Annotated in this window: 161 protein-coding genes and 4 pseudogenes; 95 read left to right on the top strand and 70 right to left on the bottom strand. The window is 60.3% G+C overall.

The window, feature by feature from the left end; all coding sequences use genetic code 11:
• Positions 1-355: 355 nt before the first annotated feature.
• Genes BG841_RS03090 through sufB form a run of 5 tightly spaced genes read right to left on the bottom strand, consistent with a single transcriptional unit; the run spans position 356 to position 5,566 of the window.
• Complete coding sequence (locus BG841_RS03090) at positions 356-724, bottom strand: HesB/IscA family protein (protein WP_070056315.1); 369 nt, start codon at positions 722-724, stop codon at positions 356-358.
• A 13-nt stretch (positions 725-737) separates the two neighbouring features.
• A complete protein-coding gene (locus BG841_RS03085; protein WP_070056314.1) occupies positions 738-1,991 on the bottom strand; it encodes an aminotransferase class V-fold PLP-dependent enzyme in 1,254 nt (417 codons plus the stop codon).
• A 5-nt stretch (positions 1,992-1,996) separates the two neighbouring features.
• Positions 1,997-3,286, bottom strand: coding sequence for a Fe-S cluster assembly protein SufD (sufD, locus tag BG841_RS03080; RefSeq protein WP_070056313.1), 1,290 nt, complete (start codon positions 3,284-3,286; stop codon positions 1,997-1,999).
• A gap of 14 nt (positions 3,287-3,300) precedes the next feature.
• On the bottom strand, positions 3,301-4,065 hold the full coding sequence (gene sufC, locus BG841_RS03075) for a Fe-S cluster assembly ATPase SufC (protein ID WP_070056312.1): 765 nt from the start codon (positions 4,063-4,065) through the stop codon (positions 3,301-3,303).
• A gap of 52 nt (positions 4,066-4,117) precedes the next feature.
• On the bottom strand, positions 4,118-5,566 hold the full coding sequence (sufB, locus tag BG841_RS03070) for a Fe-S cluster assembly protein SufB (protein ID WP_070056311.1): 1,449 nt from the start codon (positions 5,564-5,566) through the stop codon (positions 4,118-4,120).
• 456 nt (positions 5,567-6,022) lie between these two features.
• On the opposite strand from sufB, the gene BG841_RS03065 reads away from it, so the two are divergent.
• Positions 6,023-6,547, top strand: coding sequence for a helix-turn-helix domain-containing protein (locus BG841_RS03065; protein WP_228141579.1), 525 nt, complete (start codon positions 6,023-6,025; stop codon positions 6,545-6,547).
• On the opposite strand, the gene fabB is transcribed toward BG841_RS03065, so the two are convergent.
• From fabB to BG841_RS03050, 3 genes are all read right to left on the bottom strand, one after another.
• Positions 6,525-7,745, bottom strand: a complete 1,221-nt coding sequence (gene fabB / locus BG841_RS03060; protein WP_070056310.1) for a beta-ketoacyl-ACP synthase I — start codon at positions 7,743-7,745, stop codon at positions 6,525-6,527. The two genes, BG841_RS03065 and fabB, sit on opposite strands and share 23 nt — an antisense overlap.
• 13 nt (positions 7,746-7,758) lie before the next feature.
• On the bottom strand, positions 7,759-8,268 hold the full coding sequence (gene fabA, locus BG841_RS03055; protein ID WP_070056309.1) for a bifunctional 3-hydroxydecanoyl-ACP dehydratase/trans-2-decenoyl-ACP isomerase: 510 nt from the start codon (positions 8,266-8,268) through the stop codon (positions 7,759-7,761).
• Positions 8,269-8,363: 95 nt separating this feature from the next.
• Positions 8,364-9,461 (bottom strand): NnrS family protein, encoded by a 1,098-nt coding sequence (locus BG841_RS03050; protein WP_322853382.1) that lies wholly within the window; start codon positions 9,459-9,461, stop codon positions 8,364-8,366.
• Between the two features lie 249 nt (positions 9,462-9,710).
• Between BG841_RS03050 and BG841_RS03045 the strand changes: the two genes are divergently transcribed.
• On the top strand, positions 9,711-10,088 hold the full coding sequence (locus BG841_RS03045) for a SirB2 family protein (protein ID WP_074454273.1): 378 nt from the start codon (positions 9,711-9,713) through the stop codon (positions 10,086-10,088).
• A gap of 26 nt (positions 10,089-10,114) precedes the next feature.
• Here BG841_RS03045 and BG841_RS03040 read toward each other — a convergent pair whose 3' ends face one another.
• Together BG841_RS03040 and BG841_RS03035 are read right to left on the bottom strand one after the other, a co-directional pair.
• Positions 10,115-10,480 carry a DUF488 domain-containing protein gene (locus tag BG841_RS03040; RefSeq protein ID WP_070056308.1) on the bottom strand — a complete coding sequence of 122 codons (366 nt, stop codon included), beginning with the start codon at positions 10,478-10,480 and terminating at the stop codon, positions 10,115-10,117.
• A 92-nt stretch (positions 10,481-10,572) separates the two neighbouring features.
• The gene (locus tag BG841_RS03035) at positions 10,573-11,430 is read right to left on the bottom strand and encodes an ion transporter (RefSeq protein WP_070056307.1); all 858 of its coding nucleotides are present in this window, start codon (positions 11,428-11,430) and stop codon (positions 10,573-10,575) included.
• A gap of 689 nt (positions 11,431-12,119) precedes the next feature.
• Between BG841_RS03035 and BG841_RS03030 the strand changes: the two genes are divergently transcribed.
• From BG841_RS03030 to BG841_RS03020, 3 genes and pseudogenes are all read left to right on the top strand, one after another.
• Positions 12,120-13,355 carry an aromatic ring-hydroxylating oxygenase subunit alpha gene (locus BG841_RS03030; protein WP_070056306.1) on the top strand — a complete coding sequence of 412 codons (1,236 nt, stop codon included), beginning with the start codon at positions 12,120-12,122 and terminating at the stop codon, positions 13,353-13,355.
• Positions 13,356-13,382: 27 nt separating this feature from the next.
• Positions 13,383-14,633: pseudogene (locus BG841_RS03025) on the top strand (M24 family metallopeptidase).
• Positions 14,634-14,774: 141 nt separating this feature from the next.
• Entirely contained in the window at positions 14,775-16,406 is a 1,632-nt protein-coding gene (locus BG841_RS03020; RefSeq protein WP_070056305.1) for a BCCT family transporter, read from the top strand.
• 87 nt (positions 16,407-16,493) lie between these two features.
• Here BG841_RS03020 and BG841_RS03015 read toward each other — a convergent pair whose 3' ends face one another.
• The gene (locus tag BG841_RS03015; protein WP_070056304.1) at positions 16,494-17,447 is read right to left on the bottom strand and encodes a LysR substrate-binding domain-containing protein; all 954 of its coding nucleotides are present in this window, start codon (positions 17,445-17,447) and stop codon (positions 16,494-16,496) included.
• 167 nt (positions 17,448-17,614) lie between these two features.
• Here BG841_RS03015 and BG841_RS03010 point away from each other — a divergent pair, with 167 nt between their 5' ends.
• Positions 17,615-18,934, top strand: coding sequence for an NAD(P)/FAD-dependent oxidoreductase (locus tag BG841_RS03010; protein WP_070056303.1), 1,320 nt, complete (start codon positions 17,615-17,617; stop codon positions 18,932-18,934).
• Between the two features lie 19 nt (positions 18,935-18,953).
• Here BG841_RS03010 and BG841_RS03005 read toward each other — a convergent pair whose 3' ends face one another.
• From BG841_RS03005 to BG841_RS02975, 7 genes and pseudogenes are all read right to left on the bottom strand, one after another.
• A complete protein-coding gene (locus tag BG841_RS03005; RefSeq protein WP_158007590.1) occupies positions 18,954-20,141 on the bottom strand; it encodes an aromatic ring-hydroxylating oxygenase subunit alpha in 1,188 nt (395 codons plus the stop codon).
• 324 nt (positions 20,142-20,465) lie between these two features.
• Complete coding sequence (locus tag BG841_RS03000) at positions 20,466-21,359, bottom strand: hydroxymethylglutaryl-CoA lyase (protein ID WP_070056301.1); 894 nt, start codon at positions 21,357-21,359, stop codon at positions 20,466-20,468.
• Positions 21,356-23,362: an acetyl/propionyl/methylcrotonyl-CoA carboxylase subunit alpha gene (locus BG841_RS02995; RefSeq protein ID WP_070056300.1), complete on the bottom strand. Its 2,007-nt coding sequence runs from the start codon at positions 23,360-23,362 to the stop codon at positions 21,356-21,358. The genes BG841_RS03000 and BG841_RS02995 overlap by 4 nt, the downstream gene beginning before the upstream one ends.
• Entirely contained in the window at positions 23,359-24,195 is an 837-nt protein-coding gene (locus tag BG841_RS02990; RefSeq protein WP_070056299.1) for an enoyl-CoA hydratase/isomerase family protein, read from the bottom strand. The genes BG841_RS02995 and BG841_RS02990 overlap by 4 nt, the downstream gene beginning before the upstream one ends.
• A gap of 13 nt (positions 24,196-24,208) precedes the next feature.
• A pseudogene (locus BG841_RS02985) lies at positions 24,209-25,817 on the bottom strand (carboxyl transferase domain-containing protein).
• Positions 25,818-25,822: 5 nt separating this feature from the next.
• Positions 25,823-26,992 carry an isovaleryl-CoA dehydrogenase gene (locus tag BG841_RS02980; RefSeq protein ID WP_070056298.1) on the bottom strand — a complete coding sequence of 390 codons (1,170 nt, stop codon included), beginning with the start codon at positions 26,990-26,992 and terminating at the stop codon, positions 25,823-25,825.
• A gap of 30 nt (positions 26,993-27,022) precedes the next feature.
• Positions 27,023-27,442 (bottom strand): MerR family transcriptional regulator, encoded by a 420-nt coding sequence (locus BG841_RS02975; RefSeq protein ID WP_070056297.1) that lies wholly within the window; start codon positions 27,440-27,442, stop codon positions 27,023-27,025.
• Positions 27,443-27,575: 133 nt separating this feature from the next.
• On the opposite strand from BG841_RS02975, the gene BG841_RS02970 reads away from it, so the two are divergent.
• Positions 27,576-28,493, top strand: a complete 918-nt coding sequence (locus BG841_RS02970) for an AEC family transporter (protein ID WP_070056296.1) — start codon at positions 27,576-27,578, stop codon at positions 28,491-28,493.
• A gap of 9 nt (positions 28,494-28,502) precedes the next feature.
• Here the strand turns inward: BG841_RS02970 and BG841_RS02965 are convergent, their stop codons facing one another.
• Entirely contained in the window at positions 28,503-29,360 is an 858-nt protein-coding gene (locus BG841_RS02965; RefSeq protein WP_070056295.1) for a PA4780 family RIO1-like protein kinase, read from the bottom strand.
• A 135-nt stretch (positions 29,361-29,495) separates the two neighbouring features.
• Between BG841_RS02965 and rluF the strand changes: the two genes are divergently transcribed.
• Positions 29,496-30,476: a 23S rRNA pseudouridine(2604) synthase RluF gene (gene rluF, locus BG841_RS02960; RefSeq protein ID WP_070056294.1), complete on the top strand. Its 981-nt coding sequence runs from the start codon at positions 29,496-29,498 to the stop codon at positions 30,474-30,476.
• 9 nt (positions 30,477-30,485) lie between these two features.
• On the opposite strand, the gene BG841_RS02955 is transcribed toward rluF, so the two are convergent.
• Complete coding sequence (locus BG841_RS02955) at positions 30,486-31,766, bottom strand: PDC sensor domain-containing protein (RefSeq protein WP_070056293.1); 1,281 nt, start codon at positions 31,764-31,766, stop codon at positions 30,486-30,488.
• Between the two features lie 124 nt (positions 31,767-31,890).
• Here BG841_RS02955 and BG841_RS02950 point away from each other — a divergent pair, with 124 nt between their 5' ends.
• Together BG841_RS02950 and BG841_RS02945 are read left to right on the top strand one after the other, a co-directional pair.
• Positions 31,891-32,412, top strand: coding sequence for an acyloxyacyl hydrolase (locus BG841_RS02950; RefSeq protein WP_070056292.1), 522 nt, complete (start codon positions 31,891-31,893; stop codon positions 32,410-32,412).
• Between the two features lie 234 nt (positions 32,413-32,646).
• Positions 32,647-32,964 carry a c-type cytochrome gene (locus BG841_RS02945; RefSeq protein ID WP_141737052.1) on the top strand — a complete coding sequence of 106 codons (318 nt, stop codon included), beginning with the start codon at positions 32,647-32,649 and terminating at the stop codon, positions 32,962-32,964.
• 61 nt (positions 32,965-33,025) lie between these two features.
• Here BG841_RS02945 and moaA read toward each other — a convergent pair whose 3' ends face one another.
• Positions 33,026-34,018 carry a GTP 3',8-cyclase MoaA gene (gene moaA, locus BG841_RS02940; RefSeq protein ID WP_070056290.1) on the bottom strand — a complete coding sequence of 331 codons (993 nt, stop codon included), beginning with the start codon at positions 34,016-34,018 and terminating at the stop codon, positions 33,026-33,028.
• Positions 34,019-34,446: 428 nt separating this feature from the next.
• On the opposite strand from moaA, the gene BG841_RS02935 reads away from it, so the two are divergent.
• Together BG841_RS02935 and BG841_RS02930 are read left to right on the top strand one after the other, a co-directional pair.
• Positions 34,447-34,803, top strand: a complete 357-nt coding sequence (locus BG841_RS02935; protein WP_070056289.1) for a YbaN family protein — start codon at positions 34,447-34,449, stop codon at positions 34,801-34,803.
• Positions 34,804-34,833: 30 nt separating this feature from the next.
• Positions 34,834-35,271 (top strand): RrF2 family transcriptional regulator, encoded by a 438-nt coding sequence (locus BG841_RS02930; protein ID WP_070056288.1) that lies wholly within the window; start codon positions 34,834-34,836, stop codon positions 35,269-35,271.
• Here the strand turns inward: BG841_RS02930 and BG841_RS02925 are convergent.
• From BG841_RS02925 to BG841_RS02895, 7 genes are all read right to left on the bottom strand, one after another.
• Complete coding sequence (locus BG841_RS02925; RefSeq protein WP_070056287.1) at positions 35,268-36,284, bottom strand: ArsA family ATPase; 1,017 nt, start codon at positions 36,282-36,284, stop codon at positions 35,268-35,270. The two genes, BG841_RS02930 and BG841_RS02925, sit on opposite strands and share 4 nt — an antisense overlap.
• 14 nt (positions 36,285-36,298) lie before the next feature.
• A complete protein-coding gene (locus BG841_RS02920) occupies positions 36,299-36,577 on the bottom strand; it encodes a cory-CC-star protein (RefSeq protein ID WP_070056286.1) in 279 nt (92 codons plus the stop codon).
• 122 nt (positions 36,578-36,699) lie between these two features.
• Entirely contained in the window at positions 36,700-38,391 is a 1,692-nt protein-coding gene (locus tag BG841_RS02915) for a carbon starvation protein A (protein ID WP_070056285.1), read from the bottom strand.
• Between the two features lie 99 nt (positions 38,392-38,490).
• Positions 38,491-39,924, bottom strand: coding sequence for a WS/DGAT/MGAT family O-acyltransferase (locus BG841_RS02910; protein WP_070056284.1), 1,434 nt, complete (start codon positions 39,922-39,924; stop codon positions 38,491-38,493).
• A gap of 161 nt (positions 39,925-40,085) precedes the next feature.
• Complete coding sequence (locus BG841_RS02905) at positions 40,086-41,618, bottom strand: SpoVR family protein (protein ID WP_070056283.1); 1,533 nt, start codon at positions 41,616-41,618, stop codon at positions 40,086-40,088.
• Positions 41,615-42,901 carry a YeaH/YhbH family protein gene (locus BG841_RS02900; RefSeq protein WP_206744000.1) on the bottom strand — a complete coding sequence of 429 codons (1,287 nt, stop codon included), beginning with the start codon at positions 42,899-42,901 and terminating at the stop codon, positions 41,615-41,617. Before BG841_RS02900 ends, BG841_RS02905 begins: the two co-directional genes overlap by 4 nt.
• A gap of 27 nt (positions 42,902-42,928) precedes the next feature.
• A complete protein-coding gene (locus tag BG841_RS02895; protein WP_070056281.1) occupies positions 42,929-44,851 on the bottom strand; it encodes a PrkA family serine protein kinase in 1,923 nt (640 codons plus the stop codon).
• Here BG841_RS02895 and BG841_RS16810 point away from each other — a divergent pair.
• The 6 genes from BG841_RS16810 to BG841_RS02875 all read left to right on the top strand — a co-directional run bounded on the left by BG841_RS16810 (position 44,844) and on the right by BG841_RS02875 (position 48,975).
• Entirely contained in the window at positions 44,844-45,104 is a 261-nt protein-coding gene (locus BG841_RS16810; protein ID WP_141737051.1) for a hypothetical protein, read from the top strand. The genes BG841_RS02895 and BG841_RS16810 overlap by 8 nt on opposite strands.
• A 161-nt stretch (positions 45,105-45,265) precedes the next feature.
• Entirely contained in the window at positions 45,266-46,099 is an 834-nt protein-coding gene (locus BG841_RS02890; protein WP_322853352.1) for an ABC transporter substrate-binding protein, read from the top strand.
• A 3-nt stretch (positions 46,100-46,102) separates the two neighbouring features.
• Entirely contained in the window at positions 46,103-47,293 is a 1,191-nt protein-coding gene (locus BG841_RS02885) for an ABC transporter permease (RefSeq protein WP_228141578.1), read from the top strand.
• Positions 47,290-47,805, top strand: a complete 516-nt coding sequence (locus tag BG841_RS17270; RefSeq protein WP_228141577.1) for an ATP-binding cassette domain-containing protein — start codon at positions 47,290-47,292, stop codon at positions 47,803-47,805. Before BG841_RS02885 ends, BG841_RS17270 begins: the two co-directional genes overlap by 4 nt.
• Positions 47,720-48,241 (top strand): CBS domain-containing protein, encoded by a 522-nt coding sequence (locus BG841_RS17265; protein WP_228141745.1) that lies wholly within the window; start codon positions 47,720-47,722, stop codon positions 48,239-48,241. Before BG841_RS17270 ends, BG841_RS17265 begins: the two co-directional genes overlap by 86 nt.
• Positions 48,238-48,975, top strand: a complete 738-nt coding sequence (locus BG841_RS02875; RefSeq protein ID WP_070056280.1) for an ABC transporter permease — start codon at positions 48,238-48,240, stop codon at positions 48,973-48,975. The genes BG841_RS17265 and BG841_RS02875 overlap by 4 nt, the downstream gene beginning before the upstream one ends.
• Positions 48,976-48,988: 13 nt before the next feature.
• Here the strand turns inward: BG841_RS02875 and tmpT are convergent, their stop codons facing one another.
• A complete protein-coding gene (tmpT, locus tag BG841_RS02870; protein ID WP_070056279.1) occupies positions 48,989-49,648 on the bottom strand; it encodes a thiopurine S-methyltransferase in 660 nt (219 codons plus the stop codon).
• A gap of 74 nt (positions 49,649-49,722) precedes the next feature.
• On the opposite strand from tmpT, the gene BG841_RS02865 reads away from it, so the two are divergent.
• The 8 genes from BG841_RS02865 to BG841_RS02830 all read left to right on the top strand — a co-directional run bounded on the left by BG841_RS02865 (position 49,723) and on the right by BG841_RS02830 (position 57,902).
• Positions 49,723-50,682, top strand: coding sequence for a D-2-hydroxyacid dehydrogenase (locus tag BG841_RS02865; RefSeq protein ID WP_070056278.1), 960 nt, complete (start codon positions 49,723-49,725; stop codon positions 50,680-50,682).
• 209 nt (positions 50,683-50,891) lie between these two features.
• Positions 50,892-52,409: a COG3014 family protein gene (locus tag BG841_RS02860; RefSeq protein ID WP_070056277.1), complete on the top strand. Its 1,518-nt coding sequence runs from the start codon at positions 50,892-50,894 to the stop codon at positions 52,407-52,409.
• A 19-nt stretch (positions 52,410-52,428) separates the two neighbouring features.
• Positions 52,429-52,824 (top strand): YcfL family protein, encoded by a 396-nt coding sequence (locus BG841_RS02855; RefSeq protein ID WP_070056276.1) that lies wholly within the window; start codon positions 52,429-52,431, stop codon positions 52,822-52,824.
• 12 nt (positions 52,825-52,836) lie between these two features.
• Complete coding sequence (gene lpoB, locus BG841_RS02850; RefSeq protein WP_070056275.1) at positions 52,837-53,439, top strand: penicillin-binding protein activator LpoB; 603 nt, start codon at positions 52,837-52,839, stop codon at positions 53,437-53,439.
• 20 nt (positions 53,440-53,459) lie between these two features.
• On the top strand, positions 53,460-54,875 hold the full coding sequence (locus BG841_RS02845) for a DUF6844 domain-containing protein (RefSeq protein ID WP_141737050.1): 1,416 nt from the start codon (positions 53,460-53,462) through the stop codon (positions 54,873-54,875).
• On the top strand, positions 54,875-56,137 hold the full coding sequence (locus tag BG841_RS02840) for a CsgG/HfaB family protein (RefSeq protein ID WP_158007589.1): 1,263 nt from the start codon (positions 54,875-54,877) through the stop codon (positions 56,135-56,137). Before BG841_RS02845 ends, BG841_RS02840 begins: the two co-directional genes overlap by 1 nt.
• Before the next feature lie 49 nt (positions 56,138-56,186).
• The gene (locus tag BG841_RS02835; RefSeq protein WP_070056272.1) at positions 56,187-56,444 is read left to right on the top strand and encodes a DUF4282 domain-containing protein; all 258 of its coding nucleotides are present in this window, start codon (positions 56,187-56,189) and stop codon (positions 56,442-56,444) included.
• Between the two features lie 129 nt (positions 56,445-56,573).
• On the top strand, positions 56,574-57,902 hold the full coding sequence (locus BG841_RS02830; RefSeq protein WP_070056271.1) for a YihY/virulence factor BrkB family protein: 1,329 nt from the start codon (positions 56,574-56,576) through the stop codon (positions 57,900-57,902).
• Here the strand turns inward: BG841_RS02830 and cadR are convergent.
• The gene (gene cadR / locus BG841_RS02825; RefSeq protein ID WP_070056270.1) at positions 57,875-58,366 is read right to left on the bottom strand and encodes a Cd(II)/Pb(II)-responsive transcriptional regulator; all 492 of its coding nucleotides are present in this window, start codon (positions 58,364-58,366) and stop codon (positions 57,875-57,877) included. The genes BG841_RS02830 and cadR overlap by 28 nt on opposite strands.
• 101 nt (positions 58,367-58,467) lie before the next feature.
• On the opposite strand from cadR, the gene BG841_RS02820 reads away from it, so the two are divergent.
• Positions 58,468-60,678, top strand: a complete 2,211-nt coding sequence (locus tag BG841_RS02820; protein WP_070056269.1) for a heavy metal translocating P-type ATPase — start codon at positions 58,468-58,470, stop codon at positions 60,676-60,678.
• On the opposite strand, the gene BG841_RS02815 is transcribed toward BG841_RS02820, so the two are convergent.
• The 10 genes from BG841_RS02815 to BG841_RS02770 form a co-directional block, all read right to left on the bottom strand.
• Positions 60,662-61,693: an HDOD domain-containing protein gene (locus BG841_RS02815; RefSeq protein ID WP_070056268.1), complete on the bottom strand. Its 1,032-nt coding sequence runs from the start codon at positions 61,691-61,693 to the stop codon at positions 60,662-60,664. The genes BG841_RS02820 and BG841_RS02815 overlap by 17 nt on opposite strands.
• Positions 61,694-61,792: 99 nt before the next feature.
• A complete protein-coding gene (locus tag BG841_RS02810) occupies positions 61,793-62,536 on the bottom strand; it encodes a 16S rRNA (uracil(1498)-N(3))-methyltransferase (RefSeq protein WP_070056267.1) in 744 nt (247 codons plus the stop codon).
• Positions 62,537-62,541: 5 nt separating this feature from the next.
• Positions 62,542-63,891, bottom strand: a complete 1,350-nt coding sequence (locus BG841_RS02805) for an adenosylmethionine--8-amino-7-oxononanoate transaminase (protein ID WP_070058657.1) — start codon at positions 63,889-63,891, stop codon at positions 62,542-62,544.
• Between the two features lie 117 nt (positions 63,892-64,008).
• Positions 64,009-64,755: an amino acid ABC transporter ATP-binding protein gene (locus tag BG841_RS02800; RefSeq protein WP_070056266.1), complete on the bottom strand. Its 747-nt coding sequence runs from the start codon at positions 64,753-64,755 to the stop codon at positions 64,009-64,011.
• A gap of 14 nt (positions 64,756-64,769) precedes the next feature.
• The gene (locus tag BG841_RS02795) at positions 64,770-65,435 is read right to left on the bottom strand and encodes an amino acid ABC transporter permease (RefSeq protein WP_070056265.1); all 666 of its coding nucleotides are present in this window, start codon (positions 65,433-65,435) and stop codon (positions 64,770-64,772) included.
• A 70-nt stretch (positions 65,436-65,505) separates the two neighbouring features.
• Positions 65,506-66,264 (bottom strand): transporter substrate-binding domain-containing protein, encoded by a 759-nt coding sequence (locus BG841_RS02790; protein WP_070056264.1) that lies wholly within the window; start codon positions 66,262-66,264, stop codon positions 65,506-65,508.
• 208 nt (positions 66,265-66,472) lie between these two features.
• Positions 66,473-67,342, bottom strand: a complete 870-nt coding sequence (gene metF, locus BG841_RS02785; protein WP_070056263.1) for a methylenetetrahydrofolate reductase [NAD(P)H] — start codon at positions 67,340-67,342, stop codon at positions 66,473-66,475.
• A gap of 14 nt (positions 67,343-67,356) precedes the next feature.
• Positions 67,357-68,754: an adenosylhomocysteinase gene (gene ahcY, locus BG841_RS02780; RefSeq protein ID WP_070056262.1), complete on the bottom strand. Its 1,398-nt coding sequence runs from the start codon at positions 68,752-68,754 to the stop codon at positions 67,357-67,359.
• An 81-nt stretch (positions 68,755-68,835) separates the two neighbouring features.
• Complete coding sequence (gene metK, locus BG841_RS02775; protein WP_070056261.1) at positions 68,836-70,026, bottom strand: methionine adenosyltransferase; 1,191 nt, start codon at positions 70,024-70,026, stop codon at positions 68,836-68,838.
• 65 nt (positions 70,027-70,091) lie between these two features.
• On the bottom strand, positions 70,092-71,084 hold the full coding sequence (locus tag BG841_RS02770; RefSeq protein WP_070056260.1) for a metalloregulator ArsR/SmtB family transcription factor: 993 nt from the start codon (positions 71,082-71,084) through the stop codon (positions 70,092-70,094).
• A gap of 216 nt (positions 71,085-71,300) precedes the next feature.
• Here BG841_RS02770 and tkt point away from each other — a divergent pair, with 216 nt between their 5' ends.
• The 6 genes from tkt (at position 71,301) to BG841_RS02745 (ending at position 77,834) form a co-directional block, all read left to right on the top strand.
• Positions 71,301-73,301 carry a transketolase gene (tkt, locus tag BG841_RS02765; protein ID WP_070056259.1) on the top strand — a complete coding sequence of 667 codons (2,001 nt, stop codon included), beginning with the start codon at positions 71,301-71,303 and terminating at the stop codon, positions 73,299-73,301.
• A complete protein-coding gene (locus tag BG841_RS02760; protein WP_070056258.1) occupies positions 73,301-74,332 on the top strand; it encodes a type I glyceraldehyde-3-phosphate dehydrogenase in 1,032 nt (343 codons plus the stop codon). Before tkt ends, BG841_RS02760 begins: the two co-directional genes overlap by 1 nt.
• Positions 74,333-74,519: 187 nt before the next feature.
• A complete protein-coding gene (locus tag BG841_RS02755; RefSeq protein WP_070056257.1) occupies positions 74,520-75,680 on the top strand; it encodes a phosphoglycerate kinase in 1,161 nt (386 codons plus the stop codon).
• 77 nt (positions 75,681-75,757) lie between these two features.
• On the top strand, positions 75,758-76,822 hold the full coding sequence (gene fba, locus BG841_RS02750; protein WP_070056256.1) for a class II fructose-bisphosphate aldolase: 1,065 nt from the start codon (positions 75,758-75,760) through the stop codon (positions 76,820-76,822).
• A gap of 168 nt (positions 76,823-76,990) precedes the next feature.
• Entirely contained in the window at positions 76,991-77,314 is a 324-nt protein-coding gene (locus tag BG841_RS16405) for a GFA family protein (RefSeq protein WP_228141576.1), read from the top strand.
• A 106-nt stretch (positions 77,315-77,420) separates the two neighbouring features.
• Entirely contained in the window at positions 77,421-77,834 is a 414-nt protein-coding gene (locus tag BG841_RS02745) for an SRPBCC family protein (RefSeq protein ID WP_070056255.1), read from the top strand.
• Positions 77,835-77,931: 97 nt separating this feature from the next.
• On the opposite strand, the gene BG841_RS16805 is transcribed toward BG841_RS02745, so the two are convergent.
• On the bottom strand, positions 77,932-78,063 hold the full coding sequence (locus BG841_RS16805) for a type II toxin-antitoxin system YoeB family toxin (protein WP_141737049.1): 132 nt from the start codon (positions 78,061-78,063) through the stop codon (positions 77,932-77,934).
• 251 nt (positions 78,064-78,314) lie between these two features.
• Here BG841_RS16805 and BG841_RS02740 point away from each other — a divergent pair, with 251 nt between their 5' ends.
• From BG841_RS02740 to BG841_RS02695, 8 genes are all read left to right on the top strand, one after another.
• Positions 78,315-78,647 carry a hypothetical protein gene (locus tag BG841_RS02740; protein ID WP_070056254.1) on the top strand — a complete coding sequence of 111 codons (333 nt, stop codon included), beginning with the start codon at positions 78,315-78,317 and terminating at the stop codon, positions 78,645-78,647.
• Positions 78,648-79,643: 996 nt separating this feature from the next.
• Entirely contained in the window at positions 79,644-80,294 is a 651-nt protein-coding gene (locus BG841_RS02725; protein WP_070056252.1) for a glutathione S-transferase family protein, read from the top strand.
• Between the two features lie 384 nt (positions 80,295-80,678).
• Positions 80,679-81,185 (top strand): VOC family protein, encoded by a 507-nt coding sequence (locus tag BG841_RS02720; RefSeq protein WP_070056251.1) that lies wholly within the window; start codon positions 80,679-80,681, stop codon positions 81,183-81,185.
• A gap of 217 nt (positions 81,186-81,402) precedes the next feature.
• Positions 81,403-82,362, top strand: a complete 960-nt coding sequence (locus tag BG841_RS02715) for a DnaJ C-terminal domain-containing protein (protein ID WP_070056250.1) — start codon at positions 81,403-81,405, stop codon at positions 82,360-82,362.
• Positions 82,363-82,376: 14 nt separating this feature from the next.
• Positions 82,377-82,715 carry a chaperone modulator CbpM gene (locus BG841_RS02710; RefSeq protein WP_070058656.1) on the top strand — a complete coding sequence of 113 codons (339 nt, stop codon included), beginning with the start codon at positions 82,377-82,379 and terminating at the stop codon, positions 82,713-82,715.
• 210 nt (positions 82,716-82,925) lie between these two features.
• A complete protein-coding gene (locus tag BG841_RS02705) occupies positions 82,926-83,264 on the top strand; it encodes a hypothetical protein (RefSeq protein ID WP_070056249.1) in 339 nt (112 codons plus the stop codon).
• A 65-nt stretch (positions 83,265-83,329) separates the two neighbouring features.
• Positions 83,330-84,058 carry a DsbA family protein gene (locus BG841_RS02700; RefSeq protein WP_070056248.1) on the top strand — a complete coding sequence of 243 codons (729 nt, stop codon included), beginning with the start codon at positions 83,330-83,332 and terminating at the stop codon, positions 84,056-84,058.
• A gap of 126 nt (positions 84,059-84,184) precedes the next feature.
• Positions 84,185-85,204 carry a rhodanese-related sulfurtransferase gene (locus tag BG841_RS02695; protein ID WP_070056247.1) on the top strand — a complete coding sequence of 340 codons (1,020 nt, stop codon included), beginning with the start codon at positions 84,185-84,187 and terminating at the stop codon, positions 85,202-85,204.
• Between the two features lie 11 nt (positions 85,205-85,215).
• Here BG841_RS02695 and BG841_RS02690 read toward each other — a convergent pair whose 3' ends face one another.
• From BG841_RS02690 to BG841_RS02675, 4 genes are all read right to left on the bottom strand, one after another.
• Positions 85,216-86,163: a YbgA family protein gene (locus BG841_RS02690; RefSeq protein WP_070056246.1), complete on the bottom strand. Its 948-nt coding sequence runs from the start codon at positions 86,161-86,163 to the stop codon at positions 85,216-85,218.
• A gap of 126 nt (positions 86,164-86,289) precedes the next feature.
• Complete coding sequence (locus tag BG841_RS02685; RefSeq protein WP_070056245.1) at positions 86,290-88,539, bottom strand: glycosyltransferase; 2,250 nt, start codon at positions 88,537-88,539, stop codon at positions 86,290-86,292.
• On the bottom strand, positions 88,536-89,618 hold the full coding sequence (locus BG841_RS02680) for a lysylphosphatidylglycerol synthase transmembrane domain-containing protein (protein WP_070058655.1): 1,083 nt from the start codon (positions 89,616-89,618) through the stop codon (positions 88,536-88,538). The genes BG841_RS02685 and BG841_RS02680 overlap by 4 nt, the downstream gene beginning before the upstream one ends.
• Before the next feature lie 98 nt (positions 89,619-89,716).
• Positions 89,717-91,507: a monovalent cation:proton antiporter-2 (CPA2) family protein gene (locus BG841_RS02675; protein ID WP_070058654.1), complete on the bottom strand. Its 1,791-nt coding sequence runs from the start codon at positions 91,505-91,507 to the stop codon at positions 89,717-89,719.
• Positions 91,508-91,591: 84 nt separating this feature from the next.
• Here BG841_RS02675 and gloA point away from each other — a divergent pair, with 84 nt between their 5' ends.
• Positions 91,592-92,140 carry a lactoylglutathione lyase gene (gene gloA / locus BG841_RS02670; protein ID WP_070056244.1) on the top strand — a complete coding sequence of 183 codons (549 nt, stop codon included), beginning with the start codon at positions 91,592-91,594 and terminating at the stop codon, positions 92,138-92,140.
• 22 nt (positions 92,141-92,162) lie between these two features.
• Here gloA and BG841_RS02665 read toward each other — a convergent pair whose 3' ends face one another.
• The 5 genes from BG841_RS02665 to BG841_RS02645 all read right to left on the bottom strand — a co-directional run bounded on the left by BG841_RS02665 (position 92,163) and on the right by BG841_RS02645 (position 96,791).
• Positions 92,163-92,822, bottom strand: coding sequence for a LutC/YkgG family protein (locus BG841_RS02665; RefSeq protein WP_070056243.1), 660 nt, complete (start codon positions 92,820-92,822; stop codon positions 92,163-92,165).
• The gene (locus tag BG841_RS02660) at positions 92,819-94,249 is read right to left on the bottom strand and encodes a LutB/LldF family L-lactate oxidation iron-sulfur protein (RefSeq protein ID WP_070056242.1); all 1,431 of its coding nucleotides are present in this window, start codon (positions 94,247-94,249) and stop codon (positions 92,819-92,821) included. The genes BG841_RS02665 and BG841_RS02660 overlap by 4 nt, the downstream gene beginning before the upstream one ends.
• On the bottom strand, positions 94,246-95,019 hold the full coding sequence (locus BG841_RS02655) for a (Fe-S)-binding protein (RefSeq protein WP_070056241.1): 774 nt from the start codon (positions 95,017-95,019) through the stop codon (positions 94,246-94,248). The genes BG841_RS02660 and BG841_RS02655 overlap by 4 nt, the downstream gene beginning before the upstream one ends.
• Positions 95,020-95,124: 105 nt before the next feature.
• Complete coding sequence (locus BG841_RS02650) at positions 95,125-95,406, bottom strand: ComEA family DNA-binding protein (protein ID WP_070056240.1); 282 nt, start codon at positions 95,404-95,406, stop codon at positions 95,125-95,127.
• 353 nt (positions 95,407-95,759) lie between these two features.
• The gene (locus tag BG841_RS02645; protein WP_070056239.1) at positions 95,760-96,791 is read right to left on the bottom strand and encodes a 2-dehydropantoate 2-reductase; all 1,032 of its coding nucleotides are present in this window, start codon (positions 96,789-96,791) and stop codon (positions 95,760-95,762) included.
• Positions 96,792-97,264: 473 nt separating this feature from the next.
• Between BG841_RS02645 and BG841_RS02640 the strand changes: the two genes are divergently transcribed.
• The 12 genes and pseudogenes from BG841_RS02640 to BG841_RS17130 form a co-directional block, all read left to right on the top strand.
• Entirely contained in the window at positions 97,265-98,173 is a 909-nt protein-coding gene (locus BG841_RS02640) for an urease accessory protein UreD (protein WP_070058653.1), read from the top strand.
• A 99-nt stretch (positions 98,174-98,272) separates the two neighbouring features.
• Positions 98,273-98,575, top strand: a complete 303-nt coding sequence (gene ureA / locus BG841_RS02635; RefSeq protein ID WP_070056238.1) for an urease subunit gamma — start codon at positions 98,273-98,275, stop codon at positions 98,573-98,575.
• Positions 98,576-98,586: 11 nt separating this feature from the next.
• Positions 98,587-98,922 (top strand): urease subunit beta, encoded by a 336-nt coding sequence (locus BG841_RS02630; protein WP_070056237.1) that lies wholly within the window; start codon positions 98,587-98,589, stop codon positions 98,920-98,922.
• Positions 98,919-100,622 carry an urease subunit alpha gene (gene ureC / locus BG841_RS02625; protein WP_070056236.1) on the top strand — a complete coding sequence of 568 codons (1,704 nt, stop codon included), beginning with the start codon at positions 98,919-98,921 and terminating at the stop codon, positions 100,620-100,622. Before BG841_RS02630 ends, ureC begins: the two co-directional genes overlap by 4 nt.
• Positions 100,623-100,643: 21 nt before the next feature.
• Complete coding sequence (gene ureE / locus BG841_RS02620; RefSeq protein ID WP_070056235.1) at positions 100,644-101,204, top strand: urease accessory protein UreE; 561 nt, start codon at positions 100,644-100,646, stop codon at positions 101,202-101,204.
• Positions 101,194-101,892, top strand: coding sequence for an urease accessory protein UreF (locus BG841_RS02615; RefSeq protein ID WP_141737131.1), 699 nt, complete (start codon positions 101,194-101,196; stop codon positions 101,890-101,892). The genes ureE and BG841_RS02615 overlap by 11 nt, the downstream gene beginning before the upstream one ends.
• A gap of 31 nt (positions 101,893-101,923) precedes the next feature.
• Positions 101,924-102,562 carry an urease accessory protein UreG gene (gene ureG, locus BG841_RS02610; RefSeq protein WP_070056233.1) on the top strand — a complete coding sequence of 213 codons (639 nt, stop codon included), beginning with the start codon at positions 101,924-101,926 and terminating at the stop codon, positions 102,560-102,562.
• A gap of 72 nt (positions 102,563-102,634) precedes the next feature.
• Complete coding sequence (locus tag BG841_RS02605; RefSeq protein WP_070056232.1) at positions 102,635-103,219, top strand: HupE/UreJ family protein; 585 nt, start codon at positions 102,635-102,637, stop codon at positions 103,217-103,219.
• Positions 103,220-103,473: 254 nt separating this feature from the next.
• Complete coding sequence (locus BG841_RS02600; protein WP_070056231.1) at positions 103,474-103,749, top strand: DUF6489 family protein; 276 nt, start codon at positions 103,474-103,476, stop codon at positions 103,747-103,749.
• A 313-nt stretch (positions 103,750-104,062) separates the two neighbouring features.
• The gene (locus tag BG841_RS02595; RefSeq protein ID WP_070056230.1) at positions 104,063-106,795 is read left to right on the top strand and encodes a cation-transporting P-type ATPase; all 2,733 of its coding nucleotides are present in this window, start codon (positions 104,063-104,065) and stop codon (positions 106,793-106,795) included.
• 192 nt (positions 106,796-106,987) lie between these two features.
• Positions 106,988-107,185, top strand: a pseudogene (locus BG841_RS16680) (formaldehyde dehydrogenase, glutathione-independent); the annotation flags it as partial.
• Positions 107,181-107,396, top strand: a pseudogene (locus tag BG841_RS17130) (formaldehyde dehydrogenase, glutathione-independent); the annotation flags it as partial. The pseudogenes BG841_RS16680 and BG841_RS17130, both read left to right, overlap by 5 nt.
• 66 nt (positions 107,397-107,462) lie before the next feature.
• Here the strand turns inward: BG841_RS17130 and BG841_RS02585 are convergent.
• Positions 107,463-108,569, bottom strand: coding sequence for a hybrid-cluster NAD(P)-dependent oxidoreductase (locus BG841_RS02585; RefSeq protein WP_070056228.1), 1,107 nt, complete (start codon positions 108,567-108,569; stop codon positions 107,463-107,465).
• 377 nt (positions 108,570-108,946) lie between these two features.
• Here BG841_RS02585 and BG841_RS02580 point away from each other — a divergent pair, with 377 nt between their 5' ends.
• The 7 genes from BG841_RS02580 to BG841_RS02550 all read left to right on the top strand — a co-directional run bounded on the left by BG841_RS02580 (position 108,947) and on the right by BG841_RS02550 (position 117,934).
• The gene (locus tag BG841_RS02580; protein WP_083260162.1) at positions 108,947-109,993 is read left to right on the top strand and encodes a GlxA family transcriptional regulator; all 1,047 of its coding nucleotides are present in this window, start codon (positions 108,947-108,949) and stop codon (positions 109,991-109,993) included.
• Positions 109,994-110,214: 221 nt separating this feature from the next.
• Positions 110,215-111,195, top strand: a complete 981-nt coding sequence (locus BG841_RS02575; RefSeq protein WP_070056226.1) for a dipeptidase — start codon at positions 110,215-110,217, stop codon at positions 111,193-111,195.
• Between the two features lie 30 nt (positions 111,196-111,225).
• Positions 111,226-111,756: a 4-vinyl reductase gene (locus BG841_RS02570; RefSeq protein WP_070056225.1), complete on the top strand. Its 531-nt coding sequence runs from the start codon at positions 111,226-111,228 to the stop codon at positions 111,754-111,756.
• A gap of 99 nt (positions 111,757-111,855) precedes the next feature.
• On the top strand, positions 111,856-113,916 hold the full coding sequence (locus tag BG841_RS02565; RefSeq protein WP_070056224.1) for an NADH:flavin oxidoreductase: 2,061 nt from the start codon (positions 111,856-111,858) through the stop codon (positions 113,914-113,916).
• 44 nt (positions 113,917-113,960) lie between these two features.
• The gene (locus BG841_RS02560; protein WP_070056223.1) at positions 113,961-115,916 is read left to right on the top strand and encodes a (Fe-S)-binding protein; all 1,956 of its coding nucleotides are present in this window, start codon (positions 113,961-113,963) and stop codon (positions 115,914-115,916) included.
• Positions 115,909-117,135, top strand: coding sequence for an electron transfer flavoprotein subunit alpha/FixB family protein (locus BG841_RS02555; protein ID WP_070056222.1), 1,227 nt, complete (start codon positions 115,909-115,911; stop codon positions 117,133-117,135). Before BG841_RS02560 ends, BG841_RS02555 begins: the two co-directional genes overlap by 8 nt.
• Entirely contained in the window at positions 117,125-117,934 is an 810-nt protein-coding gene (locus BG841_RS02550) for an electron transfer flavoprotein subunit beta (protein WP_070056221.1), read from the top strand. Before BG841_RS02555 ends, BG841_RS02550 begins: the two co-directional genes overlap by 11 nt.
• On the opposite strand, the gene BG841_RS02545 is transcribed toward BG841_RS02550, so the two are convergent.
• Entirely contained in the window at positions 117,931-118,974 is a 1,044-nt protein-coding gene (locus tag BG841_RS02545) for a GlxA family transcriptional regulator (RefSeq protein WP_070056220.1), read from the bottom strand. The genes BG841_RS02550 and BG841_RS02545 overlap by 4 nt on opposite strands.
• A 363-nt stretch (positions 118,975-119,337) precedes the next feature.
• Between BG841_RS02545 and BG841_RS02540 the strand changes: the two genes are divergently transcribed.
• The 3 genes from BG841_RS02540 to BG841_RS02530 are packed head-to-tail and all read left to right on the top strand — an operon-like array spanning position 119,338 to position 122,962.
• Positions 119,338-120,927 (top strand): BCCT family transporter, encoded by a 1,590-nt coding sequence (locus BG841_RS02540; RefSeq protein WP_070056219.1) that lies wholly within the window; start codon positions 119,338-119,340, stop codon positions 120,925-120,927.
• Positions 120,928-120,929: 2 nt separating this feature from the next.
• Complete coding sequence (locus BG841_RS02535; RefSeq protein ID WP_070056218.1) at positions 120,930-121,703, top strand: creatininase; 774 nt, start codon at positions 120,930-120,932, stop codon at positions 121,701-121,703.
• 11 nt (positions 121,704-121,714) lie between these two features.
• The gene (locus BG841_RS02530; RefSeq protein WP_070056217.1) at positions 121,715-122,962 is read left to right on the top strand and encodes an MFS transporter; all 1,248 of its coding nucleotides are present in this window, start codon (positions 121,715-121,717) and stop codon (positions 122,960-122,962) included.
• Here BG841_RS02530 and BG841_RS02525 read toward each other — a convergent pair.
• The gene (locus BG841_RS02525) at positions 122,941-123,840 is read right to left on the bottom strand and encodes a LysR substrate-binding domain-containing protein (protein ID WP_070056216.1); all 900 of its coding nucleotides are present in this window, start codon (positions 123,838-123,840) and stop codon (positions 122,941-122,943) included. The two genes, BG841_RS02530 and BG841_RS02525, sit on opposite strands and share 22 nt — an antisense overlap.
• A gap of 295 nt (positions 123,841-124,135) precedes the next feature.
• Here BG841_RS02525 and BG841_RS02520 point away from each other — a divergent pair, with 295 nt between their 5' ends.
• From BG841_RS02520 to purU, 11 genes are all read left to right on the top strand, one after another.
• A complete protein-coding gene (locus BG841_RS02520; RefSeq protein ID WP_070056215.1) occupies positions 124,136-124,345 on the top strand; it encodes a hypothetical protein in 210 nt (69 codons plus the stop codon).
• A gap of 311 nt (positions 124,346-124,656) precedes the next feature.
• Complete coding sequence (locus tag BG841_RS02515) at positions 124,657-125,868, top strand: M24 family metallopeptidase (RefSeq protein WP_070056214.1); 1,212 nt, start codon at positions 124,657-124,659, stop codon at positions 125,866-125,868.
• A 248-nt stretch (positions 125,869-126,116) separates the two neighbouring features.
• Entirely contained in the window at positions 126,117-127,577 is a 1,461-nt protein-coding gene (locus BG841_RS02510; protein ID WP_070056213.1) for a sodium:solute symporter family protein, read from the top strand.
• Between the two features lie 180 nt (positions 127,578-127,757).
• Positions 127,758-128,120 carry a cupin domain-containing protein gene (locus BG841_RS02505; protein ID WP_070056212.1) on the top strand — a complete coding sequence of 121 codons (363 nt, stop codon included), beginning with the start codon at positions 127,758-127,760 and terminating at the stop codon, positions 128,118-128,120.
• A 188-nt stretch (positions 128,121-128,308) separates the two neighbouring features.
• Positions 128,309-129,571, top strand: a complete 1,263-nt coding sequence (gene glyA, locus BG841_RS02500; RefSeq protein ID WP_070056211.1) for a serine hydroxymethyltransferase — start codon at positions 128,309-128,311, stop codon at positions 129,569-129,571.
• Between the two features lie 81 nt (positions 129,572-129,652).
• Positions 129,653-131,035 (top strand): L-serine ammonia-lyase, encoded by a 1,383-nt coding sequence (locus BG841_RS02495; protein ID WP_070056210.1) that lies wholly within the window; start codon positions 129,653-129,655, stop codon positions 131,033-131,035.
• A 56-nt stretch (positions 131,036-131,091) separates the two neighbouring features.
• Entirely contained in the window at positions 131,092-132,345 is a 1,254-nt protein-coding gene (locus tag BG841_RS02490; RefSeq protein ID WP_070056209.1) for a sarcosine oxidase subunit beta family protein, read from the top strand.
• A 16-nt stretch (positions 132,346-132,361) separates the two neighbouring features.
• Positions 132,362-132,655, top strand: a complete 294-nt coding sequence (locus BG841_RS02485) for a sarcosine oxidase subunit delta family protein (protein WP_070056208.1) — start codon at positions 132,362-132,364, stop codon at positions 132,653-132,655.
• Between the two features lie 10 nt (positions 132,656-132,665).
• Positions 132,666-135,695 carry a sarcosine oxidase subunit alpha gene (locus BG841_RS02480; protein ID WP_070056207.1) on the top strand — a complete coding sequence of 1,010 codons (3,030 nt, stop codon included), beginning with the start codon at positions 132,666-132,668 and terminating at the stop codon, positions 135,693-135,695.
• A 46-nt stretch (positions 135,696-135,741) separates the two neighbouring features.
• Positions 135,742-136,356 (top strand): sarcosine oxidase subunit gamma, encoded by a 615-nt coding sequence (locus tag BG841_RS02475; protein WP_070058652.1) that lies wholly within the window; start codon positions 135,742-135,744, stop codon positions 136,354-136,356.
• Positions 136,357-136,429: 73 nt separating this feature from the next.
• Positions 136,430-137,296, top strand: a complete 867-nt coding sequence (purU, locus tag BG841_RS02470) for a formyltetrahydrofolate deformylase (RefSeq protein WP_070056206.1) — start codon at positions 136,430-136,432, stop codon at positions 137,294-137,296.
• An 83-nt stretch (positions 137,297-137,379) separates the two neighbouring features.
• Here purU and BG841_RS02465 read toward each other — a convergent pair whose 3' ends face one another.
• The 7 genes from BG841_RS02465 to phnD form a co-directional block, all read right to left on the bottom strand.
• Positions 137,380-139,110: a PHB depolymerase family esterase gene (locus BG841_RS02465; protein WP_070056205.1), complete on the bottom strand. Its 1,731-nt coding sequence runs from the start codon at positions 139,108-139,110 to the stop codon at positions 137,380-137,382.
• Positions 139,111-139,285: 175 nt separating this feature from the next.
• A complete protein-coding gene (locus BG841_RS02460; RefSeq protein ID WP_070056204.1) occupies positions 139,286-140,059 on the bottom strand; it encodes a DeoR/GlpR family DNA-binding transcription regulator in 774 nt (257 codons plus the stop codon).
• Positions 140,060-140,095: 36 nt separating this feature from the next.
• Complete coding sequence (locus BG841_RS02455; RefSeq protein WP_070056203.1) at positions 140,096-140,905, bottom strand: HAD-IIB family hydrolase; 810 nt, start codon at positions 140,903-140,905, stop codon at positions 140,096-140,098.
• A 66-nt stretch (positions 140,906-140,971) separates the two neighbouring features.
• Positions 140,972-141,781 (bottom strand): phosphonate ABC transporter, permease protein PhnE, encoded by an 810-nt coding sequence (gene phnE / locus BG841_RS02450; RefSeq protein ID WP_070056202.1) that lies wholly within the window; start codon positions 141,779-141,781, stop codon positions 140,972-140,974.
• Entirely contained in the window at positions 141,775-142,566 is a 792-nt protein-coding gene (gene phnE / locus BG841_RS02445) for a phosphonate ABC transporter, permease protein PhnE (RefSeq protein WP_070056201.1), read from the bottom strand. The genes phnE (BG841_RS02450) and phnE (BG841_RS02445) overlap by 7 nt, the downstream gene beginning before the upstream one ends.
• Positions 142,563-143,366, bottom strand: coding sequence for a phosphonate ABC transporter ATP-binding protein (phnC, locus tag BG841_RS02440; RefSeq protein WP_070056200.1), 804 nt, complete (start codon positions 143,364-143,366; stop codon positions 142,563-142,565). The genes phnE (BG841_RS02445) and phnC overlap by 4 nt, the downstream gene beginning before the upstream one ends.
• Positions 143,367-143,418: 52 nt before the next feature.
• Complete coding sequence (gene phnD / locus BG841_RS02435) at positions 143,419-144,411, bottom strand: phosphate/phosphite/phosphonate ABC transporter substrate-binding protein (protein WP_070056199.1); 993 nt, start codon at positions 144,409-144,411, stop codon at positions 143,419-143,421.
• Positions 144,412-144,683: 272 nt separating this feature from the next.
• Here phnD and BG841_RS02430 point away from each other — a divergent pair, with 272 nt between their 5' ends.
• Together BG841_RS02430 and BG841_RS02425 are read left to right on the top strand one after the other, a co-directional pair.
• Entirely contained in the window at positions 144,684-145,058 is a 375-nt protein-coding gene (locus BG841_RS02430; RefSeq protein ID WP_070056198.1) for a DOPA 4,5-dioxygenase family protein, read from the top strand.
• A gap of 305 nt (positions 145,059-145,363) precedes the next feature.
• On the top strand, positions 145,364-146,482 hold the full coding sequence (locus BG841_RS02425; protein WP_070056197.1) for a hypothetical protein: 1,119 nt from the start codon (positions 145,364-145,366) through the stop codon (positions 146,480-146,482).
• A 34-nt stretch (positions 146,483-146,516) separates the two neighbouring features.
• On the opposite strand, the gene BG841_RS02420 is transcribed toward BG841_RS02425, so the two are convergent.
• Positions 146,517-148,010, bottom strand: a complete 1,494-nt coding sequence (locus BG841_RS02420; protein WP_070056196.1) for a hypothetical protein — start codon at positions 148,008-148,010, stop codon at positions 146,517-146,519.
• 334 nt (positions 148,011-148,344) lie between these two features.
• Between BG841_RS02420 and BG841_RS02415 the strand changes: the two genes are divergently transcribed.
• On the top strand, positions 148,345-149,223 hold the full coding sequence (locus tag BG841_RS02415; RefSeq protein WP_070056195.1) for a sensor domain-containing diguanylate cyclase: 879 nt from the start codon (positions 148,345-148,347) through the stop codon (positions 149,221-149,223).
• Between the two features lie 10 nt (positions 149,224-149,233).
• Positions 149,234-149,557, top strand: a complete 324-nt coding sequence (locus tag BG841_RS02410) for a hypothetical protein (RefSeq protein ID WP_070056194.1) — start codon at positions 149,234-149,236, stop codon at positions 149,555-149,557.
• 79 nt (positions 149,558-149,636) lie between these two features.
• Here the strand turns inward: BG841_RS02410 and BG841_RS02405 are convergent, their stop codons facing one another.
• Genes BG841_RS02405 through BG841_RS02395 form a run of 3 tightly spaced genes read right to left on the bottom strand, consistent with a single transcriptional unit; the run spans position 149,637 to position 152,591 of the window.
• Positions 149,637-151,148, bottom strand: coding sequence for a tripartite tricarboxylate transporter permease (locus BG841_RS02405; protein WP_070056193.1), 1,512 nt, complete (start codon positions 151,146-151,148; stop codon positions 149,637-149,639).
• A 10-nt stretch (positions 151,149-151,158) separates the two neighbouring features.
• Positions 151,159-151,608 (bottom strand): tripartite tricarboxylate transporter TctB family protein, encoded by a 450-nt coding sequence (locus tag BG841_RS02400; protein ID WP_070056192.1) that lies wholly within the window; start codon positions 151,606-151,608, stop codon positions 151,159-151,161.
• The gene (locus tag BG841_RS02395) at positions 151,605-152,591 is read right to left on the bottom strand and encodes a Bug family tripartite tricarboxylate transporter substrate binding protein (protein ID WP_070056191.1); all 987 of its coding nucleotides are present in this window, start codon (positions 152,589-152,591) and stop codon (positions 151,605-151,607) included. Before BG841_RS02395 ends, BG841_RS02400 begins: the two co-directional genes overlap by 4 nt.
• 166 nt (positions 152,592-152,757) lie before the next feature.
• On the opposite strand from BG841_RS02395, the gene BG841_RS02390 reads away from it, so the two are divergent.
• From BG841_RS02390 to BG841_RS02340, 11 genes are all read left to right on the top strand, one after another.
• On the top strand, positions 152,758-153,426 hold the full coding sequence (locus tag BG841_RS02390; RefSeq protein ID WP_070056190.1) for a response regulator transcription factor: 669 nt from the start codon (positions 152,758-152,760) through the stop codon (positions 153,424-153,426).
• A complete protein-coding gene (locus tag BG841_RS02385) occupies positions 153,423-154,820 on the top strand; it encodes a sensor histidine kinase (protein ID WP_070056189.1) in 1,398 nt (465 codons plus the stop codon). Before BG841_RS02390 ends, BG841_RS02385 begins: the two co-directional genes overlap by 4 nt.
• Position 154,821: 1 nt before the next feature.
• The gene (locus tag BG841_RS02380) at positions 154,822-155,844 is read left to right on the top strand and encodes an ABC transporter substrate-binding protein (RefSeq protein WP_070056188.1); all 1,023 of its coding nucleotides are present in this window, start codon (positions 154,822-154,824) and stop codon (positions 155,842-155,844) included.
• A gap of 210 nt (positions 155,845-156,054) precedes the next feature.
• On the top strand, positions 156,055-156,861 hold the full coding sequence (locus BG841_RS02375; RefSeq protein ID WP_070058651.1) for an ABC transporter ATP-binding protein: 807 nt from the start codon (positions 156,055-156,057) through the stop codon (positions 156,859-156,861).
• Positions 156,861-157,739 carry a branched-chain amino acid ABC transporter permease gene (locus BG841_RS02370; RefSeq protein WP_083260159.1) on the top strand — a complete coding sequence of 293 codons (879 nt, stop codon included), beginning with the start codon at positions 156,861-156,863 and terminating at the stop codon, positions 157,737-157,739. The genes BG841_RS02375 and BG841_RS02370 overlap by 1 nt, the downstream gene beginning before the upstream one ends.
• Before the next feature lies 1 nt (position 157,740).
• Positions 157,741-158,784: a branched-chain amino acid ABC transporter permease gene (locus BG841_RS02365; protein WP_070056187.1), complete on the top strand. Its 1,044-nt coding sequence runs from the start codon at positions 157,741-157,743 to the stop codon at positions 158,782-158,784.
• Between the two features lie 27 nt (positions 158,785-158,811).
• Entirely contained in the window at positions 158,812-160,020 is a 1,209-nt protein-coding gene (locus BG841_RS02360; protein WP_070056186.1) for an ABC transporter substrate-binding protein, read from the top strand.
• Positions 160,021-160,027: 7 nt separating this feature from the next.
• Entirely contained in the window at positions 160,028-160,837 is an 810-nt protein-coding gene (locus tag BG841_RS02355) for an ABC transporter ATP-binding protein (protein ID WP_070056185.1), read from the top strand.
• The gene (locus BG841_RS02350) at positions 160,834-162,636 is read left to right on the top strand and encodes an AMP-dependent synthetase/ligase (RefSeq protein WP_070056184.1); all 1,803 of its coding nucleotides are present in this window, start codon (positions 160,834-160,836) and stop codon (positions 162,634-162,636) included. Before BG841_RS02355 ends, BG841_RS02350 begins: the two co-directional genes overlap by 4 nt.
• 164 nt (positions 162,637-162,800) lie before the next feature.
• A complete protein-coding gene (locus BG841_RS02345) occupies positions 162,801-164,327 on the top strand; it encodes an Ig-like domain-containing protein (protein WP_083260158.1) in 1,527 nt (508 codons plus the stop codon).
• 83 nt (positions 164,328-164,410) lie between these two features.
• Positions 164,411-164,845, top strand: coding sequence for a hypothetical protein (locus BG841_RS02340; RefSeq protein ID WP_070056183.1), 435 nt, complete (start codon positions 164,411-164,413; stop codon positions 164,843-164,845).
• A 56-nt stretch (positions 164,846-164,901) separates the two neighbouring features.
• Here BG841_RS02340 and ltaE read toward each other — a convergent pair whose 3' ends face one another.
• A complete protein-coding gene (ltaE, locus tag BG841_RS02335; RefSeq protein WP_228141701.1) occupies positions 164,902-165,924 on the bottom strand; it encodes a low-specificity L-threonine aldolase in 1,023 nt (340 codons plus the stop codon).
• Positions 165,915-166,868 (bottom strand): bile acid:sodium symporter family protein, encoded by a 954-nt coding sequence (locus BG841_RS02330; RefSeq protein ID WP_070056181.1) that lies wholly within the window; start codon positions 166,866-166,868, stop codon positions 165,915-165,917. The genes ltaE and BG841_RS02330 overlap by 10 nt, the downstream gene beginning before the upstream one ends.
• A 216-nt stretch (positions 166,869-167,084) precedes the next feature.
• Here BG841_RS02330 and rarD point away from each other — a divergent pair, with 216 nt between their 5' ends.
• Together rarD and BG841_RS02320 are read left to right on the top strand one after the other, a co-directional pair.
• Positions 167,085-168,041, top strand: coding sequence for an EamA family transporter RarD (gene rarD, locus BG841_RS02325; RefSeq protein WP_070056180.1), 957 nt, complete (start codon positions 167,085-167,087; stop codon positions 168,039-168,041).
• Positions 168,042-168,251: 210 nt separating this feature from the next.
• Positions 168,252-170,192, top strand: coding sequence for a methyl-accepting chemotaxis protein (locus BG841_RS02320; RefSeq protein ID WP_070056179.1), 1,941 nt, complete (start codon positions 168,252-168,254; stop codon positions 170,190-170,192).
• 36 nt (positions 170,193-170,228) lie between these two features.
• On the opposite strand, the gene BG841_RS02315 is transcribed toward BG841_RS02320, so the two are convergent.
• Positions 170,229-171,356, bottom strand: coding sequence for a hypothetical protein (locus tag BG841_RS02315; protein WP_070056178.1), 1,128 nt, complete (start codon positions 171,354-171,356; stop codon positions 170,229-170,231).
• 201 nt (positions 171,357-171,557) lie between these two features.
• Here BG841_RS02315 and BG841_RS02310 point away from each other — a divergent pair, with 201 nt between their 5' ends.
• Both BG841_RS02310 and BG841_RS02305 read left to right on the top strand, forming a co-directional pair.
• Entirely contained in the window at positions 171,558-171,947 is a 390-nt protein-coding gene (locus tag BG841_RS02310) for a YajD family HNH nuclease (protein ID WP_070056177.1), read from the top strand.
• A 230-nt stretch (positions 171,948-172,177) separates the two neighbouring features.
• On the top strand, positions 172,178-173,041 hold the full coding sequence (locus BG841_RS02305) for an endonuclease/exonuclease/phosphatase family protein (protein WP_228141575.1): 864 nt from the start codon (positions 172,178-172,180) through the stop codon (positions 173,039-173,041).
• On the opposite strand, the gene BG841_RS02300 is transcribed toward BG841_RS02305, so the two are convergent.
• Positions 173,033-173,878, bottom strand: coding sequence for a DUF72 domain-containing protein (locus tag BG841_RS02300; protein WP_070056176.1), 846 nt, complete (start codon positions 173,876-173,878; stop codon positions 173,033-173,035). The two genes, BG841_RS02305 and BG841_RS02300, sit on opposite strands and share 9 nt — an antisense overlap.
• A gap of 78 nt (positions 173,879-173,956) precedes the next feature.
• On the opposite strand from BG841_RS02300, the gene BG841_RS02295 reads away from it, so the two are divergent.
• Positions 173,957-175,831 carry a Na/Pi cotransporter family protein gene (locus tag BG841_RS02295; protein ID WP_070056175.1) on the top strand — a complete coding sequence of 625 codons (1,875 nt, stop codon included), beginning with the start codon at positions 173,957-173,959 and terminating at the stop codon, positions 175,829-175,831.
• A gap of 12 nt (positions 175,832-175,843) precedes the next feature.
• Here the strand turns inward: BG841_RS02295 and BG841_RS02290 are convergent, their stop codons facing one another.
• Complete coding sequence (locus tag BG841_RS02290) at positions 175,844-176,497, bottom strand: DNA-3-methyladenine glycosylase family protein (protein ID WP_070056174.1); 654 nt, start codon at positions 176,495-176,497, stop codon at positions 175,844-175,846.
• A gap of 216 nt (positions 176,498-176,713) precedes the next feature.
• Positions 176,714-177,110, bottom strand: a 397-nt coding sequence (locus BG841_RS02285; RefSeq protein ID WP_416202610.1) for a bacteriophage T4 gp5 trimerisation domain-containing protein, incomplete at its 5' end; no start/stop codon positions are given.

Genomic DNA, 177,110 nt, shown 5'->3' with positions numbered 1-177,110 from the left:
GGCGCGACGCTTTATACTTCCTTTCCCGCAGGGGAAGAGGAGCCATAGCCAACTGCCCCGGCCCGACGCTTTATACTTCCTTTCCCGCAGGGGAAGAGGAGCCATAGCCAACTGCCTCGGCCCGACGTTTTATACGTCTTCTCCCGCGGGGGAAGAGGGCTATAACCAATTGCCCCGATTCGACGCTTTATCCTCCTCTCCCGCGAGAGGAGAGAGATTAAGGTCCATTGTCCCGGCCCGACGCTTTTGACTCCCTCTCTCTCGCGGGAGGAGAGAGGTTATAGCCAATTGCCCCGGTTCGACTCTTTTTACTCCCTCTCCCCTCGCGGGAGAGGGCCGGGGAGAGGGGGTTGGGTCAGGAAATTGTAAAACTTTCACCGCAGCCGCATTCGGCCGTGGCGTTCGGGTTGCGGAACTCGAACATGGAGTTGATCCCCTGGGTGACAAAATCAATTTCAATGCCGTTTACCAGGGGCAGGTGCTGGCGCTCTACGTAAATATCGACGCCATCAATACTGAAGATCTGGTCCTCGTCCAGCGGGGTATGAACCCACTCGGTTTCGTACTTGAAACCGGAGCATCCGCTGTTCTTGATCGCCAGGCGGATGCCTTTGGCGTCCGGGTGCTTGGCCAGTTGTTTGCGTACGTGACTGGCCGCCGCGGGCGTCATGGTCACACCCACTTTGGGGGTAACCGTCTCGGGAGTGAAGGTTACGGCTGTCATGAATCCACCTCCGTCAGGCGAACAGGCGTTGAATTTTTTGTAATGCAGTGAACAATTGTTCCACTTCGTCGAGCGTATTGTAGAACGCAAACGACGCTCTCGCAGTACCGGGAACCCCATAGAAATCCATGAGTGGCATGGCGCAATGGTGTCCGGTGCGGATGGCGATGCCTTGCTGGTCCAGCAGGGTGCCTATGTCACTGGGGTGCAGGCCGTCAATTTTGAACGACATCACCGGCACCCTGTGTGCGGCGGTGCCGATAATTTGCATGCCGGGAACGGTTTCCACCAGTGCATTGGCTCTGGCCAGCAGACCCGTTTCGGCCGCTTCCAGCGCCACGCGGTCCAGCCTGTTCAGGTAGTCGATGGCCGCCCCGAGGCCCACCGCTTCGGCGATGGCGGGGGTGCCGGCTTCAAATTTGTAGGGCAGGGTGTTCCAGGTGGTGCGTTCAAACGACACCCGCTCGATCATCTCACCACCGCCCTGATAGGGCGGCATGGCTTCCAGCAACTGTTTGCGGCCGTAAAGCACCCCAATGCCCGTGGGCCCGAACATTTTGTGAGACGAAAACGCGTAAAAATCGCAGTCCAGTGCCTGCACATCGGGTTTGAAGTGCGGTACCGCCTGGGCGCCGTCAATCACGGTGATGGCGCCGGCGGCCTTGGCCTGGGCCACCATGGACGCCACCGGGTTGACGGTGCCCAGCACGTTGGACACGTGGGTAATGGCAAAGATGCGGGTGCGCTCGTTCAGCAGGGCGGCAAACGACTCCAGATCGAGTTCGCCGGAGGCGGTCACCTCAACCGGCACCACCCGGGCGCCGGTGCGCTCCGCCAGCATCTGCCAGGGCACGATGTTGGCGTGGTGCTCCATCCGGCTGACCAGAATCTCGTCACCCGCACTCAGGCGCTCGGCCAGACCGTTGGCGATCAGATTGATGGCTTCCGTGGTGCCCCGGGTCCAGATGATTTCTTCGGTGCTGCCGGCGTTCACAAAGGCCCGTACCGTTTCGCGGGCCCCTTCGAACACCATGGTGGCGCGATCACCGAGGGTGTGCGCACCGCGGTGAACATTGGAGTGCTGTTCGCGGTAATAACGGTCCATGGCATTGAGCACGGCCAGCGGTTTGTGGGCCGAGGCACCGTTGTCCAGATACACCAGTGGGTTGCCGTTGATCTGTTGGGCCAGGATCGGAAAGTCCTGCCGGATTGCGTCAACGTCCAGCACTGACTGTGTGGCTGAGCTTGCCATGGAAAGGTCCGTCATAACCGTCAGGCCTCCTCGAATGTCTGGTCAATGAACTGGTTGAGTCTCGGCAGGGACGCATCCCGCACCGCGGCCACCGGAATCTGCTGAATCAATTCGTTAATGAACGCCATGGTCAGCAGAGTCTGGGCTTCGCGACGGGGGATCCCCCGCGCCACCAGATAAAACAGCGACTCTTCGTCGAGTTGGCCGATGGTGGCACCGTGGGCACACTTGACGTCGTCCGCGTAAATTTCCAATTCGGGTTTGGTGTCGATCTCGGCCCCACTGGACAACAACAGGTTCTTGTTGTTCATGTGGCCGTTCGACTTCTGCGCATCCCGGTGAATATGGATGCGGCCCCGGAAAATGGCGTGGGACTGACCCGCGGCAATATTGCGATAGTTTTCTTCGCTGTTGCAGTGCGGCGCTATGTGCTCGATGGTGGTGTGGTTGTCGTAGTGCTGGCGACCCTGGGTGACCACCGCCCCGTTCAGCAGGCATTCGGCACCGGGCTTTTCCAGTCGCACCTGCAGATCGTGGCGGCGCAGGGGCCCACCAAAGCCTACGCAGTGGCTTTCGAAGCGGGCGTGGCCTTGCAGGCGTGCGCCGGTGGCGCCGATGTGCTGCACGCTCTCGCCGTCTGCCGACAGGCGCACGTTGGTGATCTGGGCGCTGTCTGCGAGAGTGAACTCGCTGACGGCGTTCACCAGAGCCGCTTCGCTGCCGGTGGACAGGAATTCTTCGACAATGGTCGCCTGACTGTGGTGGCCGGCCTCGACGTACAGGCGCGGGTAAGCCGAGCCACTTTGACTGGCATCGGTTTCATAGATGATAAACAGCGGCTGATCGAGCACCGCTTCCGGTGCCAGGCGGATGTACAGGCCGTCTTCAAAGCGCGCGGTGTTCAGGCGCGCCAGCTGCACTGCGTTGGCGTCCAGAGTGTTGTCGAGGCGTTCCGCCAGGCTGCTGGCGACTTCGTCGCTCAAGTCGGCAAAGCGGCTGATGGTGACGCCCTCAACCGCGGGCAGGGTGCTGGCGGACGGCACCATGACCCCGTTGCGGATCACTACCTGGTAGCCCGGCACTTTGGCCAGCGGGGTGTCGATCCGGTCGCTGACCGGCAAGCTGGCGGCGATGGCGTCGGTCAGCTGCAGATAACGGCTGGAATACTTCCAGTTTTCGGTTTTGCGTGTGGGCAGCGGCATATCCACCAAAGCGGTGCCGCGCTGCTGGCGCAATTCAAGCAACGGCTGCGGCAGTGACTGCCCGGCCGGCGCAAGAAAGGCGCTGGAAAGCATGGGTACAGATTTCATTCCTGCGGGCTCCTTTAGCTGGCTGTCTCTGCGTCGTCTTTGATGCCGAGCCAGCCATAGCCGCGCTCTTCGAGTTCCAGAGCCAGTTCACGACCACCGGACTTGATGATCTTACCTTCTGACAGCACGTGCACGAAATCCGGGACGATGTAGTTGAGCAGGCGCTGGTAGTGGGTGATCATCAAAATGGCGCGGTCTGCCGAGCGCAGCGCGTTCACTCCGTCGGAGACGACTTTCAGGGCGTCAATATCCAGTCCGGAATCGGTTTCATCCAGAATGGCCAGGCGTGGCTGCAGCAGCAAGGCCTGCATGATCTCGTTGCGCTTCTTCTCACCACCGGAGAAGCCTTCGTTCACGCCCCGCTTCAGAAAGGACGGATCCAGATCCACCTGTTTGGAGGTTTCCCGCGCCAGCTTGATGAATTCAGCGGCATTGAGTTCGGGCTCACCGCGATGCTTGCGCAGCGCGTTGACCGAGGTGTGCAGAAACTGCATATTGCTGACACCGGGGATCTCCACCGGGTACTGGAACGCCAGGAACAGACCTTCCTGCGCGCGCACTTCGGTCGCTTTGTCCAGCAGGTTGGTGCCATCCATCAGCACTTCCCCTTCGGTCACTTCAAAGGCTTCGTTACCTGCCAGCACCTGGGACAGGGTGCTTTTACCTGAGCCATTGGGGCCCATGATGGCGTGAACTTCACCGGCCTTGATCTCCAGGCTGAGGCCGTTGAGTATTTGCTTTCCCTCTACGGAGGCGTGCAGGTTTTTGATGCTGAGCATGCGTTAAAATCTCTCTTGTTAAACTGACTGAGTTCGGTTGTAGGGCAGGCGCTTAACCTACCGCCCCCTCAAGGCTGACTTCCAGCAGCTTGCCTGCTTCAACGGCAAACTCCATGGGCAGCTCCTGGAATACGGATTTGCAGAAACCGTTAACGATCATGGACACGGCCTGCTCGGGGTCAATGCCCCGCTGACGGCAGAGGAACATCTGCTCGTCGCTCACTTTGGAGGTAGTGGCCTCGTGTTCCAGGATGGCGGTTTTGGCGCTGCCCTCAATGTACGGGAAGGTATGCGCGGCACACTGATCGCCGATCAGCAGGGAGTCGCACTCAGTGAAGTTGCGTGCGCCTTCCGCACCCGGGCCAATCTTGACCAGCCCCCGGTAGGTGTTGCTGCTACGACCCGCCGAGATACCCTTGGAAATAATGGTGCTGGTGGTGTTTTTGCCCAAGTGGATCATCTTGGTGCCGGTATCGGCCTGCTGGTAGTTGTGCGTCAGCGCCACCGAGTAAAACTCGCCGATGCTGCCTTCCCCGCGCAGCACGCTGCTGGGGTATTTCCAGGTGATGGCGGAACCGGTCTCTACCTGCGTCCAGGACACTTTGGAGTTCTTGCCGATACAGGCGGCGCGCTTGGTCACAAAGTTGTAGATGCCGCCTTTGCCGTGCTCATCGCCGGGGTACCAGTTCTGTACGGTGGAGTATTTGATCTCTGCATTGTCCAGGATCACCAGCTCAACCACCGCCGCGTGCAACTGGTTTTCGTCGCGCATGGGGGCGGTGCAGCCTTCGAGGTAGCTGACGTAGCTGTCGTCTTCCGCGATGATCAGGGTGCGCTCGAATTGCCCGGTGTTGGCCGCGTTGATGCGGAAATAGGTGGACAACTCCATCGGGCAGCGAACGCCTTTGGGGATGTACACAAAAGAGCCGTCGGAGAACACCGCCGAGTTGAGTGCGGCAAAATAGTTGTCGCCCATGGGGACCACGCTGCCCAGGTACTTCTGGACCAGTTCCGGGTACTTTTGTACGGCTTCGGAAATCGGGCAGAAAATGACCCCGGCTTTTTCCAGCGGCTCTTTGAAGGTGGTGACGACGGACACCGAGTCGAACACCGCGTCAACCGCAACCCCGGCCAGTTTGGCGTGTTCGTGCAGGGGGATGCCGAGGCGTTCGTAGGTGCGCAGCAACTCCGGATCCACTTCGTCCAGGCTCTGGGGCATGTCTTCGGGACGCTTGGGGGCGGAGTAATAGGAAATGGCATTGAAGTCGATCTTCGGGTAATTCAGGTGGGCCCAGTTGGGCTCCTCCATCGTCAACCAGCGGCGATACGCCTTCAGGCGCCATTCAAGCATGAATTCAGGTTCGTTCTTGATGGCTGACAAACGTCGAATGACGTCTTCGTTGAGCCCCGGCTCAAACGAATCCGCTTCAATGTCGGTTACGAACCCGTGCTCGTATTCCCGTTTGATCAGCTCGCTCACCTGTTGTTCGGTGTTCGTCATGATCGGTCGCTCCGTATGCTCTCATCAGGGGTGGTGTGCCCCAAGGGTTCACCGGCATCTCCGTGGTGGGAGTGTACCGCCGGATGGTTTACAGACCGCTGCCAAGGTCACATAAAGTGCGCGCGCCTTGCAGTCAATAGTTATGGTGCGGCCAGGCCCGTCGCCGGGCTGGCGATCTGTGCTTTATGACCAATGATTGTACAATACCCTACTAAATTAGTCAGGTATTATTTTTTGCGTGCCCAGAGTATAACGCACTTGCACCGCCGGTCGCTAAAAGACATTAGTGGGGGGTGGGGTTTGCCCCGGCCGGGGGTGGCCTGAATTGATCGAGCTTAATGTTTTTCTGCGTTTTTTTCGGCTAACATGCGTACGCTGAAATTTGGAGCCATGTTCTGGCTCGTTACATGACAGCGAATAGACGTCTGATAATAACCAATGAATGAGAGTGTGATAATGCGTTCGGATGCACTGGAAGGGTTGGTGACGGCGATGCTGCGCTACCTGGATTCGGCTGGGTTTTCGGCGCGGGAGCTGGCCAGATACACCGGCCTGTCGGTTGATCAGTTGGCGGAGCCTGCGACCAGATTGTCACCGTCCCAGTTACAGCGGCTGTGGCAATTGATTCAGGTCCGCATGCTGCCGGCGATTTCCCTGAGTGTGCAGGTGCGGCCGTTGATCGCCCGGCAGTTGGCGAAAGGTGGGGTGCGGGTGGAAAAGATTGCGGCTGAGCTGAACATGAGCCGCCATACGCTCTACCGGCGCCTGAAAGCAGAGAATGTGACGTTTGCGGGCTTGCTTGAAGAGGTCAGGCGCGAGCAGGCACTGACGTACCTGCGCGACTGCAACCGGTCCCTGGCGGAGGTAGCCGAGTTGCTGGGGTTCTCAGAGCTGAGCGCATTCAGCCGGGCATTCAAGCGCTGGATGGGCAAGTCGCCGGCTGAATTCCGCTCGTCGGTCAGGCCAGCGGTGGCGCTTTAAAGATCAGCGTGCCGTTGGTGCCGCCGAAACCGAAGCTGTTGCTCATAATCAGCGGCAGGTCTACGTCGTCCTGACGCTCGCGCACGATCGGGAAGTCCGTGGCCTTCGGGTCAAGGTCCTGAATGTTGGCCGACGCTGCGATGAAGCGGTTTTGCTGCATCAGCAGGCTGTAGATGGCCTCGTGCACTCCCGCTGCCCCCAGTGCGTGACCGCTCAGCGGTTTGGTGGAGCCCACCGGCGGCATTTTGTCGCCAAAGGTCTTGCGGATGGCTTCCAGTTCGGTGATGTCACCCGCTGGGGTGCTGGTGCCGTGGGTGTTGATGTAACTGATTTCACCGTCAACGCCCGCCATGGCCTGCTGCATGCAGCGGACCGCGCCTTCACCGCTGGGGGCGACCATGTCGGCGCCGTCGGAGTTGGCACCGAAACCGACCAGTTCGGCGATGATGTTGGCGCCGCGAGCCTTGGCGTGCTCCAGCTCCTCCAGCACCACTACGCCGCCGCCACCGGAGATGACGAAGCCGTCGCGGTTGGCGTCGTAGGTGCGTGAAGCCGTTTCCGGGGTATCGTTGTATTTGGTGGACAGAGCGCCCATGGCGTCAAACAACAGGCTCAGTGACCAGTGAATGTCTTCGCCGCCCCCGGCGAACATCACATCCTGGCGGCCCCAGGCGATCAGGTCGGCGGCGTGGCCAATGCAGTGGGCACTGGTGGCACAGGCTGAGGTGATGCCGTAGTTCACGCCGGTAATACCGAAGGCGGTGGCCATGGACGCGTTGATGGCGCTGCCCATAGTGCGGGGTACCCGGTAGGGTCCGACACGGCGAATGCCTTTTTCACGATGGGTATCGATCGAATCCATCAGTTCGATGGTAGAGGCGCCGCCGGTGCCCATGATTACGCCGGTGGAGTTGGCGCGAATCTGCTCGTCGGTCAGGCCAGCCTGTTCGATGGCTTCTTTCATGGCCAGGTAGGTGTAGCCGGACGCCGGGCACATGAAGCGCCACAGTTTGCGATCAATCAGCTCCGGCAGGTTCAGGTCGATTTGCCCGCACACGTGGCTGCGCAAGCCCGCGTCTGCGGCTTCCTGGCTGAAACCGATACCCGGTTTGGAGTCTCTCAGCGACTGAGTGACTTCTTCTTTGTTGGTTCCGAGGCTGGACACTATGCCCATACCGGTAATGACGACACGACGCATCGGGTGCTCTCCCTTAGAAATCATCAGTTGAGGTGAATACGCCAACCCGCAAATCTTTGGCGGTATAGATTTCGCGACCGTCCACTTCCATGCGGCCATCGGCCACGGCCATGGTCAGCTTGCGTCTGACTACCCGTTTGATATCAAGATGGTAGCGTACCAGCTTGTTTTCGGGTAGCACCTGGCCAAAAAACTTGATTTCGCCCGCGCCCAAGGCGCGGCCTTTGCCCTGTCCACCACCCCAAGCGAGGTAAAAGCCCACCAGTTGCCACAGGGCGTCAATGCCCAGACAGCCGGGCATCACCGGGTCACTGTCGAAATGGCACTTGAAAAACCACAGGTCGGGGTTGATGTCGAGCTCGGCGACGATGCGGCCTTTGCCGAACTCCCCGCCGTTGTCATCGATATGGGTAATACGGTCCAGCATCAGCATCTGGTCTGTGGGCAGACGCATGGCGCTTTCAAACAGGCGGCCGTAACCACATTCAATCAAAGCCGCTTTGTCAAAATGATCAGGCTGCATGGCCGTCTCCGGTAAAGAATATGAATCCATTGATTATACCTTAAATTACGCCTGCCCCTATTGACCAGAGGTTAGTGAAATTTGACCGGTGGTTGTCAGCCGGCACGTCCATCGGCGCGCGGACTGGCCAGCATGTGGGTGTAACGGAACAGAAAAAGGCCGTACGCGAGCGTCCATAGCACGCTGCTGGTGCCAATGCCCGTGGGCCATGGCAGCAGCCCGAACGCCGTGATAACTCGCACCAGCGCGGCCAGTTGGATGGCTACAAATGCCAGTATCAGACCTTTGGGTAAGACCAGTGGCCGCCCCGTGTGCCCCAGTGATACCCGTGCCACCACCCCCAGAACCAGGCAGCCGATGGCGCCGGTGCCGGCGGCGTGACTCCAGGCATTGGAAGGCCAACCGAGAAACACATTACCGGCCAGCAGAAGCAAGGCAATGGGTACCCATAAAATGGATTGATGCAATACCCACAGCAAAGGTATGCTGCGCACTTTCCAACCCTTCCAGCCGTACAGACGGATCAGTGTCAGCACACCAGCGACCAGCGCCAGCCTGCCGGCCGCTGCTGGCCACCCCAGTAACATAGACGCCAGCAACAATGCCATGGTAACGAGCACAGCCAGATCCAGTTTTGGAGTCGTTCGGACCTGGTCCGGGGCAAGGCCCAACCGCTGTAACCCGCCTCTCGTGAATGCCGGCGTGATGCGTCCGCCCACAATGCTGATCAGCGCCAGTGCCATAATGAGAGCGCCGTGGCCGTACACCGGGTTGAGCCGGAGGACAAAGCCGATTTGCATGGCCCATAACAGCCCCAGAACCACCAGAATCATGACTTGCCGCGTTTGTTTGGCCTGCCAGACGCGCCAGCCGGTGTCGAGCATCACCAGAGGCAAAAACGCCAGATTTACGCTGTGCACCAGCCAAGCCGGCGCGCCGGCGCCGAATGTCAATAACAATCGCCCTGCCAGCCACACCAGCCACAGCAAAAACAGCCGCGTGCCGCAGGTGCGCTCGGTCTGGGTCCACACGCATACGGCCGTCAGCAGAAAGCCGGCAATGGCGGCGGTTAAAAACCCAAACAGCATTTCATGCTGGTGCCAGTAGAGGGCCGGCAGAGCCAGCGGCAGATGCACGGCACCGGTTAACTGGAGCACCCACAAGGGCACGGCGATGACCGCCAGCAGGCCCATGGACACAAAAAAATCCGGAAGGGGTAGGCAAACAGTTGCTGAACGCTGGCGGACGCAGAGGGTGTCGAAATCGGGGGTGCTTGCATGAGGTAGGCTCCAGGCTGAAAATGCGTCGCTTGAGCGCAAAATGTTGAGTCGCCATAGGGGGATGGCGCTCGCATTAACAAGTATTGTACATAGATGTTTTGAATCGGCATACCTGACAAGAAAGTGTGCTCTGCCCGGGTGTTGTTCAATGGAGACGGATAGGTGAGTGCATACGTGGCTCTGAAACACCTCCACATGACAGCGGCGTATCTGACGGTGACCCTGTTGCTGGGGCGATTGATGCTGGACGCCATGGGCATAGCCGGATGGCGCCAAACGCCCATGCGCTGGGTTCCCCATCTGAATGACACGGTGTTGCTGGCAGCCGCCATCGGTTTGCTGGGTGTGGGGGGCTGGAATCCGCTGGAGCAGTCCTGGCTGGCAGTCAAACTAGCGCTGCTATGTGGTTATATCTGCGCAGGAGTATTCGCGCTCAAGCCATCCCGCGGCTGGCGGGCACGATTCGTGGCGGCTGTCGCCGCGCTGGTGCAGGTGATACTGATAATCTGTTTGGCCACGACCAAGCCCGGGTTGTTCTGAGCCATCCCTTCTTCGGAATGACCGGGTCAGAGCCGTTCGTCCAACAGCATCTTCAGGGCCACCGCGTTGTTGTGCTGTTCATCTTTCGCCGCGTACACCAGTGTCAGAGCGCCCGCTTTGGCTTGTTTCAGCAAGGCGTCGACCTGGTCCGGGTGCTGGTCTTTCAGCTCGGCGTGGTACTTTTGGTAGAAGGCTGCCCAGAGTTTCGGGTCGTGATCGAACCACTTGCGTAGTGCGTCGGAGGGGGCGATCTCTTTGTACCAGTCATCGAGGGCCAGAGCGTCCTTGCTCACGCCCCGCGGCCAGATATGATCCACCAACACCCGGTAGCCGTCCGTGCTGGCAGGTTGCTCATACGCGCGTTTGCACTGCACTGACGATTTCCTGGGCATGACAAGGTTCTCCCGGCAGCCGCAAGCTCCTGTAGGGTCTCTTCCCCCAAGGTAGCCGCTTTTCCAGGAAGGTGGTAATCCTGATTGCCGCGTCAGCTGCTGCTGGTTTGATCTGGATCATCCGGGCGTTGCTGCTGTTGCACCAACCGGGTCAACGTGTCCAGTTGCTGTTGCAGTTCGCTCAATTGCTGCGACATCCGGTCGCGTTCGTCGTGGGCTTTTTGCGTCTGCTTGGCCGTTTGCTCTTCGCTCATCACTTCCAGGATGGTACCGATCATCATATTGAGAAACACAAAGGCCGTCAGGAAGATAAACGTCAGATAATAAATCCAGCTGAGCGGGTAATGTTCCATGGTGTCATACATCACGTCCGTCCAGTCCTCAAAGGTCGCGACCCGGAACAGGGTGAGCATGGCAATGGATACATCCCCCCAGAGGAAGGGGTCGACTTTGGCAAAGAACATCGAGCCCATGGCCGCGTAGATGTAAAAAATGATGAACATCAGCAGCACAATGTAGCCCATGCGGGGAATGGCCTTGAGCAGCGAGTTGATCAGAAAGCGCAGTTCCGGCACCACCGACACCAGTCGCAGCACACGGAATACCCGTAACAGGCGGCCCAGCAGCACAGCTTCGGAATTGTCGAGCGGGATCAGGCTGCCGATGACTACCAGGGTGTCAAACAGATTCCAGCCGTCCAGCAAAAAGCGTTTTTTGCGCTCACAGGCGCCGAAGCGCAATAAAATTTCGATCAGAAAAAACACCGTGATCGCGGTGTCCAATGCCGTGAGGGCCTGCTGGATCAGCGGGGGCAAATTGTAGGTTTTGGCGCCGATCGTCAGCGCAGACAGCACAATGATTGCGATAACGGTGCCCTGAAAGGTAGGGCTCGCTTCAATGCGCCGGAATGTGGAGAGCATCGGAGCGTGTGGGAGGGTGTTGATTGCCATCGGGTTGAATCTCGTCGAAACCGTAAAAAAGCCTGAGAGTTTAATGAGACGGGCGCCGCTTGAATAGCGTGGCGTTGGTCTCAGACGCATTTCTTGAACAGCCCGGGGTTGTAGCCCATTCGGTTCAGTCGACCGCACCTGAAAGCGTCGGCCGCCCCCGTGGTGATGTTTCACGCCAAGCAATCTGCAATCCGTTTACAGAATTATTGCGGGTCTGGATAAGACAATAAACTTCGTCTTCAGAACCTTAATAGTCGCAACCGGATAATCATTATCCTTTTAAATAAATATCACCGCGCGAGGCATTCCCGGTGCTCGTCGACGCAGGTTTGGTTGTTCCATTTTGATGAGGGCTGAATGGTATGTAACAACGGTGTGGTTTCGCTTTCAGGATGTTAACGGTCGCACTGGGGTAATTGGCGTGCGTGACTAATAAGCTCCAATGTATGTCGCGGGGCCACCCGCAAGGGTGGCGTTTGATTTGCATCGGAAACCATTCCTCACGCTCATCAACGGAGTCTTAAATGTCACTTGTTGATGGGGGGTTAATAAATAATGATCGAGCGGTGGCGATGCAATAACCCCTGATAATAAGTGAGCTTGTTGAACACCTTGGTCAGCAACCGGATCCATATTGACTGATTCAATGAACCTCTTGGTAGGAACAACGCATTTTTGAGGAAGGGATAATGGAGCACATCACTGAGCTGTTACGTCAGTATCGGCAAGGCCATGGGTTGCCGGCCGAGTTTTATACGTCCAAAGAGGTGTTCAGGTATGACATTGAGCAGGTCTTCAAGAAAACCTGGATTTATGTCGGTGTGGTATCCGAATTCAAGAAAAAGGGCGAGTTCAGGGTGGTCCAGGTGGACAACAATTCCATCATTCTGGTGCGGGGCGAACAGGACGAGGTTCGCGCGTTCCATAACTCGTGTCGGCACAGGGGCGCGCAGATTTGTGTCACGGACAAAGGCCGGGTGCCCAATCTGGTGTGTCCCTACCATCAGTGGACCTATAACCTGAACGGCGATCTGATCTACGCCGGTCGCATGGGCGAGAACTTTTCCTGCAAGGGCAATGGCCTCAAGCCCGTCGCCATTGCATCGGTCGCCGGTTTGTTGTTCATCAACCTGGCGGACGACCCTTGCTACGCCGATATGGACAAGATGAAGGCGGATCTGGAGCCGTACGTGCGCTTCTACCAGCTGGACAAACTCAAGGTGGTAAAAGAGATCGACCTGATCGAAAAGGCCAACTGGAAACTGGTGGTGGAAAACAACCGGGAGTGCTACCACTGCGGTGCCAATCACCCCGAGTTGTTGAACAGCTGGCCGCCCTACGGGGCCGGGTTTGGCTGGCCGGATGATCCCCGGGAAGCCGCCGCCGTGGCCCGCCAGATTGACGAGGCTTATGCCAAAAAACGCCCTCAGTGGGACCGTCTGGGGATGACCCATGAACCGCTGGATCTGACCGCAGACCGGTGGTATCGCGCCATGATGATGATTCTGGAAAAGGGTGCCCTGTCACAAACCGTGAACGGTGAGCTGGCTTGCCGCAAACTGTTGCCCGGCTTCAGCGAGCCGGACAACAGCGACCTGTCCATGTGGACCCATTTCAATTCCTGGCACCACTTCCTGTGTGACCATGTGGTCACCACCATGGCCATTCCCCTGTCGGAAGACAGAACGCTGGTACGCACCCGCTGGCTGGTCCACGAGGACGCTCAGGAAGGGACGGATTACGACCTGGAAACGCTGATCCATGTGTGGGTGCAGACTAACGACCAGGATAAGTGGCTGGCGGAAATCAGCCAGGCGGGTATCCGGTCCGATGCCTACCGACCGGGGCCCTATTCGGAGGAAACCGAAGGTCTGGTGATGAATTTCATCGACTGGTACGTGAAACAATTGCAGTCCGGTCGTTAACTGCGATCCGGGTGGACGGGTGAACCAATGTTCGAGACCAAACAGGCGTACCTCAACGATGCTGCTGCGGATCGGCCCCTGAGCAACCCGGTGTCCGAACCAACACCGCGCCGGGCGCGGGCCTATCGGCTGCGCCGGGTCAAAGCACAGTTGGTCAACACCGATTGTGCGGCGGTGCTGCTCTATGATCCGGTCAACATCCGCTACGCCACCGACGCCTCCAACATGCAGGTGTGGACCGCCCACAACGCCTCCCGCTACGCCCTGGTTTTTGCGGAGGGACCGGTGATCCTCTGGGAGTTCCATAACTGCGAACACCTGAGCAACCACCTGGAAACGGTGGATGAAGTGCGTGTAGCAGTGAACTGGGCATACTTTGGGGCCGGTCCGCGGGTGGCGGAAAGAGCCCGGGTGTGGGCGGCGGAGATTGCCGACCTGCTGCGCCAGTACGGTGGTGGCAACATGCGGTTGGCGGTTGACAAGATGGAGCCGGAAGGCGTGCTCTGCCTGCGCGCTCTGGGGGTTCAGCTGCAGCAGGGCCAACCCCTCCTGGAACGGGCGCGATCGGTCAAATCGGCAGAAGAACTGGAGCTGATGAAGTGGACCATCGCGGTCTGTGAACACGGCATTGAGCGGATGTACAACGAATTGCGTCCGGGGATGACGGAGCAGGACCTGTGGGCCTATCTGCACTTCGAAAACATCCGCCATGGGGGCGAGTGGATCGAAACCCGTCTGCTGGCCTCCGGCCCGCGCACTAACCCGTGGATGCAGGAGTGCAGCGAGCGGGTCATGAACGAAGGGGAGATCGTCGCGTTTGATACCGATCTGATCGGCCCCTAAGGCTACTGCGCCGATATCTCCAGGGCCTGGACCGTGGGGCATGTGCGCCCCACGGAGGAGCAGCGCCGGTTGTATACGGCGGCCTATCAACAGGTACACCACAACATGGACATCCTCAAGGCGGGAATGAGTTTCCGGGAGTACGCCGACAGGAGCTGGTCCATCCCCGAAGAGTTTTACGCGAACCGCTATTGCTGTGTGGCCCATGGTGTCGGCCTGGCCGATGAGTATCCGGCCATCGCGCACTCGGGCAAAGACTGGCGTGTTTCGGGGTACGACGGGGTGTTTGAAGAAAACATGACCCTCTGTATCGAAAGCTACATCGGTGCAGAGGGGGGGCAGGAAGGCGTCAAGCTGGAGGAGCAGGTACTGATCACCAAAGAAGGGTGCGTGCCGCTGTCCGGCTACCGCTGGGAAGAAAGTTGGCTCATCTAGGCCGACGGGCGGTGGGTGTGACGACCCACAGATTTATTAATTGCATACAGACAGGTTATCCCAAAGGAGTTCAAACGGCTTACATCACGCGACCAAAGACGAATCACTTAAGTCCATCTTAATGTGACCAAGGAGCAATACATGCTTAAGCAATCAACAACAACAAAAAACGCCAACGGTCTGGAAGTCAGCATACTCACCTCAAGGGCAGGGTTCTATAAGGGCCTGAACCCGACGATCACCATTGTCAGCAAGGCGCTGATTGTTCTGCTGGTGTTATTCGCCATTGTCATGCCGGAGCAGGCAACGACGACATTGAGTGCCGTAAATGGCGCGCTGCTGGCGATGTTCAATTCCTATTACATCATCTCGGTCAGTCTGTTTCTGATATTTTGCCTGGCCATGGCGCTGAGTCCCGTGGGCAAAATAAAACTGGGGCTGGATCATGAGCGACCGGAATTCACCAACTATGCCTGGTTCGCCATGATGTTCGGCGCCGGTATGGGCATAGGGCTGATGTTTTACTCCATCGCCGAGCCCATGTATCACTTTTCCAACAACCCCGAGGTGATCAAGGGGGCGGTCTCCGCTCAGTCCGCTGACACCGTGGAATCCGCCATGCGTTATTCGTTCCTGCACTGGGGGCTGCATGCGTGGGGCATCTATGTAGCGGTTGGCCTGGCCCTGGCTTATTTCGCCTATCGGCAAAATCTGCCCCTGACCATTCGTTCAGCCTTGACCCCGCTGTTCGGGGACCGGCTCAACGGTTCATTGGGGCATCTGGTCGATATCATCGCGGTGGTGGCGACGGTACTGGGCATTTCCACCACGGTGGGGACGGGCGTGTTGCAGCTGGTGTCCGGTTTTGAAAGTGTCACCGGGGCGGGCTGGTTGTTGACGGAGGCGGGCAAACCGACCGGCTCCGCAATGGTTCTCGCCCTGATGCTGGTGATGGCGCTGTCCACTGTATCGGCCATGACCGGTGTCGGCCGGGGCGTCAAGTGGCTGAGTGTGATTAACCTGACGTTGTCCTTCATTTTGCTGGCGGTGTTTGTCCTGTTCGGGTCCACCGGGTTTGCCTTCACCACCTATTTCACCGGGTTGTTCGATTATCTGCTCGAGTTGCCGGCGATGAGCTTCACCACTTGGGAGAGGGAGTCGGAGCTGGGGCAGTGGCAGGGGGGCTGGACCATCTATTACTGGGCCTGGTGGATCGCTTTTGCGCCCTTCGTGGGGTTGTTTCTGGCGCGCATTTCCAGAGGGCGTACCGTCCGGGAATTCATCCTCGGTGCCTTGATTATGCCCGCGCTGATGTGTGTATTCTGGATGGCCTTGCTGGGCGGCACCGCCCTGGATCTGGAGCTGACTGGCGGGGCCAGCGGCAGCATTGCCGGCGCAGCCATGGAATCGCAGTTGTTCGTGACCCTGGAGCAGATGTTACCGGCCGGAGCGGCCTTGGGCATGTCGTTGATGGTGATCCTGCTGATTCTGACCTATCTGGTTACCTCGGCAGACTCGGGAGTGCTGGTGTTGAACACCATCATGGCGGGCGGCAACGACAAGCCGGGTGTCGGTCACCGGGTGGTCTGGGGTGGGATCCTCACCCTGGTGGTAGGTTCTCTGATGCTGGCCGGTGGCCTCAGTGCCATCCAGACGGCGATGATCATAGGGGCGTTGCCCTTCTCGGTGATCATGGTGCTGATGTGTCTGGGCACGCTCAAATCGGCGTTCTTCGGCAAGCCGGAGGTGGCAGCCGTGAGCGAGTCGGTGTGATGAGGGGGGGCGGGGCCGGCCCGCCTCCCTCCTTTGCAATGGTTGCTGTAGCGGCGGGCCAGGAAGGCAAAGCACCCGGCGCCAGATTCAATCGCAGCGGGCATTCATGTGGCCGATCAGGGCCTCTACCCGACCGGCGTCGGCCCGGGCGTCCTGCAGCAGCCAGTCGCGGAACAGGGCGGCCGATTCGGACAGGGGACGTGCGGTGCTGTACACCAGATAATCGGCCTGGTCGGTTTCAACATGAAAATCTCCGGCTATTCTGATGAAACGATTGGCCAGCAAGTCCTGAATCATAAACTCCCACCCCAGGGTAACGCCCATCCCCTGCAAAGCGGCGTTAATCGCCAGCGGGACCTGATTGAACACCGGCGAATTGCCGGACGCAGAGTAATTGATTCCGAAGTGCCGGAACCAGTCTCCCCAATTCAGCCAGCGCCATTTAAACGGGTCCAGGTGGATGATGCGATTCTGCAGCAGATCCTCGGGCGCACTTATCTCGGTCAGCGGCAGATCGTAGGCGCAGATCGGGTAGATCCGCTCACGAAAGAGATAATGCCCGGTCAGATTGGATTGCCACCGGTTGTAACCGTAAAGAATGCCCAGATCCGATTTGCGGCAATGCTCCTCATCAATCTCATCGGTGGTGTACATATTGATGTTGATGTCCGGAAACTCCATGTTGAAGCGGGCAATCCGGGGGAATAACCAGTAATGGGCCACCGCCACTGTGGACACAATGGTGACATTTTTGCTGTAACCCCGGGAGCGGATCCGGTTGCAGCTGTCCGCCAGCTGTCCCAGCATTCCCTTGACTTCGGCAAACAGTGTCTGACCATTTTCGGTCAGCACCACCTGACGACGCTCCCGATGAAACACCTCGGCCTCCAGATAGTCCTCCAGCAATTTGATCTGTTTGCTGACCGCACTCTGGGTGACGCACAGCTCATCGGCCGCACGGGTAAAACTGCCGTGTCTGGCCGCGGCCTCGAAAAAGGTCAGCGTCTGCAGTGGCGGCAGTTTCTTGAACAGGGGTTTCATAGTGCCGTCTCCCTCCGGAAAGCGTATTTCTCACCCGCCTGCGGCGTAACCCAGGGGCAGCCCCTGTTGGGAGCGATTCCCTGGCGGAATCAATCCGTGCGTATTTGTCCGTTGTAAATCTTTTTTCAGGATCTACTATCGGTTACATACGATACAGGAGTCCGATCATGAGAAGGATCCCCCGGTTGCCGGCCATCGATGGTGAGCTGGGCTGGTATGAGACATCCCCGTTAACCGGACGCTGGACCGGCAATCGGCTGAAAGGCACCCAAACGTTTGATGTGCTCATTATCGGCGCCGGCTTCACCGGACTGTCGATCGCCGGCCGCCTGGCCGAACTCTGGCCCGAGCGCCGCATTGCCCTGGTTGATGCGCTGGGTGTCGGCCAGGGAACCTCGGGCAGGAATGCCGGTTTTATCATTGATCTGCCCCATAATCTGGATGCCAACGCCGACCCCGAGGTCGACAAACACATACACCGACTCAATCGTTTTGCCATCAGCCGGCTGGATCAGATTCGCCAGCATCACCGCATTGATTGCGCCTGGCACAAGGCCGGCAAATATCTGGCGGCCCATGAGCCCGCTAACCTGCGCCATCTCGACAGCTTTACCCGCACCCTGGACACGCTGGGGGCGCCCTATGAAGTCTTCGAAGACAGCCAGTTGCAGCAGCGTCTGGGGACCGGGTATTACCGGAAAGCGGTTTACACTCCGGACAATATCCTCATCAACCCGGCGGCGCTGGCCCAGGGGCTGGCGCTGGCATTGCCCGACAACGTCACCCTGTTTGACAACAGCCCGGTGACCGGCGTCGCATACGGTAAGCCCCATCGCGCCCGGTTTCTGGGCGGGGAGATCAACGCGACCACCCTGGTGCTCAGTGCCAACTCGTTTGGTGAGGAGTTCGGCCTGTTCCGGCAACGACTGGTACCGGTGTTTACCTACGCCAGTCTGACCGGCCCAATGGGAGAGACGCAGGTCAGGCGGGGGTTCCCGGACGTCGCCCCCTGGGGGCTGACCTCGGCCCATCCGGCGGGCACCACCGTGCGCCTGACCCCGGACCGGCGCATCTTTGTGCGTAACAGTTTCAGTTTTGATGCGACCTTGCGTGCCCGTCCCCAGGATCTGCAGCGGGCCTGGCGACAACACCGGGCATCGTTTACTGCCCGCTTCCCGGACCTGCACGAACTCAATTTCGAATACACCTGGGGCGGCATGCTGCGCATGACACTCAACCACCAGTCCGTATTCCAGCGGCCTGCCGACAACCTGTACGCCCTTTGCGGCATGAACGGGGTCGGGCTCGCCAAGGGGACCTATCTGGGGTATTACCTGGCGGAATGGATGGCCGGACGCGACAGCGATGACCTCGATTTTATTCGCCGGCATAACCAGCCCCGCTGGGTGCCCCCCGAGCCCCTCCGTTCGCTCGGAGCTCGTCTGCGGCTCTGTTACGAAGCCGGTAAGGCGGCCGGCGAAGTGTGAACGGCTTCGCCGGGCAATCTCAGCCCTCCGAGTGCTGCATGTACCAATCGCTGAGCTGCACACAGAAGCGCTCATCGTCGGCGAAGGGGCCGGGTCGATAAAATGCGGACTTTGCACCGGCGGTCATCGACTGGCACAGGGCAATGTCTTCCCCGTTGGTCACCCGCCAGACTTCTCTGAGGTGGTCCAGATCATAATCCACGCCTTCAACCGCGTCCTCATGCACAATCCAGCTGGTGTACAGGGCACAGGTGTCGTTCTCAAGAGGCAGCACCCAGTTGGTGGCAATGTGGTCCGAAGCAAAGTGCAGCCAGGCGTTGGGGTTGAACCACATCGACAGACTGCTTTGATCGTAATCTTTGAAAGGACCAATCAGCTTTTTACTGGCCGGTTTGCCATCAAAGGTGATGGATTGGTAGTTTTCCTGCAGGGGGTAACGGGCCACGCGGCAACAATCGTTCGGTGTGAACGCTTGTTCCTGCCAGGCTAACCCCAGCGATTCCCATCGCTGCACCGCTTTGGTAAACAGTTGATCGTAGGCGGAGGATTGGGCGCCGTTAAAACTGGCGGGGTCGAATAATTTGACCAGGCCCGGATGGTTGATGGTGCAATGGCAGCACTCGCGGTTGTTGATCATCACCAGCAGCCAGCTGGCGTCGACAATCCGGCATTCATGGGCGGCCAGCTTATAACCCCCGGCCTGCAGGGCATAGGGGGCGGCGTAAGGGGCGATGACGTTCTCTATTTCCTCCAGATCGCTGCGCTCACACGCCGGGTCCAGACTGGCGAACAATAAACCGTGGACCTCGACCACCGGCAGACCGTCGAGGCTCAATGCAGAGCCCAGGTCCGAATCCGGGAAGCCGGGGGCAAACCCCGGGGCGTTGAGCAGGCGTCCGCCATTGAGTTCGTAGACCCACTGGTGGTTCGGGCACATGATCATCGGCGGACAGGTACCATGAGCCTCACGCAGCAGCCGGGCACTCTGGTGTGAGCAGCGGTTGGCGAAACAACGAATGACCCCATCGGTGCCGTGAAGCAGGAAATACTCGTCCTCAAACAGGGAAAATTTCAGGAAGTCTCTCGGGTTGGGCACGTCACCGCGGGTGCCCGCAAAGAACCACTTATTGGTGAACAGGCGTTTGGCCCGGTCCAGGTCGAACAGGGCCTCTTGGGGTAACCCCATTCCAGAAACATAGTTCTTCATAGACGTGTCTCCAGCTGAGCAAGGCAAGGCTTTCAGGCCGAGCATAACCCCACCGCAGAAACCGGATATCTTGAAAGCGACACGGGCTGTTCCCCCCAAGACCTGTGGGCCCCCGTTTACCCGGACGCGGGGCAGCCAATTGCCCCGGGTTGCTCTCCAGCGGGCACTTTGAAGGGTAGGGGGTGACTTCAGTCAGGCTCTTACGGCAAGGAGTTGATAAATATCAAGACGGGCAGTGGAGGTAGTCCGTTATCGATGGGAACACGCTGGCGACCTCGCCGGCGGCTCTGGTTGCCAGCGAGGTCGCTCCTGCGATCAAAACCCTCAGGACTGCAGCGCCCGACCTACCCGGGAGGGGTTGGCGCGACCCAGGTAGGTGCAGATGTCATGGCCGACTCTGGCGACCGCGTTGAGGTCAACACCGGTGGCAAAGCCTTCCCCTTCCAGCAGGTACAGGACGTCTTCGGTGGCGACGTTACCGGTGGCGCCCTTAGCGTAGGGGCACCCGCCCAGTCCGGCCACTGCGCTGTCGAAGATGCGGATGTCCCGGGCCAGCGCGGCGTAGATGTTGGCGACCGCCTGACCACGGGTGTCGTGGCAGTGCAACGCCAGTTTGCTGGCGGGCAATAACGGCAGGACCGCGTCGAGCAGGGCGTGGATTTCCCGGGGACGGGCGACGCCTATAGTGTCACCAAGGGAGATTTCATCGGCGCCCAGATCCAGCAGTTGCTCGACCACGTCGGCCACCCGGGACGGGGCAATGGGACCTTCATAGGGACAGCCGACCACGCAGGATACGTAGGCCCGCAGGTATTTGCCCGCTTTGCGTGCCTCCTCGGCGACCGGCCGGAAACGCTCGATGCTCTCGCTGATGGAACAGTTGATGTTCTTCTGGGTGAAACTTTCTGAGGCGGCGGTGAACACCGCCACCACGTCGGCGTCCGCAGCCAGGGCCTGTTCCAGCCCGCGCAGGTTGGGGGTAAGCACTTCCGCCCACAGACCGGGGTGACGCTCAATCTGCGCCAGTACCTGGTCGGTGCTGGCCATTTGCGGGACCCATTTAGGGGACACGAAACTGCCCGCCTCTATGCGCCTCAGGCCGGTGCGGGCCAGCGCATCGAACCATTGGGCGCGTACTTCCGCGGGTACGGGGGTGGTCTCATTCTGCAGACCGTCCCGCAGCCCCATTTCTACCAGGGTGACAGTTTCGGTGCTCATCCGGCGTCCTCCGCGGTGAACTCGATCAGGACCTGGCCCGAGTTGACGTTGTCGTCTTCGACACAGTGGATGGCCGCGATCTCGCCGTCGGCGGGGGCGTTGAGGGTGTGCTCCATCTTCATCGCCTCCAGAGCCACCAGTGCGGTTCCGGCGCTGACCCTGTCGCCGACCTTGCAGGTGACCGCAGTGATACGACCGTGCATGGGCGCTTTCAGGATGCCGTCACCGGCGGCATCGGCGCTCTGTTCTTCCGGGTGATTGACCAGCGCCTCCCAATGACTGGCATTGGCGAAAACCCCCAGTCGCTCACCGTGACTGGCCCAGCCCAGACGGATGGAGCGGCCGTTCAACCGCACCACCACGCCCTCACCCTGGCTGTCCGGTTGCCAGCGCAGGGTCACTGGGTCGCTGTCTGCACTGAACGCCACGCGGGCGCTGCAGGGGCCGTCGAGGGTGTAATGCAGGGTCAGGTCTTCACCGCCCAGGCGAATTTCACACAGTTGCACCTGGGGGCCGCCAACGCGGAAGCTGTCGGTCAAAGTCCAGGGACTGGGCGCGGCTGAGCGCTGTTCCCGGGCACTGGCCTGCTGCCACGCCAGCCAGCTGAGGATCTGCTGTTCCTGGCAATCGAACGCCGCAGTCGACAGGGTCTCTGCTTGCTGCTCGATGAAATGGGTGGTCAACCGGGCCGCGGCAAACTCCGGATGCTGCAGCACCCGACACACGTAATCGGTGTTCAGGGTGACCCCCATGGCGCGATAATGGCTGAGGGCGTCCAGCAGCCGCTGGCGGGCTTCGTCCCGGGTGTGGCCGTAGCTGATGACTTTCGACAGCATGGGGTCGTACCAGGGTGAAATTTCCTGTCCTTCACGCACCCCGGTGTCCACCCGAACACCCTCCATGCCGTGCGGTTCGGTCAGGCTGAGCAGGGTGCCGGTGACCGGTAAAAAGTCGTTGTCGGGGTCTTCCGCGTATATACGCGCTTCCATGGCGTGGCCCTGAAAATGCAGCTCGTCCTGGGTCCAGGGCAAGGGTTCGTTGCGTGCCACGCGCAGCTGCCACTCGACCAGATCGAGACCGGTGATCATCTCGGTGACCGGGTGCTCGACCTGCAGGCGGGTGTTCATTTCCATGAAGTAGAACCCCGCACCGGGCTCATACAAAAACTCTACGGTGCCTGCGTTGACGTAGCCGATGGCCTCGCCGCAGCGCACCGCGGCTTCACCCATTTCCCGGCGGACATGGTCCGGGATGTCCGGTGCGGGGGCTTCTTCAATGATTTTCTGGTGGCGACGCTGCACTGAACAGTCGCGGTCAAACAGATAACGGCCGTTACCGTGCTGGTCAAACATCACCTGCACTTCGACGTGACGGGGGTTCTCCAGATAGCGCTCGATCAGCAAGTGGGCATCGCCGAAACTGGACTTGGCTTCCCGCTGCGCGGCGGCCACGGCGTCTTTGACTTCGGCCGGCTCCCGCACCACGCGCATGCCTTTACCGCCGCCCCCGGCGCTGGCTTTGATCAGCAGAGGAAAACCGGTTTTTTTCGCTTCGGCCAGAAACACCTCCGGGCTTTGATCGTCACCGTGGTAGCCGGGCACCAAGGGCACACCGGCGTTACCCATCAGCTCCTTGGCGGCGCTTTTGGATCCCATGGAGGCAATCGCCTCGGCGGGTGGACCGACAAAATGTATGCCCGCGTCCTGGCATTGGCGGGCCAGCTCGGTGTTTTCGGCCAGAAAGCCGTACCCGGGGTGAATGGCGTCGGCTCCGGACTGGCGCGCCACTTCCATGATTTTGTCGACCCGCAGATAGCTGTCGGTGGCCGCAGCGGGGCCAATGCAGAAGGCCTGATCCGCCAGTTGCACAAACGGTGCCTCGGCATCTGCTTCGGAATAAACCGCAACGCACTGGATACCCATAGCCTGAGCGGTGTTCATGATGCGCACGGCAATTTCGCCCCGGTTGGCGATCAGCAGGGTATTGATGGTGTGTATGGTCATTGCTTGGCTCCCGAGTCAGACCCCTGAGTATTTGATTGGATCGGCGTGCTGATCCAGTTGGGTTGGCGTTTGTCCAGAAATGCCTGCAGACCTTCCTGACCCTCAGGGCTGGTGCGTAAGGAGGCAATCAGATCGGCGGTGTACTGGATCAGCTCTTCATCCGGTTGGTTGTGACCGCTGCGGGCAATGAGCTGTTTGCACGCGGTCAGTGCCTGCGGACTGTTGCGCAGCAGGCGTTCGATCAGGGCATTGACCGTTTCATCCAGGGCTTCGGGGGCCACGGCTTCGTGGATCAGCCCAAGCGTCAGGGCCTTGTCGGCGCTGATTTCTTCACAGGTCAGAAAGTAGCGCCGCGCCTGTCGGGCACCCATCACGCGAATCACGTAGGGACCAATGGCCGCGGGCGCCAGGCCCAGCCGGGCTTCGCTGAGGCAAAAACGGGCGTCGGTGCTGGCCACGGCTATGTCGCAGGCCGATACCAGCCCGACTGCGCCGCCGTAGGCCGCACCCTGCACCCGCGCGATGACGGGTTTGGGCGACAGGTCAATCGCCTTGAGCATGCCGGCCAGGGCGCGGGCATCGGTACGGTTCTCTTCCGCGGTCAGGGTGGCGGTATGTTTCATCCAGTTAAGGTCGGCCCCCGCGGAAAAATGCTTGCCGTGCCCGGCCAGCACGATGACCCGGCAGTCCGGATCTTCTGTCGCCCGGGTGACCGCGCGGGTCAGCTCGCTGATGACGCTGGCATCGAACGCGTTGCGTTTGTCGGCCCGGTCCAGGGTAATGCGGGCGACGCCGCTGGCATCTGTTTCATAATGAACGGCTTGGTCTGTCATAGTCGCCTCCTGGTTACATTCTGAAGATGCCGAAACGGGTTTCTTCCGGGGGCGCATTGAGCGTCGCCGACAGGCTCAACCCCAGGACCCGGCGGGTGTCGGCAGGGTCAATGATGCCGTCGTCCCAGAGGCGTGCGCTGGCGTAATAGGGGTTTGACTGGGTTTCAAACTGATCAATGACCGGCTGCTTGAAGGCCTGTTCTTCCGCCTGGGACCAGCTTTCTCCGCGCCGCTCCATGCCCGCGCGTTTGACGTCGGCCAGTACCCCGGCCGCTTGCTCCCCCCCCATCACCGCAATGCGGGCGTTGGGCCACATGTACATGAACCGGGGCCGGTAGGCGCGGCCACACATGCCGTAGTTCCCGGCACCAAAACTGCCGCCAATCACCACGGTCAGTTTGGGGACCCGGGCGCAGGCGACGGCCATCACCATTTTGGCACCATGCTTGGCGATGCCTTCGTGTTCGGCATCTTTACCCACCATGAAACCGGTGATGTTCTGGAGAAAGATCAGTGGGATTCCGCGCTGGCTGCAGATCTCAATAAAATGCGCGCCTTTCTGGGCCGATTCGGAGAACAGAATGCCGTTGTTGGCGACGATGCCCACGGGCATGCCATACAGGTGGGCAAAGCCGCAGATCAGGGTGGTGCCGTAGCGGGCCTTGAACTCATCGAACTCGGAGCCGTCCACCAGGCGTGCGATCACCTCTTTGACATCGTAGGGGGTGCGCAGGTCGCTGGGAATCAGGCCGTACAGCTCTTTGCTGTCGTACAGAGGCTCTCGCGGCTCCCGCAGCGCCAGACTTTCGGGCTTGCGGTGGTTGAGGTTGGCGATGCAGCGGCGGGCCCGTTCCAGAGCTTCCGATTCGGTGCTGGCGTAATGGTCGGCTACCCCGGAAATGCGGGTGTGCACATCGGCACCGCCCAGCTCTTCGGCACTGACGTTCTCGCCGGTCGCGGCTCTCACCAGCGGCGGCCCGGCGAGGAAGATGCTGCTCTGCTCCTTGACCATAATACTTTCATCGGCCATGGCAGGTACGTAAGCGCCCCCTGCGGTACACAGCCCCAAAACCACCGCGATCTGGGGGATGCCCTTGGCGGACATGTTGGCCTGCCGATAGAAGATGTGGCCGAAGTGTTCGGCGTCCGGGAAGACTTCATCCTGCTGGGGCAGGTTGGCCCCACCGGAATCCACCAGGTAGATACACGGCAGGTGGTTCTCTTCGGCAATGGTCTGGGCGCGGATGTGCTTTTTTTACCGTTAACGGGTAATAGGTGCCGCCTTTGACCGTGGAGTCGTTGGCCACGATCATGCATTCCACCCCGTGCACCTGGCCAATGCCGGCGATGACGCCCGCGGCCGGTACCTTGTCGTGGTAAACATCTTCGGCGGCAAAGGCGCCGATTTCCAGAAACGGCGACCCGGGGTCCAACAGCCGCTGAATGCGCTCCCGGGGCAGCAGTTTGCCGCGATCGGTATGGCGCTTTTGTGACGCGGCACCACCACCCTGAGCAATGACCTCAAAACGGGCCTTGAGGTCGTCCACCAGCCCCTGCATATGCTCATGACGCTGGCGGAACTCGTCTGAATTGGGCTGAACCTGACTGTGGAGTATGGCCATAATGTTTACCGTGATTCCCTGAACAGTTCGCGACCGATCAGCATGCGGCGCACTTCCTGAGTGCCGGCACCGATCTCGTAAAGTTTGGCGTCCCGAAGCAGGCGCCCGGTAGCGTAGTCGTTGATGTAGCCGTTACCGCCCAGGATCTGGATCGCTTCCAGGGCCATTTTGGTGGCCCGCTCCGAGGTGTACAAAATGACACCGGCAGCGTCCTTACGGGTGGTCTCGCCGCGGTCACAGGCCTGAGCAACGGCGTACAGATAGGCCCGGCACGCAGCCAGTTCGGTGTACATGTCGGCCAGCTTGGCCTGAATCAGCTGAAACTCACCGATCGGCTGGTCAAACTGCTTGCGTTCATGAACATAGGGCACCACGATGTCGAGACACGCCTGCATGATGCCGGTGGGGCCGCCGGACAGGACCACGCGTTCGTAATCGAGCCCCGACATCAGCACCTTCACACCCTGATTTTCCCCTCCCAGAATGTTTTCGGCGGGCACTTCGACATCTTCGAAAATCAGCTCGCAGGTGTTGGAACCGCGCATGCCCAGCTTGTCCAGTTTGGGGCCGCGGGAAAACCCCTGCCAGTCCCGCTCAACAATGAACGCGGTAATGCCCTTGGGGCCGGCGGACGGGTCGGTCTTGGCGTAAATCACGTAGGTGTGGGCGTCGGGGCCGTTGGTGATCCACATCTTGGTGCCATTGAGGATGTAGCGATCGCCTTTTTTGTCGGCGCGCAGCTTCATGCTGACCACATCGGAACCGGCGTTGGGCTCGCTCATCGCCAGAGCGCCAATGTGCTCGCCGCTCACCAGCTTGGGCAGGTATTGCGCCTTTTGCGCATCGGTGCCGTTGCGGTGGATCTGGTTGACGCACAGGTTGGAGTGGGCGCCGTAACTGAGGCCGACGCTGGCGGAGGCACGACTGATTTCTTCCATGGCCACCACGTGGGCGAGGTAGCCCATTTCACTGCCACCGTATTGTTCGCCGACGGTCAGCCCGAGCAGGCCCATATCACCGAGCTTGCGCCACAGGTCGTTGGGGAACAGGTTGTCTTTATCGGTTTGCTCGGCAAGGGGGGCAATCTGGTCGGCGGCAAACTGATTGACCTGATCGCGCAGCATGCTGATGGTTTCGTCGAGCCCGAAATTAAGGGATGTGTATTGGCTTTTCATAATGGTTATCGCTCCGTCCGGTACGTTCGGCTATTCAGGTTTTGTTGTTTTTGTTCGCGCCTCCAGACCCTGTAACGCTTGTTGGCAGCGTTGTTCGGCGGCGTCGAGTTCGTGTTGCATGACTCTGATATCGTTCAGTTGCTGTTCCAGTGCGGCCCGACGTTGCCGGATCTTGGCCTGCAGCGCTTTCAGTTGCCTGGCGTTGTCGGACGCGGGGTCGTACATCTCAATCAGTTCACGGGACTCCGCCAGGCTGAACCCCAGTCGCTTGCCCCGCAGAATCAGTTTCAGCTTGATGCGATCCTGATCGCTGTAAATTCGGGTTTGCGCGTTGCGGGCGGGCGTCAACATGCCGGCTTCCTCGTAGAAGCGGATGGTTCGCGTGGTGACATCAAACTCCCGCGCAAGATCGCCGATGGAGTAGGTGTGTGTCAGTGATGAAGAGTTCATAGTCGTCCGTGCATGGTTGACGTTAACGTAAAGGTAACGGTGCCGGCGAATCTTGTCAATGTTTGTGAAGCTTAGCAGAAAAACCGGGCCAGCTTGGCTACACTACATCCTTGTTTCACTGGCCGGATCCCCCATGACCGCTGCGTTAGCCCTGCTCTACAAACTCACCCCCCTTTATATCACCGTATTGCTGGGCTGGATTGCCGGCCGTTTTCTGGACGCCAGTGGCCGCCACATTGCGGGCATCATGTTGTACATCGTGACACCCTCGGTGGTGTTTTCGGGGGTGATGGCGGCGCCTTTGTCCGCCGAAGTCATCCTGCTGCCGGTGCTGGTGTTCTGCCTGTGCTCGGTGATCGGGGGGGCGCATCTGTGGCTGGCCCAACGCTGGATCACTGACGGCAGTGCCGGCGTTATGCCGTTGTCTGTGGGGACGGGTAATACCGGTTATTTCGGAATTCCGGTGGCGCTGCTGTTGTTCGGCGAACAGGGGCTGGCGCTTTACATTGTGTGCATGCTCGGCACCACCTTGTTTGAAAACTCGCTGGGCTTTTATCTCGCCGCTCGTGGCCGTTACGATTACAAGGATGCCTTGCGACGGGTCGTGCGCTTGCCGTCGGTATATGCGTTTATCCTGGGGGTGGCACTGAACCTGTCGGGGGCGTCTGTTCCGTTGGTGTTCGAGCCGTTGTTTGATAACTTGCGCGGTGCCTACAGTATTTTCGGCATGATGATTATTGGCATGGGGATCGTCAGTTTTCGCGGGCTGGCGGGTAACTGGCGGTTCACCGGGCTGGCATTCTTCGGCAAATTTGTGGTGTGGCCGGCGGTGGCTCTGGGGTTCTGGTGGCTGGACAGTCAGGTATTGGGGGTGTACGAGCCGGCGGTGCATCAGGCCATCTTCCTGCTGTCTATTACGCCCATTGCCGCCAATACGGTGGTGATGGCGACGCTGCTGGACGCCGCGCCGCGACAGGCCGCCGGCACCACGCTGTTGAGCACCCTGGTGGCCTTGGTGTACATCCCCGTAATGGTGGCCGCCTTTTTGTAGCCGGCCGGTTCAGTCGTCCTGTTCCGCCGCCCGCAACCGCTGCAGCCGGTCGGTTTCTTCCTGTTGGGCGGCGTCGATCACCGCCATCAGTTCGACAACGTCTGCGCTCGCTCTGTTGTGCTCGAAGCAGCCGGTGAGTTTCTGATCGGGGTGCAACTTGCCGGCCTGGTACAGCGCCCAGATCTCTTTACCGTACTCGGTGTGCAACAGCTCGGGGGCGAAGCGACCAAAGAAACGACGCATATTGGCCACATCCCGCTCCAGCATAAACTCGGCGCTGTTGTTGCCGGCGGCATTCACCGCCTGCGGCAGATCAATGATCACCGGGCCGTGGCTGTCCAGCAACACGTTGAATTCGGACAAGTCGCCGTGAATCAACCCCGCACAGAGCATGCGCACAACTTCGGCGACCACCTGGGCGTGGTAAGCCCGTGCCTGGTCGGCGGTGAGGGTCAGGTCGTCCATTCGTGGAGCGGCTTTGCCGTCGGCGTCCGACACCAGCTCCATCAGCAACACGCCGTCTACAAACCCCAGCGGCTCGGGTACGCGCACGCCGGAGGCGGCCAGCTTGTACAGCGCATCGACCTCGGCATTCAACCAGGCGTTTTCCTGCTCTTGTTGGCCATAGCGGGTTTTTTTACTCATGGCCCGGGCACGCCGGCTGTTGCGTACCCTGCGCCCCTCCTGATACTGCACCGCCTGTTTGAAACTGCGTTGTCTGGCTTCCTTGAAGACTTTCGCGCAGCGAATGCTGTCACCGCAGCGCACCACATAAACCTGGGCTTCTTTGCCGCTCATAAGCTGGTGCAGCACTTCGTCAATCAGACCATCATCAACCAGCGGTTGTAATCTTTTAGGTGTTTTCATAGAACCCTGCATCAGTGGCGGGAGGGACCGGAGGACATCAAGCGCGGATGGTTGCGCAGGAGGGCTTCTGGCTGAACCGATTCAAAGCAGGGATAATAGCAACACGCCCACCTCAACCAAAGCTACGGGAGTTCCATGCACACCATAACCTCGACCCGGTTAAACAAATACATCAGTGAAAGCGGTATATGCTCGCGCCGCGAAGCTGACCGGTTTATTGAGCAGGGCAACGTGTTCATCAACGGCCGGCGCGCGGTTATTGGTGATCGGGTACTGGCCGGGGACCGGGTGCGCGTGAATGGCAGGGAGATCGAGCCCAGGGCGGAAGAGGCGCTGATCTTCATCGCGTTAAACAAACCGGTGGGTATTGTCAGCACCACGGACAGCGCCGAACGCGACAATATTGTCCGCTTTGTGAAGCACAGTGAGCGCATCTTCCCCATCGGGCGTCTGGACAAGGATTCGCAAGGGCTTATTTTTCTGACCAGTAACGGTGATCTGGTCAACAAGATTCTGCGGGCCGGTAACGATCACGAAAAAGAGTATCTGGTCACGGTGGACCGGCCGGTGACCGATGAGCTGGTGGCCGGGCTGGCGGGTGGGGTGCCCATACTCGGCACCCGTACCAAAAAATGCAAGGTCGAGCGGGAATCCCGTTTTGTCCTGCGCATGACCCTGGTGCAAGGACTGAACCGGCAGATCCGGCGCATGTGTGCCTACTTCGGTTACGAGGTCACCGCGCTGGAGCGGGTGCGGATCATGAACGTCAATCTCAAGGGACTGCCCGTGGGTGAGTGGCGGGATCTGACCGAGAACGAATTGAATACCCTGCTGGAGTCCATCCGAGGGTCGTCCTCGGAAGCGGCCCCCAACGCGGTCAGCCAGCGGGCCCGGAAAACCAGGCCCCGCCGGCCGGCACAGGGGCAGCCCCCCGGTAACACGGCTCCCAGAGGGAAGGGCCGGGGCCAACCGGCGGGCAAACCTGCCAACCGGGGCAACGGCCGACCTGCGCGTCCGGCGGGCAGGCCGGGGGCCAGACCCGGCAACCGGCCCGGCGGCCGGTCTGGTCCGAAACCCGGCGGGGCGCCAGCCAAACGCGGTGGCCGGCGCCATTAAGCCGCTCTGTCAGGGAACTGCGCCGGAGGGGGCGTGCGAATAGCCAGGGTCATCCTGTAACCCACTGGGCAACATTATGGTTTCGGCGTCGATGGCAAAGGCAATCAGGCCGAGCAGCCGGCCGGTTGACGGGGAACGCAGGGGAGTCGTCACAAAGGTGACAAAGTAACCGGAGGAGGAGTCGAAATGAATCGGGTCGATGAAAAACTCGCCGCTCTCGCCCCTGGCGGCTTCCTTGAAGTCGTCTCTGTTGCCCATCCAGAAATTGGACGTTAACTGACTGCTGGCCACCAGCGTGCCCGCATCGTCGGTAATAAACACTTCACGGATAACCCCCCGGGATTGCCGCTGCCATTCGGCCAATTGTCTGGAAGCCGGCCGCGCGAGCAGCTCAACCGCCTGCCGGCTGGCAAACTCGGGGGCGAGGGCATGCCAGGTGGAGTCCGCGGCCAATATGTCGGTAAAGCTGGAGACCCCGGGCTCCTGACTGAGTGCCGCCTGGGGGATCCCGGTCGACATGAGATCGTCCAGATAGGTTTGCGCCAGAGTTCTGACGAGCGTTTTTTTGGTGTCGTTCAGTTGGTACACGTCACTGCCGCAGCCACGCAGATGGTGATTGAAGCGTTTGAGGAACCCGGGGTGCTGGGCCGCAAACCCATAACTGACATACAGGTACATGGGGGCAAACCGCAGGAACTGGCGATAAAGCGGTTGCCGTTGGGCCGGGGGCGCGGTTTGCACAATGTACGCCATTCTTGCTTCATCAAAGACTGCAGTGTCGATGCGTTTCTTGAACAGCAGTGCCAGCAGCTGGTGTTCTGCGGACACACGCAGTTTGATGCGGTAACCGTTGCGCTCCAGCCACCGTTCTTCGTTACTGCCGGCGACGGTGCCCATATCGTAAACGTCCACCTTGGCGTCCGGCAGGCGGGAATACAGATACCATTTTTCCAGCGCAATCGGCTCAGACCGGATGGCATAGGGCGCCAGCTCGTGGGAGGCACTGATCGCGAAGTAGCCATCAACCAGTTGATTGCGCAGCGAATACAGCGCCCGCTTGGGGGGCACGGTCTTGATGTTGGTGTGCCAGCCGGCCTTGTTGGCCGCGCAGATCACCCGTTTGGTAATTTTGTCGCCGATGTCGGACTGGATGCCTGCATCCGCACCTTGGCCGTTTTCCAGCGAAGAATCAAAGGTGTACAGGTTGATGGTTGGAGCCTGCGCGTGCACCAGCGCTGAGGCTGTCAACGCCAGAATAGATGCCAGCCAGACATGTCGTTGAAAAGCCATTCGCTGCCCTGATTGTGCAGGATTCATTTGCTGAAAATGATCCTAGCACGGGTGGGCGACATGTAAAGGGAATGTTAGCGGCTATACTGATAAGCCTGCGAGTAGGATTCTGGACGAAACTCGAATGGAAGCGACAACAGATTATTCAGCAAGAGTACAGCTGACGCATTGCCTGATTGCGCTTGCCTTGTGTCTGACCCCGCAGAGTGTCTCGGCCGGGCACGCCAGCCGGTATCTGTCCTTCGCGGTGGGCCATATTGCCGTGTTGGATGGCGAGATTGACGACCCGCTGGTGTACAAACTGGAATACCGGTTCCGGCCCGGAACGCGGTGGCAGCTGGCGCCGTCGATAGGCGCGGCACGCTCGGAGAATGGTTCCACCTTTGTGTTCGCGGATCTGGCAAGGGATTTCCAACTCGCCGGCCGTTGGGTACTGACCCCCAGTTTTGGTCTGGGGGTGTTCAACGATGGACGGGACATCAAGCTCGGTCATGATCTGGAATTTCGCTCGGGGATTCGCCTTGGCTATGAGTTTCACAATCACATGCGCCTGGCCGTGGAATTTTTTCATCTTTCCAATGGTGGCCTGGGCGACCTCAACCCGGGTGCCGAACCACTGTTTCTGGCATGGTTTATGCCGCTTTAGGCAACAGGTGACCGACCCTGGCCGTACCCAGAACGTCCATCCGGACATATAGCCGACAGGCTTCTCCCGTTGACGGGTTGAAATGCTGAAACCCGTGCCGATATAGGGGGGGCGATGCAGGTCAACCGCTGGCCTCCCTGGTCATAAAATTCAGTTGCGTCTGGTCGCATTTCTGCGTAACACTGGTTGTAGCTCGGGCTATAATTGGTGAGCAACCCAATGAGAGAGGAAACGATGAAAACATCACGATTGTTGACCGCACTGGCAGTTCTGCCGCTGTTCGCGGCACCCCTGCTGGCCAATGCCGCCGACGGCGAAGCCTTGTTCAAGAGCAAGCCGTGTGTGGCCTGTCATATGGTTGACAGCAAACTGGTGGGCCCGGCGTTGAAAGACGTGGCCGCAAAATACGCCGATCAGGAAGGCGCTGTTGAACTGCTGGCGGGGCACATCAAAAACGGTTCTTCGGGTGTTTGGGGGCCAGTCCCCATGCCGCCTAACGCGGTCACCGAAGAAGAGGCCAAGGCTCTGGCCGAGTGGGTGTTGAGCCTGTAAACCCCGAAGCGGGGCACGGCCCAGACGGTCTGACGTGCCCCACTGCACCGGTGGGGCGTGTTCATCCCCCGGTCATATTCATAAAACGCAAAATCTGTACCTCCCCTTCACTGCTGAAATGGTGACGCTCCGGCTTCAGATCCATCGCATCGATGATCGCTTGCCGCAAATGTCCGTCGTCTTCCGGATACCCCCGCAACACCCGTCGCAAGTCTACCGAGTGCTCGTTGCCCAGACACAACAGCAAGCGACCTTCCACGGTCACGCGTACCCGGTTGCAGGTGGCGCAGAAATTGTGGGAATGGGGGGAAATAAACCCGACCCGGATCGGGCTGTCGGCCATGCGGTAATAACGTGCCGGGCCACCGGTGTCGTCGGTGGTGGGCAGAAGTTCGTGGCGCTGTTCTATGAGCGCGCGCACTTCGTCGCTGCTGCACAGGCTTTCACCGCGATCGTGTGCGGTGATCTCACCGAGGGGCATTTCTTCAATAAAACTGATGTCGACCTGTTTGGCGCGTGCAAACTCCACCAACTCGGTCACCTCATCATCGTTGCGGCCTTTCATGATGACCGTGTTGAGTTTGAGGCGCTTGAAACCCGCGTCACGGGCGGCATCGAGCCCGTCCAGTACCCGCTGAAGGTTGCCGGTGCGGGTGATGGTGCGGAACCGCTCGGCGTCCAGGGTGTCGAGGCTGATATTGAGGCGGTGCAGGCCCGCTTGGCGCAGTGGTTCGGCCAGTCTGGTGAGCTGGTTGCCGTTGGTGGTCATGGCAAAGTCACGCAGCCCTAATGCGCCGATTTCCTCGACCAGCCCGACAATATCCTTGCGCACCAAAGGTTCACCGCCGGTCAGGCGAATCTTTTCGGTGCCAAGGCTCTTGAAAGTGCGCGCCAGACGGGCGATTTCCTCAAGAGTCAGTACCTGTTTCCGTGGTAAAAAAGTCATGTCTTCAGACATGCAGTACACACAGCGAAAGTCGCAACGATCGGTAACCGATAGCCTCACGTAGTCGATGGTGCGGCCAAAGCGGTCGGTTAAAGGAGCTTTGGGCATGTCATATCTCTCTTATTATGTTCAGCATTTGGGCCTCAGTATGCCAGATTTAAACCATCAGGGTGATACCCAGTGGGGAGTACCTTGGAGGAGGGGGCCGCAAACACCAGGAAGGCGGCCGGCGCGGCGCTGATCAATTGACGTTGATCCGGGGCGATTTCCATCTTGATCCTTGCACTTTGCGGGTGTAACTTGAACATGCATTTTGAATGCTCCAATCGAGCCATGCTGTTCTTTATCGTTGCCTTATTGGGGCTGTCTTGCTGGCTTACCCGCTGGCGGAGCAATTTTCGATGCCAATGCAGATCGCGGCCCACCTAGGCACCCTGCTTTTTGCTACCGGCATCAAAATTTCTTATGTTACCCGGCCGGTGTCGTTAAAGTCTCTGGGGCAACCGGTTCATTGAAAAACACAGGGGGCCCGGGCCATGAGGCATAGGGTGTATCGGTTGCTGGCTTACCTGAGTCTGGGCCTGGGCGCAGCCGGGGTGGTTCTGCCGCTCCTTCCTACCACACCCTTTGTGTTGTTCGCGGCCTGGTGTGCCAGTCGCGGCTCGCCGGAGTTCGCCCACTGGCTGGATACTCATCACCGCTATGGGCCAATGGTGCGCAATTGGCGCGACAACAGAGCCGTCCCGACGCGGGCCAAATGGCTGGCCTGTCTCATGTTGTCAATCAGCTGGGTGACCCTGTATATGGGTGGTGCGCACATCGGCCTGTTGGTGTTTCTTGCCGTGTTTTTTTGTAGCCTGGCCGCCTTTTTGGTGTCGCGTCCCCCCCGCTAGGGGGCGATGACCGTTTATTGGAGTATTTGAATGCATATCACTCGATATACCGATTATTCCCTGCGCGTGTTGATGTATCTGGCGGTGCAGGGGGACGGGCTGACCACGATCCAGCAAATCGCCGATGGCTATCAGATCTCCAGAAACCACCTGATGAAAGTGGTGCACCAGCTGAACCTGCAGGGTTATATCGAGACCGTGCGGGGAAAACACGGCGGCATGCGGTTGCGTATGGCGCCGGCGGAAATCAATGTTGGCGCACTGGTGAGGCAGACCGAACAAGACTTCAATCTGGTGGAGTGTTTCGCCGACGGCCAACGGTGCAAAATCACCCCGGTCTGTGGGCTGAAAGGCGTGTTGGCTGAAGCCCTGCAGGCCTTTCTGGAAACCCTGGACCGATACACGCTTGCGGATATTTTACCGCAGGGTCAACAGCCGCAATTGTTGCGGCTGTTGCAGGTCGGCTAAAACTCCCGTGAACCGGTCAACGCCTGGGCGAAAGCCTCCAGTTGCGCCAGCCCTTGCACGTCTTGAGCCATCAGCGGCAACCGGGCCGTGTCGACGCCCGCCAGTTTTTCGGCGATTTCTTCCAGGTGCCGTTGCTGGCGCTCATAACGGGCCGCCCAGAATTCATCGGTGCCCGGCTTGGGCATGATGCGATTCACGATCGCGCCCGCAACCGGGATATTGGCCTCGTTGAGCGAGTCGATCGCCCGCCGGGTTTCCAGGATGGGTAATTTTTCCGGGGTCAGGACAAACAAAAACGCGGTGTGATCGGCATCGTTAAGCGTGCGGCGGGTTCGCTGGAACAGCCGCTGCCGCTTCAACAGGGTTTCAGTCAGCTCTTTGCTGCGCTTGTCCATGCCTTCAGTGGCGTTCCGGGTAGGGTCCTGAAACGGCGTATCCACGCTTTTCGCCGGCGTCAGGTGGGCGAGCGCCTTGCCCAGTTTTTCCGAGCGTTTGTTGTGTTTCAGCAAGCCGTCGGTCCAGGCGGCCATGATCTCCGGCAGTGTGAGCAGACGCAGGGTATGACCGGTGGGCGCCGTGTCGAACACCAGCAGATCGTACTCCTGTTCGCTGTCTTCAATCAGCCGCGCCATGCGTTCCAGAATGGCGGCTTCCTGGGCGCCCGGAGACTGGCTGCTGAGACGCAATTGCCGTCGTAACTCATTGACCTGGTCGGGGCCGGCGTAGCGGCGCATCTGGCGCATCACCCGCTCCAGATAAGCGTCGACCTCTTCCTCCGGATCAAGTTCCAGCGCGTCAAGGTTGGCGGCCATCCGGGTGATCTGGCCGCCAATGTTGCGATCAAACGCATCCGCCAGACTGTGGGCCGGATCGGTGGACACCAGCAAAACCCGCCGCCCCTGATTGGCCGCGGCGAGAGCCAGCGCGGAAGCGGTGGTGGTTTTGCCCACGCCGCCTTTACCACCAACCATAATCAGCTTGCGCTCGGTAAGCAGTGTGGTGAGATTCAACATGACAGACTCCGTCGTTAGCAGCAGCGGAAGTGATCCAGGGGCGAGCGTTCCATGCCCATGCGGGTATGCCAGTCGTGGAAACGCTCCATCAGCAGAGGTTGCAGTTCCAGACAATACCAGCTGGCAGGATTAGGGATGCCCATCATTTCGCTGAACACCAGCAACATGAACAAATCGTCCTCGTCCCGCTGGGCGCGGGCGATGGCGGCCCGGTAGGGGGCATTGTAATATTCGGCTCCGGCAGTGCCGGCCTTGTGATACAGGTATTTCAAGCGGGCGAATACATGCTTCATGAGATGCCCTCTGCCACGGGAGGCGTGAACACGGTTAGAAATAGGGGCGGGGCAAGGCAGTACTGGCCGGGCCGGGGAATGCATTCACCCGGTCCGGCCAGCATCAACACTGACTGCAGCGATCAGACGGCTTCGGTTTCCGTGTCTTCCTCGCCGCGCTCGGTTTTTGCCCGCTTCAGTGCAGAGACACACTCAAGGGTAACCAGGATCGCGGCGAACAAGACCACCAGATCCAGGCCAAGCAAGAACCAGTCGCCCTTGTCGTAGAACCCTTTGAGCTGAATCAGCAGCGCGTACAGCGTCATGGTCAGCACGAACACCAGTGGGGCCAGGGTGAAAAACGTCGGCGAACCGCGGCGTACCAGCATCACCGTGATGACCAGCAAGGTCAGTCCTGCCAGCAGCTGGTTGGTGGTGCCGAACAGGGGCCAGATCAGCAGCCCGCCGGAGCCATCGGCACCGCCGGCGCCAAACGCCAGGGCCAGACAGGTGGTCACCGACAGCAAGGTGGCCGGCAGCGGCTTGGCCATCCACTTGATGTTATAGATTTCACCCCACTCCTGGAAAATATAGCGCTGCAGGCGCAGGCCGGTATCCATGGTGGTGCCCGCAAACAGGGCGGCCATTACGGTCAGCATGGTGGCAGCGACGGCCAGATCCAGACCGGTACCCGCGCTCAGGATAGCGGCGCCGCCATTAACGAAGGCCGATACGCTGCCCTGTCCGAACGAGTGATAGACCGCCTGCCAATCGGCGAGGGAAGCAAACCCGGCTGTGGCGGCGATGATGGCGGCCAGTGCCAGGGCACCTTCACCGGTGGCGCCGAAGTAGCCCACGAAGCGCGCGTCCGTCTCTTTATTGAGCTGCTTGGAGGTTGTGCCGGAAGCCACCAGACCGTGGAACCCGGAGATCGCCCCACAGGCGATGGTCACAAACAGCAGGGGAATCATGGACGGTGTACCGGCCGGCACATCGACGTTGATCATCGGTGCGACCACGGTGGGGTTGGCGATCAGTACCGCCGCGTAAAGGGCGGCCAGGCCCACAAACAACTGCAAACCGTTGATGTAATCGCGGGGCTGCAGCAACACCCAGACCGGCAGCAGCGACGCAATGGCGGCGTACACGAACAGGATGATGATCCAGGCGGCACTGGCCGACAGGCCCAGGGTGCTCTCTGGCAAGGACACGGGTACGGACGGACCGATGTAAATCAGGGTGTACAGGGCAACAACGCCGACAACGGACACCATGAACAGGTTCATTTTGGCGCGGTAGATGGCCTGACCGATCACCAATGCCACGGCAATTGCACCCCAGACGGGCACCACCGCGCTGGGGTTGTTGATCAGCAATCGGGCGATGACCACGCCGAAGACCGCGTTCACCATCAACAGCACCAGGAAGATAACAATAGAGAAGATGGAACGGGCGCGCTTGCCGACCACTTCACCGGTCAGCGTGCCGACGGATTTGGCCCGATTGCGCACACTGGCCCAGATGGCTCCAAAATCGTGGATGCCGGCAAAGAATATGGTGCCGAGGGTGACCCACAAGAAGGCTGGCAGCCAGCCCCAGATAACCGCTATAGCCGGACCGACAATCGGAGCGGCGCCAGCGACAGACGTAAAGTGATGACCCCAGAGTACAAATTTGTTGGTCGGCACGAAATCAATGCCGTCTTCAAATTCGTGCGCCGGAGTACGGAATTGATCACTCAGTTTGAACACCACATGGGCCAGGAACTTGGAGTAAACGAAAAAGCCCAGGGCCATTCCGCCAAGACCCAGGACCATCAGGAGGATTGCGCTCATGAATAGGTACCTGCTAGTTATAGTTGTATAACCGAGTGTAACCGATCAGCACCAGAAATAGCCAGCCGACACAGTGGGTTAGACTAAAGTGTCAAGGGTTCAGGGTAAGGCGGGGGCCGGCACAGGCTCCTGGGTCGGGGTCGGCAGCAACAAGGCTTCCAGTTCGCCCAGAGCTTCGCCGGTGTACACCGCCAGGCGCTGCATGCTGGGCAGGGTATCGCGGCAGCCGGTAAAACCGAAATTCAGTGCACCGGCGTAACTCAGGCAGGTAATGTTGAGCGCACCCCCGTGGGCAATCAGTGACACCGGGTACATGGCTTCCAGTTGTGCGCCTTCGTAATACAAGGTTTGGTGGGGCCCGGGAATGTTGGAAATGGTGACGTTGAAGACCGGTCGCATGCGCCCGCCCATGCCCGACAGCAATTGCAGGATATAGGGCGACATCAGCAACATGGTGTATTGGGTCAGGGCGGTGCGGGGCAGGGCCTGAAGGTGCTCTTTGGCGCGCCGGGTGGAGGTCTTGATTTGTTGCAGGCGTTTCAGCGGGTCGTCTTCATCGGTGCCGAGGGAAGCAATCATGAAACTGATCTGGGTGCCGGTGCCTTCGTCATCGGCCGGCCGGATGTTCACCGGGATGCCTGCGGTCATGGCCGTTGCCGGCAGGTTGTGCTGGTCGAGCAGGAAACGGCGCAGGGCCGTACCGCAAAGATACAATACAATATCGTTCAGGGACGCCTGGCCTGCCTTGGCCAGCTCACGCAGGCGACTCAGTTCATAGTGCTGGGTGGCCAGCCGGCGCTGACCGGTGACCCGCCGGTTCAACGGAGACACCGGCCCGGCGAACGGCGTGGACAGGCTGTCTTCCGGGTGACAGGCTGATTGCACCAGGCGGCTCATCGCTTTCCACAGTTTGGGAGCCATGTCGGCCTGGAGTTTGAGAGCATCCATGGCCTGGGAGAGCGCCGCCGGCACACTTGCCTCACCATCGGTTTTATCCGCGCGGGTTTTATCGACATGCACGGCCCAGGGGGGCGTCATGCCGGTGGCTTCGGGGTCCGTTGACAGCACCCGCTGCATGAGGCGCACGCCGCTGACCCCGTCAATCATGGAGTGGTGCATTTTAGTGTATAACGCGAACCGGTTGTGCTCGAGGCCTTCGACGATGTGACATTCCCATAGCGGGCGGGACAGATCCAGCGGATTGGAGTGCAACCGTGACACCAAAATGCCAAGTTCCCGTTCGCTGCCGGGGGCCGGCAGGGCGGAGTGGCGCACGTGGTACTCCAAATCAATGCGCGCGTCGATCTTCCAGCGGGGAGCGATCAGGCGGCCCAGGGCGCTGGGGTGAGCGAGCTTGTGACACCAGGGCCTGGCCACTTCATCGCATTCCCGCATGCGCAACACCAGGTCCCTTAAAAACGTTTCCGGTGCATGGGGCGGCAGCGTGAAGATTTGCAGGGTACCCACGTGCATCGGTGTGTCTTCCGATTCCACCGCCAGCCAGGCTGCATCCAGTGTTCCCAAACGCTTCATGGGTACTCCTCGTCCGATGGGTGCGGTTGCCGGAGATCCGTTCTCCCGCCGTTATTGTTGTCCAGGTACTGCCCGTCAGTATACGCAACAAAACACCGCACCGGGAAACGCGCGCGCAGAAGTCGGATCAGGGCCCGCCCGGACGGGGCTGCAAGGTTGGATCAGGAGTCGCCGTTTTTTTTGGGTGGGCAGTGATACGACTGCACGACCACACCGTTATCGACGCTTTCCAGGTGCACGTCAAACCCCCACAGCCGGTGAACGTGGCGCAGCACCTCATCGGTGTCCTCATCCAGGGGAACACGGTCAATGGGCACGTGTCGCAAGGTGAGCGAGCGGTCCCCCCGCAGATCGACACTCCACGCCTGTATATTGGGTTCGCGGTAACTCAGGTTGTACTGGCGGGCGAGCTTTTCACGCAGCGGCTTGTAACCCGGCTCGTCGTGTATGGCGGTGACCCGGTACACGTCTTCCTGGTCGTCGTCTTCAATGGCGAACAAACGCAGATCCCGCATCAGTTTGGGCGAGAGAAACTGTTGGATGAAACTCTCGTCCTTGAAGTTCTTCATGGCGAAATGCAGGGTGTCCAGCCAGTCGGTTCCGGCGAAGTCTGGGAACCACTCGCGATCCTCGGCGGTCGGGTGTTCACAGATCCGGCGCAGGTCCGAGTACATGCTGAACCCCAGGGTGTAGGGGTTGATCCCCGAATACCAGGGGCTGTTGAACGGAGGTTGGTACACCACGGCAGTATGGCTCTGCAAAAACTCAAGCATGAAACCATCGTTGACCAGACCTTTCTCATACATGCGGTTGAGCAGGGTGTAGTGCCAGAAGGTGGCCCAGCCCTCGTTCATCACCTGGGTCTGCCGTTGCGGGTAAAAGTACTGGGCCAGTTTGCGCACAATACGAATCAATTCCCGCTGCCAGATCTCCAGTAACGGGGCGTTTTTTTCAATGAAATACAGCAGGTTTTCCTGGGGCTCTTCCGGGTAGCGCTTGCTGCGCCGCTGCAGCTCCTCTTCGTCCGTTCCCGGTTTTGGAATGGTGCGCCAGAGGTCGTTCAGTTGCAGTTGCAGGTACTCTTCGCGCTCTTTTTGCCGCCGCTGTTCTTCCGCCGCCGAGATCGGTGCCGGGCGTTTGTAACGGTCCACGCCGTAGTTCATCAGCGCGTGGCAGGAGTCGAGGATTTCCTCAACGGTTTCCACACCGTAGCGTTCTTCGCATTCGGCCACATAGTTCCGCGCAAACACCAGATAATCGATGATGGCGCTGGCGTCGGTCCAGGTCTGAAACAGGTAGTTGCCCTTGAAGAACGAGTTGTGTCCAAAGCAGGCGTGGGCCACCACCAAGGCCTGCATCGGCAGAGTGTTCTCTTCCATCAGGTACGCAATACAGGGGTTGGAGTTGATCACTATTTCGTAAGCCAGCCCCATTTGCCCGCGCTGATAGCCCCGGGAAGTGGACAGAAACTGTTTGCCGAAGGACCAGTGGTGATAGCCCACGGGCATGCCCACGGAACTGTAGGCGTCCATCATCTGTTCGGAACTGATCACCTCGATTTGATTGGGGTAAGTGTCCAGCCCGAACTCTTCGGCGCACTGTTCGATGGCCTCCACGTAATCCCGGATCAGATCAAAGGTCCATTCGGACCCGCTGGAGATGGGGGTGCGCTCGGGGTTAAGCGTTTCGGTCATGCGGCTTTCCTCTCAAACAACTGGCGGAATACCGGATAGATCTCGCCTGGATCTGCGATTTGCTGCATGGCAAAGGATGACGGGAAGGAGGTCATGATTTTCTCATATTCGTACCAGAGCATCTGGTGATCCTGCGGGGTGATTTCCACGTAGGCAAAGTACTGCACCAGAGGCAGAATTTTATTGGTCAGCAACTTGCCGCAGATGGGGGAATCGTCATTCCAGTTGTCGCCGTCAGACGCCTGGGCGGCGTAAATGTTCCACTCCGAAGGAGGGTAGCGCGATTCGATGATGTCGTGGGTCAGTTTGAGGGCGCTGCTGACGATGGTGCCCCCGGTTTCCCGGGAGTAGAAAAACTCTTCCTCGTCAACTTCCTTGGCACTGGTGTGGTGGCGGATGAACACCACATCGATTTTTTTGTAGTTCTTCTTCAGGAACAGATACAGCAGGATGAAAAACCGTTTGGCGATGTCTTTGTGCATCTGGGTCATTGAGCCGGAAACATCCATCAGGCAGAACATCACCGCGCTGGTGGCGGGTTGCGGTTGCTTCTCGTGCTGCCGGTAGCGCAAATCGATCTCATCGATGTACGGAATGCGGCGCAGGTTTTTTTTCAGACGGTCGATTTCTGTCTCCAGCGCCTCGATCTGATCCTTGTGGCTGAAGGCCTCATCCAGATTGGGGGGGGCCGCCTTGAGGGCCTGCAGCTGCGCTTCCAGTTCGCGGATCTTGCGCCGCCGCGCGCCCCCCAGTGACAAGCGGCGGGCGTGGGAACCGCGCAGTGAGCGCAACACGTCCAGTCTGGCCGGTACCCCCGAGGTGGAATAACCGGCGCGCACATATTTGAAGGTTTCGGTGTCTTTGAGTTTCTTGCGAGCCAGATTTGGCAACTCGAGGTCGTCAAACAGAAACTCGAGAAACTCCTCTTGGGTAATCTGGAAGGCGAACTCATCCATGCCTTCGCCGTCCGGGCTGGCCTGGCCGCCGCCCTGTCCCTGACCGCCCCCCTGCGGCTTGGGCATGGTGTCGCCGGCGACAAATTCCTGATTGCCCGGGTGCACCATTTCCCGGCGGCCGCCCTGACCGTGATGGAAGACCGGTTCCTGAATATCCCGGGCCGGAATGCTGACGCTCTCACCATGCTCGACATCCGTGATCGAGCGCCGCTGCACGGCGTCGGCTACGGCCTTCTTGATGTGTTTGCGGTAGCGGCGTAAAAACCGCTCCCGGTTCACGGCACTTTTATTCTTTCCGTTCAGTCGTCGGTCGACAATGTGGGTCATACCCATAGCGGCGCTCCGGTTGCATCATTAATGAGACTTGCGAACCCGCAGATACCACTCGGCCAACAGCCGTACCTGCTTCTCGGTGTAGCCTCGATCGACCATGCGCTCAACAAACTGTTTGTGCTTGTTCTGATCTTCCTGGCTGGCCTTCGGATTGAATGACACCACCGGCAGCAGGTCTTCGGTGTTGGAGAACATTTTCTTCTCGATCACGCTGCGCAGTTTCTCGTAGCTGAGCCAGGACGGGTTGTTGCCCTGATTGTTCGCCCGGGCGCGCAGCACAAAGTTGACCACCTCGTTACGGAAGTCTTTCGGGTTGCTGATACCGGCCGGTTTCTCGATTTTTTCCAGTTCATCGTTGATGGACGAGCGGTCCAGAATTTCGCCGGTTTCGGGATCGCGGTATTCCTGATCCTGAATCCAGAAGTCGGCGTAGGTGACGTAGCGATCAAACAGGTTCTGCCCGTATTCGCTGTAGCTCTCCAGATACGCGGTCTGAATCTCTTTGCCGATAAACTCGACGTAGCGGGGCGCCAGGAACTCTTTGATGAAGCGCAGGTAGCGGTCCTGCAGCTCGCTTGGGAACTGCTCCTGTTCGATCTGTTTTTCCAGTACGTACAGCAGGTGCACCGGGTTGGCCGCGATTTCGGAGTTATCAAAGTTGAACACCTTGGACAGAATCTTGAAAGCAAAGCGGGTGGACAGACCATCCATGCCTTCGTTGACCCCGGCCGCATCGCGATACTCCTGGATGGATTTGGCTTTCGGGTCGGTGTCCTTGATGTTCTGGCCGTCGTAGACCCGCATTTTTGAGAACACGCTGGAGTTTTCCGGCTCTTTGATCCGAGACAGCACCGAGAACTGGGCCAGCATGTTGAGGGTGTCCGGCGCACAAGGGGAACCGGCCAGGGAACTGTTACGGAGCAGCTTCTGATAGATCTCGATCTCTTCGGTGATGCGCACGCAATAGGGCACCTTGACGATGTACACCCGGTCGAGAAACGCTTCGTTGTGTTTGTTGTTGCGGAACGTCTGCCACTCCGATTCGTTGGAGTGGGCCAGAATGATGCCATCAAAAGGCACCGAGCCCATGCCTTCGGTGGTGTTGTAATTGCCTTCCTGCGTGGCCGTCAGAAGTGGGTGCAGTACCTTGATGGGTGCCTTGAACATCTCCACGAATTCCAGCAGCCCCTGGTTGGCGCGGCACAGGCCACCGCTGAAGCTGTAGGCGTCCGGGTCATCCTGGGAGTAGTCTTCCAGCATGCGGATATTCACCTTGCCCACCAGCGCGGAAATGTCCTGGTTGTTGTCGTCGCCGGGCTCCGTTTTGGACACGGCCACCTGGTCAAGAATGGATGGGTAGCGCTTCACGACGCGGAACTGGCTGATATCGCCACCGAACTCGTGCAGCCGTTTGACCGCCCAGGGAGAAATGATCGAACCCAGGTAACGGCGCGGGATGCCGAATTCTTCTTCCAGTATCGGCCCGTCTTCAGCGGGGTCAAACAGCCCCAGCGGGGTTTCATTGACCGGCGAGCCTTTGATGGTGTAGAAGGGCACTTTCTGAATGAGCTTTTTGAGCTTTTCGGCCAGCGAGCTTTTACCCCCGCCAACAGGTCCGAGCAGGTACAGAATCTGCTTCTTCTCTTCGAGACCCTGGGCAGCGTGGCGGAAGAACGACACAATGTTTTCCACCGCCTCTTCCATGCCGTAAAACTCGGAAAACTCGGGGTAGCGCTTGATCACCTTGTTGGAAAAAATACGCGACAGCCGTGCATCCCGGGAGGTATCGATCAGCTCCGGTTCGCCAATGGCAATCAACATGCGCTCTGCGGCCGTGGCGTAAGCGGCTGGATCCTGTTTGCAGATCTCCAGGTACTCCTCCAACGAATACTCTTCCTCCTGAGTCGAGTCATACCGGTTTTTGAAGTGGTGCACTATGCTCATGATGACCCCTCGCTGCAGTAACAATCGTTATTTTGTGCCTTGCCTGTTGTTCCTCGTTGCTTCGCCAATCCATGTGGCGATCTGGTTTGTTATTGGTTTAAAAACATGGAGCTGGCGCACCTTTCTAAAACGCTGTGGTGGCTCAGCGGCTGATATTTTCAGCTTAGTCCAGACTTTGCAGCTTGGACAGGCCGGTTTGAGCTTTGTTTCATTACGGCGATTATTAGGTTGCGCTCGTTGCCCTGTTGATTAGACTTAACGCGAAACAACGATGAACACTCGACGAAAAAGGGCACCAACGTGGCATCCATCAAGCGAAAAATTCGCGCGCTAACCTCTGTCATTACGTCAACCGTGGCGGTTTTGGCGCTGTGTACGTCCGCCGTTACCACGGCAATGGCGACAGAGCCGGTTGTGGTTTCGTCAAAAATCGACACGGAAGGGGCGGTGCTCGGGCAGGTGATTCTGCAGTCGCTGGAGCGTGCCGGGATCCCGGTGGAGAACCGCATTCAGCTGGGCGGCACCAGCATTGTCCGCAACGCCATCAAGGCCGGTGAGATCGACATTTACCCCGAGTACACCGGCAATGCAGCGTTCTTTCACGACCAGGCCGATAGTCCGGTCTGGAACGATGCGGTTAAAGCTTACGCCACTGCCAGTGATCTGGATCTGAAGGCGCACCGGATTGTGTGGCTGACCCCCGCCGACGCCAACAACACCTGGGCCATGAGCGTGCGAGCCGATCTGGCCGAGGCCCAAGGCTTGTCGACGCTGGAAGACCTGGCGACCTACATTAATGAAGGAGGCGCATTCAAGTTTGCCGCCAGTGCTGAGTTTGTCGAATCCCCGAGCGCCTTGCCTGCGTTTCAGGAGGCCTACGGGTTTGAGTTGAAACCCGAACAGCGGTTGGTGCTGTCCGGCGGCAACACCGCTGCGACCATGCGCGCTGCGGCCCTGAACAACAACGATGTCAATGGCGCCATGACCTACGGCACCGACGGCGGACTGAGCGCGCTGGGATTGAAAGTGCTGACCGACACCAAGGGCGTACAGCCGGTGTACCAGCCCGCGCCGATTATCCGTGAAGAGGTGCTGGCGGCTTATCCGAACATCCGGGAGATTCTCAAACCGGTGTTCCAGGTGCTGGATCTGGAAACCCTGCAGAAACTGAACGGCGCGGTCGCGGTCGAAGGTTTGCCGCCCGAGGCCGTGGTGCGCGACTTTTTGGATTCCCTGGCAGGGAGCTGACCGTTGCGGCTCCGACGGATTGCAGTCAATCGGGTCGTTGCGGGACTGAGCCTACTGGCAATCGGGTTATTCTGGACCCTGCACTTTGGCAGCGTGCAGCCGAACCGTATCGTCCCCGGCACCGCCGTGGGCGCCTGGGAGGGTCTGGGGGCCAAGGCCAGTCTGGCGACGACCGCGGTGTTGCTGGTGCTGCTGGGCATGGCCCTGCTCAATTTTCGCGGGCGCCATGGGTGGCTGAGCGGGGTGCTCACCGGGGCCCTGGCCGCGGTGCCCCTGCTGTTGCATGTGTTCATTACCCGCCATCTCGATCACACTAACGCCTACGCCCGCATAGGTGTGGGGCCCGGGGTGTGGGCGCTGCTGTTTTTGCTGGGACTGATGCTCTCCGAAACCCTTCGCCAACTGCCCCGGGCCAGAATCGGGCGGCTGCTGGCGGTGGCTGGTATCCTTTGCGGTTGGGCCTATGGGGCCAGCCAGTATGATTTGCACGCGTTGTCGCTGGTGCAGGAGTATCGGGTCCGGCCAGAGCAGTTCGTGACGGCCTTGCGTCATCACCTGATGTTGTCGCTGGGCGCGGTGCTCATCAGCTTGGTGGTTGCCATCGGGCTGGCATTACTGGTCATGCGTCGCAGTTCCTGGCAGCGGCCGGTGTTCGGTGTGGTGAGCTTTCTGCAAACCATTCCCAGTCTGGCGCTGTTCGGATTGCTAATTGCCCCTCTGAGCCTGCTGTCGTCGACGTTTCCGTGGTTGCAGGAGTTGGGTATTCGCGGGATCGGCTGGGCGCCGGCCATGATCGCGCTGGTGGCGTACAGTCTGTTGCCCATGCTGCGCAACACGTTTGTGGCGCTGACCAGCGTGGCGGACGAGCTGCTGGAGGCCGGTGCGGGCATGGGCATGAGCCCGCGCCAGATGCTGCTGCAAGTGCGTCTGCCGCTGGCCATGCCGGTTATCATCGAGGGAGTGCGGGTCACCACCATCCAGGCCATCGGGTTGACCGCTGTGGCTGCGCTGGTGGGGGCTGGCGGCTTTGGTACTTTCATTTTTCAGGGCCTTGGGCAGGCAGCTATGGATCTTGTACTACTGGGGGCCTTGCCCACCATTGTTCTGGCGTTGTTTGCGGACGCCTTGTTCACGGTTATGGGAAAACTGCTTTCGCCGGCCGGAGATGTTGGAGTTGCGGGGATGTCGCAATGATCGAGCTGAAAAACGTCTCCTGTCAGTTTGGTGACAAAATCGCGGTCGATCGCGTTGGCCTGACCATAGAAACCGGTGAAACCTGCGTGCTGGTGGGCAGTTCCGGCGGCGGCAAGTCCACCACGCTGAAAATGATCAACCGGTTGCTGCCCCGCAGTGCCGGGGAAATACTGATCGATAACCAGAGTGTGGACAGTTTCGATGTGCGCCAGCTGCGCCTGAATATGGGGTACGTCATTCAGGGTACCGGCTTGTTTCCCCACTGGACGGTGGCGCGCAATATCGGTCTGGTGCCCCGGTTGTTGGGGTGGGAAACAGCGCGGACTCAGCAACGGGTGCACGAACTGCTGGCGCTGCTGGGCATGGAAGCAGCAGAGTTTGCCGGCAAATACCCCCATCAGTTGTCGGGGGGGACAGGCCCAGCGGGTGGGGGTGGCCCGGGCGCTGGCGGCCGATCCCAACATCCTGCTGATGGACGAGCCGTTCGGCGCACTGGATGCCATTACCCGTGAGAGCCTGCAAAAAGAAATGCTGAAGTTGCAGCGCCAAATCCGCAAGACCACGGTGTTTGTGACCCACGATATCGACGAGGCCATGAAACTCGCCGATCGCATTGCGGTGATGGACGCCGGCCGCATCGTTCAGCACGACACCCCCGAAAACATCCTCCGCCAGCCCGCCTCCGAATTCGTCGAAAACCTGTTCGGCAGTCAGGAGCGTGGCTTGAAAGTCGCTGCCCTGAAAGGGGTGGTTGACGTGATGAGTTACCTCGAGGTGCCCTGCCAGCCCGACGTTGGTGCGGTCAGCATCGGCGAAGCCGATTCGTTGCGGCATGCGTTGTCGCTCATGCTGTGGCAAAAAACCGATCACTTGCCGGTGGTGGATGAGGCCGGTCAGCAGACCGGCGTATTGACACTGGATCAGGTGCGGGAGGGCGCCGCCGGATGAAATTGTGGCTGCCGCCGTTCCTGTGGCTGACGGCGTTACTGGCGATTACCACCGGGTTGCCGCTGATGGAACCGGTGTTCGCCGCCTGGGGCAAGCCGGCGCTGGTGTACCCGCGGGAGAGCCTGTTGCTGTTGCTGAAAAACCACCTTGCGCTGGTACTCCTGTCAGGTTTGCTGGCCGCCGCGGTATCGATCGCGGCCGGCATTGCGGTGACCCGCCCCTGGGGCCGCGACTTTTTGCCGTTGGCCAGCCGGGTGGCCTCCATCGGGCAGACCTTTCCACCGGTGGCTGTGCTGGCTCTGGCCGTTCCCGCGATCGGGTTTGGCGACGGACCAACCCTGGTGGCCCTGTTCCTGTTCGGTTTGTTGCCGATTCTGCGCAACACCCTGGCGGGCCTGGATGGCATTGACCGCACCATTACCCAGGCCGCCACGGCCATGGGCATGAGCCCGGGGCAGGTGTTGCTGCGGGTTGAGCTGCCCCTGGCACGGCGGGTCATTCTGGCCGGTGTGCGTACCGCCGTGACCATCAACATCGCCACGGCGGCTATCGGCTCCACCATTGGCGCCCGAACCCTGGGTGATCCCATTGTGGCGGGGCTGGTCAACGGCAACACGGCCTACGTTCTGCAGGGTGCCGTCCTCGTAGGGCTCCTGGCGTTGACGGTGGAGAGTCTGTTTGAAGCCCTCGAGCGGCAGGCCAGCCGCAGCACACCCTGTGCGGCCAGCGCCTGAGTGTTACGGCGGGTTATTTGCGGTCAATGCGGAACACGCTTTCGGTGGCACCGTGCAGCAGACCTTTGCGTTTTGCAAACGGGTTATCCGGCGGCAGGTCCTGCCGCAGAATCCGGGTCACCGCATAATTGTCACCGTACAAGGCGAAAACTTCTTCGTCGGTGACGTTAAACGGCGGCCCCTGCATTTCGTCACTGTTGTAGTCCAGGGTTACCAGCAGCATCCGCGCATCGTCGGGTATGACCGCCGTCAGATGGTCAACGTAGGTGCGGCGCATCTCCGCAGGCAGCGCAATCAGTGCGGCCCGGTCGTACACCAGTTTGACGTGGGTCAGGTCATCGGGGACCAGCTGGAAAAAATCGCCGCACCACAATTGCAGGTCGCCATGGACAAAGCGGGTAAAAGGTTCACCCGGGGTGACCGTCGCCTTTTCTTCCGCCTCGGTGAAAAAGTCCTTGCAGGCGATTTCACTCAGCTCCACCCCAATGACCGGGTGACCCCGGTCGTTCAGCCACCAGAGGTCGTGGGCTTTGCCGCACAGCGGCACCAGCACGGTCTCATTGGCCTGTCGGGAAAGTTCTGGCCAGTGGTCATACAGGTACTGGTTGACGCTGCCTTCATGAAAGCCGATCTGATTGTTGGACCAGCGCTTATGCCAGAATTCATGTTCCATGATGTTTGTCTGCTCCGGTTACTATGCAATCAAGTGTAAACTACGATAAATGTTTTAATAGCAGGAGTATTTCTATGAACGCGGCTTTTCTCGACGCGCTGTCTCTGGGGGAGGGGATGGACCTTGGCCCCATCCGTCGCGCGGTCGATAATCTGACCTGTTACGATGGTACCGAACCTGCAGACATTATCGCACGCCTGCAGGGCATGGACACGGCGATCGTCAATAAGGTCAATCTGACCCGGGAGCATTTTGAAGCCTGCCCGGAACTGAAAGTGATCGCGGTGGTGGCCACTGGCCTCAATAACATTGATCTGGACGCCGCCCAACAACACGGCATTCAGGTGATGAACGTGGCCGGCTACGGCCGCGGCACCGTTGCCCAGCATACCATGGCGCTGATGCTGGCACTGGCGACCCGGTTGCTGGATTATCACCGCGATGTGCAAACCGGAGTATGGGCCAAAAGCCCGTATTTTTGCCTGATGCACCATCCGATTGTCGAGCTGGAAGGCCGCACCCTGGGCATCGTCGGTTACGGTGATCTGGGCCAGGCGGTGGCGGAGCGTGCCCGCGCCTTTGGCATGAACATTGTTCTGGGAGCCAGGCCCGGGCAACCCGCCGGCACGGTGGATGGATACCCCCGGATCCCGCTGGCAGACCTCTTGCCCCAGGTGGATGTGCTGTCACTGCACTGCCTGTTAACCCCGGACACCCACCATCTGATCGGCGCGCCCGAACTGGCGCAGATGAAAGCGGATGCGCTGCTGATCAACACCAGCCGTGGTGGCCTGGTGGATGAGCAGGCGCTGGCCGACGCTCTGCGTGCCGGCCAGCTGGGTGGAGCCGGGTTTGATGTGTTGACCGAAGAACCGCCGGTCAATGGCAACCCCTTGCTGGCGGGTGATCTTCCCAACCTGATCGTCACTCCGCACTCCGCCTGGGCCAGTCGGGAAGCGCGTCAACGTATTATTGAGATTACGGCTGGGAACCTCCGTAACGTCAGGGATACGGTTTACACCCGGAACAATTGATCGGCATTTCACATTGTAAAGGCCTTCCGCAATGGAGAGTTGTAGAGTTTTGTCGTGCAAAATGTCAAATGATGTAATATCAAAAGGTTGCGTCCTACCAATTAGCGAGCTTTCAGGATAGCGTTAACTCCCTGTAATTAGTCGGTAATGTTTGGCGGACTGGTGGTGAGGGAATTACCGGACCGATCATTTTTGCGGGGAGTGCGCGAGTGAAATTGCTTAATCGTATTTTTCTGGTTATATCGGTTGTCGTTCTGCTTTCTGGCTGTTCAGCCGCGCAGCATCGTAACCAGATGAATTTGTTCAATTCAGCCTACGCCACAGGCGACTATGACTCTGCCTTGAGTGCGGTTGGTTTTGATATAACTGAAGGCCAGCCGATTGATTCTGAGGCGCATTTGCTTAATCTTTTGCATCAGGGCGAGTTATATCGTTTATCGGGGCGTTATCAAGAGTCAACGCAAGCGTTCGATCTGGCTGAAGAGGGTATGAAGTACCTTGATAACACAGGAGTTATCGGCAGCGCAGCAGAAAATTTACTGGCAATAATGGTGAATGACTCAGAGCGCGATTATCAAGCGTTAATGTCTGAAGCCGTACTCGTTAATACCTACAAAGGTCTGGCGTTTTTGGCCGCGGGGAATAACGAGTACGCCCGCATCGAATTTAACCGGGCGGATGACCGCACCCGGCGCGCCGTGGAATATTTCCAGAATGAGATTGCGCAACAGCAGGCCGCTTTAGAAAAAGAGGCTGAAGACAAAGAAAGTAATGCCTTTTTGGTTAATGACAACCTGAACAGTGCAAGCTTGCACGAGGCCGTTGCTCAGAACTATGAAACGCCATCCGGTTGGTCCGTCCTGCCTGAATTTATCGTGCCATCCAGCACCTACCTCCATGGCATTTACTTTATCGCAAACGCCGCTGGCAGTTCTGACTACGAGCGCGCTGCAACTTCCCTGAAACGCGTAGCTGATATGAATAACGCCAGCGCTGTTTTGCAAGCCGATGCCAAACTTGCCTCAGCGTTGGCCTCCGGCCGGCAAAACCCTGGCAAACTTGAGCCCCAGGTTTGGGTCGTCTATGAGAATGGCTTGGGGCCAGTGCTGGAAGAAACCCGCTTTGAGGTCCCTCTGCTGTTGTTTGCTGATGATGAGGGTACATCAAAGCTGACTTATTATGGCATTGCCCTACCTAAATACGCTGAGCGACCAGCAGTGCCCGGTTCAATAGGGGTTGTCGGTGATTCCGGTGAGGCAATTCAAACTGAACACCTCTCTGATATGGGAACGGTCATCCGCACTGAAATGAAAGAGCGCTTCCCCGGTGTTCTGGCGCGCGCAGTTTCGTCGGCGGTGGTTAAAGCTGTTATTCAGAATCAAGCTGCTGATCGGTTTGGATTGGCCGGACAACTAGGGGCTTCTGTATTCGCGTTAGCTACTACTCAAGCGGATTTGCGTGGCTGGCAGGCGATGCCCAATCATTGGCAAGCGGCGCGCGTAAACCGGCCAGAAAGCGGTGTGTTAACGCTGATCGACCATCAAGGGGACATTTTAGGGCGTGTTAATATTCCACAGCAGCCGTTCACCCTCGTTTACGTCAAGCGTCCGACAACCCATGGACCCGCAACGGTGGTTACTATGGACTTGCAAGGCAATAGACCCGCTACCTTGGTGAGTCTGCCCGAACTGCAATCCACACCAGCCCAAGTGTCCAGCGTCCACTAACTAACGAAAGGAAAGTGTAATGAAGCGCTTATTCATTGCGAGTCTGCTTAGCGTCGTTGCCGTCCTCGTCGGATGCGCAACTCCCCCGGAAACAAGCTCATCGGCGGCGCGACAGCAACTGAACGTTGATCCAGACGTTAGCTACAGCATGACCGTGGCTGAGTTGTTCGAAGAGCGGGTAGCACAGGCTGGTGGTGGGAGTTTGCTGCACATTCAGTTTGCGGTAGCGGCACACTCAGATGCCGAGTTGGCCTGGAAAGTTACCTGGTTTGATGCCAACGGAATGACCGTGAAGGGGGTGGGAGAAGCCTATCGCAGGGCAACTTTGCTGACCGGACAGACCCGTTATTTCAAGGCCGTGGCACCTCATAGCAGGGTGACCGATTACCAATTACACCTTCGCGAACCTAACTAAAGGAACAAACCAATGATGAAACGTGCGCTTGTGTTTTCTTTGGGGCTTGCTTTGCTTGCAGGTTGTGCAGCCCCAACCCGTTATATTGATCCGGCGGCGGATGACGGGCCGGTTGCCATGACCATGGATTACCGGGACTTTGAAAAAGCGGCCACCGACGCTGTTGAAGACATGTTGGGTAGTGGTGCGGTTCACAATCCCAACGGTGGCCGTTACATCATGGTAGTAAGCCGTATCACCAATGACACCATGCAGCGTATTGATACCGACCAGCTGACCAAAAAAATCCGCGTTGCGCTATTACGTTCCGGCAAAGTGGTCACCACGACGGCGGTCGGACTGAATGGTCCTGAAGACGAAATGAACATGGCCGCGCGTGAGCTGCGTAACTCTGCGGAGTTCGATCAATCTGGAGTACAGAAAAAAGGGACGTTGCAAGCACCTGACCTGAGTCTGTCAGGCAAGATTCTGCAACGTAACCACAAGGTCGGTAGAGAACAGCAAGTGGAGTACTACATCCAGCTGTCGTTGACCGACCTGGCGTCAGGGCTTGCTTTTTGGGAAGGCGAAACCCCCATCATCAAGCGCGGCTCCAACAAGTCCGTTTCCTGGTAAGACAATAAGGCCCACATAACATGGAACTTCGTAAATCTCTGTTGTCGCTGCTGGTTGCTGGCGCTGTTTCGGCTGCTCCACTGCAAGTTGGTGCACAAGAAGGTACACCCGCTCAGGAGGACGTGTCCGCTGAGATTCAGGCTGCTGAAAAAGACGCCCGTAAAACACCGCCATCCCCTTTCATGGCGGTGACGGAAGTTGATGCTGGCAGCACTGTTATTGATGAGTATCTGGATGCCAGAGGCTGGTCACGAGGTCAGTCCAAAAACAACCCCGGTGGTGGCACCTTGGTGGTGGCCAGTCAGGCTATCAGCGCAGACCCTACAAGTATTGCGTTCAGTGAAGCCCGCATACTTGCAACTGAGGAAGCTTTTTTACAGGCCATGGGTGAGCTGGTATCCCAGGACTCTGTTCGAGTTGGTGTGGCCATGGCAGATAAGCTCTTCCAGAATGGTCTGCCAGAAGATGTCAAAGACACCACCAGCCTAGACGCGCTTGGTAAAGCGGTAGCTGGACGTGCTGCCGAATTGACGGTACAGGGCATGAACGCCCTGCTGGAACAGCTTGGCGTCGATCCATCAGGTTTACCAAAAATGACCGTGGCAGAACGCAAGAACCTGGTTTACGACGAGTTCGTTACAGAGACCACTTGGCAGGCAATGGGGCAGTTGTCAGGTGTCGGTATTTTCGGCGTGATTGAGGAAGTCGGTGGTGACGGTCCGGTCAACAATGGCCGTGTCAGCGTAGTGGTGGTTAAGGCTGACCGTTTCAGTGAGTTTGGACGCCAGTTAAGAACCGGGCAAGTGGCGCCCGGGCAGGCCATTCCGGTTGAAGATATAAAAGCGCGACTCAGACCACAAGTGAGAGAAGGTGAGCCGATGCTTGGCTACTTTGGCGCTCAGCCAATGGTCGATGCTCAAGGGCGTTATGGTCTATTGTCCTTCGGTATGTCGGGGCCTCAGCTGGTTCGAGGCACCATGGATGAATTTGATATCGCCATCGAGATGGAAGCTTCACGCACAGCTGCACAGTTGATGGCGGATGGTTGGTTGGCGCAATTTGCCTCGATGACGGTGCAGGGCGAAAAAGCCGTGACCAAACGAAAACTGAATCAGAAAGTGAAAGAAACCCGCGGTGACGGTAGCGTTGAGATCAAAACCACTCGTGGCATTGGCCGGATGGTGAATGATATTTTGAGATCGGAGGCAAATGCCCAGCTTCAGGGAATTCAAACCATTGCTGAGTGGAATGCGGTCGACCCCGCGACCGGGCACCCGTACCTTGGCTATGTGAAGTACTGGTCACCGCAAACGTCTGCAAAAGCGCAGGGGCTGGACAGGAAGGCAGCAGTGGAGCCAGCAGCCAAGGCCGGGGGTAATGCCCAACCTGCAACCCCTCGTACCACCCGCAGTACCGGTTCGTTTGGATCATGGTAATGAGAACGCTGTTGTTTGTTGTACTCGTTCTGATGTCTGTTGCCGCGCCAGCGGCGACGGACATCAGAACGGTGTCAGCTGAGGCTACCGGTGTCGATCGCGAACAGGCGATTTACAACGCACTGGGCGAGGCTGTGCGTCAGGTCCGTGGTGCGCAGATCAGCGCCAGTCGCCAGGTGCAGAGCGCGCTCAAGCGAATGAGCACTCGCACCGAAGATGGTCGCGAGTCAACCACGACCATGTCATCTGCCCAGCAAAGTAGTACTCGCGTCAGTTCGAGTGGCCTGATCTCGGGGTACCGTATCGTATCGGTTACCAATGCAGCGGGCGGCGGCAAGCTCGCCAGGTTGAAGGTGGATATTCCGGTGTACACGGTTCCGGGCTCGTCTGCGCAGGACAACCGTTGGCGAATGGCTGTCTACCCCGTTGAAACCGCGCGTCATCGCTATTCGGTTGACGGCCAGGGGTTTTCAGCTGATGAAGTGTCGCAACGCATGACTCACGCGATTTCCGACGCGCTTACCCGTTCGCGCCGGTTTGCCATGCTGGCCCGGGATGGCGAGTCTGCCATGGTTGCGGAGCGGCAGCGAATGACGGGCAGGGATGTTCCGGTCGCCGAAAAAGCGATGCTGGGTAATGTGCTTGGAGCTGAGTACCTGGTGACCGCGAGAGTGACGGAACTATCCCTTGGCTCCGAGGCGCAAACCAGCAGGCTGACGGGTGAAACAACTCGCCGCAGTACCGGATCAGCGGCGCTGGAGCTGCGCGTTGTCGTGCCCGCTACGGGCAGTATTGTCTGGAGTCAGACGCTTAATGCCAATGCGGCCAGCCTGGGGTTGGAGCTGACTGGTGACAGCCATTCTGCGCAGGCTGCATTTGATCAAATCGGTCGTGAAGTGGCATTGCGGGTTGTTGATGCCGTCTGGCCGCCACTGGTAGAAAAGCAGGAAGGCGACGAGCTGGTCATCAATATGGGGGGCAACTTGCTGTCCCCCGGCGAAGTCTGGGAAGTGTTTGCGCTTGGAAGCGCCGTTCGCAACAGCCATACGGGCTCAGCCCTGGGACGCCAGGAACAACGCGTTGCCAGCATAAAGATTAACCGCAGTACCGATAAGATGAGCTACGCGATCGTTGTTGATGGCCGTGTGAAGGGAACGGGGCATGTCGTACGTCGCAGTGCTCGGCCACAGAGGGCCGAGAGCGCCGCTGATGCAGTCCGCGGGACGCGCAAGCGCACGTGCTTGCCTATGGATCCTTGCTGAAAAATAAGTATTGAAGCCACCGTCATATCAAAACTGAAAAGGAATAAAAGTGAGATCAATCTTTGCATTCGATTCAATGCTGACCCCAAAAATCATCACATTCGTATACTGGCTGATGCTGTTAGGAGCCGTGGTAGCGGGTGTCGGCGTGATGTTCAGTGACTACCGAGGCTTAACAGCAGGTAATTTTTTCCTTGGGCTGCTTACCATTGCGGGTGCTGCCGTCGGTGCCCGGGTGTGGTGCGAACTGCTTATCGTGATGTTCAAAATCCATGATAATCTTCGCAAACTGGCCGACAAAGGCTGACCCTCTAGAGGCGGGAACTCTCCCGCCAGCTTTCCTCTCCCTGTCTGTTTAAGCCATACTTGCCGAAAACCGATTCACTTAAGGGTTTTCCTTGCGAAAGGAAAATGGCGCAAAGGTGATTTTTTGTTGATGCAAGATCGTCTGAAGGCAGCAGAGAACTGGATCCTTGCCAACCCCAACCCTCCCCGGCACCACCCCTGGAAATTGCTGTATCGGTCGGCACGTACGGTGTACGCGTTGGTGCGGGACGTGCTCAGCGGTAATCTGACCCTGCACGCCATGAGTCTGGTGTACACCACGCTGTTGAGTATTGTGCCCCTGCTGGCGCTGAGCTTTTCGGTGCTCAAGGCGCTGGGTGTGCATGAACGCATGGAGCCTTTTCTGTACCAGTTCTTTGAACCCCTGGGGCCGCAAGGTATACAGGTGGCCGAGCAGATTCTGGGTTTTGTCGATAACATGAAGGTGGGAGTACTCGGTTCGGTCGGACTGGCCTTGCTGGTGTATACCGTGATCTCGCTGGTGCAGAAGATCGAGCGCTCGTTCAATATGATCTGGCGAGCGCCCCATTCCCGCTCAGTGGCCCAGCGGTTCAGTAATTACCTCAGCGTCATCATGGTGGGGCCCTTGCTGATGGTGTCCGCCATCGGGATTACCGCGACCATATTTTCGTCGGCCCTGATGCAGGAGCTGATGACCATCGAGCCGTTTGGCACCCTGATACTGATTGTCAGCCGGCTGACCCCGTTTTTGCTGGTGGTGGGGGCATTTACCTTTGTCTATATCTTCATGCCCAACACCCGGGTGAAATTCCGCTACGCGCTGATCGGCGGTCTCATCGCCGGCATTTCCTGGCAGGCGGCGGGCATGTTGTTCGCCTCCTTCGTAGCCGGCTCAGCCAAATACACCGCAATCTATTCCAGTTTTGCAATCGGCATAATCCTGCTTATCTGGGTGTATCTGAACTGGATGATCCTATTGCTGGGTTCCAGTCTGACCTTTTACCTGCAGCACCCCGGTTCGGTCATCAAGCGGGAACACCCGCGGGTTGCCCCGGAGCTGCAGGAGCGGGTGGCGGTTGCCATCATGTGGCTGGTGGGCAAACCGTTTCATGAGGGCCGGGACGCCCCCCAGCAAGAGCAGCTGGAGCATGAGTTGCGGATTCCGGGCGACGTATCCCGTCAGATCAGTGACAAGCTGATCCGCGCCCGCTTGCTGAAACTGGCGGGTGAAGAAGGAGATCAGCTGGTGCCGGGGCGGTCCCTTGAACACATCACGGTGAGCGACGTGCTGGCCGCAGTGCGCCACGACGAAGACGGCATGGTTCACCGCCTGCCGCAGGAACTGCCCAGAGAACTGACCCACGCGGTCACACCCGGCGCTGACCATAGTCTGGCGCAACTGTTGGACGCGCAGGGAGAAACCTGTGCACTTCAAGCGCGGTCGTCCACCTCTGGATAAGGCGGATGCACCTCGGGGTGGCATCCCGCTCCAGGGCCGGCGCTTGCCGTTGCGCCCAGGTCCAGGTTTTCCGGATTGTCCAGTTCGCGCAGAATGCCGCATTCACGGGCGGGGCGAGACGCCCCGCACTGTTGCCGGAGGGTGCTGAGCTCCCGTTCCAGAGCCTGTAATTCAGCGATGCGTGTTTGTACATGCTGCAAATGCTCATCAATCAGCTCGTTGATGGTGTCGCAGCTATGGTCGGGTTGGGTGCGAGCCCGCAGCAGGGCCTGAATTTCAGCATGGGTCATCGCCAGGATCCGGCAGCGCCGGATAAACTGAAGGCGCTCAAGGTGGCCCGGGTCGTACAACCGGTAATTGTTGGACGGGTCGCGCGCCGGCCGGTGCAACAGTCCCGCCTGTTCATAATAGCGAATGGTCTCTACGGTAATACCTACCTGTTTTGCCAGTGCCCCGATTCTCATTGCGTTCTCCGGTCGGTTCCGTCAGAGGCGATCCCGCCTTGACCCTGAAGTGGCTTCAGGGTGTCTAATGATCAGCATAGAACGAAAACACGAGGTGTACTATGAGCGATGGCCAGCCCGGACCGACCCACAGTATGGCACGCAGCGCTACTGAGGCGGCACCGACTGCAGACCTGACGGGCACCGGGGCTGAGGAGCAGGGCGTGCGCACCTCGATCCGCATCCGCCAAATGGACTGCCCCACCGAAGAAGCCATGATCCGCAAGCGCCTGGGCAGCCTGTCCGGCGTTATCAGTCTGGAATTCAATCTGGTGCAACGGTTGTTGACCGTGGAACACACCGTTGGCGCCCTGGCGCAAATTACCGCAGCAATCCGGGGGCTCGGCTTCGAACCGGAACTGAATCAGGAGGGAAGCCCGTTTGCAGACTTGCCGCAACAGGCCGCTCCCTGGTGGCCGCTGGCTCTGGCGGGGGCGCTGGCGCTGCTGTCGGAGGTGGCCGGTTGGGTGGGTTGGTCGGCCTGGCTGGCGGCGTTGCTGGCGTTGGCGGCGGTGGCCGGCAGCGGCGTGTCGACCTATCGCAAAGGCTGGGTGGCGGTTCGCCAGGGGAATCTCAATATCAATGCGTTGATGAGTGTGGCGGTTACCGGTGCCTTTATTATTGGTCAGTGGCCGGAAGCGGCCATGGTAATGGTGCTGTTCAATGTGGCCGAAACGATTGAAGCCCGCTCTCTGGACCGCGCCCGAAACGCCATCAGCGGGCTGATGAGTCTGGCGCCCGCGCAGGTGACGGTGCGCCAGCCGGACGGTTCCTGGCAGGTGAGGGACCCGCAGACGGTAGAGCCGGGCAGCGTCGCCCGGGTCCGACCGGGGGAGCGCATTGCGCTGGACGGCGAACTGGTGCGGGGGCAGTCCACGATCAATCAGGCCCCGATAACCGGTGAGAGCCTGCCGGTGGAGAAGTCTGCAGGCGATGCGGTGTTCGCCGGCACCATCAATGGCGCCGGTTCCTTTGAATACCGGGTCACCCGGGTGGCGGCGGACACCACCCTTGCGCGCATTATTCATGCAGTGGAACAGGCGCAGGGCAGCAAAGCCCGAACCCAGCGGTTTGTGGACCGGTTTGCCGCCGTGTACACGCCTCTGGTGTTTGCATTGGCGCTGGTTGTTGCGGTCGTTCCGCCACTGGTGAGCGGCGGACTCTGGCTTGACTGGGTCTACCGGGCGCTGGTGTTGCTGGTGATCGCCTGCCCCTGTGCCTTGGTGCTTTCGACACCGGTCACCATCGTCAGTGGGTTGGCGGCGGCGGCACGCCACGGCGTCCTGGTCAAGGGCGGTGTCTTTCTGGAAGAGGGCTACAAACTGGCCTGGCTGGCGTTGGATAAAACCGGCACCCTCACCCGGGGCGAACCGGTACAGACCGGGTTCGAACTCTGCGGCGACGGTGCCGATGCGGACACCTGTCGACGGCTGGCCTACAGTCTTGCGGTGCGCTCGGATCATCCGGTATCCGGAGCCATTGCCCGGGAGGCCGAGCCCCATGCACGGGGGGGAATGCCGGTGGAAAATTTCACCGCGCTGGCGGGCATGGGGGTTGGCGGTGAGATTGATGGGATCTATTACGTCCTCGGCAATTGTCGCCTGATGGAAACCATGGGGGTGTGTTCACCCAGCCTGGCGCAGCGTCTGGAGACCCTGGAAGAGCGCGGCTTTACCGCGGTCATGTTGGCCAGGGCCGAGCAAGTGCTGGCTTTGTTTTCAGTTGCCGACACCGTCAAGGCCAGCAGCGCCGAGGCGATCGCTGCGCTGCATGAGCTGGGGGTTAAAACCATTATGCTGACGGGGGATAACCAGCGGACCGCGAACGCCATAGCGGCCCAGGTGGGCATTGATAAAGCCCTTGGCAATCAATTACCCGACGACAAGCTCGCGGCGATACAGACACTTGAGCAGCAGGGCCTGGTGGGCATGGTGGGGGACGGTATCAACGACGCCCCGGCGCTGGCGCAGGCTCACATTGGCATTGCTATGGGGGCTCTGGGCTCGGACACGGCCATCGACACTGCCGATGTGGCGCTGATGGACGATGATCTGCGCAAGGTGGCCTGGTTTGTCAGACTGTCCCGCCGCACCCGCACCCTGCTGGTGCAGAACATCGCCCTGGCGCTGGGCATCAAGGGGGTGTTTCTGGTGCTGACGGTGTTCGGGCTTGCCACCATGTGGATGGCGGTATTTGCCGATGTGGGGGCCAGCCTGCTGGTGGTTGCCAACGGCCTGCGGCTGTTGCGGTCCCGGCTCAGCCGCCGCGCTTGAGCGTCAGACTGAGGGCCTCCCTCACTCTGGCAAACCCGGGTTGGTCCAGGGCCAGCAGCGCGACCAGATTTTCTTCGGGCAGATTGCGTTGGTGGGCATGGCGCAACACTTCCCGGGAGCCCAGCACCAGCCCGTCCGCCAGCGGGGTGTGGGTTTGTGTGGCACGCGCCACCATGGCCGCCTCCAACAGCGATCGGTAGCGGACAGGCAGGTTCCACTCTATCGCCAGCTGCTGCGTGAGGGGCCACATCAACGTTTCAAGCACTGCGCGCACCATGGCCGGAGTGGCTTTGCGGTCCTCCGTGTAACGGGTCATGAGCCGGTGCACTTCCCGGTGCAGGGTAAGGCAGGCCAGCGCTGGCAACAGCCCCACCATAAACGCAGCACTGGTATCCTGATGTTGTTCTCGGGCAATCAGTTCGGCCGCCCGTGCACAGGTCAGCCCCCACCGCCATACCCGCTGGGAGAACACCGCTTCGCGGCTGTAACGGGCGCTCAGCATGGGACGCATCACCGCAGCGGAGACCACATTCCGGATACCGTTCAGACCAAGCACGAAGATGGCCTGATCCACCGATTCAATTTCCTGTTCACCGGGGCGGAAAAACGGGCTGTTGGCAATCTGTAACAATTGGTCGGTCAGTGCCGGATCATCCAGAATGATGCTGGCCAATTCATTGCGGTCGCCGTTCGGGTCTGACAGCGCGCGGAGCACCCGGGGCAGGGTCAGGGGCTGGCGGGGCAGCTCGTCGAGTTTGCCGTCTCGGATGTTCTGGCGCAGGGTGGCGACGATCGCTGCCGTGTGCGGGCTGGTTTTTTCCAGATGAGAGGGCGTGGTATCGAGCAGCCAGCAGTACAAATGGCGATCCAGTTTGTCGTAATCGTCCGGGTTGCCCGCGTCCGGCTGCGCGCCCTGTTGGGCCGGAGGCTGCGGTGACACCTGCACGGCGGCAGGCCCGGGGGCCGGCGAACGGGATCGGAACGGGCGTGAAACCCAGGATAAAAAGCCAGCCATGCTTCGACTCCCTGTCATTGAATGAATCTGTGTCGCGACGAGCACTTGGATTGGGGCCAGTATAGTACGGCGACACATTCAAGGGTAGCCGTCGGTCCGTCAGCTGCCGCGCTGTCCCAGATCGCCCCACAGCCATTGGCACAGGGCAAGCGCCGCCACCGGGGCGGTTTCCGTGCGCAATACCCGTGGTCCCAGGGCAGTGGCCAGAAAACCGGCCGCCTCCGCCTGCGCGATTTCCTCCGCACTGAGTCCGCCTTCCGGCCCGATCAACAGCGCAAGGTCGGTGGGGGTGTGCAAATCGGTCAGTGGCCGTGCGGTGCGGTGGTGGAGCACCAGACGGGTGTCGCAGTGCTGACTGAATGCGAACCATTGGCTCAGCGTCATCACCGGGTGGATCTCGGGCACCACCGCACGGCCACACTGCTCGGCGGCACTGACCGCGACGGCCTGCCAGTGGCGGATGCGCTTGTCTTCCCGGTCTCCCTTGAGACGCACCTCGCAGCGTTCGCTGGTGAGCGGCACAATGGCGGCCACCCCCATCTCGACGCTCTTCTGAATGGCGTAATCCATGCGGTCGCCCCGGGAGAGGGTTTGCCCCAGGGTGATCCGCAGCGGCGATTCGGACGGATTGGCGGTGGCGGAGCGCACCTCAGCAGACACCTGCTTCTTGCCCACGTCACTCAGGGTGGCCGCGTAGTCGTGGCCATCCCCGTTAAACAGCCGCACCTCCTGACCGGGCTGCATCCGCAGGACCCGGCCAATGTGCTGTGCGGCGTTATCGTCGAGCACAACGGTCAGCCCTGGTGCGAGGTGTGAAGCGGTATAAAATCTGGGTGCGCGCATGGTTGTTAATCCCGGACGGCAATCTCGATCCCTTCGGTGGCCACCTGGGCCAAATGACGGATCTGATCTTTAGTGATGATGTAGGGGGGCATGAAATACACCACATTGCCCAGTGGACGCAACAGCGCCTGACGTGTCAGTGCGTGCTGATACACCCGCACACCCCGCCGCTCCTGCCAGGGGAAGGGGGTTTTACTGGTTTTGTCCTTCACCATCTCGATCGCCAGCGTCATACCGCACTGGCGGATGTCGCCCACATTGGGGTGGTCTGCGAGGTGGGCGACCGATTCCGACATACAGGCTGACAATTCCCGGTTGCTTTCGATCACCCGGTCGTCACGGAAAATGTCCAGGGTGGCCAGCGCCACCGCACAGCCAATGGGGTTGCCGGTATAACTGTGGGAATGCAGGAACGCCTTGAGGGTGTTGTAATCGTCGTAAAAGGCGTCGTACACCTTATCGGTGGTCAGCACCACCGACAGAGGCAGGTAACCTGCCGTGAGCCCCTTGGAGAGGCACATGAAATCCGGGGTGATGCTGGCTTGTTCGAGGGCGAACATGGTGCCGGTGCGGCCAAAGCCGACCGCAATCTCATCGGCAATCAAATGCACGTGGTAGCGGTCACAGGCTTCCCGCAATTTGGTGTGGTAAACGGGGTGGTGCATGCGCATGCCGCCGGCGCATTGAATCAGCGGCTCGACCACCACCGCACAGATCTCCTCATGGCGTTCCGCGAGAATCTTTTCCATTTCGGCAAACTGGCGCAGCGCGTAGCTTTCTTCGCTTTCACCCGGCTCCCGGTGGTAGGCGTCAGGGGACGGGGCGGTGATCACGTCCATCAACAGGGGGTGATAGGTTTCCTTGTACAGGGCGACGTCCCCCAGCGCCAGGGCTCCGAGCGTCTCACCGTGATAACTGTTGCTCAGGTTGACGAAGTTTTTCTTGGCGGGCTGGCCACAGTTTTTCCAGTAGTGGTAACTCATCTTGAGCGCGGCTTCCACTGCGGACGAGCCATTGTCGGCGTAAAAACACTTGTTCAGACCCGGTGGGGTGACCTCGATCAGGCGCTCCGACAACCGGACCACCGGCTCGTGGGTAAAGCCTGCCAGAATCACGTGCTCCAGCTGTTCGATCTGCTCCACAATGGCGGCATTGATGCGCGGGTTGGCATGACCGAACAGGTTCACCCACCAGGAACTCACTGCGTCGATGTAGCGGTTGTTCTCGAAGTCTTCCAGCCACACCCCTTCGCCGCGCTTGATGGGCACCAGAGGAAGTGACTCGTGGTCTTTCATCTGGGTGCAGGGGTGCCAGACAGATTTCAGGCCTCGTGCGACGAGATCAGCGTTACCCATGGACATGAACATGTCTCCTGTAGTGCCGGATAGTGGAACAGACAACGGGGCCGCATGTTTCGGCGGTTACCCCCTGAAGGTGAGAGAGGTTAACACGCCGGATGGGTCCCCGCTATGTCAGTGCTGCAACACCCGCGACAGGAACGCCTGGGTGCGCTCGTTCCGGGGCCGGTCGAACACCTCTTGGGGGGTGCCTTGTTCGACAATCTGGCCTTCGTGAATGTAGATGACCCGGTCGGCGACTTCCCGGGCGAAGCCCATTTCGTGGGTTACCACCATCATGGTCATGCCTTCCCGGGCCAGTTCCCGCATCACATCCAGCACTTCGCCGACCATTTCCGGATCCAGCGCGGAGGTGGGTTCGTCAAACAGCATCAGGCGGGGTTCCATGGCCAGGGCCCGGGCGATGGCCACCCGTTGTTGCTGCCCGCCCGACAGCTGCGCCGGGTACTTGTCCGCCTGGTCGGCGATGCCGACCCGGTTCAGCAGGGTGTCAGCGATCCGGGCGGCGTCGGTGGGCGAAGTGCCTTTCACCTTGGTGGGCGCCAGCATGATATTGCGCTTGACGGTCAGGTGCGGGAACAGGTTGAACTGCTGAAACACCATGCCTACCTGCTTGCGAATTTCGTACAGCTCTTTCTGGTTGCCACCCTTGGGGGTCAGGGTGCGCTGGTCGACGGTCAGGGCCCCGGTTTCATACTCCTCCAGCCCGTTTACGCAGCGGATCAGAGTGGATTTTCCGGAGCCACTGGCACCGATAATCACCACCACCTCGCCGGCTTCCACGCTGAGGTCAATGTCCTTGAGGACATGCAGCTTGCCGAAGTATTTGTTCATGCCCTTTATTTGCACGATCTGTGTCATTCCAAACCATTCCTTCAGACAGAAGCGAGGCCGCGGCGTTCGTAGGCGCGCAGCACCAGCGATAAGGACAGGGTAATCACCAGGTACATGATCGCCACCACAAAATACACCTCAAACGCGGTGAACGTGTTGGCGATGTAAACCTGCCCCTGGCGCACCAGTTCACCGACACCGATCACCGAAAACAGCGAGGTATCCTTGATGCTGACAATGGCCTGGTTACCCAAGGGCGGAATCATTCTGCGAAACGCCTGCGGCCAGATGATGGTCCAGAAGGTCTGGGTGCGTGACAACCCCAGCGAGAGACCGGCTTCGCCCTGGCCCTTGTCAATCGACTGCACCCCGCCACGGACCACTTCGGAAATGTAGGCGCCGGAGTTCAGTGCAATGGCGGCCGTACCCGCCACCAGCGGATCAATGGGGCCGCCGATGATGTCGGGCAGACCGTAAAAGATAAACAGCACCTGCACCAGAATGGGGGTGCCGCGAAAGATTTCGATGTAGGCCACCGCCGGCCACCGCAACAGCCAGCGCTTGTTGATGCTGAGCAGGCCAAAGAAAATACCCAGTACGAAACCGATGGCGAGACCACCAAAGGAAATCATCAAGGTGTAGGGAATGCCTTTCAGCAGGAAGGGAATGGCATCAATGGCCGCCTGCCAATCGAATTGGAACGCCACGTCAAAGTTCTCCTCGGGCTATAACAACAACGCCGGGGTTACTGCTTCCCCGGCGTGAGAAACTTGATGATCACTTGGCGCTTGGCAGCGGGCCAAACCATTTTTCGTAGATCGTTTTATAGGTGCCGTCGTCACGGATGTCCGCCAGGGCGGCGTTGACCTTGTCCACCCAGTTGCTGCCTTTGCGTAAGGCAATCCCGTACTGCTGGCCTTCGTACAACGGGCCGACGGTTTTCACTTTGCCGTCACCCTTGGTGCGGGCAAAGTAACCCACGTTGGGCGAGTCGTAGAAGACCGCGTCCATGCTGCGGGACATCAGCGCCATGTACATGTCCGAACTGCCCGGGTAGGGGGTGACACCGCCATTGTTGTCCAGGTTTTTCATCAGGAAATCGTAGCTGGTGCTGCCGATTTTGGTGCCGATTTTCTTGCCGTCCAGATCCTCAAACTCGGACACCTCGTTGTTGTCTTCCCGGACCAGAATGCGAAGACCGGAGTCGTAGTAGGGATCCGAGAAGTCGACGATTTTGCCGCGCTCTTCGGTGATGGTGATGCCGGCGATGGCAATGTCGACGTTACCGGTTTGCAGGGCGGGGATGATGCCGTTGAAATCCATGGTCTGCAGCTGGTAGTCAAAGCCGGCACGCTTGGCGACTTCGGCAATGATTTCCATGTCGAAACCGATCATTTCGCCGGTTTCCTGGTCCATCATCTCAAACGGCACAAAGCTGGGGTCGGTCACCACGCGCAGGGTTTCAGCGCTGGCGGTGCCCATCGCAAACGTCAGTGCCAGGCTCGCCCCCAGGGTTTTAATCCATGTCGTGCGCATACGTACTCCTATTGTCATTGTTGTAACGCGCCGGTCGCCGCCAGGCGGTCAATCCGGTGAGCGTCTGTGGGTCTGCGTCAGAGACACTTTAGACTATTACCGAGGTGGGGGGGCAAAATCAAACGTCTGAGGGAAAATAACACTAATTAAATCAGTAGCCGGCGGGACAGACGCAGTCTGCCCCGCCGGACGAGGCGGGCCGGGATGCTCAGAAAGCGATTTTTTCCCGGTCGGCCAGGCCGAGATTGTTCCAGATGCTGACACTGGGTTCGGCCTGGTTGAGGGTGTAGAAATGCAGGCCCGGTGCGCCGGCGTCAAGCAGCTTTTGGCACATGTCAGTGACCACTTGCTCACCAAACTGGCGAATGCTGGTGGTGTCATCGCCATAGGCTTCGAGTTGCTTGCGAATCCAGCGCGGAATTTCCGCCCCGCACATTTCGGAGAAACGCACCAGGTTGGAAAAGTTCATCACCGGCATGATGCCGGGGACCACCGGGATGGTGACGCCCATTTTCTCCAACCGGTCAATGAAGTAGAAGTAACTGTCCGGGTTGAAGAAGTACTGGGTGATGGCACTGTTGGCTCCGGCCTCGACCTTGCGGGCGAAGTTTTTCAAGTCGTCCTCGGCACTGCGGGCCTGCGGATGAAATTCCGGGTAGGCCGCCACCTCCAGGTTGAAGGTGTCGTCGCTGTGTTCACGGATGAAACTGACCAGCTCATTGGCATAGCGCAACTCGCCGGAGGCCCCCATCCCGGAGGGCATGTCGCCGCGCAGGGCGACAATGCGGTTGATGCCGTGATCACGGTAGAGGTCCAGCAACTCGGCAATGCTTTCCCGGGTGGCGCCCACGCAGGACAAGTGCGGCGCGGTGGAGACCCCCTGCTGGTGCAGATTGAGCACGGTCTCCACCGTTCTCTCCCGGGTGGATCCTCCGGCACCGAAGGTGACCGAGAAGAAGTCGGGGTGCACCGCGGCGAGTTGGTCGCGCACCACCTGCAGCTTCTCCCGGCCCTGATCGGTCTTGGGCGGGAAAAACTCGAAGCTGAAGCGCCGTTTGAATTGTTTTTGCGATTGCATGTATCTGGTTCCGATCAGTATTTGTAGCAGTCAGGCTTGTAGGGGCCGTCTACGGATACGCCAATGTACTGGGCCTGTTCCGGGGTCAGTTTGGTGACCACCCCACCGAAACCTTCCACCATGGCGCGGGCCACTTCTTCGTCCAGATGCTTGGGCAGCACCTGCACATAGATGCCTTTGGCGCGGGCCTCTTCCGGCAGGTCGGCAAATTTGCGCTCGAACAGGTAGATCTGCGCCAGCACCTGGTTGGCAAAGGAGCCATCCATGATCCGCGAGGGGTGGCCGGTGGCGTTACCCAGATTCACCAGGCGGCCTTCCGACAGCAGGATCAGGTGGTCGTTGGTGGCTTTGTCCCGGTACACCACGTGCACCTGCGGCTTGACCTCGTCCCACTCCCAGTGCTCGCGCATGTAGGCGGTGTCGATTTCGTTGTCGAAGTGACCGATGTTGCACACCACGGCGCCGGATTTCAGCGCTTTCAGCATGTGCGCGTCGCACACATTGACGTTACCGGTGGTGGTCACCAGCAGGTCGGTGTTCTGCAGCAGCGCCCGGTCAATGCCGGCTTCGGTGCCGGTATTGATGCCGTCGATGTAGGGTGAGACCACCTCAAAGCCGTCCATGCACGCCTGCATGGCGCAAATCGGGTCGGCTTCGGTGACTTTGACAATCATGCCTTCCTGGCGCAGGGAGGCTGCCGAGCCTTTGCCCACATCGCCGTACCCGATGACCAGTGCTTTTTTACCGGCCAGCAGGTGGTCGGTGCCGCGCTTGATGGCGTCGTTCAGACTGTGGCGGCAGCCGTACTTGTTGTCGTTCTTGGACTTGGTGATCGCGTCGTTGACGTTGATCGCCGGCACCTTGAGGGTGCCCTTGTTGAGCATTTCCTGGAGGCGGTGCACACCGGTGGTGGTCTCTTCGGTCACACCGTGGCAGTTGGCGAGAATGTGGGCGTACTGCTCTTCGTGCAGCAGGGCGGTCAGGTCGCCGCCGTCGTCGAGGATCATGTTCGGCTGCCAGCCTTCCACATCGGCGCCGATGGTGCGTTCCAGGCACCAGACGTATTCTTCTTCGGTCTCGCCTTTCCAGGCAAACACCGGAATGCCCTGGGCGGCGATGGCGGCTGCGGCATGGTCCTGGGTGGAGAAAATGTTGCACGACGACCAGCGCACCCGGGCGCCCAGTTCCACCAGGGTTTCAATCAGCACCGCGGTCTGAATGGTCATGTGGATGCAGCCAAGAATGTTGGCACCTTGCAGCGGCTGTTCGGCTTTGTACTTGGCGCGCAGCGCCATCAATGCGGGCATTTCGCCCTCAGCGATTTTGATTTCTTTGCGGCCATAGTCCGCCAGAGAAATATCCGCGACCTTGTAGTCGGTGAAGTTGTTCAGCTGTTCCGCTGGAATGCTCATGGTGTTCTCCTGTTGGCCGGGTCTGGCGGAGCCAGCCCCCGGCGCACTTGAATTGAGGGGTGTCGGGGACGCCTGTGGCGATCAGATGCCCGCGGCGCTTTTCAGGGCGGCGGCGCGATCCGTTTGTTCCCACGGAAAGGCAGTGAAGGTGTCCTTGCCCACCGTCATTTCGACCGGCTCGCGCCCGAAGTGACCGTAGGCGGCGGTGGCCCGGTACATCGGGTGCAGCAGGTCGAGCATGCGGGTAATGGCGTAAGGACGCAGATCAAAGTGTTCCCGCACCAGGGCCACTATGCGGCTGTCGCTGATTTTGCCGGTGCCGAAGGTGTTGATCGCGATCGAGGTCGGCTGCGCCACGCCGATGGCGTAGGACACCTGGATTTCGCATTTGTCGGCCAGACCGGCGGCGACAATGTTCTTGGCAACGTAACGGCCGGCGTAGGCCGCGGATCGGTCCACCTTGGAGGGGTCTTTGCCGGAGAACGCGCCGCCGCCGTGGCGGGCCATGCCGCCGTAGGTGTCCACAATGATCTTGCGGCCGGTCAGACCGCAGTCGCCCACCGGGCCGCCAATCACAAACTTGCCGGTCGGGTTGATGTGGAACTGGGTTTCCGCGTGCAGCAGTTCCGAGGGGATGGCGTGCTTGATGATCAGTTCCATCACCGCTTCCTGCAGGTCTTTCTGGCTCACGTCGCCGTCGTGCTGGGTGGACAGCACGATCGCGTCGATACCGGCGACCTGGCCGTTTTCATAGCGGCAGGTGACCTGGCTCTTGGCGTCCGGCCGCAGCCAGGGCAGCAGGCCGCTCTTGCGGGCTTCCGCCTGACGCTCCATCAGCCGGTGGGCGTAGGTAATCGGCGCCGGCATCAGTACGTCGGTTTCGTTGCTGGCGTAACCGAACATCAGGCCCTGGTCGCCGGCACCCTGATCTTCCGGTTTCTGGCGGTCAACGCCCTGGGCGATTTCGACCGACTGTTTGCCAATGATGTTGATGATGCCGCAGGTGTCACCGTCGAAGCCCACTTTGGAGGAGGTGTAGCCGACGTCCTGGATGACCCCGCGCACCAGTTCTTCCAGATCGACCCAGGCGGAGGTGGTGATCTCACCGCCAATGATCGCTACGCCGGTTTTTACCATGGTTTCACAGGCGACGCGGGCGTGCGGGTCTTCCTGCAAAATGGCATCCAGTACGGCGTCCGAAATCTGATCCGCCAGTTTGTCCGGGTGGCCTTCAGAGACCGATTCAGAGGTGAAAATGCTGTAGTCAGTCATGGGGTCTTGGCTCCTGAAAAATGTATTCGCAACTAGTGCTTAATTTGTGGATACGACGGCATTGATTATTCACTGGCTGAGCCCTTCCAGAACTCCCGCACCTGGATCTGGAAGCCGTTGCGCAACCCTATAAACAGGGTCTCGCCCGCACTGAGACCGGCGGCCGAGGCCCATGCGGTCAACTCCTCCGGCTCGAATCCGAGCCACAGATCACCGCAGTTTTCCCTTGCCCAGGTCTGGTCGTGCCGGCACAGGTCGCTGATCACCAGACAGCCGGCATCGGTCAGCAAAGCGGCCGCATCCAGAAAGATGTCCGCCGGACTGGGCACGTGGTGCAGCACCATGTTGGCCACCACCAGATCGAAGCGCTCACTGTGGGCCAGCAGGGTGCCGGTGACCCCTTCCACCAGGGTGACATTGCCGAGCCCCTGTTCCTGGCAGGTGAGGGTGGCCTTGGCCAGCATGTCCCGGGAGTTATCCAGCGCCACCACCTGGTCGCAGATGTCGGACAGCACCGCCAGAAACCCACCTTCGCCGGGGCCGATCTCCAGGGCCGTGTGCCATTGCTGCTGCAGTGCACGCTGGCGGATCAGTTCGGCGGTGGGCTCGGCGTAGAGCTCAAAGGTGGCGATCAGCTCCTGTTGCTCGCGAAACTGTTCGGCGTGACGGGAAAAGAACGCCTGCGACTGGCTGGCCCGTTGTTGACGGATCTCTTCGAGCTTGTCCTGCAGGTGCGCGGGCAGGGGCGTGTGATCCACGGTTTCAAAAATGTGCCGGATGGTCTGATCCGCCAGTTTGCTGCTTTCCAGGTGCAGGGGGCGTCGGTAAAAAATCGCATTGCCTTCCCGCTGGGGTTCCAGCAAGCCGGCTTTGGTCATCACCTTCAAATGATGGCTCATGCCCGACTGGCGCATCCCAAACAGCTGGCTCAGTTCGGTAACGCCAAAGGTGTCCCGGCGCAGCACCCGCAGGATTTCAAGGCGCAGGGGGTCGCCGCTGGCTTTGTAGACCGGGGCCAGGCAGTTCACAGTGGGCGTTGAGGGCGATGAAGTTGTCATGGGTAGGGATTCTAGGGGATAAGCGGGCGTCGCACAATAACAATATCAAAAAAAATTGATATAGGTTTTCGGAGGGTGGGGAAGCGGGTGTATCGGCAATCCGCAGCATGAGAATTGTGGATACGATTTGCCCGGGGGTCGCTAATCGGCGAAAATACGCGCCTGAGTTTACGCGTCACTTTTTTCTTACCTTCAAAAGCCAGTGGAGAACAGTCAATGCCCTCTCGTAAAGATCTCGCCAACGCCATTCGCGCGCTGAGCATGGATGCGGTTCAGAAAGCCAATTCCGGCCATCCGGGCGCACCTATGGGTATGGCGGATATCGCCGAGGTTCTGTGGAATGATTACCTCAGCCACAACCCGGCCAACCCGAACTGGGCGAACCGTGACCGCTTCGTGATGTCCAACGGCCATGGGTCTATGCTGCAATACTCGCTGCTCCACCTGAGCGGCTACGACCTCTCCATTGAAGACCTGAAAAATTTCCGCCAGTGGGATTCCCGCACCCCCGGTCACCCCGAATACGGCTACACCGCCGGCGTGGAAACCACCACGGGGCCCCTGGGGCAGGGGATTGCCAACGCGGTCGGCTTTGCTTTGGCTGAAAAAGCGTTGGCCGCCGAATTCAACCGTCCGGGCCATAACGTGGTGGATCATTACACTTACGCGTTTCTGGGCGACGGCTGCCTGATGGAAGGCATCTCCCACGAAGTGGCGTCTCTGGCGGGTACTCTGGGGCTGGGCAAGCTGGTGTTCTTCTGGGACGACAACGGCATTTCCATTGACGGCAAGGTAGATGGCTGGTTCACCGACGATACACCCAAGCGCTTTGAGTCCTACGGCTGGCAGGTGATTGCGGGCGTGGACGGCCACGATGGCGAAGCGGTACGTGCGGCGGTCGAACAGGCCCGCGCCAACACCGAGCAGCCGACCCTGATTTGCTGCAGGACCGTCATCGGTTTCGGGTCGCCCAACAAGCAAGGCTCTGAAAGCAGTCACGGCGCGCCTCTGGGGGACGATGAAATTGCCCTGACCCGCAAGCAGCTGGGTTGGGAGCACGGCCCGTTTGAGGTGCCAGCCGACATCTATGCCGCCTGGAACGCCGTCGAAAAAGGGGCCGCAGCAGAGCAGGCCTGGAACGACACTTTCGCTGCCTACGAGCAGGCCGAGCCGGAACTGGCGGCTGAGTTCAAACGCCGCATGGCGGGCGAGTTGCCGGCCGACTTCGCCGCCAGGGCGCAGGCGTATATTCAGGACTGTCAGGACAAAGGCGAAACCGTGGCCAGCCGCAAGGCGTCCCAGAACACCCTCAACGCCTATGGTCCGATGCTGCCTGAGTTGCTGGGCGGCTCGGCGGATCTGGCCGGCTCCAACCTGACCATCTGGAGCGGCAGTCAAGGCATCACCAAAGAAGACGCCAGCGGCAACTACATCTATTACGGGGTGCGTGAATTCGGCATGGCGGCGATCATGAACGGCATCGCGCTGCACGGCGGATACGTGCCCTACGGTGCCACCTTCCTGATCTTCATGGAATACTGCCGCAACGCCGTGCGCATGGCTGCACTGATGAAACAACGGGCCATCTACGTGTTCACCCACGACTCCATCGGTCTGGGCGAAGACGGCCCCACTCACCAGCCCATCGAACAGCTGGCCAGCCTGCGTACCACACCGAACATGAGCACCTGGCGCCCCGCCGATACGGTGGAATCGGCCATCGCCTGGAAAGCGGCTCTGGAGCGCAACGACGGCCCGACGGCGCTGGTATTCTCCCGGCAGAGTCTGGCCCATCAAACCCGTGACGCCGAGCAGCTGGCCAATGCAGCCAAAGGCGGTTACGTGCTGTCAGACAGCGAGGGTACCCCCGATCTGATCCTGATCGCCACCGGTTCTGAAGTGGGCCTGGCCCAGGACGCTGCCGCCGCCCTGCGCGAACAGGGCAGCAAGGTACGCGTGGTGTCCATGCCGTCGACCGATGTGTTTGACGCCCAGAGCGCCGAGTACCGACAGCAGGTACTGCCCCTCGAGGTCAGCAACCGGATCGCCATTGAAGCGGCCAGCACCGACTACTGGTACAAGTACGTGGGCCTCGACGGTCGCATCGTCGGCATGACCACTTTCGGCGAATCGGCCCCGGCCGGCGATCTGTTCCGCGAGTTTGGCTTCACGGTCGACAACGTGGTGGCGGTTGCCCAGGAACTGCTGGAAGCCTGATGAGCCGCCCTGCACCCTATCGTCTGGCCATTAACGGTTACGGTCGTATCGGTCAGTGTGTGCTGCGTGCCCTGTATGAAAACGGCTACCGCGATCACCTTCAGGTGGTCGCGATCAATGAGCTGTCGGATCTGGACACCATTGCCCACCTGACCAAGTACGATTCAACCCATGGGCGTTTTCATGGCGAAGTGGCGGTCAAAGACGGCGCGCTGGAAGTGAACGGGGACCGCATCGAGGTGATACGGCACCCGGAGCCCGCCGACTTGCCGTGGCGTGAGCTGGCAATCGATCTGGTGCTGGAGTGTTCCGGGGCGTTCACGGATCGCGCCACCGCCGAACTGCACGTGCAGGCTGGCGCCCGGCGTCTGCTGTTCTCCCAGCCTGCAGAGGCGGACGTAGACCGCACCGTGGTGTACGGGATCAACGAACACAGCCTCAGCGCCGATGACCGCATCGTCTCCAATGCGTCGTGCACCACTAACTGCATCGTCCCCTTGATCAAGGTGCTGGATGACGCGCTGGGGGTGGAGTTTGGTACCACCACCACCATTCACGCCGCCATGAACGATCAACCGGTGATTGACGCTTACCACCAGCAGGATCTGCGCCTGACCCGCAGTGCCCTGCAGAACATCGTCCCGGTGGATACCGGCCTGGCCCGGGGGATCGAACGCTTGCTGCCGCACCTGAAGGATCGCTTCACGGCGGCGGCCATGCGCGTGCCCACCACCAACGTGTCCATCATCGATATGACCCTCAACGTGCGTGCGCAGACCACCGTGGCCAAGGTAAATGAGTTGCTCAAGCAGGAGTCCAGGAATGGCCTCAAGGGGGTACTGGGGTACACCGACGAATTGCTGGCCAGCACCGACTTCAACCACGACACCCATTCAGGGATCGTGGATGGTGGCCTGACCCGGGTGTCCGGTGGCCAGATGGTCAAGGTCTTTTGCTGGTTCGATAACGAGTGGGGCTTTGCCAACCGCATGCTGGATGTCAGCTCGGTGTGGCTGCGGCGGGCGGGCTAATCCTTGCCCCTCTCCCGCAGAGAACATCCTCGGGGACAGACTTAAGTCTGTCCCCGACATTTTTAGCCCCTCGCCCCCGGCGGGAGAGGGGTTGGGGAGAGGGGGTGGGCGGTCCGACGACTCGGAGAGGGGGAAGACCCCGGTTACACATACTTTGCCGATAACTTGAAACAACGGAAATCAGATCATGGCTATTAAAAAAATGACCGACCTGAATCTCGCCGGCAAGCGGGTTCTGATACGCGAAGACCTGAACGTTCCGGTCAAAGACGGCACCATCAGCAGTGATGCCCGCATCCGCGCCTCACTGCCGACCATCCAGGCAGCGGTGCAGGCCGGCGCCAAAGTCATGCTGATGTCCCATCTGGGTCGTCCGCAAGAGGGCGTCTACGACGAAGCGGCCTCCCTGCAGCCGGTTGCCGAGCATTTGAGCACCCTGCTGGGCCAGGAAGTGCGTCTGGTGCGCGACTATCTGGACGGCGTAGAGGTGGCCGAGGGCGAAGTGGTGCTGCTCGAAAACGTCCGTTTCAACAAGGGCGAGAAAACCGACGCCGACACCCTGTCCCGGCAATACGCGGCCCTGTGCGACATTTACGTGATGGACGCCTTCGGCACCGCCCACCGGGCTCAGGCGTCTACCCACGGGGTGGCCCGCTTTGCCCCGGAAGCCTGTGCCGGCCCGTTGCTGGCGGCTGAGCTGGAGGCTCTGGGTAAGGCCCTGGACAACCCCGCCAAACCGGTGGTGGCGATTGTCGGCGGCTCGAAAGTGTCCACCAAGCTGGACGTTCTCAACGCGCTGGAAAAGGTCTGTGATCAGATCATCGTCGGCGGCGGCATTGCCAACACCTTCCTGGCCGCGGCCGGTCATTCGGTGGGCAACTCCCTGTGCGAGCACGACCTGCTGGAGACCGCCAAAGACATCGCTTCCCGGGTGGATATTCCGTTGCCGGTCGACGTGGTGGTGGCCGGCGAGTTCGCTGCGGATGCCACGGCGACTACCAAGAACATTGCCGAGGTGGCCGCCGACGACATGATTCTGGACGTGGGCCCCGAAACCGCCGCACAATTCGCCGAATTATTGAAAAACGCCAAAACCATTCTCTGGAATGGCCCGGTGGGGGTGTTCGAATTCGACCAGTTTGGTCACGGCACCCAGACGCTGGCGAAAGCCATTGCCGAGAGCGACGCGTTTTCCCTCGCGGGCGGCGGTGATACCGTGGCCGCGGTTGACAAGTACGGTGTAAATGAGAAGATTTCTTATATTTCCACCGGCGGCGGTGCCTTTCTTGAGTTTGTTGAAGGTAAAACACTGCCCGCAGTCGCCGTGCTGGAAGAGCGCGGCGTTTAACGCACCCCAGCTCCGATACTGATACGGCACCTGCTTGATGCCTGCGCCCCATTTTTTTGAAACAAGGAGAGAACACCATGGCCCTGATTTCTTTGCGGCAACTGCTGGACCACGCCGCCGAATACGGCTACGGCGTACCCGCATTCAATGTGAACAACCTCGAACAGATGCGCGCCATCATGGAAGCGGCCGATCAAACCGACTCCCCGGTGATCGTGCAGGCCTCCGCCGGCGCCCGCAAATACGCCGGTGCGCCTTTCCTGCGCCATTTGATACTGGCCGCCACTGAAGAGTTTCCGCACATTCCGGTGGTCATGCATCAGGACCACGGCACCAGCCCGGCGATTTGCCAGCGCTCGATCCAGCTGGGCTTCAGCTCGGTGATGATGGACGGCTCCCTCAAGGAAGACGGCAAAACCCCGGCCGATTACGACTACAACGTGGATGTTACCCGGCGCACCGTCGAAATGGCGCACGCCTGCGGGGTGTCCGTGGAGGGCGAACTGGGTTGCCTCGGCTCCCTGGAAACCGGTCAGGCCGGTGAAGAAGACGGCGTCGGCGCGGAAGGTACCCTGGACATGAGCCAGATGCTGACCGACCCGGAAGAGGCCGCCGACTTCGTCAAGCAAACCCAGGTCGACGCCCTGGCCATTGCCATCGGCACCAGCCACGGCGCCTACAAGTTCACCCGCCCACCCACGGGCGACATCCTCGACATCGAGCGGATCAAAGCCATCCACCAGCGCATCCCCAATACCCACCTGGTGATGCACGGTTCCAGCTCGGTGCCCCAGGAGTGGTTGCAGGTGATCAACGAGTACGGCGGTGAGATCCCCGAAACCTACGGCGTGCCGGTGGAAGAAATCATCGAAGGCATCAAGCACGGCGTGCGCAAGGTCAATATCGACACCGACCTGCGTCTGGCCAGCACCGGTGCCATCCGCCGCTACCTGGCGCACAACCCGGCTGAGTTCGACCCGCGCAAATACCTGGCCGAGTCCGTGCAAGCGATGAAAGACATCGTCATCGCCCGGTTCGAATCCTTCGGTACCGCAGGCAATGCGGGCAAGATTACGCCCATCAGCCTGGAGAAAATGTACCAGCGCTACGAGTCCGGCGAACTGGCCGCCAAAATCCAGTAGGCCTGACTTGATGCAATAACCCGGGGTGGTCCTGACTGCCCCGGGTTTTTTTTGCCCCTGAATCTGAAGGCAGCCCTGGCCGGGGAAAATGCCGGAGGCAAGCATTTACGTGGTGTTGGCCGGGACGGTGCGTTTTCAGGTACATGGTGATTTCGATAGCTTCTATCTGTGCCATTGTCGGCATTGCCAAAAAGATCGGGTTCGGCCCATGCGGCAAACCTTTTCTCTCATTCCGCTAAACTGGTCTGGCAATCGGGTGCAGACGCTGTAGCTTCCTTTACCCTTCCAGGCACTCGTCACCACAGGAGCTTTTGTAAGTTGTGTGGCTCAGCATTGCCAAACACTGAGATCCCGGGCTTGCTCGTCGTTCCCGCAGGGTGCTTGGACTCAGAAATAGCTATGGCGCCAACCGCGCACATCTTTTTGTCCGGCAAAGCTGGTTGGGATGGCAAGTTAGAGAAGGTGCCAAAGTTTGAGGGGCTTCCAGATTGAACTACCATCATATAACCAGTGGCTGTTGGCGGACGCACCCAGACCGCGCACCGGCACGGCGCAAAGCCAAGCGTCAGTTGCCTCAGATCCGGAAACGGGAGTATCGATGGAAATCTCAATTGAAACCGAAGTGGAAGCCCCTCCAAGTGACGTCTGGTATGCCTGGGTCACACCTGAAGACATTGCAAGTTGGCATTTTGCGATTGAACAATGGCACTGCCCAGCGGCAGAACTCGATCTTGAAGTGGGCGGTAAATTCAACTATCGAATGGAAGCCAAAGACGGATCGATGGGCTTCGATTTCGCAGGAGAGTTCACGTCGATTACCCCGCGAAAAGCCATTCATTACAAGTTAGAAGACAACCGTGCAGTTAAAGTTGAATTTATTGAAACTGCTGTTGGCACAAGGATTGTCGAAACCTTTGAGGCAGAGAGCGAGAATTCTGCGGAACAGCAACGGCAAGGTTGGTTGGGCATCCTGAATAATTTCAAAAAACACGTCGAAAGCAAATGCTACTAACCAGGCCATCAATGTTGTTCCGGGCATTCGGTCCTCCACCGAACGCCCTTGTCTGGGCGTCGCTTATGGCTGGCGTTAGTCAATAATGGTAGCGGAATTAAGCAATAAGTAGAGCGTCATTCTTGACCTTGCAGACCATGCGATTCTCTTCGTTAATTCGGCGAGACCAATAGCCAGCCAAGCCATGTTTAGGGACTCCGGCTTTCCAAGACCTTCGAACGGTCTTCACAGACCTGCCCGATGGTTTTTGCTAGATTGGTTCTGGCAGTTGCGGAGCTAATGACATCCATAAGATTGCTCCTGTGCAAAATACAGTCCATGGACAGGATGCCGCACATGTGAGGGGTTCACAATAGGCTGCTCAACGACCGATTTTACGCCGCTGCTCGGCTCCAATCAGGCGCGTGGGCAACTTTTGGGTAATTTCTCGCTCTGAGAGAGTGTTTTTTTAGCTAACCCAAGGAAAGGAGAAAAGGACGCATGGAATGTCCGACCATTTCCGGACTTCGGCTGGATTCCGAAGATCTGGAAGCCATAGAAGCCATTCAAAAATCCCAGCGTAACGGAAATATGCTGGAAATCATGTTGCCCGCTGGTGTCATGACCGCAATTTTTCTTGGCAACAACTCCGCGCAGGCCGCATACAATATCCATTCAACGGATTGGGTACAGTTTGCCGAAGCAATGACCCGAATCTCACCAATGGTTAAAAATCGAATCGTCACCATATCTCGGATGCAGCGCTTACGAGCGGGTTTATCCTATGAACAGACACAGTTCTGGCGGGCCGTCGAGGCAGGGTGCCAGCCGTGAGAATCTTGAGAACATCTATAGTGGTTTGTTGGGGTTTGTTTTCGGCAGCTTGTAACGCGGACGCTAAATCCGTTTCTCAGCAATATATTGAGATCAACATACAGCGATTGGAGTCCGCTATAGCGGAATGTGATGCCATTGCTTCGGCGCGAACTATGCCGGATTCAAAGGTGTTGGGTTTACTCAGACAGTATAGGTATGAGGATGTTCGTGTTTTCCTTATTACACGAAGTGCATTGATGGCGGAGGAGTGTCAAAAGCCGCACCTCACTGACTTGGCTTACACAATCGGTATGCTGGAAGCGTCCACTGTTTTCAGCGAGGTGGAGGACTTGATTGCTAGCGTTAAGCCTCTGATGTATGGAAAAGAAACCTGGGCCGTCAAAGAGAGATACCTGCAACTGTCAGAAATCATGCGGGAAGAGCTAGAGTCGATCCCGTACTTTCAGAGGCCTTTTCGTAATATTCCAATAATTGAAGCACTGGAGTCTGCGAACAAACCATAACAATTCGCTGCACACGGTGTGTACTTCCCTTGGTGAAGTGGACACGCATCGAAAACTTCGCAGGAGGAAAACACGATTCCGGCAATGAACACTGGGAAGGAAACGAAGCAGTGCAGCGCTGAGTTCAAAGTAAAGGCGGTCGAATGGGGTCACCGGGCCCACCGCAGTGTCAAACGCGTAGCGGAGGCGCTGGATGTTCACCCCTTCATGCTGTCACGCCGGTGTAAGGAATAGTGTGAGGGGGCCTGTTTTATTTCGCTGAGCGACCAGCTGACAGCACACCCACGCCGCATTGGTACGCGGTTCGCTCAGATCTCATTGCCCGGTCTGAGACTGTCATTGTCACCATTGATACACGGAATGTCGCGGTCGAAGGTTTGAATGGGCAGGCGGGTCAACGGCAGGTTTCAGCGTCGCTTGGGTGATCGATACGGAGAACTCATAACCAGGCCCGTCAAGGCGATGTCTGCAGCATTTCAAGGAATAAGCAATGAAACTGGTAATAGGGAATAAAAATTATTCGTCATGGTCGTTAAGGCCCTGGCTTTTTATGTCGGTTCACGAATTGCCGTTTGAGGAAGTGCGGATTCCGCTGAACCAGGATGATACTCACACCATGTTGTCTCGGCACACCGATGCAGGGAAAGTCCCGGTGCTCGAAGACGGTGATCTGGTCATCTGGGATTCGCTGGCCATCTGCGAATATATTTCAGAGCAGTATCTGCAGGGTGGCGGATGGCCAAGCTCCGTTCGTGCACGGGCAGAAGCCAGATCCTGCAGCGCGGAAATGCACTCCGGCTTCCCAGTGATTCGAGGCGAATTACCAATGAATTGCCGGGCAACCGGGCGCAAAGTCCTTGTTCACGAAGCCCTGGAGCGGGAGGTGGCTCGGATAGACCAAATCTGGTCCCGGTACCGGAACACCTATTCGGGGGCAGGTCCGTGGTTGTTCGGTGAGTTTTCTATTGCGGATTGCATGTTCGCTCCAGTTGCATCGCGATTCCAAACCTATGGAGTCAATGTCTCGGCTGCCTCTTCAGCATACATGCAGTTGATTCTCGGCCATGAACACATGGCGGCGTGGGTCAGGCAGGCTCACGCAGAGCCTGAAATCATAGACGTGGCTGAGGTGGGCTTGTGACTACTACAGGCACGGTAGCGGCTGCTCGTTGTGGCCAGGACCAGGTCAATATCAAACCGACAGGCCACTTTACAGGTGCTGAGCCTGAGCAAATTCCTGGGCCATTCCTCCCCGGTGCCCCAAAATATTCCAGGATGTCCGGTTGGCCCCAGCCTGACCGGTATTCAGTAGCATCCTTTCTGATCCAGGCAGGCGTCATGCTCAGTTCCCACCATGGTTCAACGCTGCGACCACTGTTGTTAAGTGGGCCTCCGGCCAGGCGCGAGGGAGCTATACTGTCGGTGCGGGAGTGTTTACCGGTGCGCGGTTCCGGTCGCGTTGAATTACCCGGGGCGTTTCGTGCTGAATCCGAGGAGGGCAACCTCAACTGAAGGGAGCGTGACGATGGCTATCCGACTGAATCACACGATCGTTGCTGCCCACGACAAAGCGGTGTCTGCCAGCTTCCTGACCCGGATGTTTGATCTGCCGGCGCCCACGCTGCTGGGCCACTTTGCGGTGGTACAGGTGGGTGAAACGTCCCTGGATTACATGGACTGCGAGGGCGAGATAGCGCAGCAGCACTATGCTTTCCTGGTCAGTGAAATCGAATTCGATGAGATCTTTGAGCGTATTTGTGAGCAACAAGTGCCCTACTGGGCCGACCCGTTTCGTCGCGAACGGGACCAGATCAATACCTGGGACGACGGGCGCGGCCTGTATTTCGACGACCCGAGCGGCCACCTGCTAGAGATCATCACTCGTCCCTATGGCAGCGGCGGTACAACTGCCTCCAACCCGCACCCCTTGATTGCGCCAACGCTTGAACCCGGCGACCACGAGGGCGGCCGCGCGGGGCCGGCCGACAATCGCGGCGGGGATACACCTGCCCAATCGGAGAGATCGGATTGACGCCAGCCACCGCGCGCTCGTTGCAAGCGCCACAATTCCTCCTGGGGTGCCCCGGTTGCGGCAATGAACAAAGCCTGCTGCTACTGCGAGCAGGTTTCGACCAGCGGCAACGGCAGCTATATTCTCAGTAGCGATGCGCTCTCTAGGCCGCGATCAGGCCGCGACGGTCAACGGTGGCAGCGGCGAGCGGGTGGAAATTCAACGGTGAGGGTCTCCCATGGATTTCAAAGATTACTACGCAGTGCTGGGCGTCAGTGAGTCGGCGACACCGGAAGACATCAAGAAGTCGTACCGGAAGCTGGCGCGGAAATACCATCCGGACGTGAGTAAAGAGGCCAACGCCGGTGAGAAATTCCAGGACGTCGGCGAAGCCTATGAGGTCCTGAAGGACCCGCAAAAGCGGGCCGAGTACGATCAGCTGCGCCAGTACGGAAGGGCCGGGGGGGGATTTGAGCCGCCGCCGGGCTGGCAGAGTGCCTCCAGTTTCGGGGACGGTGGCTATACGGAAGCGGACGCCCGTCAGTTCAGTGAGTTTTTTGAATCCATTTTTGGCGACCAGCGGCGTCACGCGGACGGGGCGCACCGTGGGTTTCGGTCCCGTGGCCCCGGTCGGGGTGAAGACGTGCATGCCCGTATTGCTCTGTTTCTGGAGGAAGCCTTCCACGGTTGTGAAAAGCAGGTGCAGTTTACGGTGCACCAGGTCGATGACCAGGGGCGGCTGCGCCCCCGTCAGAAAACCCTCAATGTGAAGATTCCGCCGGGCCTGCGAGATGGTCAGCCCATCCGGCTGAAAGGGCAGGGGGCACCGTCGCTGGGCGGTGGTCCCCCGGGGGACCTGTTTATCGAGGTGGAACTGGCACCACACCCGATCTTCTCGGTGGAGGGGGCGAACGTGTTGGTGACGGTGCCGATCACCCCCTGGGAAGCCGCGCTGGGTGCCACCATTACCGTGCCAACGGTGGGCTCTAAAGTGAACCTGAAAGTGCCCAAAGGCACCTCCAGCGGCCGCCGCTTGCGGCTCAAGGGCAAGGGCCTGCCGGGCAAACACCCGGGCGACCAGCTGGTGACGCTGCAAATTACCATACCGGAAGAGCACAGCCAGGAAGCCGAGGCGCTTTACCGGCAGCTGGCCGACGCAGAACAAACCTTCAACCCCCGGCAAAAACTGGGCGTGTGAGTGAGGCGCTGACCATGAGCAACAAAGTAACCGTCGTGATGATCGAACAGACCGAGCCCCAGCAAGACGTGTTCACCTTGCGTGAGCTGTGTGAGCGCACTGAGGTACACGCCGAATTTGTCATCAAGCTGGTGAGTTACGGTATCATTTCTCCGGTGCGCGACTGCCCCGCGGCTGAGTGGTGCTTTGATCTGAACGCGCTGGTGCGGCTGCAAAAAGCGCAACGCCTGCAGCGGGACCTCAACCTCAACCTTCCGGGCTTGGCGGTTTCACTGGATTTGCTGGATGACGTGCGCAACCTGCGTCGCGAGGTGGCGCGGCTGAACCAGCAGCTGGCCCAGTTTCTTGGTTAATTCCGGGGCTTGGCTTTATTGGTAAGTATCTAATTTCTTTGCGAAAATGAGACGGGTTGCCCAGTTTCGAGGTCCGCCTCTGGCCCTTGCGCACCGGCTGGGAATACAATCGCGAAGCTGGGTAGCTGGCGTGGGCGACAGGGTGAAGGCCTGGCTCAAAGGCAGCGTATGTTTATTCGACGAGCCTGAACCGGTAGAGGTAAAAACGCAATGAGCGCACTGAAGGCTGACACCGAGCCAATGGAGCAGACCGCATCGTGGCAGCCCGCGAAGTTGCTTAACTCGGTGCTTACTGCGGGAGCCTGCGATGTGGTCCGCCATTGGGTAACCCACGCCGACTACCTGGACGAATACAACGAGCCCGTTATGCTGCCCGCGGTCCTCGGCGATGAGCCCGGGTTTGGACGGTTGGTGCGCGCTGCGAACAACTATCTGAGTCCGCTCTCCGTGCTCGGTGAGTTGTTGCGCAAGGGGGTTGTCGAACAGCTTGGTGACAGCCAGTTGCTGTTGCGCCGCAGTGCCTACGTACAGGTGTCTGGCCCGCCTTGATTGTGTTCCATCCGGAGTCAGGTATAAAGTGGCTGCGTGGGTTCGTCAGCATTTGAGGAGTTGTCATGGGCGAAGCAAAAAACCGCCGGGCCGCGGGAGGGGGAACTCCCCGCAGGTCCAAGGGTAAAAAACCGTTGCACATCACCGCCGTGGTACTTGGCGTAGTGGCGGTGCTGGTGGGTCTGTACTTGCTGTTGACGCCCCGTCCGGCCGCCGACCACTTGCCGGTCGCGGCCGCCAACGCCGGTCCCTTCCCCGCCGCGCTGGATCAATACGGCATTTCTCTGGGCGCTGCCGACGCACCCGTGGTGGTGCGCGAATTCGCCGATTACCAGTGCCCCGCGTGCGGCAACTTTGCCGCCGCCGTGGCCAAACTGATTCCCGAATATGTCGACACCGGCAAGGTGCGCCTGGTGTACTTTGATCTGCCGTTGCGCATGCACAACAACGCCGTACCCGCCGCCATGGCAGCCCGTTGCGCCGGGGACCAGAACGCCTACTGGGACATGAACAAGCAGATCTACGCCAAACAAGGTGAATGGAGCAGCGCCAGCCGCCCGGTGGACGCCTTTACCCGGTATGCCAGAGGGTTGGGGCTCGAAGAACGGCGCTTCCGCCGCTGCATGAGCACCGATTTGCACCTCGAAGCCATCCAGCAAAGCCGCGATGTGGCCATGCAGTTGCAGGTCACCAGCACGCCCACGGTGCTGGTCGACAATATCCGCCTGACGCGCCCGGGCTGGGTCCAGTTGCAGGCCGTGGTCGACCGGGAACTGGCCCGTCTGTCCAGGTAGCCACGGCGGCCAACCCGCCGGTTGCGCTAATACCGGACTTGCATGTCGGTCTCCGTGGTATAAAATTCATGCCCTTTAATGAACCATGCTCCGGATTTACGGTCCGGTCCGCAGGAGAAAAGCGCGATGAATAGCCCGCAAGTCAACCGCACCGTGGTGTGCGCCCTGTACAAATTCGCTGAACTCGACGATTACCGGCACTTACGAGAGCCGCTGCTGAACCTGCTGCTCGCCCACAAGGTGCATGGCACCTTGCTGCTGGCCCGGGAGGGCATCAATGGCACCATCGCCGGCAGTCGCGAGGGCATTGATGAGGTCAAGCACTGGCTGGCCCGGGACGGGCGCTTTGCCGGTATCGACTACAAAGAATCACTGGTGGACATCCAGCCGTTCAAGCGCACCAAGGTCAAGCTGAAGAAAGAAATCGTCACCATGGGCGTGGACGGCATCGACCCCAAACGGATTGTGGGCACCTACGTCAAACCCAAAGACTGGAATGCGCTGATCTCAGATCCCGAAGTGCTGCTGGTCGACACCCGCAATCAGTACGAAGTGGAAATCGGTACCTTCAAAAACGCGGTAAACCCGGCCACCGATACGTTCCGCGAGTTCCCCGACTACGTGCAGCAGCATCTGGACCCGGCCAGGCATAAAAAAGTGGCCATGTTCTGTACCGGCGGCATCCGCTGTGAAAAATCCACCGCCTATTTGAAGGAGCAGGGCTTCGAGGAAGTCTACCACCTCCATGGCGGCATTCTGCAGTATCTGGAAGAGGTGCCCGAGGAGGAGTCCCTGTGGCAGGGCGAGTGTTTTGTCTTTGACGACCGGGTCACGGTAAACCATCGCCTGGAGCGGGGCGGGTATGATCAGTGCCACGCCTGTCGCCGGCCGATCACCGAGGCCGATAAACAGCGTCGGGAGTACGAACGGGGCGTCAGCTGTCACCAGTGTGCCGCCACCCTGAGTGAAGAACAGAAAGCGCGCTTTGCCGAACGCGAGCGGCAGATGCGTCTGGCCGCGCAACGGGGGGAGGTGCACGTCGGTGGTGAGGCCGCCCGGATCATTGCCGAGCGCAAAGCCCGCAAAAAAGCAGAGCGCGCGCGTCAGGCGCAGCAGAGCGAAGCGGGCGAAAAACAGCGGGCCTGACCCCGCCGGCGCTAAACGCGATTCCTCAGCCCCAGTTCTTCCGGGTAGGGGCTGAGGTAATCCTGGATCGACAGATAGGCTATGGGTTCCCGCCGCTGGGCCATCCGCAACAGGGTCATGGGGACAATCAGCGGCAGCTCGCCGCGATGGTAGGCCTCGATTTGCTCGCCCAGCATTTTCCTGTCTTCTGCGGGCATGCCGTCTTTCAGGTAACCGGCCAGGTGCTGCATGGCGTTGACGTGGGAACCCCGGCTGACCAGCCGTGTCATCGCCGTCATAAACCCGCGAATGTAAGTGTCGGCCAGCGCCTCCAGTGGCTGGGCTTTCAGATCGGCCAGCAGTGGCCCCAGTTGGCGGTAAATTTTCTCGTTGTGGGCCAGCAGCTGAAACTTGTGGCGGGTGTGGAAGTCAATCAGTGCCTTTGGGGTCAGTTCGGCGGCGACGTTGCGCAGCCAGTCGTCGTACACGAAGACCCGCTCGATAAAGTTCTCTTTCAGCTGGTCGTCGTTCAGCCGGCCTTCCTCTTCCACCGGCATGGACGGGTACGCCTGCATCAAGGCGGCGGCAAACAAACCGCGACCGTCGCGACGGATCACCCGGCCGGCTTGGTTGTGCACTTTGATGCGCTCCATCCCGCAGCTGGGTGATTTGGCCATCAGAATGTAACCGCGCAGGTGACCAAGTCTGGGCAGTGCCCCCGCAATGAACTGCTCCATCGGCGCTGAAAAATCCCGCTCGCCCTTGCTCTCGATCAGGCGCACCTCTGTGCCGAACTCGCGGAGATGAATGGCGGGGCGCGGCACACCCATGCCGGACTCCAGCTCCGGGCACACGGCGTGAAACTCGAAATGACGGGCCAGCACTTCCGTGCAGTAGCGGGAGTGTTTATGGCCGCCGTCGTGGCGGACTTCCCTGCCCAGCAGGCAGGCGCTGATACCGACCGGAATCTTGTTTTCCATTATCGCCTCATCATCAGGGGGGCCGAGGGGCCCGGAGTCCCTGCCGGGAACGCCGGGGCAGGTCAATCCGTGGTCCGTTCACACAGTGTAAACCCATCGGGTGTCAGGAGAACAGCCGCCCGGGTGTTACGCCGTGGTGGCCTGTGCGCTTTCTTTGCTGGCCCGGCTGGCCAGGGCGGTAGCGTAGATCAGGCGGATGTCCCGGGCAAACTGATCGACCGAAAAGTCTTTGGCGAACGCCAGCGCATGCTCGGACAATTCGGCGCGCAGGGCGTCGTCTTCCAGCAATAGTTGTACCTTGGCCCGCCAGGGCTCCTGCTTGGCCACGGTTTTGAAGCCATTGAACCCCTGTCGCACCACGTCGTCAATGCCGCTGGAGCGCACCGCCACGACCGGCAGCCCCGCGGCCATGGCTTCCAGAATCACCATACCCTGGGTTTCCGATCGGGAGGCAAACACAAAGACGTCCCCCAACCGGTACCAGGTGGCCATTTCGTTTGGGGGAATGGCGCCCACCAGCACGAACCGGTCTGCAAGTTGATACTGTTCGATGCGTTGCTGCAGGCGGTCCCGCTGGTGACCGTCGCCAATCATCAAAAAGCGAAAAGGCGTGTCGGTCTGTTCACGTAATGCGGCTATGGCATCGATCATAAAATCGATGTTCTTTTCATTGGACAGGCGGGACACGCTGATCAGCACTTTTTCATTACCGGCCAGTTGCAGGCGCTGTCGCAGCGCGTCGACGTCCCCGGGCCTGACCGCCTGAAAGCGCTGGTATTCAATGCCGGTGGGTTGCACAAACGAGGGGGTCTTCACTCCGATCATGCGCAGATACTCCTCCGTGGAATCCGTCGGCACGATTACCGCGTCGCACTTGTTGGCAAAATGACGGATGAGTTCATGGGAGATCAGGTTGCGGAATAACGAACCGGGCAACGGGACAAAATGCGCGTAATGCTCCAGCCGGGTGTGGTAGGTGTAGACCGCCGGAACGTTCAGGCGCCGCGCTATAAACAGGCCCAGCGTACCCAGCCAGAACGGGTGGTGCACATGGATGATGTCCGGTTTGAAGCTGCGTACCGCACGGCGAATCCGGCTCAAAAAAATATTGGCCATCCGGAATTCGCGTTTGGCACCCAGGGTGAGCAGCGCCGGGACCCGCACCACTTGGCCATTTTCGTCCGCCTGTTCCTTATAGCGGGGGGCGACTATCAGCACCTGATCGCCGAGGGATTGCAGACCGCTCTTGAGCCGCTCGATGGAGATAGGGACGCCGCCGATAAATGGCAGGTAGTTGTTGGTGAACATGGCAACCCGCAGGGGGCGGCTCAGCCAGGGCGCCGGATCCAGGTCGTAATCCGGGTAGTAGTCACGGCCGACAAACACCACCACGTAGAGTTTGATAACAATCAGGATAAAGACGCTGACCAGCAGAATAAAGTTGAGATAGCCGACGTAAAACAGGGAATAGATGAAAAACCATAGACTTTCCAGGCGCTTCAGCACCGGGTGCTGGCCAACCTCGAGAGGCTGCAGGTTGATGCTGACCTGGCCCTCGGCGTCGACGTCGACTTTCACGAAGTGGTAAAAACTGAGCTCATCGTTCAGCACCAGGCCGCCGGCACCGCCGGTGGTGACGAACCAGGTGCCGTCTTTCTCCTGCTGCGAGTAGACCGCCATATTGGCCGAGAACACCGCGTCCACCCGATGCAATTTGAACAACTCTAGCAGCGCCTGCTGAAATGCTTCGGGGGCCAGATAGTCGTCCGGCTGGACAAACAGTGTTTCCTGAGGGCTGGGTAACAGGGGGTGGCCGACAAACACAAACTTGTGCCGGGCGTCATCTTTGTTCAGCAGATCCGTCAGCCAGCGCACCTGCCATTGCCAGGGCGTCTTGCTGGTACTGTCGAGGAAGATCAGGCGGCTGTTGCCGGCGCGGATGCTGTAAAAATGCGGGCCGAAGTGATCGTAAAACCGGAAACTGCCAAAGTTCTGATATTCGTTTTTTCCGAAGGTCAGCAGGTAGGGGATCTGCAGGTGGCTGAGGGAACCGTAGAGCGCCCGGTATTTGTCTTCGCTGCCATTACTGACCGCATTGCCTGCCGAGACCATAAAATCCACATCGGCGTTCAGCATCGGAATGATGCGCTCTTCAAAAATGCCAACGGAGTTGTTGATGTTACCCACCACCGCAAAGCTGAAGGCGTCTCTGCCGGCCAGGGTGCTGGTCAGTCGCGCCGCTTCTTCGGTGTGCACCGCTGAAAACGCGTTATCTGACAGATTGAGGTACACCTTGTAGCCCACCAGTAACAACACAATCATCAGGTTGAAGTAAAATAAGGCCTTCAGTTGTGCCGCCCGGTTTCTGAACCTCATTGCTGCTCCTTGCGCCCCGCATGCAGTTCCCGTTGCACGATCATCAGGCCAACCAGCATGCCCAGATAGATCGTCAGAAACCGCCAGCCGATAATCACCAGAATCAGGTGGTTCGCGGTGAGGGTAGCCTGAAAAAAGGTTCCGAAAACGCCTTCCGAAATTCCCGAGGCACCCGGCGTTGGGGAAACATACATAATAAACGTGGTCACCACCAACAGCCCGAGTGTGGTCAGGTAATCCACTTCGTACCCCAAACTATAGATCAACAGGGCCGGAATGCTGAACAGGCTCAGCAAGAACACGCAGGTAGACACAACGGAGAGCAGTACCCAGTGTTTGGGACCGCGCAGGTACTCAGCAAAGCTCTGGGAAAACTCAAGCATTTCCCGTTTGATCTTGTACAGCCACCGTCGTTGCCGGGTGTCGCTGAGCAGACGCACTCTGTGCAGCCAGGAGATCAGGGTGCACAGGGGACCGATCAGCCAGCGGGTGCGAAACAGCACCACCGCAAAGAAGCCCAGATAGAGGGTGATGAACACCGCCAGGGCCATGGCCAGGTCGCTCAGCAGAGTTTGCTTCTGCAGAACCTCCAGGGTCATCAAAAAGAAGGGTGTGAGTGAAAATATAAAGATGACGGCCAGTACGGTACGAATGGTGGTGGCCGCCGTGGCGTAACCCAGGGGCACGCCATGCCGCTGCAGGTACCAGATTTGTGCAAACCCGCCCCCCGTGGCCATGGGTGTGACATTGGCAAAAAACAGGTTGATAAATACCAGCTTGAATACTTTTTTGAACGGCAGGCCGTAGCCCAGCGCCCGCAGAGTGCAATAAAGGCGTAATCCGTCAGAAATGAAATACACCAGCAGCAGGGTTGCTACCGCCAACAGGGTTTGAGGGGCCAGCAACCGCCAGTCAAACGAGACACTTTTGTCTGCGAACTGCAGGTAGACCACCGTCAGTCCGGCGAGGGTCAGGGCAATAAACAGCAGGCCGGACCACAGCAAGCGGCGGCCCGGCGCTCGCGACTCCTCTGTGGAAGGGTCGGATGTGTCGCTGGAAAGTGTGCTGGGATCGTCCATAACGTGCTCACTGGTAAGTGACTGGGGCAGTTTACTGCGACAGCCCGGGGGCGTGTCCAGCAGAGCCTGCGTGGTCGGTTCGGGCGCAACGGCCGGGGTCACCGCGGTGGGTGATCCGTGCCCGCCAGATCTTGTTCAAATAACCCCCGCAGGGCTTCGGCGCTTTCCTTCGACGACTCAATGATCTTTTCCGGGTCGTGATGCATCCCGTACTGCCGTCGCAAGGTCCGTTGGTCTGCCTCGCGGAACAGGGTGGTCAGCTCCTGGGCTTCGGCCCGCTCGCGCCCGAGGGTCACCAGCAATTCTTCGGCGGTCGCCAGGGCGGACAAATAGGTTTCCCGCAGTATCCAGGTAACCCCGGCGTCCATCAGACAGTGGGCGTGGCGCCGGTTCCGGGCGCGGGCGAGAATGCGTACGTGGGGAAAGTTCTGTTGCATCAGGCGGGCCGTTCTGAGTGAGGCGCTGATGTCGTCGATCGCCAGCACCAGCACCTTGGCGTCGCCGGTTTTGGCGGCGTGCAGGACATCCAGCTGTGAGGCGTCGCCATAGTGGACCTTGTTGCCAAATTTGCGCACCACGTCGACCTGGTCCGGGCTGATGTCCAGCGCCGTAAACGGTATTTGCAGCGAGGCCAGTAGCCGGCCGCTGATCTGGCCATAGCGGCCGAATCCGGCAATCACCACCCCCGACTGGACCTCGTCAGGCTGCTCGAACGCAGGTTCCGTTTCGCGAACCAGGTGAGGGGTCAGTTTTTCAAACAGAGTGAGTAACAGCGGGGTCAGAATCATCGACAGGGTGATGACCGCCGTCATCTGTTCCCGCAGCACCCGGTCCACCAGATCAAGCTGGCCGGCGAGGGACAGAATCACAAAGCCAAACTCGCCCCCCTGGCTGAGCAGCAGGCCCAGTTTGAGTGCATTCACTCCCTTGATCTTGCCGCCCCAGTAACCCACGGCTGCGATGACCACGGTTTTGATAAGCATGAGCAACAGCGCAACGGACAGCAACTGCAGCGGCGACGAGATCACTTTCGAGAGATTCAGGGTCATGCCGACCGAGATGAAAAACAGCCCCAGCAACAGCCCCTTGAACGGCTCTATATCGGCTTCCAGCTGGTGGCGAAACTCCGATTCGGCCAGCAGCACCCCGGCGACAAATGCGCCAAGGGCCATGGACAGGCCCACGAATTCCATCAGCAACGCCGTCCCCGACACCACCAGCAGGGTCGCGGCAATGGATATTTCCCGGACCCCGGTAGAGTGCACGAACTTCAGCGCGCCCCGCAGCAGGTATCGGGCGACGATGACAATGGCGGCAAACAGCACCACAATCTGCACGGCGTCGGTCAGCAGGTCCTGCCAGCCGGCATTGGTCTCACCGCCACCCGCCAGAAACGGCAGGAATGCCATGATCGGAATCACCGAAATATCCTGAAACAGCAAGAAGGCGAAGGACAACCGGCCGTGGGCACTGGTCAGCTCTTTTTTCTCGGCCAGCAATTGCAGCACAAACGCGGTGGAGGACAGCGCCAGCGCACAACCCACCACGATGGCCGCTGTGTAGCTGCCACCGGCCAGCACCATGGCGCCCCCCAGCGCCGCCACGCACAACACCACCTGCAGCGATCCCAGACCGAAAATGGGCTTGCGCAAGGCCTTGAGGCGGGAAAACTGCAACTCAATGCCGATCACGAACATCAGCAGCACCACCCCGAATTCGGACATGTGCATGACGTTGTCGGGGGCCTTGAAGACGCCCAGCCCATAGGGACCCAGGACCATGCCCGCAGCAATGTACCCCAATACGGCACCCAGACCGGCCCGTTTGAACAGCGGTACGGCGATGACCGCTACGGACAACACGATGACTATCTGGCCCAGTCCAATCATGATCGGCATCCAAGGCTGAGGGGGAAACTGTACAATAGGCGCAGGCAATACCGCCGTTTTCTAAATTATTGCAGGAGAATGCAGATGTCACGTCATTTTGACGAGGCCCCGGGCCTTTCAGAAACCGTCGATCCGGCCACGGAAGGTTATGTTTTCAATCAGACCATGCTGCGCATCAAGGATCCGGCACGCAGTCTGGACTTCTATACCCGGGTCATGGGGATGAGGCTGGTACGCAAGCTGGACTTCCCCGACATGAAGTTCACGCTGTATTTTCTGGCCTATCTGGATGAGCAGCAGGCCGCGGCGGTCCCCGCTAATGACGCGCAACGCACCACCTTCACCTTTGGCCGCGAAGCCATGCTGGAGCTGACCCATAACTGGGGTACCGAAACCGACAGCGAGTTCAGCTACCACAACGGCAACGACCAGCCGCAGGGGTTCGGCCACATCGGCGTGGCAGTACCGGATGTGTATCAAGCCGCCGAGCGTTTTGAGCAACTGGGCGTTGACTTTGTCAAACGGCCCGACGACGGCAAGATGAAAGGGCTGGCGTTCATCAAAGATCCGGACGGTTACTGGATCGAAATTCTGCAACCCAACATGCTGGAAAGCCAGGGCAACACGGCCTGAAGCACGGCGATTGGGGCACCGGCTAGGCGTCACACAGCAGTAACACGATCAGCTCCTTGGGACCGTGCACACCGTAGGCCAGGGTTTGCTCGATGTCGGCGGTCTTGGACGGGCCGGAGACAAGCAGCGCGTTGGTGGGCATGTTATTGGCCCAGTGCTGAGCCGTCATAGCCTCATGCAAGGTGGCGTACAAGGTGGAAGCCTCCAGTACTGCGATGTGCACCGGAGGCACCAGACTCATCAGTCGTGGCTCATCCGCCGTTGGCCACAGCAGCAAGGAACCGGTCTCGGCAATGCCGCCCAGGGTGGACGTGAGGCTGGCATCCACCCGGTCAAACAGTTCGGGCTGCCACTGTTCGATGGGGCGGTCGTAATGCAGCAGCTGGGGCAGGTCCTCCCGCGTCGATTGGCGCAGGGTGACGCCCACCGGGTGGTGCCTGGGCGCCAGCAGGTGGCGTACCTTGCGGGTTTGCAAAATTTCTGCCAGCCGCGCCACCCAGTTGTCCCGCCGCAGACGGTGGGTTTCTCCGTGCACCGATTCCAATGCGATTTCAAACGCGTCCAGCTTGTCGGCCAGACTCCAGCGGTGCCGGTTGAGCACCGAGAAATCACACGGGGGAGCCGCCGGCAGAGTGCCCGTGCGGGCCCGCAGCCGTTGCAGAATCTGCTCTTTGGTGCTCATGGCTGCCGCTCCCGCATCCGTGCGTGCAAACTCCTGGCTGCCAGCTTGGGTGCGCTGCGGTGGTCGGTCCAGCCGCCAAAGCGAACCGGCTGCAGGCGGCGCAATCGGGCCGCCAGGCGGGTGCCGAGGCGATACAGCGTCGGCGACGTGTGCATCAGCCGCCAGCCTTGCCACGCCAACGCTTCCCAGCGGTTGCGTTTGCTGCCGTGGCCCCGGACGATAGCGGGGTGTTGCTGGTCGCCGTCGACGGCTTCCTGCCGCAGGCGTACCAGCAGGTCGGGGATGGGGATGCGGACCGGGCAGACTTCGGCGCAGGCCCCACACAGACTGGAGGCGCTGGGCAGGTCGGCGGTCTCCGTCAGCCCCAGCAACTGGGGCATCAGAATCTTGCCGATGGGGCCGGGGTAGGTGGTGCCGTAGGCGTGACCACCGATACGGGTATACACCGGGCAGTGATTCATGCAGGCGCCACACCGAATGCAGCGCAGCGTATCCAGCAGCTGATCGTCCTGATAGATCGACGAACGACCATTGTCCACCAGCACCAGGTGCACCGCCTCCGGCCCGTCCAGCTCATCCGGTTGGCGCGGCCGCGAAATCATATTGACGTAGGTGGTGATGGGTTGCCCGGTGGCGGAGCGCGTCAGCAATGCCAGCAGGGGCGCAACATCCTCCAGCCGGGCCACCACTTTTTCGATGCCGGTCACCGCAATGTGACAGGGCGGCACCGTGGTGGTCATGCGGCCGTTGCCCTCGTTTTCCACCAGGCACAGGGTGCCGGTTTCGGCAACCGCAAAATTGACGCCGGAGATGCCGACGTCCGCCTGGGCGAATTTTTCCCGCAGTTGCTTTCGGGCGCTGGCGGTGAGGTATTCCACATCGGGGAAACGTTCGGTGCCGGTTTTGGCGTGCAACAGGTCGGTAATGTCTGCGGTGTTTTTGTGGATCGCCGGCATGATGATGTGGGACGGGGTTTCTTCCGCCAGTTGCACGATGTATTCGCCCAGATCCGACTCCAGCGCTTCAATGCCCTGCGCGTCCAGGTAATGATTGAGGTCCATTTCCTCGGACACCATCGACTTGCCCTTAATGACCCGTTTGGCGTCGCGGGCCACGCAGATGTCACGCACAATCCGGCAGGCTTCGGCGCCGTCGTTGGCCCAGTGCACCTGAATGCCGTTGGCGGTTAATCTGGCCTCCAGTTGTTCCAGCAATTCAGGCAATTGCACCAGCGCACGCAGGCGAATGTTGGCCCCCAGGGTACGCAGCGCCTCCAGGTCCCAGTCGGCAAATGCCGCCTTGCGCTTGCTCATCAGCCCGTCCATTGCCTGGCGAAAGTTCTGGCGGATTTTGGGGTTGCGCAGGGCGGCGTCCGCGCGGGGTTTGAAGTCTCCCGGATGACCGTGTTGGTGGCTGGACTGGCTCATGGGGGCGACTCCCCGCCGGTACGCTGCCACAGGTAGCTGAGAATATGCTCGCCGACGATTGCTTTGTCGGCTTTTTCAGCGTGACCGGCAATGTTCATCAGGCAGCCGCAATCGGTGGTTACAAAGCCCCGGGCGCCGGTGGCGACCAGGGCGTCGGTTTTGTCACTGACCAGGGCGCCGGATATCTGCGGGTGGCGCACCGCAAAGGTGCCGCCAAAGCCGCAGCACTCTTCCGCCCGGGCCGGGTCAACCACCGTGACTTGTTTGAGTTGCCCCAGCAATGCCGGGCCGACGCCGGCCAGCCCCAGTTCACGGCGGGCGGAGCAGGACGTGTGCATGGCTACGGTATCCGGCTCCCCCAGGTCCTGCAATTGGATATGGCACACATTCAGCAGAAAATCGGTCAGTTCCAGCACCCGCGCCGCTACCCGCTCAGCGGCGGCCTGATGCGGTGTGTCACGAAACAGCGCAGGGTAGTGGGTGCGCATCATCCCGCCACAGGAACCGGAGGGCACTACGATGGGCCAGTCGGCGGGGAACAGGTTCAGTTGCGCGGCGGCCACGGCGCGGGCCTCATCGTGATAGCCGGAGGTATACGCCGGTTGCCCGCAACAGGTCTGACCCTGGGGGAACAGAACCTCGATGCCTTCCCGTTCCAGCAGCTGGATACCGGCCAGACCCGCCTCGGGGTAGAACAGGTCAATCAGGCAAGTGGCAAAAAAATACACTTTATCCGGCTTGGCCGGGTATACCTTAACCGGGTCTGCCATGGGGGAGGCTCCACTGCTGCGCCGAATCGGGAACGGCTCAATCCACGATAGGCGGAGGAGCCAGACCTGTCCAGCCCGACTTCGGCTGAACAGGTCTGCCGGGGGTTATTGGAGGGTCAAGCGGTCGGCGTTTTTGGCCACGGTTTTGCTGCCAATGCCGCGCACCCTGGCCAGCTCTTCCAGTGAGCTGAACGCGCCGTGCTGCTCGCGATAGGCGACGATTGCTTCCGCCTTGCTTTGGCCAATGCCGCTGAGGCTGGCCAATGCAGCGACATCGGCGGTATTGATATTCACCGGTTGACTGCTGGTTTCAGGCTGGGCGTATGCGGTACCGGCCAGCAGGGTGAGCAGTAACACAAAAGTGGCAAAAACCGAATGAGCTTTCATGGTGTCGTTCTCTCTGAAGGGGTCTCTTTAAGTGGTTATCCATGCCAGGAGAGAGAAAAAGAACAGCAGCGCGCGAACGTAAACAGCATTAAATGGGAGGGGAGGTCACGGCGAGCAGCGCAATCCTTGTGTTCCTCACCGTGACCAGCCCTGTGCCCGATCCTTGGGCAACGCAATCCCTGCGTCATCGTCCTTGCTTGCTCACAACCCTGTGAGCGATCAACTTCGTCCCTGAGCCCGCATCCTTGCCGGCTTGTCGTCCTGACGCTGAACATACTACCCCTCGGACGGCTGAAGAGAACGGGACAAGGCAGCGCCGTGGTGTGAGAGAAAGCGTACACGAGTGTGCGCTTTCAGGGGCGCAGGGTGTGCAGGAGGGCTTTACCGTCCCAATGGCGGCGGGATTGTTCGCTTTCGTGGATCAAATCCATCAGACGGCTGTTCACCGGGGCGGGGCGGCCGAGAGATTGGGCCAGCGTGACCACTTCGCCGTTGATCCAGTCCACCTCAGTGGGACGGCCGGCCTCCAGATCTTCCCACATGGAAGAGCGTGCCAGCGGGTCAATCGCCAGCATTTGCTTTGCCAGGCGCGCAAACAGCCAGTTCGGGGACGACATCACGAGCGGAATCCAGGCCATTGGCAGGCGCGTGAGCTGGGCGGTCGGGGTGCCTGCCTCCTTGAGCATGGCCAGGGCTTCCCGCTGCGCCATCGCCAGGCAGCGGCGAAAATCCCGGTTGGACAGCTGTTCCAGCAACGGCAGCCCCGAGAGGGCGTTGATGGGGTTGTTCAGGTTGAGCAGCAGTTTGGACCACATCACCGCGGTCATGTCCTGTCGCTGCTCCAGGGGCAGGCCCGCCCGCTCGAACCAGGGCAGGGCTGGGCTGAGCGTCTCATCCAGCTCGACCATCAGGCGCCCCTCGGTGCCCTGATGAAAGTGACCGGGGGCTTGCTGCAGCACATTGAACGGCACCATGCCTGTCAGCACCCGCGCCGCGGGCAGCATGTGTTGCAAGCGCGCGGCATTGCTGATGCCGTTCTGCAGGCTGAGCACCGGCGTGCCGGAGCGGACGTGGGAAGCCAGTTGGCGCCCGGCCTCTTCGGTCGCGGCGGATTTCACCGTCACCAGCACCAGATCGGCCGGCCCCGCGGCTGCCATGGCGCCGACGTAGCGGTGTACCGGCAGGGTGAGTTGGCAGCGGAAGCCGGTCAGGTCGGTGGCGATCAGGGGCTGCGCCTGCAGCAGCGTTTGCAGGCGCGGGCGGCCGACCAAAACCACGTCGGCCCCGGCCGCCAGCAAGCGGGCGCCGATGTAGCAGCCGACGCTGCCGGCTCCGAAAATTACCACCCGGCAGGGAGGAGGGTCAGGGGGTAGGGGGGTTGCCATAGCTGAAGTCACCACTGTCGTAGCACCAGGTTGTTGATGCCAATGAGTTTACCCCACGCGCAGGCGGTCGGGGGCAGCGCCGGCTTGAATGTTTTTGACGATTTTGAGGTCTGGGTCTGGATGGTTTTTTTCATTGGGTTATGATTGCCACAGGGCACAGCTGGTGGTTCGAGAAAGTCTTAACTTTAGGCCTTTGAGTTCCTCAATTCGGCATACACACCCAGAGACGTTCGTCTCCGCCCTGATCTGTATACGAAGTTTTTCTGCATCAGTTTTGCACTCTACAAGCAAGCAATGCTCGCAAGCTGATAACCGACGGCGGCTGACAGGCCGACTCCGTCAATCTGACCGTGCCCGCGCGTGGACGTTCGAGATCCTTTTGCTATCTTCAGCGTATAGCCCTGTCTGTCAGGAAAATAGGCTGTGGATTCAGCAGAGTGCTGCGCTGGGCTCATAAAAAGGTGTTCGATGGCATGACGACTCTACCCTCTTCGCCCGTAAAAACACGGGCAGACGCGGATTCCGGGCATCGCTTTGATGCCGGCCGCCACTGGGCGGCGTCCCTGACGCTGGGGTTCTGCGCCCATTCCGACGGTGACGCCAGCATTACCCGCATGAACAAAGCGCACCATTATGGCCCCTTGCGGGTGCAACGGCCGTTTTACCCGGAAGGCCGCGACGGCTGTTGTCACGTGTATCTGCTGCACCCTCCCGGGGGGCTCGTCAGTGGTGATGCCCTCAACATTGATGTCACCGTGGCGTCTGGCGCGCACACCCTGTTAACCACCCCGTCGGCCAACAAACTCTATCGGGCCGACAGCAACGGCGTTGCCTGGACCCAGACCACCCACCTGAAAGTGGCCGATGGCGCCACACTGGAATGGTTGCCTCAGGAAACCCTGGCGTTTGACGGCTCCCGGGGCCGGCAATCCTTCAACATAGAGCTGGAAGACAACGCCAAATGCCTGGGCTGGGAAATTCTGGGCCTTGGCCGCCCCGCCAGCGAGCTGCCGTTTGTTAACGGCCACCTGGAGCAAGGCTTTCAGGTGACCCGCAATGGCCGCCCTCTGTGGCTGGAGCGCCAGTCTCTGGACCCCCATCATCGCCGCTTCACCGGCAAATGGGGCCAGGGCGGTGCCACCGTGCACGCCACCTTGTGGGCGATTGGCCTGACCGATCCCGCCGCCGCTGTTGACGCGCTGCGGGCCGGGCTGCCCGCCAGCCAGCGTTGGGCGGTGACCTATCGCCGCGGCGTGCTGCTGGTGCGCTACCTTGGCCAGGAGCGCAACGAGGTCTGGGATTTGTTCCAGCAAGCGCGGGTGATTTTGCGCCCGCGGCTGACCGGACACGAGGCCACGGTGCCGCGGATCTGGCTGACCTGATTTTTCACGCCAAAGCACCGGCTTTGGCGACGACCAACGCCTATGCTTAGTAACAGTATGGGCCATCAATACGCAACATCGACGACTACGGAGTTAGCGATGGAATTAACGCCAAGAGATAAAGACAAGTTGTTGTTGTTTACCGCGGGGCTGCTGGCTGAGCGCCGCAAGGCCAAGGGCCTGAAGTTGAACTACCCCGAATCGGTCGCGCTGATCAGTTGCGCCATTATGGAAGGGGCTCGCGAAGGCCGCACTGTGGCGGACATGATGAGTGCCGGCCGTGAAATACTGACCCGGGACGACGTCATGGAAGGTGTAGCCGAGATGATCCAGGACGTGCAGGTTGAAGCTACCTTTCCCGACGGGACCAAGCTGGTCACCGTTCATCACCCCATTGTCTGAGGAGGCTCGCCATGATCCCCGGTGAATATCAGTTGCAGGGTGGAGACATCGATCTGTGCGCCGATCGTGACAGCATCACCATCAGTGTTGCCAACACCGGCGACCGTCCGGTCCAGGTCGGCTCCCATTATCACTTTGCCGAAACCAACCCGGCATTGCGCTTTGATCGCAAAAAGGCCCATGGCCATCGTCTGGCCATTGCGGCGGGCACGGCCATTCGTTTCGAGCCGGGCCAGACCCGCGATGTTCCTTTAATTCCGTATGCCGGCCTGCGCCGTATTTACGGCTTTCGTGGCGAGGTCATGGGACCTCTGGATAAAACTCCGAAGAAGGGAGCAGCAAAATGAGGATTTCCCGCCAAGCCTATGCGGACATGTATGGCCCGACCACCGGTGACCGGATCCGCCTGGGCGATACCGAATTGTGGATCGAAATCGAGCATGACCATACCCATTACGGTGAAGAGGTCATATTCGGCGGCGGCAAGGTCATTCGTGATGGCATGGGTCAGAGCCAGCGTTGTGACGATGCGGTCATGGATACGGTGATCACCAACGTCATCATCCTCGACTGGTGGGGTATCGTTAAGGCCGATGTGGGCTTGAAGCATGGCCGCATCGCCGCCATCGGCAAGGCCGGCAACCCGGATACCCAGCCCGATGTCGACATCGTCATCGGTGCCGGCACCGAAATCATCGCCGGTGAAGGCCGCATCCTGACCGCAGGTGGGGTCGATACCCATGTGCACTACATCTGTCCGCAGCAGGTGGACGAAGCCCTGATGAGTGGCCTGACCACCATGATAGGGGGCGGCACCGGGCCGGCGACCGGCTCCACCGCGACCACCCACACCCCGGGTCCCTGGCATCTGGGCAAGATGATGCAGGCGGTGGATGACTTGCCCATCAACATCGGTTTTCTCGGCAAAGGCAGTGCCAGTTCACCCGAGGCGCTGGAACAGCAGGTCAAGGCCGGGGCCATGAGCCTGAAGATCCACGAAGACTGGGGGGCCGCACCGGCGTCCATCAGCAATGCGCTGGATGTGGCCGATCGCTACGACATCCAGATTGCCATTCACGCCGACAGCCTGAACGAGTCCGGCTTTGTGGAAGACACCCTGGGGGCCTTCAAGGGCAGGTGTATTCACACCTACCACACCGAAGGGGCCGGGGGTGGCCACGCGCCGGACATCATTACCGCCTGTGCGCTGCCCAACGTACTGCCGTCGTCCACTAACCCGACGCGCCCCTACACCATCAACACCGTCGATGAACATCTCGACATGCTGATGGTATGCCATCACCTGGACCCGAACATTCCGGAGGACGTAGCCTTTGCGGATTCGCGCATCCGCCGCGAAACCATCGCCGCCGAGGATATCCTCCACGACATGGGGGTCATTTCGATGATCTCGTCGGACTCCCAGGCCATGGGCCGCATTGGTGAAGTGGTGTGTCGCACCTGGCAGACCGCCCACAAAATGCGTCTGCAGCGGGGTCTGCTGCCGGAGGATCAGGAGCGGGGCACCGACAACTTCCGGGCCAAGCGCTATGTTGCCAAATACACCATCAACCCGGCCATCACCCACGGTGTGGGCCACGAAGTCGGCTCCATCGAAATCGGCAAGCTGGCGGATCTGGTGTTGTGGCGCCCGCCCTTCTTTGGCGTCAAGCCAGAGCTCGTGCTGAAAGGCGGCATGATCGCCGGCGCCGCCATGGGTGACCCCAACGGCTCCATTTCCACGCCACAGCCGGTGCATTATCGCCGCATGTTTGGCGCCTATGGCCGGGCGGCGGCGGCGACCCGGATGACCTTTGTCAGCCAGGCGGCCATGGACACCGGGCTGGAAGAAAAGCTGGGCCTGAAGAGCCCTCTGGTACCGGTAAAAAATGTTCGCCAGGTGCGTAAAAACGACATGAAGCTGAACGCGGCCTGTCCGAAACTGACGGTGGATCCACAGACCTACGAGGTGCACGCCGATGGCGTTCTGCTGACCTGTGAGCCCCTGTCCGAAGTGCCACTGGCCCAGCGTTATCACCTGTTCTGAACCGCTTGCAAGGATATCCAGATGCTTGAGTTAACAAAGAGACTCGACCGCAATACCCAGGCCGAGGTGCAGGATACCCTGACCCTGCCCTACGAGCTACGCATTCGCGGCCGCCTGAAGGCCGTGACCGATAATGGCCGCGATGTCGGCCTCTTCCTCGACCGTGGCCCCGTGCTTCGCCACGGCGATCTGCTGCAGGCCAGCAGCGGCGAAGTGATCCGTATTTGTGCCGCCAACGAGCCGGTCGCCACCGCCTACATCGAAAACGGTCTGCCCCTGGCACGGCTGTGCTACCACCTGGGTAACCGCCATGTGTCCCTCGCCCTGGGCGCAGACGCAGACGGCCGACACTGGGTACGTTTCCCGCCGGACCACGTGCTGGAAGAGCTGGCTGAGCTGCTGGGCGCGACGCTGAGCCACCATGAGGCGCCGTTCGACCCCGAGTCGGGTGCCTATGCCCACGCCGGCCGTGAGCATGCCCACTCTCATGGCCACGGACACGCTCACGGCCATGGTCATGGCCATGGTCACGGACATTCCCATGAGCACGCCCATGACGACGACCACCACCATGCACACTGACAGCCAGGCGAGCGATCTGGCGCTGCTGGGGCTGATGCAGTTGATAAGCCCGGCCCTGCCGATTGGTGCCTTCGCCTGGTCCCAGGGCCTGGAAAGCGCCTTCGAGCTGGGCTGGGTACGCAACGAGCAGGAGCTGGGCGACTGGCTGGAAGGAGTCCTCGACGATGGCCTGAGCCGGTGCGAACTCCCGGTGCTGGCACGGCTGCAGCGCTGCTGGGCCGACGGCGACAGCGACGGGCTGGCGTATTGGAACGACTGGCTGCACGCCAACCGGGAAACCGCCGAGCTCAGCGATGAAGACATTCGCCTGGGGGTATCGCTGCTGCGCCTGCTCACCAGTCTGTCGCTGCAACCCCAGGCCGAACAGGGCCACGCCCGGCTGCCGGATGAGCCCGGTTACGTCACCGTCTTTGCCTGGACGGCACACCAACGGCTGGTGCCGGTGCGCCAGACCCTGCTCGGCTTTGTCTGGGGCTGGCTGGAAAACCAGCTGGCGGTGGCGTGTAAAGCCATGCCCCTGGGGCACACCGCCGCGCAACGTCTCAACGAACAGTTGCGCCCTCAACTGGTGGCCGCGGTGGACACCGCACTGAGCCTGGAGGACGAACAATTGGGCCCGATTCTGCCGGGGCTGGCCCTCGGCAGCGCCCAGCATGAAACCCAATATTCGAGATTATTCCGAAGCTGACCGCTTCGACCTGACAGAAGGAAAGGCAACAATGAAGCACTGTTTACGAGTAGGCGTCGGGGGCCCCGTGGGCTCCGGAAAAACCGCCCTGTTGCGCCAGTTGTGTAAGGCACTGAAGGACCACTACGACATTGCCGTGGTTACCAACGACATCTACACCCGGGAAGACGCCGACTTCCTGCTGAAGCACGACGCGCTGCCGGCGGATCGCATTCTGGGCGTGGAAACCGGCGGCTGTCCGCACACCGCCATCCGCGAAGATGCCTCCATGAACCTGGCGGCCATCGATGACCTGCAATCCCGGCACCCCAATCTGGAACTGGTGCTGGTGGAATCCGGCGGTGACAACCTGGCGGCCACCTTCAGCCCGGAACTGTCCGACCTGACCCTGTACGTCATCGACGTTTCCGCCGGGGACAAAATTCCCCGCAAAGGCGGCCCGGGAATCACCAAATCGGACCTGCTGATCATCAACAAAATCGACATCGCCGAATACGTGCATGCCTCGCTTGATGTGATGGAACGGGATTCCAAAAAAATGCGCGGCGAGCGCCCGTTCATTTTCGCCAACCTGTACGACGGCGTGGGCCTGGAAGAGATCATCAGCTTCATTCTGAAGCAGGGCATGCTGCCCGAGCGCCGGCCTGAGAAACTGAACGCCAGCGCCTGAGCGCGGGCCGGGAAACAAACCGGCAGAACTAATGCAAACCGACAGTAATCACGAAAACAGACGGAGAACACCATGAAGAAAATGACCAAATTGCTGATGACCGCGGGCCTGATGCTGACCGCCACCGTTGCTTCGGCCCATCCTGGCCACGGCCTGCACACCCACAGCGATTTTCTCAGCGGTTTGCTGCACCCGTTCATGGGGATTGACCACCTGCTGGCCATGGCTGCCATCGGCTTCTGGAGTATCCGCCAGAACACCGCCATGAAAAACGGCGCACCTCTGTTTGTCGTGGGTGGTATGGTGCTGGGTGCGGCCCTGGCGTGGGGCGGCCTGAATCTGGCCGGCGTGGAAACCGGCATCGCCATGTCGGTTCTCTTGGCCGGCGTGCTGATCGCCACTATGGCCAAGCTGCCCACCGCCGTTGGCGGCGTGTTGGTGGCTCTGTTCATGATCACCCACGGTTACGCCCACGGTGCAGAAATGACCGCCGGCGCAAGCTTGTTGAGCTACGGGGCCGGTTTCCTGATCGCCACCCTGGCCATCACTTTTGCAGGCCGTGGTCTGGGCGCGCTGATGCTGAAAGCCGATAACCGGGTAACCCGTTCCCTGGGTGGCGTGGTTGCGGTGATCGGTGGAGTGTTGGCCGCTGGCTGATCCTCTGACATGGTCATCCGCCCCGCAGGGCAAGCCCCAAAAGCCGCACGGATACCGTGCGGCTTTTTGCGTTCATGGGCCCCGGTCACGCAGTCTTTCAAGAACCCGAGTGAGCCAAGGGCCTGACAGGCCCGATCCGCCCATCAATGGTGTGCGCCGGCGAAACCGGCGGGTGTGTGTGACCGGGGTGGTTTTTCGCTAGCCTGTGAGCTAAACCTTCAGTTATAACGCAAAACGACATAACAGGTGATGCATTGAAGATTAATATAGAAATAGACATGAGCCCCGAAGAATTCCGCAAAGTTATGGGTCTGCCGGATATTGAGCCAGTGCAAAAACAGTTGATGGCCAAAATGGAGGAAAAGATGAACCAGTCGCTCGATGAGATGAGTGACCCGGAGTTGCTCATGAAGCGCATCATGCCGATGGGGTTGCAGGGCGCTGAACAATTTCAGGCGTTTTTTTCCCGCTTTGCCAACCTGGCGGCCGGCAAAAAAAGCACCAAATCTGACGGCAGCGAAGACAGTTGACAGGAACGCGGTCGGGCCTGGTCCCATGTTCGGGGCGCCTCAGACCTGCTCATCGCCGCCTTTCCAGGCTGGCACCCCTTGCGCCGGGTCCGCAAGGATTTGGAGAATAAGGTGGCGGGCAGCCGCTCGCCAGGTTCCGGTGCAGCGGCCCCGGGCGGGGGTGCTGGCTGGTGGGCAGTCCTGCAGTCATACTCAGGATTGGAACCGTCATTGGCAGAGTCGCTGGTTACCCCTCCACTGAACGACAGATCATGGATGTTCCTTGCAGTACCTCCGCGACCACTGCGCAGACGCATAGCAAAGGTCGAACACCATGCCGACACCTTCGACGACACTTTGGCACCAGCTTCCGGAAACGGAAGTAACGGATTCGCTGGGTGTTCAGCCTGATGGGGGGCTGGATGCGGCGGATATCCAGGACCGGCGCGAAAAATTTGGCACTAACGAACTGACCGTTCGGACCGGCAAAGGCCCTTTGCTGCGCTTTCTGCTGCAATTTCACCAGACGCTGGTGTACATCCTGCTGGCCGCAACGGGGGTCAAACTCTATCTGCAAGACTGGGCGGCGGCGAGCGTTATTTTCGGCGTGGTGTTGCTCAATTCCATTATCGGATTCATCCAGGAAGGCAAGGCATTAAGTGCGCTGGCGGCCTTGTCAAAAGCACTGAAAACCGAAGCCACGGTGTTGCGGTCAGGAGAACTGCACCGGATCGACGCCAGTGACTTGGTGCCGGGCGATATAGTGGTGCTGCAATCGGGTGACAAGGTTCCCGCCGACATGCGCCTGCTGAGCGGCCTTGAACTGCAGATCGACGAGTCCGCCCTCACCGGTGAATCCGTGCCGGTCAGCAAGCAGGTAGCGGTGCTGCCTGAAGATACCTCCCTGGCTGACCGGACCAACATGCTGTTTTCATCCACCCTGGTGACTTACGGCACCGGACGGGGCGTGGTGGTGGCGACCGGTGACGCTACCGAGATGGGCCGCATCTCCACCTTGATCAGCAGTGCGGAGGTGTTGGCCACCCCGCTGACCCGCAAAATTGCCAAGTTCAGCGAGGTGTTGCTGGTTGCCATTCTGGGTCTGGCGACGTTTACCTTTCTGGTGGGCGTCTGGCACGGTCAGCCATGGGAAAACCTGTTTATGGCGAGTGTGGCCTTGTCGGTAGCGATGATCCCCGAAGGCTTGCCTGCCGTGATGACCATCACCCTGGCTATCGGTGTCTCGAGAATGGCCAAACGGAACGCCATCATTCGTCATCTGCCGGCGGTTGAAACCCTGGGCAGCACCACCGTCATTTGCTCCGACAAAACGGGTACGCTCACCCGTAATGAGATGACGGTATTGCAAGTCTGGGCGGGCGGCGAACTGTTTGCGGGTCAGGGTATCGGCTATTCGCCCGAGGGTCACTTCACCCTGCAGGATACGGCGTTCGAGATCGACTCGAAACCCGCATTTCTGGAGTGTATGCAGGCAGGATTGCTCTGTAATGACGCGGCATTGGAACAGAATGAGCAGGGCTGGACGGTGGCCGGCGATCCGACCGAAGGGGCGTTGCTGGTGTCGGCACGCAAGGCCGGATTGGACACCACTACGCTGGCAACCCGCCTGCCACAACTGGATGCTATCCCGTTTAAATCCCAATACCAGTATATGGCGAGCCTGCATCACCACACGGCCCGCGACGAAAACGTTGTCTACCTGAAGGGCTCGGTGGAAAGTGTCCTGCAGCGCTGCAGCCGGGTGTTGGCAGCCGACGGCGCGGCGCTGCCCCTGGAGCGCGCCGCGATAGAGGCGCAAGTGGAGCGCATGGCGGGGCAGGGGCTGCGCGTGCTGGGTTTCGCCCGTCGGTTTCTGCCGCCGGATACGCAGCACATTGATCCCCGCAGTGTGGCTGAGGGGCTGGAGTTTATCGGTTTACAGGGCATGATCGACCCGCCCCGGGAAGAGGCAATAACCGCCATAGCGGCCTGCCAGGCCGCAGGGGTGCAGGTCAAAATGATTACCGGGGACCATGCCCTGACGGCCGCGGCCATTGCCGAAAAAATCGGCTTGTCCAAGCAGGGGGGGGCCGATGCGGCAACCACCGTCTGCACCGGCCGGGAGCTGGAAGCCATGACGGAGGCTGAACTGGTAGAGGCTGCAAACCACGCCTCGGTATTCGCACGGGTCTCGCCGGAACAAAAGCTGCGTCTGGTCGGCGCCTTGCAAGCCAATCAGGAAGTGGTCGCGATGACCGGCGACGGAGTGAACGATGCGCCCGCGGTACGCAAGGCCGATATCGGCATAGCCATGGGCATGACCGGCACCGAAGTGGCCAAGGAAGCGGCCGACATGGTCCTGACGGACGACAACTTCGCCACCATTGAAGCGGCGGTAGAAGAAGGGCGCGGCGTGTTTGATAACCTGATCAAGTTTCTCACCTGGATTCTGCCCACCAATGCCGGCCAGGGGCTTATCATCATCGTGGCGGTTCTGTTCGCCCAGCCCCTGCCGGTGTTGCCGGTACAGGTCTTGTGGATCAATATGACCACGGCGGTCCTGCTGGGGCTTGCGCTCGCCTTTGAACCGCGGGAGCCCGGAATCATGCAATGCCCGCCGCGGACACCCGGTAGCGCTATCCTCACCAGCGAAATGGTGTTTCGTATTGTGCTGGTTGGGCTGTTGTTGCTGGTGGGCAGCTTCGGGTTGTTCGAGTGGGCCTTGCAACAGGGGGACAGCGAAGCCCAGGCCCGCACGATTGCCGTCAATGTGTTCGCCGTGGGCCAGTCCTTCTACTTACTCAATTGCCGCTCGCTGCGGGTGTCGATGCTGCGCCTTGGGCTGTTCAGCAATATGTGGGTCTGGGCGGGCATAGTGGCCATGGCGGCCTCCAGCCTGGCCTTTACCTACCTGCCGGTGATGAACCAGCTGTTTCACACCGCGCCCATCGAAGTGATCGACTGGCTGTATATCAGTGCCGTGGGGCTGGTCATTTATCTGGTGGTGGCGTGTGAGAAATGGATTCGTCTCTGGCTGGCGCAGCGCGCCGATTCACTCAATGCATGAGCCATCTACGAATCACTGTCTGTTTGATGCTGTCGATGCCAATGGGATGTCTCGTTTTGACACGTGCATGTCTTAATCAGCAGCGTGGCCTGGTGGCGTTGCTTGTTAACTGGCGGTTGCCGTGGCGGGTGGGTGCATTACCCGTGGCGGCGCTGACTTCCGACAAGCAAGAGGATGCTGATTATGAGTGCAATAAATGGAAACAGAGGCGTTGTCTACACCGGCCCGGGCACCGTCGAGGTGCAACCCATTTCTTTTCCGGAGCTGTCCCTTGGCCATCGCGCCTGTCACCACGGGGTGATCCTCAAGGTGGTCGCGACCAACATCTGCGGCAGTGACCAGCACATGGTACGCGGGCGGACCACCGCCGAGGCCGGTCTGGTGCTGGGCCAAGTCCCATTCATTCCATACCGGGCAGTGTCCGGTGATGAGGTACCACCGCCAGCTGATGCAGGCAATCCTGTTTGACCGGGTGAACATTGCGGAAGCAGTGAACGTGCAGGTAATCCGGCTGGATCAGGCCGCCGAGGGCTACGCCGAATTTGACGGCGGAGTGGCCAAGAAATTTGTCATGGACCCCCATGGCATGATTCCCGCCTGACGAGCGGGGGGAGCGTGACGCCTGCCCGCCACGAGACGGTGGGGCAGGCGTTGGGGGCTGTTCGGGTCAAAACGCTATTTCCACATCGCCCATGGGCAGGCTGCAACAGCTCAGTACATAACCGTCGGCGATGTCCTCTTCGGTGATGCCACCGTTGTGATCCATGCTGACCTCGCCTTTGACCACCAGCACCTTGCAGGTGCCGCAGATGCCCATGCCGCAGGCTTTGGGGATATGCAGCCCCACTTGGGCCGCAGCGCTGTGCAGGGTTTCGGTGGGCAGAATCTCCACCTGCAGGTCGCTGCTCTGGAAGGACACCGTCAAGCGATCTTCGGTGCGCTCCAGCTCTTCCGCCAGTTCCACCGCTTCGCGGGCGTGTTCTTCAACGTTTTCGGCCACCTCGACCGGGGTGGCACTGAAGCTTTCCTCGTGATAGCGCTCCATCGGAAATCCGCTGTCTCGCAGCAGGGTGCGTACCGCTTGCATATAAGGCGTGGGGCCACAGCAAAACACCTCCCGGTCGAGAAAGTCCGGGGCAATGAGCGCGAGCATGGAAGCGTTCAGATACCCCTTAAAGCCACTCCAGGTCTCGCCAATGTCGAGGCGCTCGCAAATCAGGCTCAAATGGATGTTTTTCAGCCGCGAATCCATGTGCTGCAGCTCCCGGTAAAAGATCAGATCCTTGGGGGTACGAGCGCTGTGGATGAAATGAATGTCCACGTCGGCATTGGTATCGAACCACCAGCGCGCCATGGACATCACCGGGGTAATGCCGACGCCGCCAGAGAGCAGTAACACCTTGTCACTGGGGAAGTCGATGCAGTTGAAGTCGCCGACCGGGCCGTGCACCGCCAGCGCATCCCCCTCGTTGAGGGTGTCGTGCAGCCAGTTGGACACCTGGCCGCCCGGTTCCCGTTTAACGGTGATGGAAAAGCTGTAGGGCACCGAAGGAGAGGAAGCGATGGTGTAACTGCGCATCACCGTCTGCCCGGCAATTTCCAGTTCCAGGGTGACAAACTGGCCGGGTTTGAAGAAGAACAGCAGCGGGCTTTCCGCCATAAAGCAGAAGGTCCGCACGTCCCAGGTCTCCTGAATGACCCGGACGCAGCGTACCGGGTGGCGCCCATGGCTCCAGGTCTGGGTGTTGATGGGTGAAATGAAATCCTGATTCATCGCTGACCTCTGCCTCGCTGCGCCCGATTGTTCTTATGCTGGCATTTTTGTGCACTTTGGCTGGGGCTGGTTGCTCAAAAGCGACATGCAGTTGTCTGTCCGCCCCGTTTTACCACGCACGCCGGTGTTCGTTGCCGAGAGGGGACGCCATAAGGTCGGAAATGAGCCATTGGCGGGTCGTTTTCAGACAACCGTAAGGGAGCAGGGCTGATAACAATGGCAGCCAGGGCGCCCCGCTTCGATTTGCGTAATCCGGATTATGGTATATGTTTCATTGATGACGAGATCCGGATGTTAAATGCACAGTTGTCGTTCCAGCGTTGATGCCATAACAACAATAAATGAAACGCGGTCGAATAGACCCGGGAGCAAGCGCCATGAGTCAACCACAGCGTGTCGGTTTTATGCTGGTGAATAATTTCACCATGATATCTCTGGCTGCCGCCATTGGACCGTTGCGCATGGCCAATCAGTTGTCGGGCCAGCCGCTCTATGAATGGGTCATGCTGACGGAAACCGGGGCGCCGGTGCGCGCCAGCGACCGAATGCTGGTGACCCCCGACCACAGCATTGACGACTGCGGACCGCTCGACATGGTTATCCTCTGCGGCGGGGTCGGGGTGGTCAATGCCCGCAGCCGCAGCCTGCGTGTCTGGTTGCAATTACAGGCCAGGCGGGGGATCAAACTGGGCGCAATCTGCACCGGTGCCTATCTGCTGGCGGACGCGGGTGTGCTGGCGGGATATCGCTGTACCCTGCACTGGGAATACATGGCGTCGTTCAAGGAAGCCTTCCCCCGGCTGGAAACCAGCAGCGCCCTCTATTGCATCGACCGGGATCGTCTGACCTGCAGCGGTGGTACCGTGCCCATGGACATGATGCTGCACCTGATTGAAATGGAACATTCCCGGGCGTTGAGTGCGGCCATCTGCGACATGTTCCTGTGCGAACGGATTCGCGAGGGGCAGGAAGAACAACGGATTCCACTGCGGCACATGGTGGGCACAACCCAGCCCAAACTGGAAAAGGTGGTTGCGTTGATGGAGGCCAATCTGGAAGAACCGATCACGCTGGACGAGCTGGCCTATTACGTGGGACTGTCCCGGCGCCAGGTTGAGCGGTTGTTTCAGCGCCACGTAAAATGTTCCCCCTCCCGCTATTACCTCAACCTGCGGCTGAACCGGGCGCGGCAGTTGTTGCGCCAGACATCCTTCTCCATCATCGACATCGCCACGGCGTGCGGTTTTGTATCCACCCCCCATTTCAGCAAGTGCTACCGGGAGCATTTTGGTGTACCGCCGCGGGACGACCGTTGGGGGCGCGCCGCAGCGCCGCCGGCACGTCCGGTGCCTCTGACTCCGGGTATGTACATGCAACTGGATTCGGCGAAATGTGAGCCCACCTTCGCCTCCGTGCCCCTGTAACCCGTCCTGCAACCTGCAAGGCTCCGCAAGGAGCCTTTTTTTTTGTGGCTGCGACCACCGGCCGGCAGACCGCGGACCCGGCGGCTGTTCTGCCGGCGTGACGGTTTTGGTTATGTGGTCGTCGTTTTCAGCCAGCGAGTGCGCCTGGCCACGGGCTAGACTGGCCTTGAATGCGGTGGTTTTCACGCCACCAGCCACACTTGTTCAAGGAAAGACTGGTCATGCAAAACGCAGCTGAATTACATCAACACGCGGTCGTGATCGACGGTCTGATCATTGCCAGCTGGGGGCGGGAACTGTTTGAGGACATGCGCCGTGGCGGACTCACTGCGGCCAATTGTACCGTGTCGGTGTGGGAGGGGTTCCAGGACACGGTCAACAATATCGCCGCTTTTAACCGCTACTTCCAGGAGCACGCCGATCTGATCCGCCCGGTGCGCACCACCGACGACATCCGCAAGGCCAAGGAGGAGGGGCGCACCGGCGTGATTCTCGGGTTCCAGAATGCCCAGGCCTTCGAGGACCAGCTGGGGTATGTGGAGGTGTTCAAGCAGCTGGGTGTGGGCATTGTACAGATGGCCTACAACACCCAGAACCTGATCGGCACCGGCTGTTACGAGCGTGACGGCGGTTTGTCGGGGTTTGGCCGGGAGGTGGTGGCCGAGATGAACCGGGTCGGCATCATGTGCGACCTTTCGCACGTGGGGGCGCAGACCTCCAGAGAAGTGATCCTCGAATCCACCAAGCCCGTGTGCTACTCCCACTGCCTGCCGGCGGGGCTGAAGGACCATCCGCGCAACAAGTCCGACGAAGACCTGCGGTTCATCGCCGACCACGGCGGGTTTGTCGGTGTGACCATGTTCGCGCCGTTTCTCAAGAATGGCATCAACTCCACCATCGACGACTACGTGGAGGCCATCGCCTATGTGATGGATCTGGTGGGCGAAGACGCCATCGGTATCGGGACCGACTTCACCCAGGGGCACGACCAGAGCTTTTTCGAGTGGCTGACCCACGACAAGGGCTACGCCCGGCAACTCACCCGGTTTGGCGAGATCGTCAACCCCGAGGGTATCCGCACCATCGGGGAGTTCCCCAATCTGACCGCGGCCTTGCTGCGCCACGGCTTCTCACCGCGTCAGGTGGAAAAAGTGATGGGTGGCAACTGGCTGCGCGTCTTGCACGACGTGTGGGGCGCCTGAGCCTTAATGAGAAAGTCGAGGAGAATCGCTATGTCGGTACACGCCCCGGAATTACCCATTGAAGTGAACGCCGAAACCGGCATCTGGACCACCGACGCGCTGCCCATGCTGTACGTGCCGCGCCACTTTTTCGTCAATAACCACATGGCCATCGAAGCGGAACTGGGCGCGGAGCGCTACGCCGAGATCCTCTACCGGGCCGGTTACAAGTCTGCCTGGTACTGGTGCGCCCAAGAGGCTGAGTGCCACGGCATCAGCGGTGACGCCGTGTTTGCGCACTACATGAAGCGCCTGTCCCAGCGTGGCTGGGGGTTGTTCACCATCGAAAAGCTGGACATCGCGGCGGGCATTGCCAGGGTGCGGCTGGATCATTCGGCTTTCGTCTACCACTACGGCAAGGTCGACCGCATGGTGGATTACATGTTCACCGGCTGGTTTGCCGGGGCGCTCGACCAGATAGCCGACAGTCAGGGGCTGCCGGTACGCACCGTGGCCCGTCAGATCCAGAGCGGCGCTCAGACCGGCTGTGATTACGGCGTATTTGAAGTCAGCCCGGTCTGACGCGACAACGCCGGGAAACCGACTTTCGGTGGCAGCACCTGAAACAGAAATCGGCGGGTCGGTTGGCGACCGCCAGAGCAGTCAGCAGAGGGATCCACAATGGGACAATTCGACGCCTTGTTTCAACCCATGAACATCAATCAACTCACCATTCGCAATCGGGTTGTGAGCACCGCCCACGCGGAGGTGCATGCCACCGATGGCGGCATGCCCACCGAGCGCTACGTTAAATATTACGAAGAGAAGGCCAAGGGCGGTCTGGGTCTGGCCATCTGCGGCGGTTCGAGCGTGGTCTCCATCGACAGCCCTCAAGCCTGGTGGAGCTCGGTCAACCTGACCACCGATCGGGTCATCCCTTATCTGCAGGATCTGGCGCAGGTCATGCACAAACATGGGGCCAAGATCATGATCCAGATCACCCACATGGGGCGCCGGTCCCGCTGGGACGGATACAACTGGAGCACTCTGCTCAGTCCAAGCGGTATCCGCGAGCCGGTACACCGCGCCACCAGCAAGGTGATCGAGCCGGAAGATATCCGGCGCATCATTGGCGATTTTGCCCAGGCCGCCCGGCGGGTCAAGGAAGCGGGTCTGGATGGCGTTGAAATTTCTGCGGTGCACCAGCACCTGATCGACCAGTTCTGGAGTCCGCGGGTCAACAAACGCACCGATCAGTGGGGCGGCAGTTTCGAAAATCGCATGCGCTTTGGCCTGGAGGTGCTCAAGGCGGTGCGCGCCGAGGTCGGACCCGACTTTGCCGTGGGCATGCGCATATGTGGCGACGAGTTCCACGCGGACGGTCTCAATCATGACGACATGAAGCAGATCGCCAGCTACTACGACAACACCGGGCTGGTGGATTTCTTCGGCGTGATCGGCTCTGGCGCCGATACGCACACCACGCTCGCCAATGCGATCCCCAACATGAGTTACCCGCCCGAGCCGTTCCTGCACCTGGCGGCAGGGATCAAGGAGGTGGTGACGGTACCGGTGATCCATGCCCAGAATATCAAGGACCCCACCCAGGCACAGCGTATTATCGAAGGCGGTTACGTCGACTTTGTGGGCATGACCCGGGCATTTATGGCCGATCCGCACCTGATCGCCAAGGTGAAAATGGGGCAGGTCGATCAAATTCGCCAGTGTGTGGGCGCCAACTACTGCATTGACCGGCAGTATCAGGGACTGGATGTGCTCTGCGTTCAGAATGCGGCCATGGCCCGCGAAACGACTATGCCCCATGTCATCGAGCCCACCGCCGGACCCCGTCGCAAAGTGGTGGTGGTGGGGGGCGGGCCGGCCGGCATGGAGGCGGCCCGGGTCTGTGCCGAGCGGGGCCACGAGGTGGTGCTGTTCGAGCAGGCGCCAGACCTGGGGGGGCAGATCACCCTGGCCGCCAAGGCGCCCCAGCGGGACCAGATTGCCGGCATCACCCGCTGGTTCGTGCTGGAGCTGGCGCGGTTGAAGGTGGACGTGCGCCTGACCACCCCCGCCGACATGCCCACCATCATGGCCGAGGCGCCGGATGTGGTAATTCTGGCGGTGGGCGGTACCCCGTTCATCGAGCAGGTCCCGGAGTGGGGGGCGGAAGACGGCCTGGTGGTCAGCAGTTGGGACATACTCTCGGGCAAGGTCGAAGCGGGCAGGAATGTACTGGTGTACGACACCATCTGCGAATTCAGCGGCATGTCCACGGCCGACCTTCTGGCCGCCAGGGGCAGCCTGGTGGAGCTGGTCACCGACGACACCAAGCCGGGGGTGGCGGTGGGGGGGACCACTTTCCCCAGTTATTACCGCTCGCTGTATGAGCGTGAGGTGATCATGACACCCGACACGGCCCTGCACCGGGTGTACCGGGAGGGTGACAAGCTGGTGGCGGTGCTCGAAAACGAGTACAGCGGCCAGCAGGAGGAACGGGTGGTGGATCAGGTGGTGGTGGAGAACGGAGTACGCCCGGACGAGCGCCTCTATTGGGAACTGAAGGCCGATTCCGTCAACCAGGGCCAGATTGATATCGAAGCCCTGTATGCGGCTGCCCCCCAGCCGGGCCTGTCTCACCGTGGTGAGGGCTTCCTGCTGTACCGCATCGGCGACTGTGTCTCCCAGCGCAACATTTATGCGGCCATTTACGACGCCCTGCGCCTGTGCAAGGACTTTTGAGCTGAGGGCACCGGAGCCCGCTCCGGCGCCAGGAGGTACGCCCTATGTTTGAGCCTGTGATCCCTTATCTGTTCGTTCTGGCGGTTGCTCTGGCCGGGGCCGGAGCGGTGCGGCGCATCCGTATGTGGCGGCAGGGCCAGCCCAGCCCGGTGCCGCTCTGGCAGGGACTGGCCGCCATGCCCAGGCGTTATCTGGTTGATCTGCACCATGTGGTCGCCCGTGACCGGTATATGGCCAACACCCATGTGGCCACCGGCGGTGGATTTGTGCTGGCGTTGGTGTTGGTGCTGCTGGTGCACGGGTTCGGGCTGCGCACCGCCTGGCTGACCTGGCCCCTGCTGGCTGCCAGTGGGCTGATGGCCGTCGGCGCGGCCTTCGTCTGGAAACGGCGCAGGCTTGCGGCCGCTGAGTTACCTGATTCGGCGCTGTCCCGGGGGCCCTGGCAGCGCCTGCCCAAAAGTCTGCTGGCCTTTGCCGTCGGTTTCTTCCTCGTCACCCTGCCCGCCGCCGGCGTGTTGCCCGAAGGCATCGGCAGCGGTCTGCTGGCCATGCTGTTGCTGGTTGTCTGTGCCTGGGGGCTGGCGGAGATGGTGCTCGGGATGACCTGGGGCGGGCCCATGAAACACGCCTTCGCCGGAGCCTTGCACCTGGCGTTTCATCGGCGGCCGGCACGCTTTGGTGGTGGCCGCGATACCGGCCTCAAGGCGCTGGACCTGGACGCCGGCAAGCTGGGGGTGGAATCGGTCACCGACTTCAAATGGAACCAGTTACTGAGCTTTGACGCCTGCGTGCAGTGCGGCCGCTGCGAGAGCAAGTGTCCCGCTTTTGCCGCCGGCCAGCCACTGAATCCGAAAAAGCTGATCCAGGACATGGTGATTGCCATGGCGGCCGAGGAAGAATCCAGCTATCACGGTAACGGCCACCCGGGGCAGGAAGGCAGCTGCCGCAGCGGTGCGCCTGGCCTGCCGATGGTGGACAGCATTCTGGACAGCCAGACCCTGTGGTCCTGCACCACCTGTCGGGCCTGCGTGGAAGAGTGCCCGATGATGATCGAACACGTGGACGCGGTGGTGGACATGCGCCGTTATCTGACCCTGGAGCGGGGCAAGACCCCGGGCAAGGGGCCGGAAGTGCTGGCCAATCTGATTGCCACCGACAACCCGGGCGGTCTGGCGCAGGCCAGCCGCACTCATTGGGCGGCGGATCTGTCGATCCCGCTGCTCCGGCAGACCCGAACAACCGATATCCTGTTCTGGGTCGGGGACGGTGCGTTCGATATGCGCAACCAGCGCACCTTGCGGGCGGTGGTCCGCTTGCTCAAGGCCGCCAACGTGGACTTTGCGTACCTCGGGGACGAGGAGCTGGATTGCGGTGACCTGGCCCGCCGGTTGGGGGACGAAGCCACCTTCCAGCGGCTGGCCAGGGCCAATATCCACACCCTCAACCAGTACCGCTTCAATCGCATCGTCACCACCGATCCCCATGCTTTGCAGTGCCTGGGCACCGAATACGCGGAGCTGGGCGGCGAGTATGAGGTGATGCACCACACCGAGCTGCTGGCGGAATTACACCGCCGGGGACAGCTGCACTTCACCGGGAACGGCAAGGGTCGCCTGACCTATCACGATCCCTGCTATCTGGGGCGGTACAACGGAGTGTATGACGCGCCCCGTTACCTGATTGATCAGCTCGGATTTGAGCGTACCGAGATGGAACGCAGCGGTTTTCGTTCCCGCTGCTGCGGCGGTGGCGGAGGAGCCCCCATTACCGACATTCCCGGCGAACGGCGGATTGCCGACATGCGAGTGGACGACGCCCGAGCGGTGGACGCCGAGGTGCTGGCGGTGGCGTGTCCGCAATGTACCCAGATGCTGGAAGGCGTGGTCGAGCCGCGTCCCGAGGTGAAGGAGATTGCCGAACTGCTGCTGGATGCCTTGGTGGTAGCGGACGCCCCGCCCGCGGTGCGGCAATCGACAGAGGAGGAGAGCGCTCATGTCTGATCTGAATCGTCGTGACCCGCGCCTGGCGTGGATCTTGCGCAACCGGCTTCATCCCCGTCACGGGGAGCTGAGTGGCCAGCCAACCCGGGGGCCCACCGGTCTGCTGCGCAAAAACCCCCGCCCGCAATGGCAGTACGGCCCGAGTGGCGTGCGCCGGCTGGATCGTCTGCAGCGAGGCGCGGCGGCCGGGGTGAGCCGGTTGTCGGTCAACAAGCGCCATGAGCAGCCGGCGCTGCCGGTGCATCGGGTGGGGGAACCTCAGGCTTACATTGCGGTCTGGCTGCAGACCAGCGGTGGCCGTCTGACCCCTCACTGCAAGGATGTGCTCGGGCAAGCCCAGCAACTGGCGGTGGCCCGGGAAGAGCCGACCGCGGTGCTGGGGGTGCTCTGTGGTGAACTGAAAGACCCGGTGGACGGCGCCGGTATCGATCGGTTGCTGCAGGTCAACGGGGAAGCGTACGACGGTTATCAGCCAGAAGCTTGGACCACATTGTGCACCCAGGTGGATGCGGCCCTGCAACCGCTGTGCTGGCTGTTGCCCGATAGTGGAACGTCTGCTGAGCTGGGCCGCCGCCTGGGGGTCAACCTCGGCGAACGACCGGCGACCGGGGTATGGAAGATCGACGCCGACACCGTGCTGGCCCGGAATGGCGCGGGTAATCTGGATATCAGTCGCCCCCGGTCCCGGGTCATGTTGCTGCTGGAAGAGTGCGCCTTACCCTGCGGTGAGTTCCGTTACGAAGTCCGCCCGATGACGCTGACGCTGACGGCCCCGACCGGTACCCGACTCGAGGATCTGGGGCCGGTCGCGGTGGACCCGGCAGAAATACCCCTGGCCGAGGCCGAATTCATTCTCGCCGCCGGCAACGGCGTACGTGACTGGCCCCAGTTCCATCGCGCCGCGAGCGTGCTCGGCGCGTCGGAGGGCGCCAGTCGGGTGGCGGTGGACGACGGCTTCATGCCCCGTAATCGCCAGGTGGGGGCAACCGGCACCTGGGTCAGTGCCCGGGTTTATATTGCGGTGGGGATTTCCGGTGCGGTGCAGCACTTGCAAGGCATCAGCAAATGCGAGCAGGTGATTGCGATCAATCGGGATGCAGACTGCGACATGGTCAAGCGGGCCAACCTGACCGCCATTGGTGACAGCGGTGACATACTGGCCGCACTGCTGCAGTTGGTGGCCACCCGCGCCACCCGGGAGGTGAGTGATGCTGCCTGATGCACTGAATATTGCCGTACTGGTCTCGCAAGGCCGGCATCCGGTGTCGGGACGGGCCCGCCGTGCCCATCAGGATGCCTGTGCGCTGGAGTTGGCGCTGTGCCTGCCGCAGGCGCTGGCCACCAACGTACGCGCCATTCACGCCGGCGACCCCGGCCAAGAAGCCCTGCGGGACTATCTGGGCATGGGTATTGATGGCTTGACCGTGCTGAGCCAGACGGCGGAAGACGATGCTCTGGCGGTATTGCACCCCTATCTGGCCGAGCAGCGCCCCGATGTCCTGCTCACCGGGGTGCGGGCCGAGTGCGGCGAAGGCTCCGGTCTGCTGCCTTATCTGCTGGCGGACCGCCTGGACTGGCCGTTGGTGACCGGCATCGCCGCCATCGAGCGTATCGAAAACGGCGCAGCCTCATTGCTGCAGGCCCTGCCCAGAGGCCAGCGCCGCCGCGTCAGGGTATCCTTACCCTTTGTGGCCAGTGTGGAAAGTGCCGCTGCGGAACCTCGCCAAGTGGCCTTTGCCAGGGCCAGACGGGGCAGGATAACAGGGCTGACGCCGGCCACCGAGATCGACCAAGCGCGGACTGAATGGACCTTGTCGGCGGCCCGGCCCAGACCCAAACGGCTGAAAGTGACGACCGCCAGGACCGCCGCCGACCGGTTGCGGCAAGCCACCGCCAAGGCTCAGGGCAGCACGGGCCAGATCATCCGCGATGATCCCCAGGCCGCCGCCAAGGCCATTTACGAACTGCTGGTAGAGGAAGGCGTGTTGCGCAACACCCAGGGCACTGGCCGGGTTTAACCGCGCTGCGCGCGCGCGAGGCTGGGGGAAACGCCGAAGTAGTCTTTATAGCAATGACTGAAATGGGTCGAGCTGACAAAGCCGCAGGCGGCGGCAATATTGGCAATGGACTCCCCACTTTGCAGCAACAGCCGGCGGGCATGGGTTATGCGCAGCTCGAGGTAATAGCGGGAGGGGCTGGTATCCAGATGAGTCTGGAACAGGCGCTCGATGCGGCGGCGGGATACCCCTGAAGCGGTTGCCAGCTCCTCGATCGTTAACGGTTCCTCGATGTTGGCGCCCATCACCTGGAGCAAACTCTGCAATAATTCGGGGAGTTCCGGTTCATTGGGGGGCTGAAGCAAGTCCGCCCGGCCCTGATCTGCGACCCGGTCACAGCTCAGAATTTCTTCGATCGCGCGCACCGTGTCCCGATTCTGGAAGTGTGAAGTCAGTGCCAGCATCATCTCCAGCGCGCTGACGGCGCCGGCGCTGGTGGCGCGGTTGTCTTCCACCAGAAATGTGCGGTCGGAGACCCGGACATTGGCAAAGGTTTCACGCATATAGGCGTGATTGTCCCGGTGCAGCGCGCAGCTTTTATTGTCCAGCACCCCTGCATGGGCCAGTGCCACGGCGCCGTTCCACAGTCCGCCGAGAATCACCCGGTGCCGGTCGGCCTCCCGGAGCTTCCTGTCCAGCGTCGGGTCCATGGCCAGTGAACACCGGAAACCGCCGCATACCATCAGAACATCCGGGTGATCGTCCGCGGTGACCTGTAACTGCTCAAGCCGCCCGCCGGCGGCGATATCAATTCCCAGATCACTTTTCACCGCCAAGGTGTCGAGGCCATAGGCGGTAAACGCGAATACCGGCGCATTGCGCACCAGATTGGCGGTGACCAGCACATCGACGGCGGCGGTGAAGGCCATCAAAGAGAAATGTTCGTGCAACACGAAGGCCACCCGCACCGGGCGCTGTGCGCTTTCCTGAGCCGGTAAAAACGCGCTGTTGGTGCTGCGCATGGTGCTGCTGAACTGTCTTTTTTCTTTTACTGCGCTCATTGTTTTGCAACCCTGCAACAAGGTAGGCCGGATGGTTACCCTACAGCTTACACCACTCCCAAACCGTCACTGATTTGGCCGGCATCAGTTATCTTGCTGAAGCTTCGGTATCTATTCAATGTGTTGAATCGATACAACGGTGATGCATTATTGGTACAAATGACCGTATTAGAATTATTGATTTATATTATGTCAGCGGGGGGACTAGCATGTTTGTATGCGTTCACAGATTGCGCTTGTGAATTGCCACCACCGCTGACCGATGCCGGCCGGTATTGAACGCGCAGTGATCGAGGGGAGAAGGTTACTTGCGCTGAACAACAATAACAAAGCTGGTGGAACCAGCAAAACGAGGTACCAATAATGATTATTCACAATGGTCCTGTTAAGGGGATAAACCCTTATATCGTCTCCATATCCCTTGCCGTGACGGCGGTATTCGCTCTCTATACGTTGATCTGGCCGGAGCCGTCGGCTGCGATCATCAATCAGACCCGCACCTTTATTACCCTGTCGATGAACGCCTGGTACGTGATACTGGCCGGATTCTTTCTGGCGTTCTGCGCCTGGTTGGTGTTCAGTCGCCATGGCGATATCCGCTTGGGCGACGATCACGAACGACCGGAGTTCGGATACTTCGCCTGGTTTGCCATGCTGTACGCGGCGGGCCAGGGAATCGGCATCATCTTCTGGTCGATCGCCGAACCCATGTTCCACTTCTCGGGGGGCACTCCCTTTAATGAAGCGGTTGGCAATGAAGTCGCCGCGGAAGTGGCGATGAAGGTTTCGTTTTTTCACTGGGGGCTGAACGCCTGGGCCATTTATTGTGTGGTCGGTATCTCGCTCGCGTTTGTCGCCTACCGGCTGAAGAAACCGTTGAGTATCCGTTACACCCTGTATCCGTTGCTGGGGGAAAAAGTGAACGGGTGGATGGGGGTTGCGGTGGACGTGATTGCGGTGTTTGCGACCCTGTTCGGCATTGCCACTTCCCTCGGGCTGGGGGTTCAGCAGATCAATGCCGGTCTGAACGCCATCTGGGACATTCCCCAGAACCTCAAGGTTCAATTGGTGCTCATCGTAGTCATCAGCGCCTGTGCCCTGATCTCCGTGCTGACCGGCCTGAAGCGGGGCATCAAGTATCTGTCGATCACCAACATGTGGCTGACAATCGCCTTGCTGGCGTTTTTCCTGTTGTTGGGGCCCACGGTCTATATCGTCAAATTGCTGGTCAGCGCATCCATGGACTATATGGTCAATCTGGTACCGATGAATGCCTTTATCGAGCCCACCCAGTCCTGGGGTGACACCGATGCCTCCTGGATGAATGCCTGGCAGGGTTGGTGGACCGTGTTCTACTGGGGGTGGTGGATGTCCTGGGCTCCCTTTGTCGGCGTCTTCATCGCGCGGGTATCCCGCGGCCGTACGATCCGTGAGTTTGTACTCGGGGTGGTCGGTGTGTCATCGCTGCTGTCCTTTGTGTGGCTGGCAGCTTATGGTGGGACCGCGCTTGATATCGATCTGACCGGCGCCGGTGGCATTGCCGATGTCGTCAAGGCCAATGTGGCCGACGCCCTCTATGCCACCATTGCCGGCATGGATGTGGGGACCCTCGGTTATCTGGCCACCATCGCCGGAACCCTGTTGGTGTGCACATATTTCATCACCTCGTCGGATTCAGGCACGCTGGTGCTGACCACCATCATGAGCGAAGGTAACCCGAATCCACTGCATCGTCATCGGGTCTTTTGGGGGGTGATTCAGGGTGTGCTGGCCGCCGTGCTTCTGGTCGCGGGGGGGAATGCCGCGCTCAGCACCCTGCAGACAGCGTCGATTACGGCGGCATTGCCTTTCTCGCTGCTGATGGTGCTGATGTGCTTCGCCCTCATCAAGGGTGTGAAAGCGGAAACCAGACTGATGACGGCGTCAGTTTCATTGAAAGGACAGGAGGTTTAACCATGGCCAAACTGGCAGATCTAGACTGGCTGACGTACGAAAGTCGGGTGGGCGAGGGAGACGCGGTGATTCTCCTGCCGATCGGTGCCATCGAGCAGCACGGCCCCCATATGTCCATGAATCCGGATGTGCTGATTCCGGAAGCCATTTCGGTGGGCGTGGCACGGCTGTTGGCCAATGCCCTGGTGGCGCATCCGATCGCGTACGGTTACAAGTCGCAGGTAAAGTCCGGCGGCGGGAATTTCTTCCCGGGGACAACCTGCATCAACGGCAAGACGCTGATCGATACCATCAAGGATGTCGTGGTGGCCTATGCCCGCCACGGCAACCGCAAATTTGTGCTGGTGAATGGTCACTACGAAAACTCCATGTTCATCGTCGAAGGCATCGACCTGGCACTGGAGCACCTGCGTCATGAAGGTATTGAGGCGCAGGTGGTGGTGTTGTCCTATTGGGATTTTGTCACCCAGGACACCATCGAAACGGTGTTTCCCGACGGCTTTACCGGGTGGGATGTGGAGCACGGGGGCGTATTGGAGACGTCCCTGATGCTGCACTTGCATCCTGAACTGGTCAATATGGACAAGGTGATGGACCACGCGCCAGCCACCTTTCCGCCCTATGACGTATTCCCGTCGGATCCATCCTGGGTGCCCGCGAGCGGCACCCTGTCATCGGCGCGCAACGCCACCGCAGAGTTTGGCGAGTTGCTCATGGCAGTTTGCGTCGAGGGAATCGCCGCGGCCGTCCGTGAGCATTTCAGCGCGCCCCGTTAGCCGGAGAGGGAGTGCGTCGGGTGGGGGCACTGTCGGTACTCTGCTTCGTGTACGGAATCAGCCTGTTCTACCGGGGGATGATTTCGGTCATTGCCCCCGAACTGGCGGCTGATCTGGCCTTGGGCGAAAGCGGCCTGGGGCTGTTGTCGTCCACTTTCTTCATCAGTTTTGCCATTGCGCAAGTGCCCTGTGGTCTGGCTCTGGACCGTCTGGGGGCACGACTGACCATCGGTCTGTTTATGGGGTTCGCCACCCTCGGTACCGCAATCTTCTGGATGGCGGAAGGCTATGCCACCGCGTTTGTGGCCCAGGTGCTGATCGGCATCGGGTGTGCGCCGGTCTTCACCGGCGCAATGCTGTATATCGGTCGTCGGTACCACCCGGAACAGTTCGCCTATGTAACCGCCATGGTGATTGCCCTCGGCAGCGTGGGGGATTTATTGGGTACAACCCCGCTGGCGCTGCTGGCCCAATGGTTGGGCTGGCGGAATGCGCTGCTGGTGCCGCTGGCCCTGACGTTGCTGGCCGCATGCGGCTGTCTGCGGTGGCTGCCGAAAGATCACCTGAGCGCTGACAAACAGCCGTTAGCCCACATGCTGGGAGGCATGGCGCGGGTTGTCACCGTGCGCGGGCTGTGGCCCATCATGCCTATGTTTCTGGCCAGTTACGCGGTGCTTATGGCCATTCGCGGACTCTGGAGTGGTCCCTATCTGGCGGAGGTCTTCGCCCTCAATACCGCCGACCGGGGCACCATTGTGCTGGCGATGTCGGTGGCTATGGCTCTGGGCACCTTCCTGCTCGGATATCTGAACAAACGGTTCCGCAGAACCAAAGAGCTGGTGGTTGTCAGTGCGCTTCTGACTGTGGTGCCACTGCTGCTGCTCACCGCCCATCCGGGGGCGGGTCCCCGCTTTGCGATGGGCGCCTTCGTAGCCGTAGGGCTGTTTGGATTCAATTACCCGTTGTTGATGTCGCACTGCCGGAGCTTTTTGGCACCCGCCTATCAGGGACGGGGTATGGCCGTGTTGACGGCGTTGAGCTTTATCGGTGTGGCCCTGGTGCAGAGCGTCAGTGGCTGGCTGATCGAGCGCGTGGCCGCCATGGGGCTGGCGCCTGAGGAGCAGTACCGGTTGTTGTTCCTGCTGCTGGCGGCGATCCTGGCGGTGGCGACGCTGGCCTACGGGTTCAGCCGGTCCGAGGGGAGCGCAGACCAGCCGGCACCTGGTGGCCGGATGGTTCAGGTGGCCGGGGGCAGGTGATCGAAGCGCAGGGCCGCCCCCCGGGTGCGTTGCAGGCCGCGTCGCAGGTATTCCAGCAGCCGGGCCGCCGCCGGGGGCAGGGTGGCATGGTCGTAATGAAAACCGATGGTCACCTTGCCCAGTGCGGGCAGCCGTTGGTGAAGGTCGTTGCTGGTCAGGGCCGCAGGGGCGGTGTTCAGGGCCAGGGCACTCAGCCCCAGACCGGCATCAATCGCCGCCTGAATGCCCAGCAGACTGGAGGTGGAGTAGAGCACCCGCCAGGGAATATTGGCCTTGTTCAGGGCGTTGGTAATGTGTTGGCGATAGATGCACCCTTTCGGATACAGCACGAGGGGCACCGGTTGATCCGATTGTGGCGTGAACCCCGGTCCGCTGATCCAGGTCAGTGGTTCGGCGATAAAATCATCCTCACGGAAGCTGTGGTCGGGGTACTCATCCATCAGCATCACCAGGTCGTAGGCGCCGGCCTTGAAGTCCTGGCGCAGATTGACGCTGAGATCGGTCTGCACGTCCAGGGTCACATCCGGGTAAGTCTGCGAGAACTTCGAGAGGGTCGTCGGCAGAAAAGACACTTCAAAGTCATTGGGCAGCCCCAGTCTCACCGAGCCGCTGACCGCCGGCACCGCCAGTCGGGTAACCGCCGTATCGTTGAGGTCGAGAATCTGCCGGGCGTAGTTGTAAAACATCTGCCCTTCTTCGGTCATTTTCATGCCCCCCGAACGGATCAGTAACTGAACGTTCACCAGCTCTTCCAGCCGCTTGATCTGCAAGCTGATGGCCGGTTGCGAGCGTCCCAGCATTTCCCCGGCCTGGGTGAATCCCCCCAGGTCCTTGATGGCCACAAAGGTGCGTAGCAGATCCATTGGCAGGTTTTTCATGACAACTCCGGCTGTTGGTGCGTGCAATTAAGCGTAGGTCATAAGTTGAGCAAATCAAGAATGAACATCCATATCCGATGCAAATGTAGAGGGGCTTCCGGGGTGGGGCCGGGGGGTGTCGTAAACCCGCTGCTAAAGAGTCGCGGGCAGACAGCCTGGATGCGCTGCCCTTGGGTTAAATAGAACGTGGGCAAGCGCGGGGTTGCACCCGCGAGCAAAATTCACGGGCCGGTCGTGCGGATGCGTCGTTGCCGCCGGCCTGCAGGTAGCCGTGGCAGCGGCGATGGGGGTAGGTATGAAGGATTATGACTATCGGGTGCGACTGGTCGGACGGGGTGACCGGTTCGATTATGCAGTCAAGCTAGCGGGTGATGGGCAGAAATACGACAACGCCGTGTTGGCGGTGTCCCAGGACGGCGTGGTGGCCGACTACGCCGTGAAGGTGGTGGAGGACGGCGAACCCTTTGATCTGATCGTGAAGGTGGTCCGCTGGCAAGACTGTTAATTGCCCGGGTATAGGCCCCTGTTGGGGCCAGGCTCGTTGGTCAGTATGCAGGGAGACTGTGTTGATCAAAGTTATAAAACAAACCCTTAACCATGTGCCGTAACCGAGGTCCTTATGGCATTAGTCACGCAAATGACATCATAACACTTATTGATTTCTTTTATGTTTAGGCGAGGGTTAAGATCGATTGGGCTGATCAGAGACTGCCGGCTTGCCACAGGCGCACAAAGCTTCACGCACTCTGAGACCTTCCCCATAGGGGTGAGCTGAGAACAACCTCATACAAATATAACAAGTTAGAGGAACACACCATGCAAATGCCAAAAACACTGCTTATACCTAATGGCGAAAAAGTTCAGGGGACGTTTTCGCGCGAAGAACTGAACGCACGGCTGGCAAAATTGCGCCGCCACATGGCCGAAAACGATGTACAGGCCGTTCTGTTCACCTCCTACCACAACATCAACTACTACAGCGACTTTGTGTACTGCCGCTTCGGTCGTGACTACGGTCTGGTCGTGACTCAGGAAGATTACACCACGGTGACCGCCAACATTGACGGGGGGCAGCCCTACCGTCGCAACCAGTTGGGGGACAATGTGGTGTACACCGACTGGCAGAAAGACAACTTCTTCTACGCGGTCAAGCAGCTGATCAGGGATGAAGGCAAGGTCGGGGTCGAGTTCGACCACATGTCGTTGCAGAATCTGGACAAGATGAAAACCATCCTGCCGTCCGTCCAGTTTGTCGATATCGCGGAGCCGACCATGAAGATGCGCATGGTCAAGTCCGCCGAAGAGATCGAGGTGATCAAGCACGGTGCGGCCGTCGCCGACATCGGCGGGGCAGCGATTCGTGACGCCATTGCGGTCGGGGTACCCGAGTATGAAGTGGCGCTGGCGGGCACCCAGGCGATGGTGCGCGAGATTGCAGCCCGCTTCCCCCACGGTGAGCTGATGGACACCTGGGTCTGGTTCCAGTCGGGCATCAATACCGACGGGGCCCACAACCCGGTCACCTCGCGCAGGATTGAAGCGGGCGACATTCTGAGTATGAACACCTTCCCGATGATCGCCGGTTACTACACCGCGCTGGAGCGCACCCTGTTCAGCGAGCACGCCTCGGACCGTCATCTGGAACTGTGGGAAATCAACTGCAAAGTGCACCGCCGCGGGCTGGAGCTGATCCGTCCGGGGGCTCGCTGCTGCGATATCGCCGCCGAACTCAACGAAATTTTCCTGCAGCACGATGTGTTGCAATACCGTACCTTCGGTTACGGGCACTCGTTTGGCACCCTCAGCCATTACTATGGCCGCGAAGCCGGCCTCGAATTGCGCGAAGACATAGATACCGTGCTGGAACCCGGCATGGTGGTGTCCATGGAACCGATGTTGATGTTGCCTGAAGGCAAGGCGGGGGCCGGCGGCTACCGCGAACACGACATCCTGGTGGTGGGTGAGGACGGTGCCGAAAACATCACCAAATACCCCTTCGGTCCGGAGCATAACATCATCAAGGGTTAAGTCTTTCCAGGCTCATTAGACACTTCAAATGAGGTGGTGCGTTACCCCGACTGAATTTCCGGTTCACCGGAGCCCTCAGTCCGGGCGCTGGCGCACCGCCGCTATAACAACAAGATGAAGGAAAAAGAGCATGAACTCCTGGGTATTAGACGCGTTTGTGCTGCTTAACGCAGCAATGTTCCTGGTGGCCTTCGGTCGCTATTGGATGTGTTCCTGCAAAGACGATTCCGGCGAGCGGAGGTAAAGGCATGGACTTTTACGAACTGCTCAACTGGGGGCTGATGATCGCCGCCTTTGCGGTAATGATTGCCATAGGCGCCAAGGCGTCACGTAAGGTCAGCGACAGCAACGAGGGCGGGTTCTTGCTCGCTGGACGTACCCTCGGGCCATTTGTGGGGGCCAGTACCATCGTCGCCACCGGCTTCAGCGGCTGGGGGTTTATGGGTTCCCCCGGGGTGACCTACGAATACGGCGCCATCGAGGTGCTCGGTAACTTCTTTTTTGCCCCGGCGATGATGGTGGCGGTGCTGTTTTTTGCCAGCTTCATGCAAAAACGCGCGCTCAAAATGGGCAGCAACACCATTCCCGAATACATCAGCCAGATTCATGGCGGCGGTCGCGGGGGACGCCTGCTGCAGGGGGTTGCCGCAGTCATTACCATTGTCCTGCTGATGGTGTTTCTGGTCAGTCAGATCAAGGCGGTGGGCCTGCTCGGTGCCTCCTGGCTCGACATCGAGATGACCACCAGCGCGTGGCTGATGATTTCGGTCATCATTATTTACACCATGTGGGGCGGGCTCGCGGCGGTGGCCTGGACCGACACCGTCATGGTGTGCGGCATGGCACTGGCGGCGGTGGTGATCATGGTGCAGATGTTCACCAGCGTCGATCTGACCGACTGGGTCGCCCGGTTGAACGCCATCGATACCAACCTGCTCAATCCGGACACCGCCGCACCTTACGGCGCCAGCAAAAGCTCCGTTTACCTGGTATTTCCCTACGCGTTCCTGTTCGCCGCCGTGTTGCCCTATATGTCGGTGCGCTTTCTTGCCTTCCGGCCAGACGTGAAAATGCACACGGTCGGGGTGTATGTGGCGATCCTCGGCGGACTGCTCAGCCTGATCCCCATTGTGGGGCTCTACATGCGCGCCTTCGGGCCTGAGCTGGATCTGGCCGACAACGCGATGCCGATGTATCTGGAGACCTTTTTGCACCCGGCCCTGCAAGGCCTGATCACCCTGTTCATCATCTTTGCGATGAAATCAACCGCGAACTCGATGCTGCACACGGTCGCGTCGGCCACTTCCCACGATTTGCGGCTGGCGTTGAACAAGGACGCGCAACACGACTCGCCGGGCGCCTTGCGGATCAACCGCACGGCGGTGGTCGCGCTGGGATTGCTGGGGTTGCTCATGATGATGTACGCACCGCCATTCATGCTCTCCTGGCTGGGGATACTCGGTTCCGGCACGCTGCTGGCGGCCATGATTGGTCCGGTGTTCATCTCCACATTCTGGCAGGGCAATGTTGCCGGCGCACTGGCCGCCATGCTGGTGGGGTTCTGCACCAGTGGCGGGCTGATGATGTTCAGCGATCTTGGCTGGGTTGAAGGGCCCCTGATCGGAGCATTGGCCTCCTCCGTCAGTTATGTGGGGGTGTCTTTGCTGACCGGTCGCCCGACGCCCGCTTACAGGAGCAGCGCCATTTAGCAGTTAACCGGTGGAGGGCGGCTGCCCTGCACCGGACTACCGGAATTCGTGCGTGCCGCACGAATGTAAGAGTGGGTTTGCCGCCGATCTAAGCGCGGAACACTGCGCCCGGACCGGCGGCGTTTTTATAACTGACGAGCATGAACCATCGCGAACGTCACTGACAACAGGAAAACAATAATGACAATTTTCTTTCGTGCCGCGGAACTCTCCAACGATGAACTCACCGAAAAACCGCTCGAGCAACCAACCGCGCAGTCGCTGAGCGGAGAAATCACCACCCGCAGCCACGTGTTTTTCAAGGGCGAAGAACAGCCAATCACCGCCGGGACCTGGGAGTGCGAGCCGGGTCGTTCCCGTTGGGAGTTCATGACCCGGGGCGAGGTTATCCATGTGCTGTCCGGGCGCATGACCGTCGAGCAGGATGGGGGTGAAACCCTGGAGCTGACCGCCGGTTCCAGCGCGGTCTTCCCCGTTGGCTGGTGTGGCTTCTGGACCGTGCATGAAACCTTGCGCAAAGTGTTCGTCATCTACGGTGCCTGACCCCTTAGCCTGTTAATCCATGCAGCTCCCCGCCGGACTGTCGCAAATACACAGCTGAAGGTAGCGGACAGACAACCCCGGCCAGAGGCCATCCGATAGGATGAAGTGAATGCAAGGCCCGGGCCTTATCGAACCCCGGGGAGCTGATCACCTGGAACCCTCGGGTACCCGTCAGGAGAACAACAATAATGTTTAATAAAAGCGACACCATTCAGAATTTCGACCCTGCCTTGTGGGAGGCCATTCAACACGAAGCGGTGCGTCAGGAAGAGCATATCGAACTGATCGCTTCCGAGAACTACACCAGCCCACTGGTCATGGAGGCTCAGGGAACCCTGCTCACCAACAAGTATGCCGAAGGCTATCCGGGAAAACGTTATTACGGTGGCTGCGAGCATGTGGACGTGGTGGAGCAAATGGCCATCGACCGGGCGAAGGAGTTGTTCGGTGCCGATTACGTTAACGTGCAACCCCACTCCGGCTCTCAGGCCAACGCCGCCGTTTATCTGGCGTTGTGCGAACCGGGCGATACCGTACTGGGGATGAGTCTGGCCCACGGCGGCCATCTGACGCACGGTTCCCACGTGAATTTTTCCGGCAAAATCTACAACGCTGTGCAGTACGGCCTGAACGAAGCCGGTAGCGAAATCGATTACGGTCAGGTCGAGGCGCTGGCGCTCGAGCACAAGCCGAAGATGATCGTAGCCGGCTTTTCCGCCTACTCGCAGATCGTCGATTGGGCACGCTTTCGCCGTATTGCCGACCAGGTAGGTGCCTACCTCTTTGTGGACATGGCGCATGTGGCCGGTCTGGTGGCGGCCGGGCACTATCCGAATCCGTTGCCGCACGCCCACGTGGTCACCACCACCACCCACAAGACCCTGCGCGGCCCGCGCGGCGGCTTGATTCTTGCGAAGTCCAACCCCGAAATGGAAAAGAAACTGAATTCGGCGGTGTTTCCCGGCGGGCAGGGCGGTCCGCTGATGCATGTGATTGCCGCAAAAGCGGTTGCCTTCAAAGAGGCACTGGATCCGGCTTTCCGGGAGTACCAGGGGCAAGTGGTGAAAAACGCGCAGGCAATGGCCGAAGTGTTCATAGAGCGCGGTTACGATGTGGTATCCGGCGGCACCAAAAATCACCTGTTTCTGCTGAGTCTGATCAAGCAAGGGCTGACCGGCAAAGACGCCGATGCGGCTCTGGGGCGGGCCTCCATTACGGTCAACAAGAACGCGGTGCCCCACGACCCCCAATCGCCGTTTGTGACCTCGGGCCTGCGCATCGGTTCGCCGGTGATCACCACCCGGGGGATGAAAGAGGCCGAATGCCGGGCGTTGAGCGGCTGGATCGCCGACATTCTGGATGCCATGCAGGCGGGGGATGCGGAAGGCACGATCGCCGAGGTCAAGGACAAGGTGCGTCTGCTCTGCGTTGACTTTCCAGTGTACCGTTAACAGCGGTCCGGGCTCCTTTCAATAACAAAAAAAGGCCGCGCGCGGTGCCAATACCCGCGCGGTCAGTCAGGAGGTGTCGACATGGCAATCAGCTTGTTCGATATGCTGAAGATCGGGATCGGGCCGTCCAGTTCCCACACGGTCGGGCCCATGAAAGCCGCCCACATTTTTGCTACCACTCTCGCGCACGACGGTTTGCTGCCGCGGGTGGCGCGGGTCGAAACGCAACTCTACGGTTCCCTGGGGGCCACCGGTAAGGGGCATGGTTCCGGGCCCGCGGTCTTGCTGGGACTGGAAGGCCATCTGCCAGAGGAGATCGATCCGACCGTTCTGCCGCCCCGCTTCAAGGACATTGTCAGCAATCGGCAGTTGTTGCTGGCCGGGCAGCACGGGATCGAGTTCGACGAACGCCGGGACCTGATATACCACCGCAAGGAGTCGCTGCCGTATCACGCCAATGGCATGAGTTTCACCGCGTACGATTCGTTTGGTGAAGTGGTGTGCCAGCGCGTGTACTACTCGGTGGGGGGGGGCTTTGTGGTGGATGAAGCGGCGGCCGGGGCCGACCGGATTGTGGAGGACACCACCGAGCTGCCCTATCCCTTTCGCAGTGGCGATGAGCTACTTGCGATCTGCCGGGAATCCGGGCTGTCGATTGCCGACGTCATGTTGGCCAACGAGTGTGTCTGGCGCAGTGAAGAGGCGGTTCGTGAAGGCATTCTGACCCTGTGGGACGCGATGAAAGACTGTGTGCGCAACGGCACCCGGAATGAAGGGATCCTGCCGGGCGGGCTCAAGGTCAAACGCCGTGCGCCGGCCCTGTACCGCGACCTCCAGAACCGCACCCGGATGGACATGATCACCCCGTCCCTGGGAGCCATGGACTGGGTCAACCTCTACGCACTGGCGGTAAATGAGGAGAATGCGGCCGGTGGGCGCATCGTCACCGCACCCACCAATGGTGCCGCCGGCATCATCCCGGCGGTACTGCACTATTACATCCATTTTTGCCCCAACTCCAACGAAGAGGGGGTCATCCGGTTCCTGCTCACCGCAGCGGCGATCGGCATCCTGTTCAAGAAGAACGCGTCCATCTCCGGCGCCGAAGTGGGCTGTCAGGGGGAGGTGGGGTCCGCCTGCGCCATGGCGGCGGCGGGGCTGGCCGCAGTGACCGGTGGCACCCCCGATCAGGTCGGCAACGCCGCGGAGATTGGCATGGAACACAATCTCGGGCTGACCTGCGACCCCATTGGCGGCCTGGTGCAGATACCCTGCATCGAACGCAACGCCATGGCCTCGGTTAAAGCGATCAACGCCGCCACGCTGGCACTGCGCGGCAACGGCCAGCACTACGTATCACTGGATAAAGTGATTGCCACCATGCGGGAAACCGGCCGCGACATGTTGGACAAATACAAAGAAACATCACGGGGTGGGCTGGCGGTCAACATCATCGAATGTTGACCGGCCCTGCCGGAGTCAGCGACCTGTCGCGGGCATGAACCAAAGAGGGTGAACCAATGGAGAAGTATTCAGGTTTCGGGCTGTTGAAACACGCCCTGAGTTATCACGAGAACTGGCAGCGGGCCTGGCGCAACCCCACGCCCAAGAAAAAATACGACGTGGTGATCGTCGGTGGGGGCGGACACGGTCTGGCAACCGCCTACTATCTGGCCAAAGAGCACCACATCACCAACATTGCAGTCGTCGAAAAAGGCTACCTGGGGGGCGGTAACACGGCCCGTAATACCACCATTGTGCGCTCCAACTACCTGTGGGATGAATCTTCCCACCTTTACGAGCATGCGATGAAACTGTGGGAAGGCCTGTCGCAAGACCTGAACTACAACGTCATGTTCTCCCAGCGCGGCGTGCTGAATCTGGGGCATACCCTGCAGGACATGCGGGATATACAGCGCCGTGTGAGCGCCAACCGCCTGAACGGAATTGACAGCGAAGTGCTGGACACCCAGCAGGTTGCCGACATCGTCCCCATCATGGATTGTTCGCCCAACACCCGGTATCCGGTATTGGGAGCCTCCTGGCAGCCTCGCGCCGGTGTGGCCCGCCATGACGCAGTGGCCTGGGGCTATGCCCGTGCCGCCGACCAATTGGGGGTCGACCTGATCCAGCAGTGCGAGGTGGTGGATATCCTCACTGAAGACGGTGCCGCCGTCGGTGTGGAGACCAGACAGCACGGTACCATCAAGGCCGATCGCATCGGCTGTGTAGTGGCAGGTAACTCCAGTGTGCTGGCGAAAATGGCAGGCTTCAATCTGCCCCTGGAGTCCCATCCGCTGCAGGCACTGGTGTCCGAGCCGATCAAACCGATCCTCGACACGGTGGTGATGTCCAACCACGTTCACGGGTACGTGTCCCAGTCGGACAAAGGGGATCTGGTTATCGGTGCAGGGATCGACGGGTACAACGGCTACGGCCAGCGGGGTTCCTACGGCACCATCGAGCACACCATCCAGGCCATAGTTGAGCTCTTTCCGATCTTCAGCCGGGTGCGCATGAACCGTCAATGGGGAGGCATTGTGGACACCTGTCCCGACGCTTGCCCGATCATTTCTGACACGCCGGTGGAGAATCTGTTCTTCAACTGCGGTTGGGGTACCGGTGGGTTCAAGGCCACCCCGGGGTCGGGCCATGTATTCGCCGCCACCCTGGCCAAGGGCGAAGCCCACGAGCTGGCCAGGCCATTTTCGATGTTCCGGTTCCACGACGGAGCGCTTATCGACGAACACGGCGCCGCAGGCGTGGCCCACTAACTGAAGGAGGAAGCCGATGTTTTCTATCTACTGTCCTTACTGTGAAGAGCATCGCGAAGAAGAAGAGTTTCACGCCAAAGGCCAGGCCCACATTGCCCGGCCCCGGGATCCCGAGAGCTGCAGCGACAAAGAGTGGGGCGAGTACCTTTATTTCCGGGACAACCCACGCGGTTTGCATCACGAACTGTGGGTCCATGCGGCCGGGTGTCGCAAGTTTTTCAATATCACCCGCGACACCCAGAACTACGAGATCAAAGAGACGTACAAAATCGAGGCCGAGCCCCGTATTACAGCAACTCAGGCTCAGTGAGGCGAACACAATGACACAAACCAATCGTCTCCCGTCCGGCGGACGACTCGATCGCAACCGGCCGGTAACGTTCAAGTATAACGGCACCACTTACAGTGGCTTCGAAGGGGATACTCTGGCGTCGGCGCTGCTGGCAAACGGGGTGGACGTCGTGGCCCGCAGCTTCAAATACAGCCGTCCCCGCGGCATTGTGGCGGCGGGCGCCGACGAACCCAACGCGGTGCTGCAACTGGGCGCGACTGAAGCCACCCAGGTGCCCAACGTGCGGGCAACCCAGCAGGAACTGTTTGACGGCCTTGTGGCCGCGTCGACGAACGGCTGGCCCAGCACCGACAACGATTTGATGAGCTACATTGGCAAGGTCGGCGGACGCATGATGCCACCGGGGTTTTATTACAAGACCTTCATGTACCCCCAGTCGCTGTGGGATACCTACGAGAAGTTTATCCGCAAGGCCGCCGGGATTGGCCGGTCACCGACCGAGAATGACCCGGACATTTACGACCACATGAACCATCACGCCGATGTGGTGGTGGTCGGTGGCGGACCGGCCGGCCTCTCCGCGGCCCTGGCGGCCGGCCGGGCGGGTGCCCAGGTGATTCTCGCCGACGAACAGGCCGAATTTGGCGGCATGCTGTTGCACAGCAACGAACTGATCAATGACGCGCCGGCTACCGAATGGGTGGCCGCGGTGGTTGCCGAGTTGCAAACCATGGACAACGTGATGCTGTTGCCGCGGTCGACGGTCAACGGCTACCACGATCACAATTTTGTGACCATCCATGAGCGCCGTACCGACCATCTGGCCGATCTGGCCCCCCGGGGGCAGGTGCGTCAGCGGATGCACCGGATCCGTGCCGGCTGGGTAGTACTGGCGACCGGCGCCATTGAGCGTCCGCTGGTATACGCCAACAACGACGTGCCCGGTTGCATGCTGGCCTCGGCCGTGTCGACCTACATCAAACGCTATGCGGTGGTCCCCGGCAACGAGCTGGTCCTGATGACCACCAACGATCAGGGCTACACCGCAGCGTTTGACTGGCAGGATGCCGGCCGCAAGGTGGTTGCGATCGTTGATACCCGCGCCGAGCCCACCGGTGCCTGCGTGGCTCAGGCGCAGCAGCGCGGGCTCAAGGTAATCAAGGGCTCAGCGGTAATCGAAGTCAAAGGCAGCAAACGGGTCTCCGGGGTGCTCGTCGCGTCTATCGACGCCGCCGGCGACCGGGTCACCGGCAACGTGCAGCAGTTGGCCTGCGACACGGTCGCCAGCGCCGGTGGCTGGAGTCCGGCGGTGCATCTGGCCTGTCATACCGGCAGCCGGCCCGAATGGCGGGAGGACATTCAGGCGTTCGTGCCCGGTAAAACCGTGCAACGGCAGCTTACGGCGGGCGCTGTCCACGGCAGCTACACCTTGCGCGCCTGTCTTGAAGAAGGTATCCAGCAAGGCATGTTGGCGGCCACCAACGCCGGTTTCGGAGAACAGATTGCCGGCCAGATCCCCGTGCCGACGGTGACCGAAACCGCTGCCGGCCCGGTCATGACCCTGTTCCATGTGCCGCACACCAAGCCCACCAGCCGCGCACCGAAACAGTTTGTCGATTATCAGACCGACGTGACCGCCGCCGGAATCGAGGTTGCCACCCGGGAAGGGTACGAGTCGATTGAGCACGTCAAACGCTATACCGCGATGGGCTTCGGTACTGATCAGGGCAAGCTGGGGAATATCAATGGCATGGCGATTGCGGCCAAGTCGTTGAACAAGACCATCCCGGAAACGGGTACCACGATTTTCCGGCCGAACTACACCCCGATCACCTTTGGAGCCATTGCGGGGCGTCATTGCAAAGAGCTGTACGACCCCAAACGCTATACCGCGATGCACCGCTGGCATCTGGCACAGGGCGCCAAATTTGAGGACGTCGGCCAGTGGAAACGGCCCTGGTACTTCCCGAAGCCGGGCGAGTCGATGCAGGACAGTTTGAACCGCGAATGCCAGGCAGTGCGCACCAGCGCCGGCATACTGGACGCCTCAACCCTGGGCAAGATCGATATACAGGGCAGGGACGCGCGCGAGTTTCTGGGGCGGGTGTACAGCAACGCCTGGGCCAAGCTGGCGGTGGGCAAATGCCGTTACGGCCTGATGTGTGGCGAAGACGGCATGGTTTTCGACGACGGGGTAACCGCCTGCCTGGCCGAAAACCACTTCATTATGACCACCACCACGGGGGGCGCGGCGGGGGTGCTGGAATGGCTGGAGCTGTATCACCAGACCGAATGGCCCGAACTGGAGGTTTACTTCAACACCGTGACCGATCAGTGGGCAACCATGACCATCTCCGGGCCGAACAGCCGCAAGTTGTTGGCGGAGCTGACCGATGATATCGACCTCAGCGGCGACAGCTTCAAGTTCATGGACTGGAAGGAGGGCACCGTCGCGGGGGTGCCGGCCCGGGTGTTCCGGATCTCCTTTACCGGCGAACTGTCCTTCGAAGTCAACGTCCAGGCCAACTACGGCATGTATGTCTGGGAACGAGTGTTTGAGGTGGGCGCCAAGTACAACCTGACGCCCTACGGCACTGAAACCATGCACATACTGAGAGCCGAAAAAGGGTTCATCATCGCCGGACAGGACACCGATGGCTCGGTCACCCCGATCGATCTGGGCATGAGCTGGTGTGTTGCCAACAACAAGCCGTTCAGCTACATCGGCAAACGGGGTATGGCCCGCGAGGATTGCCTCAAAGAGAATCGCAAGCAGCTGGTCGGTTTGAAAACCAGGGACCCTGAGGTGGTGATTCCCGAGGGTGCCCACGCCGTGGAGAACCCCAATCAGGCGGCTCCCGTCCCCATGCTGGGACACGTGACCTCCAGTTACTACAGCGCCTGTCTGGGGCACAGCATTGCGATGGGATTCATCCGCGGCGGTCACGATCGCATGGGCGAAACCGTGTACTACCCGCAGCCTGATGGCAGCGTTATTGAAGCCGAAATCTGCAGTCCGATCTTTCTGGACCCTAAAGGAGAGCGCCAAAATGTCTGAGCAAATGTTGGCAGAGCAACAAACATTAATCCCCGTTTACGCACTGATGGACCAACTGCCAGAGACTGAGGGCCCACGACCCGAGAGCCCGCTCTGTCACGCGGACCTGGCGTCCCTGGCCGAGCAGGGATCCCGGGAGGGCGGTGTGCGCCTGCAGGAACAGGCATTGTTGGGGCATCTGGTGTTGCGGGGTTCGTTGCAGAACGAATCCTTCGTCCAGGGCTTCGCCCAAGTGATGGGTATGGCGTTGCCCGGTGCGCTGGAGAGCGCTGCCGCAGGCGACGCCTCGGTGCGCTGGATCTCGCCCGATGAATGGCTGCTGATTGTGCCCGGCAAACAAGCCTTTAGCCTGGAAAAACAACTGCGTGAGGTCATGGCGGGGCATTTTTCGATCGCCAACGTTTCCGGTGGCCAGACCGTGCTGGTGCTGGCCGGCCAAGACGCCGTCAATGTGCTGAAGAAGAGCACCGGGTACGATCTGCGGGACCGTAACTTTCCGGTGGGCAAGGTGGTCACCACCACCTTCGCCAAGACCCAGGCGGTGATCCGCCGCACCGGCCAGCAGGAGTGGGAGTTGGTGGTCCGCCGCAGCTTCGCTGACTACGTCTGGCTGTGGCTGCAGGATGCCAGCGCTGAATACGGTCTGACCGTGACCGCCTGAACCCGGTCGCCCCGGTTTGCGGACCGGGGTAACCGGTCTGTCAACCAATGCCCAAGCTACCCGGAGAGAGATCATGAGGCATAAAGACAATCACTGGATCCTCACGGCCAATTGCCCCAGCCGGTTGGGAACGGTCGACGTGGTGACCCGCTTTCTTGCCAAGACCGCCAACTATGTGGGCGAAATTCACTCCTTCGACGACCAGGACATGAATCATTTCAGCATCCGGGTCGAATTTTTCCCGCTCAGTGAGGACTTTTGTCCCGAACGCTTCTCCACGGATTTCGCCCCCCGGGCCGAGGCGTTCGATATGAGCTGGCAGCTGACCTCGGCCCAGCACCGGTCCCGGGTGGCGATCATGGTGTCCAAATACGATCACTGCCTCAATGACCTACTCTATCATTACCGTACCGGCAAACTGGCGATCGAGATACCGGTCATCATGTCCAACCACCCGGATCTGGGCGAACTGGCCCGTTGGCACGGTATTCCCTATCACCACCTGCCCATTACCCCGGAAACCAAGGCGGAACAGGAGCGCCAGGTCTGGGAGCTGATACAGGAGTACGATTGTGAGTTGGTGGTGCTGGCCCGTTACATGCAGGTGCTGTCAAACGACCTGTGCGAGAAGCTCAGTGGCCGGGCGATCAACATTCACCATTCCCTGCTTCCCGGCTTCAAGGGGGCGAAGCCCTACCATCAGGCCTGGTCCAAAGGGGTCAAGCTGGTCGGCGCGACCGCCCATTATGTGAACAGCGATCTGGACGAAGGGCCTATTATCACCCAGGGGGTACAGGCGGTGGATCACAGCCACTACCCGGAAGATCTGGTCGCCAAGGGGCAGCATATCGAGTCGCTCACCCTCACGCGGGCGGTGCGTTACCACATTGAAAAACGGGTGTTCCTGCACGGCGACCGGACCGTGGTATTTGCCGACTGAAGCAGTTTTAGGCGTGCCCGTATTCGCCGCAGTGTGCGGGCCGATACGGGCAACCAGGGCAGAGCGGGGCGGCCGTCAACCGCTCACTGTTTCGGGTTGCATTGACCGGCGTGGAAGACCCCGTCGGCCGTTTGGTTGACCCAGGTGTAGACCCCCGATACGGCGCCCAGGTAATCGTTCCCTCCAGTGGAGTAATACCCGCCGGCGTAATACGCCCGCCCGGCGGTGTCGTGATTCAGATTGGTGTCGTGCCAGTCCTGGCAGAGGGGTGGCTCGCCGCCCCCATCGCTGCCACAGGCGGCGGGTTCGCTGCTGTACCAAAGCCCCGGTTCGCCCTCATACAAGATCACGCTGCTCCAGGTGTCGTAGGACGCCCCGATGTCGACGTCGTCGCCATTGGCAAAGCTGCGGTAATTGTAAGCGCCCCCTGCGTAGGCCCGGTTGGCGTAGATATGAGCGTAGGGCGAGCTGGTCGCCTGGGCGCAGGTTTCGCCAGGCGCACCGGGGTCGTACACCACCACCTCGCGGCGTTTGCTGGTGGTGTTGCTGTCGCTATCCGTGGCCGTATACACGCAGTAGTAAGTGCCCGTGGCCGAGGTGTCCACTGCACTGCAGTCGGCCGTGACCATGATGGCGCCGTCTTCCGCATCGTTGGCTGTGGCTCCGGGGTCGGTAAAGGGGCTGTCGAGAGCCACCTGCATGGGATTGTCGCCGGTCAGGGTGATGATCGGAACCCCTTCGGGGGCGGCACCGTCGCGGCTGTGACGGTCAAAAAAGTCCCAGATGATGTCGGGGAAACTGGGACCCGCCCTTACCGACCACTTGCCGTTGTTACCCTTGGCACCACCGACCCAGTAATGACCGTGATCGGTGTCCTGGGTGTTGGGGGTGGTGAGGGGGCCGTCCAGATAAACGGTTTCGACCACCGAGCGGCTGTCCACCGTGCCGTCCCGGGTGTACAGACTGTGCTCGCAATGGTAATTGTGCTGATGATAGGGGGTGCAGGCTCTGGTTGACGCATACGCCTTGCCGGTGGTGTTATGATCCGGCTCCCCGAACACCCGCAGGTGGGCATCCCGGATGTTATCGGCGGCGGTTTTCAGCACCGTACAATCATTTTCATTCTGCAACACCATCATGGGAATTGGGTAGCTGTTGTCCAGTTCGTTTTCCATGTCGGCAACCACTCGCGCCACACTGTGGAAGGAAGCGTTGCCGGGGCACTGGCCCGACAAGGACACTGAGGCCGCATCCTCGCCGTAGGGCAGGCCGGCAGCGGCGGCCGCCGCCGCCCAATACTCGTTGTGGGCAACCGCTGCGGCCACAGCCATGGCGCCGCCGGACGACAGGCCGGTGATGAAGCGCCGGTTGGGATCGATGGCGAATTGTGCCTCCACGGCGAGCCCGATCTGATGGAGGTCTTCCACTTCACCCGCGCCTTGGTGACGATGGTGGTCGAACCAGAAGCCCCAGCAGTTCTCGTTGCGCATGCCGTCGTAACCGGTAATGAACGGCGCCACCAGAATGAAACCATACGCGTCGGCGGCGGCGGTCAGCCCCCAGTCGTTCAGGACGTCGTTGTTGCTCTGCTTGCAGCCGTGCAGCGCCATCACCATGGGGGCGGGGGATGGCAGGCTGTCCGGCACGTACACTGCGTAATCCCGATTGCGGGACTGGTGGTAGGATTGCTGGGGCAATTGGTAAGTGTAAGTCTGGCCGGCTGCGGCGGGCCCTGCGGGGGTAAGCAGGCACACGGCCCACAAACACATCACCAAGGCAGCGCCCGGGCGCCACAAGGGGGCTGATCGGGACATGGGGCAAGCTCCTGTTATTGGATTGGTTGTCCGGTGAGCAAACCCAAGAAAATAGCGTGCCAATTCTTAACCGGTTGATGGGTGGGGGGATGCTGCTGCGTTGTTGGGATGAAGTGACCGGATTGGCGGACAGCGTGTCCTCACATACGGACAGGGCAGGCTCAGGCTGGAGGGGTTATGAGGCGGAAGTGATCTGGCCACATTCGATGATTTCGACCGAGTCAGGCAGCTTGCCCCGTTGCGGGCCGGGCAGGACGTCGGTGTAAAAGCGGTCAACGTACCGGAACGAGGCGACCTTGCAATTAGCGCTCAGCGTCCATTTGCTGTGATCAGCCACCAGCAGGCGGGTCCGGGTATTGGCGATGATTGCCCGACTGACTTCGGCCTCGCGCACGTCATAATCCATCAGACCCTTGCGCTCATCCATGCTGCCGGTACTGATGACGCCGAAATCGGTGGTGAAGGAACTGAAAAAACTGGTGACTTCCGGGCCGACCACATCGTGGTGGTTGTGTCGGTACTGACCCCCGGACACGATCAGTTCGAGGCCGGCATTGCCAGAGAGTGCCGCAGCCACCCGCAGATTGTTGGTCAGAATGCGCAGTGAGCGATGATGGCTCAGTGCCTGTGCCACCAGTTCAATGGTGGAACCCACACCCAGACTGACGGTAGCCCCTTCGGGAATGCGGGCTGCAACACGCCTGGCCATCAGTAGTTTGGCTTTCCGGTTGCGGATCTGGTGGTCGTCCTGAGGTCGGACGGCGGTGCTGGGCGGCAGGCTGACGCCGCCGTAGCGTCGCCGCAACAAGCCCTGCTCGCACAGCTTGTTGATGTCACGACGAATGGTTTGGGTGGTGACACCGAAGCGCTGGGCGATGTCTTCTACCTCGACATGCTCTTGCTCGTACACCCATTCCAGAATGCTGCGCTGCCGCTCTTTGGCACCCATCAGACCCAATACCCGATCAGTGAACTCCGGTTGATATCATGCAAGACGGGTGTCGGCCTGCCCCTGCGCGGACCCGGCGCGCTGTTGCAACCAGGCGTCCGCCATTTCCACAAACCCCAGCCCCGAACGCTGGCTGACGATGGTTTGCGGCCGGTAAGTCATAACGGCAAGGTGTTTGCGAATGTTGGCGACCCCGATACTCCTCGGAAAGTTGCGAAACATGCTCTCGTCGTTGGGGGCATCGCCAATAAACACTGAACGCCGCTGCAATTCCGGGTGATCCAGCCCCAGCAGCTCGCGGCCGACGCGCAGCGCCATGGTGGATTTGTCGAAATCGCCCAGCCAGATGTTGAGATGGATTGAACTCTGCCGAACATTGAACCCCTGCGCCACCAGCGCCTCGTGAACGCTGGCCACCTGTGCCGGAGTCAGCGCTTGTTGCTGGTTGTAGTCCACCGCCACGTCCACAAACCGAAACGGCTGATCGGTGGCGAGCCGGGGTTCAAAATCCAGTTTCAGCGCGGCCACCGCCGCCAGGATGTTCTGCTGGTCACGACGGTGCGTCGCTTCGTCGTCCCAGAAATGCCAGCGAATGGTCTGGGGCGCGGTGCGTTCTGCGTAAAACGCGCCACCTTCACCAATGACGGCGGTCACCGGCCAGGTGCGGATGATCTGGTCACACCAGCCGGCGCAGCCTCCGGTCACCGGAATGATGCGAATGCCCGCCGCCGCCAGCTGGCATAGCGCCAGATAGGTCTCGGGCAGCAGCTGGCCGTCGGTGGTCAGCGTATCGTCCACATCGGTGAACAGGATGTCAGCGTCACCAAACTCAATAGGGTTGCTCATAGCGTTGCTTGTCCAGTTACAGCGTGAGCGATGCACTGCCCGGGCACGGCAGTGCATCGGGCGGAGTCAAATGACTTTTTTGCGAAGGGCGCTGGTCAGTGCCTCGCCCAGAATGACCAGCACCACAATGGCCAGCAAAATGGTGGCAACGGTCTGCCAGGCGAACATGTCGATAGAGCCCTGCAGCAACACGCCGATACCACCGGCTCCTACCAGACCGAGAACGGTGGATTCGCGGATGTTGATGTCCCAGCGCAGAATGATGATGGCAAAAAAGGCCGGCATCACCTGGGGCACAATCGCGTAAAGCACCACCTTCAGCTTGCTGGCGCCTGTGGCTTCCATAGCTTCCACCGGGCGGCGGTCGATTTCCTCGATCGCCTCGCCCATCAGTTTGCCAATGAAACCGATGGAGCGGAACATCACCGCCAGAATACCCGCCAACACACCGGGGCCAAAAATGGCCACGAACAGCAGCGCCCAGATGATGGTGTTCACCGAGCGGCTGGAGACCAGGATGAACCGGCCAATCCACAGTGTGGCCCGGTTGGGCGTGGTGTTTTGCGCGGCGATGTAGGACACCGGCAGGGCAATGAATATCGTCAACATGGTGGACAGGGTGGCGATATGGACGGTTTCCAGCATGGCGTTGAAAATTGCCTGCCACGCGCTGAATTCCGGTGGCCACATGCGGGCACCCAGACTCTGGATCTGATTGGGGGCATCCCACACCCAGGGCCAGAAAATATCGATGTCACGCACCGCCCACACAATAGCCATCAGAGTGACCAGGTAGACCCCGTAGCGGGTCCACTGTTCTTTGCGGTCGTAGCGTGACCAGACGCGACCGGTCAGTTTTTCAGCGTGATCTACCATATCTTTTTCCTCACCCATCCGCTCAACCCCTCACTGACCAGAATGATCGCAATGATCATCAGCAGAATGGCAAAGGCGAAATCGTAGTCATACCGCCCGAAGGCGTTCATAAGCGTGCCGCCGATGCCACCCGCACCGACAATACCGACCACCGCCGAAGCGCGGAGGTTGCTGTCCAGCTGGTACATGGACAGCCCTATCTGCCGTGGCATGATCTGCGGGAACACCCCGTAGACCAGCATTTTCATGTAGCCGGCCCCCACCGAGCGCATGGCCTCCACCTGGCCCCAGTCGATTTCTTCGATTTCTTCAGCCAGCAATTTGGCCACAAACCCGATGGAGTAAAGGGTCAGGGTGAGGATACCCGCGACCGGACCAAACCCGACCGCTGCGACAAAAAGGATGGCCACGATCACCGGGTGAAAGCTGCGGGATACAATGATGATGGTGCGACCCACCAGGTACACCGGCAACGGCGCCACATTTCGGGCGGCCATTACCGCGATGGGCACCGACAGGCACACCCCCAGCAGGGTGGCTAGGAACGCAATCTGGAAACTTTCTTTGAATCCCGACCACAACAGCCCGGCCCGTTCGAAACTGGGAGGGAAGGCGCCGCCGAAAATTTTCGCGGCGCGGGGCAGGCCTTCAGAAATCCGTTGCCAGTCGAAGGGCAGGGTTGAGAATGCCCAATAGAGGTACGCCAGGATGACGGCGACCAAGCCATAGCGTACCCAGGGGTTGGCGATGAACGGGGGCTTCTTCCAGGTTCTGGCGGGTTTCATGCCGTAGACTCCTGGGCCGGTGAAGCCTGCGGGTGCGCATCTGCACCACCTTCTTCCGGTGATTCGATACCCCCGTAGATGGCATCGAGCGCGTCCTGATTGAAATCTTTGGGTTCACCGTCAAATATCATCTGGCCGTGGCGCATACCGACAATCCGGTCGGTGTACATCCGTGCCTGGGTGACGTTGTGAATGTTGATCAGCACCGGCAATGACATCTCACTGGCCAGGCTTTGCAACAGACTCATGATCTGCTGCGACGTTTTCGGGTCCAGCGAAGCGGTGGGTTCATCCGCCAGCAGAATTTCCGGTTCCTGCATCAGGGCACGTACCACAGCCACCCGCTGGCGCTCGCCTCCGGACAGCTGATCGGCACGTTTATCGGCGTAGTGGCCAATACCCACCCGCTCCATCAGGCCGAACGCACGGTCGATGTCCGCCTGCGGGAAACGACGGGTCATGGCCTGAAACAGCGACACGTACCCCAGACGTCCGGAGAGCACATTCTCCATGACCGTCAACCGGTCGATCAGGTTGAACCCCTGAAACACCATGCCGATGCGGCGGCGCGCCTGGCGCAGTTCGCCGCCGCGCAGATTGACCAACTCGTGGCCGTTTAATTTGATCGAACCCGAAGTCGGCTCGACCAACCGGTTAATGCAACGCAGCAGGGTGCTTTTCCCCGCCCCTGAAGCACCGACAATGGCAACCACACTGCTGCCATCGACCGTCAGATCAAGGCCTTTGAGCACCGGATCGTTCTGCCCGTATTGCTTAACGAGGTTGGTAATCTCTAACATGTAAATCGCTCCCGATGGAGCCTCCACCCTTCAGGCGGAGGCTCCAGAGTTCTTATCGAAGGTTGTCGCGGGTGTATTGGACGCCATTCGACGCTTGAATGGTGCGGATCACGCGCCAGTTGTCTTTGTAGTTGATGGGGATGAAGGTTTCGACGCCCTCAAACTCGTCACCCAGCTTGGTGCCGGCGAACTTGAAGGTGTAAAACGCTTCGCGAATCTTTTCGACCAGATCGGGATGCAGGTTGTGGGCATGGTTGTAAGACGTGGTCGGGAAACGATCCGACTCCCAGATCAGGCGTACATCGTCCTCATCGTAGAGTCCGCGGGCGGCCATGCGCTCAACCACTTCTGAGGCCACAGGGGCGGCGTCGTAATCCCGCGCCACCACACCGAGCATGGACTGGTCGTGGCTACCGGAGAAGGAAATTTCGTAGTCCTCTCCCGGGACGATACCCAATTCCGGGAACAGGGCTCTGGGCGCCTGGTTGCCCGAGTTGGAGGTGGGGGAAGTGTGGGCCACCCGTTTGCCTTTCAGATCGGCCATTTCGTGAATGTCGGAATCACGGTGGGTATAGACCTGGAGGGAATAACCGAACTGGCCGGAGTCGGAGCCCATCAGTGCGAAGGGCACCGCACCGGCGAGGTTGACGGCAAATGGGGTGGGTCCGGTGGAGAAACCGGCGATGTGCAGTCGGCCACTGCGCATGGCTTCAACCTGAGCCGAGTTGGATTGCACGGCGAAGAAGCGCACATTCCGCTCGGTGACTTCAGACAGGTGATCGATGAACGGCTGCCAGATGTCGGAATAAATGGCCGGATCTTCAACCGGTGTGTACGCAAAAATCAGTGTGTCGGGGTCGACCCACTTCGATTCATCCGTGGGCAGGTCGGCAACCATGTCCCCGTCTGCGTCGCAGTATAGGGTGTCCAGTGCGCCTCGTTCACAGTCAGCCAGCGCCTGGCCGCTGAACCCCAGCATCAAGGCCGATGCTGCAAGAACTGCAGACGGCAACAGGCCGGGACGGGTTTTTTTATCCAGTTTCATTGTGATTCTCCGTCGGGAGCGGTCCGTGCATGGGCGTTACATGCCTTGGATTGAACATCTTCACAGGACCCACCCCATTGGTTTGTTATTTGCCAGATGTTCAATTGAACATGAATGATAGCAGTATACCCCTACTAGGCAAGGCCAGAACTTTCTGCAAACTGGTCGATCACACCGGAAGATCGGCGATTACCGAGCGCTGGAGGCAACACCTTTTCAACGTCTGCGCCATCGCCCGGCAAGGTTTGTTTTCAACCAGAATGGAGCAATCTATGAATGAGCCCTCGAGTAACAATGAACCCCGGCGCCCCGTTAACACGCACAAGGCCTACCATGCCCATGTGTACTTCGAGCAAGAGACGCTGGAGTTCGCCAGGCAACTGTGCACCGAGGCCGGTGAACGATTTAATCTGCGGGTGGGACGTTTCCATGAAAAACCGGTTGGTCCGCACCCCAAATGGAGCTGTCAGATCAGTTTCGGAACCGCTGACTTTGACCAGCTGGTGCCCTGGCTCGACGAGCACCGGCAAGGCCTGAGTATTTTGATCCACGGGCTAACGGGCAATGATCTGGAGGACCACACCAGGTACGCGTATTTTCTGGGTGATCCCGTCGAACTGGATGTCTCCATGTTTGCCGCTCAATAGCACAAGCTTGGTCGCAGGCCGGGCGCCGCCGGCTTGCCCCCTGCCCATCGCGGGGTCGTGGATAATACCCACCCGTTAAGGGGCGTGTCTGTTGTATAATGAAAGCCATGCCACGCTTGTAACTCAATGAAATGAATCGGTATTTTTGTCATCGGTGCGAGTTTGTGCACCCTTGGCGCTACCGTTGCACTGACTTGCGTGTGGTGTTGATAAAGGATTAACCGCGCAGCAACGATCCGAGGGATCGGTTGCAGTGGCACGACCAAGGTAGGTCCGGCCGGCGGTTGGAACTGACAGGAGGTTTTATGTATTACGTAGACTTGCCAAGCGCCGAAGAAATCGGCGACCTTCATCGGGCGCGCGCTGACGCGTCACTCTCGATATACCTGCCGACCACGCCGCTTAGCCGTGAGTCCGAGCAAAGCCGGATCAACCTCGGTAATCTGCTTAAACAAGCCGTTGCCCAGCTGGAGGCGGACGGGATTGAGAAACCACGTCTGGTTGCCTTACAGCAACAGTTTGAAGACTTGCTGGGCGACGAGGAGTTCTGGAACCACCAGGCCAATACCCTGGCGATGCTGGCGACGCCGGAGTCGCTGCGTACCTACCGGATGGCGAACAAGCTCAACGAAATCGTTGAAGTGTCGGACCGCTTCCACCTCAAGCCGCTGCTGCGCGCCGTTACTTTCCCCCACGCTGCCCATATTCTGGCGCTTTCGGAGAACGCGGTCAGATTGATCGAGGTGTCGGCAGATTTGCCCGCCCGGGAGATTCGGGTACCGGAGTTGCCCGCGAACCTTAACGCACTGGTGGGCGAGCCAGTCAGCAAGGATTATACAGGTACCGGACACCGCCATGGTGCGCAGGGGGAACGCTCCGATCTGGCCCGTTATGTGCGCAAGATCAGTGGCGTACTGCGTCCCGTCCTGATGGGCTCTGACCTTCCGCTGATTCTGGCGGCGGCCCAACCGCTGGAGGCGTTGTTCCGATCGATCAGCAGCATCCCGGCGCTTACCGGCACCATCGCCGGCAACCCCGAACATTTGAGCGAAGCGGATTTGGCCGGGGCCGCACGACCGCTGCTGGATGCCCATTACGCGGAACAGATTCAGGACTTCCATCGCCTGTTCGACGAGCGCGCCGGCCAGAACCGGACCACCACCGACATTTCCGATGCCGCCCGTCTGGCAACCTTCGGTGGCATCGACCGGCTGCTGGTCGACATTGACAGCGTGGTTGACGGCCTGATCGACGATGAAACGGGGGAGGTGACCTTTGGCACCGCAGGCGATGCCCGCAGCTATGGGGTGATTGATGAAATCGCCGGCCGCGCGCTGCGCACCCGTGCCAAAGTCATGGCGGTGCGCAAACCAGACATCCCCGGTGGCCAGGACCTGGCGGTGATATCCCGCTATCCCATCTGATTGACGGGGGCGTAAGAACCGCGGGTGCCATGCGCTAAGGCACTGGTTCAAAGAGCGTTTCCAACAGAAAAGCATCGTCAAAATGGCGCCGTCCGTTAAACGCGGTCGCATGGCGCCCCCATTGACGCATGGCCCCCGGCGAGCGGATGCCCATGGGCCACAGGAGAAAGCGCTCAGCCCGTTCAGTTCCTGGAATCAAGCCGTGCGCACCAAACAGGCTGCGAAAACCCTGTTCAACAGGCAAAGAACGCAAGGTGTCATAGTCCTCCCACCTCATCTTCCGGCTCGCCGGTACGGTCACTGACCGGGCGCTCGGGCCCTCCGCGGGATAAACCCGTTGGATATAATGGGTGCTGTGCGCGATGCGTATCACCACTGGGGTGCGCGGCGGCGCCGGTTGCGGCAGCAGTGGGGCTTCGAAATACGCCCGGGGGAGGTCGCCACGCAGGCGCAATCGATCACTCAGGAAAAACTGGTGGTAACAGCCGCAGTTGTGGATGCTGTCGTACAGCCACGGTTTGCCGTCAGGCCCAAGGGTGACCCGCCAGATGATGCCGTCGAGCTGGCCGGCAAACAGGTCATTGCCCGGGCGTGCCGGAAACCAGACGATGTAATTCAGTTGCAGCAATACCTGGCCGCCAAGTCGGGTATGCGACACCTTGCGGTAGAGCGTTGGTTGGGTGATGTCGACGGTTGGCCCCTTGTCCCAACCGACCTTGCCTGGGTAATCGTGGTGATCGACCACATCGATTTCCCAGATGGGGGCAAAGTGCACAAACAGCCGCTCCCGGTCCGCCGCCGGCGGCACCGGAATGCCCAGCGGGTCCCGGGACTGCGCCAGCATGGCCTGGATCTGCCGGGTCGTGAGGGGCGCCTCGGGAAGCGAAGCGGCGGTCGGTGCGGATGGCTGTGCCCGCCAACGGGTCACTGTGCCCGCCTGGGGTAACAAGCTCAGGGAGGTGGCAAAGGCAGCACGCGTGCGACGGTGCCAGGCAGATATGCCGACCGAAACAAGCGGGGCGGTGACAGGGTAAACCCCCAAGACCCGCCACCCGGTCACATAGTCGTCGGGCACCCGGGCGGCGGCGCGCAGCCGGGCGTGTTGCGCCGGTGTGACCAGCTCGGTGGCGATCAACCGCTCGCGGCAGCGGTTGAGGTCCGCGAGGGTGGCATGGTGTGATTGTTCCGTGGCCGGGCGCGGCAGATTGCGCAGTTCCGCTTCGCGCCCCCGGGCATCGAGATTCGCCATATGCCCAATCCATGCGTGCCACCCCGGTGATTCGGCGCGCATTTCGTCATTGAATGAGGCCAGCAGGCGACTGGTGCGCAGGTAGGGAAAACCCGGAACCGGGGAGGTGCTCTGATCGCGTACCCCCGCTGCGGCAATGCGCCGGTCAATGTGCTGATAGAGCGCGCGGCACGGCGACCCGGCAATCCCGGGGGGAGCGGTGGGTGCGGGGATCAGCGCCGTGCAGCCCGCCAGAAGCAGCAGGTTGACGAGGGCGAAGAGTTTTGCCGGTTTCAACATAAGGGGGCCTGGCGTGCGGCAGCGGTCCGGTCCATTACCTTGATGCGTTGCTTGTATTCAGTATTGCCCTGCGCCGGGATAAGTAAACGCTCTTGTGATTGCTCACGCGGCAGCAGGGTGTTTGCCGGGCTGCAGGCCGGGCTCGCCGGTTGCCCCAACCCGGCGAACAAGGCGCCAGCCCTGTCCCGATTGCCCGTGTTTATGATGATGTTTTTTGTCGTGCCCCGGTCTCGAAAAGAGTAAAGTCGGTAGGAATGTCGGAGCCTCTGGCGCAAACCCTGCGACACCCGCGTGGGCGGCGATACAGGGCGACACGAGACCGGGGGAGTGAGTGATGGCGGCGTTAAAAATCACAGAGGACTTGGCACTATCCATTTTGGAATCTTTGCCACTGGGGACTTTGCTGGTTGCCCGGGATGGGAGTGTCGTTTATGCGAACGGTAAAGCGGAAGAGGTGTTTGGCTATCACCAGGGGGAACTTGTTGATCGGGTAGTAGAAGACCTGATTCCCGCGCAATATCACACTGTCCATCAGCACCATCGAAACCGCTATCTGCTCAGGCCCACCGCCAAGTCCATGAGTGGCGGGCGTATACTGGCCGGGCTGAAACCGAATGGTCACGAGATCAGCCTGCAGATAGGGCTGACGCCGGTGGGGGAGGAGCTTACGCTGGTATCGGTGATCGAGTCGACCAATACTATCATCAAACCTTCCCATGCGAACGATTCGTTGACCGGCTTGCCAAACCGGCAACTGTTTAACGAATTCAGTGAAAAGCTGAAGAAGCTGGCACGTCGAGATGGCAGCAGCCTCGCTATCCTGTTTATCGATTTGTATAAGTTCAAAGGGGTTAATGACCAATTCGGCCATGGCGTTGGTGATCTGGTGATTCGAGACGTAGCGGCACTGCTGCAGGACCAGGTAAGAGGCAGTGATGTGGTCGCCCGGATTGGCGGCGATGAATTTGTCATGTGCCTGTATGGTGTGAGTGATCTCGCAGCTTTGAAAAAGTTTTCGACCGAGTTGGTTCGCAAGATCTCTTCAATAGGTACGATTAGCGGTAACGAGATTGATGTCGGCGCCAGTATTGGCGCAGTGATGACCCGCACTGGGGAGAAGATGGATATCACTCGGATGATTGAGGTGGCAGACCGGTTGATGTACCGGTCCAAAGCCGCAGGCAAGGGAGCCGTTGTGGCTCAAACACTGTAGAAGAGGCGGTATGTCTGAAGATCCCCTGAAAACCCTGTCCGAACTGGCCAGCGAGGCCCATGCGCGCGTTCAGGCGGCCCACCAACACATCAACCCGGTGGTGGAGGTGCGTCGCGGCATGCGTGATGCGGGCATTCCGGCGGATGTCATGACTCTGGACTGCCTGCGTACCCGGCGGCGTATCACGCTGATCCTGCACGACAACCAGCCAGGATTGCTGTTGTACCAGTTCATCACCATTGATGAGGAGGTGGGGCAGAAGTTTCAACAGATAGCGTTGCGGGAGGTCACGGTGGACACCCTGGTGGGCTGGCTGCAGGAGTATTTTGGCTGATGGACGAAAGCCACCGCTGCCGGCATAACCCGCAGCGGTGGCATTTACCCGAGGTGCCTGGCGGCACTCTTTGCTGTTGTCAGGCTTGGGCCTGAGCCGCAGGCTTGCCGGACAGCAGCTTAGCCATGATCAGCGGAGCCATCAGCAACAGGGCAGCGGCGATCCACAGACCGATGGAAATCCCCGACTGCCACAGAATGCCCATGTCACCGCCACTGATGGACAGCGCCCGGCGCAGGTTGTCTTCCATCAGCCCCCCCAGCACGTAACCGAGAATGATCGGCGCCAGCGAGAAACCCAGCTTGCGCAGCAGGTAGCCGACTACGCCGATCACCAGCATCAGGTAAATGGCCATCAGGTCGGAGTGCAACTGGTATACCCCCACAAAAGCCAGAATGGCAATACCGGGCACCAGCACCCAGCGGGGGATGGTCAGCACCTTGGCGAACAGACCGGCGAGCGGCAGGTTCAGGGCCAGCAGCACCAGGTTACCAATGTACAGCGAGGCAATCAGGCCACCGGCCACGTCCGGGCGTTCGGTGAACATCATCGGACCCGGGGTGATGTTGTACAGCATCAGCGCGCCCAACAGTACGGCGGTGGTGCCGGACCCGGGAATGCCCAGGGTCAGCATGGGGACAAAGGAACCCACCGCTGCGGCGTTGTTGCCCGATTCCGGTGCAGCCAGACCGCGCATGTCACCGGTGCCGAAGGTGTTGTCTTTGTCCGACAGACGTTTTTCCGTGGTGTAGCTCACCGCACCGGCCACCGAGGCACCGGTGCCTGGCAGAACCCCGACCACAAAACCGATCAGGCCACTGCGCAACATGGCCCAGCGGCAGGCCACCACTTCTTTCAGTTGCACCATCACCCGGCCCAGCGGGGGCATGGTGTCGTCGACGTTTTTGTTGTGGGCGTGCTCCAGCATCAGCAGGATTTCACTGATGGCGAACAGACCGATAATCATCACCACAAAATCAATGCCGTCGTACAATTCGGGCATGCCCATGGTGTAGCGCATCACGCCGGTCCCGGAATCCACACCGACCATGGCCACCAGGATGCCCAGCACCGCACCAATCCCGGTTTTGATCGGGTCGTTACCCATCATCACCGACATGGAGGCAAAGGCAAACACCATCAGACCGAAGAACTCAGCCGGCCCGAACAGCACCGCCACTTCCGCCAGCAGGGGCGCAAACAGGGTCAGACCGATGATGGCAATGGTTGCGCCCACAAAGGAACTGATGGCCGACAGCCCCAACGCCGGACCCGCCAGGCCTTTTTTGGCCAGCGGGTGCCCGTCGAGGGTGGTCATCACCGCACCGGCATCGCCGGGTACGTTGAGCAGAATACTGGACATGCGGCCGCCGTATTCGGCGCCGGTGTACACACCGGCCAGCAGAATCAGTGCCGACTCCGCCGGCAGGCCCAGGGTGTAGGCCAGCGGCATCAGAATGGCGATGCCGTTGATCGGGCCGATGCCCGGCAAGGCGCCAAACAGGGTGCCCAGCAAGGCCCCCATAAACGCCAGCCCCAGGTTCATGGGCGTCAGCGCGACTTCAAAACCGTGAATCAGAAAATCGAACATGACGGAGGCCTCAGTTAAAGTTGGGCAGCCAAAGGCCCGTTGGCAAAGAAATGCCCAGCCCCAGGGTGAACAGGTAGTAGCTTCCTACCGACATCAGCACACCGGCCACCAGTGCCTTCGCCCAGGAGGCTGCGAACAGACGTGCCAGCATCAGGACAGCCACCAGAGTGGTGACCATAAAGCCCAGACGGGTAAACAGGAGGGCGTACACCAACAGCACGGCCAGCACCGCCAGCAGCCTTAACGCGACGTGTTTGTCGGGCCATTCGCCGTTGTCGCCGGGGCGAAACACCAGCACCAGCGACAAACCGGCCAATATGGCCGACAGCAGAATCGGGAAGGCTTTCGGCCCGACCGGTTCGTAGCTGAACATGACCTCGAATTGCGACGCGTTGAAGGCGGCCAGCGCCGCCAAACCGATCAGGGCAAGCCCTAAAATCCGGTCGGCGGCGATGTTCATTTCATCAACCCCACTTCTTTAGCCAGTTGCTTGAACTGCGCAACCTGCTTTTTCACATAGGTGTCGAACTCGTCACCCACCAGCGTCATGGGGAACAGACCGCGGGCTTCGCGCAGCTCGGCGAACTGCTCCCGCTCAGACAACTCTGTGAACCGCTCGACCCAGGCGTTGTAAGCCTCGTCGCTCACATTCGGGCCCATGTAATAGCCGCGCCAGATTGGCCATTCCACGTCGTAGCCCTGCTCAATGGCGGTAGGTATGTCGGCATAAGGGCCCTCCGCGCGTTTGTCGGCCAGCGCCGCCAGGACACGCACCTTGCCGCTGTCCAGATGGGGGCGCAGCTCCGACAGATCGCCGGTGAACACCTTGATGTGGCCGCCCAGCAGAGCCGCCAGGGACTCGCCGCCGCCTTCAAACGCCACGTAGCGCAGCGCACGGGGTGATACTCCGGTGGCTTTGGCCACCAGCGCGGCTTTCATCCAGTCCTGGCTGCCCACCGTGCCGCCGGCGCCAAAGACGATGCTGCTCGGGTTCTTGTGCAGGTCTTTCATCAACTCATCGAGGTTCTGCCAAGGGGCATCGGCTTTCACCACTATGGCGCCATAATCCACCCCCAAGGCGCCCAGCCAGCGTACTTCGCTCGCGTCGTATTTGCCGAGCTTACCGAGGGCCAGATTCACCGCAGCGCCGGTGCTGGCCGCCACAATCAGGTTGGGATCAGCCTTACGCACGCCGTTGACGTGGTTGTAGGCAACCGCGCCGATACCGCCGGGCATGTAGCTGACCATCATCGGGCGACTGATCAGCTGGGTGTCTTGCAGACCATTGGCGGCCAGACGGCAGGTCAGGTCGTAACCACCGCCGGGCTTGGCCGGGGCTATGCATTCTGTGGCGCCGGCTTGGGCGACAGCATTACCAGATACCAGGGCCGCACCCATAACCAGAGGGGCAGACCAACGCAGTAAAGTGGAGTTGAGTTTCATAAAAGACTCCAGGTGTCTTTGTTTTTCGCAAAGGTGCGAGAACCTACTCTTGCTATCACTTTTGGGAGTGATTAAACCGATACTAACGACCTAACCTGTCATCAACCTGTCAGACCTCTATAATTATCGTCTCAAGCCACCCGCAAGACCCCGGAATGCTCACACCATGCGCCTGCTTATTGTTGAAGACGACCCGTTGCTTGCCGCTTCACTGACTCAGGGGCTGGCGCCGTTGGGCAACACGGTGGAGGTGTTTCACCGCTTGAGCGAAGCCCGGTCGGCCCTGTCTCACAGTGAGTTTGATCTGGTGGTACTGGATCTGGGCCTGCCCGATGGCAGCGGCCTGGCGCTGTTGGCGGAACTCCGCAAGCGGGGCAATGCCACGCCGGTGCTGATACTCACCGCCCGGGACGGGGTGGCTGAACGTGTGGCTGGATTGGATACCGGCGCCGATGACTACCTGACCAAGCCGTTCTCCTTGCCGGAGTTGCAGGCCCGGGTCCGCGCCCTGCTGCGCCGCAGCCAGCAGCGCACCGACAACCGGCTGCGCTTTGGCCCCCTGTGTTTTGATCCCGCCTCCGGCGATGTGACCTTGCACGACCAGCGGCTGGATCTGCCTCCCCGGGAGTTGGGGCTGATGCAGGGGTTGCTGCTCCATGCCGGGCGGATCGCCCCACGGGAGCAGCTGATTGACCGGCTGTTCGGATTCGGCGAAGCCGGGCCCAATGCGCTGGAGGTGTACATCAGCCGGCTGCGCAAACGCCTGCAGGGCAGTGGCGTGCGCATCCGTACGTTGCGCGGGTTGGGCTACCGGCTGGAGGACGACGGGGAGTGACCGCCAGGGTGGGCACGCTCAAGGGACGCCTGGCGGGCTGGCTGCTGGCCACGGTGGGTTTACTCGGCACCTTGTTGCTGGTTGAAGCCTACACCGGCGCCCAGCGCGCCGCCGACCGTGCCTACGACAGCCAGCTGGAAGCCGCCAGTTTGTCCATCGCGGAAGCGGTGCAGTGGCAGGATGGTCAGCCGATTGTGGAGATGCCCGCCGCCGCCTTGCAGATCCTGGCCACCGACGCCCAGGAGCGGGTGTTTTACGGGCTGTTAACCGCCACCGATCAGCCGGTCACCGGTAATTTGAGCGGCGCGTTGATCGCCAGCGTGCGGAATCTCCTCGCCGACGGTCCTGCCTATGCCCGGGTGCAGAGTCGGGGAACACCGGTCCGTCTGTATGGCCGGGAACTGATGGCGGCGGGATGGGAGGCCACCGAACCGGTGGAAATCTGGGTGGGCCATACGGTCGCTGGCCGCAAGGCACTGGCCCTCGAATTGTTTCTGGGCACCCTGGCCCGGTTTGTGGTCATGGTTCTGTTGACCGTCTTGTTGTTGATGCTGGCCGTGCGCATGGCGTTGCAGCCGTTGCGCCGCCTGCGAAGCGCGCTGCGCAGCCGCGAGGCGGACGATGTCAGCCCCTTGAACGCCCGGGTACCTGGCGAACTTTCTGAACTGGTGGACACCCTGAACGCCCTGTTCGAACGCCAGCGCGAGGGACGCAACACCTTGCTGCGGTTCACCGCGGACGCCAGTCACCAGCTAAAAACCCCGTTGGCGGGCCTGCAGAGCGCCAGTGAGCTGGCGCTGCAGAGTGACAATCCGGAGGACTGGCGCCGAGCGCTGCAAACCGTTCATGACAGCAGCGAGCGCACCAGCCGGCTGGCTGGCCAGCTATTGAGTCTGGCGCGCCTGGGCCACGGCACCGGCGCCAGCCACACCCGGCTCGAGCTGCGCGAGTTGCTGCGGGAAACCGTCCTCGAGTGGGCCGAGCGCGAGGTTGCCCGCAATCACGATGTGGGCCTGGCTGCCTTGCCGGCGACCCCGTGTGTTATTCGGGGTGAACCCTGGGCCCTGCGGGAATTGCTCGCCAATCTGATTGATAACGCCCTGCGTTACACCCCCGCCGGCAGCGAGATCACCCTGGCGCTCGAACGTTCAGCGCAGTGGATCACCCTGAGCATTGCGGACACCGGCCCCGGCGTCAGCCAGGAAGTGCTGCACCGGCTGCATCAGCCCTTCGAACGCGGCGGGCGGCAGGATACCGGAGGGTCCGGTCTGGGGCTGGCGATTGTGGATTCGATTGCACGCCTGCACAAAGCCACCTTGTTGTTGCGCAGCGAGCCCGGGCAGGGGCTGTGGGTGGGGGTCCGCTTTCCCGCAGAGCCGGCTGAGGTCCTCTGAGATGTCCCGATACCTGCAGGTCGTGCTGACCGGGATCTGGTTGCTGGCCTCAGCAGTAATGGCGCAGGAGCGCATACCGCTGACCGTCACCGCGGCGTTGGACCGGGACATGGCCGCGCCGCTGCTGGACGCGTTTGCCCGGGCGCATCCGGACATCGAGTTGATTTATGAGGACGTCTCCACCCAGGCAGCGGACCAACGTGCCCGCACGACCGACCCGCCCCCCGATGTGGTGATCAGCTCAGCCATGCCCTGGCAAATGGCGCTGGTCAACGAGGGACTGGCGCAACCGCTGCACAGTCAGGCGGCCCGCAACTGGCCGGCCTGGGCCCAGTGGCGCAACGAGGTGTTCGGCTTTACCTTCGAGCCCGTTGTGACCGTGTTCCGGCTGGAACTGGCGCGCCATATGCTGCCGCCGGGCACCCACGCCGATCTGCATACGCTGCTGAGTGGCCAGCGGGCGCTGCTGAAGGGCCGGGTCACCACCTATGGGCCTGCCAGCAGTGGCATCGGGCAGATGCTGTTTCAGCAGGACGCCCGCTATTCACCGCGATTCTGGGATCTGGTGGCTGCCATGGGGGCGGTCGACGTCAGCCTGGAAAACAGCACCCGCGCCATGCTGGCCGGGCTGACCGAGGGGCGCTACTGGTTGGGTTACAACCTGCTGGGCTCCTACGCCATCGCCTGGGCGCGCCGACACCCGGAACTGATTGTGCGGATACCTCAGGATTACGCCCTGGTGATGATGCGGATGGCGTTTATACACCGCGATGCGCCCAACCCGGCGGCCGCCAGACGATTCATGAATTTTGTACTCGGTCCTGAAGGCCAGCGGGTGCTGGCCGGTGATACGCCGTTATTCAGTGTCTTGCCGGAAGTGGTCGGCCCCTATACGGCCCAGCGGCTGCGCGACCAGATTGGGGAGCGCCTGTACCCCATCCCCATCAACGCCTCCCTGCTGGCCTTTGACGACCCACTGCGGCGCCGCCTGTTCATGGTGCGCTGGCGCCGGGAGCTGGAATGATGAATGCTCAGCAATCTGATTGACAGATATACAAATTTGCTTGGCTTTGCCCGGCGCTTGGGCTACGTTTAATGCAGTTCATGCATTTCGTCTCAAGGCGATAACAAAAACAATAACATCCGGATGATTCTGGAGTGCGATTTGACAACGACTCAAGCTGTTGGCAGTGATGTTGGTGCGGCGTCAGGCAAGACTGAACATAACAAAAACATACTCGAGATCCACAATCTGTCCCTGTCGTTCGGCGGGGTGACCGCGTTGCGGGACGTGAGCTTTCGCGTTCCCGAGCAGGGCATTACCACCGTTATTGGCCCCAACGGTGCGGGCAAGACCTCGATGTTCAACTGCATTTCCGGATTTTACCAACCCCAGCAGGGCAGCATCCATTATCAAGGTAAGCCGCTCACCGGAGTAAAGCCGCCTGCCCGGGCCGCGTTGGGGCTGGCCCGCACCTTTCAAAATATTGCCTTGTTCCGGGGCATGACCGTGCTGGACAACATCAAACTGGGTGCGCACGTCCACATGAAGAGCGGTTTGCTGGCTTCGCTGGCGTACTTCGGCCCGGCGCGGCGCGAAGAAATGGCGGTTCGCCGGGAGGTGGAACGCCACATCATCGATTTTCTGGAAATTGATCACATCCGGCGCCAGCCGGTGGCCAGCCTGCCCTACGGGCTGCAGAAGCGGGTGGAACTGGCCCGCGCTCTGGCCATGCGTCCCAAGGTGTTGATGCTGGATGAGCCGGTGGCGGGGATGAACCGGGAAGAAAAAGAAGACATGGCCCGGTTCATCCTTGATATCCGTGAGGAGTGGGATGTAACCATCCTGATGGTGGAGCACGACATGGCCATGGTGATGGATATTTCCGATCATATTGCGGTGCTCAATTTCGGTCAGGTGATCGCCGAAGGCTTGCCTGCGGACGTGCAGAACAATGCCGAGGTCATCGAGGCTTATCTGGGTACCCGCGACATGGACAGTCTGCGTCACAAGTTGAATCCAGAGAGTGAGGTGGCTTAGTGGACTGGTTGTTCTTTGGGGAAATCAGTCTTGCCGGTCTGGCCATGGGTGGTCTCTATGGGCTGATCGGTTTGGGTTTTGTGATTATTTACAAAGCCACCCGGGTGATCAATTTCGCCATCGGCGAGATCATGATGTTCGCGGCTTACCTGTTTCTGGCCTTCGCCGGAGGCATGGAAATGTCCCCCTGGGTAGCCCTGCCACTGGCGGTCTTGGGCGGCAGTGTGCTGGGCGGGGTGATCGAGAAGGTGATGATCCGGCCCATGCTGGGCGAATCCTCCATATCGGTGGTCATGGTCACCATTGGCCTGGCCAGCATTCTGGTGGGGCTGGTCGAACTGGGGTGGGGTGCGGACCCCCAGCTGCTGCCGGAATTCCTGCCCCGCAAGCCGGTGTTCCTTGGCGAGCTGTATCTGGCTCCCAAGATTGCCTACGGGTTCCTGATCGGTGCCACGCTGCTGCTGGTGTACCTGCTGTATTTCCGCTTTTCCCGGGGTGGGGTGGCCCTGCGGGCTACCGCGTCGGATCAGGCCGCGGCCTATTCCATGGGCATCAACGTGCGGCGGGTGTTCAACCTGGCGTGGGTGTTCGGCTCGCTGGCGGCGTCTCTCGCGGGTGTGCTGGTGGCGGCCACCGGGGGGTTGAGTCCGCAGTTTGGTGCCGTCGGTCTCAGTGTGTTGGTGGTGGTGATTGTCGGCGGGCTGGACAGCATCTTGGGCGCGCTGATTGCCGGGTTGTTTATCGGCTGGCTGGAAACCGTAGCCGGCGCCTACCTGGGCGGTCAGTACCGCATGCCGGCCACCTTTGCGGTGCTGGCGGTGATTCTGGTGCTGCGGCCTTACGGGCTGTTTGGCACCCATGAAATAGAGCGAGTCTGAAATGCGCATCGGTGACGCCAAGCAGAGCTACGAGGCCGACGAGGCCATCTGGACCAGCAGTACCCAGAAATTCTGGTTTGCCGTGTTTCTGCTGGTGCTGGCGGTGTTTCCGTTCGTGGCGGACGCCTATCTCCTGTACATCGGTTGCCTGGTCGGTATCGCGGTGATCAGTACCACCGGGTTAAACATTCTGACCGGATTTACCGGTCTGATTTCCCTCGGACAGGCGGGCTTTATGGGGGTGGGGGGCTATACGGTCGCCTGGTTTTCCCTGCACACCGCTCTGCCATTCCCGCTTACCCTGTTGCTGGCCGGACTGCTGACCGCCGCGGTGGGCATTCTGGTGGGGTTGCCGTCCCTGCGGGTGAAGGGCCTGTATCTGGCGATTGCGACCCTGGCCGCGAGTGTCTTCCTGCATTTCATCTTTGCCGAGTGGCAGGCTGTGACCGGTGGTATGGGCGGCCTGAGCCTGCCGCCTGCCCATCTGTTCGGGCTGACATTCCAAAGTGATTTCGAGATGTATTTTATTATCGTACCGCTGGCGGTGGTCATGGTGCTGGCGGCCAAAAACGTGTTCCGGACCCGCACCGGGCGGGCGTTTATCGCGATCCGCGACCGGGACATATCGGCCGAAATACTGGGCATCAACCTGTTGCGGTACAAACTGATGTCGTTCGCACTCAGTTCCTTTTATGCGGGGGTGGCGGGTGGTCTGTTTGCCTATTTTTACCGGGTGGTCACCCCGGAAAGTTTCCCGCTGTCCCTGTCCATTTTTTATCTGGCGGCGGTGATTGTCGGCGGCATGGGCAACTTGCTGGGGGGCATTCTCGGAGCCGCCTTTATGACCCTGATACCCGAAATGCTCAATCTGCTCACCGCCACGCTTACCCCGTTTTACCCGAACGCCCCGGTATTCATGTCGCCGATGCTGGGCATCATTTTTGGCGCGCTGATTGTCGGTTTTCTGATCTTTGAACCCAACGGGCTCGGGGAGATCTGGCAGCGGGTACGACGTTTTTTCAGGTTGTGGCCATTCAGGAACTAATAACAACAAAACCCAAGGAGAAGACCCATGTTCAAGCGTTTCCTTACCAGGGGCCTCAGGCTCGCCGGCATTGGCAGCGTTGCGGCGGCACTGATGACGGCGGCACCGGTGCTGGCTCAGGACAAAGAACCCATCGTGTTCGGCGGCTCTATCCCCCTGTCCGGGGTGTTTGCCTTCGCCGGCGTGCACATACACGCCGGCTTGACGGACTACACCAACTGGATCAACAGCCAGGGGGGAATCAACGGTCACCCGGTCAGGTATGTCATGGAAGACACCGGCTATGAGGTGGATCGCTCCGTGGCCGCGTTCAAGAAAATCACCGGCAGCAACCGGGTGCCGGTGTACTACGGCGACAGCACCGGATTCATGAAAACCATCGCCTCGGAGCTGAACAGCCGCGGCACCACCTTGATGAGCGGGGCCTCGTTCGCGACCGCGCTGACCGATAACCAGACCTACCCCTACCAGTTTATTCCCGGCCCGAACTACACCCAGATGTTCGGGATTATCCTGGAGTACATTGCCATGCAGGGCCAGGAAGGCGATAAGCCCACGGTGGCCTTTGTGTACAGCGATACCGAGTTTGGCAAGGACCCCATCGAGAACGGCAAGGCCAAAGCCGCCGAAATGGGCATCAAGGTAGTGGAAGAGATTGTCACCAAACCCGGCAGTGTGGATGTGTCGGCAGAGGTGCTGAAATTGCGGCGGGCGCGTCCCGATTATGTGGTGTTCCACGGCTATATCCTGTCGCCCATCAACGAGTTTATGGTGCAGATGCGGCAGATGGGACTGGACACCCAGTTCATGGGGACCTTCTGGTCCTCCGACAAACTCATCATCGACCGCATGGGCGCGGATGCGGACGGCTACATGGGGGTGATGCCCTACAACTACTACGACAGTGCCGAAGGCGGCCCCATGCTTGAGGCCCTGCGAAGCCAGGCCCAAAAGAGTGACCCGGATGCCGGCTACCGGCCCACCGCGTATATGCAGGGCTGGTTCAACGCCATGGTCTGGACCGAAGTGGTCAAGCGCACCCTCGATGCGGGCAAGGAGCTGACCGGCGACAATCTGGCGGCGTCCCTGGCGTCCATCCAGGACTGGGACACCGGTGGCATCATTGGCGTGCCAGTCACGGTCCGCGACATGTCGTTTCCGGTGGGCCGTATCTGGCGGGTGAACGCGAAAGAAGCCAGTTACGAGCCGGTCTCTGACTGGATTCACCTGAACTGAGGCCCCTATGGAAGCCTTGCTGGAAATCGACAACATCGAAGTGGTTTACAACAAGGCGGTGCAGGTTCTACGGGGCCTGTCACTGCGGGTTCCCGCCGGCGCTATTGTGGCGCTGCTGGGCTCCAACGGTGCCGGCAAGTCCACCACCCTGAAAAGCGTGTCGGGACTGCTGGCGCTGGAAGACGGCGCGGTGACCGCCGGGGACATCCGCTTCAAGAGCCGCAGTATGAAAGGGGCGGCCCCGGAAAAGCTGGTCCGGGACGGGTTGTTTCATGTGATGGAGGGGCGCCGCGTCTTTGAGGATCTGACCGTCGAAGAAAACCTCATAGCCGCCACCTACGCCCTGAGCGGCCGTCCACAAACCTTCCGTGACAGTTACGAGCTGGTGTACACCTATTTCCCCCGCCTTAAAGAACGCCGCAAACAGCTGGCGGGCTATCTGTCGGGGGGCGAGCAGCAGATGCTGGCCCTCGGCCGGGCACTGATCGCCCGGCCGGAACTGATCATGCTGGACGAGCCGTCTCTGGGGCTGGCTCCCCTGCTGGTGGAGGAAATATTCACCATCATTGCACGTATCAACCGGGAGCAGGGCACCGCCATCCTGCTGGTGGAACAGAATGCGGCGGTCTCCCTGGCGATCGCCTCCTATGGCTACATCATGGAAAACGGCAAAATTGTGATTGACGGTCCCGCCGAGCAGCTTACCGCCAATGAGGACGTGCAGGAGTTCTATCTCGGGGTGGGCGGTCAAGAGGGTGAAGCCCGCAGCTACCGGGACATCAAACACTACAAACGTCGCAAACGGTGGCTGTCATGAGCATCCCCCAGTGTCCACAGCTGACCCTGCCCCAGATGCTGCGGGCCCACAGCCAGGAGCGCCCGGACAAACTGGCGTTACGCCAGAAAGATTTCGGTATCTGGCAAACCTGCACCTGGCAGCAGTATTACCAGCGTGCCCGGCACTTTGGACTGGGTCTGCGTGCCCTCGGTCTTGCCGAAGGGGATCACGTGGCCATCCTGGCGGAAAACCGGGTGGAGTGGGTGATTGCGCAAATGGGGATCGGCCTGATGAAAGGAATTTGTGTGGGGGTGTATCCCACCAGCCCCTGGCACGAAGTGGCCTATGTGCTTGAGCACAGCGATGCAAAAATGGTGGTGTGTGAAGATCAGGAACAGACCGACAAGGTGCTGGAAGCCTGGCCGCAACTGCCAAAACTGCACCACAACGTGGTGATCGACCCCAAGGGACTGCGGGCCTATGAGAACCCGCCGTCCCCCTTTGAGGAGATAGAAGCCCGAGGGCGGGAGCTTGAACAGACCCATCCCGGGTTGATTGACCAGCTGCTGGACAGCCAGACCCTGGACGAGATCGCCATGATCATTTATACGTCCGGCTCCACCGGTCGACCCAAGGGGGCCATGATCAGCTGGGGCAACCTGCGCGCAGCCGCACCGGGGCTGCTGGCCATCCTGGCGTTGGGGGAGCGCGGTTCCAGTCTGTCCTATTTGCCCCTGTGTCACGTGGCCGAGCAGGCGTTTACCAACATTGCCCCGCTTTATGCGGGCAGCACCGTGAGTTTCGGAGAGAGTCTGCGCACCGTGCAGGAGGATCTTCGGGAAATTGCGCCCAGCTTTTTTCTGGGGGTACCGCGCATCTGGGAAAAACTGCACGCCGCCATACATATCAAGATTCAGGAAACCGGGGCCGTCCGGCGGGGTCTGTTTCACCGCGCGATGCAGCTCTGTGAGCCGCTGGCGACCAAGCCACGAAACCGATGGCGCTGGACCGAGTGGCTGACCTACGGAGTCTGCTACTGGCTGATATTCCGGGCACTGCAAAACTTCATCGGCCTGCGTCGGTGCACCATCGCCTTCACCGGAGCCGCCCCGATTGCCCCCGGTGTTCTGCAATTTTTTCGCACCTTGGGGATCCCCCTGGTGGAAGTCTACGGACAAACCGAAAGCACCGGTGCGGCCATTGCCCAGCCGGTGGACGACGTCCGGCTGGGAACGGCGGGGGTAGCCCTGCAAGGGCTGGAACTGAAGCTGGGCGCGCACAATGAAATCCTGATGCGCGGTGGCAGTGTGTTCACGGGATATTACAAGAACGCCGCGGCAACGGCCGAAACCCTGGACAACGGCTGGCTGCGTACCGGCGATGTGGGGGAGTGGCAGGACGGACACCTCAGGATTGTCGACCGGCTGAAAGACATCATGATCACCGCCGGAGGCAAGAATCTTTCGCCCACGGAAATTGAAAACGCCATCAAGGCGAGCCCGTATATCAAGGAGTGCATTGTCATCGGTGAGGCCCGCGCCTATGTCTCGGCACTGATCCAGATCGATTTTGACACGGTGGCCAAATGGGCCGAGCAGGTACGGATCGCCTACACCACCTTCCGCAGCCTCACCGAACACCCCCAGGTGAGGGACCTGATTCAGGCCGAGATAGACCGGGGCAATGAGCAGCTGCCCCGGGTGGCACAGATCAAGCGCTTCTACCTGCTCAGCAAGGAGCTGGATCATGACGACGATGAGGTGACCGCCACCATGAAAATACGCCGGAGCAGCATCCACAAAAAGTACGCCGAAGCGATCGAGTCGCTGTACTCCTGACCGTTGCCGGGGCCCGGCAGCGCCCCGGCCCCGACCAACGGCAATCCATTCCCGTAACCTTTCCCGAATCCGTGCATCCGAGTAGGTAAGTCGTTCCGTTTCCGGCGGTCGCTGAAATCGGGACGCGTCGACGTTCGACCAACGGCATCACAAGGGATCGGATCATGACCAGACATCAGAAACCACTGAGGCGGTGGGGGATTGCCGGGCTGCTGATCGGGGCGGGGCTGCTCGGTGGCTGCTCGGACGGCAGCACAGACAGGTTGATTGTCACCGGGCAATCGCCGGAGGCGGGTGCCCGGCTGGTGCCGGTGGACAGCCCGGTGCGGGTGACCTTCAGCAACCCGATCGACCCGGCCACCCTGGCTCAGGAGGACATCACCCTGGAGTGTCCCGAGGCGGTGGCGTTCGTCACCGAACGGACCTTCGAGCAGGATAACCGCACCGTCGTCCTCCACCCGGCAACCGCCTTGCCGGACAATGAAACCTGTGCCGTGCGGGTGGCGGCCGGTCTCACCGACGCCGCCAATCGACCACTCGCGGCGGCGGTACACTGGACCTTTGCGACCACCGCTCACCCGGACACTCTGGCGCTGGGGCAACAAATCTTTCGCTACGACACGTTCGGGGACGAACAGCAGTGGACCGATACCCTGCGGCTCCACGAGGTGATCCAGGCGGCGGTTGATCCGCTCACCGCACTCGCGGTGGGGCTGAAGGTGGATGTGGAGGCACTGCCCGACGCGGTGATTGACGGCATCGCCGAGGGCACCGTCGATCTGACCTCGCCCGCCACCACCTTGGCGTTACTGCAGCTTGATGCGGTCATTGGCCTCCGGGGCACGGTCGATCAGGTGGACGGTACCGCCACTCTGACCCGGGTCGGCATTACCTGTGCGTTGTGTCACTCGACCGTGGATGATTCCCTGGCGCCCGGTATTGGCCGGCGCCTCGATGGCTGGCCCAACCGGGATCTGGATCCGGGGGCCATCATTGCCCTGTCGCCGGCGCTGACCGAGGCGCAACAGGATATCTACAACTCCTGGGGGCCGGGAATGTACGACCCCCGGTTCAATCAGGATGGCATTAGCAGCCCCCATGTGATTACCCCGGCCTATGGGCTGGACGGCCTTGAAAAAATCACCAGCACCGGGGACGGGGATGAAATTGCCTATTGGAACCGGTACGTGGGCGTCACCCAAATGGGCGGTCAGGGGACGTTTTACGAGCCGCGCACCGGAGTTCGGGTGACCAACGGCACAGAAGACCTGATCACCGACAAGTTACCGGCCCTGCAAGCCTATCAGCTCTCCCTGCGGGCGCCGGCACCGCCAGAAGGCTCGTTTGACCCGGAGGCGGCGGTGCGCGGCGAAGCCCTGTTCAACGGCCAGGCGCAATGTGCGTCCTGCCACAGCGGGCCGGAGTTCACCGACGCCAATACCCGCTTGCACGCACCCTCCGAGGTGGTGAGCGAGCCCGAGCCCAATGGGGCACCGGGCTACGCATCCCGCACGGCGACCAAAATGTACCGGACGGCGCCGTTAAAGGGGCTGTGGCAGCATCCGCCTTATTTCCATAACGGCACGGCCGCAACCCTCGCCGATGTGGTGGCCCGCTACAATGAGCGCAAAGACCTGGCCTTGAGTGCCCGGCAGCAACAGGATCTGGTGGAATACCTGAAATCTCTGTAAATCCACTGCTAGGCTATAAGGCACGGTTGGTAAACGAGTGGTCCCAACTTACGGACAGATTGTTACGTTAACGAGGAGCACCTATGGCTACCGAAACTGGTTTTACCCTTCGCCCCGGCCGTCCGGTCGGGATTGTTTCCGCGGTGTGCGGCGCCGCGCTGGCGCTGGTGATGACCGTCACCCAGGCGGCGGAAGACATGGCCCCCGAGGTGGAAACCGCCGCGGCCCATGCCGGCTTCGCCGCCTCCGCAGGTGACATCAAAGGCGTGCAGAGTCACCTGCACCACGCCTTGAACTGTCTGGTGGGGCCGGACGGCGATGGATTTGACGCCAATGAGCTGAACCCCTGCCAGGGCATGGGCGAGGGCGCCATTCCCGCAACTGTGGACAGCAACCAAAAGGCGCATCTGGAAGCTGTGGTGGCGACCATCAACGACGGCCTGACCACGGAGGATTACGACGAGGCCAAAGCAGCGGCAATGAGCGCTGCGAAAGCGCTTAAAGGGGACAAGATGTAGTGCGGCGCTGGCGCGCGTTGCCCGCTGGCCAAGGTGCCGGCGGGCAACGAGCCGCTTCAGGTATGGGCGGTGTAAAACTCTGCAATGGCCGTGACCAACCGGCGCACATCCGTAAGGGTCACATCCTGATGGGTGACCAGACGCAGCGGATCGCCGGCGGAAATACGTATGCCCCGGGCGTGCAGGTGGTCACGCAATGGCTCCGTCAGGCCGGCCCGGCAACGGGCGTACACGATGTTGGTCTGGGTGCTGGCAGGATCGACCTCCAGCTGAGGGATACCCGCCAGGCCTGTTGCCAGTGCCTGCGCATGGTCGTGGTCTGCCTGCAGGCGCAGCGGCCCCTGTTCAAGGGCGATGCGACCGGCCGCAGCCAGTATGCCGGCCTGGCGCATGCCACCACCGAGCATTTTGCGCAGTCGCCTGGCCCGCTGAATAAACGCCGCGGATCCCAGCAACAGCGAGCCCACCGGGGCCCCCAGCCCTTTCGACAGACACACACTGACGGAATCGTAATAGCGGGTGATCTCCGTAACATCGCACCGAAGGGCGACCGCGGCGTTGAACACCCGGGCCCCGTCCAGGTGCAACAGCAATCGGTGCTGATCGCAGAACGCCCGGGCCTGCTGCTGGTACGCCAATGACAGCACCTTACCGCCAATGGTGTTTTCCAGGGACAGCAAGCGGGTGACCGCGAAGTGGATGTCGTCATCCTTGATCGCGGCGCGGGCCTTGGCGAGATCAATGCTGCCATCGGGTTCGTTTTCGATCGGTTGGGGCTGTACGCTGCCGAGCACCGCGGCGCCCCCGCCTTCGTAGCGGTAATTGTGCGCGGACTGCCCACACAGGTATTCTTCGCCCCGGGCGCAATGGCTCATGATGGCCAGCAGGTTGGCCTGGGTACCGCTGGTGGTAAACAGCGCCGCTGCAAAGCCGAGCCGTTCGGCGGCGCAGGCCTCCAGGCTGTTGACACTGGGGTCGTCCCCGTACACATCGTCCCCCACGTCGGCGCTGGCCATGGCTGCGCGCATCGCGGGGGTCGGCCGGGTTACCGTATCGCTGCGAAAATCGATCATGCGGATTGGGCTCCGGCGTCCGCGGTCTGCGCTTCATCAAGAGGGTGGCGCTTCCAGTAACCCGCCAGGATTGACCCGGAGACGTTATGCCAGATCGAGAAGAGCGCGCCGGGCAGGGCGGTGGCGGCGGTGAAGAACTGGTTGGCCAGGGCGACCGCCAGACCGGAATTCTGCATGCCCACCTCAATGGCAATGGTGCGGGCGGTGCGCTTATCGAAGCCCAGCAGCCGGCTGATGTTATAGCCGCCGGCCAGGCCGATCATGTTATGCAGGACCACCGCCAGCGCCACCAGCGGCCCCAGTGTGGCCAGCCGGCCGGCGTTCAGCGCCACTACAATGGCGATGATCAGGACGATGGCAAACATGGCCACGGACGCCAAAGCGGGCTCAACCTGACGAATGTGCATGCCCAGAAAATGATGCACGATCACCCCCACCGCAATGGGCGCAATCACCAGCTGGGCGATACTCATGAACATGCCAGCAACCGGCACATCCACCGTCTGACCCACCAGCAACGCGGTCAGCAGCGGGGTGGCGGCAACCGACACCACCGTAGAAACCAGGGTCATGGACACCGACAGCGCCACGTTACCATTGGCCAGCCAGGCCATCACATTAGAGGCGGTGCCGCCGGCAGTGGCGCCCACCAGCACCATCCCGGTGGTCAGCTCCGGTGACAGGTTGAGGCTCCAGCTCACCAATAAGGCCGCCAGGGGCATGACGGTAAATTGCAGGATCAGCCCGACGACGACCGGCAGGGGTGCGCGCAGCACCCCGAGAAAGTCGTCCCGCGACAGGGTCAGCCCCATGGTAAACATGATGAGTGCCAGCAGGACCTTGATGGAGGAGGCCAACCCGGTAAACCAGTCAGGCTGCCATACCGCACACAGCGCAAATAAAAGGGCCCAGACCGGAAACAGGCGATTGAGGCGTTCGAACGTTGGCATGACAGATCCTGATGGTTGGCTTTCGGTGGAAGAAACCGCGCGCTCAGACGCGGTACAGGGGTTCAGCATCCGGAATGTATGCGGCAATGACGGTCCGGGTCAAGCCGCCATTGGTCGGTTCTCATGGTGGCGTTGTCAACGGGGATCACCACCTCGGTCGCGCCGGTAACGTGCTAGAATGCCGCCTGCCACCCACCAGGTCCATATGACGGTACTATGCACACAAGCCCGAATACCTCGCTCGGCGTCACCCTGAACGTGATTGCCTCCGTGTTCTTTGCCCTGATGTTCGCCTATACCTCCTTGCTGGATGCGCTGAGCGGGGAAGAGATTTACGGGTGGCGCATGCTGCTGACCTTCCCCTGCCTGACGCTGATCATCCTGCTGCGCGGCTACTGGGCTCAGGTGGTGGTCATTTATCAACGCCTGCGCCGTGAGCGATATTTATGGGCAACCCGATTGGTCGCGGCTGCGCTGGTGGGTGTGCAGCAATGGCTGTTTTTGTGGGCGCCGGGAAATGGCTATGGGCTGGCCGTGTCACTGGGCTACTTCATGCTGCCCATTACCATGGTGATTGTCGGACGGATAGCGTTCAACGACCGCATGTCCCGGTTGCAGCAACTGGCCTGCGTGTTTGCAGTGCTGGGTATTGTGAACCAGATGGCGTTATCGCAGACCCTCGAGTGGCCAACGCTGGTGATTTGTCTGGGCTACCCGGGCTACTTCTGGCTGCGGCGGAAGACCGATACCAACAACATTGGCGGGCTGTGGTTCGACATGCTGCTCAGTCTGCCCGTGAGTCTGTTGTTTATCGTCGCGGGGGGGCAGGTCATTGCCAGCCTGGATGCCGGTGCCGGCCTGTCAGGGCTGGTGTTGGGGCTGGGCATGCTGAGCGCGCTGGCCCTGGCGTTTCAGTCGCTGTCGGCACCCCACCTGAACCTGAGCCTGTTTGGGTTGCTCGTTTACGTTGAGCCGGTGTTGCTGTTGCTGGTGGCTTTGTTGCTGGGCGAAAGCATTCTGCCGGGCGAATGGCCGACCTACATTGCCATCTGGCTGGCAGTGCTGGTGCTGACCGCAGACGGGGTGCGCGGGTTGCGGCGGCAGCGGCGGGTGCGCAACGCAGCCGTGGAACCTGCGGTGGTCGATACGGGGAACTCACCCTCGGTTTCCTGACAAGCGACCCGGGCGGCCAGCCCGGCTGAAGTACGGTGTGGCTACATATTGATAAGCGCGGACCGATAGATGTGGTGATGCGTAACAAATTGCTACACGAAAGCAGCCCGCGCACCGCCAAACTCTGCTAAACCTGTAAGTTGTGGCATCGCAAGGGTAGTGCAACGGTTACTCTGGATGCGGAGCTGAACACCGGTTGGCGGAGGGGGCATGGCTTCTCGTTATCTTAAGCGATTGGTTTCCAGCAAATTGTTTCGTCCGGTCTTTCTGGTGCTGATTGTTGCCGGTCTGGTTCAGGTGACGATCAACCAGTGGCTGATTGCGGATCAGGTCGATCGCCTGGTGAGCACCGCAGGCTCTGCGCTTACCGCCAGCAGCGATCAGCTCAGCGTATCCTTCGAACACACCCGGGACGACGTACGGACCCGTTTGCAGGCGATGCGTGAGGACAGCATTGACGGGCTGGCGGAGCAGCTTACCCGTCAGCAAACCGACCAGCAGCAGCGGGTGGCCGAGAATGTGCGCGCTGCGGTGATGGCCGAAGCGCAGGGGCTGGCAGAGGTGCTGGCGACCGTGGCCGCACCGATGATCTGGGACCGGGACATCCCCCAGTTGACCGATCTGGTAGAACTGGCGGACGCGCGCGAATCGGTGCTGTTTGCGGTGTATTTCGATCAGTACGGCGAGCGCCTGACCCGGTACGTTGACCGCACCGATGAACGTGTCCTGAATCTGATGAGCGAGGGTAAGGGCCGCGGCGCGGCTAACCGTGTGCTGGATGCGGCCAGCCGTGACCCTAACGTGGTCATCATCACCGCTGACATCAAACCCAAAGGTTCGAGCATCGGCCAGTTGAAGCTGGGCCTCTCTCTGGAAGGGATCAATCGCGATCTCGCCCGGCTGGAGGAAGAGTTCGGCGCCACTCTGGCGGCCAGTATCGACGGGTCACGGCACACGCTCGAAGCGGAAACCGAACAGGTCAACCAGCGTCTGCAGCAGCAACTGGCAGACATGGGGGCCGATGCCCAGGCCCGCATCCATGAAACCATGAGTGCGCTGCGTCTCGAGGCCTCCGGGTTGTCGTCCAGTCTCATCCTGGTGGCCGTGAGCTCCATGATTGTCCTGCTGGTGCTGGTGGCCGCGGTGCTTGGCGGCGGCGTCTTGCCCCGCGTCTCGCGCCTGAATTCGGCGATCAGTGATATTGCCGATGGCGAAGCCGATCTGACCCAGCGGGTCAATATGCGCGGCAACGATGAACTCACCGAAATGGCCCGGGGTGTCAACCAGTTCATTGCCCGCATCCAGGAGCTGGTCTCCGACGTGAAAAATTCGGCGGAGTCGGCGGACGGTCAGGCGCGGACGCAGGGGGAAATCAGCCACCAGGCGGTTGCCACGGTGAGTGCGCAGCAGCAACAGGTGGCGGACGCGTCGGAAACCATTGCGGCCATGTCTGACAGCATTGCCGGCGTGGCCGCCAACGTTGAGGAGGTGGCGGGGGCGCTGCGCAGCGTCAGTGACGAGAGTCAGGCCACCGCGGACATTTCCCGTGACGTGCGGGTACGCCTCGATGACGTGGTGACCAATGTGGAAAAAGCGGTCGCTACGGTTAACGCTTTGAACGACCAGAGCACCGAAATCACCACGGTGTTGTCGGTTATCGGCGCGATCGCCGAGCAGACCAACCTTCTGGCACTGAACGCGGCGATTGAGTCGGCCCGGGCGGGCGATGCGGGGCGTGGCTTTGCGGTCGTGGCCGATGAGGTCAGAACTCTGGCAGGCCGGACCCAGCAGTCCACTACGGAAATCGAAGCCATCATTGCGCAATTGCAGCAGGGCAGTCAGGAGGCAGTAGCCGTTATTGGTGAGGTGTCAGGGCAGGTCGCGGAGTCGTCTGCCGAGTTCCGGCGCGCCGATGAACACTTCGACCGGATCAACCAGTTGCTGGGGAGCTTGCAGGAACGCGCGCTGAGCATCTCGGCCGTCGCAGAACAGGAAGGGCAGCGTGCTGAAGCCGCCAGAGTGAGTGTTGAGGACATTGCCCGCAGCTCGGAGTCCACCGTCGACGCCATTCAGCGATCCGATCATGCCAGCTCGCAGATCGGTGAGCTGTTGGCAGAGCTGCAGGTGAAGGCCTCCCAGTTCCGGGTGTGATAACGCTGGTGTGAGCGGAACCTTGTGCCTGCCCGCTTAGCGCGGGTCATAATCCACGCGGCGCCGCTGCCGGCCAGCGAGGAGTGCCAGCAGTTGAGTTGTGACCCGAAATACCCCCGTCAATAGCGGCACCAACAACCACAGCAGCCACCGGCCGATGCAGAGTGCCGGCATCAGCACCAGCACCCAGCCCACCAAGCGCACCACCGGCGCGGGGTACCCCAGAGCCCCGGCGACACCGGTCAGCAGGTCGTTGATAATGCCGGGGTGGGTCACCACCAAATAACCTGCGCCGACCAGCACGGGCCATTTGGCGTAGCGGCTGCCGTTGAGCAGCAACCGGCTGCTGCGAGTGACCCGGGCGGTATAGGCGGCGGCCCGCGCACCCCGGCTGGCCGACTGGGTAGTGACGGTCGCCGTACGGCCGATGCGCAGAAGCTTCACCGCACTGGCGAACACCAGCGCATCCAGGGATGCACGGCCCAGGTCACCGGCAGTGAGCTCCTCGCCGAAGCGGTGCTTGATTTCCAGATCCCGGATACCGCTGGCGAAAAACTGGTTCAACCCCTCCAGTACCCGTTCGGTACCGAGCCACAAAGTATTGCCCTGGTCGTCAACAGCAAACTGGCCGATAAAGTTGTAGCCCTCGGTATGGATGAAATGCACGGCGTACCAGCCGCGCTCGTCCGGCGACAGCCCAGAACGGGCAACCCTGCCCGGGTCTCCGGACGCAGGCTCGCCTGGGGTGTCGGCGAACAATCGCTTGGCCGCCTGCAATTGTGCCGCGGCTGTGTTCATCCACTCCAGGGTGCTGACGCGATTGCTGACGAAGTAATCAATCGGCGGCAGGATGTTTTCACCATAACGCCGCAGGATTTGCTGAAACTCGGGTTCGGCGGCGTACAGCGGAAACAGGCGGCGGGACATTTGCGGGTACCGCAGGAACGCGGCCTGCGCCTTTAACAGCAACAAGGGATCGTCCGCCATGTCCAGCAGCAGTGCCTGAATCTCAACGGGTTCCTGTTCTATCGCGGGAAACCCGGCGAGCACCTCGCTGGCGTGAATCCGGATCAGCTTGTGTTCTATGGGAACCGGTCTGGCGGTCAGGCTGAAAAAAGTTGCCAGTAGCAGGGCCAGACCACCGACCGGAAGTAACTTGTTCAAAGGATCACCATCCCATCGCCACTCTTTGGTCAGTCAGTGTACCGGTATTGACCAGAATATAACGACAGCCGCACAAGTTTATCTATGCTGCAATTATAGAACCTTAGCAACAGGGCGACAGGTGCGCCGACCGGAACTGTGCGCAAGGCGCGGCTGACGGAGTACACTGGGTGTCAGGACCATCGACGGAAGGAAACATTCATGAGTCAGAATGACGGCACCAGCGGTAAGCTGGATAAGTTGCTGGCCGAGCAGCGAGAGTACATCGCCAAACGCGAGCGCGGTTACCGGGAGCGGGCTCTGAAAATGTATCCCTGGGTGTGCGGGCGGTGTGCGCGGGAATTCACCCGCAGCAATTTGCGGGAGCTGACGGTACACCATGTGGATCATGACCACGACAACAACCCTGCAGACGGCAGCAACTGGGAACTGCTGTGCGTCTACTGCCACGATGAAGAGCACCGCAAATTTGAGGCGTATGTGCGGTACGGCAGCAGCACCGAAAAGAGGCGGGAGGCGGCGACCCACAATCCGTTTGCCGGGCTCAGGGAAGCATTAGAGAACAAAAACGCCGATGACGACCCCAACTGAGGCCCGTATGTTACTGATACTCGCAATATTCACGGTCGTGATTGCGGTGGCAACGGTATTGCCCCTCTGGAATAATCCGCACTGGATGGTGCGAGGTTTCGATTTTCCGCGTATGCAAATCGCGGTACTCGCGCTGGTGTTGATGGTTCTGCTGCTGGTCTTGCTCGATCTGGCGCAGGCCACCAGCTGGGTGCTGATCGCGGTGACGGCGCTCTGTCTGGGGGGGGCAGTTGTGGTGGATCCTGCCTTATACGGCGATCTGGCCCACAGAGGTGAACACCGCCCGCCCCACGGATTCCGACCGGACCCTGACCATCCTCACCTCCAACGTCCTCACCCCGAACCGCAACGCCGCCGCGTTGATTGCTCTGGTTGAAGAACACCAACCCGATGTGCTGGTCACCCTGGAATCTGACCAGTGGTGGCAGGATCAGCTGGCGGTGCTGGAATCCGACCTGCCTTACACCATCAAATACCCGCTGGATAACCTGTACGGCATGCACGTGTATTCCAGATTACCCCTGTCTGACGAGGAAGTGGCCTTTCTGGTGGAGGACGATGTGCCGTCCATGCATGCGTTGGTGCAGTTGCGTTCCGGTGACCGGGTTCGTGTCCACTTTGTTCACCCGGCCCCCCCGAGTCCCACGGAAAACGAGGAGTCCGCAGAGCGGGACGCGGAGCTGGTGATCGTGGCGAAAAGCATCGCTGACAGCACGCAGCCCATCATCGTCACCGGTGATCTGAACGACGTGGCCTGGTCGCCCACCACCCGCCTGTTCCGCAAAATCAGTGGCTTGCTGGACCCCCGGGTGGGCCGGGGTATGTACAGTACCTTCCACGCGGATTACCCCTTCATGCGCTGGCCGTTGGATCATCTGTTCCACAGCAAGGATTTTACGGTCAAGACCATCCGCCGTTTGCCCTCCATCGGTTCCGACCACTTCCCGCTGCTGGCCAGTGTGGTGTTTACGCCCGCCGAACGCCAGGAGCAGGAGGGCCTGCAACCGGAGGCGGGTGACCACAAGCGGGCGGAGCAGATAGCAAAGGAGCGGGACGCGGATAAGCGTGATGTGCCCGAGCCGGGGTTAAAATAAGCCCATCTGGGCGTCGTCGCTGTTAAACGACAGCGGGGCCACGCCGGCGAGGCGCTCGTGCAACAGCTCTGACCACAGGGCGGCGAGTGCCGGACCGTCGCTGTTGTCCGGCATGTGCATGAACACGTAGGGCCGGCGACCGCCTTCAATCCACCCCGCCACCCGTTCCACCCAGGCGGTCAGGAACGGCCGGTTGGCGTTGAGATCCGGGTGACCGATGTAGCGGATCACCGGGGGCGCAGCCACCGGCAGCAGGTGCACGGGCACGCGGGGTTTTTTCCGTTGGGCGTCGCGGACGATGTCGGTGTCGGGAACGGCCGAGAAGAGGGCGCGGCTGTCAAAGCAGACCCGGGCAATATTCCGCTGCCGCAGGCCGCGGTTGAGAGTCTTCTCCGCTGCACCCTTACTGAAAAAAGCGTGGTGACGGACTTCGACCGTGCACGTCAGGGGCGCGGGCAGGGCGTCCATGAAACGCCATAAACGGTCCAGGTGCTCCGGGCCGAAAGCCGCAGGCAACTGCAACAGAAACGGGCCGAGCACATCCCGCAGAGGGGCAATGACTTGCAGAAAGGCCTGGACATCCAGATCCACCCCGGCCATGACCCGGTCGTGGGTGATGTGCCGTGGAAACTTCAGCAGAAAACGGAAATCGTCCGGCACCTGGGTGCGCCATTGGGTGCACTGCGCCTGGCTGGGAATCGCATAGAAAGTGGTATTGCCTTCAACGCAATTGAAGACCTTGCTGTAGCGTTCCAGCGGGCTGCTGCCGGGCGGCAGCAAACCGCTCCAGCCAGCATGCTGCCATTGCGGACAACCAAGATAGTAGCTTAGTGACATACCCTATATTGTAGACCCATATTGGAGGTGACTAAAGTTTCATAGATTTAACAAGTGCTTAACTGTGGGTCTGGGTAGATGACAAGGAACAAATCATGGGTGTTACCGGTGCTGGCGTTGGTGGTTCTGGCGGCCAGCTTTGTGTTCAGCACAGCCTGGCTGCAGTTGTGTGCCGGTCTGGCGTTGTTTCTGTTTGGCATGCAGTGCCTGGAAGAAGGGCTGAAAAAGCTGGCCGGCAGCCGGCTGGAGCAATTGCTTGAACGCAGCACCGCCACACCCGTTAAGGGGTTACTGTTTGGGGCCGGCGGCACCATGATCGTGCAGTCGACCACGCTGATGTCGCTGCTCACCATCGCGTTCATCAGTACCGGTCTGATACCGCTGGCGGGCGGGATCTCCATCGTGCTGGGGATAAATCTGGGTACCAGTGGGGGCTTTTGGTTGCTCGCCGCCGCCGGTCAGGATTTCAGTCTGGGGCCCCTGGCCATGCCGTTGCTGGTGTTTGGCGTGCTCGCCGGGCTGGACTCGTCCAGGGGCAAGGCGGTGGGTCGTCTTGTGCTGGGTGTCGCCTTTATTTTTCTGGGCGTTGATCAGATCAAAGCCGGGTTTACCGAGTTTGGCGGGGCGGTGGATTTTGCCGGTCAGGTCGGTGACGGCACGCTGGTGCAGTTGGGCTTCGTCGTCATGGGTCTGGTGATGACCGCGATTTTGCAGTCCAACCACGCCACCTTCATGCTGGTACTGGCGGCCCTGGCCGGTGGCCAGATCGAACTGTGGCAAGGCATGGCCATTGCGATCGGCGGTAACATTGGCAGCAGCATGGCCACGGCCCTCGTCGGCTGGCTGGGAGGGAACCGCAGCGGCCAGCGACTGGCGCTGGTGCATGTGTTATTCAATCTGCTCACCGGCGCGGTCACTCTGGTGTTGCTGACGCCGCTGATGTGGTTCTCCCAGGCAGTGATGACGGTGTTCGGTGCGGGTGATAATGCGCTGTTGCAACTGGCCCTGTTTCAGACCCTGTTTGACGTCATCGGGGTGTTGCTGATCTGGCCCTGGCAGCAGCGGCTGGAGCGGGGGTTGTGCCGTTTCCTGCCGGACAAGCAAGAACCCCAGGTGTTGATTACCGATGTGAAAACCGGGCCGCGGGCGGCAACTGAACAGCGGCAGTTGCCCGAAACCCATGCCCGGTACCTGGACGAGGCAGCCTTGGCCTCGGTGGATACCGCCTCCCGGGCAGTGGTTCATGAGCTGCAGCATCTGGGGCGCTTGAGCATGGAGGTCATTTGCCACGCGCTGTATCAGCCGATTGAACAGCTGATTGGTGTGCAGGTGGATGAAGCTCGCCTGAACGCCCGTCCCGATGATCACGAAGGGTTGGACACCGAGGAGCTTTACCAGCGCCATATCAAAGTCGTTTATTCGGAGTTGCTCGGTTTTATGAGCCGGCTCGAGTCGGCCAACGACGAGGAGCATCAGCCATTCTGGATGACCTGCCAGATGGTGGCGCTGCAACTGGTGGATGCCGTGAAAGACGCCAAGGCGTTGCAGCGAAATCTGGGGCGTTACCTGCGCGATGAGCGCTCGCAGGCGCACCCGCATTATCTGGAATTGCGCCGCCATTTGTTGTGGTTGCTGCGGCAGGTGCGGGAAGTGGGTCGGCTGGAGCTGCCGGATGAAGTGTGGCGCCGCCGGTTGGACTGGGTGGATGCGGAAGTGGCCAGGTTTGATGCGGAGTTCCGTCACCGGATTTTCAGTGAGATACGCAATGGCGAGTTGAATAACCTGCAGGCAGGCTCGCTGATGCACGACCTCAGCTACGCCACGCGCATCATTCAGAGTTTCCGTAACGTGCTGCAACTGGGGCTTGCCGATGGCAATGAACTGTTGCGGGAAGTGCGCCGGTTGGGCGGCGACGATGGGCTGCCGCTGATCCGGATGGCTACGTTTGGGTAGGGGTAGCCGCCGTCAGGGTACATAGGGCCCGCCGCCGCGCAACTCCAGATAATGCATCCACAGCAGACGCGCCGCAATGGCGCGCCAGGGAGCCCAGGCCCGGGCAAACCGCTGTTGCTGATGGTGGGTGGCGGGCGCCTCCAGTTTCTTCACATCCTGCAAGGCGGTGGCCAGTGCCAGATCGCCCCGGGGCCAGATATCCGGTCGGCGCAGAGCCATCAGGTAGTAGATATCGACACTCCAGGGGCCCAGTCCCGGAATCGCCAGCAACGTCTGGCGGCCTTCCGGATCATTGAGCATTTCCAGCCGGTCAAGCCGCAGTTGGCCAGTGTATATCCGCTGCGCCAGTTGGTAACAGTAGCGCGCCTTCTGCCGGGTTAATCCGAGGGCTTTCAAGCCTGCTTCGCCCGCGATTAACACCGCTTGAGGGGACATCTCGCCCAGATGTGTGTGTACACGCCGGTACAGAGTACGCGCGGCTTTCAGGGACACCTGCTGCTCCAGAATAATTCTTATCAGGGTGGCGAATCCGGGCTCACGGGCCCAAAGTGGTGGGGTACCCAAACGCTCGTATAAGTGGCCAAGATCCGGGTCCGCAGCGGCAAGCTGCTCCGCTCCGTATCTGAGGGTTTCAGCAGTTAGCGGGGTGGTCGTCGCATTTGCCACAGCTCGGCTCCTGATTCGCTGAACGGGAGACTGATTAAGCGCGCCACTCTAATTTTAGGATATTAAAAGCTGACTCGGGAAGTTCTGTGGCAGTCTTTTCCGGTATGGCCCTGTGCTGCGAACGCGCTGGCACAGGGGCTACCCGGGCCATGACCTTCGGGTGCGTGACTGAACCGGCAGTCTGTCCGATGCGCAGCGCGAGGCAGCCGGGCCGGGCTAGGAATCGCCCCCGGAATTCATGCGCACCAGCGGCCCGCAGACGGTGACGCCGCCGGGGTCAACTTTTACAAAGCTGCCACCGGCTTGCAGGGTCACTTCGGCACCGGCTTCAATCACAATTTTCAGACCTGCCTGATGGTGGATCTGCTGGCCGGCCTCGATGAGCTGGGCGTGGCCTTGTTGGTTGTGATGGTTGCCGTTGACGGTGAGGGTATAGTCGCCCCCGGTGCTCTCCCGGCGGTCCCCATCGACACTCAGATGGTCATTGTTTTTTATCCGGCTGATGCGGTCGTTCGCCACGGTCAGATGGCGGTCGTGGCAAATGACCTCCGTGCGGTTGTGCCGGGTGTGCACAGCCAGGTCTTTCTGGGCGTGGAGGTAAATCTGCTCCTCG

The sequence above is a fragment of the Marinobacter sp. X15-166B genome (assembly GCF_001752365.1).
In the GTDB taxonomy this organism is placed as follows: domain Bacteria; phylum Pseudomonadota; class Gammaproteobacteria; order Pseudomonadales; family Oleiphilaceae; genus Marinobacter.
The sequence above is the reverse complement of the archived record's forward strand: the minus strand, read 5'-3'. Positions and strand labels throughout refer to the sequence as shown.

What these genes read in the sequence shown, in the direction of transcription:
- BG841_RS03010 (WP_070056303.1), top strand. Translation starts at nt 17,615, where the DNA reads ATGAGAAGGATCCCCCGGTTGCCGGCCATCGATGGTGAGCTGGGCTGG.
- BG841_RS02515 (WP_070056214.1), top strand. Translation starts at nt 124,657, where the DNA reads ATGCAAATGCCAAAAACACTGCTTATACCTAATGGCGAAAAAGTTCAG.
- BG841_RS02895 (WP_070056281.1), bottom strand. Translation starts at nt 44,851, where the DNA reads ATGAGCATAGTGCACCACTTCAAAAACCGGTATGACTCGACTCAGGAG.
- BG841_RS02845 (WP_141737050.1), top strand. Translation starts at nt 53,460, where the DNA reads ATGGAACTTCGTAAATCTCTGTTGTCGCTGCTGGTTGCTGGCGCTGTT.
- BG841_RS02865 (WP_070056278.1), top strand. Translation starts at nt 49,723, where the DNA reads ATGAACGCGGCTTTTCTCGACGCGCTGTCTCTGGGGGAGGGGATGGAC.
- BG841_RS02420 (WP_070056196.1), bottom strand. Translation starts at nt 148,010, where the DNA reads ATGTTGAAACCGGCAAAACTCTTCGCCCTCGTCAACCTGCTGCTTCTG.
- BG841_RS02900 (WP_206744000.1), bottom strand. Translation starts at nt 42,901, where the DNA reads ATGACCCACATTGTCGACCGACGACTGAACGGAAAGAATAAAAGTGCC.
- sufC (WP_070056312.1), bottom strand. Translation starts at nt 4,065, where the DNA reads ATGCTCAGCATCAAAAACCTGCACGCCTCCGTAGAGGGAAAGCAAATA.
- BG841_RS02615 (WP_141737131.1), top strand. Translation starts at nt 101,194, where the DNA reads ATGCACACTGACAGCCAGGCGAGCGATCTGGCGCTGCTGGGGCTGATG.
- phnC (WP_070056200.1), bottom strand. Translation starts at nt 143,366, where the DNA reads ATGTTAGAGATTACCAACCTCGTTAAGCAATACGGGCAGAACGATCCG.
- BG841_RS02920 (WP_070056286.1), bottom strand. Translation starts at nt 36,577, where the DNA reads ATGAAGCATGTATTCGCCCGCTTGAAATACCTGTATCACAAGGCCGGC.
- BG841_RS02645 (WP_070056239.1), bottom strand. Translation starts at nt 96,791, where the DNA reads ATGGCAACCCCCCTACCCCCTGACCCTCCTCCCTGCCGGGTGGTAATT.
- BG841_RS02945 (WP_141737052.1), top strand. Translation starts at nt 32,647, where the DNA reads ATGAAAACATCACGATTGTTGACCGCACTGGCAGTTCTGCCGCTGTTC.
- BG841_RS03085 (WP_070056314.1), bottom strand. Translation starts at nt 1,991, where the DNA reads ATGACGGACCTTTCCATGGCAAGCTCAGCCACACAGTCAGTGCTGGAC.
- BG841_RS02410 (WP_070056194.1), top strand. Translation starts at nt 149,234, where the DNA reads ATGTCTGAAGATCCCCTGAAAACCCTGTCCGAACTGGCCAGCGAGGCC.
- BG841_RS02680 (WP_070058655.1), bottom strand. Translation starts at nt 89,618, where the DNA reads ATGGACGATCCCAGCACACTTTCCAGCGACACATCCGACCCTTCCACA.
- BG841_RS02605 (WP_070056232.1), top strand. Translation starts at nt 102,635, where the DNA reads ATGAAGAAAATGACCAAATTGCTGATGACCGCGGGCCTGATGCTGACC.
- BG841_RS02345 (WP_083260158.1), top strand. Translation starts at nt 162,801, where the DNA reads ATGACCAGACATCAGAAACCACTGAGGCGGTGGGGGATTGCCGGGCTG.
- metF (WP_070056263.1), bottom strand. Translation starts at nt 67,342, where the DNA reads ATGCAATCGCAAAAACAATTCAAACGGCGCTTCAGCTTCGAGTTTTTC.
- BG841_RS02805 (WP_070058657.1), bottom strand. Translation starts at nt 63,891, where the DNA reads ATGGGTAACGCTGATCTCGTCGCACGAGGCCTGAAATCTGTCTGGCAC.
- BG841_RS02815 (WP_070056268.1), bottom strand. Translation starts at nt 61,693, where the DNA reads ATGGCTGGCTTTTTATCCTGGGTTTCACGCCCGTTCCGATCCCGTTCG.
- purU (WP_070056206.1), top strand. Translation starts at nt 136,430, where the DNA reads ATGAGGCATAAAGACAATCACTGGATCCTCACGGCCAATTGCCCCAGC.
- BG841_RS02975 (WP_070056297.1), bottom strand. Translation starts at nt 27,442, where the DNA reads ATGAACTCTTCATCACTGACACACACCTACTCCATCGGCGATCTTGCG.
- BG841_RS02790 (WP_070056264.1), bottom strand. Translation starts at nt 66,264, where the DNA reads ATGCGCACGACATGGATTAAAACCCTGGGGGCGAGCCTGGCACTGACG.
- BG841_RS17270 (WP_228141577.1), top strand. Translation starts at nt 47,290, where the DNA reads ATGATCGAGCTGAAAAACGTCTCCTGTCAGTTTGGTGACAAAATCGCG.
- BG841_RS02810 (WP_070056267.1), bottom strand. Translation starts at nt 62,536, where the DNA reads ATGCGCGCACCCAGATTTTATACCGCTTCACACCTCGCACCAGGGCTG.
- BG841_RS02925 (WP_070056287.1), bottom strand. Translation starts at nt 36,284, where the DNA reads ATGTTGAATCTCACCACACTGCTTACCGAGCGCAAGCTGATTATGGTT.
- BG841_RS02535 (WP_070056218.1), top strand. Translation starts at nt 120,930, where the DNA reads ATGGCCAAACTGGCAGATCTAGACTGGCTGACGTACGAAAGTCGGGTG.
- BG841_RS02465 (WP_070056205.1), bottom strand. Translation starts at nt 139,110, where the DNA reads ATGTCCCGATCAGCCCCCTTGTGGCGCCCGGGCGCTGCCTTGGTGATG.
- BG841_RS02840 (WP_158007589.1), top strand. Translation starts at nt 54,875, where the DNA reads ATGAGAACGCTGTTGTTTGTTGTACTCGTTCTGATGTCTGTTGCCGCG.
- BG841_RS02365 (WP_070056187.1), top strand. Translation starts at nt 157,741, where the DNA reads ATGCGCATCGGTGACGCCAAGCAGAGCTACGAGGCCGACGAGGCCATC.
- lpoB (WP_070056275.1), top strand. Translation starts at nt 52,837, where the DNA reads ATGATGAAACGTGCGCTTGTGTTTTCTTTGGGGCTTGCTTTGCTTGCA.
- BG841_RS02405 (WP_070056193.1), bottom strand. Translation starts at nt 151,148, where the DNA reads ATGTTCGATTTTCTGATTCACGGTTTTGAAGTCGCGCTGACGCCCATG.
- BG841_RS03035 (WP_070056307.1), bottom strand. Translation starts at nt 11,430, where the DNA reads ATGGCAATCAACACCCTCCCACACGCTCCGATGCTCTCCACATTCCGG.
- BG841_RS02930 (WP_070056288.1), top strand. Translation starts at nt 34,834, where the DNA reads ATGCATATCACTCGATATACCGATTATTCCCTGCGCGTGTTGATGTAT.
- BG841_RS03040 (WP_070056308.1), bottom strand. Translation starts at nt 10,480, where the DNA reads ATGCCCAGGAAATCGTCAGTGCAGTGCAAACGCGCGTATGAGCAACCT.
- BG841_RS03065 (WP_228141579.1), top strand. Translation starts at nt 6,023, where the DNA reads ATGCGTTCGGATGCACTGGAAGGGTTGGTGACGGCGATGCTGCGCTAC.
- BG841_RS02720 (WP_070056251.1), top strand. Translation starts at nt 80,679, where the DNA reads ATGGCTATCCGACTGAATCACACGATCGTTGCTGCCCACGACAAAGCG.
- fabB (WP_070056310.1), bottom strand. Translation starts at nt 7,745, where the DNA reads ATGCGTCGTGTCGTCATTACCGGTATGGGCATAGTGTCCAGCCTCGGA.
- BG841_RS03005 (WP_158007590.1), bottom strand. Translation starts at nt 20,141, where the DNA reads ATGAAGAACTATGTTTCTGGAATGGGGTTACCCCAAGAGGCCCTGTTC.
- BG841_RS02965 (WP_070056295.1), bottom strand. Translation starts at nt 29,360, where the DNA reads ATGAAAACACCTAAAAGATTACAACCGCTGGTTGATGATGGTCTGATT.
- BG841_RS02360 (WP_070056186.1), top strand. Translation starts at nt 158,812, where the DNA reads ATGTTCAAGCGTTTCCTTACCAGGGGCCTCAGGCTCGCCGGCATTGGC.
- BG841_RS02395 (WP_070056191.1), bottom strand. Translation starts at nt 152,591, where the DNA reads ATGAAACTCAACTCCACTTTACTGCGTTGGTCTGCCCCTCTGGTTATG.
- ureE (WP_070056235.1), top strand. Translation starts at nt 100,644, where the DNA reads ATGCTTGAGTTAACAAAGAGACTCGACCGCAATACCCAGGCCGAGGTG.
- BG841_RS02490 (WP_070056209.1), top strand. Translation starts at nt 131,092, where the DNA reads ATGGAGAAGTATTCAGGTTTCGGGCTGTTGAAACACGCCCTGAGTTAT.
- gloA (WP_070056244.1), top strand. Translation starts at nt 91,592, where the DNA reads ATGTCACGTCATTTTGACGAGGCCCCGGGCCTTTCAGAAACCGTCGAT.
- BG841_RS02355 (WP_070056185.1), top strand. Translation starts at nt 160,028, where the DNA reads ATGGAAGCCTTGCTGGAAATCGACAACATCGAAGTGGTTTACAACAAG.
- BG841_RS02495 (WP_070056210.1), top strand. Translation starts at nt 129,653, where the DNA reads ATGGCAATCAGCTTGTTCGATATGCTGAAGATCGGGATCGGGCCGTCC.
- BG841_RS02690 (WP_070056246.1), bottom strand. Translation starts at nt 86,163, where the DNA reads ATGGAAAACAAGATTCCGGTCGGTATCAGCGCCTGCCTGCTGGGCAGG.
- BG841_RS02520 (WP_070056215.1), top strand. Translation starts at nt 124,136, where the DNA reads ATGAAGGATTATGACTATCGGGTGCGACTGGTCGGACGGGGTGACCGG.
- BG841_RS02295 (WP_070056175.1), top strand. Translation starts at nt 173,957, where the DNA reads ATGACAAGGAACAAATCATGGGTGTTACCGGTGCTGGCGTTGGTGGTT.
- BG841_RS02800 (WP_070056266.1), bottom strand. Translation starts at nt 64,755, where the DNA reads ATGACACAGATCGTGCAAATAAAGGGCATGAACAAATACTTCGGCAAG.
- BG841_RS02320 (WP_070056179.1), top strand. Translation starts at nt 168,252, where the DNA reads ATGGCTTCTCGTTATCTTAAGCGATTGGTTTCCAGCAAATTGTTTCGT.
- BG841_RS02910 (WP_070056284.1), bottom strand. Translation starts at nt 39,924, where the DNA reads ATGAAGCGTTTGGGAACACTGGATGCAGCCTGGCTGGCGGTGGAATCG.
- BG841_RS02990 (WP_070056299.1), bottom strand. Translation starts at nt 24,195, where the DNA reads ATGACAGACCAAGCCGTTCATTATGAAACAGATGCCAGCGGCGTCGCC.
- BG841_RS02475 (WP_070058652.1), top strand. Translation starts at nt 135,742, where the DNA reads ATGGACCAACTGCCAGAGACTGAGGGCCCACGACCCGAGAGCCCGCTC.
- ureG (WP_070056233.1), top strand. Translation starts at nt 101,924, where the DNA reads ATGAAGCACTGTTTACGAGTAGGCGTCGGGGGCCCCGTGGGCTCCGGA.
- BG841_RS02485 (WP_070056208.1), top strand. Translation starts at nt 132,362, where the DNA reads ATGTTTTCTATCTACTGTCCTTACTGTGAAGAGCATCGCGAAGAAGAA.
- BG841_RS02575 (WP_070056226.1), top strand. Translation starts at nt 110,215, where the DNA reads ATGCAAAACGCAGCTGAATTACATCAACACGCGGTCGTGATCGACGGT.
- BG841_RS02350 (WP_070056184.1), top strand. Translation starts at nt 160,834, where the DNA reads ATGAGCATCCCCCAGTGTCCACAGCTGACCCTGCCCCAGATGCTGCGG.
- BG841_RS02820 (WP_070056269.1), top strand. Translation starts at nt 58,468, where the DNA reads ATGAGCGATGGCCAGCCCGGACCGACCCACAGTATGGCACGCAGCGCT.
- moaA (WP_070056290.1), bottom strand. Translation starts at nt 34,018, where the DNA reads ATGCCCAAAGCTCCTTTAACCGACCGCTTTGGCCGCACCATCGACTAC.
- BG841_RS02630 (WP_070056237.1), top strand. Translation starts at nt 98,587, where the DNA reads ATGATCCCCGGTGAATATCAGTTGCAGGGTGGAGACATCGATCTGTGC.
- BG841_RS02555 (WP_070056222.1), top strand. Translation starts at nt 115,909, where the DNA reads ATGTCTGATCTGAATCGTCGTGACCCGCGCCTGGCGTGGATCTTGCGC.
- BG841_RS03050 (WP_322853382.1), bottom strand. Translation starts at nt 9,461, where the DNA reads ATGGGCCTGCTGGCGGTCATCGCCGTGCCCTTGTGGGTGCTCCAGTTA.
- metK (WP_070056261.1), bottom strand. Translation starts at nt 70,026, where the DNA reads ATGACTGACTACAGCATTTTCACCTCTGAATCGGTCTCTGAAGGCCAC.
- glyA (WP_070056211.1), top strand. Translation starts at nt 128,309, where the DNA reads ATGTTTAATAAAAGCGACACCATTCAGAATTTCGACCCTGCCTTGTGG.
- phnE (WP_070056202.1), bottom strand. Translation starts at nt 141,781, where the DNA reads ATGGTAGATCACGCTGAAAAACTGACCGGTCGCGTCTGGTCACGCTAC.
- BG841_RS02540 (WP_070056219.1), top strand. Translation starts at nt 119,338, where the DNA reads ATGATTATTCACAATGGTCCTGTTAAGGGGATAAACCCTTATATCGTC.
- sufB (WP_070056311.1), bottom strand. Translation starts at nt 5,566, where the DNA reads ATGACGAACACCGAACAACAGGTGAGCGAGCTGATCAAACGGGAATAC.
- BG841_RS02455 (WP_070056203.1), bottom strand. Translation starts at nt 140,905, where the DNA reads ATGAGCAACCCTATTGAGTTTGGTGACGCTGACATCCTGTTCACCGAT.
- BG841_RS02950 (WP_070056292.1), top strand. Translation starts at nt 31,891, where the DNA reads ATGGAAGCGACAACAGATTATTCAGCAAGAGTACAGCTGACGCATTGC.
- BG841_RS02875 (WP_070056280.1), top strand. Translation starts at nt 48,238, where the DNA reads ATGAAATTGTGGCTGCCGCCGTTCCTGTGGCTGACGGCGTTACTGGCG.
- BG841_RS03015 (WP_070056304.1), bottom strand. Translation starts at nt 17,447, where the DNA reads ATGAAACCCCTGTTCAAGAAACTGCCGCCACTGCAGACGCTGACCTTT.
- rarD (WP_070056180.1), top strand. Translation starts at nt 167,085, where the DNA reads ATGCACACAAGCCCGAATACCTCGCTCGGCGTCACCCTGAACGTGATT.
- BG841_RS02560 (WP_070056223.1), top strand. Translation starts at nt 113,961, where the DNA reads ATGTTTGAGCCTGTGATCCCTTATCTGTTCGTTCTGGCGGTTGCTCTG.
- BG841_RS02340 (WP_070056183.1), top strand. Translation starts at nt 164,411, where the DNA reads ATGGCTACCGAAACTGGTTTTACCCTTCGCCCCGGCCGTCCGGTCGGG.
- BG841_RS02640 (WP_070058653.1), top strand. Translation starts at nt 97,265, where the DNA reads ATGACGACTCTACCCTCTTCGCCCGTAAAAACACGGGCAGACGCGGAT.
- BG841_RS02390 (WP_070056190.1), top strand. Translation starts at nt 152,758, where the DNA reads ATGCGCCTGCTTATTGTTGAAGACGACCCGTTGCTTGCCGCTTCACTG.
- BG841_RS02585 (WP_070056228.1), bottom strand. Translation starts at nt 108,569, where the DNA reads ATGAATCAGGATTTCATTTCACCCATCAACACCCAGACCTGGAGCCAT.
- BG841_RS16810 (WP_141737051.1), top strand. Translation starts at nt 44,844, where the DNA reads ATGCTCATGATGACCCCTCGCTGCAGTAACAATCGTTATTTTGTGCCT.
- BG841_RS02980 (WP_070056298.1), bottom strand. Translation starts at nt 26,992, where the DNA reads ATGAAAAGCCAATACACATCCCTTAATTTCGGGCTCGACGAAACCATC.
- phnE (WP_070056201.1), bottom strand. Translation starts at nt 142,566, where the DNA reads ATGAAACCCGCCAGAACCTGGAAGAAGCCCCCGTTCATCGCCAACCCC.
- BG841_RS02935 (WP_070056289.1), top strand. Translation starts at nt 34,447, where the DNA reads ATGAGGCATAGGGTGTATCGGTTGCTGGCTTACCTGAGTCTGGGCCTG.
- BG841_RS02550 (WP_070056221.1), top strand. Translation starts at nt 117,125, where the DNA reads ATGCTGCCTGATGCACTGAATATTGCCGTACTGGTCTCGCAAGGCCGG.
- BG841_RS02430 (WP_070056198.1), top strand. Translation starts at nt 144,684, where the DNA reads ATGAATGAGCCCTCGAGTAACAATGAACCCCGGCGCCCCGTTAACACG.
- BG841_RS02725 (WP_070056252.1), top strand. Translation starts at nt 79,644, where the DNA reads ATGAAACTGGTAATAGGGAATAAAAATTATTCGTCATGGTCGTTAAGG.
- BG841_RS02905 (WP_070056283.1), bottom strand. Translation starts at nt 41,618, where the DNA reads ATGACCGAAACGCTTAACCCCGAGCGCACCCCCATCTCCAGCGGGTCC.
- BG841_RS02400 (WP_070056192.1), bottom strand. Translation starts at nt 151,608, where the DNA reads ATGAACATCGCCGCCGACCGGATTTTAGGGCTTGCCCTGATCGGTTTG.
- phnD (WP_070056199.1), bottom strand. Translation starts at nt 144,411, where the DNA reads ATGAAACTGGATAAAAAAACCCGTCCCGGCCTGTTGCCGTCTGCAGTT.
- cadR (WP_070056270.1), bottom strand. Translation starts at nt 58,366, where the DNA reads ATGAGAATCGGGGCACTGGCAAAACAGGTAGGTATTACCGTAGAGACC.
- BG841_RS02570 (WP_070056225.1), top strand. Translation starts at nt 111,226, where the DNA reads ATGTCGGTACACGCCCCGGAATTACCCATTGAAGTGAACGCCGAAACC.
- BG841_RS02710 (WP_070058656.1), top strand. Translation starts at nt 82,377, where the DNA reads ATGAGCAACAAAGTAACCGTCGTGATGATCGAACAGACCGAGCCCCAG.
- BG841_RS02660 (WP_070056242.1), bottom strand. Translation starts at nt 94,249, where the DNA reads ATGAGCCAGTCCAGCCACCAACACGGTCATCCGGGAGACTTCAAACCC.
- BG841_RS02740 (WP_070056254.1), top strand. Translation starts at nt 78,315, where the DNA reads ATGGAATGTCCGACCATTTCCGGACTTCGGCTGGATTCCGAAGATCTG.
- tkt (WP_070056259.1), top strand. Translation starts at nt 71,301, where the DNA reads ATGCCCTCTCGTAAAGATCTCGCCAACGCCATTCGCGCGCTGAGCATG.
- BG841_RS02595 (WP_070056230.1), top strand. Translation starts at nt 104,063, where the DNA reads ATGCCGACACCTTCGACGACACTTTGGCACCAGCTTCCGGAAACGGAA.
- tmpT (WP_070056279.1), bottom strand. Translation starts at nt 49,648, where the DNA reads ATGGAACATGAATTCTGGCATAAGCGCTGGTCCAACAATCAGATCGGC.
- BG841_RS02915 (WP_070056285.1), bottom strand. Translation starts at nt 38,391, where the DNA reads ATGAGCGCAATCCTCCTGATGGTCCTGGGTCTTGGCGGAATGGCCCTG.
- BG841_RS02525 (WP_070056216.1), bottom strand. Translation starts at nt 123,840, where the DNA reads ATGAAAAACCTGCCAATGGATCTGCTACGCACCTTTGTGGCCATCAAG.
- BG841_RS02655 (WP_070056241.1), bottom strand. Translation starts at nt 95,019, where the DNA reads ATGGCAGACCCGGTTAAGGTATACCCGGCCAAGCCGGATAAAGTGTAT.
- BG841_RS02480 (WP_070056207.1), top strand. Translation starts at nt 132,666, where the DNA reads ATGACACAAACCAATCGTCTCCCGTCCGGCGGACGACTCGATCGCAAC.
- BG841_RS02300 (WP_070056176.1), bottom strand. Translation starts at nt 173,878, where the DNA reads ATGTCACTAAGCTACTATCTTGGTTGTCCGCAATGGCAGCATGCTGGC.
- fabA (WP_070056309.1), bottom strand. Translation starts at nt 8,268, where the DNA reads ATGCAGCCTGATCATTTTGACAAAGCGGCTTTGATTGAATGTGGTTAC.
- BG841_RS02380 (WP_070056188.1), top strand. Translation starts at nt 154,822, where the DNA reads ATGTCCCGATACCTGCAGGTCGTGCTGACCGGGATCTGGTTGCTGGCC.
- BG841_RS02425 (WP_070056197.1), top strand. Translation starts at nt 145,364, where the DNA reads ATGTATTACGTAGACTTGCCAAGCGCCGAAGAAATCGGCGACCTTCAT.
- BG841_RS02700 (WP_070056248.1), top strand. Translation starts at nt 83,330, where the DNA reads ATGGGCGAAGCAAAAAACCGCCGGGCCGCGGGAGGGGGAACTCCCCGC.
- rluF (WP_070056294.1), top strand. Translation starts at nt 29,496, where the DNA reads ATGCACACCATAACCTCGACCCGGTTAAACAAATACATCAGTGAAAGC.
- BG841_RS02830 (WP_070056271.1), top strand. Translation starts at nt 56,574, where the DNA reads ATGCAAGATCGTCTGAAGGCAGCAGAGAACTGGATCCTTGCCAACCCC.
- ureC (WP_070056236.1), top strand. Translation starts at nt 98,919, where the DNA reads ATGAGGATTTCCCGCCAAGCCTATGCGGACATGTATGGCCCGACCACC.
- BG841_RS02855 (WP_070056276.1), top strand. Translation starts at nt 52,429, where the DNA reads ATGAAGCGCTTATTCATTGCGAGTCTGCTTAGCGTCGTTGCCGTCCTC.
- BG841_RS02580 (WP_083260162.1), top strand. Translation starts at nt 108,947, where the DNA reads ATGAGTCAACCACAGCGTGTCGGTTTTATGCTGGTGAATAATTTCACC.
- BG841_RS02545 (WP_070056220.1), bottom strand. Translation starts at nt 118,974, where the DNA reads ATGAGCGCAGTAAAAGAAAAAAGACAGTTCAGCAGCACCATGCGCAGC.
- BG841_RS02665 (WP_070056243.1), bottom strand. Translation starts at nt 92,822, where the DNA reads ATGAGCACCAAAGAGCAGATTCTGCAACGGCTGCGGGCCCGCACGGGC.
- fba (WP_070056256.1), top strand. Translation starts at nt 75,758, where the DNA reads ATGGCCCTGATTTCTTTGCGGCAACTGCTGGACCACGCCGCCGAATAC.
- BG841_RS02510 (WP_070056213.1), top strand. Translation starts at nt 126,117, where the DNA reads ATGGACTTTTACGAACTGCTCAACTGGGGGCTGATGATCGCCGCCTTT.
- BG841_RS02460 (WP_070056204.1), bottom strand. Translation starts at nt 140,059, where the DNA reads ATGGGTGCCAAAGAGCGGCAGCGCAGCATTCTGGAATGGGTGTACGAG.
- BG841_RS03000 (WP_070056301.1), bottom strand. Translation starts at nt 21,359, where the DNA reads ATGAGCACCGAAACTGTCACCCTGGTAGAAATGGGGCTGCGGGACGGT.
- BG841_RS02755 (WP_070056257.1), top strand. Translation starts at nt 74,520, where the DNA reads ATGGCTATTAAAAAAATGACCGACCTGAATCTCGCCGGCAAGCGGGTT.
- BG841_RS02970 (WP_070056296.1), top strand. Translation starts at nt 27,576, where the DNA reads ATGACCGCTGCGTTAGCCCTGCTCTACAAACTCACCCCCCTTTATATC.
- BG841_RS02995 (WP_070056300.1), bottom strand. Translation starts at nt 23,362, where the DNA reads ATGACCATACACACCATCAATACCCTGCTGATCGCCAACCGGGGCGAA.
- BG841_RS02650 (WP_070056240.1), bottom strand. Translation starts at nt 95,406, where the DNA reads ATGAAAGCTCATTCGGTTTTTGCCACTTTTGTGTTACTGCTCACCCTG.
- BG841_RS02770 (WP_070056260.1), bottom strand. Translation starts at nt 71,084, where the DNA reads ATGACAACTTCATCGCCCTCAACGCCCACTGTGAACTGCCTGGCCCCG.
- ureA (WP_070056238.1), top strand. Translation starts at nt 98,273, where the DNA reads ATGGAATTAACGCCAAGAGATAAAGACAAGTTGTTGTTGTTTACCGCG.
- BG841_RS02760 (WP_070056258.1), top strand. Translation starts at nt 73,301, where the DNA reads ATGAGCCGCCCTGCACCCTATCGTCTGGCCATTAACGGTTACGGTCGT.
- BG841_RS02675 (WP_070058654.1), bottom strand. Translation starts at nt 91,507, where the DNA reads ATGATTGGACTGGGCCAGATAGTCATCGTGTTGTCCGTAGCGGTCATC.
- BG841_RS03090 (WP_070056315.1), bottom strand. Translation starts at nt 724, where the DNA reads ATGACAGCCGTAACCTTCACTCCCGAGACGGTTACCCCCAAAGTGGGT.
- sufD (WP_070056313.1), bottom strand. Translation starts at nt 3,286, where the DNA reads ATGAAATCTGTACCCATGCTTTCCAGCGCCTTTCTTGCGCCGGCCGGG.
- BG841_RS02715 (WP_070056250.1), top strand. Translation starts at nt 81,403, where the DNA reads ATGGATTTCAAAGATTACTACGCAGTGCTGGGCGTCAGTGAGTCGGCG.
- BG841_RS02705 (WP_070056249.1), top strand. Translation starts at nt 82,926, where the DNA reads ATGAGCGCACTGAAGGCTGACACCGAGCCAATGGAGCAGACCGCATCG.
- BG841_RS03020 (WP_070056305.1), top strand. Translation starts at nt 14,775, where the DNA reads ATGCTTAAGCAATCAACAACAACAAAAAACGCCAACGGTCTGGAAGTC.
- ahcY (WP_070056262.1), bottom strand. Translation starts at nt 68,754, where the DNA reads ATGAGCATTCCAGCGGAACAGCTGAACAACTTCACCGACTACAAGGTC.
- BG841_RS03030 (WP_070056306.1), top strand. Translation starts at nt 12,120, where the DNA reads ATGGAGCACATCACTGAGCTGTTACGTCAGTATCGGCAAGGCCATGGG.
- BG841_RS02310 (WP_070056177.1), top strand. Translation starts at nt 171,558, where the DNA reads ATGAGTCAGAATGACGGCACCAGCGGTAAGCTGGATAAGTTGCTGGCC.
- BG841_RS02745 (WP_070056255.1), top strand. Translation starts at nt 77,421, where the DNA reads ATGGAAATCTCAATTGAAACCGAAGTGGAAGCCCCTCCAAGTGACGTC.
- BG841_RS02955 (WP_070056293.1), bottom strand. Translation starts at nt 31,766, where the DNA reads ATGGCTTTTCAACGACATGTCTGGCTGGCATCTATTCTGGCGTTGACA.
- BG841_RS02330 (WP_070056181.1), bottom strand. Translation starts at nt 166,868, where the DNA reads ATGCCAACGTTCGAACGCCTCAATCGCCTGTTTCCGGTCTGGGCCCTT.
- BG841_RS02565 (WP_070056224.1), top strand. Translation starts at nt 111,856, where the DNA reads ATGGGACAATTCGACGCCTTGTTTCAACCCATGAACATCAATCAACTC.
- BG841_RS02505 (WP_070056212.1), top strand. Translation starts at nt 127,758, where the DNA reads ATGACAATTTTCTTTCGTGCCGCGGAACTCTCCAACGATGAACTCACC.
- BG841_RS02415 (WP_070056195.1), top strand. Translation starts at nt 148,345, where the DNA reads ATGGCGGCGTTAAAAATCACAGAGGACTTGGCACTATCCATTTTGGAA.
- BG841_RS02695 (WP_070056247.1), top strand. Translation starts at nt 84,185, where the DNA reads ATGAATAGCCCGCAAGTCAACCGCACCGTGGTGTGCGCCCTGTACAAA.
- BG841_RS02685 (WP_070056245.1), bottom strand. Translation starts at nt 88,539, where the DNA reads ATGAGGTTCAGAAACCGGGCGGCACAACTGAAGGCCTTATTTTACTTC.